Genomic DNA, 224512 nt, shown 5'->3' with positions numbered 1-224512 from the left:
GCTGAAGGCCAGGCGCTGGCCGGCCTTGACGGTAAAGCGGCTGCCGGTGTGGTGATCCAGGGCCTGGGTGGCGGCGCCGCTGCGCAGTATCAGCCGGTCGGGGCCAACCACCGCCGAGAGCACCAGCGGCTCGGCCTTTTCGACCCAAGGCACACTGTTGCCATAGTCAAAGCGCATCACCAGGTCCATCTCGAACGGCACTTCGCCTTCCAGGCCCTCGACAATGCGCAGCACGCTGTTGTGTTCAGCTAGGGGCATGCAGTCGATCAGGCGCGCGCGGCCGCTGGCGGTGGTGAAGGTGGTGTGCAGGATCAGGGTGCCGTCCAGGTATTCACGGCTGATCTGCACCAGAGGCTCGCTCGGCGCCAGGCGCCAGCGGCCGTTTTCTTCATTGCCGAGCAAGGCGGCAAACACCGCCGGGGAGTCGAACCTGGGCAGGCACAGCCAGTCCAGGGAGCCGTCGCGGCCGACCAGCGCGGCGCTGCGACAGTTACCCAGCAGGGCGTAGTCTTCGATCAAACCCGGCATTCATCCCCCTTGTGCGTGAACCCTCAACCAATCGGGTGCCAGACCCGCCGATCGCGGGTCAGCAGTTCGTCCGCCGCAGTCGGGCCGTTGTCACCGGCGGCATAGAGCTGCACCTCGCCGCCCTCCTGCCAGGCATCGAGAAACGGCTGCACCGCGCGCCAGCCGTTCTCGATGTTGTCGGCACGCTGGAACAAGGTCTGGTCACCGGTCAGGCAGTCGTAGATCAGCGTCTCGTAGCCGGTGGACGGCTGCATCTTGAAAAAGTCCTTGTAGGCAAAACCCAGCTCGACGTTCTCCATGGCCAGGGCCGGGCCCGGGCGCTTGGCTTGCAGGTCGAACCACATGCCTTCGTTGGGCTGGATCTGGATCTTCAGATAGTTGGGCTTGAGCCGCTCGACTTCGGTGTCGCGAAACTGGGCATAGGGCGCTGGCTTGAAGCAGATGGCAATCTCGGTGTCGCGCACGCTCATGCGCTTGCCGGTACGCAGGTAGAACGGCACGCCGACCCAGCGCCAATTGTCGATCATTACCTTGAGGGCGACGAAGGTTTCGGTGTTGCTGTCGGGCGCGACCCGAGGTTCTTCGCGGTAACCGGGGACCTTCTTGCGCCCTTGTTTGCCAGCGCTGTACTGGCCGCGTACCGAGTTTTTCAGGGCCATGTTCTTCGACCAGGGCCGGATCGCGCCGATGACCTTGGCCTTCTCGCTACGCACCGCATCGGCGCCAAAGGCCGCCGGCGGCTCCATGGCGACCATCGCCAGCAACTGGAACAGGTGGTTGGGGACCATGTCGCGCAAGGCGCCGGTACTGTCGTAGAAGGCGCCACGGCTTTCGACGCCGACGGTTTCGGCAGCGGTGATCTGCACGTGATCGATGTAGTGGTTGTTCCAGAACGCTTCGAACAGGCCGTTGGAAAAACGGCTGACGAGGATGTTCTGCACCGTCTCTTTGCCCAGGTAATGGTCGATGCGGTAGATCTGCTTTTCGCTCATGACCTTGAGCAGGCAGGCATTGAGCGCTTCGGCGCTGGCCAGGTCCGAGCCGAAGGGTTTTTCCACCACCACCCGGCGAAAGCCGGCGCTTTCGTCGAGCAGGCCAGCGGCGCCCAGGCGCTGCACCACTTCGCTGAAAAAGCGCGGTGAGGTGGCCAGGTAGAACACCGCGTTGGCGCTGGGGTTGCTGCGGATGCGTTCGGCGATGGCCTGGTAGGTGGCCTCGTCGAGAAAATCGCCGGTGAGGTAGCCGATGCGTTTGGCCAGGCGCGCCCAGAGTTTGTCATCCAGGCACTTGCTGGCGCCTTCGCTGGCCCTGTCGCGTTCGCGCATGAAGGCTTGCAGGCGCGCGGCGAATTCGTTGTCGGTGGCGGCGTTGTGGTCGACACCGATAATGCGCAGCCCCTTGTCGAGCAGGCCATCACGGCTCAAGTTGTACAAGGCCGGCATCAACAGGCGCTTGACCAGGTCGCCGTTGGCGCCAAACAGGAACAGGTTGCAAGGCGGGGCCGCTTCGATTTGTGTTTTGCTCATTCGGCTTTCTTCTCGACGTGGCCACCAAAGCCAAAACGCATGGCCGACAGCATACGGTCGGCGTAGGTGCCCTGCTGCTGGCGCGAACGGAAGCGGGCGAACAGCGCACTGGACAGCACCGGCACCGGCACCGCCTGTTCCACCGCCGCATCGATGGTCCAGCGCCCTTCGCCGCTGTCGGCCACCGAGCCGCTGTAGCCGCCCAGTTGCGGGTCGGCCACCAGGGCGTCGGCGGTAAGATCCAGCAGCCAGGAGGTGACCACACTGCCACGGCGCCACACTTCGGCGATTTCCGCCAGGTTCAGGTCAAAGCGCTGCTCGGCCGGCACGGCATCGCTGCCCTTGCTCTTGAGCAGGTCGAACCCTTCGGCATAGGCCTGCATCAGGCCGTATTCGATGCCGTTGTGGATCATCTTCACATAGTGCCCGGCACCTGCGGGCCCGGCATGAATGTAACCTTGCTCGGCACGCCCGGCCGGACCCTGGCGGCCGCGGGTGCGGGGGATGTCGCCAACCCCGGGGGCGAGAGTGGCGAACAGCGGGTCGAGGCGATCGACCACCGCCTGCTCGCCGCCAATCATCATGCAGTAGCCGCGCTCCAGGCCCCAGACGCCGCCCGAGGTGCCGACATCGATATAGTGCAGGTTGCGCTTGCCCAGCTCGGCGGCGCGGCGCATGTCGTCCTTGTAGAAGGTATTGCCGCCGTCGATGATCACGTCGTCGGCGTCGAGCAGGTCAGCAAGCTGGGCAATGGTCTGCTCGGTCGGCTCACCGGCCGGCAGCATCACCCACACCGCCCGGGGTTTCTCCAGCTTGCCTACCAGCGCGCCAAGGTCATGGGCGCCGTTGGCGCCTTCCTTGACCAGGGTTTCCACTGCCTGACGATCGCGGTCATGCACCACCATGCGGTGCCCGCCACGCATCAAGCGCCGTGCAATATTGCCGCCCATGCGGCCCAGCCCCACGATTCCCAATTGCATGTGCGATGCTCCCCTGGAATGAAAAATAGCGCCTCAGGCCTTCAAGGTTAGTCCAGCCCTGGCGCGCTTGGTTCAGCGACGAACGGCAAGACAGCCAGAAACAAAAAAGTTCCCAAGGCCTGCAAAAGAATTCAGAATCGCCGCCGATCCAGCAGCTACGCTGTTAGAAAAACGAACCACCCTATGCGAGGTGTGCAATGGGAACCCTTCTGCCAAAAATGCCTGCCCAGACCCTCTACGTGACGGTACACCGCGACGAGCTGCGTCGCCTTAAAGAAGAGCGCGAGCAGTTGCAACAACAGGTCGCCCAACTCAGTCTGCTTCTGCAGCAAGCCCAGGACGGCCAGTTGCCAGCGCGCAGCTGAGCAACACAGCGACCTGCCGGGGAAACCCTGCCTCTGTCTTTGCCTGGCGGCGCCTTTCTAGACTGCGCCGTCTGACGCACCAAGCGTCTTCACATCGCAAGGACTGCCATGAAGTCACTGACACTGCTCGCGCCCCTGCTGGGGCTGTTGTCTTTACCCGCCTACGCCACCCCTGCCACCTGCGCCGCCACCAGCGAAGCACAGATCGTCGCCCAGTTCGAGCGCTGGAACCACAGCCTGCACAGCGGTGATCCGCGCCAGGTTGCTGCGTTGTATGCCGATGACGCCATCTTGCTGCCTACCCTGTCGCAACGCCCGCGGCTGACCCCTGCCGAGCGCATTCATTATTTCGAGTATTTCCTCGACAAGCAGCCCAGCGGGCGCCTGGACAGCCAGCATGTCGAGCTTGGCTGCAACAACGCCTCGCTGTCCGGCCTGTACACCTTCACCTTCGCCAAGGGTGGAGAAAGCGTGGCTGCGCGCTATACCTTCAATTACCGCTGGGATGGCCAGCAGTGGCTGATCAGCAGCCATCACTCCTCGCTGCTGCCACGCGGCTGAATCGCCACCGCAACCTGCAGCGAAATGGCTGCAGGTTTTTCTCCGAGCAAAAGTGACCAGCGGGTCACATTCTTCACGAATTCTCTCCTACACTCGGTATTCGGCCAGACATCGCCCGGAAAACTCGACTGAAAATAGTCGAAACTTCTGCAATCGCGGTAGGTCAGGAACTAAGTAGGCCATCGATTCCGCTTCAACGGACGCGGCCCACCCACCCCATATCGTCACCACGCCGTCGGCAGGACGCCGGCTTGCGTAGCGCTTGTGCGCTTGGCTGCGGGGCATGGAAGGCAAGGCAATACCACTCACAGAGAACAGTATCGGTAGACAAACAACAACGGGCGCCCACGCCCGCACAACATAGGGACGGAGAGAAGTATGATCAGTGCCGCTGTCGAACCTCATGTAGAGCAATTCACCCCGGATTCGCGTGAACCGCTTGCAGCGGATTTCACGCCGACAGCCAAGGCACTGGGTGCTGACCCCAGACATTCTTCACATAAACGCAAAGTGTTGTTCGTCACCTCGGAAATCGCCGACCTGGTCAAGACCGGCGGCCTGGGCGATGTCTCGGCGGCGCTGCCACGGGCCATGCGTCACCTGCACGATGTGCGGGTGCTGATCCCCGGTTACCCGCAGGTGCTGGAAAGCGACAACCCGATCCACCTGGTCGGCGAGCTGGGCGGCCACGCGGCCTTGCCGCCCTGCAAGATCGGGCGCATGGACCTGGCCGATGGCCTGGTCATCTATGTGTTGATCTGCCCCGAGCTGTACCAGCGCGAAGGCACGCCCTACGGTGCCAACAACGGTCGCGACTGGCCCGACAATCACATCCGCTTTGCCCGCCTGGGCCTGGCCGCGGCAGAAATCGCCGCCGGTGAAGGCATGGTCCACTGGAAGCCCGACCTGGTCCATGCCCACGACTGGCCGGCCGGCCTGGCCCCGGCCTACATGCACTGGCGCGGCCTGCAGACGCCGACCCTGTTCACCATCCACAACCTGGCCTACCAGGGCGTGGTCAGCCGCGCCTGCTGCCCGGAACTGGCGATCCCCGACCATGCCCTGCAACAGGAAGGCATGGAGTTTTACGGCAAGCTGTCGTTCCTCAAGGCCGGCCTTGCCTACTCCAGCCACATCACCACGGTCAGCGCCACCTATGCCCGGGAAATCACCACGCCCTCGTTCGGTTGCGGGCTGGATGGCTTTCTCGCCAGCAAGGCCCAGCAAGGCCTGCTCAGCGGTATTCCCAACGGCATCGACGAGAGCTGGGACTCGGCCAGCGACCCGCACCTGGATCACCCCTTCAGCCTCAACGACTGGCACGGCAAGGCCGCCAACAGCCGCCAGGTGCGTGAGCTGTTCGGCCTGCAACCTTCGAACGGGCCACTGTTCGCAGTGGTTTCGCGCCTGGTCTACCAGAAAGGCCTGGACCTGACCCTGGGGGTGGCCGAATACATCGTCCGCCAGGGCGGCCAGATCGCGATCATCGGCCGTGGCGAACCGGAAGAAGAACAGGCCATGCGCGAACTTGCCCTGCGCCATCCCGGGCAGATCGGCGTGCGCATCGGCTTCAACGAAACCGATGCCCGGCGCATGTTCGCCGGCAGCGACTTCCTGCTCATGCCGTCGCGCTACGAGCCCTGTGGCCTGAGCCAGATGTACGCCCAGCGCTTTGGCTCGCTGCCGGTGGCGCGCAACACCGGGGGCCTGGCCGACACCATCGAGAATGGCGTTACCGGTTTTCTGTTCGATGAATCGACCGTCGACAGCTACCGCGAAGCGCTGGGCCGGGCGTTCTACGTGTACAGCAAGAAGAACCTGCTCAATGCCATGCGCTGCCTGGCCATGACCCAACCGTTCAACTGGTGCCAGGCCGTCGAGCCTTATGCCCGTCTTTATCAGGAGCTGGTCGAAAACGCCCGAGCAACCCCACGCTGAAGCGGAGATGGCAGGTATGCCCTTGAGGTCACAGGAACACGCGACCCACGGGGCCGTGATGCTGGACAGCAACAGCGCCCGGTTTGCCCTGTGGGCACCGGACGCACAGCAGGTGGAGGTTGAATTCGACGCCGGTGCGCGCCAGCCCTTGCAGGCCCAGGCCGACGGTTGGTTCGTCGGCCAGCTGCCGTGCAAGGCCGGTGACCGCTACCGCTACCGGATCGACGCCACGCTCACGGTGGCCGACCCGGCGTCGCGCTATCAACCCGACGGCGTGCACGGCCCCAGCCAGTTGCTGAACCCCGCAGCCTACCGCTGGCAGTACCCCGACTGGCGCGGGCGCCCCTGGCCTGAGGCGGTCATCTACGAGCTGCATGTCGGCCTGTGCGGCGGCTATGCCGGGGTGATCGAGCGCTTGCCGGCCCTGGCCGAGCTGGGCATTACCGCCATTGAGCTGATGCCGCTCGGGCAGTTCCCCGGCGAGCGCAACTGGGGCTACGACGGCGTCCTGCCGTTCGCCCCGCAGCACAGTTATGGCAGCCCCGAGCAACTGCGCGAACTGATCGACCAGGCCCACGGCCATGGCCTGATGGTGCTGGTGGATGTGGTCTACAACCACTTCGGCCCGGACGGCAATTACCTCGGCCACTACGCCAGTGGCTTTTTTCGCCAGGATCGCCAGACCCCGTGGGGCGCGGCGATTGATTTTCGCCGCCGCCAGGTGCGCGACTTTTTTATCGAGAACACCCTGATGTGGCTGCAGGAGTACCGCGTCGACGGTCTGCGCCTGGACGCCGTGCACGCCATCGACGACCCGGATTTTCTTGCCGAACTGGCGCGCCGGGTGCGCAGCGAGATCACCCCGGGGCGTCAGGTATGGCTGACCCTTGAGAACGAACACAACCAGGCGCACCTGCTTGAACAGGGCTTCGATGCGCAGTGGAACGACGACGGTCACAACGCCCTGCACGTGCTGCTCACCGGCGAGCAGGAGGCGTACTACGCCGACTACAGCGAGTCGACCATCGAAAAACTCGCGCGCTGCCTGAGCCAGGGCTTCGTCTTCCAGGGTCAGCCCGACCGCAACGGCCGTCCCCGCGGCGAGCCCAGCGGGCATTTGCCCCCCACGGCCTTCGTGCTGTTCCTGCAGAACCACGACCAGATCGGCAACCGCGCGTTCGGCGAGCGCCTTAACCAACTGTGCCCGCCCCAGGCCTTGCGCGCAGCCACTACCCTGTTGCTGCTGGCGCCGATGATTCCGCTGCTGTTCATGGGCGATGAATGGGGCTGCGAGCAACCTTTTGTGTTTTTCACCGATCACCACGATGAACTGGCCGATGCCGTACGCGAAGGCCGGCGCGCCGAGTTTGCCGGTTTTGCCGACTTCGCCGATGCCGTCACCCGCTCGCGGATTCCCGACCCCAATGCCCTTGACACCTTCGACGCTTCGCGGCCGCGGCCAACACACTCAAGCCAACAGCCATGGTTGCAGTTGTACCGGCAATTACTGGCCCTGCGCGCCCGCCACATCGTCCCCAACCTGCCCGGCATCCATGCCCTCGGCGCCCGGGTGCTGGGGCCGCAGGCCTTGACGGTGCGCTGGCAGCTCGAACGCGGCGGCGAGCTGCGTATTGACCTCAACCTTGGCCCTACCGCGCAAGTGGCCGACCTGCCGGCCAACGCTGCACGCCTGTTCAGCTGTAGCGAAAGCTGCATCGGCAACACGCAATTGCCGCCCTACACCACCCTGGTCAGCCTGCTGCCGACCACTCCAGCGGAGCCTGCCCATGACTGACCCACGCTTGCAGCAACTGGCCGAACTGGCGGGCCTGGCGGTGGACTGGATCGACGCCAACGGCCGCGCCCAGCGGGTCAGTGACCCGGCGCTGCAGCGAGTGCTGGCCGGCCTTGGCCACCCGGCCGACAGCGTTGAGGCGATCGAAGCCAGTATCCAGGCGCTGCTGCGCGCCCACGATGCTCGCCACCTGCCGCCGCTGTTGACGGTTGACCACGGCCTCCCCCTGCAGCTGTCCGGCTATTTTCCGCCAGCGATGGACTGCCAGGTGCTGCTTGAAGATGGCAGCGAACAACCGTTGCAACTGGATGATCAGGCCAGGCTCCCCGCCGGCTTGCCAATCGGCTATCACCAGGTGCAGATCGACCGCCAGCAGTTCACCCTGGCCGTGGCGCCAACCCGCTGCTACAGCATTGCCGATGCGCTGGGCACGCCGACGCCGCGTTGCTGGGGCCTGAGCGCCCAGTTGTACAGCCTGCGTCGCCCTGAAGACGGCGGCTATGGTGATTGCCTGGCCCTCGAGGCGCTGGTGCGCAGCGCCGCCGAACGCGGCGCCGATGCCCTGGCGATCAGCCCGCTGCACGCCATGTTCGCCAGCGACAGCCAGCGCTACAGCCCGTACTCGCCCTCCAGCCGGCTGTTTCTCAACAGCCTGTATGCAAGCCCGGCGGCGCTGCTTGGGGACCGTGCGGTGCGCATGGCCATTGAAGCCTGCCAGTTGCACGGGCCGCTGGAGCAGCTTGAACAACTGCCGCTGATCGACTGGCCGCAGGCCGCATCGTTTCGCCAGCGTTTGCTGCGTGCGCTGTACCGCGACTTTATCGCCACCGAGCACCCGTTGTTCGCCGACTTCGACAGCTATCGCCAGCACGCCGGCCCCGCCCTGGAACGCCACTGCCGCTTCGAGGTACTGCTGGAGCACGCGCTCAAGCGCGACATCGGCCAGGATTGGCGCGACTGGCCCGCTGCCTGGCACGACCCGCACAGCCCCGAGGTGAGTGCCTTCGCCCGCCAGCACAGCGAGGAGGTGGCGTTTCACGCCTTCTGTCAGTGGTTGATCGAACGCAGCCTGCAACGTGCCCAGGATGCGGCGCGCAGCCATGGCATGGGCATTGGCCTGATCGCCGACCTGGCGGTGGGTGCCAACGGCGCCGGCAGCCAGGCTTGGAGCCGTCAGGACGAGCTGCTGGCCGGCCTCAATGTCGGCGCGCCGCCGGATATTCTCAACCGCGCCGGGCAGAACTGGGGCATCTGCGCCTTCTCGCCCGAAGGCCTGCGACGCAACGGCTACCGGGCGTTCATCGAGATGCTGCGGGCCAACTTTGCCCATGCCGGGGGCCTGCGCATCGACCATGTCATGGGTTTGCAACGGCTGTGGCTGATCCCCCAGGGTGCCACCCCGGCCGAAGGAGCCTACCTGCACTACCCGCTCGATGATCTGCTGCGCCTGCTCAGCCTTGAGTCAGTGCGCCACCAGGCCATCGTGCTGGGTGAAGACCTCGGCACCGTGCCCGAGGGGCTGCGCGAAAAGCTCGCCGCGCGGGCCATCCTCGGCATGCGCGTACTGCTGTTCGAGCAAGACCCGCCCGGCCATTTCAAGCCCATCCTCGACTGGCCCGACAACGCCTTGGCCACCACCAGCACCCATGACCTGCCGCCGCTGGCCGGCTGGCTGCAGGCCCGTGATATCGACTGGAACCTGCGCCTGAGCCTGATCGACGGCATCACCGAGCGGCACTGGCGCGACAGCCGCCAACACGAGCGCCAGGGCCTGCGGCGCACTCTTGAACAGAACTACGGCCAGGCCCTGGCCGAGAGCGACGCGCTGATCGATGCCAGCATTCGCTACCTTGGCCATACCCGCGCGCCGCTGGTGCTGGTACCGCTGGAAGACCTGCTGGGTGTCGATGAGCAACCCAACCTGCCCGGCACCATCGACAGCCACCCCAACTGGCGCCGGCGCTTTGCCCTGGCGGCCAGCGTGCTGCTTGACGACGCGGATGCGGCGCGGCGCCTGGAGCTGCTGGCGCAGGCCCGCGAACAAGCCTGGGAGCGTGACCGATGAAAGCCCTGACCGCGACCCTGCGCCTGCAGTTTCATGTCGACTTCGGCCTCGACCAGGCGGCGGCGCTGGTGCCCTACTTCGCCCGCTTAGGCATCAGCCACCTGTACGCCTCGCCGCTGCTGCGCGCGCGCCCCGGCTCGCGCCATGGCTACGATGTGGTCGACCCCGGGCAGGTCAGCCCGCATCTGGGCGGCGAAGCTGCGCTAGAGCGCCTGGTGGCAGCGCTGCGCCTGCACGGTATGGGCCTGATCCTTGATATGGTTTCCAACCATATGGCGGTCGGCAGCGACAACCCCTGGTGGCAGGACCTGCTGGCCTGGGGCCGGCGCAGCCGCTATGCCGAGTTCTTCGACATCCAGTGGCACTCGCCCGACCCGCTGCTTGAAGGTCAGTTGCTGCTGCCGTTTCTGGCCGGTGACTACGGCGCTATGCTGCAAGGCGCCGACATCCCGCTGCGCTTCGACGCTGCAACCGGCCAGTTGCATATCCAGCACCACGAGCACCGCTTTCCGATCTGCCCGGCCGACTATGGCCTGGTGCTCGCCGAAGGTGGCGCAGCCCTGCAGACACTGGCCAGCCGCTTCAATGCCTTGCGCAGCGCTGACGATGCGCCGGCGCAGGCCAGGCCGCTGCTGGCCGAACTGGCGGCGCTGGCCCGCCAACAGCCCCTGGACGATGTGCTCGGCGCCTTCGACAGCCGCAGCCCCGAAGGTTTCAAGCGCCTGCACGCGCTGCTCGAACGTCAGTCCTACCGCCTGGCCAGCTGGCGCACCGCTGGCGACGATATCAACTGGCGGCGCTTTTTCGACGTCAACGAGCTGGGCGGCCTGCGGGTCGAACGCGCGGCAGTGTTCGAGGCCACCCACAGCAAGGTCTTCGAGCTGATCGGCCGCGGCCTGGTCGACGGCCTGCGCATCGACCACATCGACGGCCTGGCCGATCCGCGCGGCTACTGCCGCAAGCTGCGCCGGCGGGTCGACGGGCTCTTGGCCCAGCGCCCACTGGAGGCAGCGCTGGAGCACTTTCCGATCTATGTCGAGAAGATCCTCGGCGCCGACGAGCAGCTGCACCGCGACTGGCAGGTCGACGGCAGCACCGGCTACGAGTTCATGAACCAGGTCTCGCTGCTGCAGCATGATCCAGACGGCGAAGCAGAGTTGGCGGCGCTATGGAGCGCGCTAAGCGAACGCCCGGACTTCAGCGAGGAAGTGCGCCTGGCCCGCCAGCAAATCCTCAATGGCAGCCTGGCCGGCGATTTCGAGTCGGTGGCCCAGGCGCTGTTGCAAGTGGCCCGCGACGACCTGATGAGCCGCGACCTGACCTTGGGCGCCATTCGCCGGGCGTTGCAGGCGCTGATCGAGCACTACCCGGTGTACCGCACCTACATCAATGCCTGCGGGCGCCCGGCAGAAGATGAAGCGTATTTCCAGCAAGCCATGCGGGGTGCCCGCCAGTGCCTGAGCGAGGCTGACTGGCCGGTGCTCGACTACCTGCAGCGCTGGCTCGGCGGCGAGCCCTGGCGGCGCTTGCCGCCGGGCCGGCCGCGCAAGCACCTGCGCCACGCCTGCGTGCGCTTTCAGCAACTGACCTCGCCCACCGCCGCCAAGGCCGTGGAAGACACGGCCTTCTACCGCTCGGCACTGTTACTGTCGCGTAACGACGTAGGTTTTGATGCCGAACGTTTCAGCGCCCCGGTCGAGGACTTTCACCAACATTGCCTCACGCGCCTTGAGCAGTTCCCGGACAACCTGCTGGCCACCGCCACCCACGACCACAAGCGCGGCGAAGACAGCCGTGCGCGCCTGGCAGTGCTCAGCGAACGCAGCAGCTGGTTTGCCAGCCGGGTCGAACACTGGCGCGAGCTGGCCAGCCCCTTGCGCAGCACCCTGGCCGACGGCGAAGCGCCAGGTGCAGGCGATGAGCTGCTGCTGTACCAGACCCTGCTCGGCAGCTGGCCACTGGACCTTGATGAGAACAATCCGCTGGCGCTTGAGGCCTATGCCGAGCGCCTGCGCCAATGGCAGCGCAAAGCCCTGCGTGAAGCCAAGTTGCGCAGCAGCTGGAGCGCCCCGAACGAGGCCTATGAACAGGCCTGCCTGGATTTCATCGACACCCTGCTGCTGGAGCGCGCCAGCCAGCAGTTGCGTCATTCCCTGGCCGAGGCGGCGCAGGCGATCGCCTGCCCGGGCGCCCTCAACAGCCTGGTGCAGTGCCTGCTGCGCATGACCGTGCCCGGGGTGCCCGATCTGTACCAGGGCAACGAGTTCTGGGACTTCAGCCTGGTCGACCCGGACAACCGCCGCGCGGTGGACTTTGCCGGTCGGCGCCAGGCCCTGGCGGATGGCACCACAACGGCGCAGTTGCTCCAGGACTGGCGCAGCGGCCGGGTCAAACAGGCGCTGATCAACCAGGTGCTGGAGTGGCGCCAGCAGTCCCCGCAGCTGTTCCTGCGCGGTCAGTACCTGCCGATCGAAGTGCGCGGCAGACACGCCGGGCGGGTCCTGGCGTTTGCCCGGGTGAGCGCTGAACAGCGCGCCGTGGTGGTGGTGCCGCGCCTGGCCTGCAGCTTGCTTGGCCAATCACCGCTACCGCTGATCCCGGCACAGAACTGGGACGATACCCGGCTGGTTTTGCCGTTTGCCTTGTCGCCTGGCAATTGCTCGGGACTTTTTGCCACAGGCGCAGTCACAGCCTCAAAGGAGCTGTGGCTGAGCACTGCACTCAAGGAGTTTCCGGTCAATCTGTTCGTTGAACATCGTTAAGTCCTCAGGAGCGTAGAGATGAGTGTCGAAGAAAAACGTATCCGTGAATTCGCCTATCAGATCTGGGAGTCGGAAGGTAAGCCCGAAGGCCAGGAAGAGCGGCACTGGGCGATGGCGCGCAAGCTTGCCGAAGCCGAAGCGCTGGCGCCCAAGGTAACGCCGCGCAAACCGGCCAAGGCGCCGCCGGCCAGTAGCGCCAAGGCCAAGCCGGCAAGCACTGCGCCAGCGCCGAAAAAACCCAGGGCAAGCAAAAAGCCACCGACTGCATGAACCTGATCGCCGGGCAAGCCCGCCCCTACACAGCCTGTGGGAGCGGCGGTGCGACGCCTCGACTTGCCCCGCGATAACCCCTGTGCCAACCCCCGGTCTGATCAAGGATCTCCATGAGCAAGCCAAAGCCTACCGCCGAAGTTCACCTCGAATCCTCGCGCATCCGCGAGGGCCTGCCCTTCCCGCTGGGCGCCAGCTGGGATGGGCTGGGGGTCAATTTTGCCCTGTTCTCGGCCAACGCCACCAAGGTTGAACTGTGCCTGTTCGATGCCAGCGGCGAGGTCGAGCTCGAACGCATCGAGCTGCCGGAGTACACCGACGAGATCTTCCACGGCTACCTGCCCGATGCCCATCCCGGGCAGATCTACGGCTACCGCGTACACGGCCCGTACGATCCGGAAAACGGCCACCGCTTCAACCCCAACAAACTGCTGATCGACCCCTACGCCAAGCAACTGGTCGGCAGCCTGAAATGGTCCGAGGCGCTGTTCGGTTACACCATCGGCCACCCCGACGGCGACCTTAGCTTTGATGAGCGCGACAGTGCGCCGTTCGTGCCCAAGTGCAAGGTCATCGACCCGGCCTACACCTGGGGCCGCGACCAGCGCGTGGGCATTCCCTGGGAGCGCACCATCCTCTATGAGGCCCACGTGCGCGGTATCAGCATGCGCCACCCGGCGGTGCCAGAGGCCAATCGCGGCACCTTTGCCGGGCTGATGTGCGACGAACTGCTGGGGCATATCAAGCAGCTTGGGGTGAGCTCGATCGAGTTGCTGCCGATCCATGCCTTCGTCAACGACCAGCATCTGCTGCAAAAGGGCCTGAACAACTATTGGGGCTACAACAGCATCGCCTTTTTTGCCCCGCACCCGCGCTACCTGGCCAACGGCAAGATCGCCGAGTTCAAGGAGATGGTCGCGCACCTGCATGACGCCGGCCTGGAGGTGATTCTCGACGTGGTCTACAACCACACCGCCGAAGGCAACGAGCTGGGCCCGACCCTGTCGATGCGCGGCATCGACAATTCCTCCTACTACCGGCTGATGCCCGATGACAAGCGCTTCTATATCAACGACTCGGGCACCGGCAACACCCTCGACCTCAGCCACCCCTGCGTCTTGCAACTGGTCACCGACTCGTTGCGCTACTGGGCCGGCGAGATGCACGTCGACGGTTTTCGCTTCGACCTGGCGACCATTCTCGGCCGCTACCACGAGGGCTTCGACGAGCGTCACAGCTTTCTCGTTGCCTGCCGCCAGGACCCGCTGCTCAGCCAGGTCAAGCTGATTGCCGAGCCCTGGGACTGCGGCCCCGGTGGCTACCAGGTGGGCAATTTCGCCCCCGGCTGGGCAGAATGGAACGACCGTTTTCGCGATACCGTGCGGGCTTTCTGGAAAGGCGACGAAGGCCAGCTGGCCGACTTCGCCGCGCGCATGACCGCCTCCGGCGAGCTGTTCAACCGCCGCGGGCGCAGGCCCTACGCCTCGGTCAACTTCATCACCGCCCATGACGGCTTCACCCTGCGCGACCTGGTGTCGTACAACGACAAGCACAACGAGGACAACGACGAAGGCAACCAGGACGGCAGCAACAACAACCTGTCATGGAACCACGGCGTCGAAGGCCCCACCGACGACCCCGAGATCAAGGCCCTGCGCCTGCGCCAGATGCGCAATTTCTTCGCCACCCTGCTGCTGGCCCAGGGTACGCCGATGATCGTCGCCGGCGACGAGTTCAGCCGCACCCAGCACGGCAACAACAATGCCTACTGCCAGGACAGCGAGATCGGCTGGATCAACTGGGAGCTGGACGAGGATGGCGCGGCGTTGCTCAAGTTCGTCAAGCGCCTGACCAAGCTGCGCCTGGCCTACCCGGTGCTGCGCCGTTCGCGTTTTCTGGTCGGTGACTACAATGAGGCGATCGGGGTCAAGGACGTCACCTGGCTGGCGCCGGACGCCAGCGAGATGAGCGTCGAGCAATGGCAGGACGCCCACGGGCGCTGCCTGGGCATGCTGATGGATGGCCGCGCCCAGGTCAGCGGTATTCTGCGCCCCGGCGCCGATGCCACCTTGCTGCTGATCGTCAACGCCCACCACGATACCGTGGCCTTTACCTTGCCCGAGGTGCCGGAAGGCGAATACTGGAACTGCCTGATCGACACCGACCGGCCGCAACTGCGCAAAGGCGAGCATCATGACTTTGGCAGCGAGTTTCAGGTCAGTGGCCGCTCGTTGCTGTTGCTGGAGCTGTTCCGTGACGATGATGTCTGAAAACCAGGCGGCCGCGGTCAAGCGCCTGCGGGTACTGACCGTCAATACCCACAAGGGCTTTACCGCCTTCAACCGGCGCTTCATCCTCCCCGAACTGCGCGAAGCGGTGCGCAGCACCCGCGCCGATATCGTCTTTCTCCAGGAAGTGCTCGGCTCCCACGACCGCCATGCCGCCCGTTACGCCGGCTGGCCGCAGACCTCGCAGTACGAGTTTCTCGCCGACAGCATGTGGAGCGATTTCGCCTACGGGCGCAATGCCGTGTACCCGGACGGCCATCACGGCAACGCGCTGTTGTCCAAGTACCCGATCATCGAACACCGCAACCTGGATGTCTCGATCACCGGCCCCGAGCGCCGCGGCCTGCTGCACTGCGTGCTGGATGTGCCCGGGCAGCGCGAGGTGCATGCCATTTGCGTGCACCTGTCACTGCTCGAAAGCCACCGGCAACAGCAGCTGCAACTGCTGCGCAAGCTGCTCGACTCGCTGCCTGGCGATGCCCCGGTGATCATCGCCGGCGACTTCAACGACTGGAAACTGCGCGGCAACCGCACCCTCAACCTGCACCGCGACCTGCACGAAGCCTTCGAGCGTCATCACGGCCTGCTTGCCCGCACCTATCCGGCGCGCTTGCCGCTGCTGCGCCTGGACCGCATCTACCTGCGCAACGCCCACAGCCATGCCCCGCAAATTCTCGGCAACAAACCCTGGAGCCACCTCTCCGATCACCTGCCATTGGCCGTGGAAGTGCAGCTTTAGCAATCATTCGGCATAGCCGCACCGCTGGAAAGAGCGGTTGCGGCTATAGGATGTAAATTTTTGTTTAATTTCAGCTAATTGCCACTACCAATAGCTTGACAACGGTTATTTCACGCTTTCTTGACGCCCGCCCCGTCCTCTCCTTAGCTACAAGTAATGCAGCAACTGCAGATTCCATTCCGAGCCTCTAGCGCGCGCTTTTCAGCGCGCGGCAGGGACCGGTTTGCTGGTTTGGGTCGCCCTCTGGTTTTGCTTTACAGCCCGTGACATCAGGCCAGAACCCTGGCTTATAAAAACAGAGGAGAACCGCCATGAAAAAAACTCCGAATCCTGCGGGCTTTGAGTATGTTTTCTATGCGGTTTCCACGTCGCTGCTACTGGCAACCCCGTTGGAAACCCATGCATTGGGCCTGGAGGATAACGACCCGTTCAACAACCTGGTGCAGGCCCAACCTGTACTTTCGCTCAACCCGGTCAGCGCCAGCGGCCTGGGCCTGAGCACCCTCGGTGCGTTTTCCGAGCGCCTGGCCGAACGCCATGCGCCAGCACCGAACGACAGCATCGCCAGCCAGTGGGCGCAGTTTTTCCCGACTGCAGTGCGCACCTCAAGCCCAGAGGCCGACAACCTCGCCACGCCAAACCAGAGCCTGCAGATCAGCCCGGACCTGTTCGTTCGTGAAACCGGCGGCGGCAATACTCACCGCGCCGGTTTCTTTGTCGGCCACAGCAACCTGCAAAGCGGTTTCGACGGCCTGCGCAAACCCCAGGTCGGCAACAAAGAGAGCGTGCTCAACCTCGACGGGCAAAGCCTGGGTGTGTACTGGAGCATGACCCACGACCAGGGCTGGCACCTGGATGCGGTGGCCATGGGCACGCGCTTTGATATCAATGGCCGCAGCGAGAGCGGCCAGCGCCTGGATGGCAACGGCCATGCACTGACCCTCTCGGTCGAGGGCGGCTACCCGATCAGCCTGGGCAACAACTGGACCCTGGAACCGCAAGCACAGTTGATCAACCAGCAGTACTTTCCCGGCAGCCAGACCCAGACCGACACCCAGCAAGCCTTTGACCAGCAGCCCAACTGGACCGGCCGGGTCGGTGCCAAACTGTCGGCGCGCTACAACGTGCGCGGCATGCCGATCGAGCCGTTCGTGCGCACCAACGTCTGGTACGACTTCTCCAATGCCGACACCGTGAGCCTGGACAAGGTCGACAAGATCAGCAGCGGGCGCAACTCCGCCACCGTCGAACTGGGCTTGGGCCTGGTGGCGCGGGTCACGCCGAAAGTGGCGCTGTTTGTCAGCGCCGACTACAGCAGCGATGTCGATGACAATGACCTCAACGGCCTGATCGGCAACCTCGGTGTCAGGGTGCGCTGGTGATGCGAGCGCTGGCCATCACTGCGGCCGCAGGATCAACACCCCCAGCGGCGGCAGGTTGAGCCGCAACGACAGCGGCTGGCCATGGCTGGGCTGGGCCTGGCTGGCCACCTCGCCAAGGTTGCCGTAGTTGGAGCCGGCATAGCCCTCGGCGTCGCTGTTGAACACCTCGGCCCAGCGCTCGCCAAACGGCACGCCGATGCGATAGCCCTCGCGCGGCACCGGGGTGAAGTTGGCCACCACCAGCAACGGCTCGCCGTTCACGCTCCAGCGCAGCCAGGCATACACACTGTTGTGCGCGTCATCGCCGATCAACCATTGAAAGCCTTGCGGCACGCAGTCCTGTTCGTGCAGCGCACGCTCGTCGCGGTACAAACGGTTGAGGTCGCTGACCAGCCGTTGCACACCCAGATGCTCGGGGTACTTGAGCAGGTACCAGTCCAGTTCGCTGTCGTGGTTCCACTCGCGCCACTGGCCGAACTCACAGCCCATGAACAACAGTTTTTTGCCCGGATGGGTCCACATGAAGGTCAGGTAGGCGCGCAGGTTGGCGAATTTCTGCCAGCGGTCGCCGGGCATCTTGTCGATCAGCGAATGTTTGCCGTGCACCACCTCGTCGTGGGAGATCGGCAGGATGAAATGCTCGGAGTAGGCATAAATCAGGCCGAAGCTCATTTCGTTGTGGTGATAGGTGCGGTGGATCGGGTCGTTCTGGATGTAATGCAGGGTGTCGTGCATCCAGCCCATGTTCCACTTGTAGGCAAAGCCCAGGCCGCCCTGCTGGGTCGGCTGGCTGACGCCTGGCCAGGCCGTGGACTCTTCGGCAATCACCAGGGCGCCGGGGGCCTCCAGGGCCACCACGTCGTTGAGGTGACGCAAAAAGTCGATGGCTTCGAGGTTCTCGCGCCCGCCATGGCGATTCGGCACCCACTCGCCGGCCTTGCGCGAGTAGTCGCGGTAGAGCATCGAGGCCACGGCATCGACGCGCAGGCCGTCGATATGAAAATGCTTGAGCCAGTGCAGCGCCGAGGCCAGCATGAAGCCGTGCACTTCGGTGCGCCCAAGGTTGTAGATCAGCGTGTCCCAGTCCTGGTGGAAGCCCTCCAGCGGGTTGTCGTACTCGTACAGCGCGGTGCCGTCGAAGCGCGCCAGGCCGTGGGTGTCGGTGGGGAAATGCGCCGGCACCCAGTCGAGGATCACGCCGATCTGCGCCTGGTGGCAGGCGTCGATGAAGGCGGCAAAGTCTTCGGCACTGCCGTAGCGCGCGGTCGGCGCGAACATCGACAGTGGCTGGTAACCCCAGGAGCCGCCAAACGGATGCTCCATGATCGGCATCAGCTCGATATGGGTAAAGCCCAGCTGCTGGATATAGGGCACCAGGCGCTCGGCCAGCTCGCGCCAGTTGTAAAAGCGTGCCACTTCGCCATTGTCGTCCAGCTCGCATTGCCAGGAGCCGGCATGCAGTTCGTAGATTGACAGCGGCGCGTTGCTGGCCTGGCGTTCACCGCGCTGCTGCATCCAGTCCTGGTCTTGCCAGTCATGGGCCAGAGGGCCGGCGACCCTTGAGGCGGTGCTCGGCGGTAATTCGGTGGCGCGGGCCAGCGGGTCGGCCTTGAGCGGCAGGATGCCGTCGCGCCCGAGCACTTCGTATTTGTACGCTTCGCCGGCCCGCAGGCGCGGCACAAACAGTTCCCAGACCCCGGACGGATGGCGCAGGCGCATGGGGTGACGGCGACCGTCCCAGTTGTTGAAATCACCAACCACCGAGACCCGCCGGGCGTTCGGTGCCCACACCGAAAAGCGCACGCCATCGACGCCTTCGACATTCAGCGGTTGCGCGCCCATGGCCGCCGACAGGTCACGATGGTTGCCCTCGGCAAACAGGTACAGGTCCATGTCGCCGAGCAACGGCCCGAAGCTGTAGGGGTCTTCGGTGATCTGCTCGCCGCCGGCCCAGTTGATCTGCAACAGGTACGGCTGCGATTCGCGCAGATGAGTGATGAACAACCCCGGTACCGGGCCCTGCTCCAGCTCTGCCAGCACGCGACTGTCGTCACGGGCCAGCACCCGTACGTTCAGAGCGTTGGGCAGGTAGGCGCGGACAAACTGGCCACCGGCACCATCCGGGTGCGGACCGAGCACCGCGAACGGGTCGGTATGTTCGGCTCTTACCAGGGCATCGATATCGCGCTGCCCCAGTCCTCCTTCCTCGCGCTTGCGTTGCGTCATTTACTGCTCTCCCCAGGTACTGATCAGACCATGCAGGCCATGCAAAGGCACGGCCAGCCAATGCGGACGGTTCTCGGCTTCGTAGAGGATTTCGTAGGCGACTTTCTCGAGGCTGAACAACGCCAGCGCCGCCTGCTCGCCGTCAGCCTGCTGCCAGGCATGGGGCATGGCCGCGGTGGCCAGCCCATAGGCCTCGACAAAAGCATGCCGGGCCTGGTGCAGGTAACGGCGGGCGACGCGCTGACGCGCCTGACGGGCAGCCTCGCAAAGGTCGACAGCAGAAGCACTGCGCAGCACCATCGCTGCAGCATAGTCGAAGGAACGCAGTACGCCGCTGACATCCTTGTACGGGCTGTGCCTGGCCCGCCGCTCATCCAGCGGTCGCGCCGGTTCGCCTTCGAAATCGATCAGGTAGGCATCGCCCTGCACCACCAGCACCTGGCCCAGGTGCAAGTCGCCATGGACGCGCATCAACAGCCCGCCGACCGCCTGTTTGCTCAGTTCGGCTATGTGCTTGAGCAGGCTCTTGCGTTGCTGTTGCAGGTCGTCGACCAGGGCCTGGCTGGCGCTGTCGAGGCTGGCGCGATGTGCTTGCAGCAGGTCCAGGGCGCGGCTCAGCTGGGCGCTGATGTGCTTGTTCCAGGCCTGGCTGTCGCGGCTGCTGCTGGCCCGCGGCTGGAACGCCGGATCGGCGCTGGGCGCCGCCAGCAGCAGGTGCATCTCGCCCAGGCGCTGGCCGAGCAAGGCGGCAAAATCGGCCAGGTCCTGCAGGGCATCGGTGTGCACGTCCTGATCGTTGCTCGAAGGCTCCATCTCGTCGCGAATGGCCCGTTCGAGGTTGTTCTGGGTCCAGTCCCAGGCGTCGCCCTGGTTGCTCAGGTAGCCCTGGGCGATCATCAGCAGGTGCGGTTGCGCCTTAGCGTCGACGCGACTGACCCAGGCCAGCAGCGGCGAGATATTGGCAAAGCCTGCGGCCGTCAGGTAGGCGCTCATTTCCAGCTCGGGGTGCACCCCGGGGTTGACCCGGCGGATCAGCTTGAGTACCAGGCTGCCACCGACCACCACCGAACTGTTGGACTGCTCGGCGCTCAGGTAGCGCACTTGCGCATCGTCGCCCAGGTTCAATGCCGCCAGTTGTTCTGTGGCGGTAAAACGCAGCTCGCCCTCGCTGCACGGCAAGCGCAAGCCGTCCTTGCAGCCGGCCAATACCGCGCGCACGAAGCTCTCAAGCACGAAGCCATCGGTGATCAGCCCCACCTGGCGGCCGCGGCGCACCCGCGCCAGGGCCAGTTGCTGCGGCGCCGGGCTGTTGATGTTTTCTTCGCCGATCAGGCCGAACGGCAGTTGATAGCGGCTGCTCTGGCCGCCGCCCTGCACGTCGATCTCGCTGAGCAGCACCGGGCTGGTGGCGTCGCCAAAACGCACGCCGTAGGCGATCTGCACCTGTTCGATGCGGCTTTCCTTGCCGGCAAACCAGCGGCGTTTGGGCAGGTACTGGGGCAGGATGCTGTCTTGCAGGGTGGCCCGCGACGGCGCTTCAAGCAGCTCTTCCATGCGCTTTTTCAGCACCAGGGTGGTGAACTCCGGCAGGCTCTGGGCCGGCTCCATGTGCCAGCTGGGCATCTGGTCCTTGTCAGCGAGCAGGAACCAGTAAAAGCCGTAAGGCGGCAAGGTCAGCAGAAACGGCAACTGGCCGATCGGCGGGAAGGCACTGCCGCCGAGCATCTCCACCGGCACCTTGTCGGCGTACTGCTGCAGCTCAAGCTCAGCCGCCTGTGCGGCGCGCGAGACGTTGGCCACGCAGAGGATGATCTCGGTCTTGCCGTCGCTGCCGGTGTACTCGCGGATGTAGGCGAGAATCCGCCGGTTGCTCGGCGTGAGCATCTTCAGTGCGCCGCGGCCGAAGGCTTTTTGCTGCTTGCGCACCGCCAGCAGGCGGCGGTTCCAGTTCAATAGCGAATGCGGGTCGTGGGCCTGGGCCTCGACGTTGACCGACTGGAAACCGTACAGCGGGTCCATGATCGGCGGCAGCACCAGGCGCGCCGGGTCGGCGCGCGAAAACCCGCCATTGCGGTCGATCGACCACTGCATCGGCGTGCGTACGCCATCGCGGTCACCCAGGTAGATGTTGTCGCCCATGCCGATTTCGTCGCCGTAGTACAGGGTCGGCGTGCCGGGCATCGACAGCAGCAGGCTGCACAAAAGCTCGACCCGACGCCGGTCGCGCTGCAGCAATGGCGCCAGGCGCCGGCGAATGCCGAGGTTGATCCGCGCCCGGCGATCCTCGGCGTAGTAGTTCCACAAGTAGTCGCGCTCGCGGTCGGTGACCATCTCCAGGGTCAGCTCATCGTGGTTGCGCAAGAAGATCGCCCATTGGCAGTTGGCCGGGATCTCCGGGGTCTGACGCAGGATGTCGGTGATCGGAAAGCGGTCTTCCTGGGCCACGGCCATGTACATGCGCGGCATCAGCGGGAAGTGAAAAGCCATGTGGCATTCATCGCCCTGCCCTTCGCCAAAGTACAACTGGGTGTCTTCCGGCCACTGGTTGGCCTCGGCCAGGAGCATGCGGTCGGGGTAGTTGGCATCGATCTCGGCGCGGATCTTTTTCAGCACCTGGTGGGTTTCGGGCAGGTTCTCGTTGTTGGTGCCGTCGCGCTCGATCAGGTACGGGATGGCGTCCAGGCGCAGGCCGTCGACGCCCAGGTCGAGCCAGTAGCGCATGACCCCGAGCACCGCCTTGAGCACCTGCGGGTTGTCGAAATTGAGGTCCGGCTGGTGCGAGTAGAAGCGGTGCCAGAAGTATTGGCCGGCCACCGGGTCCCAGGTCCAGTTGGATTTCTCGGTGTCGAGGAAGATGATCCGCGTGCCGTCGTACTTCTGGTCGCTGTCGGACCACACGTAAAAGTCCCGGGCCTTGCTCCCCGGCTTGGCGCGCCGGGCTTTCTGGAACCACGGATGCTGGTCGGAGGTGTGGTTGATGACAAGTTCGGTTATCACCCGCAGGTCGCGCTTGTGCGCCTCGGCAATGAAGTGCTTGACGTCAGCCAGGGTGCCGTAGTCGGGGTGCACTGCCTTGTACTCGGCGATGTCGTAGCCATCATCGCGCCGTGGCGAAGGGTAGAACGGCAGCAGCCACAGGGTGTTGACCCCAAGCTCGGCGATGTAGTCGAGCTTGGCGATCAGGCCGGGGAAGTCACCGATGCCGTCGTTGTTGGAATCAAAGAAGGATTTGACGTGTACCTGGTAGATGATCGCGTCCTTGTACCACAACGGATCATCGATAAAGGCGGCTGGGCGGGCGCGCTTGGCCATGCTCGACTCCTTTCTAGTGGGCTTTTTCGATACGCCAGACAGCGAACGGCAGGTGCCAGGGCTCGATGCGCATCCATTGGGTCTTGCCATGCCAGGTCCAGCGATGGCCGCTCATCAGGTCTTCGCCGAAGGTGTCGGCATGGTCGTCCAGGCCCAGCTCCCACAACGGCAGTTCGAAGTGCGCCTCCTGGGCGTTGTGCGGGTCGAGGCTGACGGCGATGAGGATGAAGTTGTCGCGCTCGGCAGTGCGTTTGCCGAAGTACAGGATGTTGTCGTTCCAGGCGTTATAGAAAGCCACGCCCAGGTGGGTGTGCAAGGCCGGATTCTGCCGGCGGATACGGTTGAGCTGGGCGATTTCGGCGATGATATTGCCTGGCTGGCTGAAGTCGCGCGGGCGGATCTGGTACTTCTCCGAATCCAGGTATTCCTCCTTGCCTGGCACCGGCGTCGCCTCGCACAGCTCGAACCCTGAGTACATGCCCCACAGGCCCGAGCCCATGGCCGCCAGCGCGGCGCGAATAAGGAAGCCGGCGCGCCCCGATTCATGCAGAAAGTACGGGTTGATGTCCGGGGTATTGACGAAGAAGTTCGGCCGATAGCAGTAGCACCACGGCGGCTGGTTTAGCTCCTCGAAGTAGCTTTGCAGCTCGGCCTTGGTGTTGCGCCAGGTGAAGTAGCTGTAGCTCTGGGAATAACCGACCTTGCCCAGGCGCGCCATCATCGCAGGCTTGGTGAAGGCCTCGGCGAGGAAGATAACGTCCGGGTACTGGCTGCGCACATTGGCGATCAGCCAATGCCAGAACGGCAAGGGCTTGGTGTGCGGGTTGTCGACGCGAAAGGTCTTGACCCCCTCCTTGACCCAGCCCACCACAACATCGCGCAGCGCCAGCCACAGGGCCGGTACCGAATCGGCGGCATAGAAGTCGACGTTGACGATGTCCTGGTACTTTTTCGGTGGGTTCTCGGCGTAGCGGATGCTGCCGTCCGGGCGCCAGGAGAACCAGCCCGGGTGCTCCTTGAGCCAGGGGTGGTCCTGGGAACACTGGATGGCAAAATCCAGGGCGATTTCCAGGCCGTGCCTGGCGGCGGCGGCCACCAGCCGGCGAAAATCCTCGCGGCTGCCCAGTTGTGGGTGAATCGCCTCGTGCCCGCCCTCGGCGCCGCCAATCGCATAAGGGCTGCCGGGGTCACCGGGCTCGGCCTGCAAGGCATTGTTGCGGCCCTTGCGGTGGCGCACGCCGATCGGGTGGATGGGCGGGAAGTACAGCACGTCAAAGCCCATGTCGCGGATCATCGGCAAGCGTTGGTGCACGTCATTGAAGGTACCGTGCCGCTCGGGGTCGTCGGTGACCGAGCGCGGAAACAGCTCGTACCAACTGGCGAACCGGGCCTGGATGCGTTCGACATCCAGCGGGTATTCAGGGCTGCGGCTGAGGTAGGTACGGTGCTCGGCCTCGGCCATCAGAACGGCGGTGTCCGGGTGCAGCAGCAAGGCCACCTGCTCGTCGACGGGCAAACCGGGCAGGTGCTGGTACAGGGCCTGCAGCTGGTCACGCAGGGGGCCGTTGCTGCGACCGATATTGTGCTCGATCTGCAGCAGCCCCTCCTGCAGCTCCAGGGGCACCGCGACGCCTGCGTTGAATTTCTTCTCCAGGTCGTGGCAATAGGTGGCGAACGGGTCGATCCAGGCCTCGATGCTGAACAGGTGGCGGCCCTGCTCGCTGACGGTGAACTCGGCCTGCCACAGGTCATTGCCGGCAAACTGCATCGGCACGCAGTGCCAGCGCCGGCTGTGGGCCTGGCGCCAGTTGAGCATCACTGCCAGGGCGTCATGACCGTCGGCGTAAACCTTGCTGCTGACCTGCACCGGCTCAGCGACCACCGCCTTGACCGCAAACAGCCCGCCATCAAGCACCGGCACGGTGTTCTCGATCACGATCCGCGGTTCGAGCAAGGCCTGGGACAGGCTCAGGGCCTGGTCCGGGTGGTCGCTAGCCGCAGTCATACGGTCGGTTTCGAAGGGCTCATCGCGGGTCATCGAACGTTGCTCCGTTATGAAGTGGCGGTAAAGGTTCAGAGCGGGGGCGCGGCCCGGGGTTCAAAAAAAATGAGCGATTGGCCGGGCCCGGGGTCGAAACCCTGAGCATGCCATCCACAACCCCGTTGCGAGGTCAGGCCATGAACATTCCCATCCCGGCTGAAACGCCCGATCCGAATATCGACGACCCGACACTGCCACCGCCGGTGCCAGAGCAGGACCCTGATGAGGTGCCGGTGCAACCGACGGTGCCGCCCACCGTGGGCGACCCGCCGAGTAACGAGCCGCCGGTGAAAGCGTAGACATCGCGGGGCAAGCCCGCTCCTACAATATCTAGGAGCGGGCTTGCCCCGCGAAAAATCAGCGTTTGATCAGCTCTTCAATGCTGATCTCGCGCATCTTGAACTTCTGCACCTTGCCGGTCACCGTCATCGGAAACTCATCGACAAAGCGGAAGTAGCGCGGGGCCTTGAAGTGGGCAATGCGGCTCTTGCACCACTGTTGCAGTTCGATCTCGCTGGCGCTGTGGCCGGGGTGAAACTTGATCCAGGCGACGATCTCTTCGCCATAACGCTCATCGGGTATGCCGATCACCTGCACATCCGCCACCGCCGGGTGGGTAAAGAAGAACTCTTCCAGCTCGCGCGGATAGATGTTCTCACCGCCGCGAATGATCATGTCCTTGTTGCGCCCGGCGATGCACACATAGCCGGCCTCGTTCATGCTCGCCAGGTCCCCGGTGTGCATCCAGCCGGCCGGATCGATGGCTTCGCTGGTGGCCGCCGGGTTGCCCCAGTAACCGAGCATCACGCTGTAACCGCGGGTGCACAGCTCGCCGATCTGCCCGCGCGGCACAATGCAGCCCTGCTCATCGATGATCTTGCTTTCCAGCTGCGGCTGGGTCCGCCCTACCGTGGTCACGCGAAGTTCAAGGTCGTCATCGGCGCCGGTCTGCAACGACACCGGGCTGGTTTCGGTCATGCCGTAGGCGATCTGCACCTCGCTCATGTGCATCTCGCCGATCACCCGGCGCATCACCTCGATCGGGCAGGTGGCGCCGGCCATGATCCCGGTGCGCAGGGTCGACAGGTCCATCTCGCTACGTTGCGGGTGATCGAGCATGGCGATGAACATGGTCGGCACGCCATACAGGGCGGTGGCCTGCTCTTGTGCGACACAGCTTAACGTCAGCAGCGGGTCAAAGGCGTCGTTGGGGTAGATCATGGTGCTGCCATGGGTGACACAGCCGAGGTTGCCCATGACCATGCCGAAGCAGTGGTACAGCGGCACCGGGATCACCATGCGGTCGTGCTCGCTCAGGCCCAGGCTCTCGCCGACCATGTAGCCGTTGTTGAGGATGTTGTAGTGGCTGAGGGTCGCGCCCTTGGGGAAGCCGGTGGTGCCGGAGGTGTACTGGATGTTCACCGGTTGGTCGAACTGCAGGCTGTGCTGACGGGCCTGGAAGTCGGCCGGGTCGGTTTCGCTGGCCAGCCAGGCCAGACGCTCCCAGGGCAGAAAGCCTGCTGGCGGCTGGGCATCAAGGCTGATCAACCCGCGCAGCTGCGGCAGGCGTTCGCTGCGTAGCTGTCCTGGCGCTTGCTGGGCGAGGTTGGGCAGCAGCTCGCCAAGCATGGCGTGATAATCGCAAGTCTTGAAGGCACCGGCGCTGATCAGCCACTGGCAGCCCGACTGCTTGAGCACGTATTCAAGCTCGATGGTGCGATACGCCGGGTTGATGTTGACCAGGATCACGCCGATCTTGGCGCTGGCGAACTGGGCAATGCACCACTGCGCGCAATTGGGCGCCCAGATGCCTAAGCGATCGCCGGTTTTCAGCCCCAGCGCCATCAGCGCGCGGGCATGCAGGTCGACGCTGGCGGCCAGCGTCTGCCAGGTGTAGCGCTGCTGCTGATGTCGCACCACCAGCGCCTCGCGCTGGGCAAAGCGGGCGACCGTCTGGTCGAATGCCTGGCCGATGGTCATGGCCAGCAACGGCTTGTCCTGACGGCCCTGGGTATAGCTCGGTTGATTCATGGCGGTCCCTTTTTGTGGTTGTTCTGGGAGCTGATTCAAGCGCGACTTACTCTGGCGCATATTTACGTTAACGTAAAGGTCATGGCGAGATTGACAGCTAACGATGGCAGGTTTACGTTAACGTAAAGGTTACTGACAAACAGGGTTTGTGTTGTGAGGCTATCGCGGGGCAAGCCCGCTCCCACAAAGAACTGTAGGAGCGGGCATAACCTGCGATGAGGCCAGCACAAGCACCCTTAATCCAAGAACAATCAACAATAGGTGCCCGCATGCGTTATCCGACCCTGAACTTCGCCCTGGGCGAAACCATCGACATGCTTCGCGACCAGGTGCAGTCCTTCGTCGCCGCAGAGCTGGCGCCGCGCGCCGCGCAGATCGACCAGGACAACCTGTTCCCCGCCGACATGTGGCGCAAGTTCGGTGACATGGGCCTGCTGGGGATCACCGTCAGTGAAGAATACGGCGGCGCCGGCCTCGGCTACCTGGCCCACGTGGTGGCCATGGAAGAAATCAGCCGCGGCTCGGCCTCGGTCGCCCTCTCCTACGGCGCCCATTCCAACCTCTGCGTCAACCAGATCAACCGCAACGGCAACGCCGAGCAGAAAGCCAAGTACCTGCCCAAGCTGATCAGTGGCGAGCACATCGGCGCCCTGGCCATGAGCGAGCCGAATGCCGGTTCCGACGTGGTATCGATGAAACTGCGCGCCGAACAGCGCGGCGACCACTTCGTCCTCAACGGCAGCAAAACCTGGATCACTAACGGCCCGGACGCCAACACCTACGTGATCTACGCCAAGACCGACCTCGACAAAGGCGCCCACGGCATCACCGCCTTTATTGTCGAACGCGACTGGAAAGGCTTCAGCCGCAGCAACAAGTTCGACAAGCTGGGCATGCGCGGCTCGAACACCTGCGAGCTGTTCTTCGACAACGTCGAAGTACCCAAAGAGAACATCCTCGGCGTGCTCAACGGCGGCGTCAAAGTACTGATGAGCGGCCTGGACTACGAGCGTGTGGTGCTCTCCGGCGGCCCGACCGGGATCATGCAGGCCTGCATGGACCTGGTGGTGCCCTACATCCACGACCGCAAGCAGTTCGGCCAGAGCATCGGCGAGTTCCAGCTGATCCAGGGCAAAATCGCCGACATGTACACCCAGCTCAACGCCAGCCGCGCCTACCTGTACGCCGTGGCCCAGGCCTGCGACCGCGCCGAAACCACGCGCAAGGACGCCGCCGGGGTCATCCTCTACACCGCCGAGCGCGCCACCCAGATGGCCCTTGAGGCGATCCAGATTCTGGGAGGCAACGGCTACATCAACGAATTCCCGGCCGGCCGCCTGCTGCGCGATGCCAAGCTCTACGAGATCGGCGCCGGCACCAGTGAGATCCGCCGGATGCTGATCGGCCGCGAACTCTTCCAAGAGACGCGCTGAAGCGCTTAGCAGCAAGCTACAAGCGGCAAGTCGATGCAGCCCGCGCAGTGCTGACGGCTCGCGACTGCCGCCATAACACAGATCAGTCTTGCAGCTTGAAGCTTGTCGCTTGATTCTGCGTGAGGAACCACAATGATCATCAAGTCTCACATCAATCCGAAGTCAGCAGAGTTCGCGCAGAGCTACGCCGCCATGGCGAAACAGGTCGACGCCTTGCGCAGCCTGATCGCCCAGGTGCACCAGGGCGGTGGGCCCAAGGCCCAGGAGCGGCACACCTCGCGGGGCAAACTGCTGCCACGCGAACGTATCGACCGCCTGCTCGACGCAGGTTCGCCGTTCCTTGAAATCGGCCAGCTGGCCGCCCATGAGGTGTACGGCGAAGACGTCCCGGCCGCAGGCGTGATCGCCGGCATTGGCCGGGTTGAAGGCGTCGAATGCATGATCGTCGCCAACGACGCCACGGTCAAAGGCGGCTCCTACTACCCGCTAACGGTGAAAAAACACCTGCGCGCCCAGGCCATCGCCCTGCAGAACCGCCTGCCGTGCCTGTACCTGGTGGACTCCGGTGGCGCCAACCTGCCGCGCCAGGATGAAGTGTTCCCCGACCGCGAGCACTTCGGGCGGATCTTCTTCAACCAGGCCAACATGAGCGCCCTCGGCATTCCCCAGATCGCCGTGGTCATGGGCTCGTGCACCGCCGGCGGCGCCTATGTGCCGGCCATGGCCGACGAAGCGATCATGGTCCGCCAGCAGGCGACGATCTTTCTTGCCGGCCCACCGCTGGTCAAGGCTGCCACCGGCGAAGTGGTCAGCGCCGAAGACCTCGGCGGCGCCGACGTACACTGCAAAACCAGCGGCGTCGCCGACCACTATGCCGACAACGACGAGCACGCCCTGGCCATCGCCCGGCGCTGCGTGGCCAACCTCAACTGGCACAAGCTCGGCGAGTTGCAGCAGCGCGCGCCGGTGGCGCCGCTGTACAGCAGTGAAGAGCTGTACGGCGTGGTGCCGGCCGATGCCAAGCAGCCGTTCGATGTGCGCGAGGTAATTGCGCGGCTGGTCGACGGCTCGGTATTCGATGAGTTCAAGGCGTTGTTCGGCACCACTCTGGTGTGCGGCTTTGCCCACCTGCACGGGTATCCGGTAGCGATCCTGGCCAACAACGGCATCCTCTTCGCAGAAGCTGCGCAAAAAGGCGCGCACTTCATCGAACTGGCCTGCCAGCGCGGCATCCCGCTGCTGTTCTTGCAGAACATTACCGGCTTCATGGTCGGCCAGAAGTACGAGGCCGGTGGCATCGCCAAGCATGGCGCCAAGCTGGTCACCGCGGTGGCCTGCGCCCAGGTGCCGAAGTTCACCGTGATCATCGGCGGCAGCTTTGGCGCCGGCAACTACGGCATGTGCGGCCGCGCCTACGACCCGCGTTTCTTGTGGATGTGGCCAAACGCACGGATCGGCGTGATGGGCGCCGAACAGGCCGCCGGCGTGCTCGCCCAGGTCAAGCGCGAGCAGAGCGAGCGCAGCGGCCAGGCCTTCAGCGCCGAAGACGAAGCGCGTCTGAAGCAGCCGATCCTCGACCAGTACGAGCACCAGGGCCACCCTTACTACTCCAGCGCCCGGCTCTGGGACGACGGCGTCATCGACCCGGCGCAAACCCGCGAGATCCTTGGCCTGGCGTTGTCCGCGGCCCTCAACGCACCGATCGAACAGAGCCGTTTCGGCATTTTCCGGATGTGACCATGAGCGACTTCACTACCCTTGAACTGATCAAGGACCCCCGTGGTTTCGCCACCCTGTGGCTGAGCCGGGAAGACAAGAACAACGCCTTCAACGCGCAGATGATCCGCGAGCTGATCATCGCCATCGACCATATCGGCGCCGACAGCAGCCTGCGTTTCGTGCTGCTGCGTGGCCGTGGCCGGCACTTCAGCGCCGGTGCCGACCTGGCCTGGATGCAGCAGTCGGCGCAACTGGACTACAACACCAACCTTGACGACGCCCGCGAGCTGGCCGAGCTGATGTACAACCTGGCGCGGCTCAAGGTGCCGACCCTGGCGGTGGTGCAAGGCGCAGCCTTTGGTGGCGCCCTGGGCCTGATCAGCTGCTGCGACATGGCCATTGGCGCCAGTGACGCGCAGTTGTGCCTGTCGGAAGTGCGCATCGGCTTGGCGCCAGCTGTGATCAGCCCGTTCGTGGTCCAGGCCATGGGCGAGCGCGCCGCACGCCGCTACGCCCTCACCGCCGAACGCTTCAGCGGTGAGCGCGCCCGTGAGCTGGGCCTGCTGGCCGAAGCCTACCCGGCCGCCGAGCTGGAACAGCAGGTCGACAACTGGATCGACAACCTGCTGCTCAACAGCCCGCAGGCCATGCGTGCCAGCAAGGAGCTGCTGCGTGAAGTCGGCCCCGGCGAGCTGACCCCTGCCATCCGCCGCTACTGCGAAAACGCCATCGCCCGCATTCGCGTCAGCCCCGAGGGGCAGGAAGGCCTGCGCGCCTTCCTGGAAAAACGCAGCCCGGCCTGGCAGGGCCAACCGTCACACAAGGAGCCGCGCCCATGAGCCGCACCCCGTTGACCACCCTGCTGGTCGCCAACCGCGGCGAGATCGCCTGCCGGGTGATGCGCACCGCCAAGGCCCTGGGCCTGACCACTGTGGCCGTGCACAGCGCCATCGACCGTGAAGCGCGGCACAGCCGCGAAGCTGACATTCGCGTCGACCTCGGCGGCGCCAAGGCCGCTGACAGCTACCTGGACATCGACAAGCTGCTGGCCGCGGCCAAAGCCAGCGGCGCCCAGGCGATCCACCCCGGCTACGGCTTTTTGTCCGAAAACGCAGGCTTTGCCCGTGCCATCGAGCAGGCCGGGCTGATTTTCCTCGGCCCACCGGCCAGCGCCATCGATGCCATGGGCAGCAAGTCGGCGGCCAAGGCCCTGATGGAACAGGCCGGCGTGCCGCTGGTGCCGGGTTATCACGGCGAAGCCCAGGACCTGGAAACCTTCCGCGCCGCCGCCGAAAAGATCGGCTACCCGGTGCTGCTCAAGGCTACCGCTGGCGGCGGCGGCAAAGGCATGAAGGTGGTCGAGCACGAAAGCCAGCTCGGCGAAGCCCTGGCCTCGGCCCAGCGTGAAGCGCAGTCGTCGTTCGGCGATGCGCGCATGCTGGTGGAAAAATACGTGCTCAAGCCGCGCCACGTAGAGATCCAGGTGTTCGCCGACCAGCACGGCAACTGCCTGTACCTCAACGAGCGCGACTGCTCGATCCAGCGCCGGCACCAGAAGGTCGTCGAAGAAGCCCCTGCCCCGGGCCTGAGCAGCGCCCAGCGCCAGGCCATGGGCGAAGCGGCGGTCAAGGCGGCCCAAGCCATCGGCTATGTCGGTGCCGGTACCGTGGAGTTTCTGCTCGATGCCCGCGGCGAGTTCTTCTTCATGGAGATGAACACCCGCCTGCAGGTCGAGCACCCGGTCACCGAAGCGATCACCGGCCTGGACCTGGTCGCCTGGCAGATTCGCGTCGCCTGTGGCGAGCCATTGCCAATCACCCAGGCGCAGGTGCCGCTCAACGGCCATGCCATCGAAGTGCGCCTGTATGCCGAAGACCCGGCCAATGACTTTCTCCCGGCCACCGGCCACCTGGCGCTGTACCGCGAGTCGGCGCCGGGCGAAGGCCGACGGGTGGACAGCGGCGTCAGCGAAGGCGACGACGTCTCGCCGTTCTATGACCCGATGCTCGGCAAGCTGATCGCCTGGGGCGAAACCCGCGAGCAGGCGCGCTTGCGCTTGCTGGCGATGCTCGACGAGTTTGCCATCGGCGGGCTGAAAACCAATATCGCCTTTCTGCGGCGCATCCTCGCCCACCCGGCATTTGCCGAGGCCGAGCTGGATACCGGGTTCATCCCGCGTTATCAGGAACAATTGCTACCGGCACCGCAAGCCTTGCCGGCGGCGTTCTGGCAGGCGGCGGCCGAAGCCTTCATCCAGAGCCAGCCGGTTCACCCGCGGGCCGATGACCGTCACTCGCCGTGGGCCGCCAATAACGGCTTTCGTGCCGGCGTGCCGGCGCAGGTCAGCCTGCACCTGACCTGCAACGGTGAAGCTCGGGTCATCAACCTGACTCAGACGGATGCATCAAAGCTGACCCTGGACGGCGAGCAGCTACTGATCGACGAAGACGGCCTGCGCCGCCGGCACCTGGCAATCCGCCGTGGCCAGACCCTGTACCTGCAATGGGACGGCGAGCTGCACAGCGTCAACCGCTACGACCCGATTGCCGAGGCCGATGCCAGCCACAGCCATCAGGGCGGCCTTGGCGCGCCAATGAACGGCAGCATCGTACGGGTGCTGGTGGAGGTTGGCCAGGCGGTGGAAGCCGGTGCGCAGCTGGTGGTGCTGGAAGCCATGAAGATGGAACACAGCATCCGCGCGCCCCATGCTGGGACAGTCAAGGCGCTGTTCTGCCAGGAAGGCGAGATGGTCAGTGAAGGGGCTGTGCTAGTGGAGCTGGACGAGGCTTGAGGGCCTCATCGCGGGGCAAGTCGGGTCGCCTGCCCCGCGATGAGATTCAGCTCAAAACTTGACCAATGCCTGCACCACCACCCCCAGCAACTCGCACTGCTCGCTGCACAAGGCCTTGGGATAGGTCGGGTTGAGCGGGCGCAGATAGCGCTGGCCGCCCTCCTCGCTCAACTGGCGAAAACTCGTTGCCGTGCTGCCTGGCGAACGCGCGATCACCAGTTTTCCGGGTTCGGCCGCAAGCCCGGTATCGACCAGGATCAGCATGCCCTCCGGCACGCTCAAGCCCAACGGCGCGGTCATCGCGTCGCCTTCGACCCTGAGCCAGAACGCCCGCCCCTGCGCTTTATAGTCGGTTGACTGCAACGGCGTGTCATCGGCCACCTCAACCGGGTCAAGATTGCCCCAGGCCAGAATCGGGTAGCGAAAATACAGTTCGTGCTGTAGGCCATCGGCGCCAGCCACAGTAGTCGGGTTGCCCGATACCGTGTAGGAACCGTTGCTTTCCGACACCTGATTGGGGAAAACCATCTGCAGCGGCGGCAGCCCCACTTCCACCAGAATCTGGTTGAGCACCCGCAGTTTCGGCTCGCGCTCCTCGCGCAGCCAGTGGCCCACGGCGCCCTGGGTGACTCCGATGCGTTCGGCGAGATTTTCCTGCGTGACTTTCAGTTCACGCATCCTGGCTTTAACCAGGTCAGTCCATTTATCCATCGCTGGCACGATACGGACTGCCTTCTGGCGCTCAATACACATATTGTAGTATTTAAACAATAGTCATAACTACAGAGCGTATTAATATCTGCCAACACCTTTCATCGCTTACCCAAACAGCAGGCAGACGCATGAAACCGATATCCCCTGAAACGGACCTCAGCCTTGATTCCGAAGCATTAAGTAACAGTGATGCCGCCCGGCGCGCGCTGGATTACTACCTCAACCCGGCACCGGTGACCTTTGGCCCCGACGAGCCGCTGCTGGTCGCCCGTGAGGGCCTCAGCAGCGCCCAGGCCACCGCCCATGCCAGCAATATATTGCGCTGCGCTGCCGCCACCGCCTACGAATCGGCTGACGGCATGCAAGGCGTACCGCGCGACCTGGCGCTGGCGTCGATGCACATGATCAACATGGCCAGGGCCATGCTCGAGCGCACGGCAGCCAATCAGGAGCATTCCTGAGCCTGTTGCAGAACGTTACGTGGGAGTCGACCGAAGGCGGGTGCTGGTGTCCGCCGGTCAGGAGGGAGCGCACTGCGTAAAAGTTTTTACGCAATGACAGAAAATTCATTTGACTTGCAAATGATAACGATTATTATTGCTCACAACTGGTCGCGAGACTGGTTGGATAAACTGAAAGCCCTTAGGTCGGACTCTCAGATTATCTCCTCATCAGGCTAATCACGGTTTTTGACCCGGCTTTTTGCCGGGTCTTTTTTTTGGTCTTCAGGCTAATGAAGAGGGGTGTTGCTTGAATGGCCGCGATGATAGCAAATGAATGTCGCACAGTGAATGGTTGTAACAGCGCTTTGCGGAATTAGCACTTGAGAATCAATCTCGTTACGAATAAGCTGTTGCAGCGTCAAGGAAGACGCCCCCACTCCACCGACCAGCAAGGAGCTTGTACATGACCCGTCTGTTGCTGCCCCTTGAACACAATCCCCTTTCCCACCATCTGGCGGACGATGCCCTGCTGCAGCGCCTGAAAAAGCTGCCGCGCCGCGTTCAGCAGGTATTTCTCCTCAGCCGCCTCGATCAACTGTCGTTCGCCAGCATTGCCGAGCGCCTCGACCTGCCGGCCATCACTGTCGAGCGCCACATGAACCAGGCGCTGCAGATTGCCCGCGAAGAGCGCGACGCCCTGGCGAGCATCGCCGGCCAGTGGTACGTACGCCTGCAAAGCCCGGACGTGACGGCCAGCGAACGCATCGATTTTCGCCGCTGGCTAGACAGCGCCCCGGCACACCGCGAGGCGTTCCACGCCACCGAGCTGCGCTGGCGCTCGCTGCTGGCTCCGGCGCGCCAACTGGGCGAGGACGGCTGGTACCGGCAACCACGCGCCGCGCTGTCGCTGGGCGGTTGCTCGGTGGCCATCGGCCTGGGCCTGGCGGCATTGGCAGCGATCGGTTTCTGGTCCTGAGCCAGGCGTGTAGAGTAGTTGCCACAACAACTCTACATGGAGCCTGGTGATGACCGTGACGCTGTCCCCCCTGCACATCGACTGCGATTTCGATTCCGGCAACATCCTCGTCAAGGATGCCAGTGACCCTGCACGGGTGCGCCTGGAGATCCGCCCCGACACCCGCAGCGAGCACTTCCAGTGGTTCCACTTCAAGGCTGCGGGGCTGACCCCGGGCCAGACCCATGGTTTTGTCCTGGAAAACGCCGGTGCCTCGTCCTACCACGAGGCCTGGAGCGGTTACCAGGCCGTGGCCTCCTACGACCAGCAACAGTGGTTCCGGGTGCCCACCACTTTCGACGGCAAGGCCCTCGAATTCAGCCTCAAGGCCGAACAGCCCCAGGCCTGGTTTGCCTATTTCGAGCCCTACCCGCGCGCGCGCCACAATCAGTTGATTGAACGCGCCACCAGCCTGCCTGGCGTTGAACTGCTGGCCACCGGCCGCAGCGTCGAAGGCCGTGACATCCAGTTGCTGCGCGCCGGCGACGGCGCCGCAACCAAGCGCAAACTGTGGATGATCGCCCAGCAGCACCCGGGTGAGCACATGGCCGAGTGGTTCATGGAAGGGGTGATCGACCGCTTGCAAGACAATGACCCGACGATCCAGGCCTTGCTGCAGGAAGCCGACCTGTACCTGATCGCGAATATGAACCCCGACGGCGCCATCCACGGCCACCTGCGCACCAACGCCAAGGGCCAGGACCTGAACCGCGCCTGGCAGGATGCGAGCATCGACAAGAGCCCGGAGGTATTCTTCGCCCAGCAGCAGATGAAGCTGCACGGCGTCGACCTGTTCCTCGACGTGCACGGCGACGAAGAAATCCCCCACGTGTTCACCGCCGGCTGCGAAGGCAACCCCGGCTACAACGCGCGTATCGCTGCCCTGGAAACCACCTTCCGCGACAGCCTGTGCAAGCGCACCGTGGACTTCCAGCAGGTCCATGGCTACCCGCGCTCCGCCCCTGGCCAGGCCAATATGACCCTGGCCTGCAACAGCGTCGGCCAGGCCCATGACTGCCTGTCGCTGACCCTTGAGATGCCGTTCAAAGACCACGACGACGCGCCCAACGCCGAAACCGGCTGGAACGGCCAACGCAGCAAGGACCTGGCCAGCGCCGTGCTCGACGTGTTCGCGCAGATGGCCGCTACCCTGCGCTAAACCTGCTGGCGAGCAGGATCAACCGCCCTGGCAGGCAAAGCAAAGACCTGCCGGGGCCTTCGAACCCTAAATGGCGGCCACCAACGCCTCCTTTAGGGAACCTGCGCCATGACCACCCGCCTCCCCCATTTGCTCAAGGGCACCAGCCTCAGCCTGCTGCTGGCCCTGCCCCCGGCTCATGCACTTGAGCTGTATGCCGATGACGACACCCACCTGAACGCCAACTTCCTCGCCGTGTACGGCCTGTTCAACAGCCGCAAGAATTACGACGGCACCCCAGGCGGCTCGACCTGGCGCGAAGGCTTTATCAAATATGGCTTGAGCGCCGACCAGCGCCTGGGCGAACTGGGCACGGTTTACGGCACCGCCAACCTGGTCAGTTCGGCGACCTGGGGCGACGGCGATGCTGCCGGCATCAGCGATGGCAGCGAACGCACGACTAAATTCGACGAAGCCTTCGCCGGCTGGCGCTCGGGCAAGCTGATCCCGGCACTGGGCGAGGATGGCCTGGACCTGTCGTTCGGTCGCCAGGTCATCACCCTCGGCGATGGCTTCATCATCAACGACGACGGCCTGAACTTCGGCAAGGGCCCGGCCGACGGCGAGCTCAATCGCGGCGGCGCCTATTACCTGGCCGCCCGCCATGCTTTCGACAAGACCGCAGTACTGCGCCTGGGCGCCAAGGATGGCCTGCATGGCAGCCTGTTGTGGATGAAGTCGGACAACCGCGCCCAGGCCAACAGCGAACTGGCCGCCGGCACCCTGGCCTACAGCGCTGCCCCCGGCACCCTGGAACTGACTTACATTCGCGGCCTGAATGTCGATGATCGCTATGCCAGTGAATTCCAGAAACAACGTGAAGGCATGGACATCTACAGCCTGCGCGGCGCCGGTGATGCTGGGGTCGAGAACGCGCATTTCGCCTTCGAATATGCCTGGCAAAACAAGCACGCAGGGCCGGAGAAAGCCTGGTACGCCGAAGCCGGCTACACCTTTGCCGAGGTGCCCTGGCGCCCGGACCTGACCTACCGCTACAGCCGCTATTCCGAAGGCTGGGACTCGATGTTCAACGGCATGAACCGCGGCTACGGCACCTGGTTCCAGGGCGAGGTCACGGGCAACTATTCAGGCCCGTTCAACAGCAACAACGACGTGCACTTTGTCGCCCTCAAGGCCACCCCGGTCGAGGCCCTGACCCTGGGCGTGCTGCTGTTCAACTACAAGACCCTGCACGAGCGCGGCACGCTGAACCTCGACGGCCGCGAGCTGGACCTGTACGCCGAATGGGCAGTCAGCGAGCACCTGATCATCAGCCCGCTGCTGGGCCTGTACCAGCCGCGCAAGAGCAGCGATGACGGCGGCAACCAGGTTGGCGGCAATGGCACCAACGTCTACAGCCAGTTGACCATTGCCGTGCCGTTTTAAGCGGTGCCGTGGGCCTTGTGCTTGAGCTTTTCGGTGTCGACCCGGACGAACACCGAGTCGGCGCTGACGGTCAGCACGTCGTCGGCCCAGACTTCGCAGATCACCCGGCTCTTGCGCCCCACTTCACCCTCGACCCGGGCCTTGAGCAGCAGCTCGACGCCCATCGGCGTGGGTTTCAGGTAGGTCAGGTTGAGCTGGCCGGTGACGCAGTCGATACGCGGCAGGCTGCCCGGCTCGCGGCCTTCGGCGCGGTAGTGGTAGGCCATGGCGGCCCAGTTCGAATGGCAGTCGACCAGCATCGCCAGCAAACCGCCATAGACCAGCCCCGGCCAGCCGAGGAAGGTGCTGTCGGGCGAGTGGCGGCACAGCAGGTGGATACCGTCGGCGTCCCAGTGGCTCTTCAGGTGCAGGCCGCTGGGGTGGGAACAGCCGCAGCCGTAGCAGACGCCTTCGGGGGCGGCCAGTTCCTGCAGGGATAAGGCTTGGGTACTCATAGGCTTCCTGATTGTCTGTTTTTTAAAGGGAAAGCAACGCCGATAGTAACGCCGGACAACGAAAAAGCCCATGAACCGGTCATGGGCTTTTGCCGTGCCAAGCGCCGCGCTAGAGGCCTTTGGCCGATACCGCCGGGCTGCCGGCCGGCTCGCTGGCCGGTGTTTTACGGCGGGTCAGCGAGATCAGCAGGATGGCCAGGGTCACCCCCGCGGTCATCAGGGTTTCATAGCGGTAGGCCGGGCTGATCAGCATGTAGCCGAGCACCAGGGTAATCAGGCCGATGACCAGCCAGGTCAGCCACGGGAACAGCCACATCTTGAACGCAAGCTCCGTGCCCTGGCGATCGGTGATGGCGCGCATGCGCAGCTGCGACACAGCAATCACCAGGTACACCAGCAAGGCGATGGCGCCGGTGGTCGAGAGCAAAAAGCCGAAGACCTTGCCCGGGAACACATAGTTGACCAGGCAACCGGCAAAGCCTGCGAAGGTCGAGAGAATCACCGCCACGGTCGGCACGCCGTTGCCGGAGATACGCTTGGTCATCTTCAGCGCCTCGCCCCGCGAGCCCAGCGAGTAGAGCATGCGCGAGGCGGTATAAAGCCCCGAGTTCATGCAACTGGTCACCGCCACCAGCACCACCAGGTCAACCATCAGCTTGGCGCCCGGCACGTTGAGCACTTCCAGCACGCGCTGGAACGAGCCAACGGCCTTGAGGCCCGGGTCGTTCCAGGCTACCAGCGAAACGATGAAGAAGATCGAGACGATGTAGAAGATCGCGATGCGGTACACCACCAGGTTGGTGGCCCTGCGGATCTTGTCCTTGGGGTTGGACGTTTCGTCGGCGGCGATGGTGACGATCTCGGCGCCGAAGAACGAGAAAATGGTCACCAGCACACCGCCGAGCACCGCGCCAAAGCCGTTGGGCATGAAGCCGCCAGTGGCCCACAGTTGCTGCACGCCGGAGACTTCGGCCAGTGGCCAGAAGCCGAACACCGCCAGGGTGCAGACACCAATAAAGGCAAGAATGGCAATGACCTTGATCAGCGCGAACCAGTACTCGAACTCGCCGAAGTTCTTCACGCTGATCAGGTTGGTGCCCGACAGCACGATCATGATCAGAAAGGCGAACAGCCACGACGGCACGCCGGGGAAGTAGGCATGCAGGATATCGGCACCGGCAATCGCCTCGACCGGAATGATCAGCACCCAGAACCACCAGTACAGCCAGCCGATGGTAAACCCGGCCCAGGGCCCGATGGCCTGGCTGGCGTAGGTGGAGAACGAGCCGCTGTTGGGGTTGGCGATGGCCATCTCCCCGAGCATGCGCATCACCAATAGCACCAGCAGGCCGGTCATGGTGTAGGAAATCAGAATGGCCGGCCCGGCGGTGGCGATGGCCGTGGACGAGCCAATGAACAGCCCGGCGCCGATGATCCCGGCAATGGAGATCATCGACACCTGGCGCGAGGTCAGACCGTGTTGCAGCGAACGCTGTTTCTTTTGTTGTAGCGATGCCATGGGTAACCCTCTACTGCTTGTTCTTGTACGGTGGTGTACTTATCGCGGGTCAAGCCCGCTCCCACAGAGATCACCTCCCCTGTGGGAGCGGGCTTGCCCCGCGATAGGGCCCGTCAGTCGAAGACAATCCCCTGCGCCAACGGCAGCTCGCGGGAATAGTTCACGGTATTGGTCTGCCGGCGCATGTAGGCCTTCCACGAATCCGAGCCCGACTCACGGCCACCGCCGGTTTCCTTCTCACCGCCAAAGGCGCCGCCAATCTCCGCACCGCTGGTGCCGATGTTGACGTTGGCAATCCCGCAGTCACTGCCCGCGGCGCTCTGGAAGCGCTCGGCTTCGCGCAGGTCGGTGGTGAAGATGCACGACGACAAGCCTTGCGGCACTTCGTTGTTCAGGCGCAGGGCTTCTTCGAACTCGTCGTAGGCCAGCACGTAGAGGATCGGTGCAAAGGTTTCATGACGAACCACGGCGCTCTGGCCAGGCATCTCGACGATCGCCGGGGCCACGTAGTAGGCATTCGGGTACTGCTCCTGCAGCTGCCGCTCGCCACCGAATACCTGGCCGCCTTCATCGCGGGCCTGGGTCAGGGCATTGTGCATGGCGCTGAAGGACTGCTTGTCGATCAGCGGACCGACCAGGTTGTCTTTACGCGGGTCGCCGATACGAACCTTGGCATAGGCGGCTTTGACCCGGGCAACCACTTCGTCCTTGATCGAGCGATGGACGATCAGCCGGCGCAAGGTGGTGCAGCGCTGGCCAGCAGTACCGACGGCGCTGAAGAGGATGCCGCGCACGGCCAGATCCAGGTCGGCACTCGGTGCAAGAATCATCGCGTTGTTGCCACCGAGTTCGAGGATGCTGCGGCCGAAACGTGCAGCCACCCGCGGGCCGACTTCACGGCCCATGCGGGTGCTGCCGGTGGCGCTGACCAGCGGCACGCGCGGATCGTCGACCAGCGCTTCGCCGGCCTCACGATCACCGATGATCAACTGGCTCAGGCCTTCAGGCGCATCACCGAAGGCTTTCAGGGCTTTTTCGAACAGCGCCTGGCAGGCCAGCGCGGTCAGCGGGGTTTTCTCCGACGGCTTCCAGACCACGGCGTTGCCGCACACCAATGCCAGGGTGGTGTTCCAGGCCCAGACCGCGACGGGGAAGTTGAAGGCGCTGATCACTCCAACCACGCCCAACGGGTGCCAGGTTTCACGCATATGGTGGCCCGGACGCTCGGAGGCGATGGTCAGGCCATAGAGCTGACGCGACAGGCCGACGGCGAAGTCGCAGATGTCGATCATTTCCTGCACTTCGCCCAGGCCTTCCTGGGTGATCTTGCCGGCTTCGATCGACACCAGCTCGCCGAGTGCAGCCTTGTGCTCACGCAGCACTTCGCCGAACAGCCGCACCAGTTCGCCACGCCGTGGCGCCGGCACATCACGCCAGCGCAAGAAGGCCCCATGGGCGGCGTCGATACGACGGGTTACCGCCGCTTTGTCTTCCAGGGTAAGCGCTGCGATCTGGCTGCCGTCGATGGGCGTAAAAACAGCATGAGTGCCGCCGTTATATAAACTTTCAGGCACGCCCAAACGGGTAAGTAGTTCAGCAACCATCTTATTATTCTCCTACAGCGGATACGGGTTGAAATCGTTGATGCAGGTCAGTATTAATCTATAGGGACGCTGCTCACAAACGACCTTTTAGAAGCACATGATTCCGTAACGGAATGACCTCATCTCTTTTTCGCCAGGTTGACCCCGCCCATGTCCAAACGCCTGATGCCCTCCACCACCGCCCTGCAGTGCTTCGAAGCCGCCGCCCGGCACCTGAGTTTTACCCGTGCAGCCCAAGAGCTGCACCTGACCCAGAGCGCGGTGAGCAAGCAGGTCGCGCAGCTTGAAGAGATGCTCTCGCACCCGCTGTTCCAGCGCATCCGCCGGCGCCTGCACCTGACCCCGGCCGGCGCCCTGTACCTGGCCGAGGTGAACAAGATCCTGGTGCAACTGGACATGTCCAGCCGCTACATCCTCAGTTATGGCGGTGAGACCGAAGTGCTGCGCATCGCCACCCAGCCGACCTTCGGCGAGCGTTGGCTGGTGCCCAACCTCAAGGGCTTCGGCGAGCGCCATCCGCGTATTCACCTGGACATCCGCAACGAACTGGAGCCCTTCGACCTGGTTCAGGCCAAGGCCGACATCGCCTTCTTTTTCGGCCAGGGCACCTGGCCCGGGGCAACCTGCGTCGAGCTGTTCAAGGAGCAGGTGGTGCCGGTGTGCGCCCCGGACCTGCTGGCCCGGCAGCACTTCGACAGTGCCGAATCACTCACCGAACACCGCCTGCTGCAGTGCACCTCGCGGCCCGAGGCCTGGCATGAGTGGTTTCTCGGCCAGGGCCTGCACAGCCAGAACAGCTACCACGGCCCACGCTTCGACACATTCTACATGTGCATCCGCGCCGCCCAGGCCGGCTGCGGCATCGCCCTTGTCCCGCGTTTTCTGGTGGCCGAGGAGCTGGCCGAAGGCAAACTGGCGATCCCCTGGAACCATCCGAAAATCAGTGAGGGCTCGCATTTTATCGCCCACGCCGAGCATGCCGCCGAGGTGCCCAAGGTCCGCGCCTTTGTCGAGTGGATCGTTGAGCGCGTAGGCAGTGGCGGGCAAGTTCCGGAATTGAAGGAATGATTGCAATCCTTTATTTCGTTTGCACTGAATAACCGCGGCTCGCTTAGATAATAAGAAACTGCAGCGAGGCCGCGGGCAAATGAGTCACGAAACTATCAGCCAGTCTATTTCCGTAGTTCACCCTATTACACTGTCACACGGTAAAAACGCGGAAGTCTGGGACACCAACGGCAAACGTTATATTGATTTTGTTGGCGGTATTGGCGTGTTGAACCTGGGCCACTGCCACCCGCGAATTGTCGCCGCCATCCAGACGCAGGCCACGCGCCTGACCCACTACGCCTTCAACGCCGCCGGGCATGAGCCCTACATCGAGCTGATGCACCGGCTGGCGCAGTTCGTGCCGGTGTCTTACCCGCTCAGTGGCATGCTCACCAACAGCGGTGCGGAAGCTGCAGAAAATGCCCTGAAGATCGCTCGCGGTGCCACCGGCAAGACCGCGATCATCGCCTTTGACGGCGGCTTTCATGGCCGCACCCTGGCGACCCTCAACCTCAACGGCAAGGTCGCGCCCTACAAGCAGCGCGTCGGCGTGCTGCCGGGGCCGGTGTATCACCTGCCCTTCCCCAGCCAGGACACCGGGGTGAGCACCGAGCAGGCGCTCGAGGCCATGCAGCGCCTGTTCAGCGTCGAGATCGACGTCAATGACGTGGCCGCCTTCATCTTTGAACCGGTGCAGGGCGAGGCCGGCTTCCTGGCCATGGAACCTGCGTTCGCCCAGGCCTTGCGCAGCTTCTGCGACCAGCACGGGATCCTGCTCATCATCGATGAAATCCAGTCGGGTTTTGGCCGCACCGGCCAGCGCTTCGCCTTCCCGCGCCTGGGCATCGAGCCGGACCTGCTGTTGCTGGCCAAAAGTATTGCCGGCGGCATGCCGCTGGGCGCGGTGGTCGGGCGCAAGGCGCTGGTCGACAACCTGCCCAAAGGCGGCCTGGGCGGTACCTACTCCGGTAACCCGATGGCCTGCGCCGCCGCGCTGGCCACCCTGGATGAAATGAGCGATGCCAACCTGGCAACCTGGGGCGAGCAGCAGGAAGCGGCGCTGCTCAGGCGCTTCGAGCGTTGGCAGGCCAACAAACTTTCACCTTACCTGGGCCGCCTGACCGGCACCGGCGCCATGCGTGGCATCGAGCTGGTCAACGCCAATGGCAGTCCGGCCACGGCGCAGCTGGCACACCTGCTGGCAGCGGCCAGAAGCGCCGGCCTGCTGCTGATGCCCAGCGGCAAGGCCCGGCACATCATCCGCTTGCTGGCACCGCTGACCATCGAGCCTGAGGTGCTGGAAGAAGGCCTTGATATCCTCGAACGCTGCCTTGGCGAGCTGGCTTAACCCTGCAGCGGCCCGGGCCACTGCTCAACGCCTGCAAGGTAATGACGCGCCTTGAAGCCCCCGGCTTTCAGGGCCGTCACCGCATCGCGGGAAAACACGCACCAGGGCCCACGGCAATAGGCGACCACTTCCTGGCTGGCCGGCAGTTCTCCCAGGCGCTGCTGCAATTCGCTGAATGGAATATTGATCGCCCCCGGCAAATGCCCTTGGGCAAATTCCTCGGCCGGGCGCACATCGAGCAGGGTCACGCTGTGCTCCTGCAAACGCTCAAGCAGCTCTTCCCTGCCGATCCCTTCCAGCTGTTCAGGCGCACTCAGGCTATCGCTCATCAGCTCGCGGATCGCCGCGCGGTTGAACGCGGCCAATTGCCCGAGCGCCGCCAGCACCTCGGTGATCGGCCCGGCGCTGAGCCGGTAGAGCACGCGCTTGCCATCACGGCGGGTCTGCACGAAGCCGGCGCGGCGCAAGTGCTGCAGGTGCTGGGAGGCGTTGGCCACCGACAGCTGGCACTGCTGGGCCAGTTGCTCGACGGCCAGCTCGCCGCCCGCCATCTGTTCGAGCAGATTCAGGCGGTGGGCGTGGCCAAGGGTCCGCGCCAGCTCGGCAATCTGCTGGTGTTGTTGGGTTTTCATATCAGTCATTGACAGCAAGGTAGCATTGGCCAATCATTCAATCAATCTATTGAATGTTATTAAAAGGAGTACGCCATGCTTGAAGGATTGACCCTTGCGATACTGATTGGCGTAACGGCCACCGCCATTGCCGATCTCTGGTCGCTGTTCCAGTTGCGCGTGCTGGGCATGGCCGGGCCGAACTGGGGCTTGGTCGGCCGCTGGATTGGCCATATGCCGCGCGGGCAGTTCGCCCATCAGAGCATCGCCAAGGCGCCTGCGCTGGCCAACGAACGGCTGATCGGCTGGAGTGCGCATTACCTAATAGGGGTGATGTTCGCCGCTTTGCTGCTCGCCCTTTGCGGGCTGGAGTGGGCGCAACAGCCACGGTTTATGCCAGCATTTGTGCTTGGCCTGGCGACCGTGGCGGCACCCTACCTGATCATGCAGCCCGGCATGGGCGCCGGTGTCTTTGCCTCGAAAACTCCCAGGCCGAATGTGGCGCGGGCACGCAGCCTGCTGGCCCATGGGGTGTTTGGCGTGGCCTTGTACCTGGCCGGGTTGTTCTGGGCCGGGCTGTTGTAGCCCAACGGATTACAGGCCCAGTTCTTGCGGAGTAAGCATGTCGCATTCAAAGGCGATCCAGCCGCCTTCCAGCTCGGCATGGCCGTTAACGATCGGGCCGTAGTAGCTCAGGCTGTTATCGAGGGTCACGCAGATGTGCGTCGCCTTGTCCGGAGCGGCCAGGGCACCGACAAAGTGGACCTTCTTCAGCGTCTCGGTAACGGCTTCAAGACCCACCCGAATTGCAACGTTTTCCACCACTTCAACGTCTGCATGCAGGTCGTCGCTGACGGTTACGGTGGCTGTGTAGTTGTACATGGTCGAACTCCAACGACAATTCTATCGGCGTCTGCTGACGCTCACGGGCGCATAGGGTAATGGAGCGGCCCGGAAAAAGCCCGCGCCTATCGACGAGGCGACGCACGAAGGTACCCTCGGCCCGCCCCGGCTGGTATTGTGCCCCCCGGTAAAACCTGTCAGAGGAATGACATTGAGTGCTGAACAGAACCTGACCTCGGACATGTTCGAGGTCGACAAGCGCCTGGGGCTCAAGCCCGTGGTGGATTTCAACAACTACCTGCAAAAAGCCTTCGGCGACGGGCCTTGCACCTGTATCCGCTGCCGCACCAGCGGCGGTGACGAAACAGGCTACGAGTACCAGCACACCTTCGTGCTCGACGGCCAGACGCTCAACCGGCGCTTTGCCAACACTGCGGGCAGCGATGTGCTCAATGCACTGAAGAAGGCCTGGCTTTCGTACACCAAGGCCGATCTGCCGGCGCTGGGTGCGCTGGACCTGAGCGCAGTGAAAGGTTTTGTTGAACCGCAGCTGCACAAGCGCCTGCTGCCGCTGTTCCTGGCCAGCGGCCTGGTGCGTGAAATCGACGGGCAGTGGATGCTGCAGGTGCAAGCCGGCGATTGAGTGCTTGGGGCTGCTTGCGCAGCCCATCGCCGGCAAGGCCGACTCCCACAGTTTTGAGCCTGCACAGCACCTGTGGGAGTTGGCCTGCCCGCGATGCCCCTCAGCCACCCACCGCCAGCGCAAACGGCCCCTGCGCCAGTTGCTCACGCAAGAACGCCACGCAACTGCGGACCTTCGCCGAGCTACCCGAACGCGCCGCCGTCACCGCCCAGACATCCGCCGGCTGGTGATAGGCCGGCAACACCCTGACCAGCGACCCCTCCTGCAAGCTGGCGGCCACGTCCCAGTACGAAGCCATGATGATGCCGTGCCCGTCCATCGCCCATTGGCGGACGATATCGCTGTGGTTGGCGGCCATGGGCCCGGTGACCTTGACCGTTTCCGGCCCGCCCGGGCCGACCAGTCGCCACACGCCAAAGCGGTCGTCGCGGCTGCGAAACAGCAGGCAATCGTGCTGGGCCAGTTCCGCCGGTACCCGCACCGGCCCGCGCCGCGCCAGGTAATCCGGCGATGCCGCCAGCACCCGCTTGTTCTCGGCAATGCGGTGAGCGATCAGGTGTTTTTCCTGCACCTCGCCGACGCGGATGTCGATATCGAAGTTCTCGCCAATCAGGTCGACCCGGCGGTCGAGCAGTTCCAGCCAGATATCCAGGGTCGGGTGACGCTTGCGCAACAGCGACAAGATCGGCGCGATGTGCTCGCGGCCCAGGCGCAGGCTGGTGCTGATACGCAGGGTGCCGCGCGGCTCGCTGTGGGCAGCGGACAACGACTCAAGCATTGACTCGACGTTCTCGAGAATCTTCTGCGCCCAGATGAACGCCGCCTCGCCGTCGCTGGTGATATTCACCCGCCGCGTGGTGCGGTTGAACAGCTTGACCCCCAGCAGGGTCTCGAGGGTGGCAATGCGCTTGCTGACATGCGCCGGCGACAGGCCGATCTCGGTGGCGGCGGCGATGAAGCTTGAGCGCCGCGCCACTTCGCAGAACAACTGCAGGTCGCGCAGCAGCGGTTCATTATTCGCTAATAGCGCATTCTGATTCTTCATCTGGCCCGATTATCTCCTGGGAGTTTTTTATTAGCCTCTCACAAAACCGCTGCCGCGGTCCGCATAACAATAACGAGAGCGCCATGAACAAACTTCGCATTGCCGTTGCCGGTGCCGGCCTGATTGGCCGCAGGCATATCGAACTGATCCAGGCCAGCGCCGAGTGCGAACTGGCCGCCCTGATCGACCCGGCCCCGGCCGCCGCCGAGCTGGCAGCCAGCCACGGCGTTGCCCTCTACCCTTCGCTTGAGCAACTGTTTGCCGAGCAGCGCCCGGACGGGGTGATCCTCGCTACGCCCAATCACCTGCATGTCGAAGGCGCCCTGGCCTGCGTCGACCACGGCGTTGCCGCGCTGATCGAAAAACCCGTGGCCCACACCCTGGAGGAAGGCAAGCGCCTGCTGGCGGTCGCCGAGCAAAGCGGTGCGCGGCTGCTGGTCGGCCATCACCGTGCCCACAGCGCGATCCTCGCCAAGGCCCGCGAGGTAATCGCCGAAGGCTTGCTCGGCAACCTGGTGGCGGTGATGGGCAGCGCGCTGTTCTACAAGCCCGACGACTATTTCGACGCCGCGCCCTGGCGCCGGCAGCTCGGCGGCGGGCCGGTGCTAATCAACATGATCCACGAGATCGGCAACCTGCGTTCGCTGTGCGGCGAGATCGTCGCCGTGCAGGCCCAGGCTTCCAGCGCCACCCGTGGCTTTGCCGTGGAAGACAGCGTCGCCATCAGCCTGCGCTTTGCCAACGGCGCCCTCGGCACCTTCATGCTCTGCGACACCGCCGCCTGCGCCCGCAGCTGGGAGCAGACCGCGCGGGAGAACCCCGATTACCCCAGCTACGCCGACGAAGACTGCTACGTGATCTGCGGCACCCAGGGCACGCTGTCGATCCCGACCATGCGCCTGAAGTACTACGAGCAATCTGCCGAGCGCTCATGGTGGAAACCCTTCAGCACCGCCGTGGCGCCGCTGCAAAGCGCCGACCCGCTGGCCCGCCAGCTGGCGCACTTCTGCCAGGTGGTTCGTGGCGAACAAGCGCCGCTGGTGAGCGTGCGCGACGGCCTGCGCAACCTGCAGATCGTCGAAGCCATCAGCAGCGCCGCGCGCAGCGGGCAGATCGTCGACACCGACAGCCTCTGAAGCCTTTTATCCAGTCCTACCGCTCCATAACAACAACAAACGGAGACAGACAGATGGCCAACCATCCCCAAGGGCTGCATGCAGCCCGGCAAACCAAGAAAGCCACGGCCAGCGGCTGGGTCGGCTCGGCGCTCGAGTACTACGACTTCTTCATTTATGCCCAGGCTGCGGCGCTGATTTTCCCGCAGATCTTCTTCCCTTCCAGCGACCCGAAACTGGCCATCGTCGCCTCCCTGGCCACCTACGGCGTCGGCTACCTGGCGCGCCCGGTCGGCGCCTTCGTGCTCGGCCACTGGGGCGATACCCGCGGGCGCAAGCATGTGTTGCTGCTGTGCATGCTGCTGATGGGCCTGGCCACCTTTGCCGTCGGCCTGCTGCCGACCTACAGCCAGATCGGCTACTGGGCGCCGGTGCTGCTGGTGGTGCTGCGCCTGGTCCAGGGCTTTGCCGTGGCCGGGGAAATCGCCGGTGCCAGCTCGATGATCCTCGAACATGCGCCGCCCGGTCGTCGTGGCTTTTACGCAAGCTTCACCCTGCAGGGCGTGCAGGCCGGCCAGGTGCTGGCGGCGGCAATCTTCCTGCCGCTGGCCTATTTCATGCCCGAAGAGGCCTTCAACAGCTGGGGCTGGCGCATCCCCTTCCTGCTCAGTGCCGCCGTGCTGCTGGCAGCATTCATCATCCGCCGCGAGGTCGAGGAGCCGGCGGCGTTCACCCAGAAAGTCGCCAAGGTGGTGCGCCAGCGCTCGCCCATCGGTGAAGCCTTCAAGCACAGCTGGCGCGGCATGCTGGTAGTACTCGGGGTGTCGCTGATGAACGTGATCCCGGTGGTGACCACCGTGTTCGGCGCCGCCTATGCGGTACAGCCGGCCTACGGCGTGGGTTTTGACAAGAGCGTGTACCTGTGGATCCCGGTGGTCGGCAACATCGTCGCGGTGCTGGTGATCCCCTTTGTCGGCAACCTCTCCGACCGCATCGGCCGCCGCCCGCTGATCATCGGCAGCGCCATCGGCTGCGGGTTGATGTCGTTCCTTTACCTCTATGCCATCAGCCTGCACAACCTGCCGCTGGCGTTTGCCGCCTCGCTGCTGATGTGGGGGATGATCTACCAGGGCTACAACGCCATCTTCCCAAGCTTCTTCCCCGAACAGTTCCAGACCCACTACCGGGTCTCGGCCATGGCCGTGGCGCAGAACATCGGCTACATGATCACCGCCTTGCTGCCGGCGCTGTTCACCGCCGTGGCGCCGCCGGGCTCCGACAACGTGCCGCTGCTGATCGGCGCCATCACCTGCCTGGTCACCGCGCTGTCGGCCATCGCCGCCTGGAGCGCCCCGGAAACCTACCGCACGCCCATCGACCAACTCGGCAAGGCCGACGCGGTGAGCCTGGACAAACCCACCTACGACGCCCTGCGCGCCAACGCCCTGACTGGAAACCAGCCATGAATACCCTGCTCGTGCTCAACGGCCCCAACCTGAACATGCTCGGCCTGCGCCAACCCGACGTCTACGGCCGCGAAACCCTGGCCGATGTCGAAAGCCTCTGCCAGCAGGCCGCCCGGCGCCTGGAGCTGAAGCTTGAGTTCCAGCAGACCAACCACGAAGGCCAACTGATCGACTGGATTCACCAGGCCCGTGGCCGGGTCGCCGGAGTCGTCATCAACCCCGGCGCCTGGACCCACACCTCGGTGGCAATTCACGACGCTTTGATTGCCGCCGAAGTGCCGGTGATCGAGGTGCATATCTCCAACGTCCACCGCCGCGAAGCCTTCCGCCACCACTCCTATGTATCGCTGGTGGCCAAGGCGGTGCTGGCCGGTTTCGGCACTCACGGCTACGTGCTGGCGATCGAACATTTTGCCCGAGAACTCAAGCACGCCAACGGAGGCGCCCAATGAAAACCATGGCCAACCCACAACAACGACTGCGCCTGGGCTTTGTCGGCGGCGGTCTGGAGTCGTCGATCGGTTCGACTCACCGCTACGCAGCGTCCCTGGACGGCCATTACCAGCTGGTCGCCGGGGTCTTCGCCCGCGACCCCGAGCGCAACCTGGCCGCGGCCCAGGCCTATGGCGTGGCGCCAGAGCGGGCCTATGCCGATTTTGAAGCCATGGCCAGGGCCGAAGCCGCCCGCGCAGACGGCATCCAGGTGGTGGCGATCATGGCGCCCAATGCCGTGCACGTACCGGCGAGCCTTGCGTTTCTCAAGCACGGTATCGATGTCATCTGCGACAAGCCGCTGGCGGCGAACCTTGCCCAGGCCAATGCCCTGCTCGATCAGGTTCGCCAAGGCCCGGCCCTGCACCTGCTGACCCACAACTACAGCGGCTACCCGTTGATTCGCGAAGCCCGCGAACTGATCGCCCAGGGTGCGATCGGCCAGGTGCGCCTGGTGCAGGTCGAGCACGCCAGCGCCTTCGGCACCCACCCGCTGGAGCAGCAAGGGGTCAAGGCCCTGGCCTGGCGCACCGACCCCAGCCAGGCCGGCGCTTCGTCGGTGCTGGCCGATGTCGGCGTACATGCCCACCAACTGCTGCGCTTTGTAACAGGCCAGGAGGTCAGCCAGGTCTCGGCCGAGCTCAGCACCCTGGTGCCGGGCCGCGCCTCGGACGACAACGCCCACGTCAAACTGCGCCTGAGCGGCGGCGGCCGAGGCCTGCTATGGGCAAGCTTCGTCGCTGCCGGCCAGCGCCATGGCTTGCAGATCCGGATCTTTGGCTCGAGCGGCTCGCTGTACTGGCACCAGGAACAACCCGAGCGCCTCGAACTGCGCCACCAGGACCAGCCGCACCAGGTGCTGCGCCGGGGTGAAAGCTGGCTCAGCGATGCCGCCAGGCAAGCCACGCGAATCAAGGCCGGCCAGCCCGAAGGCCTGCTCGAAGCCTTCGCCAACATCTACAGCGACGCCGCCGAACTGATCAGGGCCCGCCGCGAACAGCGCGCCCCGGCGCCCTTGGCACGCCTGTGCCCGACCGCTGAAGACGGCCTGCGCGGCATGGCATTTATCGAGGCGTGTGTGCAGTCGGATCGCCAGGAGGGGCGCTGGATCGAAGTCAGCTGAGCGCACACTCGCGCAACCACTCAATCATCACCCGCAAACGCAGCGGTAACCTCTCCTGCGGCGGATGCACCAGGTAGTAACCCTGCCCCGCCGTCTGGCTGAAGCCCCCCAGGGGCAGGATCAACGCGCCCTGGTCCAACAACGGTTGCACCAGGCGCTGGCGACCGATGGCCACGCCGGCATGGTGGCTGGCGGCGGCGCTGCACAGGTCGGAGCGGTCGAAGGTCAGGTGGCGGGCGGGCAGGTGCTGTTGTACGCCCTGCTCGCCGGCCCAGCGTTGCCACTCGGCGTCGAAGGCGGCATGTTCCCAGGCCAGGGCATCGTGCAGCAAGGTGCACTGGGCCAGGCGCCCGGGGTGGTCGATCAGGCCGTGGCGCTCGGCATACTGCGGGCTGCACACCGGGGCGACGTGCTCACCCATCAACAACTGGCTGGCCAGCCCGGGAAACTCGCCGTGGCCATACAACAAGGCCAGGTCCACCGGGCGGGTGCGAAAATCCACCGGGTCGTTGCCGGTGCGGATGTCCAGGCTGAGCTGCGGATAGCGCTGCTGGAAATCCGCCAGGCGCGGCACCAGCCAGTGCTGGGCCAGCGACGGCCGCACATACAGGCTCAGGGCACCGCTGACGTCTTCAGTCGACGGTTGCAGGGCTTCTTGCAGTTGCGCTTCCAAGCCTTGCAGCACTTGATAGAGGCGCTCGCCTTCAGCGGTCAGGCGAATGCGCCGGGTCAGGCGTTCGAACAGGCGCAGCGCCAGGGCTTGCTCCAGGCGGGCGATGCGATGGCTGACGGCGCTGGCAGTCAGGCACAGCTCTTGCGCGGCCTGACTGAAGCTCAGGTGCCGGGCAACCGCGACAAAGGTGTGCAGGTTGGCGAACTGGGCACCGCTCAAGCGGCTGCCAAGGCGATCGGGCAGGTTGAGCATGCTCAGTTACCGGCCAGTTCTGCGCGGCCCCTGGCCAGGTAGCGGTCCATCTCCTCGCGCGGCACCATGCTGCCGCCGGTGCCCCACACCAGGTGGGTGGCGCGGGCCATGCGCGCCTCACTCAAGCCCAGGCGCTGACGGTAGCCCTGCTGCTCCTGCAGCACAGTGCACATGCCCGCGAGCCCGGCCAGCGCCGACGGCTCGAGTTCGATGCCCTCACACGCCTGCATCTGCGCCAGCTGGCGGTACAGGGTGGCGTCGCTGACGGTGTAGTAGCCGTCGACCAGGCGCTGCAGCGAGCGGCCGACAAAGCCCGAGGGCCGGCCCACTGCCAGGCCGTCGGCGGCGGTCTGGTTGTCGATGCCGAAGTCGTACACCGACACCGCGTCGTGCAGGCCGGTGTACACGCCTAGGAACATGCACGGCGAGTGGGTCGGCTCGGCGAACAGGCAATGCACCGCGTCGCCAAAGATCTGCTTGAGGCCGAAGGCCACGCCACCAGGCCCCCCGCCGACGCCGCAAGGCAGGTAGACGAACAGCGGGTGCTCGGCATCCACCACGATGCCCTGTTCCGCCAACTGGCGCTGCAGGCGCTCGGCGGCCACGGCGTAACCGAGGAACAGGTTCAGCGAATTTTCATCATCGACGAAGTGACAGTGCGCATCGCCCTCGGCCTCCTTGCGCCCCTGCTCCACCGCCACGCTGTAATCGGCGCTGTACTCGCGCACCTCGACGCCGCAGGCGCGCAGGCGCTCCTTTTTCCACTGGCGGGCATCGGCAGACATGTGCACGGTGGCCTTGAAACCCAGGCGCGCGCTGATGATGCCGATCGACAAGCCCAGGTTGCCGGTGGAGCCGACCGCCACGCTGTACTGGCCGAAGAACGCCCGGGCGGCATCGCTGTCGAGCCTGGCGTAGCTGTCGCCCGGTTGCAGCAGGCCGCCTTTGAGGGCCAGGTCTTCGGCATGCTTGAGCACTTCATAGATGCCGCCACGGGCCTTGATCGAACCGGAAATCGGCAGCAGGTTGTCGGCCTTGAGCCACAGCGCGCCGTTCACTGGCAGTTGCTGCTCGGCGCACAGCACCGCCTGCAACGCGTGCAGCGCCATCAACGGCGATTCGATGATGCCGGCGCTGGCCGAGGTTTCGGGGAACGCCGAGGCGATGAACGGGGCAAAGCGTTCGAGCCGCGCGCTGGCCTCACGGATATCCGCAGCGGTCAGCGCCACGTCAGCGAGGGCTTCGGCGCTCGGCGCCAGGGCCGGGTTGAACCAGCAGGTCGGGCGCAGCGCCACAAGACCTGCGATCAACGGATGACTTTGGCACCAGGCAGTAACGGATTTTTCCAGCGGCATCGGGCAGCTCCATGAGGCGAATACAGCGATTAAGCGACAGCCCCGGGCGCTTTACAACCGATGCCTGCTCAGCCCATGGATGAACCTGCTTCAGCCATGGCCCGCCGTGCAAGGCGCTGCACTTCTGCTACCTTGGGAATACCCTCTTCTTGTGCATTACACACAGGTGACCCCTCATGGCGCGCACCACCCCTATCGAGCTGTACCGCAACATCGGCATCGTCGCCCATGTTGACGCCGGCAAGACCACCACCACCGAACGCATCCTGTTCTACACCGGGGTCAACCACAAGATGGGCGAGGTGCACGACGGCGCCGCAACCATGGACTGGATGGCCCAGGAGCAAGAGCGCGGCATCACCATCACTTCGGCGGCGACCACGGCGTTCTGGCAGGGCTCGACCAAGCAGTTCCCCGACAAGTACCGCTTCAACATCATCGACACCCCCGGCCACGTCGATTTCACCATCGAGGTCGAGCGCTCGCTGCGCGTGCTCGACGGCGCGGTGGTGGTGTTCAGCGGCGCCGACGGCGTCGAGCCGCAATCGGAAACAGTCTGGCGCCAGGCCAACAAGTACCATGTGCCGCGCCTGGCCTACGTCAACAAAATGGACCGCCAGGGCGCGGACTTTCTGCGCGTGGTCAAGCAGATCGACCAGCGCCTGGGCCACCACCCGGTGCCGATCCAGCTGTCGATCGGCGCCGAGGAACATTTCGCCGGGCAGATCGACCTGGTGAAGATGAAGGCCATCTACTGGAACGACGACGACCAGGGCACCAGCTACCGCGAAGAAGAGATTCCCGCCGACATGCTCGCGCTTGCCAACGAATGGCGCGCGCACATGGTCGAGGCCGCCGCCGAGGCCAACGACGAGTTCATGGAGCTGTACCTCAACGGCCAGGAGCTGAGCAACGAGCAGATCAAGGCCGGCCTGCGCCAGCGCACCCTGGCCAACCAGATCGTCCCGGCGATCTGCGGCTCGTCGTTCAAGAACAAGGGCGTGCCGCTGATGCTCGACGCGGTCATCGACTACCTGCCGGCGCCCTCGGAAATCCCGGCGATCAACGGCACCGACCCGGACCACGAAGACAAGCACCTGGAACGCCATGCCGACGACAACGAACCGTTCTCGGCGCTGGCGTTCAAGATCGCCACCGACCCCTTCGTCGGCACCCTGACCTTCGCCCGGGTCTACTCCGGGGTGCTCAGCTCCGGCAATGCCGTGCTCAATTCGGTCAAGGGCAAGAAGGAGCGGATCGGGCGCATGGTGCAGATGCACGCCAACCAGCGCGCCGAGATCAAGGACGTGTGCGCCGGCGACATCGCCGCGCTGATCGGCATGAAGGACGTCACCACCGGCGACACCCTCTGTGACATCAACCAGCCGATCATCCTCGAGCGCATGGACTTCCCCGACCCGGTAATCTCGGTGGCGGTCGAGCCGAAAACCAAGGCCGACCAGGAGAAAATGGGCATCGCCCTGAGCAAGCTGGCCCAGGAAGACCCGTCGTTTCGCGTGCGCACCGACGAAGAGACGGCGCAGACGATCATCTCCGGCATGGGCGAGTTGCACCTGGACATCATCGTCGACCGCATGCGCCGCGAGTTCGGCGTCGAGGCCAATATCGGCAAGCCGCAGGTGGCCTACCGCGAGAAGATCCGCAACACCTGCGAGATCGAAGGCAAGTTCGTTCGCCAGTCCGGCGGTCGCGGCCAGTACGGCCACTGCTGGATCCGCTTCGCCCCGGGCGATGAAGGCAAAGAGGGCCTGGAGTTCGTCAACGAGGTGGTCGGTGGCGTAGTGCCGCGTGAATACATCCCGGCGATCCAGAAAGGCATCGAAGAACAAATGCAAAACGGCGTGCTTGCCGGCTATCCGCTGATCGGCCTCAAGGCCACGGTGTTCGACGGCTCGTACCACGACGTCGACTCCAACGAGATGGCCTTCAAGGTCGCCGCTTCCATGGCCACCAAACAGCTGAAGGATAAAGGCGGTGCAGTACTGCTGGAGCCGGTGATGAAAGTCGAAGTGGTGACCCCCGAGGAGTACCAGGGCGACATCATGGGCGACCTCAGCCGGCGCCGCGGGATGATCCAGGAAGGCGGCGAGACCCCGGCGGGCAAGGTAGTGCGCGCGGAAGTGCCACTGGGCGAGATGTTCGGCTACTCCACACAGATGCGCTCGATGACCCAGGGCCGCGCCAGCTACACCATGGAGTTCACCAAGTACGCCGAGGCGCCGGCGAGCATCAGTGAGGCGATCATCAAGAAACAAGGCTGATACACCGACCGCTGGCACCCTGTGGCAGCCGGCCTTGCCGGCGATGGGGTGCGCAGCGGCCCCACCTCGAACAAAAGCCGATTGAACTCCCACCCCTGCCGCCCTATCCCAATGCTTAGGACCCGCCCAAAAGCCGCAGGACACCGCCATGGCCAAGCCGTTGCAGGAGTACGCGCGCAAGCGCAATTTCGACGCTACCCCGGAGCCCGCAGGCCATCAGCGCAGCGGCAAAAAAACCGCCCACGCCCTGCAGTACTGCATCCAGAAACACGACGCCAGCCACCTGCACTATGACTTTCGCCTGGAGCTGGACGGCACCCTGAAAAGCTGGGCCATCCCCAAGGGCCCGTCGCTGGACCCCAAGGTCCGGCGCCTGGCCGTGCACGTCGAAGACCACCCGCTGGACTACGCCAGTTTCGAAGGCACCATCCCCGAAGGCCATTACGGTGCCGGTGATGTGATCGTCTGGGACCGTGGGGTATGGATTCCCGAAGAAGATCCACACAAGGCCTATGCCAAGGGCAAGCTGCGCTTTCGCCTGCAGGGCGAGAAACTCTCGGGCATCTGGAACCTGTTTCGCACTCACCTGGCCGGCAAGAAGGAGCAGTGGCTGCTGATCAAGTCCGACGATGCCCAGGCGCGCCCGCAGGCCGACTACGACATTCTCGAAGCCGAGCCGGACAGCGTGGTCAGCGAACGCACGCTGCTCACGCGCGCACCCAAGGCAGACAGCAACAGCGAACTCGGCGGCGCGAAAAAAGCTGCCCTGCCCGCCTCGCTCAAGCCGCAGCTGGCCACCCTGGTAGAGACGCCGCCCGAAGGCGACTGGCGCTACGAAGTCAAATTCGACGGCTACCGCATCCTCGCCCGCATCGAAGGTGACGAGGTGCACCTGTTCACCCGCAACGGCCATGACTGGACCGCCAGGCTGCCCCGGCAAGCCAAGGCCCTGGCCAGGCTCGGCCTGCACTCGGCCTGGCTCGATGGCGAGATGGTGGTGGCCAACGAGCACGGCGTCGCGGATTTCCAGGCCCTGCAGAATGCCTTCGACCAGCAACGCGACGAGCAGATCCTCTATTACCTGTTCGATGTGCCCTACCTCAACGGCATGGACCTGCGCCAATGCCCGCTGGAGCAACGACGTGCGGCGCTGGCGAAGGTGCTGGAAAAGGCCGATGAAAAGCGCCTGCGCTTTTCCGCCGACTTTGACCAGAGCGTCGAATCGCTGCTCGACAGCGCCTGCAAAATGCAGATGGAAGGCCTGATCGGCAAGCGCCTGGGCAGCCGCTACGTCAACCGGCGCAGCAGCGACTGGATCAAGCTCAAGTGCAAGCAGCGCCAGGAGTTCGTCATCGTCGGCTTTACCGAGCCCAAGGGCTCGCGCGAGGCCTTCGGCGCGCTGTTGCTGGCCCTGCATGATGACAACGGCGAGCTGCGCTATGCCGGCAAGGTCGGCAGCGGGTTCAACAGCGCGACCCTGGCCCATATTCACCAGCGCCTCAAACCCCTCGAAGTGGCCAGGCCGCAGTTTGCCAAGCCGCCCAGCGGCGCCGAGGCCAAAGGTGTGCACTGGCTCAAGCCAAGGCTGCTGGCCGAGGTCGCCTATGCGCAGATGACCCGCGACGGCGTGGTCCGCCATTCGGTGTTCCATGGCCTGCGCGACGACAAACCGGCCAAGGCCATTGGCCTGGAGCAACCCGTGAAAACCCCGGCAAGCATAACGTCCAACCTGCACCTGACCCACCCCGACCGCGTCATCGACGCCAGCACCGGCATCAGCAAGCGCCAGGTCGCCGAATACTACGCCCAGGTCGCCGAGTGGATCCTGCCGCACCTCAAGCGCCGCCCGGTGGCGCTGGTGCGCGCACCCGATGGCCTGGCCGGCGAGCTGTTCTTCCAGAAGAACGCCGCGCAATTGAACATCCCGGGCCTTGAGAGCCACGCCAAGGCCGAAGCCGGCCAGGCGCTGATGATCATCGACCAGGCCCGGACCCTGCTCGGCGCGGTGCAGATGAATACCCTCGAGCTGCACACCTGGAACGCCACTGCCAAGGATTTCGACAAGCCCGACCGCTTGATCCTCGACCTCGACCCGGACCCGGCGCTGCCCTGGAAGGCCATGCTCGAAGCCACCCAGCTGACCCTTGCATTGCTCGACGAACTGGGCTTGCAAGCGTTCCTCAAGACCAGCGGCGGCAAGGGCATGCACATTGTCGTGCCGCTGATCCGACGCGCCGGCTGGGACGAGGTCAAAGGCTTTAGCCAGGCCATGGTCCAGCACCTGGCCGGGCTGTTCCCCGAGCGCCTGTCGGCGGTGTCCGGGCCGAAGAACCGGGTCGGGCGGATCTTCATCGACTACCTGCGCAACGGTAAAGGCGCGACCACGGTTTGTGCCTATTCGATCCGCGCCCGCGAAGGGCTGCCGGTGTCGGTACCGATTCGCCGCGAAGAGCTGACCGAGCTTAAAGGCGCGAACCAGTGGAACCTGCTCAACCTCGGCGAACGCCTGGCCGCAGGCGATGACCCTTGGGCCGGGTATGGCCAGGTACGCCAGTCGATCAGCAAGGAACTGCGCCGGCGCATGGGGGTTGAGTCATGAACCACCTGGAGCTGTTACAGACCTTCGCCCGCCGCCCGCAGGCGCTGACCCTCGACCGCCAGTTGCAACGCTGCCTGGAACAATGCCGGGAAACCGGTCTCGACCAACTGCCGCTACCCGGTCATGGCCGCACCCTGCAGCGCTGGCAGGTACTGGCCGAGGTCGCCGGGGCTGATCTGGCCCTGGCCAAGCTGTTCGAGGGCCACACCGACGCCCTGGCGATCATCCATGAGTGCGCCGCCAACCATCTGGACCCGGCGGGCAGTTGGGGGGTATGGGCAGCCGAGCCGCCGAATGCGCGGGTGCGTATTGTCCGCCGCACCGGCAACGACGTGCACCTGCAAGGCCGCAAGGCCTGGTGCTCCGGCGCCCTGCAGATCGACCGGGCGCTGCTCACCGCCTGGGACGAACAAGACCGTCCGCAACTGGTGGCGGTGGCCTTGAACCAACCGGCGCTGCGCATCTTCAATGACGGCTGGCAGGCGGTCGGCATGGCCATTACCGCCAGCGTCGATGTCGAGTTCAACGACTGCCCGGCGCACCTGGTCGGCAGCAGCGGCCAGTACCTGTCGCGACCGGGCTTCTGGCACGGTGGCGCTGGCATCGCCGCCTGCTGGTACGGCGCGGCGCAAACCCTGGGCGAGTTTTTGCGCGAACATTGCCGCAGCCATGAAGACGCCCACGCCCAGGCCCATCTGGGCGCAGTCGACGCGGCGCTTGCCGGAGCCCGGGCGGCCCTGCACGAAACCGCGGCGTGGATCGACGGCCACCCTGGCAGCGATGCCGAGCTGAGCGTCCGGCGCCTGCGCGCGCAGGTCGAGAGCGCTGCGCTGTGTGTGCTCGATCACGTCGGCCGGGCCCTGGGGGCGACGCCGTTCTGTCGCGACAGTCACTTTGCCCGGCTCAGCGCCGACCTGCCGGTGTTCCTGCGCCAGAGCCATGCCGAACGCGACCTGGCCGAGCTGGGCCGGCAAGTGCGTGCAACCCCCGAAGGAGGCTGGCGGCTATGACCCTGCAACCACCGCAGAACCCGATCCAGGCGCCGGGCACACCGCTGGCGCACTGGCAAGCGTCGGCGATCCTGCAGTCGGTGCCGGCAATTACCCATGACCAGTTGGTGCCTGTTGGCAGGCGCCTGGTGGTGGTCGCCCCGCACCCGGACGACGAAGTGCTCGGCTGCGGCGGGGTGCTGGCTGGCATGCGTGGCCGTGAACACGAGTTGCTGCTGGTCTCGGTCAGCGACGGTGAGGCCAGCCACCCCGATTCGCGCCACTGGACCAGCGAACGCCTGCGCCAGCAACGCCCACGGGAAAGCGCCGATGCCCTGCGCCGCCTCGGGCTGGACCTGAGCCGCCTGAGCTGGCTGCGCCTGGGCCTGGCCGACAGCGCCGTGGCCAACCATGAACGCTGGCTGGCCGAACGCCTGGTGCAGCTACTGCGCGCCAGCGACCGGGTGCTGACCACCTGGCGCCTGGACGGCCACTGCGACCATGAAGCAGTAGGCCGCGCTTGCGCCCGCGCCTGCGACACTGTCGGTGCGCGCTTGATCGAAGTGCCGATCTGGGCCTGGCACTGGGCCCGCCCCAGCGACCCGCGGCTGCCCTGGCAGCGCGCCCACAAGCTGTTTCTTGACCGCGCGGTGCTGGCCCTCAAGCAACAGGCCATCGCCGCCCATACCAGCCAGTTGCAGGCCGACGAGCAGACCCCGCCGGTGCTTGACCGCGAGGCCCTGGCCCGCCTGCAACAACCCTTCGAACTGGTGTTCACATGAGCGTCTCGGCCAGCTACTTCGAGCACCTGTTCGCGCACAGCGACGACCCCTGGGCGTTTCGCACCCGCTGGTACGAAAAACGCAAGCGCGAGCTGCTGCTGGCCAGCCTGCCGCGACAGTACTACGGCCGCGTATTCGAGCCGGCCTGCGCCAATGGCGAACTCAGCGCCGCCCTCGCCGAGCGCTGCGAAAGCCTTTTGTGCCAGGACCTCAACGCCACCGCCGTGCAACTGGCCGCTGAACGCCTGCGGCCATGGCCCAACGCCGAGGTCATGCAAGGCTGCCTGCCTGGCGACTGGCCGGCCGGCGAGTTCGAGCTGATCGTGCTCAGCGAGATCGGCTACTACCTGGACCCCGGCCAGTGGCTGGAAGTGCTGGAACGCGCCACGGCCAGCCTGACCTCTGACGGCGCCCTGCTGCTGTGCCATTGGCTGCACCCGATCGACGGCTGCCCGCAGACCGGCCACCAGGTCCATGAACTGCTGGTCGAGCGCTTGCCGTTGTACCGCAGCCTGCGCCACGAAGAGGCCGACTTTGTTCTTGAATACTGGTGCCTCCAGCCTTATGCCATCGACCTTGACGAGCCCTGCCTATGATTGCCGTGATTGTCCCCGCGCATAACGAAGAACTACTGCTCGGCCGCTGCCTGCGCGCCCTTGGCCGTGCCGCCCGGGCGCTAACGGCGCGGGGCGAAGAGGTGCAGACGGTGGTGGTACTGGACGCCTGCAGCGATGCCAGCGAGGCCGTCGCCCGCGCCCATGGCGTGGAGCTGCTCAAGGTCCAGGCGCGCAATGTCGGCCAGGCGCGCCGCGCCGGTGCGGCGTTGATGCTCGAGCGTGGCGCGCGCTGGCTGGCCTTCACCGATGCCGACAGCTGCGTCCCGGCCGACTGGCTGTTGTGCCAGTTGGCCTTTGCCGCCGATGCGGTGTGCGGCACGGTGCATGTCGACACCTGGCAAGCCCACCAGGATGCGGCGCTGCGCGAACGCTACCTGGCCCATTACCAGGCCCGCGAAGGCCACCGGCACATACACGGCGCCAACCTCGGCATCTGCGCTCGCGCCTACGAAAAGGTCGGGGGGTTCCAGCCATTGCCGCTGCACGAGGATGTTCAACTGGTCAACGACCTGCAGCAAAGCGGCGCACATATCGTCTGGACCGCGCGCAACAGCGTGTCGACCAGCAGCCGCAAGGACTGCCGGGTGCGAGGCGGCTTCGGGGATTTTCTCAACAACCTGAACGGCCTGGCCTGAACAGAGAAACCTGTTAACCGTCCGCCGCACTTTTTCACAAATGCCCTCAAGTTAATCATCAGCGCGGTTCTTATGATCAGGCCTGCTTGATCAACCACGAGGGAGAAACACCATGGATGTCAGTTGGCAGTATCTGAGTACCCCGGCCGCCGAGTACTTCAGCGAGGTACTGCAGACCACACCTGCCCAGGTCAAGAATGACATGAAGCAGATTTTCAAGCGCCTCACCGCACAGGCTGGCCCCGGCTGTGTCTTCAGTGTGGAAAAACAGCAGGCCTTTGTGCTCGAAGGCGCTACCGGCTATGCCGACATCGAGCAGCGCAGCCCTTTGACTGCCGACTCGGTGTTCAACCTTGCCTCGGTTTCCAAACAATTCACCGCCTTCGCCATTCACTTGCTGGCCCGCGAAGGCAAGTTGTCGCTGGATGACTCTATCCGCCGCTACGTACCTGAGCTGGGCAGTTACGCCGATCCGGTGACCTTGCGCCACCTGCTGCATCACAGCGGTGGCCTGCCCAGCTACGAGGATGCCGCCCAGGCTCAAGGCATCGCCGATACCCAGCCCCTGACCCAGGCCCAGGCACTCGCCTTGCTGGCAGCACAGAAACAGGCGGAGTTTGCCCCCGGCACAGAGTTTTCCTACAGCAACAGCGGGTACTTCATGCTCTCGCTGGTGGTCGAACGCGTCAGCGGCAAGAGCATCCGGCGGTTTTCCCAGCAGGCGATCTTCACACCGTTGCAGATGACCCATACCCGGATTGTCGACCAGTACCCGCTTGATTTCGCTGTAGTGCGGGGTTATACGCGTGCGCTGTGGGGCCCGGTCAAACGGTATGAGAGCCCGTGGGAGGTGACCGGCGACGGCCAGGTGCATTCCAGCGTACGCGACCTGATGAAATGGGGAGCCAATCTGCACAGCGGCAAAGTGGGCGGCCCCGACCTGCTGGCGGTGATGTCCAGAAGTGGCCCGCGGGTGGCAAGGCACCATGAGGACTACGCCATGGGTTTGTCGCCGCGCCTGTACAAAGGCACGCGCCTGCTTGAACACTCCGGCGGCTGGGCCGGCTATGCGACGCAGTTCATGTACTTTCCGGATGCGCAAACCACCGTTGCAGTGTTGTGCAACGAAGAAAACATCGACGCCACTGAATACGCCACGAAAATCGCCGGCGCGCTGGCCCTCGAAAAGTGGACCCATCCCCTCTAGGCAAGCCTGCACCTCAAGCCGGTGGCGTGAGAACCGCCTCGATGTGGCGCGCTTGGGCAAGGTGAGCCTTGATAAAGTCGATCCAGGCACGGACCTTGCGCGGTACGTGGCGGCTGGACGGATACAGGGCATACACGCTTTGCGGCGCAAAACCATAGCCGGGCAGCCCATCGAGCAACTGCCCGCTGGCCAGCTCATCGGCCACCAGCCAGTCCGGCAACAGCGCCACGCCTGCGCCCTGCACGGCAAAGGCACGCAGGATCGAGGCGTTGTCGGCGATCAGCAATGGCGTGCCCTGAGGGACATACTCCGAACTGCGCGCCTTGCTGTCGACCAGCGCCCAGCGGTTGCTCTGCTCGAAACGGCTGTGCACCAGTTGCGGCAGCTGAGCCAGGCGCGCGGGTGAGTTGATCAACTGCTCGCCGTGGGCAGCCAGCAGGCCGGGCGCCAGCACCAGGCGCACCTGGTAGCTCGCCAGGCATACGCCCCGGTAATCGGAGTCCAGTGCCTGGCCCAGGCGGATGGCGACATCGAAGCGCTCGCGCACCAGGTCGACCTGAGCGGTGTGGGTTTCCAGACGCACGCTCAGCTCAGGGTGCAAACGGCAGAACGCTTGCAGTGCCGGGGCGAGCACCTTGAGCCCGTACTCGACCGTGGTGGTAATCCGCAAGCTGCCCTGCAGGCCGGCGTGCTCGGCGCGCGCTTCGTCGATGGCGATGCGGGCATCTTCGACCACCAGCAGGCAACGCTGGTAAAAGCGCTCGCCGGCATCGGTCAGGGCGATGCGGCGGGTGGTGCGGGTCAGCAGGGTCACGCCCAGTTCCGCTTCCAGTTGCTTGATGCTGAAGCTGACCGCAGCGCGGGTTTGCTGCAAGCGCTCGGCGGCGCCGGTGAAGGAGCCTGCCTGCACCACGGCGCAAAACAGTTCGAAACGGTCGAGGCTGACCATGCGTGTGGGTTCGCCATTGTCAAAATAATTCGACCAATCTGCCGGGTTTACGCACCTTATTCAAGCGCCAACAAGCCACTAGACTGCGCCTTTCTCCAGCCCTTCGAAGCACTCATGCCCTATCGCACGAAAGTCACCCTGGTCTATCTGCTGGGTTTCACCCTCGACCTGCTCAACATGTTTGCCCTCAACGCCGCTTATCCAGCCCTGGGCCAGGAACTGCACGCCTCGGTGGCGCAACTGAGCTGGAGCAGCAACCTGTACATGCTCGGCCTGACCCTGGTGATCCCGCTGGGCACCTGGCTGGCCACGCGGCTGGGTGAACGGCAAACGCTAATGCTGTCGCTGGCGCTGTTCGGCCTGGGCTCGGCGCTGGCAGGCAGCGCCGGTTCGATCGACAGCCTGCTGGTCTGGCGCCTGCTGCAAGGCCTGGGTGGCGGCCTGCTGATTCCGGTGGGCCAGGCCATGGCTTATCGCCTGTATGCGCCCGAGCAGCGCCACCACCTGACCTCACTGGTGATGATGGTCGCCTTGCTGGTCCCGGCGTTGTCGCCGGCACTGGGCGGGGTGGTAGTCGATCAGGGCTCGTGGCGCTGGATCTTCTTCGCCATGCTGCCGCTGAGCCTGATCACCATTGCCCTGGTGCTGGCCTGGCTGCCGGCAAACCCGCCGTTGCCTGCGCCGCAGCCAATGCTGGAGTTGCGCCTGCTCGGCCAACCGCTGCTGCGTACGGCGATGCTTATCTACCTGTGCGTGCCAGGCGTGTTCATCGGCGCCAACCTGGTGGCCGCCCTGTACCTGCAGCAGCGCCTTGGGCTCAGCGCCACGGCCACCGGCGCCCTGATGCTGCCCTGGTCAGCGGGCGCCCTGTCGGCGATCGCCTGGGTGCGCTGGCGCTTCAACCTGAGCGGCCCCAAGCGCCTGCTGATTGCCGGGATGCTGATCCAGTGCGCCGCCCTGCTGTGGCTGGCCCTGCCCTCGGTTGCCGGGCACCAGGCCTGGCTGGCGCTGATCTTCGCCCTGCTCGGCATGGGCAGCAGCCTGTGCAGCAGCAGCGCGCAAAGCCTGGCGTTCCTGGCCATTGCGCCGGCGCAAATGGGCCAGGCCAGCGCCTTGTGGAACCTCAACCGCCAGCTGAGCTTCTGCCTCGGCGTCGCCGTGCTCGGCGCCGTGCTTAACCGGTTGCTGCCCGATGACCAGGCGTTCCGGCACACCTTCATCCTCGCCGCGCTGCTGACCCTGATTCCGCTACCGCTGGTGCTGAAACTGCCCGGGGCTCGCGGCCTGGGGCTTACCACCACTACTACTTGAGATGTGCCCATGACCCATCCCGCTTTCAAGGAAGTTCTCGACGCCCACGTAGCCATCGAACAATGGCTGTCCGGCGCAGCCCCCGCCACAGAGCTGCACGCATTGATGGCGCGCTTCAGCGCGCAGTTCTCGATGATCAACCTGCCCGGCCAAATCGTCGATTATCAGGGCTTGCAGCAACTGTTCGCCCACGCCCACGGCCAGCGCGCCGGGCTGCATATCAGCATCGATGAGCTGCAAGTGATTGGCGAAGGGCCGAGCCTTTGCGTGGTCAGTTATCGCGAATGGCAGGTCGATGACGCCGGCAATCGCTCGGTGCGCCGCTCGACCGCGGTGTTCGAGCGCCACGATGGCGCCCTGCGCTGGCGCCATCTGCATGAAACCACCGTGGCCGGCTGATCAGGCCTTCTTGCGCGGCTTGCTGCCGGCAGGCTTTTTCGCCGCTGGCGCGGCTTTCTACGCCGCCGGTTTGCGCCCGCCCAGGCTGCGTTTGAGCAGCTCGGTAAGGTCGATGATATCGGCGTTTTTCTGCTCGCCTTCGCCTTCCAGCGGCTCGACCGTGGCGATCTTGCCCTGGCTGGCCTTCTCTTCAACCAGGCTCATGATGGTGTCCTTGAAGTCGTTGCGGTAGTCCTCCGGCGTCCAGTGCCCGCTCATGTCCTCGACCAGGCGCCTGGCCATTTGCAGCTCACGCTTGTCGATGCTCGAGTCGCGCACGCTGGCGTCCAGTTCCAGGCTGTCGAGGCCGCGCACTTCCTCGGGCCAGCGCAGGGTGATCATGACCATGGCGTCTTGCAGCGGGCGCAGCAGCGCCAGGTGCTGCTGGGTGTGCAGCACCACCTTGGCCAGGGCCACCTTGCCGGTGCTCTGCAAGGTTTCGCGCAGCAAGGCATAAACCTTGCCACCACGCCGGTCGGGGCTCAGGTAATACGGGGTGTCGAACTGCTGCAGGGGGATTTCGTCGCTGTCGACGAACGAGAAGATATCGATGGTCTGGGTCGCCTCGGGGCGGGCCTTGCGGATCTCCTCCTCGCTGATCACCACGTACTGGCCTTTCTGGTATTGCACGCCCTTGACGATGTGCTCGCGGGCGATCTCCTTGCCGGTGACTTTGTTCACCCGCTTGTAGCCCACCGGTTCCATGCTGCGCTCATCGAGCCAGTCGAAATCGACCCGGTCGCTGCTGATCGCAGTACTCAACGACACCGGGATGTGCACCAGGCCGAAGCTGATGGCACCTTTCCAGATGGCTCTGGCCATGACGTTCTCCCAGGGGTATTTGAAGGGCCCTTTGTCAGTCTGACTGCGCCGGTCGGTGAAGGTTTGCTGCAACTGCGACGATCCGCTGCTGCGCAGCATTGAAGCTGAACTCTGGCGCCGGCAGCCTTTCGTAAAACTAACAGCCGTCTGTTTGTTCACACCCACGGAGATACCGCTCATGAGCCCGTTCCTGCGCCCCACCCGCCTCGCCCTGGGGCTTTGCGCCCTGCTCAGCATCGGCGCCCAGGCCGCCAGCAACAATGCCTTTGTCGACGAAGCCATCAATGCCGGCATGGCGGAAATTCAGACCAGCCAGCTGGCCCTGGAAAAAACCCGCTCGCCCGAGGTAAAGGCGTTTGCCCAGCAGATGATCAAGGATCACACTAAAGCCAATCAGCACCTGCTTGAGCTGGCCAGACAACATGACTTCAGCGTCCCGGACGACGCTGCCCTGACCAGCAAGGCGCGCAAGATGATGCTGCAGGTGCAGGACAGCGCGTCGTTCGATGCGGCCTATGCCACCCATCAGGTCGACGCCCATGAACAGGCGGTGCGCCTGTTCGACGAAGAGAGCCGGTCGACCTCCGACCCGGACGACCTGCGCACCTTTGCCAAGACCACGTTGCCGACCCTCAAGCATCACCTGCAAATGGCCAAGCAACTGCAGAACGCGCACCGCAAGAACTGAAGGAGGGCCCTGGAATGAGAAAGGTCAGCCCGGCCAGCCCGACCAGCCTGCAGATCGACTTTGTCCAGGACACGCTGTTCGGCCCGGTGGCCCACAGCGCCGAATGTGAAGTGCAACTGGCGCCATTGAACATCAATGGCCTGCCCGGCCTGCGCCTGCAGGTACGCGCGCCAGTGCCGGCCAAGCTTGAGCGTTCGCACAGCGTGGCGTTTGTCTGGGAGGGCCGTACTTATCGCGGGATCGTCCAGTATCACCGGCGCTGTGATGACGGCGGCTTGCAGTTGCAGCTGGAGCTGCAGTAACCCGGCTCCCACAACAGCGGTGTATACACCGGGCCTTGGGCTGGGTGGTTCAAATAAATGAAACCCCGTCGCCGGCCAGACCTCCATAGATCAGGGAGCGGTGTTTTAAACCCTGTTTACCCGGAGGTCACCATGAGTACCCATCTGGTTCAACTCTTCACCCACCCCGCTGACGCCTGGATGGAAATCCGCCAGGAAGAAGAACTGCACCCGCGCCATTACCTGCCGCACCTGCTGCTGATGGCGCTGATTCCCGCCTTGTGCCTGTTCATCGGCACCACCAGTATCGGCTGGAGCCTGGCCGGCACCGAGCGGGTGCGCCTGAGCGTGGCCAGCGCCGCTGAACTGGGTGTGCTGCTGTACGCCTGTTGTGTGCTCGGGGTGATGATCATGGGCGGGTTCATTCGCTGGATGTCGCGCACCTTCGATGCCCGCCCCAGCCTCAACCAGTGCATCGGTTTTGCCGCCTACACCGCCACGCCGTACTTCATCGCCGGTGTCGCCGGGCTCTACCCCGGGCGCTGGCTGGCGTTGATCGTGCTGGGTGCGGCGTCGGCCTATGCGACGTTCCTGCTGTACGTCGGCCTGCCGACCTTCCTGCGCCTGCGCAAGGAAGACGGCCTGCTGTATTCGACCAGTGTCTGGGCGGTGGGGCTGCTGGTGCTGGTGACCATCCTGGTATCGATGATCCTGTTCTGGTTCAACGTCCTCAGCCCTGAATACCTGCGCCCGGCCAGCCTCGGCTGACTGGACGCAGTCGGCGTGGTTCAGGCAAGCGCCTGGGGCTTGAACGGAATCTGGCTACGCCCCAGGCGCTGCTCTTCGCGCACTTGGGCCACCAGGGCGGCAAGTTCGTGGCAAGTAGTCAGGCTATGCACCTTGATGCCGGTGACGGTCAGGCAGTCGCCCAGGCTATCGCCCTGCCCCAGCTGGATGGTCAGGTGCTCGCCATCGGAGCACGACACCACACTGTGTTCAGGCAGCAATGCCTGTTCGATCATATGGCACAACTCAAGCGTGGAAACTCCAATCAGTGACATGCTGCGATCCTCGTGTCGGAGGGACCGACTACTCAGTTACTACCGCGTCGGCCCTTAATGCCAATTGAAATCGCTGATGCCGCGCCGTTTCCCCCATGCAGGGCAGCAATGATCTTTCGGAAGAGCCACCCGTGGGTCGCCAAGTTCAAAGCATTCGCGGCTATCGCGGATGAACGGCAGCCCCGGACCGTTCGTCCCGCAGCGGCGAAATATTTCAAACTTTGCCTGCGCCGACCGCCTCCCAACCTGTGTAAGGCAAACGCCTTGCGAACATTCACAAGAGGAAGAGAATCATGGCTAGCAAAGACACTTCGAATCCCGGGAATTTCGCGAACGACCGGCAAAAAGCGTCTGAAGCCGGGAAAAAGGGTGGCCAGGCTTCCGGTGGCAATCAAAAGCCAAGTGACCAGAGCCGCAAGCCCGACATGGGCAAAGACCAGACCCGCAAACCAAGTGGTGGCGGCCGTAGCTAAAGGACGAAAGGCCGGCGCACGCCACGTGCGTCGGTCCCGAGGCACTGCCATGAGCCAACAGGTGATCCACTTTCATTGCCAGATCGATCAGGACACCACCGAGCGTTTTCGCGACCGCTGCCTGCAGGCCGTCGACGATGGCGCCACCTCCTTGCTGCTGTTTTTGTCGACCACCGGCGGCAGCACCAACTTCGGTTTCTCGCTGTACAGCTTTCTCAAGTCCTTGCCGGTGCCGTTGTGCGCAGTCAACGCCGGCAACATCGAATCGATGGGCATCATCATGTACCTGGCCGCTGGCGAGCGTGTCGCCGCGCCGCATTCGCGTTTTCTCATCCACCCCATGACCTGGCACTTCAGCCAGAGCGCGGTGGACCATTCGCGCCTGCGCGAATACCTGTCGAGCCTGAACAACGACCTGGAGCGCTACGTGCGCATTTTCGAGCTGGAGACTGCCCAGGCCGAGCGCAAACTGGACATCTTCCATTGCCTGTCGACCGAAGAAAAGGTCATCCCCGCCTACGATTCGCTGGCCTGCGGCATCGCCCATCGCCTGGAGCAGGTGGTGTTCGAAAAGGATGCCCGGCACCTGACCATCAGCGGCGCCCACTGACAGGCTGAAATCCGATGGAATTTTTCTACCGGCGCAGCACTCACTAGAGGCATTGAAGGGATTTTCTTGGTCACTGCTCTGTAAGGATCATTCCAGACCCATGAACAACGCAAAACTGTTCGTCATCGACTACCAGCTTCACGGCGATCACAAGTCCTTCATCATCCGCGCCGAGACGATGGACAACGCTGAAGCCTGGCACTGGGCAAGTTGCGACGCCGGTATCGGTCGCATAGGCCGGTACGGTCGCGAAAAAGTCAAAAAAGTCAGCAAGCCACTGGCCGAACGCTACGGCATTACCGATGTGACCTGGCGCCAGTCCAGCTGAGTCAGCTCAACGACGCCCACAGGTGCTGGGCGGCATAGGCGCGCCACGGGCTCCAGGCCGGTGCGCGCTGGGCCAGTTGCGCCTCGGGGCCTTCGAGCAGGCGCAGGGCCTTGACCAGTGCCACGTCGCCCAGCGGCAAGGCATCGGCCGCGCCCATCTGGCGCAAGGCCAGGTAGTGCGCGCTCCACGGGCCGATGCCGCGCAGCCGGCACAGGCGCTGGACCCAGGCCTCCAGGTCGCGCTCAGGGCGCAGCAGTTGCGGGTCTAGCAGCAGCGCCCGGGCCAGGGTCGAGAGTGTCGCGGCCCGCGAGCGCGGCATGCCCAGGCCACTGAGGTCGACGTCAGCAACAGCCTCTGCGCGGGGGAACACATGGGTCAGGCCGGGTACACACTGAAGCTGCGCGGCCAGCGGCTTGCCGTACCCCGCCACCAGGCGCCCGGCCAGGGTAATCGCCCCGGCGACGCTGATCTGCTGGCCCAGCACTGTACGCATGGCCTGCTCGAACCCATCCCAGCCCCGAGGCACGCGCAGGCCCGGGCGCAGTTCGATCAATTGCGCCATCAACGGGTCGCGGCGCAGCAGTGCTTCGATCTTCAGCGGCTCGGCATCCAGGTCGAATACTCGCCGGACCCTGGCCAGCAACCCCGGCAACGCACCGGCAGAGCTAGCGATCACAGTGACTTTCAGCCGGTGCCCACGCGCCTTCGCGACCTGGACGATGCCCTGGCCACGAGCGAGATCAAAACTGCGGGTATAGACCCCCGCTACGACCGTCTCTACCCCGCTAATCGCCCGCGCAGCAAGAAACCCCAGCAGCGACGGCCAGTGCAAGGGTGGCTGGTAAGCCAGCCAGAAACTGATGGCGCTGGCGGGCCGAATGCTGCGGCGATGGCCTGCCAGGCTGGAGGTAGAATTCATGCGCCGATCATCACCTGGGCAACGGCAACGACGCCAGGGATTTCGACGACTGTCAGACGACGACGGCCGGGCCACGCCAGCGCCCGGCCGTCGATCATTGAACGGCGTTACTTGCCGTTGGTGAGGGTGTTGTAGCTGGTCATCAGGTTGCGGTAGTCGGGGATGTGGTTGGCGAACAAGGTGCCCAGGCCTTCGATATCGTTGCGCCAGTCGCGGTGCAGCTCGCAGGCCAGGCCGAACCAAGTCATCAGCTGGGCGCCGGCTTGCGACATGCGGTTCCAGGCCGAGTCGCGGGTCAGCTCGTTGAAGGTGCCCGAAGCATCGGTAACCACGAACACCTCAAAACCTTCTTCCAGGGCCGACAGCGCCGGGAAAGCCACGCACACCTCGGTCACCACACCGGCAATGATCAGCTGCTTCTTGCCGGTGGCCTTGACCGCCTTGACGAAGTCTTCGTTGTCCCAGGCGTTGATCTGCCCCGGGCGGGCAATGTACGGCGCCTCGGGGAACTGCGCCTTGAGCTCGGGCACCAGCGGGCCGTTGGGGCCGGTTTCGAAGCTGGTGGTAAGGATGGTCGGCAGCTTGAAATACTTGGCCAGGTCGCCAACGGCCAGCACGTTGTTCTTGAAACGGTCCGGGTCGATGTCTCGCACCAGCGACAGCAGGCCGGTCTGGTGGTCGACCAGCAGGACGGCAGCGTTGTTCTTGTCCAGGCGGACGTAGGGCTTGGTCATGGTCTTACTCCTTGCGTTGAGACGCCGGTGCCAGGCACCGGACATGAGGGATCAGCGTTGCGAATCGAGCAGTTCATTGTCGCGGGCTACCTGTTGCGCCTTGAGGTAGCTTTCAATCAGCAGCTGGTAATGCGGGAACACCGAGCTGTAGGCCTCGGCCCATTGCTGGGCGTCTTCGCGGTTCCAGCTGCGCTGGACCTCCGAGCACACCGCAGCGGTGTCCATCGGTACTACGCCGGCCTGCATTACCCGCGCCAAGGTGATTTCCTCAGCCATCTTCGAGTAGGTACCGCTGGCGTCGATCACGGCAAACACCTGGTAGCCTGCAGCAACTGCGCTGATGCTCGGGAAGGCCATGCACACACTGGTGATGGTGCCGGCGATGATCAGTTGCTGCTTGCCGGTAGCCTTGACTGCCTCGACGAACTCGGGATTGTCCCAGGCGTTGATTTCACCTTTACGGGCGATATAGCGGGCATGCGGCGCGGCTTGGTGAATTTCCGGAATCAGCGGGCCATTGGGGCCTTGTGGCACAGAAGCGGTGGTGATCACCGGGATCTTCGCCAGGCTGGCAATCCTGGCCAGGGTGATGGCGTTGGCCCGCAGCTCGGTCATGGGCATGTCCTTGACCGTCTGGAACAGGCCGCTCTGGTGGTCGATCAGCAGCATCGCGACATTTTCAGGGTCTATGCGCGGCACCTGGCCGTTGAAGTTGGCAACGTTGGCAAAGGTACTCATGGCGTATTCTCCTTCAGGGGTTATGAGACTAGTTGTGGTGGCGCGGACCGGCCTGCCCGCTCATCTGGCCGAAGCGCCCGGCGCGAAAATCGTCAAAGGCCTCGGCGATTTCGGCCTCGCTGTTCATCACGAACGGGCCGTAGCCAACGATCGGCTCATCCAGCGGCTCGCCACTGAGCAGCAACACCGACACATCGCTTTGTGCTTCAAGCAGCAGCTCGTCACCGGCACGGTCGAACAGCACCAGTTGCGCGGCGCCAACCTGGCGCTCGCCGTTGACCAGCAACTGGCCGCGCAACACCACCAGCGCGGTGCTGCGCCCGGCGGCACTGGGCAGGCGCACGGGCGCGCCGGCCTTGAGCTGCAGGTCCCAGACATCCATGGCCGAGAAAGTCTGCGCCGGGCCCTGGTGGCCGCGAAACGCACCGGCAATCACCCGCAAGGTGCCGGCGCCGTTGCCCAGTGGCACCAGCGGGATGTCGTTGCTGAGCAGGGTCTGGTAACCGGCCGGCGCCGATTTGTCCCTGGCTGGCAGGTTGACCCACAGCTGGACCATTTCCAGGGTGCCGCCCTTGGCAGCGAACGCCGGCGAGTGGAACTCTTCATGGAGAATGCCGCCGGCGGCGGTCATCCACTGCACATCGCCCGGGCCGATCAGGCCGCCGGCGCCAGTGGAGTCGCGGTGCTCCAGTTCGCCCTGGTAGACGATGGTCACGGTTTCGAAACCGCGATGGGGATGCTGGCCGACGCCGCGACGCGCCGTGGTCGGGGTGAAGTCGTGGGGGCCGGCATAGTCCAGCAGCAGGAACGGGCTGATGTGCTGGGCCAGGTTGTCGTAGGTAAACAGGCTACGGACCGGGAAGCCATCACCTACCCAGTGGGGGTTCGGGCTGCTGTAGACGCCTTGGATCTTTTTCATCAAATGCCTCCTCTCGTGCATGGCTATAACCATACGAGCGCAACGACATCGGCGGTAGATCGGTTAAACTGCCTTCAGCGTTCCATATGGAGAACACTGGTGGAAGACCTCAACGACCTTTACTACTTCGCCCAGGTAGTCGATCACGGCGGCTTTGCCCCGGCCGGCCGCGCCCTGGACATGCCCAAGTCCAAGCTCAGCCGGCGTATTGCCGGGCTGGAAGAACGCCTGGGGGTGCGCCTGATCCAGCGCTCGACCCGGCATTTTTCGGTGACTGAAATCGGCCAGGCTTACTACCGCCATTGTGTGGCCATGCTGGTGGAGGCCGAAGGCGCCGCCGAATTGATCGAGCGCAACCGCGCCGAGCCCCAGGGCATCGTGCGCCTGAGTTGCCCGACGGCGTTGCTGGATTTCTGGGTGGGGGCCATGCTTACCCGCTTCATGGTCCAGTGCCCGCTGGTGCAGCTGCATATCGAAAGCACCAATCGCCAGGTCGACCTGATCCAGGAAGGCATCGACATTGCCTTGCGCGTGCGCGTACCGCCTTTGGAAAGCAGCGACCTGGTGATGAAGGTACTGGCGCGCAGCACCCAGTACCTGGTGGCGGCGCCCGCCTTGCTCGAACGCCTGCCCCCACGCCCAGTGCCCGCCGATCTGAGCGCTTTGCCGAGCCTGCACTGGGGCTACCCGCAGCGCGATTACCACTGGCACCTGCTCGGCCCGGACGGTGCCCGCGCCAGCCTGCGGCACAGCCCGCGACTGGTCACCGATGACCTGGTGGTACTGCGCCAGGCGGCGGTGGCGGGTGTCGGCGTGGTGCACTTGCCGCTGGTGGTGATCCGCGAAGAACTCGACGCCGGCCGCCTGCTGCAAGCCACGCCGAACTGGGCACCGGAGTGCGGCGTGGTGCACGCGGTGTTCGCCTCGCGGCGCGGCTTGCTGCCGTCGGTGCGCAGCTTGCTGGACTTTCTGGCGGCGGAGTTCGAGGCCAGTGATATTGCGTGAGACCCAGCAGACTCAAGGCAAGGGGAACGCAAGACGATGGGCCGTTTCGCTCATCCATGCCGGGATGTGCCCCTTGCGCACCTCTCGAAGCTCTACAAGATGCTCACACCACTGCTCGTCGCCTTGGCCGAATCGGTGTGAGCTGAAAGCGTTGAGCAAAATCTGCTTGTTACGCATGGAGAATTGCTGGGAGAAGTCCAATCTGTCCCAGCATGCCTGAGCATCCTTGACTGCCTCCAACGTCTGGTCAGCAAACGCCAATAGCCAATGCTGCTCGTATTCCAAGGAACGTTGTTTCTGGACATCCCCCGGTACAACAACCGGCCGACGAGCCTCTTGAACAAAGGAGTACCCATCCGCTAACCACCGTACAAATGCACAACCCAGCCGTACCTCTTCAATGTCAAACTGATGTCGGTCCGGGTTGCTCTGAACCAGATAGTCATACAGCGCCAGCAATTCTTCGGACATCGCCAGCGACGCGGAGAAATTTCCTGCCTCAGCCTCGATAACCATGCAGTTATTGAGCGTGTTCGCTAAGGCTTCGGTGAATCGCTCAGGCTTGGATTCAGCCAGCAACCGATTGATCGCCAGGCTCTCTTTGGTCAGTTGCAGCGCCTCTTCTATCTCTCCGACATCCGATAGCCGTGCAGCATAGCTCATTAAGGTCAGAGCAAAGTTCTGCCGATGCTTCTCTGGCTCGATCTCCATCAATGCCCGGCGCAGCCCGAGCCCCTCTTCACTTGCCGCCAATGCCCTCTGAATGTGCCCATTCATTCCCAGACACATAGCATAGGCGCTTAAGCTAACAGCCAGATCACTTTGGCTGGTTTTGGAAACCTTTCGTGCAGAGTTCCTTGCTAGCTGAAGGCCTTCCTCACTCATTTGCAATGCCTGGACCGGCATTGCGCATTCGACCAAGCAACTCGCGCAGACACCCAGTGCCTTTGAGAGCTCAACCGCGTTTTCACTTCCGTAGAGCAGAACCTTCTGTCTACTGAGGCGCAGGGACTTCTGTGCACTGACCAAGGCTTCGTCGTTTTTACCCAGTACGGTCAAGAGTTCCGAATGCAATCTCAGGTGCCAGTTCAAGTCACTATTCTGCGTGTCTCGAATTTTCGGTGCGAGAGCGATCGCTTGTTCTATGGTGTCCAAGGCCTCTCGCATCTGCCCATCGCTTTTCAGGGCAAACGTCAGGGTCCCCAGGGCTGCTGCGTAGTTTTCAATTGTCCGAGAGGTTTCTTTCTTTCTCATCTTCTCAAGGCAACGGAAGACCTGGCTCTGGCGCACAGAAATGTTCAGCTTCGCCAACTGCACGATGTCGAAGTTCAACCACGTCATCAGAGCCCCCGATGCTTGCGACTGCAAGCGCGATGGCAGCCCCTGATAGACACGCTCGACAACCTCCAGCAAAGGACCAGACGACTCAAGACAAACTGCAATGCAATCATCGACACATGAAACAAAATGTCGCCCGAGAACGTCCTCGATCACAGGCAACAGGTCTTCCCGCTCACGCAGCAAGCGCGCCACCACTGTCAGACTGGAACGTCTCAAGGCAATGCTCCCGCTGGCCAGCACCTGATCAAGCAATTCCACTCCACGTGTGCCCAACAGGCTTTGTGCGACCAAAGCCTCGCCAATCAGGTCTGGTCGCAGGCCTTGCAAGCCCTGATGGTGATCCGGATACAAGGGGGTAAGCGCCCGAAAAAGGGACTTCAACTCGGCACGCTCGATTTCCGGGACGTCGAGGATGTCTTCCAGCATGCGCTCGGTAGCGATGCCATTAGCCAGGGTGGAAAGCGTCATCAGAACCCCCGCCCTATGAACTATCTCTTCTCCCTGTCCCCCCACAGCCCCAAGCACTTTGGCCCAGTAACGGCGTTCATGATTGACCAGCGCTCGTGGTAGCGCTTCGGCCGATCGCGGCCGCTCACCCCGCAATGCCATCAACGCGGCCATCTGGATGTAAAGCGGCCTGGAGAAGTGCTGGTCGTCCAGATTGGGCAAGTGCTCAGGCGGATGCACTTCGAGCTTTTCAGCGAACGCCAGCAGCGCGTGGCGGTATGCAACCTGGCGTGCTTCGGGACTGCCATGTAGCGCTGGTAACATGAAAGGGCCGCTGGTGGCAGGTCCTTCGAGCACGTCTTCGCACTGACTGTCCTTACCCGGCAACACCCGCCACCACTCTCCCCCTGCGCGGGCCAACAGGAGCACACGCACAGGTTGAATCTGCGGCCTGCCCCTCAACATCTTGATCAGGGTTAGAAGAAGCGGCTGTCGGGTCTCGGCGTAGTCGATCACCAACAGACTTGGGTCGGGGCTTGAGTTTAGGCTCCTGACCAACTCCAACGCCTTCTCCGTGTCGCAATCACCCGCCAGAAACCCTGCATTCCACCCCAACTGGTGCATCCGTTGGCACATTTCCAGGGCCAGGCGAGTCTTGCCGACACCACCCGGCCCACAGAGCAAGCGCACCTGCAAGGTGTAATCCGATTGTTGCACCCACTCCAACTGCGTCAGTAGAAAGGGCTCGCGGTTCGCATCAAAGGGCACGATCTCCTCTTCGGCGCGCAAGAGTTGACTGTCACTGAGCCCCTGCCTAGGCCGCCAGCTTGCCTGCGGCAACCCAAGTCCCGTCAGCGCCTGGGTTGGAACAGCCACGCCAGGCGAAGCAGCCGACGCTGGAAGCGAAGCATTGCGGTGCTCCGCTTGCTCAGGCGCCGGAGCGTTTTGCAACACCCAGCCCAAGGCTTGGCCACAGGATTGCGCGCACTGCGCCCACGTGTACAGACCGCATAGTTTCTCTCGCAATCGAGAGGCATCGTGACGCTTGGTGGAATCATGGCCAATCAATGTAAGTGCCTTGACCAGTCGCTCTACATCAGCTGCCGAATGATAAGGCTCCTCCTCACTGCCATCGACATCAATTGGAGTGACCCAGGATTTGTAAGCACCATGGTCAAGCTCTTCGAGCAGCTTGTACGCACCACTTTTCACACTCAGCACCAGTGGCACGCCTGCGGCGATGGCCTCCCAAGCTACCAGACCAAACCCTTCGTGCCATGAGGGCATCATTGCAACCGATGAGCCTCGCAAGTCATCGAACAACACCTGTCGTTGTGCGGTAAAAGGCAAAGGTTGAATATTGACCACGCGCCGCGCTTGCTCCTGAGCATAACGACGGAGCTCCGCCTCCGCACCGTCGCCTGTACCTTGCACACAATTTTCGAAATCCACGCCCCGCAACAACAACTTCGGTTCGTTCTTGCCCTGAAACCTGTTGGGCATTTCCGCTTGCGCATCCGCCAGACGAATCGCCTGGGAGAATGCTGCAACCCCCAGGTGTGCTTGTTTGATTTTCCTTGCGTCAGCACTGAGGCGCCCGCTCAGGAAACCTTTCAGGGTCTTGGGTTCGCGCTTGGCGGTGATTTCCGCCAGCCCGGGTATCAGCATTGGAATCGACTCATGATCGAGCATGTCATACAGGGCATCACGCAGAAGCGGACCAACAGCCATCACCACGTCCGCAGCCTGGAACAGCTGCCGCTGTTCATCTTCCTTGGCTCTAGCCCGCTGAGCATTCTCGGCGAACGGCTCATAACGTTCATAACTCATATGGTGAATCAACGCCGTACGACCACCCTGTGCCTTGGCCGCCAGCGCAATTGCGCCTGTAATTCTGTCATGGCCCAGCCAGACGCAGCGCTCGTGCAATTCGATCCCCGCTGCTTTCAATGCAGCCCAAACCAGATGCACATCACCCTCGGCAAACTGCTTCTTGCCCTCCAAGCCTAAAGAAACAAGCGTTACCTGCTGAGCGCTGGCGTCGGCCTTGTCCGCGTCACTGGCGCAAAGTACGACGCATAGCGTGCGTGCCTGGCGGTAATACAATGCCGCGAACGCCCCAAGCAGGTCATGGTTAAAACTGTTGATCCCACCAAATTGCGGGCCCCAGCGAGTGGCAAAACAAATCAGGGTATCGAGGGGCTGCATCATGCTTGAGTTCTTTTGGTCCAAAATAGGCTGTATGCGATGATGGCATTGTACCCACATTGGATCCCGGTTCAGCTCAATAACCAGTCAATTTGTTAATCTTCTGCCCTCAAATTTCAGCGACTTTCATGTGCTGAACAATGCGAACTTTCAAAATCCTATTCTCACCCTGGCCGAATAATACCGCCATGGCGAACGCATTGCCGCCCGCTGTCACAACCTGGACATTCGCCTGGACAACGGCCAGGTCGCGGTTGTGCGCAAGGGCTGCTTGCACCAGCCAGTCCAGCTGCGGGCTCTGGGACAACGATCACTAATCCTGTGCCAATTCATCCGCACGCGTGCCAGCGGGGCGGCTCAGCTCGACTTCAGGCCGCGGCGCCTGCCAGAGCCGGGCAAAGGCACGCTGTCGTTCGCTCGCGACAAGGCCAGCTATCGTCGCAAAGTGGACATGCGCAGGTCAGCCAAGCAAAAACGCCGCGACCCGCTCGCTGCACGCCGCCGGATCTTCCTGCATGAAACAGTGCCCACCCGCCACCTGGCTGGCGCTGACCTGAGGATTGCCCAAGGCCCAGCGCTGCACCGACTGCGGCACGAAGGGATAGGTGGTTTGGCCATACAGCACCAGGCTCGGGGTGCTCACCTGGGCCAGCGACGCCCACATGCGCCGGGGGAAGGAGCTGAAGATTTCCACTTCACGGCTAGGGCGGCACTTGAGCACCACGCCTTCGCCGCAATCGCCAATGGCGTGTTCGATATATGACTGCAACGCCGGCTCGCTCCAGCCCTTGAAGATCCCCCGCCCTTCCAGCGATGCCCGCGCCGCCGTGCGGTCAGGCCAGTGGCTGCGACGGGTGGCAGCCTTGCGCGCCAGAGCATGGCGACGGTGCAGGCCGACCAGCGCCGCCGCGCCCATGATGCCCATCATCGCCCGGGTGAACAGCACCGGGTCAAGCAGCACCGCACGCTGGAACAGCTGCGGCTGTTGCGCCAGCATCAGGCCGGTGAGCACCCCGCCAAAACTGTGGCCGACGGCAAAGCGTAGTACATCGCCGTACTCGCCACGGCCGGCCTCGAAGGCTTCGATGGCAAGCTCGGCAGTGCGGTTCCAGCCGGCGAACGGGCCGCCATGGTCGCTGTCGCCATGGCCCTGGACATCGCACAGCCACAGGTCGAACTGCTCGGCCAGGCGCGCCAGCAACGGCTGGTAGGCCAGGCAACAAAAGCCGTTGCCGTGCAAAAAATGCAGCAGCGGCTTGCCACTGGCTGGGGAGCGCCAGCCGCGCAGGGTGAAGCCAGCACTTGTGTCATGGGACCAGGGAATCAACTGCATGTGCCAGCGCACTCACGTCAGGAAAAACCCGATTCTACAAACAGCAGGGGGTACAGGGATATCACCAGCAGCGCCGCCATCAGCAGATTGAACAGCATCAGCCAGCGCGGGTTCTGCAACACCGTGCGCAAGGCGCTGCCGAACATCACCCAGACGCAGACACTGGGCAGGTTGACCAGGGCGAACACCGCGGCAATGACGATGACGTTGGTGACGTAGCCCTGGGCCGGGGTGTAGGTGGTGATCGCGCCCACGGCCATCACCCAGGCTTTCGGGTTGACCCACTGAAAGGCTGCCGCGCCCCAGAAGCCCAGGGGCTTGCGGCTCGACGAGTCGCTGACCGACAGCGGCCCGGAGGTAGCGATCTTGTAGGCCAGGTACAACAGGTAGGCGGCGCCCACGTAGCGCAGCACGGTGTAGATCGGCGGGTAGGCTTTGAACACCTCGCCCAGGCCAAAACCCACCGCCAATACCATGACCATGAAGCCGACACTGATGCCCAGCGCGTGAGGAATCGAACGGCGCACGCCGAAGTTCACCCCGGAGGCCAGCAACATGGTGTTGTTGGGCCCCGGGGTGATCGAGGAGACAAAGGCGAACAGCACGAAGGCAGTGATCAGGTCCAGTGAGCCGAGCATGGCAGGCATCCAGTATTTTTATTGGGCTGCCCTGACACTAACGGAGTCCTGATCCGCCTCGACCATACAGTTAGTGAAAATAATGCCGCTACACTTGACTGTCCTGCTCGGCCAGCGCTTCAACGACGAACTCCAGGCGGTCCTGGCCGAAGAACATCTGCTCGCCGACAAAGCAGCTTGGCGCACCGAACACGCCACGGCGCACCGCTTCTTCGGTAGCGTCCTTGAGTGCGGCCTTGACCTCGGGCTCGGCGCTCCAGGCCTGGTATTGCTCGGGGTCGAAACCGGCCTCCTGCAGCACTGCCGCCAGCACCTGCGGGTCGGCAAGATTGCGCTGGCGCACCCACAGGGCCGTGAACATCGCGTTCAGGTAGGCCGCGAAACGCTCTGGCTGGTAGCGCTGCACGGCCACCGTGCCGCGCATCAGGCCCAGGGTGTTGATCGGGAAGCCCGGCGGCAAGGCCAGGGTCACGCCGTAGCGTTTGGCGTAGCGCTGAAAGTCAACGAACACATGCCGGGCCTTGGCCGGCACCATCGCCGGCGAGGCGTTGCCGGTGGCCTGGAATACCCCGCCCAGCAACATCGGCCGGTACACCAGTTGCGCATCGTGCTGGGCGCAGAGTTTCGGCAACTGGGTCCAGGCCAGGTAGCTGGCCGGGCTGCCCAGGTCAAAGAAGAATTCTACGGTTTTGCTCATCTGCAGCAGGTCCTTTTTTTGTTGTTGCGCAGGCTGTTGTCAAAGGCTTACCAGCGCTCCATCCACGGCCGCAGGTCAAGCTCGAAGGTCCAGGCGTCGCGCGGCTGGCTGTGCAGAAACCAGTAGCTGTCGGCGATATGTTGCGGGTCGAGAATGCCGTCCTGGTCCTTGAGTGCATAGCGCTCGGGGAAGCTGTCGCGGATGAACGCGGTATCGATGGCACCGTCCACCACCACATGGGCGACATGAATATTGCGCGGCCCAAGTTCGCGGGCCATGCTCTGGGCCAGGGCGCGAATGCCGTGCTTGGCGCCGGCAAACGCGGCAAACCCGGCTGCGCCGCGCAAGCCTGCAGTGGCACCGGTAAACAGGATAGTCCCACGCTCGCGGGTCACCATGCGCCGCGCCACCGCCTGGCCGCTGAGAAAGCCTGCGAAACAGGCCATTTCCCAGATCTTGAAGTACTTGCGCGCGGTCTCTTCGAGAATGCTGCAGGGCACGTTGGCGCCGATGTTGAAGACAAAGGCTTCGATCGGACCGACGCTGCTTTCGATCTCTTCGACCAGCGCCGCCACCTCCTCTTCCTTGCGCGCATCCGAGGCAAAACCGTAGGCCTCGCCACCGGCGGCGCGGATCTCGTCCACCAGCGGCTGCAGCTTGTCGGCGCTGCGCCGGGTCACGCAGGCGACATAACCCTCGCGGGCAAAGCGCCGGGCAATCGCGCCGCCGGTTGCATCACCGGCCCCTACCACCAGTACCACCTTCTTGCCTTGGGTCATGTCTCGCCTCCATTGGTAAACGATCATTTAGTAAACGAACGCTATGCTATGATTCAGGCTTCGTCAAGCCAGCCCTGTGGAGCCTACCGGCGTGCGCTATTCCACCACTCACAAAGAACAAACCCGGCAGAAACTGCTGCAAAGCAGCGGCGCCCTGGCCAAACGCGGCGGCTTTGCCGCCACTGGCGTGGCCGGGCTGATGAAGGCCATCGGCCTGACCGGCGGCGCCTTCTACAACCACTTCCCGTCCAAGGACGAGCTGTTCACCGAGGTGGTGCGCCGCGAGCTGTCGCACAGCCCCATCGCCCAGCAGCCGATGAACCGCGCGCGGCTCGAACGCTGCCTGGAGCAGTACCTGAGCATGGCCCACCTGCACAATGTCGAAGGCGGCTGCGCGATCCCGACCCTGGGCGCGGAAATCGCCCGCGCCGAGCAGCCGGTGCGCGCGGAAGCCGAACACTGGCTGTGCCAGCTCCAGCAAGCATGGGCGCAAACCCTCGAAGACCCGGCGCTGGCCTGGGCGCTGATCAGCCAGTGCGTGGGCGCGCTGGTGCTTGCGCGCATGCTCGCCAGCGAGTCGATACAGGAGGAAGTGCTCAAGGCCTCTCGCGACTTTATTGCCGGGGCCCTGCATGAAGCGCCTTGAGTCGTTGCTGCTCAGCCTTGCCCTGAACGCCCCGCTCACCGCCCTCGCCGCCTGCCCGGCCGGCCAGTACGAAATCTGCCTGGGCAGTTGCATCTGCTCGCCCATCGACCCCGGCCAGGCCGGCACCGTGCTCGACGACCTCGGCCGGGTGGCCAGCAGTTCCCTGGCCCTGGCCTTGCAGCAGGCGCGCAACACCGCTGCGGCGGGCACGCTGCTGCCGATCCCCCTGCACATCCGCGCCCAGCTCGAATCCTATTATGACTTCCAGGTGCTCGACGCGGCGCGCTACAAGGTCGGCGACCAACAAGCCCTGGACAGCGCCAACGCCCTGCTGCAGAACCCCGACGTCAACGCCGTGACCCTGATCGACATCATCGTTTTTCGCAACCAGGCCGACGCCGAAAACAACGTCGCCCTCTGGGCCCACGAACTGCACCACGTGCAGCAGTACCAGCAATGGGGCGTGGAAGAGTTCGCCCGGCGCTACTCGCGCGACTTCGACGCCGTCGAAGCGCCGGCCTACGAGATCCAGGCAAAGGTCAGCAAGGCCCTGCGCGAGCGGGCCTCGGGCCAGGCGCGCTGATCAGGCCAGGGCGGCGTGCAAAGCGCACAACGCCGGTTTGATCATCGCCTGCAGGCGCGCCGTGGCAATGCCGTCGCGGGCCTGGATGGCAATACCGTGCAGCAAGGTGGCAAACAGGTCGCCCAGCGCCTGGGCGTCGGCCTCGGCCTTGAGCTCGCCACGGCCATGGGCCTGCTGCAGCAGGTCGATGATCGACTGGGTACGCTGGCGGCGCAGCTCGCTCATCCAGTCCAGTACGCCGCTGATATCCGGGCCGCCGCTGGCGGTCGATGACACCGCCAGGCAACCGCGCGGGCCGTCCGCTGGGGTGTAGGTGGCAATGGCCTCGTGGAGGATCTGCTCCACGGCCTGGCCCACCGCCAGCTCACGGTTGATGACCCGCTCGGCAAAGCCGCCCTGCTCGGCCAGGTACAGCGCCACCACCTCGCGAAACAGCTGCTCCTTGCTGCCGAAGGCGGCGTAGATGCGTGCCGAGGCAATGCCCAGGGCACTGACCAGCAAGGCCATTGACGTGCCTTCGTAACCGTATTGCCAGAAGGTCGCCAGGGCCTTGTGCAGGGCCTGGTCGCGATCGAATTCCCGGGGACGTCCGGCCATGGGTTGTGTGTCCATCAAATCAGATGGGGCGGATTCTACCCTGCAAGACAGTTGACGCAAGCGCGTTGTCGCCCTATTGTTTGTCGATCGACAAACAATAGGAAGTCATCATGCGTACCCTCAAAGGTCCTAGCCTGCACCTGGCCCAGTTCAGTGCCGAACAAGCCCCTTTCAACAGCCTGCCCGAGATCGCCCGCTGGGCTGCCGGCCATGGTTTCAAGGCCTTGCAGGTGCCGGCCTGGGACCGGCGTCTGTTCGACCTGGAACTGGCCGCACACAGCCAGACTTACTGTGATGAGCTGCGCGGCATGCTTGCCGAACACGGCCTTGAGGTCAGCGAGCTGAGCACCCATCTGCTCGGCCAGTTGGTAGCGGTTCACCCGGCCTACGACGCCCTGTGCGACAACTTCGCCCCGCCCGCGCTGCACGGCAAACCCCAGGCGCGCACCGCCTGGGCGCTGGAACAACTGCAGTTGGCAATCAAGGCCTCGCAACGCCTGGGCCTGACCGACATGGGGACTTTCTCAGGCTCACTGGCCTGGCCTTACCTGTTCCCGTTTCCGCAGCGCCCGGCGGGCCTGATCGAGGCGGCTTTCGAAGAGCTGGCGCGGCGCTGGCGGCCCATCCTCGATGCCTGCGAAGACCACGGCATCAACCTCTGCTATGAGATTCACCCCAGCGAAGACCTGCACGACGGCAGCAGCTTCGAGCGCTTCCTCGACCTGGTGGATAACCACCCGCGCTGCAACCTGCTGTTCGACCCCAGCCACTTCGTCCTGCAGCAACTGAACTACCTCGACTACCTGGACATTTACCACACGCGCATCCGCATGTTTCACGTCAAGGATGCCGAGTTCAACCCAACCGGTCGCCAGGGCATCTACGGCGGTTACTGCGACTGGACCGAGCGCGCCGGGCGCTTCCGATCCCTGGGCGACGGCCAGGTCGATTTCAAGGCGATCTTCTCCAAGCTTGCGCAATACGACTTCCCCGGCTGGGCCACCCTGGAATGGGAATGCTGCCTCAAGGACCAGGAAGACGGCGCCCGCGAAGGCGCGGCGTTCATCCGTGAGCACATCATCCAGGTCACCACTCGCACCTTCGACGACTTCGCCGGCGCGCCGGTCGACCCGCAACAGATCCGGACCCTGCTGGGCCTGGCTTGAATCCCCCTCTTTCACCTGGAGTGCAACCGATGTCCATCACCCCCGAAGCCGACTTTGAACACCGCTACCTGATCCTCGAACCCGGCCGCCGCCTGCATTGCGTGCAACTGGGCAGCGGCCAGCCGGTGCTGCTGATCCCCGGCTGGCCGCAGACCTGGTACGCCTGGCGGCATGTCATGCGCGCCCTGGCTCGCCAGGGTTACCAGGCGATTGCCGTCGACCTGCCGGGCACCGGGCTGTCCGACCCGGCCAGCGAAGGCCATGACACCGGCACCATCGCCGCCCTGCTGCACCGCGCCATGGGCCAGCTCGGCCATCAGCGCTACCGGCTGGCCGGGCATGATGTGGGCATGTGGGTCGGCTACGCGCTGGCCAGCGATTACCCCGAGGCGGTCAGCCAGCTGGTGCTCAGCGAAGCGGTGATCCCGGGCCTGGCCGAAGCGCCGCCGATCTTTGTCAGCGCCGAGCAGAACATCTTTATCTGGCACTTTCTCTTCAACCAGTTGCAGGATCTGCCCGAAGCCCTGATCACCGGCCGCGAGGACCGCTACCTGACCTTTATGTACGAGCGTTGGGCGCACCATGTCGACCGCGTGGCCGTCGACACTTACATCAGGGCCTACAGCAAGCCCGGCGGCTTGAGCGGCGGCCTGGCCTACTACCGCTCGATCAGCCAGACCATCGCCCAGAACCGCCAGCGCGCCGGCAAACGCCTGGGCATGCCAGTGCTGGCCATCGGCGCCGAGCATGCTACCGGCGAGGTGCCGTTGCAGACCTTGCAGGCCCATGCCGACAACCTGCGCGGCAGCGTCATCGCCGACTGTGGGCACTTTGTCATGGAAGAGGCGGACGAAGCGTTCAGCGCCCAACTGCTGGCGTTCTTCGAAGCGAACTAGACTTAAAGGTTGCCCCCGCAACACATTGGCCCGAGGTTGCCGGCCCGCCGGCAGCCCCGTTGACGTTGGACTTCTTGCAGGAGAACACGCAATGGACGAAGCCAGACTCAATGACTTCATGGGCAAGCTGGTCACCGACATGGGTGCCGCGGCCATGCTTGCCAACCTGATCCTCGGCGATGAACTCGGTTTGTACCGGGCCATGGCCGACAGCCAATTCATCTCCCCCGAACAACTGGCCGACAAGACCGGCTGCAATCCCCGCCTGCTGCGCGAATGGCTGAGCGCCCAGGCCGCGTCCGGCTATATGGAGCACAGCGACGGACGCTTTCGCCTGCCCGAAGAACAGGCCATGGCCCTGGCCATCGAAGACTCGCCGGTGTATGTCGCCGGCGGCGCCTCGGTGATCGCCGCGCTGTTCCACGACAAGGACAAACTGGTCGCCGCCATGCGCGGCGATGGCGCCCTGGCCTGGGGTGATCACCATCCGTGCATGTTCAGCGGCACCGAACGTTTCTTCCGCCCCGGCTACCGCGCCCACCTGGTGGCCGAATGGCTGCCGAGCCTGAGCGGGGTGGTCGACAAGCTGCAGGCCGGGGCCAAGGTCGCCGATATCGGCTGCGGCCACGGCGCCTCGACGGTGATCATGGCCCAGGCCTTCCCGGCCTCGCGCTTCAGCGGCTTTGACTACCACGGCCCATCGATCGCTATCGCCAGCCAACGCGCCGCCGAAGGCGGTGTGGCCGAACGCACGCAGTTCGTCCAGGCCAGCGCCAAGAACTTCCCCGGCACCGATTACGACCTGATCTGCTATTTCGACTGCCTGCACGACATGGGCGACCCGGTCGGCGCCGCCCGGCATGCCTATGAGTCGCTCAAAGCCGATGGCACGGTGCTGCTGGTCGAGCCCTATGCCAACGACACCCTGGATGAAAACAGCACCCCGGTCGGGCGCTTGTTCTATGCCGCTTCGACCTTTATCTGCACGCCGAACTCGTTGTCGCAGGAAGTTGGCCTGGGGCTCGGCGCCCAGGCGGGCGAGGCGCGGCTGCGCGCGGTGTTCGAGGAAGCCGGGTTCAAGCACTTTCGCCGAGCGACCGAGACGCCGTTCAATTTGATCCTTGAAGCGCGCAAGTAAGCGCTGATACCTGGTCAGGCCAGCCTCCACCCAACCTGGGGGGCTGGCCTCATCGCCGCCAAGGTCGCGCTGGATTACCTGCGCTTGAAACACAACGACAGCAGCAACCTGCGCGACATCGCCGCGCCCATTGCCCTCAAAGAGCCCCGCATAGGCCGCTGAGCATGCCAGCGGGCAGGTCTGGCGCCATGCATGGAGAGTTTCGTATACCATATCCATAAATAACTTCGGACGACGCCACCGTGACCGTACCCCGCCTCAACGCCCCGGACCTGGGCAACACGCCCTCGACTTCGGAAATCATCACCCGTCACCTGCGCGATGCGATCATTGCCGGGCACTTCGCCGAAGACGAACCAATCCGCCAGGACGATATCGCCCGCCAGTTCAACGTCAGCAAGATCCCGGTGCGTGAAGCGCTCAAGCGCCTGGAAGCCGAAGGCCTGGTGATGTTCCAGCGCAATCGCGGGGCGATGGTTACGCGCATGTCCGAACCAGAGCTGGCGCAGATGTTCGAAGTGCGCATGCTGCTCGAAGACAAGGCCCTGCGCCTGGCCATCCCGAACATGACCGAGGAAACCTTCGCCCGCGCCGAGCGCATCTGCCAGGAGTTCGTCGGCGAGAACGACGTCGGCCGCTGGGCCGAACTCAACTGGGAACTGCACGCCTGCCTGTATGAACCGGCGCAGCGGCCGTTCCTGGTCAACATGATCCGCTCGGTGAACGACAAGCTGGAGCGCTACCTGCGCATGCAGATGAGCCTCTCGGCAGGCAAGGAGCGCGCCGACCACGAACACCGCGACATCCTCGACGCCTGCCGGGCCAAGGATGTCGAGCTGGCAGTGAGGCTGCTCGACGAACACATCGCCGGCGTCTGCAAGACCCTGTTCGAGCACCTGCCTCCCACCAAATAATGGCAACCTGGTGGACCTGTGGGAGCGGGCTTGCCCCGCGATCGAGCGCGAAGCGGTCGCAATCCAGGCGCCACCCGATGTGCTGGCTGTACTGGCCTCATCGCGGGGCAAGTCCGCTCCCACAGGTTCCGGCAGGACTCGGCCGCTGTGCCGATTTCGTCATCGGCGTGGCGTAAAGGCATCAAGCCTGCGCACTGGGGGACACGCCACTCTGTCCTTCACTTCCCTGAACGGACGCGGCCTCCATGAAACGCATTACCGTGATCGATTCCCACACCGGCGGCGAACCGACCCGCCTGGTCATCGACGGCTTCCCCGACCTTGGCAACGCCAGCATGGCCCAGCGCCGCCAACGCCTTGCCGAGGCACACGATCAATGGCGCACTGCCTGCATGCTGGAGCCGCGCGGCAGCGATGTGCTGGTCGGCGCGCTGCTGTGCGAGCCGGTGGACCCCAGCGCCTGCGCCGGGGTGATCTTCTTCAACAACACCGGTTACCTGGGCATGTGCGGCCACGGCACCATCGGCCTGGTGGTGTCGCTGGCGCACCTGGGCAGGATCGGCCCAGGCGTGCACCGCATCGAAACCCCGGTCGGCACCGTGCAGGCGACCCTCCACGAGGACCGCTCGGTCAGCGTGCGTAACGTGCCGGCCTACCGCTACCGCAAGGACCTGGCGCTGGAGGTGCCCGGCATCGGCAAGGTAGTGGGCGATGTGGCCTGGGGCGGCAACTGGTTCTTTTTGATCGCCGACCACGGCCTGGAGGTCGCCGGTGACAACATCGAGGCGCTGACGGCCTATACCTACGCCGTGCAACAGGCCCTGGAAGAGCAAGGCATTCGCGGTGAAGACGGCGGCCTGATTGACCATATCGAGCTGTTTGCCGACGACCCCGACGCCGACAGCCGCAACTTCGTGCTGTGCCCTGGCAAAGCCTACGACCGCTCGCCCTGCGGCACCGGCACCAGCGCCAAGCTCGCCTGCCTGGCTGCCGACGGCAAACTGCAACCCGGGCAGACCTGGCGCCAGGCCAGCGTGATCGGCAGCACCTTCGAGGGCTCGTTCGAGGACGACGGCCAACGCATCATCCCGACCATTCGCGGCCGCGCGCACATTAGCGCCGAAGCCACGCTGATCCTCGAGGAGGACGACCCGTTCGCCTGGGGCATTCGCCCGTGAGCCGTGGTGCCGTGGCCGATGTCATCGTCATCGGCGCCGGAATCATCGGCGCCGCCTGCGCGCAGGCGCTGGCCGCGCGCGGGCTGCAAGTACTGGTACTCGATGCCGGGCTGCACGGCGCCACGGCCGCCGGCATGGGCCATTTGCTGGTGCTCGACGACAATCCCGCAGAGCTTGCGCTCAGCCAGTATTCGCTACAACGCTGGCGCGAACTGGCCCCGCAACTCCCCGAGGCCTGCGCCTATCGCAGCAACGGCACCCTGTGGCTGGCGGCCAACACCGAAGAAATGGCCGTGGCCGAACACAAATTCAACCTCCTGCAAGCACAGGGGGTGGCCTGCGAATTGGTCGCCGGGCACGCCCTGCGCCAGCGCGAACCGGCGCTGCGCGAGGGGCTCGAAGGCGGTCTGCTGATCAACGGCGACGGTATTCTCTATGCCCCGGCCACTGCCGGCTGGATGCTGCAAACAGCAGGGATCGAACAGCGTCGGGCGCGGGTCAGCGCAGTAGAGGGCAACCGTGTGCGCCTCGACAGCGGCCAGTGGCTGAGCGCCGAGGCCGTGGTGCTGGCTAACGGCATCCAGGCCACGCAGCTGTGCCCGGAGCTGCCGATCGAGCCGAAGAAAGGCCACCTGCTGATCACCGATCGCTACCCCGGCACCGTCACCCATACCCTGGTGGAGCTGGGCTACGTGACCAGCGCCCACAACGCCAGCGGGCCGTCGACTGCCTGCAATATCCAGCCACGGCCGACCGGCCAGCTGTTCATCGGTGCCTCGCGCCAGTTCGGCACCACTGACCCGGCCGTGGAAGGCTGGATGCTGGCGCGCATGCTCAAGCGCGCAACCGAGTACATGCCGGACCTGGCAAATCTGAACGGTATCCGCGCCTGGACCGGCTTTCGCGCCGCCAGCCCCGACGGCCTGCCGCTGGTGGGCCGCCATCCGCAGCAGGATGGCCTGTGGCTGGCGGTCGGTCATGAAGGGCTGGGCGTGACCACGGCGCCGGCGACCGCCGATCTCTTGAGCGCGCAGCTGTTTGACCAAACGCCGCCGCTGGCGGCCAGCCCTTACCTGCCAGATCGCTTTCTCGGAGCCCTCGCCCATGCCTGACCTGACCCTCGATGGCCGCCCGCTACGCGTGGCCGACGGCACCAGCGTCGCTGCTGCTCTGGCCCTGGGCGGCGATGGCTGCTCGCGCACTTCGGTCAGCGGCCAGCGCCGCGCCCCGCTGTGCGGCATGGGCATTTGCCAGGAGTGCCGGGTGACCATCGACGGCCGCCGGCGCCTGGCCTGCCAGACCCTGTGCCGTGACGGCATGCAGGTGGAGACCCGCGCATGAACGAACACACCAACTTGCTGATCATTGGCGCCGGCCCCGCCGGGCTGGCTGCGGCACTGGCCGCCGCGCCGCGGGCCGCGCGCATCGTGCTGCTCGACGACAACCCGCTGCCGGGCGGGCAGATCTGGCGCGACGGGCCGCAGGCCAAGCTGCCCAAGCAGGCGCGCCGGCTGCGCGAGCAGGTGCTGGCCTGCGCCAATGTGCACTGGCACAGCGACACGCGGGTGATCGCCAACGCCGGCCCCAACAGCCTGCTGGTGGAGAACGCCGAGCGCGGCTGGCAAATCCACTACGAGCGCTTGGTCCTCTGTACCGGCGCCCGTGAACTGCTGCTGCCCTTCCCTGGCTGGACGCTGCCTGGGGTGACCGGTGCCGGTGGCTTGCAGGCGTTGATCAAGGGCGGGATGCCGGTGCGCGACGAGCGTATCGTCATCGCCGGCAGCGGCCCCTTGCTGCTGGCCAGCGCCGCCACCGCCAAGGCCAATGGCGCGCGGGTACTGCGCATCGCCGAGCAGGCCTCGCTTGCGGCCGTCAGCGGCTTTGCCGCACAGTTGCCGCGCTGGCCGCACAAGCTGCTGCAATCGTTTAGCCTGTTCGACCGCCAGTACCGTAGCGCCAGCCATGTGCTGGCCGCGCTGGGCACCGACCGGCTCGAAGGCGTACGCCTGCAGCAGCACGGCCAGGTGGTTGAAATTGCCTGCGATCGGCTGGCTTGCGGCTTCGGCCTGATCCCCAACATCCAGTTGGGCCAGGCCCTGGGCTGCGCCGTGGAGCAACAGGCGCTTGCCGTCGATGCCTGGCAGGCGACTTCGCAACCCGGCGTTTACGCGGCAGGCGAATGCACAGGTTTCGGTGGCAGCGAGCGCGCTCTGGTTGAAGGTGCTATTGCAGGTTTTACGGCCACCGGCAATCGCCAGGCAGCGCAGCAACTGTGGCGCCGCCGCGCGCGCTGGCACGCCTTTGCCCGCGCATTGAACACGGCCTTCGCCCTCGACCCCGCACTGAAGTCGCTGGCAACCGCCGACACCCTGGTGTGCCGCTGCGAAGACGTGCCCTATGCCGCCCTCGCCGGGCACAGCGACTGGCGCCAGGCCAAGCTGGCCAGCCGTTGCGGCATGGGCGCCTGCCAGGGCCGGGTGTGCGGTGCGGCCACCGCCCACCTGTTCGGCTGGCAGCCCTCGGCACCGCGCCCGCCATTCAGCCCGGCGCGCATCGACACCCTGCTGCACCTTGAGAGCGACACTTGAGGTAAACACCGGGGGCGCTCTATGATCCCGACGGTCGCCCCCGGAACGTCAGCGCCATGCACGCCACGCTCAACCACTTCGCGCCCTGCGACCTGCCGACCCTGCTCAGCAGCCTGCAGCCGATTGCACCGCTGCTCGACACCCTCAACGACGTGGTGTTCTTCATCAAGGATTGCGAGGCGCGCTACGCCTTCGTCAACCAGACCCTGGCCCGGCGCTGCGGGCGCAAGCACCGCGAAGACTTGCTCGGGCTTACCGCCGAGCATGTGTTCCCCGCCCGCTTCGGCCCGCTCTACACCGAGCAGGACCGCCGCGTGCTCAGCAGTGGCCGGGAACTGGCCGACCAGCTTGAGCTGCACCTTTACTTCGGCAACCAGCCGATCTGGTGCCTGACCCACAAACGGCCACTCAAGGACGCCGAGGGCACTATCGTCGGCCTCGCCGGCATTTCCCGCGACCTGCAACTGCCCCAGTCCAACCACCCGGCGTTCCACAAGCTCGCTGCCGTCGATGCACATATCCGCGCCCACTTCACCCGCCCCATCAGCCTTGCAGAGCTGACCGCCATCGCCGGGCTGTCGGTGGCGCAGCTGGAGCGCCACTGCAAGCGCATCTTCCAGCTCACGCCGCGACAGATGATTCACAAGGCGCGGCTCGAAGAAGCCTCGCGCCTGCTGCAGGAGCTCGACCTGCCGATCACCGAGATCGCCCTGCGCTGCGGTTACACCGATCACAGTGCTTTCAGCCGGCAGTTTCGCGCCCTCACCGGGCTTTCACCGAGCCAGTACCGCGACAGCCAGCGCTAAGTGTTCCTTTATCGGGCGCTGCGCACAGGCAGTGCTCCGATATGTAACACCTGCCCCGCTCCCCTGCTGCAGCACCCCAACTGCCCTTGTTTGCTTCGAGCGCCCTAGCCCACGGGCCGAAAGATTATTCCTACATCGGCGACAAAACAGGCACGGCCATTGCACTAGAAAATATCGTATACGAAATTACCAATACGATATTTAACAGCACGCTCCCAACCCGAGGCCTCTATGAAAAACCGCACATTTGCCGTAGCCCTCAGCGCTGTTCTCAGTACCACCTTTATCGCCAACGCCCAGGCTGACAAGCTCGATGACATCATCGGCTCCGGCAAGCTGCGCTGCGCCGTGACCCTGGACTTCCCACCGATGGGTTTTCGCGATGAGGGCAATAAGCCCGCCGGCTTCGACGTCGACTACTGCAGCGACCTGGCCAAGGTGCTCGGGGTTGAGCCGGAAGTGGTCGAAACGCCCTTCCCCGACCGCATTCCGGCGCTGGTTTCGGGCCGTGCCGACGTGATCGTCGCGTCCACCTCCGACACCCTCGAACGGGCCAAGACCGTCGGCCTGACCGTGCCCTACTTTGCCTTCCAGATGGTCGTGCTGACCCGCGACAACACCGGCATCAACAGCTTCGACGACCTCAAGGGCAAGGCGCTGGGCAACACCAGCGGCACCTATGAAGCCATTGCCCTGGAAAAAGACGTGAAGAGCTGGGGCAGCGGCACCTTCCGTGCCTACCAGTCGCAGAACGACACCCTGCTGGCGGTCGCCCAGGGGCACATCGACGCCACCGTGGTCACCAACACCGTCGCCGCCGCCACCCTCAAGTCCGGCAAGTACAAGAACCTCAAGGTCGCCGGCAATGCCCCTTACGTGATCGATTACGTGTCGCTGGGCGCCAAGCGCAACGAGTATGGCCTGCTGCGCTACCTCGACCTGTTCGTCAACCAGCAGGTGCGCACCGGGCGCTACAAGGAGCTGTTCACCAAGTGGGTCGGCACCGAAATCGCCCCGACCGACCTGACCGTGCCACAGGTCTACTACTGAGGTGGGCAGCATGACCAGCACACCGATCCCCCAGGCCGGGCGCAGCCTGGTCGCGGGCGCGGCCCAGGGCCCCTTGCTGTTCGCCGATACCGGGCTGAGCTTCTGGGGCGGGGTCGACGCCGCCAGCGGCGAAGTCATCGACCGTCATCATCCACTGAGTGGCCAGTGCATCGCCGGGCGTGTGCTGGCGATCCCCAGCGGGCGCGGCTCGTGCACCGGCAGCAGCGTGATGATGGAACTGATCAGCAACGGCCACGCACCGGCGGCACTGGTGCTGGCCGAGGCCGACGAGATCCTGACCCTCGGCGTGCTGGTCGCGCAAACCCTGTTCCAGCGCTCCCTGCCGGTGCTGTGCATCGGCAAGCAGGCCTTCGCCAGTTTGCCCGGTGCAGGCTGGGCAAGGGTCGAAGGCGATTGCCTGAGCCTGTATCCCCAGGCCCCGGCCGATCACTGGCAGGCCGCGCCGTATGACCACAGCGCCGAGTCTTTCAACACCCGCCTGAAGCTGCAAGCCCAGGACCAGGCGCTGCTCGACGGCACGCACGGCAAGGCGGCGCAAATGGCCATGCAGATCGTTTTGCGCATGGCCGAGCTGCAAGGCGCCGAGCAGTTGCTGGACGTCACCCAGGCGCACATCGACGGCTGCATCTACACCGGCCCCGCCAGCCTCGGCTTTGCCGAACAGCTGGTGCGCTGGGGCGCAAAGGTGCGGGTGCCGACCACCCTCAATGCCATCTCGGTCGATCAGCGCCGCTGGCGCGAGCTGGGCATCGACCCGGCGCTGGGCGAGCCGGCCAGCGCCCTGGGCGATGCTTACATGGCCATGGGTGCGCAGATGAGCTTCACCTGCGCGCCGTACCTGCTCGACAGCGCGCCGAGCCAGGGCGAACAGATCGTCTGGGCCGAATCCAACGCCGTGGTCTACGCCAACAGCGTGCTCGGCGCGCGCACCCTCAAGTACCCCGACTACCTGGATATCTGCATCGCCCTGACCGGCCGCGCGCCGCGCATCGGCTGTCACCTGGACAGCCAGCGCAAGGCGCAGTTGTTGGTGCAGGTGCCGGCGCTGGCGGCACTGGATGACAGCTTCTACCCGCTGCTCGGCTACCATATCGGCGCCCTGGCCGGCTCGCGGATACCGCTGATTTACGGGCTGGAACAGGCGCAGCCGAGCCTGGACGACCTCAAGGCGTTCGGCGCCGCCTTTGCCACCACCTCGGCGGCGCCGCTGTTTCATATCGCCGGCGTCACCCCCGAAGCGCTGGAGCCGGCGCAGGTCCTCGAACCGGGCGCCAACCTGCCCAGCGAGCGCATCCAACTGGCGGACCTGCTGCACAGCTGGCACGCGCTCAACAGTGCCCGCGAGCCGCAGGTGGATGTGGTGTCGCTGGGCAACCCGCATTTTTCCTTCAGCGAGTTCGCCGCGCTTGCACAGCTGTGCCAGGGCCGGCACAAACACCCGGAGGTGGTCGTGGCCATCACCTGCGGTCGCACAGTGCTCGAACAGGCCCGCGCCGCCGGGTACATCGCCGAGCTTGAGCGCTTCGGCGTGACCCTGGTGACCGACACCTGCTGGTGCATGCTGGGTGAGCCGGTGATCCCGCCAACGGCGCGTACACTGATGACCAACTCGGGCAAATATGCCCACTACGGGCCGGGCCTGGCCGGCCGCCCGGTGCATTTCGCCAGCCTCGCCGAGTGCGTCGCGTCGGCCTGCAGCGGCCAGGCCAGCGGTCGCTTGCCGGCCTGGTTGCAAGCGGCCCAGAGCCAGGAGGGCCGCGCGCATGTTTGACTTTGACTACACCTTCCAGTGGCGCTCGGCGTTGCGCGCGCTGCCCGACATGCTCGCCGGCGCCTGGGTGACCTTCGAGACCGCCGCCCTGTCGATGATCTTCGGGGTGCTGATCGCCCTGGCCCTGACCGTCATGCGCGAAGGCAAGCAACCGCTGCTGCGCGGTTTTGCCAACGGCTGGGTGTCGATTGCGCGCAACACGCCGTCGCTGTTCCAGATCTACATCCTGTACTTCGGCCTCGGCTCGCTGGGCCTGCACGTCAGCTCGTGGATCGCCCTGCTGGCGGGCATCACCTTCAACAACGCGGGGTACCTGGCGGAGAACTTTCGCGGCGGCCTCAAGGCCGTGCCGACTACGCAAGTGCGCGCGGCCCGTTCGCTGGGCATGAGCGCTTTCCAGACCTACCGGATGATCGTCATCCCGCAGCTGCTGCGGGTGGTGTTCTACCCGCTGACCAACCAGATGGTCTGGGCGGTGCTGATGACCTCGCTGGGGGTGATCGTCGGCCTGAACAACGACCTCACCGGCGTGACCCAGAACTACAACGTCAAGACCTTCCGCACCTTCGAATACTTCGCCCTGGCGGCGGCGCTGTACTACCTGATTGCCAAGGCGATCGTCGCGCTGGCCCGGCTGATGGCCTGGCGGCTGTTCCGTTACTGAGGAGCTCGGCATGTTTTCCACCGGTTTTACCTGGAACGACTTTGTGTTCCTGCTCGACGGGGCGCGTATCACCTTGCAGCTGACCTTCTGGGCGATTTTGCTGGGGACCTTTGCCGGCTTGCTGTTCGGCCTGGCCCGGGCCCTGTGGCCACGGCTGAGCCTGCCACTGGCGTGGGTGCTGGATGTGTTTCGCAGCGTGCCGCTGCTGATCCAGTTCGTGCTGTTCAACTCGTTCAAGAGCATCGTCGGCCTCGACATCAGCGCCTTCAGCGTCGGCTGCATCGTGCTCGGCGTCTACACCGCCGCGTACTTCACCGAGATCGTCCGCGGCGGCGTGCTGGCGGTGTCGCTGAGCGTGCGTCGGGCCAGCCGCTCACTGGGCATGAGCTACCTGCAGGACCTGCGCTGGATCGTCTTGCCAATGGCCACCCGGGTGGCGTTTCCCGGCTGGCTGAACCTGGTCCTGGGGGTGATGAAAGACACGGCGCTGGTGATGTGGATCGGCATCGTCGAATTGCTGCGCGCTTCGCAGACCATCGTTACGCGGATTCAGGAACCCCTGCTGGTGCTGTGCATCGCAGGCCTCATCTACTACGTCATGAGCCTGGTGGTTGCCCGCCTGGGCGCCCGTCTGGAAAGAAGGTGGCAGGAAAATGATTGAGATCGAGAACGTACACAAATCCTTCGGCGACCTGGAAGTGGTCAAGGGCGTAAGCCTGACCGTGAACAAGGGCGAAGTGGTATCGATCATCGGCGGCTCGGGCTCGGGCAAGTCGACCTTGCTGATGTGCATCAACGGCCTGGAGCCGATCCAGAAAGGCAACATCCGCGTCGACGGCGTCGAGGTCCACCACCGCGCCACCGACCTCAACCGCCTGCGCCAGAAGATCGGCATCGTCTTCCAGCAGTGGAACGCCTTCCCGCACCTGACCGTGCTGGAAAACGTCATGCTCGCGCCGCGCAAAGTGCTCGGCAAAGACAAGCACGACGCCGAGGCGCTGGCCGTCAAGCAGCTGACCCACGTCGGCCTGGGCGACAAGCTCAAGACCTTCCCCGGCAAGCTCTCGGGCGGCCAGCAGCAACGCATGGCGATTGCCCGGGCGCTGGCGATGTCGCCGGACTACATGCTGTTCGACGAGGCCACCTCGGCACTCGACCCGCAACTGGTCGGCGAGGTGCTCGACACCATGCGCATGCTCGCCGAGGACGGCATGACCATGGTGCTGGTGACCCATGAGATCCGTTTTGCCCGCGATGTGTCGGACCGCGTGGCGTTCTTCCGTAACGGCCTGGTGCACGAGATCGGCTCGCCCGACCAGGTGATCGGCAACCCGTTGCAGCCGGAGACGGCGGCGTTCTTGAAGTCAGTGAAATAGAAGCATCGCGGGTCAAGCCCGCTCCCACACCACTATCCCTGTGGGAGCGGGCTTGCCCCGCGATGAGGCCCTCCCTAACGACACAAGGAGTCCTGCGAATGCGCTCATCGAAAATCATCCACATCGTCAACTGCCACGCCGAAGGTGAAGTCGGCGACGTCATCGTCGGCGGCGTCGCCCCGCCTCCCGGCGCCACGGTCTGGGAGCAGTCGCGCTGGATCGCCCGCGACCAGACCCTGCGCAACTTCGTCCTCAACGAGCCACGCGGCGGCGTGTTCCGCCATGTCAACCTGCTGGTGCCGCCCAAGGACCCGCGGGCGCAAATGGCCTGGATCATCATGGAGCCGGCCGACACTCCGCCGATGTCCGGCTCCAACTCGCTGTGCGTGTCGACCGTGCTGCTCGACAGCGGCATCCTGCCGATGACCGAGCCCGAGACGCACCTGGTGCTCGAAGCCCCGGGCGGCCTGATCGAAGCGGTCGCCCAATGCCGGGACGGCAAGGTCGAACGGGTGGAAGTGAAGAACGTGCCGTCCTTTGCCGACCGCCTCGACGCCTGGATCGAGGTCGAAGGCCTGGGCTCGCTGCAGGTCGACACGGCCTACGGCGGCGACAGCTTCGTGATTGCCGATGCCCGGCAACTGGGCTTTGCCATCCGCCCGGACGAAGCCAAAGATATCGTCGAGGTCGGCCTGAAGATCACCCAGGCTGCCAACCAGCAACTGGGTTTCAGCCACCCGCTGAATCCGGACTGGGCGCACATTTCCTTCTGCCAGATCGCCGCGCCCATCGAGTATGAGGACGGCGTTGCCAGCGGCGCCAACGCGGTGGTGATCCGCCCCGGCAAGATCGATCGCTCGCCCTGCGGCACCGGCTGTTCAGCGCGCATGGCGGTACTGCAGGCCAAAGGCCTGATGAAAGTCGGCGAGCGGTTCATTGGCCGCTCGATCATCGGCTCGCGCTTCGACTGCCGCATCGAATCACTGACCGAAATCGCCGGCCGCCCGGCCATCTACCCGTGCATTTCCGGCCGCGCCTGGATCACCGGCACCCATCAATTGCTGCTCGACCCCAGCGACCCCTGGCCACAAGGCTACCGGTTGTCGGACACCTGGCCCGGCGCCTGAACGCTAAGCCGTTGATTTGCAAACACCCTTGAAAACCGATCGGTAAACGAAGTGAAAAAACACTGGTCCACTTCAAACACTTCAAATATCGTATACGAAATACAATAAACAACCGGAGAACACCATGAGCAAGTACGTAAACTGGAGCGGCGTCTTCCCTGCGGTCACCACTCAATTCAACGATGACTTCTCGATCAACCTGGAAAAGACCCACGAGGTGATTTCCAACGTGATCCGCGACGGCGTCTCGGGCCTGGTGGTGTGTGGCTCGGTGGGCGAGAACACCTCGCTGAGCGCCGAAGAGAAAATCGCCGTCACCGAAGTCGCCGTCGATGCCTCGCGCGGCCGGGTTCCAGTGATCTGCGGCGTGGCCGAGTTCACCAGCGTGCAGGCCGCCAAGGTGGCCAATGCGGTACGCCAGGTCGGCGTCGACGGGGTGATGCTGATGCCGGCGCTGGTCTATGGCTCCAAGCCGTTCGAGACCGCCGAGCACTACCGTTACGTGGCCAAGCACACCGACGTGCCGCTGATGGTCTACAACAACCCGCCGATCTACAAAAACGACGTCACCCCGGACATCCTGATTTCCCTGGCCGACTGCGACAACGTGGTGTGCTTCAAGGACTCCTCCGGCGACACCCGCCGCTTCATCGACGTGCGCAATGAAGTGGGCGACCGCTTCGTGCTGTTCGCCGGCCTCGACGACGTGGTCCTGGAAAGCATCGCGGTCGGCGCCCAGGGCTGGGTCTCGGGCATGTCCAACGTGTTCCCCAAAGAGGGCGAGACGATCTTCCGCCTGGCCAAGGCCGGGCGCTTCGCCGAGGCCATGCCGATCTACGAATGGCTGATGCCGATCCTGCACCTGGATGCCCGCGCCGACCTTGTGCAGTGCATCAAGCTGTGCGAAGCCATCGCCGGTCGCGGCAGCGCCCTGACCCGTCCGCCGCGCCTGGCCTTGCCGGAAAGCGATCGGGTCTATGTCGAGCAGATCATGGCCAAGGCCCTGGCCAACCGTCCGCAACTGCCGGACGTCGGCCTCTGAGTGATTGCCGGGCCGGCTCCATCATGGAGACCGGCCTGCCTGTTTTGCGCCCATACAGGAAACGCCAGCATGTCCAGTCACCCCTCCAGCGCAACCAGCCCTTCGGGCTTGAAACGGGTCGTCGCCGCGGCCATGGCCGGCACCGTCGCCGAATGGTATGAATTCTTCCTTTACGGCACCGCCTCGGCACTGGTCTTCGGCCAGTTGTTCTTCCGCCAGACCGACAGCCCCGTCGACGGCATCATCGCCGCCTTCGCCCTGTACGCCGTAGGCTTTCTCGCTCGCCCCCTGGGCGGTTTGGTATTCGGTCACTACGGTGACAAATTCGGCCGCAAGCGCTTGCTGCAACTGAGCCTGGTGGTGGTCGGCATCACCACCTTCCTGATGGGTTGCCTGCCGGGCTTCGACACTATCGGCTATGCCGCGCCGGTGTTGCTGGTGCTGCTGCGGCTGATCCAGGGTTTTGCCTTCGGCGGCGAATGGGGTGGCGCGATTTTGCTGGTGTCCGAGCACTGCCCGGACAACCGGCGCGGCTTCTGGGCCAGTTGGCCGCAAGCCGGGGTGCCGGCCGGCAATCTGGTGGCGACGGTGGCCTTGCTGCTGTTGTCGAGCAACCTCTCGGAAGAACAGTTCCTGGCCTGGGGCTGGCGCGTGGCGTTCTGGTTCTCGGCGGTGGTGGTGCTGATCGGTTACTGGATCCGCACCAGCGTCGACGACGCACCAATCTTCAAAGAGACCCAGGCGCGCCAGGCGCAGAAAGCCGAGCAGCAACTGGGCGTGGTCGAGGTGTTGCGCCATCACTGGCGCGCGGTGCTGGTAGGCATCGGCGCCCGCTTTGCCGAGAACATCCTCTACTACACCGTGGTGACCTTCTCGATCACCTACCTCAAGCTTGTAGTGCACAAGGACACCTCGCAGATCCTCTTGCTGATGTTCGGCGCGCACCTGCTGCATTTTTTCATGATCCCGCTGATGGGCTACCTGTCCGACCTGGTCGGACGCAAGCCGGTGTACCTGACCGGCGCGGTGCTCACCGCCTTCTGGGGCTTCATCGGCTTCCCGCTGATGGACACCGGCAACAACTGGCTGATCATGGCCGCGATTACCCTGGGCCTGGCCATCGAGTCGATGACCTACGCGCCCTACTCGGCGCTGATGGCCGAGCTGTTCCCCACCCATGTGCGCTACACCGCGCTGTCGCTGTGCTACCAGGTGGCGCCGATTTTCGCCGGATCCCTGGCGCCGCTGATCGCCATCAGTTTGCTCAATGAGTTTCATAGCTCGACGCCGATTGCCTGGTACCTGGTTGGCGCTGCGCTGATCTCGATTGTCGCTGTTGGCCTGACCCGCGAGACCCGCGGCAAGTCGCTGCACCAGGTAGACGCCGAAGCGGCCGCACGCATCGCCGCCGGGCAAGCGGCGCCAGTTCGCCCGGGCAGTTCGCTGGCCTGACCCCACCTTTTTTTCAGGAGTAATCCATGGCGGATATCATCGGCCACAACTACATTGGCGGCGCGCGCAGCGCCGCTGGCAGCCTCACCCTGCAGAGCCATGACGCAACCAGCGGCGAGGCCCTGCCCTATCGGTTCCACCAGGCCACCGGCGCAGAAGTGCATGCCGCTGCCCAGGCGGCGGCCGAGGCCTACCCGGTGTTTCGCAGTTTGTCGCCGGAGCGACGGGCGCAGTTTCTTGAGGCCATTGCCGCGCAACTGGAGGCCCTGGGGGATGATTTCATCACCCTGGTGACCGGCGAAACCGCGCTACCCGCCGCGCGGATCCTCAGCGAGCGCGGGCGCACTTGCGGGCAGATGCGCCTGTTCGCCCAGGTGCTGCGCCGCGGTGACTTTCTCGGCGCACGCATCGACCGCGCCCAGCCCGATCGCCAACCGCTACCCCGCGCCGACCTGCGCCAGTACCGCCTGGGCGTCGGCCCGGTCGCGGTGTTTGGCGCCAGCAACTTCCCCCTGGCTTTCTCCACCGCCGGCGGCGACACCGCCGCGGCCCTGGCCGCCGGCTGCCCGGTGGTATTCAAGGCCCACAGCGGCCACATGGCCACCGCTGAGCGGGTGGCCGATGCGATCATCCGCGCGGCCGAACAGACCGGCATGCCCAAGGGCGTATTCAACATGATCTACGGCGCCGGCGTCGGCGAAGCGCTGGTCAAGCATCCGGCGATCCAGGCGGTGGGTTTTACCGGCTCACTCAAGGGCGGCCGTGCGCTGTGCGACATGGCGGCGGCACGGGCGCAACCGATCCCGGTGTTCGCCGAAATGAGCAGCATCAACCCGGTGCTGGTACTGCCCCAGGCCCTGAACCTGCGCAGCGAGCAGATCGCCCGCGAGCTAGCGGCCTCGGTAGTGCTCGGCTGCGGGCAGTTCTGTACCAATCCGGGGCTGGTGATCGGCCTGCGCTCGCCGGCATTCAGTGCATTGACCGAACAACTGGCCACGCAACTGGCCGCACAACCGGCACAGACCATGCTCAACGCCGGCACCCTCGCCAGTTACACCAAGGGCGTAGAGGCGCTGCACGCTCACCCTGGCATCAGCCACCTGGCCGGGCAGCCGCAACAGGGCAAGCAGGCGCAGGCGCAGCTGTTCAAGGCCGATGTCAGCCTGTTGCTCGAAGGCGATGCGCTGTTGCAGCAAGAGGTGTTCGGGCCGGCCACCGTGCTGGTCGAAGTGAGCGACAGCACGCAGTTGCAGCAAGCATTGCACGGCCTGCACGGTCAGCTCACCGCTACCCTGATTGCCGAAGCTGAAGATCTGCAAAGCCACGCTGAACTGCTACCGCTGCTGGAGCAGAAGGTCGGCCGGGTACTGTTCAACGGCTACCCGACCGGCGTCGAAGTCTGTGATGCAATGGTGCACGGCGGCCCCTACCCGGCCACCTCCGATGCCCGCGGGACGTCGGTGGGCAGCCTGGCCATCGAGCGCTTCCTGCGCCCGGTGTGCTACCAGAACTGCCCGGATGCGCTGCTACCGCCAGCGTTGCAGAACGCCAACCCGCTGGGCATCGCGCGCCTGGTCGACGGCCAGAGCAGCCGCACCGCCCTGTAAGGGCGGGCTTCAGGCCAGCAGCGCCCTGAGATCGTTGTACAGGGCCTGCGGGATTTCCACCCCTTCCACCAGGCTGCGCGCCCGTGCTGTATAGCGGCGCGCAGACGGCAGCCGCGCGCCCTGCCCCTCGATGCTCTCGAATACCACCTCGGCCCGGGCCAGGTGCTGATCGGCGGCGTCACCCAAAAACCTGCGCGGGTCCAGGGCAATCAGCAACTCACCATGATAAGGCGAGGATTTGCTGCCGTCGGCATGGGCCAGTGATTCGGCACTGGTCAGGTCGCCGATCAACGGCCCGGCGATCAGTTCGACCATCGCCGCCAGCGCCGAGCCCTTGTGCCCGCCGAAAGTGAGCATGGCGCCACGGTCCAGCACCACGTTGGGGTCGGTGCTGGGCTGGCCGAGCTCATCAACGCCCCAGCCTTCGGGAATCGCCTTGCCGGCACGCCGATGCAGCTCGATGTCGCCACGGGCGATGGCGCTGGTAGCGAAGTCAAAAACATACGGATGCGTGCCCGCCCTCGGCCAGCCGAAGGCGATGGGGTTGGTGCCGAACACCGGCCGATGGCCACCGGCAGGCGCCACCCAGGCATGGCTGGGGGTGAATGCCAGGGCCACCAGGCCGGCCTCGGCCAACTGCTCGATCTCGACCCACAAGGCCGAAAAGTGCACACAGCGGTTGATCGCCAGGGCGGCGATGCCGTTGCGTTGGGCCTTGGCTTGCAACAACGGCAAGCCGGCCTGGAATGCCAGCTGAGAGAAGCCGCCGCCGGCATCCACGCGCACGATCGACGGCGCCTGGTCGATGACTTCGGGGCGGGCATCGGCAACCACCTTGCCGGCCTTGAGCGAGCCGACGCAGCCCAGCACCCGGTACAGGCCATGGGAGGCGCAGCCATCGCGCTCGCCGGCGACGATGGTATCGCTCACCGCCCGGGCATGGTCGGCGTCAAAGCCGTTGTGCAAAAGGATCGAAAAGGCCAGCGAATGGGCTTCGGACAGGGTCAGGCGGATCATGGTCATCTCCTTGGGCTGACTGTCCAGCCTGCCTCAAGCCCGCTGCGCCGACTTGATCGCTTTAGCCCCCGGTGATGACGATCTCGGCATAGCGGGGAAGGCTGCAAGGGCCTCCAGTGCCCGCTGGGTGTACTGCTGATACCGCTCAGGGTCGCTGACCTCGACATGGGCAATCCAGCAGGCCTTCAATGCATGCTCCCGCCCCAGGTAGATGTGTATTACGGCATACCCTATAGCTTACTCCTCAGCCTCGGGAAAGTTGCGGCAGCTTTTGCGCTCGGCCAGTTCCTGGTCGGTAGGTCGCTGCTCGACGAACACGGCGCGGCCATCCTTGTAGATCTCCAGATACCCCCATTCCAGATCCTGCTCCCGCTGACCAGGCTTGGGCGGATTGCGCCACCAGGGCTCGCGACTGATCAATTGCATAGCAATGGCTCCCGCTGAAACACACTACTTCACTATAGACACTGGACCACGAGCGCTCTGGCTCGGCCATCGGCGCCCGCACACCGATGCCGGGCTGGCGCATTGAAACCATCGCGGGGCAAGCCCGCTCCTACCTGGTCTGTAGGAGCGGGCTTGCCCCGCGATAAGGCCGGTCAGGCTGGCGCCGAGGTGCGAATCAGGTGATCAAAGGCTGCCAACGAAGCCTTGGCGCCCTCGCCCACGGCAATCACGATCTGCTTGTATGGCACGGTGGTCACGTCACCGGCGGCAAACACGCCCGGCAGGTTGGTCTGGCCACGGGCATCGACGATGATCTCGCCGCGCGGGGTCAGCTCGACCGTGCCTTTGAGCCAGTCGGTGTTGGGCAGCAGGCCGATCTGCACGAAGATCCCTTCCAGCGCCAGGTCATGCAGCTCATCGCTGTTGCGGTCCTTGTAGCGCAGGCCGTTGACCTTCTCGCCATCACCAAGCACCTCGGTGGTCAGCGCACTGGTGATCACCTTGACGTTCGGCAAACTATGCAGCTTGCGCTGCAGCACGGCGTCGGCACGCAATTGGCTGTCGAACTCGATCAGGGTCACCTGGGCAACGATCCCGGCCAGGTCAATGGCCGCTTCCACACCCGAGTTGCCGCCACCGATCACCGCCACGCGCTTGCCCTTGAACAGCGGGCCATCGCAGTGCGGGCAGTAGGCAACGCCGCGGCTGCGGTATTGCTGCTCGCCGGGTACGTTCATTTCGCGCCAGCGTGCACCGGTGGCGAGGATCACAGTCTTGGCCTTGAGCGAGGCACCACTGGCCAGGCGCACTTCGTGCAGGCCGCCGTCGGTGGCCGGAATCAAGGCTTCACCGCGCTGCAGGTTGATGATGTCGACGTCGTACTGCTTGACGTGTTCTTCAAGGGCCATGGCCAGCTTCGGCCCTTCGGTTTCTTGCACCGAGATGAAGTTCTCGATGGCCATGGTGTCGAGTACCTGGCCGCCGAAACGCTCGGCGGCAACGCCGGTGCGAATGCCTTTACGGGCGGCATAGATCGCCGCTGCGGCGCCCGCCGGGCCGCCACCGACCACCAGCACGTCAAAGGCATCCTTGGCGTTGATCTTCTCGGCCTGACGCTCGCCGGCGCTGGTGTCGAGCTTGGCGAGGATTTCTTCCAGGCCCATGCGGCCCTGGCCGAACACTTCGCCGTTGAGGTAGACGCTGGGCACGGCCATGACCTTGCGGCGCTCGACTTCGGCCTGGAACAGCGCACCGTCGATGGCGACGTGGCGAATATTGGGGTTGAGCACCGCCATCAGGTTCAGCGCCTGGACCACGTCCGGGCAGTTCTGGCACGACAGCGAGAAGTAGGTTTCAAAGTTGAACTCACCCTTGAGCGCGCTGATCTGCTCGATCACCTCCAGGCTGGCCTTGGACGGATGACCGCCGACCTGCAGCAGGGCGAGCACCAGCGAGGTGAACTCGTGGCCCATGGGGATGCCGGCAAAGCGCAGGCTGATGTCAGCGCCAGGGCGATTGAGCGAGAACGACGGGCGACGGACGTCGCTGCCATCTTCACGCAGGGTAATCAGGTTCGACAGGCCGGCGATTTCCACCAGCAGGTCGCGCAATTCGCGGGACTTCGCGCCGTCATCGAGGGAAGCAACGATCTCGATCGGCTGAGTGACCCGTTCCAGGTAGGCTTTCAACTGAGTTTTAAGCGTGGCGTCCAACATACGGGCGATTCCTTTTTCAAACGGTAGAAATAACAACGCCCGGGCGAAAGCGCCCGGGCGTTTTGCGGGGCGGTGACAACGTCAGGTGCGGTAGACCACCGCCCTCGGCTGGCTCACGGTCTTAGATCTTGCCGACCAGGTCCAGCGATGGCGCCAGGGTCGCTTCGCCTTCTTTCCACTTGGCCGGGCAGACTTCGCCTGGGTGGGCGGCAACGTACTGGGCAGCCTTGACCTTGCGCAGCAGCTCGCTGGCGTCACGGCCGACACCACCGTCGTTGAGTTCGACGATCTTGATCTGGCCTTCTGGGTTGATCACGAAGGTGCCACGGTCAGCGATGCCGGCTTCTTCGATCAGCACGTCGAAGTTGCGCGAGATGACGTGGGTCGGGTCACCGATCAGCGGGTACTGGATCTTGCCGATGGTGTCCGAAGTGTCGTGCCAGGCTTTGTGTGTGAAGTGGGTATCGGTGGACACACCGTAGATTTCCACGCCCAGGTCTTTGAACTGCGCGTAGTTGTCGGCCAGGTCGCCCAGCTCGGTCGGGCAGACGAAGGTGAAGTCGGCCGGGTAGAAGAACACTACCGACCATTTGCCTTTCAGATCGGCATCCGAGACTTCGACAAACTTGCCCTGGTGGTAAGCGGTAGCTTTGAACGGTTTAACCTGGCTGTTGATGATAGGCATGAGTGACGCTCCTTCAGGGGGTTGAAAAAACTGATGGGAGAATCGTAGCCAATGCATTGGATTAATGCTCATTGGCAAAGCTCATGTTGTTGATTGGTTTTGGCTATAAGGCGGGGCTATTAATAGAGGGTTTGAAGCTATCGCGGGGCAAGCCCGCTCCTACTGGCCAGTAGGAGCGGGCTTGCCCCGCGATTGGCGTACGCCGTTTAACGCGATGGCGTACGCAAGGTGACGAACTCTTCCGCCGCCGTAGGATGCACGCCAATGGTCTCGTCGAACTGCTGCTTGGTCGCCCCGGCCTTGAGGGCAATGCCCAGGCCCTGGATGATTTCGCCGGCGTCCGGGCCGACCATATGGCAACCCAGCACGCGGTCGGTGTCGGCATCGACCACCAGCTTCATCAGGGTCTTTTCCTGCACCTCGGTGAGGGTCAGCTTCATCGGCCGGAAGCGGCTTTCGAAGATCTGCACCTTGTGGCCCTGCTCCAGCGCCTGTTCTTCGGTCAAGCCAACGGTACCAATCGGTGGCTGGCTGAACACGGCGGTAGGGATGTTCTGGTAATCCACCGGGCGGTACTGTTCGGGCTTGAACAGGCGCCGGGCCACAGCCATGCCTTCGGCCAGGGCCACCGGGGTCAGTTGCACACGGCCGATCACATCGCCAATCGCCAGGATCGACGGCGCGGTGGTCTGGTACAGGTCATCGACGCGGATAAAACCACGCGGGTCGAGTTCGACGCCGGTGTTTTCCAGGCCCAGGTTGTCGAGCATCGGTCGCCGGCCAGTGGCATAGAATACGCAGTCGGCCACCAGTTCGCGACCATCCTTGAGGGTAGCCTTGAGGCTGCCGTCGTCCTGGCGCTCGATACGCTGGATATCGCTGTTGAACTGCAGGTCCATGCCGCGTTTTTCCAGCTCGTCCTTCAGGTGCTCGCGCACACTGCCATCAAAGCCGCGCAGGAACAGATCGCCACGGTACAGCAGCGAGGTTTTGGCCCCCAGGCCCTGGAAGATCCCGGCAAATTCCACGGCGATGTAACCGCCGCCAACCACCAGCACGCGCTTGGGCAGGTCTTTGAGGTAGAACGCCTCGTTGGAGCTGATCGCCAGCTCCTTGCCCGGAATATCGGGGATCTGCGGCCAGCCGCCGGTGGCAATGAGGATGTGCTCGGCGCTGTAGCGCTGGCCATCGACTTCCACCTCATGGGCACCCGTCAGTTTGGCGTGGCCTTCCAGCAAGGTCACGCCGCTGTTGACCAGCAGGTTGCGGTAGATACCGTTGAGCCGCTCGATTTCGCGGTTCTTGTTGGCGATCAACTGGCCCCAGTCGAACTGGGCATCTTCCAGCGACCAGCCAAAGCCTGCGGCCTGCTCGAAGTCATCGGCAAAATGCGCGCCGTAGACCAGCAGCTTTTTCGGCACGCAGCCAACGTTGACGCAGGTACCACCCAGGTAGCGGCTTTCGGCAACCGCCACTTTTGCACCGAAGCCTGCGGCAAAGCGCGCAGCGCGCACACCGCCAGACCCGGCACCAATCACGAACAGATCAAAATCGTAGGTCATCTCGAGGGTCTCAAGCTGCAAGTATCAAGCTACAAGCTACAAGAAGAAGCAGCCATGCGCGATCCACTTGCAGCTTGAAGCTTGCCGCTTGAAGCTTTAGTAAGCCTTGCCAGTCTTGTAGAAGTTCTCGAAGCAGAAGTTAGTCGCTTCGATGTAGCCTTCGGCGCCACCGCAGTCGAAACGCTTGCCCTTGAACTTGTAGGCAATAACACAGCCGTCTTGGGCCTGCTTCATCAGGGCGTCGGTGATCTGGATTTCACCGCCTTTGCCCGGCTCGGTTTCTTCGATCAGTTTGAAGATGTCCGGGGTCATGATGTAGCGGCCGATGATCGCCAGGTTCGACGGAGCATCTTCAGGCTTTGGCTTCTCGACCATGTTGCGCACGCGGTACAGGTCGTCACCGATCAGGTCGCCGGCGATCACACCGTATTTGCTGGTTTCCTGCGGGTCGACTTCCATGATGGCAACGATGGTGCAGCGGTACTGTTTGTACAGCTTGACCATCTGCTTGAGCACGCTGTCGCCTTCGAGGTTGACGCACAGGTCGTCCGCCAGTACCACGGCGAACGGCTCGTCGCCGATCAGCGGGCGGCCGGTGAGGATCGCGTGGCCCAGGCCTTTCATTTCGGTCTGGCGGGTGTAGGAGAACGAACACTCGTCAAGCAGACGACGGATGCCGACCAGGTATTTTTCCTTGTCGGTGCCCTTGATCTGGTTTTCCAGCTCATAGCTGATGTCGAAGTGGTCTTCCAGGGCGCGCTTGCCGCGGCCGGTGACGATGGCAATTTCGTTCAATCCAGCTTCCAGCGCTTCTTCAACGCCGTACTGGATCAGTGGCTTGTTCACCACCGGCAGCATTTCCTTGGGCATGGCTTTGGTAGCGGGCAGGAAGCGAGTGCCGTAACCGGCTGCCGGGAACAAGCATTTCTTGATCATATACGTCCTTAACAAGGGCTTTGCGTACGAAATTCGGCGCAGTCTAATCAGGCGGCGGTCACCTTACAATGCCCCACCACGCTGGCCGATGCCATCATAGATGAAATCCCGGGGGGGATAGTTCCCCGGGAGCATAAATAATGCGCCGGTAGCTGACCACCGGCAGTTAAACAGCCGATGCCTACATGCCCTGCCCGACCAGCACCCCGTCGACCTTCTGGCCATAGAGGTTGACGCCGTCGTTGGCGTGGAACTTCAGCCGGGTCTTCTCGATCGAGCCGTCGACCAGGCGCGGATCCTGCGGCCGTTCGTGGCGGTTGATGTAAGCGGCCACGTCCCAGGCCTGCTGGTCGCTCAGGCTGCCGGGCTTGCCCAAGGGCATATTGTGCTTGATGAAGGACGCGGCGGTATTGATCCGGTGCATGCCGGCGCCCCAGTTGTAGGAGTCCTTGCCCCACAAGGGCGGCATCACGTAGTTGCCGGCTACCTTCTGCCCTTCGCCATTGGCGCCGTGGCAAATGGAGCACTGGGCCTGGTACACCTGTTCCCCGCGTTTGAAGTCGTAACCTTGCGCCGATTGCGCCACCTCCGGGTAGCCGCGGCCAGCACTCTCGACGCCAATCGGCGCCTTGCTCGCCAGCCAGTAGGCATAGACCGACAAGGCTGTCATCTGCGGGCTGTCGGCCGCCGGTGGCTTGCCGTTCATGCTGAACTGAAAGCAGCCCTGGATGCGCTCGGCGAAGGTGTTGACCTTGTCGTTTTTCTTGCGATAGGCCGGGTACATGGGATACGCGCCCCACAGCGGCGCCGAGTTGCCCAGGCGGCCCTGGTCGAGGTGACAGTTGCTGCAGTTAAGGCCGTTGCCGACGTTGTCAGGCATCAGCCGACGTGTGTCGACAAACAAGGCGTAGCCATCGCGGACCATCTTGCCGTAGGCGTTGTCGGGCAATTCGCTTTCTGCCGGCGGGGTAAAGCCAGGCGCGGCAGCTGGCGGGGTCTTGAGTTGCGACTGGTCTTCCATGGCAATCGGCGCAGCATGGACACTGCCAAAGGCCAGGGTCAGGGCAGCGAGAATCATCGGCTTCATGGCTTGACCTCCGGGCTGACAGGGTTGGCGAAGTAGTTGGCCACGGCCTTTATTTCGTCATCGGTCATGGCCTTGGCCACACCGACCATCAACTGGTTGGGGTCGTTGCTGCGGCTGCCGTCGCGCCAGGCGTTGAGCTGGGCAACCAGATAGGTGGCCGGTTGATGGGCCAGTGGCGGAAAATGCTCACCAACACCGGCGCCACCAGGGCCGTGGCACTGCACACAGCCGGGGATCTTGCGGTTCCAGTCGCCGTACAGCGCCAGTTTCTGCACCGGGTCGGCAGCCATTTGCTGGCGATGAAGGTCGCTGGCAGGCTCGCTGGGCATGGCCGCCAGGGTCGTGGTCACCGCCTGGATTTCCTCGGCGCTGAGGGCCTTGGCCAGCGGCTCCATGATCGGGTGCTTGCGGCTGCCGTTCTGAAAGTCGTGCAGTTGCTTGCTCAGGTACGCAGCAGGCAGGCCGGCCAAGCGCGGAAAGCCGGCAGGCGCAATGCCCTTGGCGTCGGCGCCATGGCAACCCAGGCAGGCCATGGCGGCCGGGTTCTGGCCACCCTGGGTGAAGATTTTCTGGCCATCGACGGCGTGTGCGGCAGGCAATGAAAACAGCAGCAGGCTGCTGATCAGGATGCGATCCAGTGGGATCATCACGGACTCCATTTTCTTGTTATAAGCTTAGGCTTAATAAGTATAAGCCTATGGATAGTAGGCCTATACGCCGCAAGCTACAACGCAGAAAGATGGCTAGATGCCAGCTGAATCGATTAGCCGAAAAAGGATTTAGCCCGAGATGCAGCGCGTCGCTGCCGTCTTCACATCACCCAGGCGCAGCGGGAAGTTGTTCAGGCGCTCATACAGCTTGATGCTGCTGCCGCTACCGCGCTTGTCGATATCCACCAGCGCCGCCGGGCCGCCGCCGACCTTTTGCGGCACCACCAGGCGCAGACCGTCGTGGCGTTCTTCCACGGTCAGTTGCCCGCGCGACTCGGTCAATTGCTGCTGCACGCAGTCCGCGTATTCCTGGGGCTTCTTGCCAGAAATCACATTGAGGGTTTCCGGGCTGTGCTCCAGCTCCGACACACTCACACAGCCACCCAGCGTTACTGCCAACGCTGCTACGACCCACTTCATCAAGCTCACCTCCACCACGGAAAAAGTATAAGACCACGCGCAGACCATTTTGCTCCCTTGATTGGCAGTTTTATCCTGGGCCTGGCACGAAGGCCGACAGTGTAACCGACATCATGGTATCGTTTTGATTTGCTGACAGATCCAATGCGGAGTGCAACATGAAATTCGTACACCAGCGCGAGCACCTCAACGAGGATGACATCGTGGTCATTCATTGCTCCCAGCGCTGCAATATCCGCCTGATGAACGACGCCAACTTCCGCAGCTTCAAGAACGGCGGCCGTCACACCTACCACGGCGGCGCCTTTGTCGACTTCCCGGCGAAGATCACCGTACCCAGCACCGGCTTCTGGAACATCACCATCGACACCGTCGGCCCGCGCGCCCTGTCGGCCGTGACCAAGCCAACCTTCACCCATACCATCAAGTTCATTCGCCGTTCGTCGTCGAAGCTGAGATAAGCCCATGAGCCAGACCACCAAGTTCGTGATCAAGTACAAGATCGATGGCGAGCAACGATTCGACTTCGCCCAGATGACCAGCGATGCGCCCGAGCACGTGCAGGCAGCGCTGCAACAATTGCACGGCGAAGACGCCAAGAAAATCACTGATATCAAGGTGAGCAAAGCGCTGTAACACCCTCTTCAGCACAAGGAACCCCAGGCATGCGCCAATGGCCGGACACCCGTCTCCTCGATCTGCTCGGCATCGAGCTGCCGATCCTTCAGGCGCCAATGGCCGGCTCCACTGGCTCGGCCATGGCCATTGCCGTAAGCAACGCCGGCGGCCTGGGTTCGCTGCCCTGTGCCACCTTGAGCCTGGATCAGATCCGCGCCGAGCTGCAGGCCTTCAGCGAGGCCAGCAACGGCCCGCTCAACCTCAACTTCTTCTGCCACCAGCCGCCGCAGCCGGACCCTGAGCGCGATGCGGCCTGGAAGCAGGCGCTCAAGCCGTATTACCTGGAGCTGGGCGCCGACTTCGATGCGCCCACACCGGTGTCCAACCGCGCGCCCTTCGATGACGCCAGCTGCCAGCTGGTCGAGCACTACAAGCCGGCCGTGGTCAGCTTCCACTTCGGCCTGCCCGAAGCCAGCCTGCTCAAGCGGGTCAAGGCCACGGGCGCCAAGGTGCTGTCCAGTGCAACCACCGTGGATGAAGCGCTGTGGCTGGAAGATCACGGCTGCGATGCAATCATCGCCATGGGCTATGAAGCCGGCGGCCACCGCGGGATGTTCCTCAGCAGCAACCTCACTACCCAGGTCGGCACCCTGGCGCTGGTGCCGCAGATTGTCGATGCTGTGAAGGTGCCGGTGATTGCCGCGGGCGGCATTGGCGACCACCGCGGCATCGTCGCCGCCCTGGCGCTGGGCGCTTCGGCGGTGCAACTGGGCACCGCTTACCTGTTCTGCCCTGAGGCCAAGGTCTCGGCGGCTCATCGCCAGGCGCTGCACAGCGCCAAGGAAAGCGACACGGCGCTGACCAACCTGTTCACCGGGCGCCCGGCGCGTGGTATCAACACGCGCATCATGCGCGAGCTGGGGCCGATGAGCGAGCTGGCACCGCGCTTTCCCCTGGCCGGGGGTGCGCTGATGCCGCTACGGGCCATCAGCGAGCCAAAGGGCAACAGCGATTTCAGCAACCTCTGGGCAGGCCAGGCGCTGCGTCTGGGCCAGGCCCTGGCGGCCGGTGAACTGACCCGCACACTGGCACAAAACGCCCTCGCCCAGCTCAAACGCTGAAGCAGTACTTCCCGTTGGTCGGGTATTCGCTATATATTCACCTATATAACGACTACCCCCTCAGCCTGTGGAGCTGTTTTTCATGAGTAAGTGCGCACCTCGTTTTGCCCTGGCCGCCCTGGCCACCTTCATGACCTTCAACAGCGCCTGGGCCGATGAGGTACAGGTAGCCGTCGCCGCCAACTTCACCGCGCCGATCCAGGCGATTGCCAAGGACTTCGAGAAGGACACCGGCCACAAGCTGGTGGCCGCCTACGGCGCCACCGGCCAGTTCTACGCGCAGATCAAGCACGGCGCACCGTTCGAAGTGTTCCTTGCCGCCGACGACAGCACCCCGGAAAAGCTCGAGAACGAAGGCGACACCGTCAAGGGCTCACGCTTCACCTACGCCATTGGCACCCTGGCACTGTGGTCGGCCAAGGACGGCTATGTCGATACCAAGGGTGATGTGCTGAAAAAGAATGAGTTCAAGCACCTGTCGATCGCCAACCCGAAAGCTGCGCCCTACGGCCTGGCCGCTACCCAGGTACTGAGCAAGCTGCAGCTGACCGAAGCGACCAAGGGCAAGATCGTCGAAGGCCAGAACATTACCCAGGCGTACCAGTTCGTCTCCACCGGCAATGCCGAACTGGGCTTTGTCGCCCTGTCGCAGATCTACAAGGATGGCAAGGTCAGCAGCGGCTCGGCCTGGATCGTGCCGTCCAACCTGCACGAGCCGATCAAGCAGGACGCGGTGATTCTCAACAAAGGCAAGGACAACGCCGCGGCCAAAGCCCTGGTTGAATACCTCAAGGGCCCGAAAGCCGCAGCCGTGATCAAATCCTACGGTTACGAAATCTGATGCCACTGGATGCCAGCGACCTCGGCGCCATCTGGCTGACCTTCAAACTGGCCAGCCTGACCACGCTGATATTGTTGCTGATTGGTACCCCCATCGCCTGGTGGCTGGCGCGCACGCGCTCATGGCTGCGCGGGCCGGTGGGCGCGGTGGTGGCCCTGCCGCTGGTGCTACCACCGACGGTGATCGGCTTTTACCTGCTGCTGGCTTTGGGGCCCAACGGCTGGATCGGCCAGACCACCCAGGCGCTGGGGCTGGGCACCGTGGTGTTCAGCTTCAGCGGCCTGGTGATCGGTTCGGTGGTGTATTCGATGCCCTTCGTCGTACAGCCGCTGCAAAACGCCTTCAGCGCCATCGGTGAACGCCCGCTGGAAGTGGCCGCGACCCTGCGTGCCAGCCCCTGGGACACCTTCGTCCATGTGGTATTGCCCCTGGCCCGGCCAGGCTTTATCACTGCCAGCATCCTCGGCTTTGCCCATACCGTCGGTGAGTTCGGCGTGGTGCTGATGATCGGCGGCAATATTCCCGACAAGACCCGGGTGGTCTCGGTGCAGATCTTCGACCACGTCGAAGCCATGGAGTACCTGCAGGCCCACTGGCTGGCCGGGGCCATGCTGGTATTCTCTTTCCTCGTGCTGCTGGCGCTGTACTCCAGCCGCCGGGGCAAATCGGCCTGGAGCTGAGCATGGCGGCGATGATTCACGCCCGATTGAAACTGGACCGCGCCGACTTCAGCCTGGATGTCGACCTGCAACTGCCCGGGCGCGGCATCAGTGCGCTGTTCGGCCATTCAGGCTCCGGCAAGACCACCTGCCTGCGCTGCCTGGCCGGACTGGAACGGGCCCCCGAAGCCTACATCGAGGTCAATGGCGAGATCTGGCAGGACTCGCGCCGCGAACATTTCGTTGCCCCGCACCAGCGCCCGATCGGTTACGTGTTCCAGGAGGCCAGCCTGTTCGCGCACCTGTCGGTGCGCGCCAACCTGACCTTCGGCTACAAGCGCATCCCCACCCAGCAGCGCAAGGTCAGCCTCGAGCAGGCCTGCGAACTGCTCGGCATCGAGCACCTGCTACAGCGCAAGCCAGCCACCCTGTCCGGCGGCGAAGCCCAGCGCGTGGGCATTGCCCGGGCGCTGCTGAGCAGCCCGCAACTGCTGTTGATGGACGAGCCGCTGGCAGCCCTCGACGGCCCGCGCAAGCGCGAGATCCTGCCCTACCTCGAGCGCCTGCACAGCGAGCTGGAGATTCCGCTGGTCTACGTCAGCCACGCCCAGGATGAAGTGGCACGGCTGGCCGATCACCTGGTGCTGCTTGAGCAGGGCAAGGTCCAGGCCAGCGGGCCGATTGCCGCCACCCTCGCGCGCCTCGACCTGCCGCTGGCCCAGGGCGACGACGCCGGGGTGATCATCGAAGGCCAGGTCAGCGCCTACAGCAGCGACTATCAGTTGCTCAGCCTGCAACTGCCGCACAGCCACCTGCAATTGCGCGTGGCCCACGAACCGCTGGCCGTGGGCATGCCGCTGCGCTTGAAGGTGCAGGCGCGGGACGTCAGCCTGAGCCTTGGCGCCGACCAGCAATCGAGCATCCTCAATCGCCTGCCGGTGACCGTCAGCGGCCATCGCCCGGCCGACAACAGTGCCCACGTGCTGGTCAGCCTGGACGCCGCCGGCACCACCTTGCTGGCGCGCATCACCCGCTACTCCGCCGACCAGCTGCGGCTGCACGCCGGCCAGTCGCTGTGGGCACAGATAAAGTCGGTGGCACTGTTGGGTTGAGCTTGCGGTCCATAGTACAAACCCCGCAACCGGACCTGCGCCATGCCCGACACCGCCCTGCCCGCTGCCCTGCATTATGTCGACGACACCCAGCCCGGCCTGCGCCGCAAAACGGTGCGTGGCAAGTTCGCTTACTTCGATGCGCAGGGTCAACGGGTCAGCGACCCGGCCACGCTTGCGCGGATCAAAGCGCTGGTGATTCCCCCGGCCTACACCGATGTGTGGATCTGCGCCGACCCGCAAGGCCACCTGCAGGCTACCGGCCGTGATGCCCGCGGGCGCAAGCAGTACCGCTACCATGCCGACTGGCGCAGTTACCGCGACAGCCACAAGTACGCGCGCATGCTGGACTTTGCCAGCCTGCTGCCCAAGCTGCGCCGGCAACTGGACAGCCACCTGGCGCGGCCGGGGCTTGATCGGCAAAAGGTCATGGCCCTGGTGGTGAGCCTGCTCGACAGCACCTTGATCCGCATCGGCAACCGCCAGTACGCCCGCGACAACAAGTCTTACGGGCTGACCACCCTGCGCACCCGTCACGTCAAGGTCGACGGCAGCGCCATCCGCTTTCAGTTTCGCGGCAAGAGCGGTATCGAGCATCAGGTGACGGTGAAGAACCGGCGCCTGGCCAACCTGATCAAACGCTGCATGGACCTGCCCGGCCAGGACCTGTTCCAGTACCAGGATGACCAGGGCCAGCGCCACAGCGTCGGTTCAGCCGACGTCAACGCCTACCTGCAGGAGCTGACCGGCAGCGACTTCACCGCCAAGGATTACCGCACCTGGGCCGGCAGCGCCCTGGCCCTGAGCCTGTTGCGCCAGCTTGAATGGCAACCGGAGCAGGAGGCCAAACGTCAGATCGTCGAGACCGTCAGGCAGGTCGCCAGCCGCCTGGGCAACACCCCGGCGGTGTGCCGGCGCTGCTACATCCACCCGGCGCTGTTCGAGCATTTCACCCTCGGCGAGCTGGCCAAGTTGCCACGGGCGCGCACGCGCAAGGGGCTGGAGGCCGAGGAAGTGGCCCTGGCGCTGTTTCTGCAAAACCTGGCGGCCCCTTGAAAAGCCATTCAGCGAAACCCACCTTGGGTATCATGCAGAGAAATTTCCCATATTCCTTCAACCCCCCTATGCTTGCGGGTACGGGCAGCACTCGCTGCTTCGGAGTGCTCATCCAGCCAATCGGCACCTGCGACTAAAGACTCACTACAGAATCTGTGTTCGGGGGAATTAATATCCGCCGAAAGCGTCTTTAATGAAGGGAAAGAGGGATGCACCCCTGTGTGATCCCGGCTTCTGCGGGCCGCGCCCGCAAGGCAACTTACGTTACCAAGGAGATATACATGCTGATACTCACCCGCAAGGTTGGCGAAAGCATCGTCATCAACGATGACATCAAAGTCACCATTCTGGGCGTCAAAGGGATGCAAGTGAGGATCGGCATCGATGCACCGAAAGATGTTCAGGTGCACCGCGAAGAGATTTTCAAACGCATTCAGGCCGGTAGCCCGGCACCGGAAAAAGGAGGCGACGAGCACTAAGCAGCCCCCAACCGACTCAAGCCGCACGGATGCGCTTGATCCTGACACTGGCAACCCGCCCGGTTGCAGTCACAGGCCTCAAGGCGCCTCGGGCGTATCGACCAGTTCCTTGACTTTGGCAATCAGTTGCTCGATGTCGAAGGGTTTGTCGAACACGGCGGCGAACAGCCCGGGATTGTCCCGCCCCTTGTGAGCCTGCGCCCCGCTCATCAGTATGATCGGCAAGCCTTGCAAGAGTGGCTCTGCACGAATACTGACGGCCAACGCCTCGCCATCCATCACCGGCATCATGTAATCGGTGATCACCAACTCCACCCGCTTGCCTTTCAATACGTCCAGGGCCTTCTGCCCATTGCCGGCCAGCTCCACGTCGAAACCTTCGTCTTCCAGGGCCCAGCCGAGGATATTGGCGATCAGGTACTCGTCGTCGACGACCAGAATGGTGCTCATGCCGTTGCCACCCCCGGCCTCATGATCCAGGCACCTGCGAAGGCGTGCCGGACATCACCCCCGTGGCCTGGGTAAAGGCTTTTTGCAGGTCGATGCCATGGTCGCTGATGATCAGCTCCAGCAGGGCCGGGTCGTAATAGCTGTCGCGCACCTTGAGGATCGACAGCAAGCGCTTGAGCTCCGAGTCCATCTCGACAAAGCGCATCAACAACAGGTTGTCGACAATGCTCGAAAGGTCCGGTGCCGGCGCGTTGATTTCCGAGCCGAAAATATCGCGCATCTCCCAAGTGGCCAGGACGCTGACGTCACGGGCCCGCAGCTCGCCGGTCAGGGCGCGGAAGAATTCATTCAGGCGCGTCGGGTTGCTGGCCAGGCGGGTGAACGCGCCGAGGCTGTCGATCAGCACGCGTTTGATGCTGTGCTGCTCGACCAGGCGCAACAAGCGCATGCCGACATCATCAAGCACACCTTCGGTGGTCGGTTGCCAGGCAATGTGCAAGGCCTCGGCGCGCTCCATGGCGGCGAAGTCGTAGCCCAGGGCGCCGGCCTTGAGACGCAGGCGCTGCGGGGTTTCATAAAAGCCGAAATGCAGGCCGGGTTCTGCCGCTGTTGCCGCACCGAGAAAGCTCACGCCCAGTGAAGTCTTGCCGATGCCCGAGGGGCCCATCACCAGGGTCACCGAGGCGGCCGGCAGGCCGCCGCCGAGCAGGCGGTCGAACACCGGCACGCCGCTGGGAATGCGCATCAGTTCGCCCATGCCGTGCCCGCTGGGGTGGCTGTACAGTGACTCCAGGCGCGGGTAAACCTGCAGGCCGTGTTCGGTGATTTCGCATTCGTGAATACCCGACAATGCGCCACTGCCGCGGGTCTTGCGCAGCTGGATCCGGCGCACCGAGCGGCTGCCCAGCAGCTCGTCACCCAGCTCGATGACGCCATCGACCATGGTGTGTTCGGGGCTGCCGTCCTCCAGCCGCGAGCTGGTCAAGAACAGCACGGTGCAACCGGCGAAGGCGGCATGACCATGCAGCTCGGCGATGAATTTCTTGGTGTCCAGCGGCGTTTCCGCGCGCGAGCGGGCATTGAGCAGGCCGTCGACGATCAGCAGGCTGGCCTGGTGGCGGCTGATCTCGCCGCGCAGCAGTTTTACCACTTCATCCAGGCCCTCTTGCTCGAGGGTGTCGAAGGCGCTGACGAACTGCAGCTGCGCGCCAATTTTGCCGGGGTCGAAAAAGCTCAAGGTCGACAGATACTGGAACAAACGCTCGTGGGATTCGCTCAGTAGCGTCGCCACCAGCACGCGCCCACCCTGGCTGACGTGATTGAAGGCCAGCTGGTTGGCGAGGATGGTCTTGCCCGAGCCAGGCCGGCCCTGGACGATGTAGGAAGCACCGACCACCAGCCCACCCTTGAGCAGATCGTCGAGACCGGGAATGCCGGTGGCCAGGCGTTTGAGTTGTTCCACGATGCTATGCACCTCCGCGTTCAGGGTCGGGGTTGGCGGTGTAGACCGGCAGGTAGACACTCATGCAGGTGCCCTTGCCCGCTTCACTGCTGACGCTGACCGTGCCGTTGCTCTGCTTGGCAAAACCATAGACCTGGCTCAGGCCCAGGCCGGTGCCCTTGCCAAAACTCTTGGTGGTGAAAAAAGGCTCGAAGATGCGCGGCAGTATCTTGCTGTCGATACCCCGCCCGGTGTCGCTGACACTGATGCAGACAAAGCGCCCGAGCAAGCCGTCGGGGCGCCCCTGCAGCTCGCAGTTGCGTGCCTGCATGGTGATCGTCCCCTCGCCGTCGATGGCATCGCGGGCATTGAAGATCAGGTTGAGCAAGACCATCTGCAACTGCCCGGCGTCGACTTCGACATCCCACAGTTCATCGGCCAGCAGCACCTGCAACTCCACCGAGACAGGCAAGGTCTGGCCAAGCAGCAGGCGTGTCGATTCGACCAGATCCGGTACCTTGATGCGGCCGAACTTCAGCGCCTTGTGACGGGCGAAACTGAGCAGCTGCTGGGTCATCTGGCTGCCACGCTCGCCAGCGTCAAGGATGTGTTCGAGCAAGCGCCGGGTGCGCTGCGGGTCGCGGCTGTTGAGGGCCAGGCGCGCCGAGCCGATGATGATGGTCAAAAGGTTGTTGAAGTCGTGGGCCATGCCCCCGGTCAACTGGCCGAGGGCTTCGAGCTTTTGCGACTGGAACAGCTGGGCACGGACCTCATCGAGTTGCAGCGCCGCGTCACGGCGGTCGGTGATGTCGCGGGTGATCTTCGCCAGCCCGACCACCTCGCCGTCCGGCGACTTGATCACATCCAGCGCCACCAGCGCCCAAAACAGCGTGCCATCCTTGCGCTGGCGCCAGCCTTCATCCTGGGCGCCACCGGTGCTCAAAGCCCGTTCAAGCAGCCGGGCCGGCTTGCCGTCGGCACAGTCCTCGGGGGTGAAGAACATCGAGAAATGCTTGCCGATGACTTCTTCGGCGCGGTAGCCCTTGATCCGCTGGGCGCCTGCGTTCCAGGACACCACATGGCCTTCGAGGTCGAGCATGTAGATAGCGTAGTCAACCACGGTTTGCACCAGTTGCTCGAAGCGACTGGCGTGCATCACATGAAGTTCGGAGTCGGATGAGACCATGGCTGCCCCACGAAGCCGTAGATGGCTTGTCTGGATATGACAGCATACGCTGCAAGCGATTCCCTGCGCTGGTCTAAAACTTAGTCGGAATCTTGCGCCACTGCCAACCGCCGACGCGGCAACGCCAGCTGGCCCAGGTAGGTACAGGTCGCCAGTACACCGATACCGGCAGTCAGCGCCAGCCAGCGCTGGCTGGCATCAAGGCTGCTGTCGGCGCTGGTCATCAGCAGCAATACCCCCGCCCCCAGCAGGCTCAGGAACAAAAACGCGGCAGCCAGCCAGACCTTGGCGAACAGCACGCGCCAGTACCATTTGACGCGCGGTTTGCCGGTGACGGTTTCAGCTGCGGCGTGCTTGGCCACGTTCCCTTGCCTCTATTGGATCCAACATGAAACCCACAGTGGCGCAATGACAGCAAGTAGTCAATTGCTCTATAGTCGCCCCGCACTTAAGACCTGCCACCTACCTCGAGGGAACGACGCGTGGCCGCAGACTTACGAATGAAAGCCATACACGACGATTTGCAAGCGACCGCAGCCGATCTTGAGCGGGTCTCACGCGACCTGCGCGGGCATGTGTTGTACCTGCAGCATTCCGTCCACCAGGCCGATGCCGTTGAAGTGCTGGGCAGGATTGCCGGCCTGAAGACTTCGGTGGATGACTTGCGCGGCGTCGCCGATAGCATCCACTACTGATCGCGCAGGCTGCGCGGCGTCTGCCCGAGGGTGCGGCGGAACATGCTGGAAAACGCCGCCGGGCTGTCGTAGCCAAGGTCCAGGGCAATTCGCGTGATCGCTTCGCCCTGGGCCAGCCGCGCCAGCGCCAGCAGCACACAGGCACGCTGGCGCCACTGGCTGAAGCTCATCCCAGTTTCGGCGCGAAACCAGCGCCCGAAAGTGCGCAGGCTGACATGCAGTTCACCCGCCCAATGCGCGGGTGACTGGTGCACATCAGGCGTGCGCAAAAAAGCCTGGCAACGCATGAGCAGCGCCGGGGCACGCGGCAGCGGTATGTGGAACGGCAGGCTGGCCGCGGCCCTCAGCTCATGCAGCAGCAGGTTGACCAGCGCCCCGTCCCTGCCCTGCTGGTCGTACTCCAGGTCCATCTCCACCGCCGCCAGCAGCAACTGGCGCATCAGCGCTGAAACCTCCAGCACCTGGCACTCGCCCGTCAACATCAGCGCATCGGCTTCGATGTACAGGCTGCGGGTACTGACGCCGAGCATCAGCACTTCATGCTCCACCCCCGGGGCAATCCACACCGCCCGTTGCGGCGGCACGACCCAGTCGCCGGCCGGCGTGCGCACCTGCATCACTCCAGTGGCGCCATAGAGCAGTTGCGCGCGACGATGGCGATGGCGCGCCAGCAGGAAGCCGTCGGGATAATCTGTACCAATGGCAACCACGGCGCGGGGCGTAGCATCGAGCAGATTGATCGAGACATTGTACATGGGGCAAGTCCGTGGCCGATTGGCGATCATTATTGACCGTTTTGCTCAAGCCGGCCAAATCACTGCTGGTTAACCTGTCGCTCCTGACCCGCAAAAGGACGACCTTCCATGCTTCTTGTACTCCTGGCCCTGTTCGGTTGCCTGAGCGGCATCACCACGGTGCTGTTCGGCTTTGGCGGCGGCTTCGTCGTCGTGCCGCTGTTGTATCACCTGCTGCGCATGAACCCGGCCACCACCGGCTCGGCCATGCAGATTGCCGTGGCTACCTCCACCTGCGTGATGATTGTCAGCGCCGCACTGGCCACCCTCAAGCATTGGCGTGCTGGCAACCTCAACCGTGAATTCCTGTGGCCATTGGCAGCGTACATCGCGCTCGGCGCGGTGTTCGGCGCCGCCCTGGTGGGCGCCCTGGCCAGTGAATGGCTGCGCTGGGCGTTCATCCTCTACCTGGCATTTACCCTGCTCGACTGCCTGCTGCGCGAAGGCTTTGTCCACGGCCAGGCTTCAGCGCGCCCGCTCGGGCCCGTGAGAACCGCCACTTGCGGTGTGCTGATCGGCGGCATTGCCAGCGTGCTGGGGGTGGGCGGCAGCGTCATGAGCGTGCCGTTGCTGCGCCGCCGCGGGCTGGGCATGACCCAGGCCACCGCCATGGCCAGCCCGCTGACCTTGCCGGTAGCGCTGGCGGCGACGGCGACCTACCTGATTACCGCCAGTAGCGATTTCGGAGCGCGGTTTGTCGGTTATGTCGATCTGTCGGCGTTTGCCCTGCTGGCCTTCGGCGCCTGGCTCGGCACCCGGCTGGCGGCGCGCTGGATCGGCAGAATCGACGATCGCAAGCATGCGCAGGTCTATCTCGGGCTACTCGCCCTGGTGCTGCTGAGCATGCTCTGGAGTTAGCCTGGGGCGCCGTCCAGAGCCTTGCACGCGGTTGACTCGAATATAACGATGGGTTATAAAGCTCGCTTGATTGAGGGATCAAATGCATTTCCCTCGAGCCAGTGCGAGTGTGGTGGAATTGGTATACACAGCAGACTTAAAATCTGCCGGCGTGAGCCTTGCGGGTTCGAGTCCCGCCACTCGCACCATCTTCTGAAAAGGCGCCTTAGGGCGCCTTTTTGCTGCCTGAGATTTACCCAGGGCTGCCCTTATGCCTTTTTTGTGCACGCCGGGCCGCAAAACCTTCCGGCAACTGCTAAGGTAAAATTGCCCAACAACAAAGGAAGGCCGCCATGCGCTACACCCTCTTCGACAACCAGCGCGACGTTATCATCCTGCTGGCGCGGATTCTGCTGATGATCCTCTTCGTCATGTCCGGCTGGAGCAAGCTCACCGGCTTCGAGGGCACGGTCGGCTACCTGGCATCGCTCGGCGCGCCAGCGCCTACAGTGGCAGCCGCGGTGGCGGTGATCATGGAGTTCTTCGTCGCCATCATCCTCATCCTCGGTTTCTACACCCGCCCGCTGGCGTTCCTGTTTGCCCTGTTCGTGATCGGCACGGCACTGATCGGCCATCCGTTCTGGACCATGGTCGAGCCGGCCAAAGCAGCCAACACCGTGCAGTTCTTCAAGAACATGAGCATTGTCGGTGGTTTGCTGTTGCTCTCGGTCACCGGCGCCGGACGCTTCTCGCTGGACGGCCGCTAAACACGCCCTGCTTCCAGGTGCCGGCGGCTGCGCTGGTGCCTAGAGGTCGTCAAGGGTGTCGACGCCCTCGTCCCAGAATCCTTCGTCATCGCCTGCACAATCGCGGGCATCCTCGTCATCGTCATCGTCATCCTGCGGATCGAACAGCGGATTGACCTCGTCCTGCGGCTCGTACTCGTCCTCGGCAAACTCATGGTCAAGCAGGTGATCATGTTCGGGCTCGTGAATGTCCAGATCGTCGTCGTTCATCTCGGGGTCCTGTAGCATCGGGAACGTGGGGGCGCCTGTATAAGCCGAGCTCACCACGGCGTCAATATCAGCCCGTGCTGACAACCCGTGCTGAAAAGGGAAGCGTATTGCCAAGGAGCGACAGTGAAGTACCTGCTGATAGTCATCGCCAGCTATGGCGCAACATTCTTCGTGGTCGGCTCGGTCATCGAGGCCCGGCTGCATGACCTGGCCGAAAACCTGCGCTACCGCGAACGGGCCCCTACCAAGGCGCAGTACCTGCGCGAGGTGCGCGCCAGCGTGCAACGTTCGAAATTTGAGGCCAGTGCCTGGCTGGGCACCTTGCTGGCCCTGCTGCTGTCGCTGGCGGCCTGGTGGTTGAGCTGAGCGTCGGCGCCGCAAGCGTGCCCGGCGATTGCGTCTATCCTCCAGCGATAGACCCCTCACGGAGCAACGCGCCATGTGCGGCAGGCTTTCTCAATACCGTGGCATTCACGACTTCGTCGACGCCCTGAGCATGCCAGGCGCCCTGGTCAACAACGTCGGCGATCAGGCACTGGGTCACTACAATGTGGCGCCGAGCACCCGCGTGGCGCTGTTGCACCTGCAGGCCGGTACCCTCCAGGCCGACTTGTTGCCCTGGGGCTGGCGCCCGCACTGGGCCAGGGACCGCGCAGCGCCGATCAATGCGCGCGTGGAGAAAGTCGCCCACGGCGCGTTCTTTCGCGCCATCTGGCCACAGCGGGCCATCGTGCCGATCGACAACTGGTTCGAATGGGTTGACCAAGGCGCAGCGAAAAAACAGCCTTACTTGATTCGCCGCAGCGATGGCCGCCCTGCCCTGTGCGCGGCCATCGGCCAGTTCAGTGGCGAGCATGCGGGGTTCGTGATCCTCACCGCAGACAGTGAAGGTGGCCTGCTCGACGTGCATGACCGCCGGCCGATCGTGCTGGCGCCGGCTGTCGCCCGGCAATGGCTGGACCCGGCCACCGCAGGCGAGCACGCCGAGCAGATGGCCTTGAACCTGGGCGAGCCGGCGGCGCGGTTCGAGTGGTACCCGGTCAGCGCGGCGGTCGGCAATGTGCGCAATCAGGGCGCCGAGTTGATCGATCGCAACCCGGTGTAAGCATTCATGGAAGGCAGTTCGTGAAGCTCGATGACTTCGGCGGCAATCGCCCGACAGCGTTTTACCCCCCAGACCATGGCCCGGGTCAGCGTAACTTCATCGAGACGGTCGTGATACTCCTCGACGACCGGTAAGCCGGCACTGGTATAAACCCCGAGAAACAACTGCGTACAACCACTGCGCGAAAGCCGCGCCTTGACATCAAGGGTAATTCCGGACTCCAGCGATTCTTCATGCTCCTGGCTGTGCAGTTGGCAGTCTGCCCAAGCCCAGTAGTGCGCGCCTCTGTACCTCATTATTATTTTCCTTGGTGAGTCGGCAGCACACGAAAGATATATAAAAAAAGTATGAAACAGAAGAACTCAATTGGCTGTTAAACAGGGTGCAATAGCGCCAGTGGCTATAAAGTATCCGGCGCAAGCTTCACGTCAGCGAGACATACCAGGCGCCAAACGCAAGCAGCCCTACCGCCTGCAAAATCAACAGCGTACCGGCTCCTGCAGGCTTGCCGGCGAGATACCAGTAAGTGCCGACCAGCGCCAGGCACAGGCCGTTGGTGACGCCCAGGGTAAACACTGCCAGCGCACTACTAAGGCCGGGGAACTGGCCGCCGGGGTTGGCCAGCAAGAACACGAAAATAGCGCCGCCAATTAGCGCGACAACAATCGCCGCCCCGGCAAAAAAGCGCTGTGGCAAGAAAGGGTCGTCCATGATCAGTCCGTGGTTGAGATAAGCCGAGCATCATACCCGTTGGCGAAACAGCGGTTAATGAGCAGTTGGGCAATCCGGTTGAATCCCTGGCGCCAGGCCGAGTCACTACTAACGCAAGGCCCCTTTTCAACCATCCGCTTTGCCGAGGATCCACCATGAATGCCATCGACCTGCTTAAAGCTGACCACAAGACTGTCAAGGCCCTTTTAACGCAACTGAGTGAGTCCACCGAGCGCGGGATTAAAAAACGTTCGCAACTGCTGGCCAAACTGGAGATGGAAGTGGCCGTGCATACCCGGCTTGAAGAGGAGATCCTCTACCCTGCCTACAAGAAAGCCGGGGCCAAGGAACAGGTGATCATGTACCACGAGGCCAAGGAAGAACACCGCACCGTCGACTCGTTGGTGCTGCCCGACCTGAAAGTCACCGACCCGGGTACGCCCGAGTTTTCCGGGCGGGTGAAAGTGCTCAAGGAATTGCTCGAGCACCACATCGAGGAAGAAGAAACCGAGATGTTCCCGCAAGCCAAGAAGCTGCTTGGCAAGGACGTGCTCGAGGCCATGGGCGAGCAGATGGAAATGATGAAAGCCCAATACCGCAAGGATATGGCCAAGCAGGCGGCGTGAGGTTTATGTTGGTGGGTTAGTCACCAGGCTGCAGTGATCAGTCGTGGGCTAACGGTGCTGGCCGCTCACTCAAACCATCGATCAGGCACCAGCCATTGCGGCCTTTATCCTTGGCCTGGTATAGCGCCGAGTCGGCGGCGCCCATCAGGGTGTCGGCAGCTACCGGTTCCTTGACCGGGTAACCCAGGGCAATCCCGGCACTTGCCGTGACCCGCCCCGCCGGGCTTTGCACATGCTCGATCGCCAGCGAGCGGATGGCCTCGAGAATGTCTTCGACAATCCTGCTGGCCCCGGCAGCATCGGTGTTGGGCAGCAGCAGGGTGAACTCCTCGCCGCCGTAGCGCACGGCCAGATCACCCGGTCGCTTGAGGCTGCTTTGTATTGCCGCGCCCACCGCACGCAGGCAATCGTCACCGGCAGGATGGCCATAGTTGTCGTTGAAGCGCTTGAAGTAATCCAGGTCCATCATTACCAACGCCAACGGGTAGCGTTGGCGCTTGGCGCGGCGAATTTCTTCTGCCAGGGCCGTATCAAGGCGGCGTCGATTACCCAGCCCCGTGAGGCTGTCGCTCAAGGCCAGGTCGCGGACTGTTTGATGCGCACGGCGCAGCGCGGCCTCCATCACCATGCGCTCGCGCAATTGGCGCAGCACCAACGCGCCAAAGCCGCCCAACCCGACCAGCAGCAACAGCAGCACGACGGCGGTCTTGATCAGGTCCTCTCGCCAAGGGTCAATGATCGATGCCCTCGACAGCCCGGCCTCCACCACCAGCGGGTAGGCGTCCAGGGCCTTGTAGGCATACAGGCGTTGAGTGCCATCGACTACGGCCGTGGTTTCGACGACGCCTTCGGGGGCCTGCGGCAGGTAGTCCTGGAAGATCTCGCTATCGGCCAGGCTGCCGCCGATTACCCGCTCGACAAACGGCCGGCGAACCAGGATGGTGCCGTCGCGCTTGGCCAGTACCAAGGCGCCACGGTCATCGATCTTGAACGCGCCATAGAACTCGACGAAGTAATCAACCCTGACAGTCCCCAGCAGCACGCCGAAGAACGAGCCGTCGGGGTTGTTCAGGCGTCTGGAAATAGGAATGATCAGATCACCGGTCGAGCGGCTTTTGACCACCGCACCGATGTAGACGCCGCGGTCGGTATGGGTGCGGTGATAGTCGAAATAATCGCGATCGGCGTTATTGGCATTGGTCGGTGTATCGCTCTTGTCGGTGACGATCCAGCGCCCGTCCGCGCCATACACGAACAACCCGTGCAACTGTGGCATCAACAAGGCTTGCTGCTTGAGCAGCCGGTGCAGCCGCGGGATGTTCATTCGGGTAAAACCGTCACCTTCAAGCCGCTCACCGAGCATCGCGGTAACCACATCGACCTGGCGGATCGCGTCTTCGGCATGCTGGGCGGTGGCGCTGGCAAGGTTGGTGACCGAATCATGGGCGCTGGCGAAAGCGTGCCGGTAGTCGCGCCAGATCCGCCAGCCCTCGATGGCGACGAACAGCAGCACGACCACCAGCATGAAGCTCAGGATCAAACGGAACAGCGGCGCTGAACGCCCTTCACGTGGCGAGAACGACTCGGCGGCTTCTAGCCCGTTCAGGTCATCGGATGGGTGCATAAAGGTCCCTGCTCCATGAAACTCCCACCCCAGTGATAAACCACCTCCAGACCGACTGTTAATGCTTGCCGTTTAACATAGACCACCCAGGCCCGCGCACCTAGCGCCGCTGTGCAAAAAAGCGAATGAACATTCGAGGAAATCGGCCGCTTGCATGACCGTGGTGACCCGGCACTGCGGCACTAGCCGCAGAATGCCCCGTAGATCCGCTGCTGCTCGTTGACTTCAAGGTTCAGGCGGTCGGGAACGTAGCTCAGGTCGCGCCCAGGCGTCGACAACACGCGCACCGAACTCACCCCCGAAAGCACCTTGGCGACCAGCAGTACCTCCTTGCCCACTTCCTGACCAAAGAGGATCTGCAGCGGCTCTGACGAGCACTCCTGAAGGTCGCTGGTATAGGCACTGGAATCGTCGTTGAGGGTATCGGCGAGCTCGACTACAACGACGCGAAACACCAGCCAGCCGACCAGCACCAGGGCGAGCCCGAGGATAAGGGTGGGGAGTGCGTCAAGCACGCTGCGTGCTGCACTGTTGTCCATAAAAGAGCGCCTTGAAAGTCAGCTCAGACCGATCAGGCGAGCGCGAGTTCCCTGAGCGCAATTCAAGCGCGAATGCGCTTGAAATACACCAGTTCCGGATCGTGCTCGTCGAGGTTCTCGATGACACCGCTGGGCACGAAGCCGGCCTTGAGAATGAGCCGGCGCGAAGCCAGGTTGGATTGATTGGTCGAGACAAACAGCTTTGCCGTAGTACAGGCAGCTTCGGCGGCGGCCAGGAGTCGGGAGGCGACACCCTGGCGTTGATGACCTGGCGCCACGACCACCAGGCTGACAAAGCCGTGGTCGAAGAAGTGATAGGTAAGTACGACGTAGCCGATCACCGCGCCCGCGCGCAACGCCACCCAACACTGCTGCTTGTCGACGGACTCTTCAAGGAAGTACTGACGCTCAGGGTGGCTGCTGGCGTAGGCATCGAACGCGAGCATTGCGCGCACATCTTCAAACGTAGCTGGGCGAATCAACGGCGTATCCTGCATTGTGTCCATGGGGCCTCCTGCCTGATGTTTGCGCTGCTCAGCGTTGGCCCAGCAATGCCGCGTTGGCCTGGCGTACCATCGCCACCCACTCCCCCGGGCTGACCCGGCCGGACTGTTCGAGCTGCTGCGCGGCCATCAACGCCCGGTCGTATTCAGCTTCCTGCAACCTGCCTTCCCCCAGGAAGCGGGCTCGCCATTCCACAATCGCCGCCATCCCTTTGTTCGTCTCCATCCCCGCCCCCAAGTGCACTGTAAACAGGTGTGCGACCGGGTCGCCACCTGAGCGGCGGCGAGATTACAGGAGAACAGTAGGTTTGAGAATGCTTCGTAATACCGTTTGTCGTCAAAATGACAGACGCGACGCCTACAGTTGGGCCCCGCCATTCCTCGGGCCGGGCCACTGCCATAGGGTCAATAGCTGGTGATTATTGCTTCGCTGGCGGACAGTCCGCTTGCAGAAAAACCATCGAATATGTGAAATGCCTGTCGAACGTAAAAGGGGCGGTACCCGGCGCTGTCCATTCGGCGTAGTTGCCCGTCATGGTGGTAGCACTGTCCAGGTTACCCATTGCCATGCTCGCGACATTGCCAATGTGAGAGATCGGAATACCGCCGTACCAGCGCACCTGTTTGTCATTCTGGAACCAGCCGCCATTCCAGTTCGGCTGACTGGTGGAGTACCAAGTGTGATCAGATTTGAGACAGACCGTCTGGACCGTCGCAGCAGTCCCACCTGGACTGGTGAACGTCGACACTCGCCAGAGGCCAGCAGGCGAGCTATCCGCGTGTGCCGCGCCAACAGAGCCTGTGGCAAGGCCGAACAACAGTGCAAAACGAGTAAAACTTCCCTTCATGATGTTTCTCCATGGAAATATGCGCTAGCGGGTTGAGCTGCAAACATTTGCGCGTACCTTTACGTCGTCGTGAAACAGCGCCACGGCCTCAAGCCGAGCAATCTATTCAGTATTTGATAAGTGCGAGCATTGCGATGTTGCGTGGGCGCGTGACACCCGAGTAGCCACGGTCCAGCCCCACCCCAGGCAACGGGAAGTTGTTGATCGCATCGGCGCCGCCAATGGTGACGGTTGCGTAGTCGTTGACCTCGTAGGGGTCGACGCCCATTGCCACTTGCGAAGCCGCACCGGTTTTCAGTGAAGTGCAGGCACTCCAGACGCCATTGGCCTTGTTGTACTCGGTGGTGTCGTAGGTCTGCAGGGTGCCCTTCTGGCGCGAGCCGAACACGCGACCGGCGTCCACCCCTCTGCCGCCGTCAAAGCCACGGATGAACTCGCCGCGCAGGTCAGGCAGCGTGAAGGTAGAGGTACCGTCGCCTTCGCCGTAGGTCGTGCCGATTGCGGCAAAGAGCGCCGCATAGGTGCAACGCGATACCGCTGCGCCATCGGCCTTGAGCCAACCGGCAGGAACGGCATTGGCCGCAGAATATTTAACATCACCCGGCGCAGCCCCCGAAGCGATGGAGATCTGCCCCAGGGTTACGGCGTGATGGCTACGGGTTGCGTTGGCGACCTGTTGCGCGCCGCCGTCACAGCTGAGCAATACCCAGCACAACGCGCCGCCGTTGAGCAAAGGACCAATGTGCGAAACCAGCGTGACGTTGCCGCCAGCAACGATCTCGTCACCCTGCAACAGGTGCCCGCCCAGGCCGTAGATCGGTGCTGCCGCCAGCCCGTCAGGGGCATAGGTGGCATCGGCAGGGTTGGTCATGCTGGCGCGAAAATACTGGACCACACCGTTGGTGGTGGGCAACGCGGCAAAAGGAAGAGAATTTGCAGCGGTGTAGATAATTGTCATCTGACATTCCTTGTTAGCTGACATGGAAAATGAATACGCATCGGCCGTGGTTCGCCCCACCCGGGGCACGTTCGGCTGCGTGAAAATACTGTATATCCATACAGCATTATTGACAAGAAAATTTTTCATCATGGGTGCCGAGCCTGGGCACGCTTACGCGGTTCTCACTGTTGTCCCAGGGAGAAAACGACACTCGCGTTACGCCTGGCTGGCGCCTCTACGCTGGCGGAATATTTCCAACAACCCATTGACCGACGGTCAGTCGATTAACTATGGTCTGCTTTCCCCGTTTATTTTCCGACGGCTCTGGAGACCTCAAGCATGCATCGCTACAAGCGCCCCGCCGTGCTCGCCGCCGCTTACCTGGGCACTTTTCTCGCCTCGCTGGACATCAGCATCGTCAACCTCGCCCTGCCCTCGCTGCAAAACGCCCTGGCCACCGATCTTGGCGGCTTGCAATGGGTGGTCAGCATCTACGCCGTCGCGCTCTCTGCGTTCATGCTGTCGGCAGGCCCAGTGGCAGACCGTTACGGCCATAAACGCGCCTGGCTGACGGGTGTTGCACTGTTTACTGCCGGCTCCGCGCTGTGTGCCCTGGCCGAGGCGCTGCCGATGTTGCTGTTCGGGCGGGCAGTCCAAGGTATCGCTGGCGCCTTGCTGATTCCCGGGGCCATGCCGCTGATCACCCATGCCTTCCCCGAGCCCAGGGCCCGCGCCCACGCCATCGGTGGCTGGTCGGCCTTCAGTGCCCTGGCCCTGGTGCTCGGCCCTTTGCTTGGCGGTGTACTGCTGCAACACTTCGGCTGGCAAAGCATCTTCCTGATCAACCTGCCGCTGGGCGGCCTGGCCCTGTTACTCGGCGCCTGGGGCATCAGCGAGCGAGCCCACCCGCAACAGGCCGCACTCGACCCCTGGGGCCAGTTGCTCAGCGTGTGCTGCCTGGGCGCGTTGAGCTACGGCCTGATCCGCGCCGGCGAATCGGGTTTTGCCGCACCGGCACCGAGCATTGCCATAGGCCTGGCGCTGATCGCGCTGCTGGCCTTGATCGCCGTGGAAAAGCGCGTAGCGCGGCCGTTGGTTCCCCTGGACCTGTTTCGTGACCGACGCTTTGCCGTCAGCAACCTGGCGTCATGGGTGCTGGGCTTTTCCAGCTACAGCAGCCTGTTTTTCTTCTCACTGTTCCTGCAACAGGCGCAAGCCCTGAGCGCCACCGAAAGCGGTTTGCGGATGATGCCGACGTTCATCGCCAGCGGTGCGTTGTCGTTAATGTTCGGTCGGTTGCAACGGCATTTCGCCCTGGAACACTTGCTGGCCTGGGGTTACGGGCTGATCGGCATGGCGATGACCGCCATGGCGCTACTCAGCGCCAACACGCCCTATTGGCCATTGTTACTGTGCTTTGTGACCCTCGGCCTGGGCATGGGCCTGGCCGTACCCGCCACCGGCCTGGTAGTGATGAACGCGGTTCCCGCCAGCCGCGCCGGTATTGCTTCGGCAACCATGAACGCCCTGCGCCAGACGGGCATGAGCCTGGGCATCGCCCTGCTTGGCAGCCTGATGAGCTTGCGCGCCAGTGCCGAACTGACGCGTTTGCTGACGGTTGCAGGCGTCGACGATGCGGCGGCCCTGGCGCAACAAGCGGTTGCCGAGCACCCATTGAGCAGCGCCACGCCGTTGTTCGCCCAGGCCTACACCACGGCGATGGCCGCAGGTTTCAACCTGGCAATGCTGGCTGCCGGGCTGTGCAGCCTGGGTTGCGCAATGTTGTTGCACCGGCAATTGCAGGTGCCCAGCACATTGACGGCTAACGACAGCGCACAGGGTTAGGCGTCGTTGATTATACCGAGCATGGCCAGGCAGGCATCGGCGACCGGTTTGGCGAACGCCGTGCAGTCGTCGAGACGCTCGACGATGGCATCGTCGCTGACCCCATGCACCGCGGCATAGATCATCAAGGCGCTGATGCGCGGCTGCGGCAAGACCCACGCGCCAGCGGCGCACCCGCCTTCGAGAATGCCCTGCAACTGGTCGAGAATGTCGTTCCTGGCCTTGTTGCTGCGGTCATGGTGGTGATGGTTGGTGTAGACGATGTCGTGCACCGCGAAGGTTTTCAGGTAAGTGGCGATATTGGCATGCACCCAGGCGCGCAGGCGGCCGGTCCAGTCATCAGCGGCGCACTGCTCCACCGCCTGTTCGAGTTGCTCGAGAAAGGCCTGGGTGTAGCGCTCGCCGAGGGCTACCAGCATGTCCTGCTTGGATGGGAAATAATGATAGAAGGTGCCCTTGGCCACCTGTGCCTGCTCGACGATGTCACTGATGGTCGTAGCTTCCACGCCTTTGGCCAGAAACAAACGTTGCGCCGCCGCCATCAATTCCTCCAGACGTACCTCGGCCGGCTTGGTTCTCGGCTCATTGGCCGCTTTGCTAGGGGGCGCTGTGCGTAGGCGTCGCTGATTCATCAGAGGTTCCGGCAGACAAGAAAGACCCCGTAGTTTATGCGAATGCTGATGGCGCTGGCCAATAGGGCCAAAATGAGAATCGTCTGATTTCGATTCGCAGGTGGCGTAGGTAATTTGAACTTTCCATTCTGGTCAGTACGAATTAGCAATGAACTTACATAATTCGGAATTAACGCCAAGCAAGCAAGCAAGCAAGCAAGCAAGCAAGCAAGCAAGCAAGCAAGCAGCAAGCAGCAAGCAAGCAAGCAAGCAAGCAAGCAAGCAAGCAAGCAATTATAAGTTAGGCGCCGTCTACTTTGCAAGTATTATATCCGTTCTTTCTGGGTGCGCGCTTACTTCGCAACCTGCAACTAGCGACTACTCGCTAGTTACTCAATACCTCACCACACTAAAGTCCGAAAACCCCAATTACCATTGGGCGTTCATCGAGAGGCCAGATCAATAATGGCCTTCACTTCCTCGACACCCTTATCTTTCATTAAAGTCATCCTGCTGTGGCTCGCCGTCGGCAGCAGCGCTGAGGCCATGATAAAAATCGATGGCACACGACTTATTTATACAGGCCAACACCGCGAAGCCACCCTCCGCGTCACTAACGTATCGTCGCAAACCGTCGCACTTCAAGCCTGGGTCAGTTCATCCGAAGAAAACAGCAGCGATGTCCCCTTTGCCTTGGCCCACCCTCTGATCAAATTGAATCCGCAGCAAGTAGACGTACTGCGAATACTCTACAGCGGCGAAGGCTTACCGGAAGATAGAGAATCACTGTTCTGGCTAAACGTCATGGAAATCCCCCTTAAGCCCGACAGGCAAAACAGCGTTCAAATGGCAGTCCGCCAACAGTTGAAGCTGTTTTTTCGACCGCCAGGGTTGCAAGGCACATCCTCCTCATGTATCGCCGGATTGAGCTGGAAAGTAAAGAATGTTGACTCTATCGAAGTCACCAACACCTGCGCCTTTCACCTGTCGCTGGTGGATTTGCGGATAGAAAGCAGCGACCGCAGCACCGCGCTCGACGAATACACCTTATTAAAGCCAGGCGAAACACATCTCCTGCGCAGCACTGTCGCCGCCATCCCTGCCGATGCAAAAATAATTTTCACTGAAATCAATGATATTGGGCTGCGCCACGTGCATGAGGCAAACATCCAATGAGTACGTCCTTCAGTTACTTGCGAACCCTCAAAATGATGCCCTTGAAAACGTTTGCTTTGATAATGCTGCTGGCCGCATCCGCCAGCCCGGCTACCAGTTTTGCCCTCACCTGTGTAGAAGAGGGTACAAACTCTGCTGTCATCAGCGAGTCGCTGGGCACTGCACTGGCTGTTCCCGCAGACGCCCCGGACGGCACGATAATTTGGGAATCGTCGTTATACTCAATAAACGTTAAATGTGCAGATGACTACGATTACGGTGCAGAGACTATCTACTTTCATATGAATCCCGCCAACGTCAGTATCGGCGACGGTATACGGGCCGGCATCAGATACAATAAAACTGCCATAACCTCAAGCAGCGGAAAGGTCAGCACAGGCTTCTCTTCTCATACGGGCTGCAATTGGGTCAACTGCACAGGATGGGACAATGCCAAGTTCACCCTTACCTTCAGCATTTTTATTGAAAAATACGGCGCCACCCCCTCTTCCGGGCAAGCGGGTTCACGGCCGGACTATAGAGTGTTTCAACTGGATGGCACCGGCGGCCAAAACATCAAACCCAACAGCAACCTCAATTATGTCGTCACCGGCATCAACAACATTCGCTTTATTCCCTGCTCACCGGAGCTGACAATAACGCCAAGCACCGTCAATTTCCGCAGAGCGCTCTCTGGCACCGCAACTGTCGGAAACGTCGCTAGTAGCGCTAACTTCAGCCTGGGACTATCACGCGCCTGCGACACACCCTACACAGTAAACGCCCGATTCGCTTCCACTCCAGGCGGAGGGTCCGTCATCAACAATCTGTTGGTGCCGGCGAGCAACAGCTCCGTAGGTATCTCCCTCGCTCGCGTTGATAACAACGAGAAAATCCCGTTCGACACCTGGTTCAAATTGGCAGACCTGACCGGTCGTGAGCTGAGCAAAAATGACTTCAAAGCAGACCTGATCTGGCGCGAGCCTGCTAAACCCGGGGTGTTCGAAGCCTCTGTGATCGTCGACCTGTTCTATAAGTAAGCTAACAGGCCGCTGACGGGGATTGTCAGGCGCCGATCCCAGCCTGTGCGGATTAGCAGCTAAGCTTTTCGCGATTGAGCTTCGAGTTCCTGACTACCCGTCGTTAAGTGCCAAGAGCGCAAGGTCACCCGCCATGAATGAACAGAGGCACAGCTTCTCCCTGCAATGGATGGTGGCGCTGGCCATCATGCTGGGCCTGTTGCTGCTGGGCACAGGGCTCGCCTGGCAGGGTTATCGGGCAATCCAGAAGGCGCTGGTGGCAGCCGCAGGCGATTCCGCCCTGCAGCTTGGCAAGACCATCGACGAACGGGCGCGGCGCCTGCTCGATCCGGCGCAAAGCAGCATCCGGCTGCTGGCGTTCAACCCTGGCGCAGGCACTCTGGCCGAGCGCCTGGAGCAGGTCCCGCAACTGATCGAGAGCCTGAACGCCAACAAGATGCTCAGCGCCGCCTACATCGGCTATTCCAGCGGCGAATTTCTCCTCGTCCGCCGGCTACGCGACCCGCAGCTCATGCAGCACTTCGGCGCACCGGCCGGCAGCCGCTTCCTGGTGCAGAGCATCAGCAAGGGCGACGACGGCGCGCTGCAAGGCGAATGGCGCTTCTACGACCGGCAACTGACCCTGCTGCAAACACAAGCCAAGCCGGACTATCACTACGACCCCCGCCCGCGCCCCTGGTTCGTCGAGGCCTTCAGGCAATCCAGCACCGTGCTGACCCGCCCCTACGTGTTCTTCACCACCCGCGAGGTCGGCATCACCCTGGCCCAGCACAGCGTCGATGGCGCCGCAGTGATCGGCATGGATGTCTCGGTCGATGACCTGGCCAGCGAGAGCCGCGACCTGCGCATGACCGCCGGCACCGAGACGGTGGTTATCGACCAGCAGGGCAACGTGGTGGCGTACCCGGACCTGCAGCGGGTGATCGTGCAAGAAGGTGACGCGGTGCGCCTGTCACACGTTGCCGAGCTGGGGGTGCCCAGCCTCGAGCACCTTTATGCCAGCCCGACCCTGGGCCCTGCGCCGCAACCGTTCCAGGTACAAGGCAAGACCTGGTACGGTATGCGCATACCGCTGACGACCCTGGCCGGGCAAGACCTGCAGGTGCTGATCGCGGTACCTGGCAACGAACTGCTTGCCGACGCGCGCAAGGTGCTCTGGGAACAGGTGCTGTGGACGGCGGTGCTGATGGTCGTGCTGCTGTTCCTGGGGGGCGTGCTTGGCCAGCGCATTGGCCACTCGCTGCGGCTGCTGGCCTCGCAAGTACGGGGCCTGGCCGGTTTTGATTTCAGCCGCGAGGTGGGGGTGCAATCGCGGGTGTCCGAGGTGCGGGAATTGAGTCAGGTGCTGAGCCAGATGTCCGCAACCATCCTCAACTTCCAGGCCATCACCCTCACCCTCAGCCGCGAAACCCAGCTGGAGCGCATGCTCGACGGCGTGCTCAGCCATCTGGTGGACGCCGCCAGGGCAAGCGCTGGCGCGGTGTACCTGTTCGACGCCGAGCATGGCCTGCTGCGCCTGGCTGCCGCTTGCCGAGGCAGCGGTTACCCTGCGCAACTTGCGGTCGACGAAAACCAGCATGAGGATCTGCCAAGCACTGTGACACGCGCCCTGAAGCTGGGCCGACGCAGCCATGCGGTGGTACTCCGGGACCGCAGCCAGGCGCTGCTCGGCATTTTGCTGTTGCAGCTGCAAGATGAGCCGGCGGGCGATGAGGTCGGCCAACCGTTCCGGCGTTTTGTCGAGGAATTGTCCGGCGCGGCCGCCGTGGCCATCGAAACCCGCCAGTTGGTCGAGGCCCAGCAACAGTTGCTGGATGCCATGATCAAGCTGCTGGCCGATGCCATCGACGCCAAGAGTCCTTACACCGGCGGCCATTGCGAACGGGTACCGCAACTGGCGCAAATGCTGCTCGACCAGGTTGCGCTGGCTGACAGCGGCCCCTACGCCGAGTTCAGCATGACCGAGGCCGAGCGCTATGAGTTTCGCGTCGCCGCCTGGCTTCACGATTGCGGCAAGATCACCAGCCCCGAGCATGTGGTCGACAAGGCGACCAAGCTGGAGGCCCTGTACAACCGAATCCACGAGGTACGCATGCGCTTCGAAGTGCTCTGGCGCGATGCCGAGCTTGCCTACTGGCAAGGGCTGGCCAACGGCGAGCCGCAGCAGCGGCTGCAAGCAACCCTGGCGCACTGCCAGGCGCAATTACAGGAAGACTTCGCCTTCGTCGCCAGGGCCAATGCCGGGGGCGAGTTCATGGAAGAAGCCGACATCGAGCGACTGCAGCAAATTGGCCAGCGCCGCTGGTGGCGGCATTTCGACAACCGCCTGGGCATTTCCCGCGAGGAAGATGAACGCTTCAAGGATGTGCCGCCGGCGCAACTGCCGGTGGACGAGCCGCTACTGGCCGACCGTCCCGAGCACCGGGTGCCCTGGGGCGCGCGCAAGCCGCCGGTGCTCAAGGACGACCCGCGCAACCATTGGGGCTTCGACATGCGCCTGCCGGCCAACGCCAGCAACCTGGGCGAGTTGTACAACCTGTCGATCCGGCGTGGCACGCTGAACGAAGAGGAGCGCTTCAAGATCAACGAGCACATCGTGCAGACCATCGTCATGCTCAACGCCCTGCCGTTCCCGCGCCACCTCAAGCGCGTGCCGGTCATCGCCGGCAACCACCACGAGAAAATGGACGGCAGTGGTTATCCGCGTCGGCTGGGCAAGGATCAGTTGGGCATTGCCGAGCGGGTGATGGCGATCGCCGACATCTTCGAAGCGCTCACCGCCGCAGACCGGCCGTACAAGACGCCCAAGACCCTGTCCGAGTCGGTGAAGATCCTGGTGTTCATGGCCCGCGACAAGCACATCGATGGCGACCTGTTGCGGCTGTTCCTCAGCAGCGGGGTCTATCGCCAGTATGCCGAGCGGTTCTTGCAGCCCGAGCAGATCGACAAGGTGGATGTCGAGCACTGGCTGCGGCAGGTATAGCGGCGAACAACGCTGCACGCCAGCGCAGGCCGCCATGCGCTGGACAGTCGCTATGTCGATTTCAAGTACCGATAAAGTGTCTGACGGCTGATATCAAAATCACGCGCCAATTTGGATTTACTTTCTCCTGCACCGGCGCGGTCAATTAAACTTACAACCTGATTGTCAGACAGTTTCTTCTTGCGCCCACTGTAGGATCCACGATTTTTGGCAGCGGCAATACCGGCTGCCTGTTTTTCCCTGGCCACAACGCGTTCAAACTCTGCAAGTGCCTCCATTACCGAAATAATAGGCCGTACAACCTCCATATCGTCATGCCGGAACACCAGGCTTTCGTTCAAAAACTCCAGCGTTACCTGCTTTTCAACCAACTGTCGAATCAGCGTGCACAGCTGCTCGGTACTGGAGCTGAGCGATGCCATGCTGTCCACTACCACAGTATCCCCGCCCTGTATGTAGCGAAACAGCTTTTCAAGGCCTGCACGATTGGCGGCGTTGTCCGTAGGCTCATCGCAAAACACGGCGTCAAATACATCATGGCTGGTTCTTTTCTCTACGCGGCCCTCGGCGTCTTGTAGAGAGAGCCGGAGATATTTGATGCGGTGCAATCTCATGGTGCCTCCTTGGCATTAGCTGTACGCCGTACTCAAAACTTATACAAACTGTAACTAAATCATCAAATCCTTACACAAACACCTGTCACACTTAGCCCACCCAAAATACACAGTTGCAAAGACTTAAACTTACCTTATCATTTTGAAGCTTGAAATGATCCTAACAAGTTTTTGCCACACCGTCGATTTCGCAGTTCTTGAATGAGCCGCATCCATTCACGCGGCGAGTGCGAATGCGCCTGTTTTAGCGTGCACACGCAATTCCCCGACGTAAACAGAGGATACAGGGATGAATGCCTTGGAAAACACCGTCGAAACTGACCAGTCAATTACCGACCAGGAAAAAATTGAAAATGTAACCCGGCGCATTACCGAGCATGGTAATTACCTGCGCAAACGTTATCCGATCTTGCAGTATCAAAGTGCCTTGGGCGCGGGTGTCATGGTATTTTCCCTGGTGGGAATGGTGGTTACCGGCGGGCTTTACCTGAAGGGTTTTATCCCGGCATGGACGTGTATTTTAATCAACGCGCTATTGACGTCGTTCATACACGAAATTGAACATGATCTGATTCATCGCCTTTATTTCAGAAAGCAGCCGCTGGCCCATAACGCCATGATGTTCATGTGCTGGCTGGCCCGGCCAGGAATGCCCAGCCCGTGGCTTAGGCGCAGCCTGCATTTTCATCATCACAAGGAGTCCGGCACGGATTCGGATGTCGAAGCATGGATCACCACCAGTGGCAACCCGTGGGGCGTATTGCGGCTGTTGAAACTGATGGATGGATTTATATTTGGATTTTTAAATGCGATCTTCGCGCCGGGATGGCGGCAAAAGGTAAGGTTGTTAGGCAAAATCATTCGCCTCAATACACCGTTCGGGCTTTTGTACTGGGGCTGCTGGTACGTATTTCTCGGCTATCACCTGTATGGGTGGCTGGGGTCAATCATCGGCGCCGAAGTTCACCGCTCTGCGGCAACCCTGGCACTGATGGATGTCGTTAATAGCGTCGTGGTTATCCTTATCGCGCCGAACCTGATACGGCAGTTTTGCCTGTTCTTTATAAGTTCAAACATGCACTATTATGGCGATGTCGCTCCGCGCAATGCGCTGCAACAAACCCAGGTAATGAACCCGTGGTGGCTGTGGCCGTTTCAGTTGTTCTGTTTCAACTTCGGCAGCACCCACAGCATTCACCATTTCGTGGTAAGAGACCCATTTTATCTTCGCCAGATGACCGCACCGTATGCGCATAAAGTCATGGCCGAGGCGGGTGTGCGCTTCAATGACTTCGGCACTTACAAACGAGCCAACCGTTTTTCCATGAACCACGCTCAAACTCGCTCGCGGGGTTGATGGGTGGCGGCCGACGTTACGCCATCAATGTTTGGGCCCTCGGTAATGGTGTTCAGCTACAAGGAGTGTGAAATATGAAAGCGCAAGGGATATGTGCGAGTCAGTTCGACGCGGTCAGGCAGGCCTTCGAGGACATGTTTGATGATCCGCAGGAGCGCGGGGCCGGGCTCTGCGTGCAGATTGACGGAGAGATGGTCGTCGACCTGTGGGCCGGCGTGGCGGACCAGGAAGGCACCAGGCCCTGGACCCGCGACACGCTGGCCAACACCTTCTGCGTGGTGAAACCCTATGTCGCGGTGGCGGTACTGATGCTGGTTGAACAGGGCAAGCTGGAGCTCGATGCGCCGGTTGCCCGTTACTGGCCTGAGTTCGCCCAGAATGGCAAGGCAAAGGTCACCTTGCGCCAGGTGATGAGCCACACCGCAGGCCTGCCGGCGCTACGCGCCCCCGACCATAACGCCATGATGTATGACTGGGAGCATATGGTCCGGGTTCTGGCCGCCGAGCCGCTTTGGTGGGAAGCGGGAACCGACCTGGGCTACGGCACCACCACCTTTGGCTGGATTCTCGGCGAGTTGATTCGGCGGGTGGACGGACGAGACCCCTGCGACTTTATCCACGCAGAGATTCTGCAGCCCCATGGCCTGGACGTTCACCTTGGCGTCGACGAAAAACACTTTCACCGTATCGCCCGTTTCGACAGCGCCAGGGGGCGGGTCGGTGACCCTTACTCGCAAGGCTTGCGCGCCGTGCTGAAAAACCAGCCAACGCACATCGCGACCTTCGCCTTCACCAACCCCGGCATGGTGCCTAAACGCACCAGCGACCCGCGCTGGTGGGCCTATCGGCAACCGGGTGTGTGCGGGCATGGCACCGCGCACGGCCTGGCCGGTTTCTACAGCGCACTATTGGCAGGCAATTTCATCGGGCGCGAACTGCTCAATGAGTTCAGGCGAGAACACAGTCATGGCATGGATCGGGTCTGGATGCGACCAATGCGTTACGGACTGGGCTGCATGCTTGAGCAGCAACGCGACCCGACGGCCTCCCACGCCATGGGCCCGCAGACTTTTGGCCATATCGGGCTTGGCGGCCCGATAAGTTTCGCCGATCCCGAACGGCAAGTGAGCTTTGGTTTTGTCACCACCACCTCGGGCAGTCATACGATGATCGATCCGCGCCCTAGCCGGCTGTCATCGCTGGTCTATGCGGCGCTTTGATTCAGGGGCTGCCTGGGGGTAGGATGGCCGCCCTGATAAGGAGATCAAGATTGCAGCCATCCGAAAAACAATGCCCCTTCTGCGCCGAAACCATCAAGGCGCAAGCGCGACGCTGCAGGCATTGCCATGCCGACCTGAGCAAGAAAACCTTAGGCGTCTTTGCCAAGACAGGCATTACGGTTGTTGTCCTTAGCATTGTTTTGCTTGGGTTCGGCGCATTTGTCGCAAGCTCACCTCAAAGCAAGGAACAGTCCGAAGCGCAAGCTGCAATTGACCTCTGCCGCGAACGCGAAGCGTCATATACGGGGCCTGCCAATGGGCGCAGCATAATCAGCAGTGCCTGCCAGAAGATCGAGGATGAACTGCGGGGTAAATTCGGGCACGCACCGTAAGCCACTGCATTGCCCTTTAGAAGAGCTGGAGCGAGACGGCATTATCGGCTCGCTTGTGCCATGACACTCCTGGCAGAGGCCGGGGCCGTCAAGCGCTCTTGCGGCGCTGGACACGCCGGTGCACAGCAAAAGCGATGTTCGGCAACATCATGATTGTGAACATGCCCCAAAATCCGACCTTGCCGGCGCCATGTAGGTAGCCACCCAGCGCGATGAAAGCCACTGTAAGCAAGAATTGAAGCGATACGAATTTCTCTAGACCTCTCATCCTGACTCCTTTTCTGCGCGCAAAGAAAAACCCCGCAGACGTTAATCTGCGGGGCTTTCAATAATGGAGGCCGAGGTCGGAATCGAACCGGCGTAGACGGATTTGCAATCCGGAGCATAACCACTTTGCTACTCGGCCTCAAATGCCCGAGACCCTGAAACTGCGATCTCAAACATGTACAACTCTTTAAGGAAACAACTTGCTAAAACTGCTATCTCCTTGAAAACGCTAGGCTTTTTTCGTGCCTCGTTTTCGATGGACGCAATTATGTACTCATTCCCCTGCTCTGGCAACCCCTTGAATTCAAAAAGTTTTATTTTTTTCTTCGAGGGGCTTCGGGCGCCCTGCAGTGCGGGCTTTGCGCGCAAGTAACAGGGTGACAGCACAGGCGCCAAAGCGCGTTACTATACAGGCTCTACACACCATCCGCTGCCCAGATTGCTGCTTATGATGCAAACCGAACTGGACCTGTTCAACCCCGCCAGCCCCGCCGAGCCGCAATGGATCGGCAAGCAGGCCGTGGTGTTGCCCGGCTTTGCCCTGGCCTGGGTCGAGGCGCTGCTGCCTGAGTTGCGCAAGGTCATCGCCTGCGCGCCGTTTCGGCACATGGTCACCCCCGGTGGCCTGAACATGGCGGTAGGTTTGACCAACTGCGGGGCGCTGGGCTGGGTCAGTGATCGCCGCGGTTATCGCTACAGCCCGGTCGACCCACTCAGCCAGCAGCCCTGGCCAGCGCTGCCAGCGGCGTTGAGCGAGCTGGCAGCGCTGGCCGCTGCAGCTGCAGGCTTTGCCAATTTTCAGCCCGATGCCTGCCTGGTCAACTGCTACCAGCCGGGCAACCGCCTGAGCCTGCACCAGGACCGCGATGAGCGCGATTACAGCCAGCCGATTGTTTCGGTGTCGCTGGGTTTGCCGGCGGTGTTCCAGTTCGGCGGCCACAGCCGCAGCGAAGCCACGCAGCGCATCGGCCTGCGCCATGGCGATGTGATGGTCTGGGGCGGCGCAGACCGCCTGCGCTTTCATGGCGTGCTGCCGCTCAAACCGGGCAGTCACCCTGTGCTGGGCAGCCGGCGGATCAACCTGACCTTGCGCAAGGCAGGCTAGGCAGCTCGAAATTGCGTAGCAAGCCCGCGCCTGCAGGCCTTGACCGTCGCTCCCTGGCCGCTCCATGCTCTAGCCCCCTTCCCCCGACTTTCAAGGAACGATTGCATGAAGCTGGAAACCCTGGCCATCCACGCGGGCTTCAGCCCCGACCCGAGCACCAAGGCCGTCGCGGTACCGATCTACCAGACCACCTCTTTTGCCTTCGACGACACCCAGCACGGTGCCGACCTGTTTGACCTGAAAGTCGCCGGCAACATCTATAGCCGGATCATGAACCCCACCAACGACGTGCTTGAACAGCGCATAGCGGCGCTGGAAGGCGGCGTCGGTGCGCTGGCCGTGGCCTCGGGCATGGCCGCGATCACCTACGCGATCCAGACCGTGGCCGAAGCCGGTGACAACATCGTCTCGGTGGCCAAGCTCTACGGCGGCACCTACAACCTGCTGGCCCATACCCTGCCGCGCTTCGGCATCCAGACCCGTTTTGCCGCCCACGACGACATCGCCGCCCTCGAAGCGCTGATCGACAGCCGCACCAAGGCAGTGTTCTGCGAGTCGATCGGCAACCCGGCCGGCAATATCGTCGACCTCCAGGCCCTGGCCGATGCCGCCCACCGCCATGGCGTACCGCTGATCGTCGACAACACCGTGGCCACGCCAATCCTCTGCCGGCCGTTCGAGCACGGCGCCGATATCGTCGTCCACTCGCTGACCAAGTACATCGGCGGCCACGGCACCAGCATCGGTGGCATCGTCATCGACTCGGGCAAGTTCCCCTGGGCCGACAACAAAGAGCGCTTCGCCCTGCTCAACACCCCCGACCCGTCCTACCACGGCGTGACCTACACCGAAGCCTTTGGCCCTGCGGCCTTTATCGGCCGCTGCCGGGTGGTGCCGCTGCGCAACACCGGCGCGGCGCTGTCGCCATTCAACGCTTTCCTCATTCTGCAAGGCCTGGAAACCCTGGCCCTGCGCATGGAGCGGCACACCGAGAACGCGCTTAAGGTCGCCCACTATCTGCAAGGCCATGAGCAGGTCGCCTGGGTGAAGTACGCCGGTCTGCCTGATCACCCTGAACATGGACTGGCCCAACGCTACACTGAAGGCAAGCCGGCTTCGATCCTGTCGTTCGGGATCAAGGGCGGCCAGGAGGCCGGTGCGCGCTTTATCGATGCGCTGCAGCTGGTGGTGCGCCTGGTCAATATCGGCGATGCCAAATCCCTGGCCTGCCACCCGGCCTCCACCACCCATCGCCAGCTCAACGATGAAGAACTCGAACGCGCCGGCGTGCCGCGGGACATGGTGCGCCTGTCGATCGGCATCGAACACAGCGATGACATCATTGCCGACCTGAGCCAGGCGCTGGAGGCCAGCCGCGGCTGATGCCATCCGACGACATCAGCGCGGCCTGATGAGACTAGCGGCGCAGCGGGGACTCAAGCGATCACCACCTGCGCCGCACTCAGGCTATCTGCCGACACCCCGACCAGGGTCACGCTATCGCTACCGAAGCTCAGCACCGCATCACTGCCCACCTGGCTCAGGTGCTGGCGAATGTCCGGTTGCGCCGTGCCACCCTCGACGCCGATGAACACCAGTCGATCATCGGCGTCGAAGCCCTGTACCTGATCCTGGCCGAAGTGGCCGCTGAACAGGAAGGTGTCGCTGCCACCGCCCGATACCAGCACGTCATTGCCGGCGCCACCGACCAACACGTCGTTGCCACGGCCTCCTTGCAGATGGTCGTTGCCGTCCAGGCCAAACAGCCATTGGCCTTGCGCGCCCGCCTTGAGGCTGTCATTACCTGGCGTACCGTTCTGGCTGGCGGCGTAGGCGTGAACCTTGCCGCTGCTCAGCAGCCCCGCCGGGTCGATCTGGTGGCTGACTTGCTTGCTGAAGAACAGCAGGCTCGATTCCTTGCTGACCAGGGTTTCGACCTGCTTGACCAGGCTGATGCCGCCGCTGCTGTCACGCAGGTACAGGGTGCCGTTGCCATCACGGGCGACATCAAATTTGTCCAGCGCCTGGCCGAGCTTCAAGGTGTCGTGGCCGGCGCCGCCGTCGATCAGGTTGTAGCCGCCATCGTCACGGAAAGTGTCGTTGCCGGCGCGCCCTTCCAGGTAATCATTGCCGCGCCCGCCATGAATCAGGTCGCCGGCCTCGGAGCCGATGATAAAGGTGCTGCCCTTGTGCGCTTCGGCGTTGCGGTTCAGGTCCTCAACCCAGGTCGAGCCACGGCGAACGTCGGACAGGTTGCTGACGACAATGGTCGAGTCCTTGGACGTCCATTCATAGAATGCCGAGTCAAGCACCCGCCCCAGGCCGTCGCCGTAGGCGCTCGGCAAGTGCGAGAGCCAGGTGGCGATGTTGCCGATCGAGTACGGCAGCAGGTTCCAGGCATCGGAGGCATAGTGGTCGTTGAAGTTGACGATGTTGTCGGTGCTCGAAGGCTTGGCCGCATCATGCACACCGAAGGTTGCCCAGTCGGCTTTCGAGCCATTGAGCGCGCGGAACACCGGGTCGTTCTCGTAGCCGATGTTCAGCACCTTGCTGCTGTCGCTGGCCTGGGTGGGTGAGGCAAAGGCAACGTAGCGGGCGTCCTGATAGAAGCCGCCCCAGGTGTCGTTGCTAAGCTCGGCCAGGCTGTTGACACCAAGGCCACCGAGGCTGTGGCCACTGACGGTGATGTCGCTGCCGCTCAGGCCGTTGGCCTGGGCGAACCGGGCGACATCATCGAACAGCCGGCCGAAGGCATTGGCGGCGTAGTTCTTGGCAAAGTCAGCCGGGCCAAAGGCCGCCATCAGGTCGTGGATGGCATCGCTGATGGTGTCGCCGATCAGGTTTTCCCGCGGCCCGCTGGTGCCGCGAAAGGCGATGCCCAGGCCGCTTAACTGGCCGGCGGCGTCGTACTTGCCAAGTATCTCGACCTGGGCACTGGTGTAGCCGCGGGTTTCACCATGGAAGGTGCCACGAAAATCCGTAGTGCCCTGGTAACCCAGCTGGCTGGCGCTGATCGGCGTCCAGCCGGCGGCCTTGACCGCAGCCAGGGCCTGGGCTTCGGCGTCGGGGTTCCAGGGGATGCCAGGGATCGCGCCCTGGCTGTCGGTGCCGCCGATCAGGGCCTTGATCAAGGTGGCCGGTAAACCGAGGCCAAAACCGTGCTGCTGGTAGCCAACGGCAAAGCCGTTGTCGATGCCGTGGTAGGCATACAGAGTCAGCGCCATGGCGTCGCTGTAGAGGGCTTTGGAAGCGGCGCTGTCGAGGTGGTGGTAATCGAAAACAGGCATGGCTATACATCCTTGTGCAGGTGGCAGGTAACCCTGGCGACATCGTCCGTTGACACACCCGTGGGCAAACCCAAACGCTGCCACAGGGGCAATTGGCCCGTCCATGGCAACATCGATGGCAAGCTGGCCAAAAGCGCGGGGGATTCTTCGTCAGCATCGGCAACATCAAGCTGTATATCCATACATATAAAACTTGCCACGCCCCTCAATCCTGCGCATCCTATGGCCCTCACCCACCATAGATCGAACGGCATGCGCCTGTTTCTCTGCGAAAAGCCTTCCCAGGCCAAAGACATCGCCAAGGTTCTCGGCGCCAACCGCCGTGGCGACGGCTGCTGGGTCGGCACCGAGGTTACCGTCACCTGGTGCATCGGCCACTTGCTCGAGACCGCTCCACCCGACAGCTACGACGCGCGTTACAAGCGCTGGGTACTGGCCGACCTGCCGATCGTGCCCGAAAAGTGGAAAATGCTGGTCAAGCCCAAGACCGCCAGCCAGTTCAAGGCGGTCAAGCGCCTGCTCGGCGAGGCCCGCGAGCTGGTGATCGCCACCGACGCCGACCGCGAAGGCGAGATGATCGCCCGCGAGCTGGTCGAGCATTGCCGCTACCGCGGGCCGATCAACCGCCTGTGGCTGTCGGCACTGGACGACGCCTCCATCCGCAAGGCCCTGGCGGCGCTCAAGCCCGGTAGCGAAACCTTCAGCCTCTACCATTCGGCCCTGGGCCGCTCGCGGGCCGACTGGCTGATCGGCATGAACATGAGCCGGCTGTTCACCCTGCTCGGTCGCCAGTCCGGCTATCAGGGCGTACTGCCTGTGGGTCGGGTGCAAACGCCGACCTTGCGCCTGGTGGTCGACCGCGACCGCAGCATCGCCGACTTCGTGCCGGTGGCCTACTGGGCCATCGACGTGCACCTGCAAAGCGCCGGCGAGCAATTCACCGCGCAGTGGCGCGCCGCCGAAGATGCCTGTGACGACCAGGGCCGCTGCCTGAACCAGGCCCTGGCCCGGCAGGCGGCCGCCGCCATCGGCGCGGCCAGCAGTGCGCGGGTGGTCAAAGTGGCCACCGAGCGCGTGCGCGAAGCAGCACCGCTGCCCTTCGACCTGGGTACCTTGCAGGAGCTGTGCTCGAAAAAGTTCGGCCTCGGCGCCCAGGAAACCCTCGACATCGCCCAGGCCCTGTACGAAACCCACAAGCTGATCACCTACCCGCGCAGCGACTGCGGCTACCTGCCGTTAAGCCAGCACAGCGAGGCGCCGGCCATTCTCGCCGCCTTGCAGCGCGCCGACGCGAGCCTTGCGCCGCTGCAGCCGCACCTGCAGGCCCAGCGCCGTTCACGGGCCTGGAACGATGCCAAGGTCAGTGCCCACCACGGCATCATCCCCACCGCCGCCGCCAGCGACCCGTCGCGCCTGCCGGGCAAACACAAGGCGGTCTATACCCTGATCCGCGCCCGCTACCTGGCGCAGTTTTTGCCCAACCACGAATACGACCGTACCCAGGCCGAGTTCGATTGCGCAGGCCAGGCGTTGCGCGCGGTGGGCAAGCAGATTGTCGAGCCGGGCTGGCGCCGCGCCCTGCCCGAGGCCCTGACCCCGGCCAAAGGCCGTGAGGCGCCGGTGGCCCAGGTACTGCCGCTACTGCGCGAAGGCCAGGACTGCACGGTGGCCGCGGTCACCCTCAAGGACCTCTGGACCCAGCCGCCCAAGCCGTTCACCGAGGGCGACCTGATCAAGGCCATGAAGAACGTCGCCAAGCTGGTAGACGACCCGCGCCTCAAGCAAAAGCTCAAGGACACCACCGGCATCGGCACCGAGGCCACCCGTGCCGGAATCATCCAGGGCCTGCTCGATCGCGGTTACCTGGTCAAGAACGGCAAGGCCCTGAGCGCCACCCCGGCAGCCTTCAGCCTGATCGATGCGGTGCCGCGGGCAATTGCCGACCCAGGCACCACGGCGATCTGGGAGCAGGCGCTGGACATGGTGCAAAGCGGCGAAATGAGCCTTGAAGAGTTCGTCGCCAAGCAATCAGCGTGGATGAGCAAGCAGGTGGAGCGTTGTGCCGGCCTGCGCCTGACCATCAGCGGCCCGGCGACCCCGGCCGGGCGCGGTGGCACGCCGTGGAAGAAAAAGCGCAAGAGCAGCGCTGCGGCAGGCAAGCGAACGCGCAAGCCGAAGGCAAAAGCGCAGTGAGATTGCTGGCCTTGCCGGCGAAGAGGCCCTCACGGTCAACACCCCTACCCCTGCTTGACCGCCTGCAAGGTATAACTCAACGGCAAGCGCCAGCGATCCTTGTCCAGCGACCACTCGCCGCCTTCGTCCTTGCTCATCTGCCCTGGCAGCGCCTCCCAGGGAATGCTGTCATGTTCTTCCAGTGCGGTAATCTGCAGCCCATGCTTGAGCAAGGCGCTGATGATCTCGCCCAGGCCATGGTTCCATTCGTGGGTTACCGTCTGCTCCAGCACCCCGTCGGTCTCGACATAGGTCTCGCCACTGTCCCACACCGTCGGCGCCTCGCGCTCGAAGTACGGGTACTCGATGACCAGCTTGTCCTGATGGTCCTCGTTCACCGCCAGCAGCATCGGATGACCCTCGCGCAGAAACAGTCGGCCACCAGGCTTGAGCAAAGCCGCCACGGTACGCGCCCAGCGCTCGATGCTCGGCAGCCAGATCAACGCGCCGATTCCGGTGTATACCAGGTCGAAGGCCGCGGCTGGCAGCACCTGGTCGGCGGCATAGACATCCGCCTCGACATAGTCGATCCGCGCTGCACAACGCTGCGCCAGGGCCCGCGCCTGGGCCAAGGACTGTGCAGAAAAGTCCAGCCCGCTGACCTCGGCGCCCAAGCGCGACAACGACAAGGTGTCGGTACCGATATGGCATTGCAGGTGCACCGCGCGCTGGCCGCGAATATCGCCCAGGCGCGGCAGGTCGAAACGCACCACTTCGGACAGGTGCGCGGGGTCGGCGACGAATGTTTCCACTTCGTAGTCGCCGGAGGCGGCATGCAGCGGCGCACGCTCATCCCAGTTGCGACGGTTGAGTTCGATCGGGTCGGTCATCTTGGCGCTCCTTTGCAGCCGCAACCTTAGCGGCGTACCCAAGGCCTGGGCAAGTGCTGTATAAACCGCCCACACCCTCCTCAATCAAGGATGCATTGATGAAACTCGGATACACCATCGTCTACGTCCCCGATGTCGCCGCCTCGCTGGCTTTCTTCGAGCAGGCCTTCGGCTTGAGCCGGCGCTTTCTCCATGAGTCCGGCGACTATGGCGAACTGGACACCGGCGCCACCACCCTCGCCTTTGCGTCATTGGCCCTGGGCAATAGTCACTTTGCCGGCGGCGTGCTGGCGGCCAGCGAATCGACAAAGCCATTGGGTATGGAGATTGCCCTGGTTACCGACGACGTTGCCAGCGCCCATGCCCGCGCCGTGGCGGCGGGCGCGGTGGCGCTGAAGGCCCCCGAAGCCAAGCCCTGGGGGCAAACCTTGTCGTATGTGCGCTGCCCCGATGGCACCCTGGTGGAGCTGTGCACGCCGGTTGGCATCTGATCGCAGGCGTTACAGCGCCAGGCTCAGGCTGACCATCAAGTTGCGCGGCTCCCCCGGCATGTTCCACGCTGCGTTGTAGCCGCGCTCGTAGTACTTGCGATCGAACAGGTTGTTCAGGTTCAGGCCCACCGTGGCCTGTTCGCTGACTTTGTAATGGGCCAGCAGGTCGACCGTGCTGTAGCTGGGTAAACGAAAGCTGCTGCCGGCCTGGCCGGAACGCTCGCCGACGTAGTTGGCTGCAGCGCCAATGTCCGAGCCAAGCAATGGTCCGCTCTGAAACTCATACACCGCCATCAGGCTGCCGCTATGTTGCGGGATGCCCAGCAAGTCGCTGCCCTTGGGCAAGGCGGCATCGCCTTTGGTCACTTCGGCATCGATATAGGCATAGGCGCCGATCACCCGCAGCGCTTCGCTCAACTGGCCGCTGAACTGCAGGTCGAGCCCCTGGCTGCGCGCCTTGCCGGCGGCGATGCTGTCGCCGAAGGCATCGGTGGTGATGACGTTTTCCTTGTCGATCTGGAACAGCGCGACAGTCGCCCCCAGGCGGCTGTCGAACAGGTCCAGCTTGAGCCCGGTTTCATAGCCCAGGCCCTTTTCCGGTTTGTAGATCTGGCCCTGGGTGCCGATGCTGTTGGGCTTGAACGAGGTCGAGGCATTGGCGAATACCCCGACTTCAGGTGTGAGCTGGTACAGCAGACCCACGCGCGGGGTGGCGACGTCCTTTTCCTGAGTGTTGCTGACGCGCGTGGAGCGGTTCTGCGCGGTTTGTTCGATATGCTCCAGGCGTACGCCCACCAGAGCGCGCAAGCGCTCGGTAAAGGCGATCTGGTCCTGCAGGTTGAGCGCGTAGCTCTCGGTGCGCTCGAAAAAATCATTAGGGTTGATCAGCGCCGGTTTCGCCTGGCCATACACCGGGTTGTAGATGTCCAGGCCATAGCCGAGCGAAGTGGCGCTTTGCGGGTACTTCTGGCTGTTGCGGTAGTTCTCGTACTCAAGGCCCAGCAGGCTCTGGTGCTCCCAGCCGGCGAACTGGAACTGGCCGTGCAGTTCGGCCTGGGTGATGTTGTCGTTCCACTCGAAATCGCGCTCGCGGTAGAAGCGGCTGATGCTGGTGCCGACCACTCGCGACGGTTCCGAGCTGTTGCCCTTGAGCCGGCCCTGGGTGTAGTGGTTGGCCATGCGCAGCTTCCAACTGTCGTTGAGGTGGTGCTCCAGGGTCAGGTCGAGGGTCTGGTTGTCATTGCGGATGCGCCCGTCGTTGGGCTCGCCGAGAAAGGTCGAACGGCTGACCGAGCCCAGTTCGTTGTTGACCGCCGGGATGCCGCGGTCGAACACCGACTCGGTACGCGAGAACTCGGTGTCGATCGACAGCAGGGTCTCGGGGCTCAACTGCCAGCTCAGCGACGGGCTGACAATTCGCCGCTCACTGCCAACGTAATCGCGAAAGCTGCCGTTGTCCTCCACCGCCATATTGACCCGCGACAACACCCGGCCGTCTTCGCTGAGCGGCGTGTTGACGTCCAGGCTGCTGCGGTAACGGTCCCAACTGCCGGCGCTGGCCTTGAACCGAGTGAAGGCTTCGGCTTGCGGACGCTTGGTGACGATGTTCACCAGCCCGCCGGGGTCGCCGCGCCCGTACAGACTGGCGGCCGGGCCCTTGAGCACTTCGATGCGCTCGATGTTGGAGGTGTCGGGAGCGCTGTAGCTGCCGCGGTTGACGGCAAAGCCGTTCTTGTACAGCTCGCCGGTGGTGAAGCCACGCACGCTGTAGTTGAGGAAGGTCAGGCCGCCGAAGTTGTTCTGCCGGCTGACCCCGCCGGCAAAGTCCAGGGCGCGGTCAATGCGCGTGCTGTTGAGGTCCTCGAGCACCTGGCTGGGCACCACGGCGATACTTTGCGGGGTGTCGCGGATGTCAGTGTCGGTCTTGGTCGCGGTGCCCGAACGAGTTGCACGATAGCCCTGCACCGGGCCGCTCGCGCTTTCTTCATAGTGGCGTTCGTTGACGTTGAGGGCGTCGAGCAACACGGTATCGGCAACGGCAGCTGGCAAAGCGAGCAGCGAGGCGGACAGGCCGAGGGATAACCTTCCTACGGGGTAGTTCATGAGGGCTCCTTAAAATTATGTAATAACATAACAATTTAAGAAGAAAGATAAAAGCAGCACAGCGCAAGCCCCTGTAGGAGCGGGCTTGCCCCGCGATCACCCCTCAACAGCTACGAATCACCGCCTGCAACACGGTCTTGAAGGACGCGATCTGTTCTTCGCTGAATTGCCCGAACACCTTGTCCTGCTGCTCGCGGGCGATGCTCCACAGGCCTTCGGTCTGGTCGATACCGGCAATGGTCAGGCGCACATGCCCGGCCGCTTCGCTGTCGCACACCAGGCCCTTGCGCTTGAGGTTGGCCACTGCCTCGTCGATTTCCCGCGCCGGCATCGCCACTTCGCGCTGCAGGTCGGCAAGGTTCAGCCCGGCGTCGTTCTCCAGCACCATAAGCATCCGTGCCTCGCTGGTTCGCAGGCCGCTGGACAATTGCCGTGGCTGATAGCTGCCCTGGTAGGCGCGCAGGGCCTGGGTCATCAGGTAGTACAGGTTATGGCTCAGGCGCCCCTGGAAGTGGCTGCTCGGCGGCTGACCTTCTTCGCGGCGGGTCATGCGCGTGTGTGGCAGCACCATGGAATAGGCGCCCTGGTGATAGAGCAACGGCGAGCGGCCGCAGTCATCGAAGGCCACCACCTTGCCGAGCATGATCCAGTGATCGCCACCGTCGAGTAGCTGCTGGGTTTCGCACTGAAAGCACGCCGAGCAATCGGCGAGGATCGGCGCCCCGCCCTCGCCTGCCTGGTAGCTGATACCGGCAAAACGATCATCCTTGGGCTTGGCGAAGTTGTTGGACAGGTCGATCTGGTCGGCGGCGAGGATGTTCACGGCAAAATGGCTGGCCGCCTCGAACACCGCCAGGCTGCTCGAGCGTTTGTCCAGGCTCCAGAGAATCAGCGGCGGGTCGAGGGATACCGAGTTGAAGCTGTTGGCAGTGACGCCGACCAGGTTGCCCTGGGGATCGGCGGCGGTGACCACGGTGACGCCGGTGGCGAAGTTGCCCAGGGCACGGCGAAAGGCGCGGCTGTCGAAGGCCGATGCGGTTGCGGTAGACATGCAAGACTCCCCGGCTGCCGTGCGCGGCAGCCGTCATTGTTGTTATTGGCGAGGCCTATCAGACCATGCTTGGATCAGGTTCCAGGCCCATCAGCTCGCGGCCGAGAATCTGCGCGCAAACGTCGTAGTCGGTGTAGGCATGGGCGCCGGTCATGTGCGCATCGCGCCACAGCCGCTGCATTTCGTTGCTGTCGAACCAGGCAGTGCCGCCAGCGGCTTCGAATAGACGATCGACCGCCTGGATGCACATTTTCACCGCGTAGCCCTGGTTGGTGCGCCAGAACGCCAGGGTCTCGCGCGTCGGGTACTGGTGACGTTCGCTGTGCTCGGCGTGTTCCTGCCAGGTTTTTTCCAGAAATGCGCGAGCGGCGGCAACCTGATGGGTGGACTCGGCCAGGCGCATCAGCGCGGGTGTGGCGGCGCCGACATTGACCCCGGTATAGGCACGCACACGGTTCTTGGTCTTTTCGCGGAAGGCTTCGAGCATGCGCTCGGCAATACCGAGGCTGACGGTCGAGAAGCCGCTGGCGAAATATGGCCGGTACGGCGAGTAGAACACCTTGCTGTCCGGATACAGGCCAAAGCCTGCCGACTTGCCTTCCATCATGTCCTTGGCTTTCTGGATGCGGTGCTCGGGGACGAACACCTTGTCGATCACCAGGGTCTTGGTGCCGCTACCCCTCATGCCGGCGGCGAACCAGTCGTCGCGAATCTCGTAGTCGCTGCGCGGCAGCACGGCAAAGCAGTAGTCCTGGGTGCCTTCGGCATTGGCCCGACGGCAGCCGACAATCGCCCACTCGGCATGGTCACTGCCGCTGCTCCAGCCCATCTCGCCGCTGAACAGCAAGCCGCCCTCGACCTCCTCGACCTTGCCGAACGGGGCGATACTGCTGCTGGCGGTGGCGTCGGGGTTGTCGCCCCAGATCTCCTCCTGCAGCTTGGCCGGGAACATCGCCAACTGATGGCTGTGGGTGCACAGCAGGCTCATGGCCCAGGCGGTGCTGGCGCAAGCGCCGGCAAGCAAGGCGATGCAGTCGGCAAATTGCGGCAGGGAGATTTCCAGGCCGCCGTAGGGCTTGGGCAAAAAGGCACGGTGCAGGCCGATGCTTTTCAGCAGGGCGATGTTTTCGGCCGGGACTTTGCGGTCCTGCTCGGCACGGGCGGCGTTGGCGGCGATGGCAGGCAAAATCGAACGAAGGTCTTCGAGCAGCGGGTTTGGCTTTTTCATGAGGGGCCCTGCTTATTATTGGATGTCCGCCAGGGCCTGCGAAGTGGCAGGTGGCGGCGGATGCAGGGGCCAGTATGGGAGGCTTGGCTCAGGGGGAAAATGCAACTTCCATAGGCAAGATTGTACTTTTCATAGGATGTTAAAAGCATCGCGGGGCAAGCCCGCTCCCACAGCGAACACCCTCAATTCTGTGGGAGCGGGCTTGACCCGCGATAAATTCACCCCGCCACGACGTTCTGCAAATTGCGCCAAAGCTCAGCCACATGCTCACGCTCGGTCGGCAACGCCCCCACCGACACCCGCACCATCCAGCGGCCATGCAAGGTCGCCGGAGTGACGTAGGCTACCCCCGAGGCATTGAGCTGATCCGCCCAGCGCCGGGTATGTGCATCCAGCGCCTCACCCTGCAGGCCCTCACCTCGATGGCGAATGCACAAGGTCTGCAGCTGTACCGGCGCCAGCAACTCCCAGCCCTCGGCCCCGCGCACCTGCTCGGCCAGCCACTGGGCGTTGTCCAGGTCGCGGCGCAAGCGCTGTTGCAGGTTCTCGATGCCCTCGCTGCGCAGCATGAACCACAGCTTCAGGGCACGGAACCGCCGCCCCAGCGGGATACCCCAGTCGCGCAGGTTCTTGACCTTGCTGTCGACCGCCGACTGCAGGTAGCTGGGGTTGGTGCTCATGACCCGGATCAGGTGCTGCGGATCACGCACGAAGTACAGCGAGCAATCGAAAGCCACACCGAGCCATTTGTGCGCATTGACCACAATCGAGTCGGCCTGCTCGATGCCGTCCCACATCCAGCGGCATTCCGGCAGGATCATCGCCGAACCCGCCATGGCCGAGTCCACGTGCAGCCACAAGCCATGTTCGCGGGCGATCTGGCCGATCGGTTGCAGCGGGTCGAGTGCGGTGGTTGCCGTGGTGCCGGTGGTAGCCACCACCGCGCAGGGTTGCAGGCCGTCGGCCAGGTCCTGTTCGATGGCTGCGGCCAGCGCTTGCGGGCGCATGGCGAAGTCGTCGTCGGTGTCGATGTAGCGGATGTTGTCCTTGCCAAAGCCTGCCAGCAGCGCGGCCTTGTCTACCGAGCTGTGGGCCTGGGCGCTGGTGTAGATCATCAGCGGCTTGCCCTGCCCCTGTAGGCCGCCCTTGGCCAGGGCGTAGTCGCTGCTGCGCTCGCGGGCGCTGATCAAGGCGACCAGGGTGCTGGTGGACGCGGTGTCCTGGATCACCCCGCTCCACTGCGCCGACAAACCGACCATCTGCCGCAGCCAGTCCACGGTGGTTTCTTCCAGCTCGCTCAGGGCCGGGCTCGATTGCCACGACAGGCCGAGCACGCCAAGGCCGGTGCTGAGAAAATCGCCAAGCACCGACGACAAGGTGCCGTTGGAGGGGAAGTAGCCGAAAAAGTCCGGGTGCTGCCAGTGCGACAGGCCGGGCATCAGCAACTGGTCTACGTCCTTGAGAATGTTCTCGAACGGCTCACCCTGAACCGGCGCCGAGCCGGGCAAGGCCGCCTTGAGGTAACCGGGCTCGACCTGGGCCATCACCGGCAGTTCGCCGACACCCTGGCGGTAGTCGGCGATCAGGTCGATCAGTTGGTGGCCATGTTTGCGAAATTCTTCCGGGCTCATGCAGCGGCTCCTGTTATTGGCGGTAAGTGGGCCTGAGTCTAGGCCCTGGCTGGCCGCCAAAAAACGCCGCCCGGCGCATAGCTGCTATGGCGAATGCGCATGGCCGCCGTGCACGCCGAACTGCGACTGCTGCCACTGCTCGAACACCAGGTTGCGCAACCAGCGGTGCTCGGCCGAGCCGTGCAGGCGCTGGTGCCAGACCACCCAGTAGCGCTGGCTGTGCTCGACAAACGCCAACGGCCGCCAGGTCAGTGGATGCAGGCGGCTGAGCTGGCGGGCAATGTGCTCGGGTACGGTGACCAGCGCCTGGCTGCTGCCGACCACCTGCACCGCCGCCGAGTAGAACGGCACCTGCAGGCTGATGCGCCGGCTCAGGCCCTGCTCACGCAGGTGGCGGTCGATAAAGCTGTCCTTGTCGCCACCGCCGGAAATGCGCACATGGTTCCAGGCCCGGTAATCGTCCTGGCTCAGTTCGGTTTTTGCCGCCAACGGGTGCTCGCGATGCATCAGGCACACCGCGCGGTCTTCACCGAGCATGCGCCCATGCAGGTTGGCCGGAGCATCGTCGAACAGCGTGGTAGCCAGGTCGACTTCGCCGCTGGCGAGCACTTCATACTGCCCCGGCTGCCAGGTGCGGTACTCGATCGACACCCCCGGCGCTTCGCGCTCCAGGGTGCTGACCAGCAGCGGCAGCATGTGTTCGGCGATGTAGTCCGAGGCCGCCAGGCAAAAACGTCGCTCGCAGCGCTTGGGCTCGAAGGCCTGCGGTTGGCGCAAGGCCTCAAGCTCGGCCAGCACCTGGCCCAGCGGCAGCAGCAGGCTTTCGCCGCGTTCACTCAAGACATAGCCGCGGCCCTGGCGCACCAGCAGCGGGTCGTCAAAGGCTTCGCGCATATGTGCCAGCTGGCGGCTGAGCACCGACTGGCTGCTGCCCAGGCGCTCGGCGGCATGGCTGAGGTTCTTCAGCTGCAGCATGGTCTGCAACGCGCGCAGGTGGGCGATGCTCAGGGAGGCGAAAATCGGGTTCAAGGGGCGCTCCTGCACAGGCGGATGCCGCAGCCTAAGGCCAAACCTTGCAGATTACAAAGCGCCTGGCAGGCCGGTGCATGGCCGGCGGCAGGCTCAGTCAAGCCACTGCCGGGGCGCTGCGCTAGGGTCGGGGCTTTGCTTTCCCTTGAGGTTCGTCCCATGAGCAACATCAGCCTTTTGCCCCAGGTGCGCGTTTTTTTGCAACGCGAGCACAGCAGCTTTATCGACGGTCGCCAGCAGCCACAGGCCGATGCCCGCTACCTGGAGGTGATCGACCCGGCCAGTGACCAGGTCATCAGCCGCGTGGCCGAAGCCACCGCGCAGACCATCGACGATGCCGTCGCCTCCTCGCGCCGTGGCTTTGCGCAATGGTCACAAACCGCCCCCGCCGTGCGTGCCAGCGTGCTGCTCAGGCTTGCCGACCTGATCGAGCAACACCGCGAAGAACTGGCACAGCTGGAGACTTGCCAGTCGGGCAAGCTGATCACCCTTTCGCGCAATTTCGAGGTCGATCAGGCCGCGCATTTCTTGCGCTACTACGCCGGCTGGGCGACCAAGCTCAGCGGCCAGACCCTCACCCCGTCGCTGCCCTCGTTCAACGGCGAGCGCTACACCGCCTTTACCCTGCGCGAGCCAGTCGGCGTGGTGGTGGGCATCGTGCCGTGGAATTTCTCGACCATGATCGCCTTGTGGAAGCTCGGTTCGGCACTGGTGACCGGTTGCAGCATCATCATCAAGCCCAGCGAATTCACCCCGCTGACCATCCTGCGCATTGCCGAACTTGCCATCGACGCCGGCCTGCCCGCAGGCGCACTGAACGTGGTGACCGGCGCCGGCCTGGCCGGCAAGGCGCTGATCGAGCACCCGGGCACCGACAAGGTCTCGTTCACCGGCTCCGTGCCCACTGGCCTGGCCGTCGGCCAAAGCGCCATGGCCGCCAACCTGACCCGCGCCACCCTGGAGCTGGGCGGCAAGAATGCGGCCGGGTTCCTGCGCGACGTACCACTGCACACGGCGGTGGACGGCATCATCGAAGCGGGCTTTTTGCACGCCGGGCAGATCTGCGCGGCAGCCGAGCGCTTTTATCTGCATCGCTCGCAGATCGAGGCGGTGACCGGGGCCTTGAGCGAGCGCCTGGCACAGCTGAAGATCGGCTCACCGCTGGATGAAACCAGCGAATTCGGCCCGGTCAGCAACAAGCAACACCAGGCCAAGCTCGGCGCGCTGTTTGCCAAGGCGCGCAGCGAGGGCAGCCAGATCATCCATGGCGGGCGTTTGCTCGAAGGCCCGGGCTGCTACGTCGAGCCGACGGTGATCCTGGCCGGCTCGGTCAACGACAGCCTGCTCAACGAGGAGACCTTCGGGCCGGTGGCGACCTTCTTGCCGTATGACGATGAAGAGCAACTGATCGCGCTGATGAACGCCAGCCCCTATGGCCTCAGCGCCAGCCTGTGGACCAACGACTTGAGCAAGGCCTTGCGCCTGGTGCCGCAGGTGCAGGCCGGTACGGTGTGGGTGAACATGCATACCCTGCTCGACCCGGCCGTGCCGTTTGGCGGGGTAAAGGCTTCAGGCATAGGCCGTGAATTTGGCGGGGCGTTTATCGAGGATTACACCGAGCTGAAGTCGGTGATGATTCGCTACTGACACTGCCCGCGATGGGCTGCGCCGCAGCCCATTACTTCTGAATTCCATGAAGTAATTTTTTGATACCAACGATTCCCCTCACCCACCGTCTGTCGGACCATCGGCCAGTTACCCCATAAAAACAACACGAGGTACTGCCGTGGACAACGCCAACAAGGCGGGGGCTGCACGCCCGCGCATCGAGGTTCGCTCAATCGACTATGTGCCGCGCAGCGAGCGCCACGGCAAGGTCTGGCACCAGGCGCCGTTCTGGTTCACCGGCAACTTCGTGCTCACCACCATGATCACAGGCTTCACCGGCCCGGCCCTGGGCCTCGGGGCGCTGTACTCGATCCTGGCGATCGTGCTCGGGGTGTGCTTTGGCACCTTCTTCATGGCCTTTCACGCCAACCAGGGCCCACGTATGGGCCTGCCGCAGATGATCCAGTCGCGCGCCCAGTTCGGCCTCAAGGGCGCCATCGTGCCGTTTGCCGCCGTGGTCTTCGTCTACATCGGTTTCAACGTCTTCAACGTGATCCTCGCCACCGATGCGATAAACACCGTGCTGCCCGGCCAACGCACGCCCTGGTACCTGGGCCTGATCGTCATCGCCGTGCTGCTGGCGGTGGTCGGCCACGACTTGCTGCATACCGTGCAGCGCTGGCTGACCTACGTGATGATCCTGGTGTTCGGCGTGCTCACCGTCAGCGCCCTGCTGACCCTGCAGGCCGACGCCGCCCTGCAGGATCCGCAGTTCTCGTGGGGCGCATTCTTGGTGCAACTGTCGGCGGCCGCCGGTTACCAGATCAGCTATTCGGTGTACGTCTCCGACTACTCGCGCTACCTGCCCCACGACACGCCGACGGCGAAAGTGGTGTTCTGGACCTACCTGGGCGCGGCCGGCTCGGCCCTGTGGCTGATGTCCCTCGGTGCCTTTCTCGCCTCGGCCTTGCCAGCGCCTGACGCCATCGCCAGTGTGCGCGAAGTGGGCAACCAGTTCCTGCCGGGCCTGGGCACCTTCACTGTGCTGATCTCGGTACCGGCGCTGGTGGGCATCATGGCGGTCAACTGCTACGGCGCCATGCTCACCAGCATCAGCGCCATCGACTGCTTCAAGCAGGTCACGCCGTCGCTGAAGATCCGCGTGGCCGGCATCAGCGTGATTGCCACCATCGTCTTTATCGTCGCCCTGGCCATCCCCGAGAGCTACCTGGGCAGCTTCAACACCTTCGTGCTGCTGATGCTGTACTTCCTGGTGCCGTGGACCGCGGTCAACCTGGTGGACTTCTACTGTGTGCGCAAGGGCCACTACGTGATCAGCGAAATCTTCAACCCCGACGGCATCTACGGTGCCTGGGGCAAGCCCGGGCTGATCGCCTACGGCCTGGGTTTGCTGGCGATGGTGCCGTTCATGGCCTTGAGCTTTTACACCGGCCCCGCAGCCGCCGCGCTGGGTGGTGCCGACATTGCTTTTGTCATTGGTCTGCTGGTCACCGGCAGCCTCTACGCCCTGCTCTGCCGCTCGCTCGACCTGCCCGGCGAACAACGCCTGGCGGCAGCCAGCGAGCGCCAGCTTGAGGAAGCCCACGCATGAGTCCAACCCTGATCCAGGTCGCTTGCTGCCAATTGGCGCCGCAGGTCGGCGAACTTAAATACAACCGCGAGCGCGCCCTGCAGGCGATCCGCAGCGCCGCCGGGCAAGGCGCCCAGGTGGTGGTGCTGCCGGAGCTGGTGCAAAGCGGCTATGTGTTCGCCGACCGCAACGAAGCCCTGAGCCTGGCCGAAACCCCCAACGGCGAAACCCTGCGCCAGTGGGCAGCGCTGGCGGCGGAGCTGGACATCGTCATCGTCGGCGGCTTTTGCGAGCGCACCGAGCGCGACGAGTTGTACAACAGCGCCGCCCTGGTCGATGCCGACGGCGTGCGCGCGGTGTACCGCAAGGCGCATTTGTGGAACGACGAAAAGCGCATCTTCAGCGCCGGTGGGCAACCGCCGCCGGTGATCGATACGCGCTTCGGACGCATTGCGGTGATGATCTGCTACGACCTGGAATTTCCCGAGTGGGTGCGCTTGCCGGCGCTGGCCGGGGCCGAACTGCTGTGCGCGCCGGTGAACTGGCCGGACGGCCCGCGACCGCTCGGCGAGCGGCCCGCGGAAGTGGTACGGGTTCAGGCCAATGCTTCGGTCAACCGCTTGTACATCGCCGCCTGTGACCGCAACGGCCATGAGCGCGAAGTGGATTGGGTCGGTGGCTCGGTGATTGTCGATGCCAACGGCTACCCGCTGGCCGGGCCGCTGCATGAAGCGCCGGCCGGCACGCAAATCATCCACGCCCGCCTCGACCTGAGCGAGGCGCGGGACAAGCGCATCAGTGCCTTGAACGATGTGCACCGGGATCGCCAGCCGGTGTTGTACGACTGATTTTTCTGGCGGCTGTGCAGCCACGCCCTAAACCCGTGCAAAGCCACTAGAATAGGCCACCGCAAACACCAGGCTGCCCCATGGATATCGAGCTCGCCCGCACCTTTCTGGAAATCGTCCGCACCGGCAGCCTGGTGTCCGCCGCCGAGCGCCTGCACGTCACCCAGACGGCTATCACCGCGCGGGTACAAAAGCTCGAACAGCAGCTCGCCTGCCAGCTGTTCATTCGCAGCCGCAGCGGCGCCAGCCTCACCGCCGACGGCGAGGCCTTCGTGGTGTATGCCAATCAGCTGGTGCAAACCTGGGAGGCCGCGCGCCGCGACCTGCCGTTGCCCGAAGGCTGCCACCAGGTGTTGCACATCGGCGGCGAAGTCAGCCTCGGCAACCCCATGGTGCTTGGCTGGGTCAGCGCCCTGCACCGGGAAATGCCCGGCCACGCCATTCGCAGCGAAGTCAGCGATGGCGAGTCGTTGCTGCACAAGGTGGAAATGGGCGTGCTCGACGCCGTGCTGGTCTACCAGCCCACCTACGGCCCGGGCCTGCAGGTGGAGCAACTGATGGAAGAAAAGCTCATCCGCATCCGCCGCAAGGACAAACCCGAGCCTTACGTGTACATCGACTGGGGCCAGGCCTTTCGCCGCCGTCACGACGCCGCCCTGCCCGAATGCGCGCGCCCGGCGCTGAGCTTCAACCTCGGGCCGCTGGCGCTGCAGTACATCCTTGAACACGGCGGCAGCGGCTACTTCCGTACCCGCGTGGTGCAGGCCTACCTGGACAGCGGCGTATTCGAACGCGTGCCGCAAGCACCGGAGTTCACCTACCCCACCTACCTGGTGTATGCCCGCGAGCGCGACAGCGAGGCGCTGCAGCAGGCGTTCAGGGTGCTGCGCGAAGTGGTCGCCGGTGAGAGCGACTGGTCACAGCGCTGGGATCCGGTGATCTGAATCAGCGGTATCTGTCCGACACATCTGACAGACAAAGGCGAAGGACGCCGTAGGACCTCTCTTGATTGCAGCTCATCCCTTGAGGCGTGAGCTAGCACCTGCCTAGATTTCCCGGGGCTGCCCGCATGGCATCCCGTCATCTGCCGGTCTAGTCAAGAGAGCCCCCATGCCCCGCCAAAGCGACCTGCGCTTCACCTTCGAGCCCCTGCAGGGCGACGCCTTCGAAGTGGTCGAATTCCACCTCGAGGAAGGCCTGTCCCAGCCCTTTCGCCTGAGCCTGGAGCTGGCCAGCCACGACCCGGCTGTCGACTTCAACCGCGTGCTCGACCTGGCCGCGCTGTTCACCCTGTGGCGGGGCGACACCCCGGTGCGCTACGTGCACGGCCTGGTCAGCCTGTTCAGCCAGGGCGACACCGGCTTTCGCCGCACCCGCTACCGCGCCGTGCTCGAACCCAGCCTGGCGCGCGCCGGCCTGCGCTCGAACTGGCGCATGTTCCAGGGCCAGAGCGTGCCCGAGATCATCCTCGCGGTGCTCGAGGCCCAGCGCCTGAGCGAGGTCAAAACCTACCTGTGCTTCGACCATCCGCCGCGCGAGTACTGCGTCCAGGCCGGCGAAAGCGACCTCGACTTCATCGCCCGCCTGGCCGCCGAAGAAGGCCTGCTGTACAGCTTCGAGCACCGTGCCGACGGCCATACCCTGTGGCTCACCGACCGCGTCGGCGGCCTGGGCACCATCGGCACCCACGAGCACTGCCCGGTGCTCTACCAGCCGCTGGCCGGCGGCGACAGCGCCGAGCCGGCCCTGCAGCGCTTTCACTACACCGAACAGGTGCGCAGCGCGCGCCAGGTGCAGCGCGACTACACCTTCACCCACCCCTATTACAACCTGCAGCACAACGCCGTCGGCGCCAGCGACCTCGACCACCAGCACAGCGACTACGAACGCTACGACTACCCCGGCCGCTACAAGCGCGACGCCAGCGGCAAGCCCTTCACCAAAACCCGCCTGACCGCGTTGCGCAGCGACGCCCGCCTGGCCCACATGGAAGGCGATGACGCGCGTCTGCAGCCGGGCCTGGCCTTCGACCTCAACGACCACCCGCGCGAGGACTTCAACGACCGCTGGCGCACCATCGCCATCGAGCACCACGGCACGCAGCACAGCAGCCTGCTCGAAGAGGCCTTCGCCAGCGACAGCGGCACCGCCTACCGGCTCAGCGCCAGCGCCATCCGCTGGGACGCCGACTGGAAAGCGCCGCTACGGCCCAAGCCGCGCATCGACGGCCCGCAGATCGCCAGCGTGGTCGGCCCGCCCGGCGAAGAGATCTACTGCGACGAATGGGGCCGGGTCAAAGTCAGCTTCCCCTGGGACCGCGACAGCCACCAGGACGACCACAGCTCCTGCTGGATCCGCGTCGCCCAGGGCTGGGCCGGCGCCACCTGGGGCGCCATGGCCATCCCCCGGGTCGGCCAGGAACTGATCATCAGCTACCTGGACGGCGACCCCGACCAGCCCATCGCCACCGGCCGCGCCTACCGCGAAACCAACCTGCCGCCGTATCAACTGCCCAAGCACAAAACGCGCATGACCATCAAAAGCCGCAGCCACAAGGGCCAGGGCTTCAACGAGCTGCGCTTTGAGGATGAGCTGGGGCAGGAAGAGGTGTTCATCCATGCCCAGAAGGACAAGAACGTTCATATCAAACACAACAATGGGGTGTTTGTTGGCAATGATCGCAGTGAGACGGTGGGCAACGATGAAACCCTCTCCATCGGTCACAACCAGTCCCAGGACATAGGCCTGAACCGCTCGCTGAACATTGGCCAGAACCATGAGATCAGCATCGGCAATGACCGCTGGGAGCGCGTCGGCAATGACCGTTTTGACGCCACCACTGCCAACCATCGCACCGAAGTCGGCGGCCACAGCGAGCACCTCACCCACGGCCAGCATCACCTGAGCGCCGGCCAGGGCATGCAGCGCACCACCACAACCTACCAGCTGCAAGCCAGCGAGCGCCTGGTCATTCAGGGCCCTGGCGGCAGCCTGACGATCGATGCCCAGGGCATTCACCTCAATGGCCTGGCCATTACCCTACAGGGGCCGGTGCAAATGACTGCGCCGGGCAGCGCACAGCCCTTTTCCCTGCAGCTCTCGCCCGAGGCAGGGCAAACCTGTGTGGAGAAAAACCGATGACGCCGGCGCTTGTGCAGAAGTTCGTTGATGAGATCTACACGCCCGAAGCAACGCTGTACCTGCTGCTCGACCCGTTGGCTGACTGTGCCTCGGACGATCCCCTGCATATCGAGGCGCTGCGCCAGACACTGGGCGACGACGCCCTCACCCGCGTGTGGCGTCCGGACCTTGAGCACACGCCGCACGCCTGCCCGGTGCTGGTGACCCTGGCCAGCCCCGGCGCCCGGCCTTCGGAGCGTCTGCTGTCACTCTCGGCACAGCGTGTAAACGAGGACGCCACGCGCTCCCGACGCTACGTCTGCGGCTGGCTCAGCAGCAGCGTCACCACCGCTGCATTCAGTGCGCACCTGATCGCGCTCGGGCATCTGCCCATGGCACAGGGCACACAGTTCTTTCCGGTGTATGAACCGTTGCGCCTGGAATTGCTGGCCGGCACGTTGAAGCAGGCGGAACAGGGATTCTGGTGGCCGATTCAACACTGGCTGTTTCCGATGTCCAGCGGTGCCAGCAGCGTCATCAGTAGCCATCCGCACGCGAGTGTCGTACCTCGTCCACTCGCTGGCGAGGTGCAGCAGGAGGTGGTGCTGGTGTCAACCTTACTTGCCACCTGGCGACGCGCCCTCAGCCTGCCGCTGACGTTCGCGCCGGCGCGCTGGACAGGTGCAACAACACTGCCGCCCCATGCCGCTGCCAAGGCCCATTACCAGATACACCAGGCCCGTCAGTTGGGCCTGAAAAACCATCACGACATCATCACCCTGGCCATGCACTGCCTGTTGCTGGATCTGCGGCTGCATGAGCACGCCCGCGTCCGTGCACTGATCGACCAGGCGGCTCGAGGAACAGCATCGCTCAGTACCCTGCTCGCCCCTTGCAACGACAACAGCTGGCAACGGATTGTCACCGACCTGAGCCATGCAGGAGCATACCCTTGAGCCTGACTTCGCAACTCGCCATCGCCACCACCGAATGCCTGGTCAACAACGACCAATGCACAGTCTGCCAGCGTCAGGGCATGCCCATCCTGCCGCTGCGCAAGGCCGTGGTGCCGCGCCTGGCCCATGAATACCCCCTGCCTGACGACAATACCCGCATGGGTTGGCGCACCCTGCGGGCAGGTTACCTATACGTGCTGCTCGACCGCCAGGTCTGGCAGGCCTATCAGGTCACGCCCGACGGTTACCTGCGTCAGTTCAACCCCTACCAGCCTGCGGCCACCAACGAGACACCGTTGGCCGATAGCTGCATCGCGGCCGGGCATGACTGCCCAGCGGCGTTCCTGAACATCGACACGCAAAAATACACCATGGCGTGGCTGGCCTTTGCCAGCGATCCGTGGCCCGCCAGCGTCCTCGCCGCCTACAAGAGCGGGCGTTTTCCCGAGCGTTTTCTAGCGCTTGACCTGGGCACAGCACGCAACGATCCGGCCAGCGTCGGCTGGGCCATGACGGCCGAAAACCTGCAGGTGGACAACAAAGTCTACGAGTACCGACAGCAGCCCAGTCCAAGCTTTGATAGCGTGCATGGTTTTTACACTCGAGCCGGGCGCCTGACCGCGTTGCGAGGCTACCTGCGCAACGCCATCGCCCATCATGATCTGCCACACGGCGTGCTGGCCCTGGAACTGGACGACAGCATCGGCCTGGTGCAGGAACTCAACAGGATTCGCAACGGCTGGATTGGACACCGTCAACAGTGGATGAACACCCCGGACCGGGCCTATCAACAGCAGACCTCGCAACTGCTGCTGGCGATCCGCGCCATGCATCGCGACTGGGCGCAACAGCAAACGCCAGCCACCCCCGACCCGCTCACCGGCGATGGCCCACCGGTGTTTGCCGATCCCCAACGGGTGCGCGAAAGGCTGGTCAACGAGCGCGCCCTCGAGCACACCAGACGATTGGAAGAGCGTTACAACGAGCAGCAACGCGCTGAGTTCCAGCAGCGCTATGACCAGCAGTTGGCAAGCTTCCAGCGCATCATCGACGGTGCCGGCCGAGCCTACGCCGGGGCCTGCCGCACGCCGGCCTTTTTATGCTGCGAACAGCACGATTACGACGGTGCCGATTTTGCCTCGGGCCAGGCCTACAGCCAGACCATGGCGCTGTGCCTGAGTGGCGGGATCAGCGAGGCCCCGGTAACAGCCAGTGCCGGCGCCGACTCGGGGCCTACGGCGATGCTCTGGGACACCTGGCTGCGCAACCCGCAGAGCCCCGTCTACCGCGCGCTGCTGCGGCGTGACAGGCAACTGCTGGCCGAGCTGCTGCCGAGCTTCAAGGCCAGCACCGATACCGACTGGAACGACAGCGAAAAACTCTACGCTGCACTGAGCAAGATACTGGCCAGCGACGAGTCGATGCAGTTGCTGCGCACGTCTGTGCAAGACGCCATGGCCCAACTGCTGGGCGCCCTCAATGCCGCCAGCGCACGCCTGCAGCCTGCGCTCGGGCCAGGTGTCGAGCGAGCTGTTTCCCGGCTAAACAGCGCCATTCAACTGCTGCACAACGGCATTCACCTGACCGAGCTCAAGGTGCAGATGAAGCTCAGCGAGTACTACGCCCTGCAGTGTGAACACCTGCGTGAACTGCAACGCAAGGCAGCCGATACCAGCGACCGCGCCATCAACAACCTCAAAGACAAATTGGGAGAAGTGGACCACGAAGCCCGCCAGGTTCGCACAGCGGTCCGCCCGATCATCCTCAACGGGCTGCTGAGCATGGCGGTACTGGACCCCAGGATTGCAGCGCTGACGGTGACCATTAGCATCTGGGTAAACGCCAAGGCAAGCGAGATTGCGCAACTACAGGCCTCGCTGATGCGCACTGCCAACCTCGGTGCAGAACAACTGGGCAAAGGCGCCCACGCCGCCCTTGGCAGCATCGCCGCGGGCATCGGTACCCTCGACCCCCACGCGCGAAAACTGCTCCAGGGTCTGCAAATTCCTGCGCACCAAACCGCCACCTGGGTACGTACGGGCTTCAGCGGTTTGCGTGGCGCGGCTGGCAGCGGCGAGCTTCTGCTGGCATTGGGTGGCCTTTACCTGCTTGGCGATGCGATGAAAAAGAATCTTGAGGAAGTCGACCGGGTGATTGGCGAGAAGTCCATGGAAGCCAGGTTGGCGCTGTATGGAAGCAGCCTGGGGGTGCTGGGGGGTGGGATCGAGATGGTAGGGATTGCGTTGGGGAAAGGAGCGGAGCAGGTAAGTAAACTCAGCGCACATTCTGGTAGCGGGACAGCGGCAACCAAAGCGACGGGATACACCGGCTCCATTCTTGCGAGGTCTGGCGCGGTTATTGGTTCGGTATCAGGATTTTACGACGCCGCACAAGCAGGAATCGCAGTCGCCCGAACTCGGCGCAACGGCGATAGTAAAGCCACTACTGGACATGCATTCTCAATGGTTCTTTCGAGCCTCGGTGCTGGCTTAGGTACCTATACTGCAGCCTCGGGTGCAGCGGCACTATGGGGCCCACTTGGAATTGCGGTGGCGTTGGCATTGCTAGCGTACGGGGTTCATAAATGGGCAGAAGGGGAAGAGTCGAGCCCAATTCAGCAATGGGCGAAACGTAGCTACTTCGGCTACGGTAACGAAACGCCACCCATTCATTGGAACTCCCCTGACAATGCCCATACCGCGATAACTGAACTCAATGCAGTTATTTTAGGTATTGACACCGGCTTAAACTTCAAGCGACGCATCACGGGAATGACCCCTCACAACTTGGACGGTCCATTGTCCAGCGCTGGCTCACCAATTGAAGAGCAACGTTTAGACTACCGAATCACCCTACCTTACTACGACCCAGCCAAATCAGCCTATAAATGGAAGCTTATAGTCTACCGACATAGCGGATCGCAAAGCGATGAGATTTTAGCACAAAGCCACTATCGCCTTCAAACATCTCATAACCTTTCCCAAGGGCCAAACATTAATACCGAAATTTTAAAGCCAACCAACCAAGCCGACAATATCGAACTAATCGACAATCAGGCGAATTCACTAAAAACATTCCAAGATTCAATTTTGCTGGACATCACGATAAGCGATATCAAATACGCCACTCTATCATTAAGCTACTGGCCGAACACGGACGACATAAACGCTTACGCAGAAATAACGACAAGCAGCAGTCCTTAACAAAACAACTTAACCACAACCTTAATTTCACCCCCATGCCAACCACCATTCAATTCCATTAAAACCTCTGGAACTACTCTATGAAATATAGTGCACCCTTTCTCGACAACCCCGCTCCAGGGCGCAAGTACGACCTGCCACGTCCGAACCAGCCACCAACGATGGAGCCTTCCCCTCTATTGCTGGCGAATTCGCCAAATCACGTAAATGACATATATCTGGAACTTGCCAGCTCCGCGGCGTGGATTCGTGGAATCGGGCTTTGGTGTGCAGCGTGTATGGCTGCAACAACAATTGCACAGGCTTATTTTTTTGTCCTTATCAGCTTTAGTGCCCCCACCGCCCTACCTCCAATTTTATATATATCAGAACTAGGAATTACGCTCATTGGATTGTGGCTAGTCGCTTATATCTGGAGAATGGACACCGAAGCCCCCGAGACGAACCTATTCGGTTCAACCGCCTCCGTCGCAAAGTCTATGTATACCGTTTTTTCCATAATGGTCTTCTTCCTTTTAGCCGAGTTGCCTGGGGGGTACTCCCGGTAGCATACGATTGGGATGACCTCCACGCAGAAGCCTGTAGAGGCTATGTTCCTGGAACAGCCAGAGTAGAGAACATAACAATTAGTGTTCTTAAGCCAGGTACAAACGAGGTATTAGATCGCTTCCCGTTTTCCTGTGACATTCTACAAGGCGAAATGTACTGGGCCATGGCCCAACTATTCATGCAGCAAGGTCCGCAGGCATTACCCCACTTCCCTCGCCCGCCCCGCGACTGGAACAACGAAAAGGTCACCTTCAATCTCGCCCGACGCCTGGCGCCCAAGGTGAAGTGGCCAGAAGACATGGACCTTGAGTCAAGGTCGGCGCCGTGAGACTTCCTAAATCGCCATTACTGAACAAGCCTGCACCTCACTGGAAGTATGACCTTCCCGCACCTAACGACTTGCCTACAGAAGTACCGCCCCCTGGGTGCTGCCAAATCCCCCAAACCATGTTGACGATACATACTTGGAACTCTCTCGATCGACCTTCAGGGTACGCGGCATTTGCGTATGGATTGCGATAATGTTCTTTACAACCTCTACAGCCTACCTAAGCTTTATTACTATAGTTACGCTCAAACACGCACCTCTTCACAACATTCAACTACTTCTAATTGAGCCATTGATAGTTACAATAGGTTATTGGGGAGGACTATATTACTGGCGAATGGAAGTAGAAGCCCCTCGAGACGAGCCAATCCGCTTCAACCGTCTCCGCCGCAAAGTCTACGTCTACCGCTTCTTTCATGACGGACGCCGACCGTTCAGCCGCAGCGCCTGGGGGGTACGGGTTGAAGCTTACAACTGGGACGATTTGCGCGCTGAGGCCTGTAGCGTGTACGGCCCCATGGGCACTGGCGGCTTCATCGAAACAGTCACCCTCGCCGTGGTCAGCCCCGGCACCAACAAGGTCATCGATCGCTTTCATTTCGCCCACGGCATCCAGCAGGGTGAAATGTACTGGGCCCTGGCTCAGTTGTTCATGCAGCAGGGACCGCAGGCGCTCCCTGCCTTCACTCGCCCACCCCAGGACTGGAACAACGAAAAGGTCACCTTCAATCTCGCTCGCCGCCTCGCGCCCAAGGTGAAGTGGCCTGAAGACATGGACCTGGAATCGAGGACAGCGCCTTGAAGCCAACGGCAGGCCCCCGCTGATACGCGACGCACTATCCGAGCGCGCGGTCCTTGCCGAGCAACCCAACCTCACTCAACAACTGCCGCTTGAGCCCGGCAATCAGATCGGTCTGGGTAATCACCCCCACCAGCGCTTCGCCGTCCAATACCGGCAAGCAATGCAGCCCCTGCTCGCTGAGCAACGGAATCAGCGCCACCGCCGGCTCGTCGCTGCACACGGTAATCACCGGCCGGCTCATGATCTGTTCCAGCAGCACCTTGGGCCGGCGCCCGAGCAATGCGCGCCAGCTGAACCGCCCCTGGGCCATGGCCGGGCCGATCAGGTCGGTGAGGCTGACTATCCCCACCAGGCGCCGGGCGTCATCGAGTACCGGCAAGGTGTGCAGATGGTGGCTCGACAGCAACTGCCAGGCCTGTTGCAAGGTGGTTTGCGGGGTCGCCAGTTGCACGTCCCGGGACATCACCGAGGCGGCGGTAATGCCGCCCAGGCTGCGTTTGAGCGCGTGTTGCTCGGTGGCCATGATGATGCGTTCGAGTTCGTCGCGGGTGACGTCGACGAACTCGCCGAGCTCTTCCAGCGCCTGGTCGAGGTCTTCACCACTGACGCCGACCCGTTCACCTGGCAGCACGTCGGCGGTGTGGTGCAGGTCTTTGCGCGCTGCGGCGGTCTTCGGGTAGCGCACGCCGGTCAGGCGGTTGTAGATCACCGCCACGGCCACCAGCACCAGGGCATTGAGCATGATCGGTTCGAACACCTGGTCGCCCATCGCCGCCAGCGACGAGTCGGCCAGCACCACGCTCACCGCCACGCCGCCACCCGGCGGGTGCAGGCAGCGCAGCAGGCACATGAGCAAAATCGCCACGCCCAGGGCCAACGCCGCGACCCACAAGGCCGAACCAAAGCAGTGATGCAGCACCAGGCCCACCGCGGTGGCGCTGGCATAGCTGCCAACAAACGGCCAGGGCTGCGCCAGCGCCCCGGAGTGCACGGCAAACAGCAGCACCGCCGAGGCCGCCAGCGGCCCGAGCAGGTGCAGCGCCACTGTCGGGCCAAAGGCCAGGCTGCAGGCCAGTCCTGCGAGAAACAGACCGAGCAGTGCGCCAACGCCTGCGCGTAGCCATTCTTTTGGGGGGATGTTCAGAGGGGCCGGCAGCAGCCGGTTGAAGCCGTTGTTCAGAGCGCGCAGAGACATGGATAGATCGGGCACCTGGGCAGTAAAAAAAGCCCGGCCAAATTGGCTGGGCTGAGTATTGCGAGGGGGCAATACCAATGGGCTCCGTCCGTGGAGATGGAATTTTTGGGTGTTGCGTGGGCGGGGATTTTGCCGGGGTTGGGCTGGCGGGTGGTAATTCAAAAAACTGAGGGGTGAGTGCAGTTTTTTTGAGGGATGGCACGAGTCGGCGGCAAGGCCGCCGACTTCGCCAGGCAATCAATGCATGAACAGGGCGATCAGGATGATCACCGGAATCGGTACACCCAGCATGAACAACAGTAGTGAACGCATGGTAGTTCTCCTCGGTTCAACGGACTTGGGCACTGACGTAGTCATCGACCAGCACCACGGCATCGCGACGACGGCCGCCGTAAGTGGCGGCGAGGCTGGCGAAGAACGCCCCGCACAGCAAGGCAATGAACATCCACAATGCCGACAGCGCAGCCGCCTTGCTGGCGGCATCAGCCGCTTCACGGGCAGCCTTTTTGGCGTCGTCCACTGCCTGGCGCGCCTGGGCGAAGACCTGGTCGACTCGCTGCTCGGCCTGGGCCGGCGCAAGGTTGGTGCGCTGGCTGACCAGTTGCGCCAGGTACTGGCGGTCTTCGCCGCTCAGTTGCCCGCCGTTGCTCAACGCGCGCGCCATGATCCGGGTCACCGCTACTTGTGCAGCATCTTCGTTGACCGCCACCGTGCCATCGCCACGGAACAGGGTATCGACGAAATAACCATAGGGGTCGCTACCCTGGGAACCGCTGGCAGCCGCCGCTGCCGCAGTAACGCCACCTGCAGCACCGGCGGCGACCTGAGCCCCCGCCTGCACGCCGCCAGCGACGATACTGCTGACCGAACCGACCACCAGCGTTGCCGTGACCAGCGTGGCAACGGCCCAGGCCAGAAAGCCGTGGGCGGTATCGCGAAAGTACACCTCATCGCCATGCACGCTCGCCCATTTGACCCGCAGACGGCCCGCCAGGTACCCCCCCAGGCCAGAGGCGATGATCTGCGTCAGCGCCAGCCAGACAATCGTCGAGATACCCAGGCCCTTGGCGCTCATGCCGTCGCCAACCCACGGCGAAACTGCCGAGAAGCCCAGCCCGATACCGAGCAAAACCAGTATCAACGACAACGCCGCGGCGCCCGCCGCGCCGGCAAATATAGCCGCCCATGACACGCCGGAGCGGCTTTGCGCTTCGACGATGGAGGTGGAGTGGGTTTCTGATGTTGTAATCATTGTTGTAGAGCTCCCGTGAGGAACATCGAATGTTCACTACAACGGGTGCACGCCCTGTGCCAAACCGGTTGAAAGGGCAATGGCTATAAATTCAATAGGTTGCAGCACGTTGCGAACATGCCCATCATGCAAAGTGCATGATCAGGCCAGCGCCAGCGGGTGTTCTGCACACCAGGGTAATCGCCAGGGGCCGGTCTTGTCCGCAATTTTTCGACCCAGAGCCCGCGATGACTAATGAAGCGTTGATAATCGATTTGTTTGAAGCCGCTGACGCCTTGGCCAATGGCGACAACAGGGCAATGCAGCGCCTGCTTGCACCGATCAAGAACCGCGAATCCTATAACGGCACTCCTGTTCTGTTCTATGTGGCTGAAAACATTCAGGCGCTGGAATTTCTTGCGGCCAATGGCGTTGATTTTCTACAAAAAAACAGCCTTGGCGGCAATAACCTGCTGCACCGGGTGTCATTGGACAGTGAAGACCCTGTGTTCGAATGGGTGCTGGCCTGGTACAGCAGCAACAACAGTGTCGATGCAGCGAGCGACGATGGCTTCACCGTACTCTCGACGCTGCTCAAGTTCGGTCGGGCGGACCGCGCCAAGCGCTTGATCGAGTGTGGTGCAAGCCTTTCATCGGTCGCCAACAACGGCCTCACCCCGGCCCGGCAAACGGTCATTTGCATGGAGCAAGAGCACGATGCGCTTGAGGGTCTGGCGCTACTCCTGTCCCACGGATTGACCCTCGGCACTGCAGAGTTGGCCTATCTGGCGCACATGGCGCGCGCTATCAACCGGCACCGGCTTGCCCAGTGGATTGAAGACGATCTGATTCCCGCTGCGCCGGTCAATTAGTCTGCCGATAGCTGCAAAACCCCTACCGGTACGCTTTCACTGCCTCGACAAAACCTGCACAATCGCCGGCTTTTTTCCGACAAGGCAGTCCCTCATGCAACGGATCGTAATTCTGGGCAACGCCGGCAGCGGCAAGTCCACCCTCGCCCGCGCCCTGGGCAAGCAACTGGGCCTGCCGGTGGTGCACCTGGACAGGTTGTTCTGGGAGCCCGGCTGGGTCGAGCCGGATGCCGAGCAGTTCCGCTCGCGCGTGCGCGAGGCAGTGTCGCAGGACGCCTGGGTGTGTGAAGGCAACTATGCGCGGCGCACCTTCGACCTGCGCCTGCCGCAGGCTGACCTGGTGATCTGGCTGGATACGCCGCGCCTGACCTGCTTGATGCGGGTGATCAAGCGCAGCGTGCTGAACCGCCCGCGCCCTGACCTCGCCGACGGCTGCAGCGAAAAGCTGGACCGGGCGTTTCTGACCTTCCTGAAATTCGTCTGGACCTTCGATCGCGGTTATCGCCCGGGGATTGAAAGGGTACGTGAAGCCATCGGGCCGCAGGTACCGGTGGTGCATTTGTGCGGTAGCCGGCAAATTGCGGCGTTTGTCGAAGGCTTCAATCACGTTCCAGCCTGATCTCCTATGCTCATGGTTCGCCCACACCTCAGAGGAGCAGCGAACATGGCATTCGTGACCACTAACGATGGCGTTGAGATCTTCTACAAAGACTGGGGCCCGCGTGACGCCGAGGTGATTTTCTTTCACCACGGCTGGCCGCTCTGCAGCGACGACTGGGATACGCAGATGTTGTTCTTCCTGGCCCAGGGTTATCGGGTCGTCGCCCACGACCGCCGTGGCCATGGGCGCTCCAGCCAGGTCTGGGATGGCCACGACATGGACCATTACGCCGATGACGTGGCGGCGCTGGTCAAGCACCTGGGTGTTCAAAAGGCCGTGCATGTCGGGCATTCGACCGGCGGTGGCGAAGTCATCCATTATATCGCCCGCCATGGCCAGGAGCGGGTGGCCAAGGCCGCCCTTCTCGCCGCGGTTCCGCCGCTGATGGTACAGACCGCCAGCAACCCCGGCGGCCTGCCAAAATCAGTATTCGACGACCTGCAGGCGCAACTGGCGGCCAACCGCGCCCAGTTCTACCACGACATCCCTTCCGGGCCGTTTTACGGCTACAACCGTCCGGGCGCTAAGCCGTCGCAAGGGGTGATCCTCAATTGGTGGCGCCAGGGCATGATGGGCAGCGCCAAGGCCCACTACGACGGTATCGTCGCCTTCTCGCAGACCGATTTCACCGAGGACCTGAAGAAGGTCACGGTACCGGTGCTGGTGATGCACGGCGATGATGACCAGATCGTGCCCTACGACAACTCCGGGCCGCTGTCGGCGAAACTGCTCGGCAACGGCACGCTGAAAACCTACAAAGGGTTCCCTCACGGCATGCCTACCACCCATGCCGACATCATCAATGCCGACCTGCTGGCCTTTATCCGCAGTTGATCGCGGCTCAATGCCGTTCTATCAGCTCTGGCAGAAGCGTATCCGGTTGCCAAACGGGTCGTAGACTTCCAGCACTTTACCCCAGCCCTGCTCGACGATATCCGGGCGTCCATAGCCATAACGCTTGGCCTGCAGTTCGTCGCGCAGTTGCTCGATGTTGTGCGTGGGCACGAAGATCGTCGCCCCCGGGCTGGCATCGCCATGATGTTCGGACAGGTGCAGTTGCAGGCCGTCACGGCTGATGCCCAGGTACAGCGGCAGGTCAGCTTCGAAGCGGTGCTCGAACTCAACGCTGAAACCGAGGAAATCCAGGTAGAACTCGCGGGCCTTGGCTTCGTCGAAGCTGCGCAGGATGGGAATGGGCTTGTCGAAGCGGATTGCCGTCTGCTTGGCTTGCTCGGTTGAAATCATCGTTTTTCTCCTGAAGCCGAGGCCGTGTGGGCGCGAACGGCGGGCAGCATTAGCTTGGGGGCGATAGTACACAGATGATCGAAGCGCTGTCGATTTCGCCGGCGCCGGTTCGACTAGTGTCAGGCAGTTCCGCCTGCAGCCCCATCAGGAGCCACTCATGCGCAAGCTCATCGTTGCCGCCTTCACCAGCCTCGACGGCGTAATCCAGGCCCCGGGCGGGCCGCAAGAAGACACCAGCGGCGGTTTTGGCTACGGCGGCTGGGTCGTGCCATTTGCCGACCAGGCCTTCGGCGAGGCCATGCAGACGCTGTTCTCGCAGCCGTTCGAACTGCTGCTGGGGCGGCGCACCTACGACATTTTTGCCGGCTATTGGCCGCACCAGACCGACTCTGCGGATCAGTTCATCGCCGACCTGTTCAACCGTGTGCCCAAGCATGTCGCCACCCACCACCCCGAGACCCTCGACTGGCACAACAGCCATGCCCTGGTGGGTGAGCTAGCCGGGGCTATTCGTACCCTCAAACAGCAGGACGGCGACACCTTGTTGACCCAGGGCAGCGGCGAGCTGGTGCGGCAATTGCTGGCGGCGGGCCTGGTGGATGAACTGCGGCTGTTGATTCACCCGATCATCCTCGGCCGTGGCAAGCGCCTGTTCGATGACCAGGCGCAAGCGGCGTCCTTTACCTTGGCCGATTCGAGCAGCACGCCAGGTGGAGTGCTGATTGCCCGTTATGTGCTTGACGGGGAGGTGCGCACCGGCTCATTTGCCTAGACTGCAGCTGTGCATGCTGGCCTTGCCAGCGCTGGTAATGTTGAATGGAGAGCGCAATGCCTGCCCCCGAAAACGAGCTGTTGCAAAGCTGGCAAGACAACGCCCAAGCGTGGATTGAAGCCGTTCGCAGCGGCGCCATCGAAAGCCGCCAGCAAGTCACCGACCAGGCGATTCTGCTGGCGGTGCTCGGCCGCCAGCCCGAACGCGTGCTCGACCTGGGCTGTGGCGAAGGCTGGCTGTTGCGCGCACTGGCCAAGCGCGGCATCGACGCGGTGGGGGTGGACGGCGACCCGACCCTGGTCGAGGCGGCGCGGGCAGCGGGGACGGCCCTGGTGTATCTGGCCAGCTATGAAGCGCTGGCAGACGCACAGGTTGATATCGGCCGCGACTACTCGCTGGTCTGCGCCAACTTCGCCCTGTTGCACCAGGACATCATCCCCCTGCTCGGCGCCATGAACGCCCTGCTCGCCGCTGGCGGCGCCCTGGTGATCCAGACCCTGCACCCGTGGGCGGCCGCGGGCGGCAACTATCAGGACGGTTGGCGGCAAGAAACCTTTGCCAGCTTTGCCGGCCAGTGGCAGCCCATGCCCTGGTACCTGCGCACTTTGTCCAGCTGGTTCACTGCACTGGACATGGCGGGTTTCAAGCTGGTCGCCGTGCAGGAGCCGCAGCATCCGCAAAGCCCGCTGCCGCAATCATTGTTGTTGATAGCCGAGCCTAAAGATTGAAGCGCATCCCACCCATCTGAAAGGACCCATACGCCATGAGCGAACAAACAAAAGTAAAAGGACCCGCGTCGTACTTCCCCTCCATCGAGAAGACTTACGGCCAGCCCGTCAACCACTGGCTGGAGCTGATCGGCACGGTCAGCGGCAAGAAGCACATGGAGATCGTCAGCTGGCTCAAGGCCGAGCATGGCTTGGGCCATGGCCATGCCAATGCACTGGTGGCGTATTTTTTGGCGAGCGCTAAAAACAGCTGAGGATAGAACCCGCCCCATGCTGGTCATCGAACAGTTGCACAAGTCGTTCAGCACTGCCCAAGGCCTGCTGCCGGTATTGCAGGGCGTCGACTTGCGCCTGGGCCAGGGCAGCTGCCTGGCATTGATGGGTGAGTCCGGCAGCGGCAAAAGCACCTTGCTGCACCTGGTCGCCGGTCTCGATCGCGCCGATAGTGGGCGCATCCTGATCGATGGCCAGGCGCTGGACGCCCGTTCGGAATCAGCCCTGGCGCTCTGGCGCCGGCAAGGCATCGGCCTGGTGTTCCAGCAGTACAACCTGATCAGCAGCCTCGATGTGGCGGCCAATCTTGCCTTTCAGGCCAGGCTGGCGGCGCGGTTTGACCGCCAATGGCTGGACTACCTGGCTGCCCGCCTGGGTCTGGCCAGCCTGTTGCAGCGCTACCCCGAGCAACTCTCCGGCGGCCAGCAGCAGCGGGTCGCCATCGGTCGGGCGCTGGCCGCTCGCCCGGCGCTGGTGCTGGCTGATGAGCCCACCGGCAGCCTCGACGAGCGCAGCAGTGATGAAGTGCTGGCGTTGATGCTGCAACTGGTCGCCGAGGCTGCCAGCAGCCTGTTGATGGTGACCCACAGCCCGCGCCTGGCAGCGCGCCTTGAGCAGCGCTGCGTGCTGCACGCCGGGCGTGTGCAGGTCGAGGCGCACTGATGGGCCCGCTGCTGATTGCCCTGCAGGCGCTGCTGAGCCACTGGCGGCGCCACCGTTTGCAGTTCTTCAGCATCTTTACCGGGTTGTGGCTGGCCACTGCGCTATGGACCGGGGTGCAGGCGCTCAACAGCCAGGCGCGGGCCGACTACGCCCGCGCCAGCGCAGTGCTGACCGGGCCCACCCAGGCGCAGCTGATAGCCGGCAACAGTGAGCGTTTCGAGCAAGCGCTGTACCTGCAACTGCGCAGGCTCGGCTGGCAGGTGTCGCCGCTGCTCGAAGGTCGCTTGCGCTTTGCCGGGGAACAAGCGCTGACGGTACGGCTGATCGGTATCGAGCCGCTGAGCCTGCCCACGACAATGACCGTCGCCGGCACGCCGTTGCAAGGCTTCGATGTGCAGGCATTCATTGGCGAGCCCGGGCAAGCCTGGATCGGCCCCGATACCCTGCGGCAACTGCCTCTGAATGCCAGCGGGCAAGCAACCACCAGCGACGGCCAGGTACTGCCGCCGTTTGTTGTGCAGCCGCAGTTGGCACCAGGGGTGATCGTGGTGGATATCGGCCATGCGCAAACCTTGCTGCAAGCGCCCGGGCAGCTGTCGCGACTGCTTTTGAATGATAACGCCAGGCCCTTGCCCGCAGACATCGCCGCGCGCCTGACCCTGCAAGCGCCCAGCGATGACGGCGACCTGCAGCGCCTGACCGACAGCTTTCACCTCAACCTCACGGCGCTGGGCCTGCTGGCGTTCGTCGTCGGCCTGTTCATCGCCCACGCCGCCATCGGCCTGGCCCTGGAACAGCGCCGCGGGCTGATTCGCAACCTGCGTGCCTGTGGCATCAGCCTGAACACCCTGTTGCTCGGCCTGAGCCTGGAACTGGGAGTTTTCGCCGTACTCGGCGGCCTGGCCGGGGCCGCCAGCGGCTATGGGCTGGCCGCGCTGTTGCTGCCCGATATCGCCGCCAGTTTGCGCGGCCTGTACGGCGCCCAGGTGGCCGGGCAACTGAGCCTGCCAGCCGGGTGGTGGCTGGCGGGCATCGCCGTGAGCGTGCTCGGTGCCTTGCTGGCCGGAGCCGGCAGCGTGTTGCGCGCCGCCCGTTTGCCGCTGCTGGCCCTGGCCCAGCCGCAGGCCTGGCGCATGGCCCAGGGGCCGTGGCTGCGCCGTCAGGCAGCGGTCGCCGGGCTGTTGCTGGTGGTCGCGCTCGCTTGCTGGCAATGGGGCAACAGCTTGGCCAGTGCCTTGATCCTGCTGGCAGCGCTGTTGCTGGCGGCGGCCTTGTTGCTGCCCGCCCTGCTCGACGGCGCGCTGGCCTGGCTGGCACGCGGGTGTCGCGGGGCGCTGGCCGAGTGGTTTGTCGCCGACAGCCGTCAGCAGCTTCCGGCACTGAGCCTGGCGCTGATGGCGCTGCTGCTGGCATTGGCCGCCAGCGTCGGCGTCGGCAGCATGACCGAGGGCTTTCGCAAGACCTTCAGCGGCTGGCTCGACCAGCGCCTCTCTGCCGACTTGTACCTCACACCGCAGGACACGACTCAGGCCCTGCAACTCACTGACTGGCTCGCCGAGCAACCGGCAATCACCACGTTGCTGCCCAGTTGGCGTGCCGAAATACGCGTGCAGCAGTGGCCGGTGCAGGTCCAGGGCATCATCGATCACCCCGCCTACCCCGCGCGCTGGCCATTGCTAGAGCAAAGCCCGCAGGCCTGGGCGCAACTGGCCAGCGGCAATGCGCTGATGCTCAGCGAGCAACTGGCCCGGCGCCTGGGCGTGCAGCTGGGCGACAACCTGCAATTGGCCAATCAAACCATGGCTGTGGTGGGCATCTATGCCGACTATGGCAACCCCAAGGGCCACCTGCTGGTCAATGCCGACTGGCTGCGTGGGCACCTGCCGCAGGCGACGCTGAGCACCATCAGCCTCAATCTTGCGCCCGAGCACATCGCCACGTTCAAAGACAAATTGCAACAACGCTTCGCCCTGGACGACAGCCGCGTGGTCGAGCAAGCCAGCTTGAAACGCTGGTCCACTGAAATCTTCAGCCGCACTTTCGCCGCCACCACCGCCCTCAACAGCCTGACCCTGGGGGTGGCGGGTATCGCCCTGTTCATCAGCTTGCTGACCTTGAGCCAGAGCCGCCTGGGCCAGTTGGCGCCGCTGTGGGCCCTGGGTGTGCGGCGCACGCAGCTGGTAGGGTTGTCGCTGGGGCAAACCCTGATGCTGAGCAGCCTGACGGTGCTGCTGGCGATCCCTCTCGGGCTGTTGCTGGCCTGGTGCCTGGTGGCGGTGGTGAATGTTCAGGCTTTCGGCTGGCGCCTGCCGCTGCATGTGTTTGCCGCGCAACTGCTACAGCTGGCGCTGCTGGGCCTGTTGACCAGCCTGCTGGCCAGCGCCTGGCCCTTGTGGCAACTGGCGCGGAGCCAACCCAGCGAACTGTTGAGGCAGTTTGCCGATGAAACCTGACCTTTGCCTGATGATCGGCCTGTTGCTGCTGGGCGGCTGCGACCAGCCCACACCTGCTGCCAAAGGCTTTGCCGGGTTGGGCCAGGACGCTGCGGCCTTCACCCCGGTAACCCGCGATCATCCGCTGCTGTTCCCCCTCGATCACGGGCCGCACACCGGCTTTCGCATCGAATGGTGGTACGTCACCGCCAACCTCAAGGACGCCCAGGGCCGCGACTGGGGCGCGCAGTGGACGCTGTTCCGCTCGGCCCTGCGCCCAGGCACCGAAACCACCGGCTGGAACAGCCCCAACCTGTGGATGGGCCACGCCGCGCTCACCGGCCCCGGCGGCCATCAATACGCCGAAACCCTGGCGCGCGGCGGCATCGGCCAGGCGGGCGTCGAGCCCCAGCCGTTTCGCGCCTGGATCAACGATTGGTCGCTACAAGGCAGCGACGACATCGGGCGCCTGCAAATGAGCGCCAATGGCAAGGGTTTCAGCTACACCCTCAAGCTGATCAGCAACGGCCCGCTGGTGCTGCACGGCGCTCGGGGCTACAGCGAAAAATCCGGCAAGGGCCAGGCCTCGTACTATTACAGCCAGCCGTTCTACCAGGTCAGCGGCGAGGTCGAACGCAACGGCCAGCGCGTGGCGGTGACCGGCAACGCCTGGCTCGACCGCGAATGGAGCAGCCAACCCCTGGCGGCTGGGCAGTCGGGCTGGGACTGGTTCTCCCTGCACCTGGACAGCGGCGCCAAACTGATGCTGTTTCGCGTGCGCGAAGCCCAGGGCGCGCCCTACCGCGCAGGCACCTGGATCAGCGCCGAAGGCAACGCCCAGGCTCTGCAGGGTGCGCAGATCCAGCTGCAGGAACTGGCCTGGAGCAAGCAGGACAACGGCCACAAGCTGCCAACCCGCTGGCGTGTGCAAGTGCCGGCGCACGGGGTGGATGTCCAGGTCGATGCACTGGAGCCCAAAGCGTGGATGTCGACGCGTTTTCCGTACTGGGAAGGGCCGGTGCGCTTTAATGGCAGTGTGAGCGGCAAGGGCTATCTGGAGATGACCGGTTACTGATGCTGCAGGTGCGGGCTCGCACCAATCCTGTGGGAGCGGGCTTGACCCGCGATCGAGCGCGAAGCGGTCGTAATTCGGCCAGCACCTGAAGTGCTGGCTGTACCGGTCTCATCGTACGCCCGCCAATCCGAATCTCCCTTCACCGTGGGATCTTTCCGAATCCGCCCACCGGTTCGTTTCGCCGCTATCGTTAGTGCTAGGTTCCGGCCCTCATTGCCCAAGGAACCTGCGCATGACAAGGATGCCACCCTCAACACCTTCCCCAGCTCACTCGATAATGTCTTCCTCAGAATTGCTGCAGCCCGGCTTCTACATCGTGCCGCGCAGCATGACTGGCGGTCAGGTAGTGGCTTCGCTGACTACGGCACATGGACCGCAATTGATCGCCCGGCTACAGCGGCTCAACCCGACCTTTGCCAGCGGCTTCAAGGCAGGTGAGATCTTCGTCATTGGCGACCCGAGCATCGACAATGCCTGTACTCGCGAAGAAGCCCAACTGATGAATTCAGCAACTCAGGTACGCGAAAGCCTGGCAACGCTCACTTCCCAGGAAGCAGACTTCATGATGCGCAACCTGCCCGAAATCGCCGGCATGCTGGGCACAGCAAGTCTGTCGATGGGCATCGGCAAAGATATGCTGGAGAAGGGGTTAAGACAGGTCGACGGTACACTGCGCAGTATCGAACAGTTGCACCAGCGCGAATTCAGTCGCAGTGGCAGGTTAAACAGCCCGGCATTCTTCAACGCCCGACGCGCGCTCTTCCAGCAGCTTGATGCGCAGTTGAAGAGCATTTTTCTCAACAAGCAACTCAATCTTGGAGACCACGAACGGTTGCGCAAGAGCCTGGGAATTTCGACCCGAAGCCTGGTGCACCACTGGAGCCGCACCGGTGGAGCTGGACAGATTCCTGGCTATGCTACGCATCTGGAACAGGTGGCAAAGACGGCGAAGTATCTCAAATATGGTGGTTATGTCGGAGTCGGGCTGGGTGGAACGGCATCCTGGTTAAACGTGCAGGCAGCATGTCGCGCTGGAGCGACAGAAGAATGCAGGAAAATCCGCTTTACCGAGACCGGCAGCTTCACTGGCGGGCTTGGAGGCGGGCTGGCTGGAGCATACGCAGGCGGCCGGGCCGCCGCTTCGGTGTGCGTAGGCATCGGACCGCACGGCGGCGCCGTTTGCGGCATAGTCCTGGTAGGCATGGGCACTTATGTGGGAAGCATGATTGGCAACACATCGGGCGATCTTGCTGGAGAACTATTTTACAACTGGACAGGCCCATGATTATTGACCCTCGTTCCTGGCCCCTGGAAGTGCAGATGGTACTGATCCTGGGCCCATGGATCATCATGATGACTGGGATCGTGATGAATGCGTGCATCGCAAATGGCCGAGATTTCGAAAGATCGCTTTCAGCGCTGCAAAGCAGCACTTGGCTTGAGCAGCAGATTCGCGTTTGGGGGACTTCAAGCCTGTTGTCACGTTGGGTACTGGTCGGAATGATAAGTGGCTTGCTGGCCTCCCCCCACAAACATATTCGCCGAGGCCAGCTCGATGCAGCGCAAGTGCAAAACTTTCCCTGGCAGCTCAAGCGTCGCGTGCTTGTTTCCGGCAGGCTGATCTTTATTGGGTTCGTGTTAATGATCATAAGTCTCGGGTTGTACAAAATCTGCGAACCCTAGCCCGCGAGGGCCGCTAACACACATGAGGAGCCCCACCATGGACCCACTCACCGGCGGTTGCCTGTGCGCCAACGTGCGATTTGCAGCCTCGGGACGCCCCTACCGGGTCGGCCTGTGTCACTGCCTGGACTGTCGCAAGCACCACGGCGCGCTGTTTCACGCTTCGGCGATTTTCCCCGCAGAGGCAGTCAGCATCGAAGGCGAAACCCGTGACTACGCCGGGCGCTATTTTTGCCCACGTTGCGGCTCGTCGGTGTTCGCCCGCTCAGGCGATGAAGTCGAGATCAACCTCGGCGCGCTGGATGCCCCCAACCTGTTCACGCCAACCTACGAAAGCTGGACCACCCGCCGCGAATCCTGGCTGCCACCCTTCCCGCTCAGCCACCACTACGAAAAAGATCGCGATCCGCCGGGGCGCTTCGAGGACTAGACGGCCAGCTGTCGCTGCATCCCCTGCGACATCAGGCTGGACCCTTCGCGCAATGGCTGCGGGGCGCCGACCGGCTGAAAGCCATGGGCCTGGTACAAGCGCATCGCCGGGCTGTCGGCGAGGGTCACGCCCAGGCCCACCCGGCGCACGGCCACGCTGGCAGCCCAGTCCAGTGCGGCCTTGAGCAAGGCACTGCCGGCGCCCAGGCCACGCGCGGCCGGGTCGACCCACATCTGGTAGATATCGGCCACACCCGGCTCGGCCGCGGACAATTTGCACCAGACCATCCCGCACAGGGCGTCGCCGTTAACGGCGAAAAACGCCCGGTCGTTGCCGCTGGCATGGGCCGCCGCTATCCGCGTGGCCCAGTTTTCATCGCTGCGTTGCGACTCGGCGGCGAAGGTGCTGCCAAAGGCATCTGGCGAATCCTGCAATGCCTGCAGGCGCAGATCGCGGTAGGTGGGCCATTCATGGGGTAAAACAGGGCGGACGGCGATCACAAGGCTTCCTTGGCTGATTGATCCTGAACAGCTGCCAGACTACCACCAAGATGCGATCATGCCGCCCTTCATCGACACCGCAGGATCGACCACGATGTTTTCAGCAAGATGGACCTGGCTGGCCCTTGGCCTGTTACCCGCCCTGACCCAGGCCGCCACCCCGGAGCCGGTGCCACTGACCCGGGTATTCCAGGACTGGCGACTGGCCTGCGACAACACCCGCCGCTGCACCGCCGTATCGGGCAGCACCGACAACCCCGGGATGGGCCTGTACATCGCTCGCGAAGCCGGCGCCAAGGGCAGCACCCGGGTCAGTGTGATCGGCTACGACGACGTCGGCATGCGCTATGAGTTTCACCTCGACGGCCGCCCCACCGCCCCCTGGCAGTACGGCTCGAGCGACCGTGAGTACTACTACCTTGAGGGCGATGCCGCCGTCGAAAAACTGCGCGAGCTGCGCAACAGCGACACCCTGAGCTCCAACAGCAACTTTGGCGAGCGCCGGGTATCGCTGCAGGGCTTGAGCGCCGCCCTGTTGCTGATGGATTCGGTGCAAGGGCGCATCGGCCATCCCAGCGCCTTCGTGCGCCCGGGCTACCAAGCGGACAGCCGCGTGCCGCCGGCCCCGGCGATTCCCAAACTGCCGCGCTTTACCCTGGCCCCGGCCTTGAGCGACGCCGAGCAACAGGCCATCGGCGACTACCTGATTGCCCTGACCAAGGACGAACTGAGCGCCGCGCCCCATCAGAACTGGCAGGCCCAGGCCGAGGTCTACCCCCTGGACCCGGCCCACGCCCTGGTGCGCCTGCGTTACGGCTGCGCCGAGGACGGCTGCAACCACAGCCTCTATCGTGTCTCGCGCACCGCGCCGTACCAGGCGACACCGCTGGAACTCAAGGCGGCGCCCGAGGCTCACTTCTCCCCTGACCTGTATGGGCAGATCAACTTCAACCCGGTCAGCGGCCAGTTGAAGATTTTCCGCGAGATGGGCAAGGACTGCGGTGATAGCTCGACCTGGCAATACGACGGTGCGGCCATGCAGCTCAAGGACCGGCGGACCATGTGGCGCTGCGACAGCATCAACGAGGAGTACTGGCCGGTGACCTGGCGTGCCAAGGGCTGACTCAGGCGCCGAGGTCATCCCAGTACGGCGGCGTGCCGATGGCGTCGAGAAAGTAGTCCCACACCCGCCGCACCTTCTGCGAGCGCAGGCGGTTTTGCGCTGACAACAGGTGGATCTGGCTCGGCGTCGCCTCCACGGCGCCTTGCCAGTCGGGCAGCAGTTGCACCAGGGCCTTGCTGGTAAAGCTGTGCTTGCTGAACAGCCAGGTCGGAAAAAACACGATGCCGCGCCCGGCCAGGGCCGCTTCCACCAGCACCTGGGCATTGTTGCTGCGCAGCGGCCCGTGCACGTCGACCACCTCGACGCTGTCGCTACCCGACGGACGCAAGTACCAGCGCTGCGCGCCGCCGGTGCCTTTGTAGACCAGGCAGCTATGCTGGCGCAGGTCCTGCGCGCAGGTCGGCTGGCCATGTTTTTCAAGGTAGCTGGGGCTGGCACACAGGACATAACGCTGGGTGCAGATCTGCCGGCCGATCAGCCCCGAATCCTGCAGATGGCCGACGCGAAAGGTGATGTCGGCGCCCTCCTGCACCGGGTCGATGTAGGCATCGGTGGCGGTCAGCTCCACGGTCAGTTCCGGGTATTGCTCATGCAAGCCATTGAGCAGGCGCACGAGATGCAGATGGGCAAAAGCCACCGGCGCGTTGATCCGCACCAGGCCGCGAATGTCGCCGGGCTTGCCGCTGATCGACTCGTCGGCAGCATCCAGCAGCTCCAGCACTTCGCGAATCTGCAGGTAATAGCGCTCACCGGCTTCGGTCAGCTTCACCGCGCGGGTGTTGCGGTACAGCAACTGCTGCCCGACCTCGCGCTCCAGCGCCGCGATAAAACGCGACACCGACGAGGCCGGCACCTGAAAATGCCGGGCGGTGGCAGAGAAACTACCGGTCACCGCGACCATGGCGAAGAAGCGGTGGGCCTTGAGGTGCATGGGCGGCTCCTGAACGGGAAATCCGTCCAGTATAGGTGCTCATATTGCTGTTACAGCAATAGTGTTTTGCCTTTAGCCTTGATTGTGGCTGTTTTCGCAAGCCCCTAGCATGGCGCCATTCCACCCAGAGGCCCCACGCATGAAAGACCTGTTTGCCCCCTATGACCTCGGCCCACTGCAGCTGAGCAACCGTTTCGTCATGGCGCCGATGACCCGTTCACGCGCTCCGCAAGACATCGCCACCGAACAGATCGCCCTGCATTACACCCAGCGCGGCACCGCCGGCCTGATCGTTTCCGAAGGCACGCCGATCTCCCGCGAAGGCCAGGGCTATCTGTTCAATCCGGGCATTTTCAGCGAGCAGCAGATCCACGGCTGGAAGCTGGTGACCGACTCGGTGCACAGCGTCGGCGGCAAGATCTTCGCCCAGCTGTGGCATGTTGGCCGGGTCTCGCACACCTCGATCCAGCGCGATGGCCTGGCCCCGGTCAGCGCCACCGGCAAGGTCGCCCAGGGCGCGATTGCCTTCGGCTACACCGACAGCGGCGAGCCGGGTTTTGTCCCGACCTCGACGCCGCGCCCGCTGAACACCGAAGAAGTCGGCCGGGTCGTCGAAGACTTCGCCCAGGCCGCGGCCAACGCCATTGCCGCAGGCTTTGACGGCGTCGAAATCCACGGCGCCAACGGCTACCTGATCGAGCAGTTCCTCAACCCGCTGGTCAACGACCGCAGCGACCGTTACGCCGCCGACACCCTGGAAAACCGCCTGCGCTTTGTCTTTGAAGTGGTCGATGCTGTGGTCAACCGCATCGGCGCCGACAAGGTCGGCATCCGTATCTCGCCTTACGGCCAGCTGTTCGACATGCCGATCTACGCGCAAATCGACGAGACCTACTCGGCCCTCTGCGCCGGCATGGGCGCGCGCGGTATCGCCTATGTGCATGTGATGGACCAGACCCACTTCTTCCTCGCCAGCGCAGGCGCCGTGGCCCAGGAGCAGGCCCTGCGCGCGCTGCTGGCCGACTGCAAGGCGCAACTGCGCCAGACCGCGTTGATCCTGGCCGGCGACATGACCCTGGAGCGTGCCCAGGACCTGGTTGACGCCGGCCTGATCGACCTGGCAGGTTTTGGCCAGCCGTTCATCGCCAACCCCGATCTGGTCGCCCGGCTGAAAAACGGCTGGCCGTTGACCACCCCGGACCGCGACACCTACTACGGCGGCGGCGCCAAGGGCTACCTGGACTACGCCCCGTACGCACCGGCCTGAAGCGCGAGCAGGCCTGCCGTGGCCAGGCGTGGCATTATTTGCGCATACCGCTGTCCCCTTTTGTTCGCTCGCTTGTCATCAAGGGCATGTGAATCGAAAAGAGAGCGCAACAATGCCCGTACTGACACGCCACCGAACGCGCCTGGCGTCTTCGTTTTCGTCCCCTACCCTGTGCCTGCTGCTGGGCCTGGTGTCGTTGGCGCCGCCAGCGGCGCTGGCCGACGGAGCCAGCCGCAGCTACCAGGTACCGGCTGGCGAACTGGGCACCGCGCTGACCCGCTTTGCCGCCCAGGCCGGGGTCAGCCTGTCGGTCGACCCGGGCCTGGTCAATGGTCGGCGCAGTGCCGGCCTGAGCGGCAGCTTCAGCGTCGATGAAGGCTTTGCCCGGCTGCTGCAGGGCTCGGGCCTGCAACTGCAGCCGGTGACAGCGGGCGCCTACACCCTGGTGCCTACACCGCAAAGCGGCGACGCCGTGGAGATCGCCCCGACCAGCATCCTCGGCGCCCACAGCGGCGGCGATGACGACGGCCAGCGCTATGCCGGCGGCCAGGTTGCGCGCCGGGGCTCGCAAGGCCTGCTGGGCTCGCGGGACTTCATGGAAACGCCCTTCAGCATGACCACCTACACCAGCGAGGCGATCAAGGGCCAGCAGGCGCGCACCCTTGGCGACCTGATCGCCAGCGACCCGTCGGTGCGCGCCACCAACCCCGCCGGCGGGCGCTTCGAGCAATTCACCATTCGCGGCTTCAGCCTGTTCAATAGCGATGTTGCCTACAACGGCCTGTACGGCATCCTGCCGACTTACTCCATCGACATGGAAATGGCCGACCGCGTCGACATCATCAAGGGCCCCAGCCAGTTGATCAACGGCATCTCGCCACGCGGCAGCGTCGGCGGCGGCATCAACGTGGTGCCCAAGCGCGCCAGCGACACACCGATCACCGAGTTCACCGGCAACTACGCGTCCGACAGCCAGGTGGGCGGTGCGGTCGACATCGGCCGGCGCGTTGGCGAGGACGGCAAGTTCGGCCTGCGCTTCAATGGCGTCAAGCAAGCCGGCGACACCGAGTGGGACCAGCAGAGCGTCGACCGCGAAATGGCCGTGCTCGGCCTGGACTTTCGCGGCGAGCGCCTGCGCCTGTCGAGCGATATCGGCCATACCACCCGTGATACCGATGCGCCCCAGGAGCGAGTCATCGTTGGCGCCAACGCCAAGGTGCCGGACGCCGGCGACGTGCGCCGCAACTACGCCCAGGCCTGGAGCAAGGCGCGCACCAACGACACCTTCGGCACAGTCAACGCCGAGTTCGACCTCAATGAATCGCTGATGGCCTACGGCGCCGTCGGCGCGCGCAAGAGCAACCACGATTTCCTCCGGCATAACGTACCGGTGTCCAACGATGCCGGCGACTTCAGCGTCCAGCCGCGCGACTTCACCCGCGACGAGAACGTGCGCACCGCCACCGCCGGCCTGCGCAGCTGGTTCGCAACCGGCCCGGTGAGCCACGAGTTCAACCTGGCGGCCAACTACTTCTACATGGACTTCGAGAACGGCGGCGGGCGCTATGCCGCCGGCCCCAGCAACCTCTACAACCCGCGCCCGACCCCGACGCCCGGCACCCTGCTGCGCTCGGACCCCAAGGTCTACACCGAGAACCGCTTCAGCGGCGTGGCGTTGTCCGACACCCTGGGCTTTTTTGACCAGCGCCTGTTGCTGACCCTCGGTGCGCGCTGGCAGCGGGTCCAGGTCGATGACTGGAGCGATGGCATCAAGGGCGACACCGCCTACGACGAAGAGAAGCTCTCGCCCTCGGGCGGCATCCTGTTCAAGCTCAGCGACCAGCTGTCGCTGTATGCCAACTACATGGAAGGCCTGAGCCAGGGCAAGATCGCCCCGTCGACCTCGATCAACGAAGACCAGATCTTCGCGCCGTTCATTAGCCGCCAGGTAGAAGTCGGCGCCAAGTACGACCTGGGCAACTTCGCCCTGACCGCCAGCGCCTTTCGCATCAAGCAGCCGGCCTACGAGACCAACGCCACTACCCGGGTGTTCGGGCCCAATGGCAAGCGTGAGAACAAGGGCATTGAACTCAACGTGTTCGGCGAGCCGCTCAAGGGCTTTCGCCTGCTCGGAGGGGTGATGTACATCGACAGCGAACTGACCGACACCGTCGGCGCCAGCTTCGACGGTAACCGCGCCCCGGCAACGCCGGAGTACAACCTCAGCCTGGGCGCCGAGTATGACGTGCCTGCCCTCGCCGGCCTGACCCTGACGGCCCGGGGCATCCACTCAAGCGCGCAGTACCTGGACCAGGCCAACAGCAAGCAGATCGACGGCTGGGAGCGTTACGACCTGGGGGCGCGCTATGCCTTCAAGGTTGATGACAAGGCCATCACCCTGCGCGCCAGTGTCGAGAATGTGCTGGATGAGCACCACTGGGCTTCGGCGGGCGCCTCGGATGACAGCGAGGCCGGGCTGACGTTGTCGACCCCGCGCACCTACCTGGTGTCAGCGACCCTGGGGTTCTGAGGACAACGCTGTTGCTGCAACAGGATCTGTGCGGGAGCTGGCAAGCCAGCTCCGGCAATTCAACCCCTGACCGCCGCCTCAATCGCCGCGATATCAATCTTGCGCATGCCCATCATCGCATCGAAGGCGCGCTTGGCGGCGGCACGGTCAGTGCTGGTAATTGCCTCGACCAGCACCCGTGGCGAAATCTGCCACGACAGCCCCCAATTGTCCTTGCACCAGCCACAGGCGCTTTCCTGGCCGCCATTGCCGACAATGGCGGCCCACAGGCGATCGGTTTCGGCCTGGTCTTCGGTGGCCACCTGAAAGGAAAACGCCTCGCTGTGGGTGAACATCGGCCCGCCGTTAAGCCCCACGCAGGGGATGCCCAGCACGGTAAACTCCACGGTCAGCACATCGCCCTCTTTACCCGAGGGAAAGTCGCCCGGCGCCCGGTGCACGGCACCGACCTTGCTGTCGGGGAAGGTCTTGGCATAAAAGGTCGCAGCCTCCAGCGCGGTGCCGTCGTACCAGAGGCAGATGGTATTTTTAGGGCTCATCCTGGTTCTCCACGGTTGGTGAATGGCAGGTTGAGTCTAGTCAGAAAGACCGCGAACACACTCACAACGCACCATTCAACTGCCCCAGGTCCGCCGCCAGTTGCAACCTGGCGGTGTACCAGTTGACCAGCGATTCCACGCGCCGCTGCTCGGCAAGCGCCAGCTCGTTCTGCGCCCTGAGCAGTTCGATGATGCTGCCCACCCCGGCCTTGTAGCGCCCCAATGCCACTTGATGGGATTGCCCGGCGCTGGCGACGAAGCTGCGGCTGATGGCCAGGGCGCGGGTGCGCGCATCCAGGGCCTGGCGGCTTTTCCAGACGTTGAGGGCCACGCTGCGTTCGGCCTGCTCCAGGGCCTGCTCGCGGGCGCCGGCTTCATAATCGGCGGCGCGGGCACGCCGACGGCTGAGGAAGCCGTCGAAGATCGGCACGGTAATCTGCACGCCCACGCTCCAGGTCTCGATCTGCTGGCGTGTCGACACCTGGTCGATCGGCGTGTCTTCTTGCTGGTAGCTGCTGAACAGCGACACCTTGGGCCGCCCCTCGGCACGCGCTTCATCCGCCCTGGCGCGGGTGGCGAACCAATCGGCGCGGGCCTTTTCGATGGCCGGGTGCCGGGCCCGGGCTTGCTCCATCAAGGCATCGACACTGGCCATGAACTCATCCTCCTGCCCCGCCGGCTCGTTCAAGGCGGTGAGTGTCAGCGGCGCCGAGGGTGACAGCCCGAGGGCACTGGCCAGGGCGCCCTGGGCCGTCGCGTAGTCACCTTCAGCCAGCACCCGTTCAAGCTGCGCCTGGTCGTGAGTCGTCTGGGCCTGCAGACGGTCGCTCTGCTCGCCGGCCCCGGCCTGGTACTTGGCGGTGGCCGCCTTGAGGCTGCTGGCCGCCAGGGACTCGGCGCTGCGCTTGGCCGCGAGCAAGGCGGCGTTGGCCTGGACCTGGTAGAAGGCCTTGCTGGTGGCGAGCACCGTGGCCTGGATTTTTTCCACCCGACTGCTGCTGGCCGCGTTCAACAGCTGGCGGGCGCCCTCGACTTTCGCCGCGCGCAGGCCAAAATCATAGAGCACCCAGTTGAGGTTCAGGCCATAGCTGTTGGTGCGGGTGTTGAGGGTCGAGTCAGCCTCGGGAAAGTTGTCAAAGCGCGTCTTGCGGCTCGCCCGCCCGCTGCTGGCCTGGGCTTGCACAGTCGGCCAGTAGGCCGAGTACTCGGCATCCAGGCTGGCCTGGCTGCTCAGTTGTGACAGCCAGGCTTCGCGCACTTGCGGATCGGCGCACAGGGCGATGGCCACGGCACTGGACAACACCAGTGGCTGTGCAGGGCTTAACCTGCCTGGGCAGGCCTCGAGGGCTTCGGCGGCCATGCCCGGTAGCACCGTCCAGGCCAGCAGCAAGGCGGCCAGACACAGCCTGGTCAGGTGACGGTTCATGACGAAGACGCCGTACCACAGGCACGTTCATCTGGCTCGGCTGGCGCTTGCTCATCGGCCTCGATCAGCGGCCCGTCATACACCACCCGGCCGTTGTCCAGCGCCAGCACCCGGCGCGCCGAGCGAATGGTATCGGGGCGATGGGCAACAATGATGCGGGTGATGTTCAGCGCCTGCAGCGCCTGGTTGACCGCCGCCTCGCGGTCGATGTCGAGGTGGCTGGTGGCTTCGTCGAGAAACAGCAGCTTGGGCCGCCGGTACAGCGCCCGGGCCAGCAGGATGCGTTGCTTCTGCCCACCCGACAGCACCGTGCCCATGTCGCCCACCAGGGTGTTGTAGGCCATGGGCATTTGCGCGATGTCGTCATGCACCGCCGCCATGCGCGCGCACTGCTCGACCCAGCGCGGGTTGGCCTCGGCGCTGAAAAAACTGATGTTGTCGGCAATCGAGCCGGCGAACAGCACATCATCCTGAAGCACCGTGGCGCTGATCCGCCGCAACCGCTCCAGGTTATGGCTGTCGATGACCACACCGTCGAGCAACACGCTGCCGCTGCTGGGGGTCAGAATGCCGAGCATGACATTGAGCAAGGTGCTCTTGCCGCCTCCCGAGGGGCCGACGATCGCCAGCGAATCGCCGGCTTCGATGCGCACCGACACTTCATCGAGCACATAGGGCTCGTGCTCGCAATAGCGAAACTTGAGCTGGCGCACTTCCAGGCTCGGCACGCTGTCGACGGCGTCGTTGTCGTCAGGTTTCTCAGGCGCTCTGGGTTCGGGCACCTGCAGCAGGATATCGGCCAGGCGCTCGCCATGCAGGCGCAGCATCAGCACATCGACCAGCTTGTCGATCAGCCCGGCTACGCGACTGTTGAACTGCTCCTTGTAGGCGTTAAAGGCAATCAGCATGCCGGCGCTGAACTGGCCATCGAGCACCAGCCTGGCACCGAGCCAGATCACCAGCACGGTCACCAGACCGAACAGCAGGCCATTGAAGGCGCGGTAAGCCAGCGCGAGCTTTTGCGGCCGCAAGCCGGCGTTGATTTCTTCGACCAGCAGGCTGCCCCAGGCGCTGGCGCGTTGCTCCTGATGGCCGAACAACTTGATGGTGCGCACCCCGCGCACGCTTTCCAGAAAGTAACTCTGCTGGCGGGCGGCATGCACCAGCTCCTCTTCGCTCGCGCGGCGCAGCGGGCCGAACCAGGCCCAGCGGGCCAGGGCATAGATGACCATGGCCAGCAGCGCGATCAGTGCCAGCGGCGGGCTGTAGGCGAACATCAGGCCCAGGGTTACCAGGGTCATCAGGCCATCGAGCAAGGCTTCGACAAACGAGGTGGTCAGGGTGTGCTGGATCGACTTCAACGAGCCAAAACGCGAGACGATATCGCCCAGGTGGCGGCGCTCGAAAAACGCCACCGGCAAACGCACAAGATGGCTGAAGACGTTGATCTGCCATTGCGCGCTGAGCAAGGTGCCCAGGTACATCAACGCCCAGGAGCGCCCCAGCGCCAGGGTTTGCTGCATCACCAGCAGCAGACCGAAACCGATGGCCAGCACCGCCAGCAGGTCGAGATCGGCGCTGACCAGCACCTTGTCGATCACCGTTTGCAAAAAAAACGGGCTGAGCACCATGCACAGCTCCAGCGCCGCCGCCAGCAACAGCACATGGCTGAGCACCCCGCCAAAGCCCTGTACCCGGCCCAGCAACTGGCGCAGGCGCAGCGGCGGATTGGCCGCGCCCTGCTGGAAATCGCTCTGTGGCCACAGCTCCAGGGCCACGCCGGTGAAGGCTGCCGAGACTTCTTCGAACGACAGCTTGCACACCCCGCGCCCCGGATCGTGCAGGGTTACCCCGCGCGGCCCGACCTCCTTGAGCACCACGAAATGGTTGAAATTCCAGTGCAGCACACAGGGCAAGCGCAGTTGCCCGAGTGCTTGCAGTTCCAGGCGCAATGGCCGGCTGGCCAGGCCCAACTGGCTGGCCATGGCCATCAGTTGCTTGAGGGTCGCGCCCTTCATCGACGGCGACAGCTTTTGGCGCAGCGAGAACAGGTCATGACGCTGGCCGTGAAAGCCGGCGATCATCGCCAGGCAGGCCTGGCCGCACTCGGCGGCTTCGGCCTGGAGCACCATGGGCAACTTGCGGCCGATGCCGAAAGCCAGCGGTTGGCGAATGTTCAAAGGCGTTTCCCTATGCCGCGCAGGGGTTCGAGCAGCCACTCGTAGAGGGGCATGTTCTCCTGCAGGATGTCGGCGTCCAGTTGCATGCCCGAACGCAAGCGCTCGTTCAGCCCGCGTCCGCGCATGGCTTGTTGTTCAAGGGTGACCCTGACCCGATACATCGGGCCTTGCTCGCGCTGCTGCTCGGAGACGCCGCCCACGCTCATGATTTCGTCGGCTGGCAGCGCGCTGCGCGACACCGACGCTACCGTGCCGCGTGCCAGGCCGAAGTGCTGGTAGGGATAAGCCTGGTAGCGCAACAGCACGGCATCGCCGCTGCGCACAAAACCGGCCGAACGGCTGGGCACATAGAGTTCGGCGTACAGCTGGGCATCGCTGGGCACGATGCTCAACAGCGGCCGGTTACTGTCGGCGCGGGTGCCGTTGACCACGCCCACCGCCGTCACCTCGCCACTGGCCGGGGCGGTAATCACCACCTGGCGTTTGACTTCGCTTTCCAGCAGGTTGCCCTGGCTTTGCGACAAGCGCCGCTCAAGCTCGGCCAGTTGCTTGCCCTGGTTGAACGGCAACTCGGCAAGCTCGGCGCGCAAGGTGGCGATATCGTTGCGCAGCGACAGCAACGAACGGCTCAGTTCTTCGCTGCGCAGGCGCACTTCGAGCACGGCGTCCTGCTTTTCCTGCAACTGGTCGCGCGACACGTAATCCTGGCGCTGCAGGTCGGCATAACGCGCGGCAATGCCTTGGGCCAACCCCAGGCGCTGGCGGCTGATGTCCATCTGCGTGAGGATTTTCTGCTGCTCGCTTTCCAGCACCGCCAGGCGCCGGCGCTTGCCCTCAAGCTCCTTCAGGTGCAGCGCACGGGTGCTGGCAATCTCCTCAGTGAGGCTGTCGTTACGTCGCTTGATCAAGCGGCTGATAGCCACGTGCGCGCCACCGGCCTCGGCATACAGGTCACTGCCCAGGGCCATCAGTGTCGACCCGGCCTCAACGCTCTGACCTTCGACCGCAGCCAGGCCTTGCACCACCCCTGCCTGTGGCGCAAACACCTTGATCAGCCCGCCCTCGGGCACCAGTACGCCGCTCACGGTGGCGCGGCGGGTGTAGGTGGCGCAGGTCAGGAACACGATCAACACCAGGCTGAACAGCAGCGCAGCCAGCGCCGCCCAGCGCAGGGGCACGGGCGACACCAGCAGTACGCTGCCCAACTCCTTGTCACGCCGTGCGTGCACGGCTTCGCTCCTGAATAACATGCCAATCCATGACCCGGCGGATAACGTTAATAACATGAACAGACTGATCGCCTGAGCCTGTTGCAGCATAACGGCGAGTTAATAGACAGGCACTAGCACACTTGTACTATTGCACTTAAAGCGCTGGCATTACTAACTTGGCCGGGGATCGAAACAGCCTGCCACTGTTATTGGAACTGTGATCGATCTCACACTTTTATAGTGCAACACCTTGCGCCCAGGCCCTCTCCTGGGGGGATCAACCTAGGACGAACCCACTGTAGCAAACGAGGTATAGATAACATGACCCATGCACAAAACATCGACATGACCAGCGCGCAACCCTCTGCCCTGCGGGTGCTCGACGATCAGGAAGTGGACCAGGTAAGCGGCGGGTTTTCCGTCAGCGCCGGCTCCTGGACACTGACCGGTGGCTCTTATAACTTCGGCGCGGGTGCCGGCTACCGCTTTGACTTGTACAGAGGCGGTGCGCACCAGGGCAGTTACACCCTGTGCAAGTAAACTCGGTGGATAGATGAGTTGGAAGTAAGCGAAGGGCCGCCATGGCCCTTCGTTCTATATATAGAGATGATAGTTAATTGCCATCAGCGACCTTGCGTTCAATCTCGGCAATCTTGCGGCTAAGTTCTTCGGCGGCCTCAGCCTGAGTACGGTGATTGGCCGGAGTGATCGGCCGATTGGCAAGGTCTTCATCTTCAGCAGGCTTGTCCGTCTCGTTGGCGGGCGCCTCGCGCTCGTTGCTGGTCATTGCAGTTACCTCCCGTGTCATACCCGTTGGATAGCACAGCAGCCTTGGAGTTCTGATCGGCAACGGCTTGAAGTTGGCCCGGCTTCTGCGATGATGCCCGGCCAGGACGGACGTTCGCTTACCCTGCAGGATTGAAACACCATGGTTGACCCAAGATGGAACTGGCTGTGCTTGATGCTCCTGCCGGCCCTGGCCCTGGCCGCGCCGGAACCGGAGCCGGTGCTCAAACAGTTCAAGCAATGGGTCGTGGGCTGCGACAACACCCTGCGCTGTACCGCCGTGTCGAGCAGCGTCGATCAAGGCGTGGGCCTTGAGCTGGTGCGCGAAGCCGGGGCCCAGGGGACTACCACCCTGACCCTGTTCAGCGACGCCGGAGTCGAGCTCGGCGCCCGGCTGCTGCTCGACGGCGGCCCGCTGCCAGCGGGGTTTCGGCCAGGCTCGCAGGGGCAGATGCGTTATCACGCCAAAGGTGACGTCGCGTTGCGCTTGTTGCGCCAACTGCGCAACGGCCAGACCCTGACCCTGGACACCAGCAACGGCCAGCACCCGGTATCGCTGCAGGGCCTGAGTGCCTCCTTGCTGTTCATCGACTCGGTGCAAGGACGCCTCGATCACCCCAGCGCCTTTGTAAACCCCGGCACACGCCCCGACAGCCAGCTGCCGCCAGCACCGCCGACGCCCACCCTCGCCCCCTTCACTCCGGCGCCAGGGGTGAGCGATGCCGAGCAGAAGGCCATCGCCGACGCCGTCATTGCCCTCACCCGCCATGAATGGAGCGAACCCGAGTACGACAACTGGCAAGCCGAAGCCGAGGTCTCGCCGCTGGACGCGACCCATGTGCTGGTAGGCCTGCGCTACGGCTGTGGGAGCCAGGGCTGCATGTACAGCTATTACCGCGCCTTGCGCAGCGCGCCCTATCAACCCACCTCGCTGCACATCGAGGTCCCCAGGCATGATGTGCTGGGCGGCGAGATGTATGGCTTTTTCAAGTTCGACCCGGCCCGCGGCGAGCTCAACCAGTTGCAGCCGGGCGGGCGCTACTGCGGCGCCAATGCAACCTGGCGCTATGACGGCGCGGTGATGCAGCTCAAGGCATTCAGCCGCATGAGCTGGTGCGACAGCGTCGATACTGCCCATTGGCCGCAGATCTGGCGTACCCGGGGCTAGCGCCAGGCATACAGCTTGGCGCAGGCATTCGCTACACTGCGCGCTTTGCCCCAAGAGCCTATGCGCATGGATGCCCTCGCCCGTTTTGCCCTCAAACCGCTTGCTGCGAGCCTGGCTGTGCTCACCCTGGCCGCTTGCAGCCACTTTCAAGCCGATCCGCCAGGTGCCGGTCAGTTGCCCGAGTACCAGAGTCCGGCCCCCGACTGGCGCGTGCTGAACCTGGACGAGGATCAGGACTGGCTGCTGATCGACCGTAACAGCCTGCAGCATGAAGGCGACATTACCTACGCCTGGACCGGCATCCAGCGCCACCGCTATCCGATGCAATACGGCCACGCGGTGATGGCCCTGCACAGCCGCGAGCGCCTGGCGTTCTATTGCCAGCGCCAACTCATCAGCCGGCAAAGCCAGGTGTTCCTCGACAACGACAATCGCGTAGACCGCACCAGGCTTCAGTGGCAGCCCTTCAGCGCGTTCTACCGGCAGGCCCCTTTGTACTATCAGCAGTTGTTCGACGCCGCCTGCCAAGCGCCGGCCGAGCTTGCCAAGCTTGCTCCGCTCAAAGCCCGTACACCGTTGCCGCCGCCGTTTTTGCCGCCCAGGGCCAGGCCTGAAGTGCTTGCCGCCATCGCCGCCCTCGACCTGCCGACACCACGCCTGAGCCTGCACCGGCTGGATTATCGCTACGACGCCAACCTCAACGACGGCGACAATGCCGTCAACAGGCCGCGCCAGGTATTCCTCAGCACCGACAGCCGCTCCGGCCAAGTGTTGCTACAGGCTGTGGACCCGACGATAGCGCAGCAGCTGCAACTGAACTTTCGCGGCCTGTTCGATCTGGCCGCACGCGGCATCGACATCATGACCGGGCAGGAGCAGGACGCCAGCGACAGCTTGACCGCGCTGTCATTCAGCGGCGACTGGCAAACCCTGCCCGCCCATGCGCAGCTGAGCTACACCAGCAGCCACGCCGGGCAAACTGCGAGCATTACCCGCACCACCCATTGTCAGGTCGGCAAGGCGCAAGCGGCCAGCGCCCTGCACCCGGCCCTGCAAGGCAGCGCCAAGCCGTTGACCTGCACCTGGCAGAGCCCGCGCGGCAACCGTTGGCGCGAAGGCTACAGCTACCTGGTCGACTACGGCGTGTTCGTCCGCACCCGCGAAGACAACCCGCTGGGCAGCTGGCGCTGGAAAATCGAGTCGCTGCAGTGAGTCAATGCAGGACGGTGGCGAAGCTTGCGTCCATGCGCTCGCGGTCGTAGTCCAGCAGCCACGGCTGGTGCTGGCGGTACAACAGCGCGAGCACGTCGTGGTTGGGGCCCACCACATCCATACCCCGATCGTCATAGGGCAAGGCCATCAACCGCTGGTTGAGGTTGAACAGGTAGACACCGCAGCAAGGGCTCGGGCGTATGGTCCCCGGATTATCGGCCAATGCGCACCAGAGCACCGGTTGCAGCAACGACAGTGGCGCCTCAAAGGCGAGGTGCAGCCAGTACTCGGGCTGATGCTCTTCGAACCAGTCGTCCGGGTCCAGCCGCTGGCTCCACAGTGAGCGCCGGGCGGGGATTTGAATACCGGCGGCACGCAAGTCGCGCAACACGTCGCGGTGGGCAAAACCGTTACCGTTGGAGTGCACGCGCAGGCACACCACCATCGCTTGCTCACCGGCAAACAGGTCACGGCACACCGCGGTGGCCTTGCTGACTGCCAGCAGGAAGCGTTCGATGTCGCTGCCGCCTTCGGCCAGCTCGAAGCGCAGGCCTTGCGGGTAGTTATAGAAAAGCGGCCGGGCAAAGGCCAGGCCGCTGAAAATATGCTGGATTTGCAGTTGTAGGTTCACGTTACCTTCCTGGCTGTCGGCCCCGCACAGCTGGGGCCAGAGTCCATTGCGGCCAGCACCCTGAAGGTGCTGGCCGCGGTGTTTCACTCAATGCGGCGCGCGCGGGATGGTCTTGAGCAGGTCTTCAGGGCTGATATGCCCGACCACCTGCTGCACGCTGCCCGGTTGCGGCAGGCCAAGGATGTGGCCTTTCATCTTGCCGATGACGTGCATTTCGCACGGCTTGCAGTCGAACTTCAGGGTCAGTACTTCATCGCCGTGAATCAGCTGCATCGGCGCCACCTTGGTGCGCACGCCGGTCACGCCCTTGGCCTGCTTGGGGCACAGGTTGAAGGAGAAACGCAGGCAGTGCTTGGTGATCATCACCGGCACTTCGCCCGCCTCTTCGTGGGCCTCGTAGGCGGCGTCGATCAGCTTGACCCCGTGACGGTGATAGAAGTCGCGGGCCTTCTGGTTGTAGACGTTGGCCAAAAACGACAGGTGCGACTCCGGGTACACCGGCGGCGGGTTGGTCTCGGCCTTGCGGCCACCGCGCGGGTGGGCCTGGATGCGCGCGGCGGTCAGCGCTTCGATGACCTCACGGCGCAGGGCCTTGAGCTGCGAGTTGGGGATAAAGTACGCCTGCGGCGCATCAAGCTGAACGTCGGTGGCGTGGTACTCGGTGGTGCCCAGCTGGCCGAGCAGGTCGCGCAGTTGCTCCAGCGCCTGCTCCGGCTTGTTGGCCAAGCCGAACGGGCCGTCCAGGGCGACGCTGGCACTGATGCCCTCCTCGCTGGTGGCGGTCAGGGCCAGGCGCTGTTCGTCGAGCTTGGCCACCCAGGCCAGGCCGATACGGCGCTCGGCCGAGGTCTTTTGCAAAGCCTGCTGCCAGTTGTGGTCGAGGTTGCGGCTCAGCGGGTGGTTGGGCCGCAGCTGGTGCATGCCCTTGGGCATCTCGTTGGGCTCGACGCGGTAGCGGTAGCGTTTCTCGCCGTCTTCATCGAACTCGCCTTTCGGCTCGGCGATGTTGGCGCGAAAGCCCACCACTTCGCGCTTGACCAGCACGTTGAGGCCGTCGCCGTTGGACAGCGGCTCGTGGGTGACCACCTGCAGGTCGCGCTTGCCGACTTTCTCGACCACACCCACCGGCAGGCCGGTGAAGGTCGGCGAGTCGAAGGCGCCGATGTCGATCTTGCGCTCGCTGACGAAGTAGTCGGTGCTGCCGCGGTGGAAGGTTTTGTCCGGGTCGGGCAGGAAGAAGTGCGCGGTACGGCCGCTGGAGGCGCGGGCCAGGTCCGGGCGGTCTTCGAGCACGGCGTCCAGGCGCTGGCGGTAGTAGGCGGTGATGTTCTTCACATAGCCCATGTCCTTGTAGCGCCCTTCGATCTTGAACGAGCGCACGCCGGCCTCGACCAGCGCGCGGATGTTGGCGCTCTGGTTGTTGTCCTTCATCGACAGCAGGTGCTTCTCGTAGGCGATCACCCCGCCCTTTTCGTCCTTGAGGGTGTACGGCAGGCGGCAGGCCTGGGAGCAGTCGCCACGGTTGGCGCTGCGCCCGGTCTGGGCGTGGGAGATGTTGCACTGGCCGGAGAAGGCCACGCACAGCGCACCGTGGATGAAGAACTCGATCGCCGCGTCGGTCTCGTCGGCGATGGCGCGGATTTCCTGCAGGTTCAGCTCGCGGGCCAGCACCAGCTGGGAGAAGCCGGCCTGGTCGAGGAACTTGGCCCGGGCCAGGGTGCGGATGTCGGTCTGGGTACTGGCGTGCAGCTCGATCGGCGGGATGTCCAGCTCCATCACCCCCAGGTCCTGGACGATCAGCGCGTCGACGCCGGCATCGTACAGTTCGTGGATCAGCTTGCGCGCCGGCTCCAGCTCGTTGTCGTGGAGAATGGTGTTGATGGTGGTGAACACCCGCGCGTGGTAGCGGCGGGCAAATTCCACCAGCTGGGCGATATCACTGACTTCGTTGCAGGCATTGTGGCGCGCACCGAAGCTCGGGCCGCCGAGGTACACAGCGTCGGCGCCATGCAGAATGGCCTCGCGGGCGATGGCGACATCGCGGGCGGGGCTGAGCAATTCCAGGTGATGCTTGGGCAGGGACATGTTTTTTTAGTCAGGCTGTCACGGTCGAGGCGCGCATTGTAGCGGCGAAACGCCCGATCGGCACCCGTAGCCTGCCCGGTGGTGCGCCCGAGCGCGGGTCAAGTCGAGGCGTCGCACCGCCGCTCCCACAGGTTCGGCGTTGCGATGAGACCAGCCCAGCCACCGCAACAACTCAGGCCTTGGCCGCCATCGCAGTCACTTCCACACGCATGCCTTCCACCGCCAGCGACGCCACGCCCACTGCAGCGCGCACCGGCCAGGGCTTGGCGAAGAAGCGCTGGTAGACCTCGTTGAACGCCGCCCGCTCGGCCATGTCGGTGAGGTAGATGGTCAGGTGCAACACCCGGTCCATGGAGCTGCCAGCACGCTCCAGAGCGACTTTCAGCGCTTGCAGGGTACATTCGCTCTGGGCGGTGATATCGCCCAGTTCCAGGCTGCCGTCGGCACGGGTGGGGATCTGGGTCGAAACCAGGATGCCGCCGAAACCGGCGACGTCGGAAGAGATCGACTCGGCGTCCGGGTCGGGAATGAAAGTGATGTCTTGGTTAGCCATGGGTATCTCGTGTCTGGGGAATAAAAAAGGGCGGTTACCCGCCCCTTCTGCTTACTTGCCGCCGGCCAGCGCCGGCGTGCGCGGTGGCACCAGGCGCCTGGAGCCGGTCGACTCGAAGGCAGCCGCCAGGCGCAGCAATGACGAATCGTCGTAGGCGCGACCGGCAAAGGTCAAGCCCACCGGCATGCCGATATCGGCCATCACGCCCATCGGCACGGTCACCGTCGGCACGCCCAGGTGACGGATCGCCAGGTTGCCGTTGGCCACCCACACGCCGTTGCTCCAGGCAATGTCGGCCGACGCCGGGTCGACATCGGCATTGGCCGGGCCGACGTCAGCGACGGTCGGGAAGATCACCACGTCGAGCTTGAGCGCATCCATCCAGTCTTCGAGGTCGATGCGCCGGGTTTGTTCCAGGCCGCGCAGGCCGTCCGGCACGGTGCTGATCTGGTCCCACGGGGTGATGCCGCGCTCGGCCATGCGCACGTATTCGTCCATGCCCGCGGCCAGGTCGCCTTCGCGGTTGGGCAGCGTGCCCGGATCATGCGGGAAAATCTTCGGCCCGTCGACATCGACCAGGCGGTTGAGCTTGGGGTCGCCGTTGGCCTGGAGGAAATCATCGAAGGCCCAGGCGGTCAGGTCCCACAGTTCGTGGTGAAGGAACTCCTTGGACACCAGGCCGCGATTGAACACGGTCGGCGCACCCGGGCGATCGCCTTCGCAGTTGGACACCAGGGGGAAATCGACTTCGATGACTTCGCCACCGGCCGCTTCCAGGGCCTTGCGCGCCTGCTCCCAGAGGGCGATCACCGATGGCCGGGTGTTGATTCGCTGGCCGGTCGGGCCACCGATGCCCGGGGCTTCGCTGGTGCCGGCTTCAGGGTCGGCATTGATGTACATGCGCGGCACGCCGAAACGCTTGCCCTTGAGCGCTGCGGCATCGGCTGCCAGCTCGTGGTAGGAGGCCGGGCGCACCGAATCGACGCTGGGGATTGGCACCCAGGGCTGCAGGCGCCACAGGTCGCCGCGTTTGTCCGGGTCTTGGGCGACGACGATGTCGAGCACTTCGAGCAGGTCGGCCATGGTCCGGGCAAAGGGCACCACCACGTCCATGGTCGGCGTCAGCGGCCAGTTGCCACGCACCGAGATCACCCCACGCGAGGGCGTGTAGGCGCACAGGCCGTTGTTCGAGGCCGGGCCGCGGCCACTGGACCAGGTTTCTTCGGCCAGGCCGAAGGCGGCGAAGCTGGCCGCCGTGGCAGTACCGGCGCCGTTGGACGAGCCGGAGGCAAACGGTGCGGTCAGGTAGTCGGCGTTGTACGGGCTTTCGGCGCGGCCATAAACGCCGCGCTGCATGCCGCCGTTGGCCATCGGCGGCATGTTGGTCTTGCCCAGGCAGATGGCGCCGGCAGCGCGCAGGCGCTCGATGGTGAAGGCGTCGCGATAGGCCACAAGGTCAGCGAAGGCCGGGCTGCCGGAGGCGGCGGTCAGGCCCTTGACCAGGTAGCTGTCCTTGGCGGTGTAGGGGATGCCGTCGAGCGGGCCGAGGGTCTGGCCCTGGGCGCGGCGTTCGTCAGAAGCCTGCGCTTCGTTCAGGGCTTCGGGGTTGCGCACCACTACAGCATTGAGCTTGGTGGCAGTGTCCGCGCCATCGTAGGCGTCGATGCGCGCCAGGTAGGCCTTGACCAGCTCCACCGCGGTGGTCTGGCCGGACTCGAGCGCAGCGCGCAGCTGGGCAATGGAAACCTCTGTGACTTCGATCATGCTGCTACCGCCGAGGGTTGATGGCTGACTGGGTTAAGGCTTACACCACACGGGGTCTGGAGCACGGGGATTTCACGGCTTTGAAGATGGGTTCGCATAGTTGTTCTCATTGCACGGCATGACGCTGCAGGGTCTGGACGAATTACCTGAGCGGCCTATTTAGCACCAAAATTGCCCACAGCGGAACGGGGAGCCAGCGGGCAGCGGTGCATTCAGCCGCGTGCGAAGGTGCAAAATCGGCCGCCAGGCCTGGGCGAGGCGCAGATATTCAGCTTTACCCCTCCCACCACCACGAGCATCATGCGCACTTCGCGTTCACGGAGGATTTCGCACATGTTCAGGGCACTTTTCGACACGCTGTTCAAGCGCACGCCTACCGAGGAAGGCTTTGCCCGTACCTTCATCAAGGCCGCGCGCGCCGGCGGTTATGCCGAGCCACTGGACTATCAGGCCGACGACTTTCGCCTGCGCTACGGCGGTAGCAGCTACTTCAACCTGCACAACGCCTACCGCGACTACCTGAACGCCGACAAGGCGCGTAAAGCCCAGGTGCTCGACAGCTACCTGCGCGGCCTGATCGACAGCCGCAACAGCACCGCGGCGCAGCCCCTGGAGCAGGTTAGACCGCTGCTGCGGCCGGTGATCCGCAACCTGGCCATGCTCGAAGAGATCCGCCTGCATCAGGTCCGTCATCAAGGCTGGGACTCGCCCTGCCCCATGGCCTGGCAGCCGTTCTGCGAAGACTGCGTGACCTTGCTGGCCATCGACTACCCCGACACCACCTCGACCCAGACCGCCGGCCCGCCACAGGACTGGGGCATCAGCCTGGAGCAGGCGCTGGCGATTGCCCTGGACAACCTGCGCGACGCCAGCCCCGATGCCTTCGAGGCGATCCTCCCCGGTTTGTACCAGGGCGCCTGGAAGGACGGCTACGACACCAGCCGCGTGCTGCTGCCCGACGTGCTGCAGCGCTTGGCGCTCAAGGGCCAGCCGGTGTTCATGATGCCCAGCCGCGATGTGCTGATGGTCACCGGCGACAAGGACGCCGACAATCTGCGGCAGATGGTCGAGCTGAGCTTCCACGCGCTGGAGCACGGGCGCGCGCAGTCGAGCCAGATCTATACCTATCACGACCGCCGCATCGTGCCCTTCCAGGTGCAGGACGCGCACCTGCAAGCGCGCCTGGGCGACCTGCAGCGGCTGCTGCGCCACGGCATCTATAGCACGCAAAAAGAGTTTCTCGACAAGATCCACGAAGCCCATCCCGAGGACATCTTCGTCGCCACCCACAGGCTTTACAGCGACGCCGAAAACGGCAATAGCAGCTTTTCGATCGCGGCCTGGACCGAGGGCGTGTTCACCTCGTTGCCGCAAACCGACCGGGTGATCCTGGTCCAGCCCCAGGCAGACGGCTCGGCCCAGACCCAGGTGGTGGCCTGGCACGAGGTTGAAACACTGCTGGGCGGGCTGCTGAGCAAAGACGGCGAGCTCTACCCGCCACGCTTTCGCACCCTCGGTTTTCCCAGCGCCGAGCAGTTGCAGGAGCTGACGCCCATGGGGTGAGGCCCAACTTGAAGCAACGGGGCTGGATTTACACTGCACAAAGCCTCATCCTCCCCGCCTTTTGCCCGCGCCTGAGCGGCCAAGGAGATCCCCATGCACGACCTGCCACTGGCTGCCGCCGACTTCGCGTTCCTCGACGCCACTTTGCAGCAGTACGGCGATGACCACTCGGTGCTCAACGCCTCGGAGCTCGACGGCTACTTCACTGCGTTGGTGTCGAGCCCGGTGCAGGTGGACATCAGCGAGTGGTTCCCGGCGATCTGGGGCGGGCAGATGCCGGAATGGCAAAACGCTGCTGACTGCCAGCGCTTCGTCGAGCTGTGTGCCCGTCACCTGAACAGCCTGGCCACCCAGCTGGTTGAAGCGCCGCAGGCATTTGCCCCGCGCCTTGAGCAGACCGAACACCAGGGCCAGCCGCTGCCATTGGCGGAAGAATGGTGCTTTGGTTATTTGCGCGGTATCGCCATTGCCAACTGGCCGGTGCTGCCTGAAGCGCAAATGCAGGCCTTGCAGGTGATTACCGGCTGGGCCGAGCAGGATGAATTCGAGCTGCCGGCGAACCTGGACGTTGCCCTTCATCGACAGCGAGTGGTGGCGATTGCCCCGGCGGCGCGGGCGCTGCATGACTACTGGCTGGCGCAGCGCTGATTGGCTCTTTGGTGCCTGCATTACCACCGCTGCGCGCTCGATCGCGGGTCAGTTCCGCTCCCTGTGGAAGCGGAACTGACCCGCGATGAGGCTTACTTGAGATCGAACCGGTCCAGGTTCATCACTTTCGTCCAGGCCGCGACGAAGTCCTTGATGAATTGCTCCTTGGCGTCGCGACTGGCATAGAACTCCGCCAGCGCCCGCAGTTGCGAGTTGGAACCAAACACCAGGTCGACCCGGGTGCCGGTCCATTTCACCGCGCCGGTCTTGCGGTCACGCCCTTCGAACGTTTCGTTGGCCGCCGACACCGGCTTCCACTCCACGCCCATGTCCAGCAGGTTGACGAAAAAGTCGTTGCTCAGTGTACCCGGCTGCTGAGTGAAGACGCCGTGCTTGCTTTGCCCGGCATTGGCCCCCAGCACCCGCAGGCCGCCCACCAGCACGGTCATTTCCGGCGCGCTCAAGGTCAGCAGTTGCGCTTTGTCGATCAGCAAGGCCTCGGCCGGCACCCGGTAGCTGTTCTTCAGGTAGTTGCGAAAACCATCGGCATTGGGCTCAAGAAAACCGAACGACTCGACGTCGGTCTGCTCCTGCGAGGCATCCATGCGCCCCGGGGCAAACGCCACGCGGATGTCGACCCCGGCGTTTTTGGCCGCCTGCTCGACCGCGGCGCTGCCTGCCAGCACGATCAGGTCGGCCAGGGAGATTTTCTTGCCACCGGCCTGGGCACTGTTGAAGTCGTTCTGGATGCCTTCCAGCACGCTCAGCACCTTGGCCAGCTGCTCAGGCTGGTTGGCCTGCCAGAACTTCTGCGGCGCCAGGCGCAGGCGCCCGCCATTGGCCCCGCCGCGCTTGTCGGAGCCGCGGAAGGTCGAGGCCGCCGCCCAGGCCGTGGACACCCGTTCGGCCACCGACAGCCCCGAAGCCAACAGCCTGGCCTTCAGTGCGGTCACGTCGCTGTCATCGACCAAGGCATGGTCGAGCGCCGGGATCGGGTCTTGCCAGAGCAGCTCTTCGCTGGGCAGTTCCGGGCCCAGGTAACGCGACAGCGGGCCCATGTCGCGGTGGATCAGCTTGTACCAGGCACGGGCAAAGGCATCGCTCAATTGCTCGGGATTGGCCAGAAAGCGCCGCGAGATCGGCTCGTAGATCGGGTCGAAGCGCAGCGACAGGTCGGTGGTGAGCATGGTCGGGTTGCGCCGTTTGTTCGGGTCGTGGGCATCGGGGATGATCCCCGCACCGGCGCCGTTTTTTGGCGTCCACTGGTTGGCCCCGGCCGGGCTCTTGGTCAGTTCCCACTCGAAGCCGAAGAGGTTTTCCAGGTAGTTGTTGCTCCAGCGCGTTGGCGTGGTGGTCCAGGTCACTTCCAGGCCGCTGGTGATGGTGTCGGCGCCCTTGCCAGTGCCAAAGCTGTTGCGCCAGCCCAGGCCCTGTTCTTCAAGACCGGCGGCTTCCGGTTCCGGGCCGACGTTATCGGCAGGGCCGGCGCCGTGGGTTTTACCGAAGGCATGGCCGCCGGCGATCAGGGCCACGGTTTCTTCATCGTTCATGGCCATGCGTGCAAAGGTTTCGCGGATGTCCTTGGCGGCGGCGACCGGGTCGGGGTTGCCTTCCGGGCCTTCCGGGTTGACGTAGATCAGGCCCATTTGCACCGCGGCCAGGGGGTTTTCCAGGTTGCGGCCCTGGTCGGTGCGGCTTTCTTCGTTGCCGTGCTGCTCGGGCTCGGCCACCAGGGTGCCTTCGCCGGGCTCCTGCATTGGCTGCGGGCCCTTGCCGTAGCGGGTATCGCCACCCAGCCACTTGTTTTCCGAGCCCCAGTAGACGTCTTCATCCGGCTCCCAGACATCCGCGCGGCCGCCAGAAAAACCAAAAGTCTTGAAGCCCATGGACTCCAGGGCAACGTTGCCGGTGAGCACGATCAGGTCGGCCCAGGAGATGCTCCGGCCGTACTTCTGCTTGATCGGCCACAGCAGGCGCCGGGCCTTGTCCAGGCTGACGTTGTCAGGCCAGCTGTTGAGCGGCGCGAAGCGTTGTTGTCCGGAGCCTGCGCCGCCACGGCCATCACCAGTGCGGTAGGTGCCGGCGCTGTGCCAGGCCATGCGGATGAACAGCGGCCCGTAATGACCGAAATCCGCTGGCCACCAGTCCTGGGAATCGGTCATCAGCGCATGCAGGTCTTGTTTCAGGGCTTGAAAGTCCAGGCTCTTGAAGGCCTCGGCATAGTTGAAGCCATCGCCTTGGGGATCGGACTGCGGCGAGTGCTGGTGGAGGATCTTCAGGTTCAGTTGGTTCGGCCACCAGTCGCGGTTCGTCGTACCACCGCCAGCGGCATGACTGAACGGGCATTTCGATTCAGTAGACATGGGTGAGCTACCTTTGTATCCAGCGTTTTAGTTATCTCCACATCAGGTCCGGCCGGCACCCGCCAGCGCATCATCAAGGCTAGTCGCGGCCCCGGCAGTCAGCAAATAGACGCAGTATTGCCCGCCGATAGCCATAATCTCTTATACCAACCCCAGGGAAGGAGCAGATCGTAGCGATAGCCGCCTCACCTGAGGTCATGACCATGAACAGCCGTCCGCGTCGCACCGCCTACCACGAAGCCGGCCATGCCCTGGCCTTCTGGTGGAACGGCCTGGCGATCCGGCGGGTAACCGTGCGCACCCGGGCAGAAGCGCTGATCGGGCCGATGGTGGATTTGCGCGGCAACCTGCAGGCGGTCAAGGGCCTGGTCGAGGCGGACTACCTGGTGCCCCTGCCCGCCTTCGAGCCGCCAGGCATCGCCGAACACCTGCCGTCGATGATCGAGCTGATCGAACGCGACCTGCTCAACTGCTTCGCCGGCCCCGTGGCCGAGGCAATTTACCGTCACAGCGCCGATGATCGCTTTCTCAGCAGCAGTGGCGCCGGCGACCAGCGCCGGGCCCATGAACTGATCGCCCTGCTGCCGGCACGCCAGGTTGCGCAGGCCGAGCCCGTGGCCCTGGGTCGCTGTCACAGCCTGCTACGCGCTTACTGGCCGGTGCTGCGGGTGCTCGCCGAACGGCTGCGCGAGCAAGGCGTACTGGACGGCGAAACACTGATCGAGCTGCTGTGCCAGTTGACCGGCGAGACCCCGCAACGGCTCGGCAATCCGCTGGCAAGCCTGGACAGGCGCTGGCAACAACGGTCGGTGTGAGTTTCAGCCCGAGGGCGGCGCAGATGCAGGCGATCGTGCCAGCTCAGTGCAAGGCCCGGGTCACGAGGAAGTTCACCAGCTCCGGCTCGTCGTCCAGTTCGATCGAGCGTACCGGCCGCGGCAGCTTGTCGAGCACCGCGCGCCAGAAGGCATGGGCGGTTTCGTCCTGGTCGTAGTAACGCACCAGCCACTGGTTCTGCCCGCTCGCCAGCACCTGGCTGGCCAGGGCGCTGGCGATGCCTTTGCGCCGGTAGCGCTTGAGGATGAACAGGTCGGCCAGCTCCAGGGCGTCGAGGTCCGGCAGCTCGCTACGTTCGATCAGCAGGAAACCGGCGATGTAGCCGTCGACCAGGATCAGGTTGGCGCTCCACTGCGGCTCTTGCCAGTAGCGTTGCAGGTGCTCGTCATGCACATAGAAGCGGCCATCGACCTCGACGTCTTCCTGTTCCCAGTCCGACGACTCGTAGGCGTAAAACTGGTAGAGGTTGCGGATCAGCTCGATCTGCTCGGGGCCGGTTTGCAGGAGCTCGACAGTAAGGTCGCTCATGGCTGGACCTCATACAGCGGAAGAATCGACGGCATTGGTATCTCGATAAGTGAACGAACAGCGCGTTTTGCGGGCGCTATTGTTTACAAAAGCCGGGGCCAATGCCATCGCTAAAACATGTCACCCGGCAGCTAGCGCGGCGACCGCGTCGATTTCGATCATCATGCCGTCGAGCGCCAGGCGCGGCACCGGGATCAGGGTGCAGGTCGGGGTCATGTTGCTGCCCCAGGCCCGCTGGGCCTCGCTGCCCCAGATTCGCAGCCTGGCCTCGTCGTGGTCGACGATCAGCAGGGTCAGCTTGAACACATCGGCCAGGCTTGCGCCTCTGGATGCCAGGGCAATCTGCAGATTGCCCAGGGCCTGGCGTGCCTGCTCGGCAAAGTCACTCGACAAGCGGCCTTCAAGGTCCTCACCACCCTGCCCGGCGATGTATAGCAGCCGGGCATTGGCGGCGACTTCAGCGACATGGGAGTAGGCATTGGCGCTGGGATCATAGAGGCCTTCGGGGTTGGACAGGTGGAAAGCTGCGGTCATGGTGCTGCTCCGAATGATGGGAGCGGCGAGTATCAAACCTCGACTTAAGTAGAGGTCAAGCCTGATGTTGCCAGCGCTGCGCAGCGGGGCAATGATGACTGGCGTGTTAATCTGGCCCCTCGCACGGATTCGACCAGAGAGCAGACATGCCAATCGACCTACCTGACACCCTACGCCCACTGTTCATTGCCGCCGGATGGCCGGCCAACAACCCGCTACCGGCCAGCGTGCCGGCGAACCATCCGGCGGCCACGCTGCTGCTGAGCCTCAACGGCCTGTGCGTCGGCCACTGCGGCGCCGGTGAAGAATGCGCTGCCGGCGACATCGAGTTCAGGGCCAAGCCCGCCCTGCACGACGACAAAGTCATCGTGAGGATGCAACACAAGCTCAACACCACCCTGGTGTGCATCGGCGATGTCCACCACGGCCATGGCGCGCTGTTTGTCGACAGCCAGGGCGCCTGCTACCTCATGAGCCAGGTTCACGATGCCTTCTGGCTGCTGGGCAGCACCTTCGTCGTTGCTGCAGAAAGCCTGCTGCTGGGCCGTCAGCCACAAGCGCAACTGCTGTAAAATTCAGGCGCAAATAAGGCAAATTGCTGGCCCCCTGCTAGCCGCTTCGTTGGCAAACTCGCTTTCTTTTCAGCAAGTTAGGTAGGTGCTATGCGGGCTTATGGATTAACCCTGGCAGCGTTTTTTCTGCTCGCCCTCCCGCTCGGTGCCCAGGCCAAGGCCCTGGGCAACAATGACCGCTACATGTGCAGTTGGGGTTCGCAGATTGCCGCCGGCGCGCAGCAGTCGAAGCTGTCAGGGGTGACCCTGTACGCCGCGCGCAAGCGCCTGCAGGTGCGTAAGTTCAACAAGCCGTGGATGCGCATGACCGCCATGGGCATCACCGAACAGACCTACAACAGCCAGTCACGTCTCAAGCCCGCAGCCATCCAGCAGACCTACTACGAGCAATGCGTCAGCCATGCGCTGGCGCGGCGCTGAACACCCCGGCCGACTCAAGGGTTTCAATCAGCCGCTCGGGCCACACGATGTCGGTGGTTTGCCGCAGTTCCTCGGCCGACCACCAGCGATGATCGGCCATTACCTCGACCTCCGAAGCCGTCCAGCCCTGGCGGCACAGCTGCTGGTCCTGCGCCTGGATCAGGTAGTACTGCTCGACCGACGTGACCCACTCGCCGCTGGGTAGTTGCATGGTAAAGCGCCGCTCGCTCAAGTGCGTGCCCACCGCGTCGACCTCGATGCCGGTTTCTTCGCGCAGCTCGCGAATGGCAGCCTGTTCAAAGGTTTCGCCCTCCTCCACGCCGCCTCCGGGCGTTGCCCAGTAATCGTCACCGGCCAGCGCGCCGTTGCGATGGACGAAGCGAAACAGCAACACGCTGCGGGAGGGGCTGATGACTAACAGCCGGGCTGATTTACGTTCACGCATCGTGGTGTTCCTGTCCTTGGTTTATGATCGCGGGCGAAATTCTACCGGGCTCCAGGGATGAACAACGACAAATCTGCGCCGACAACCAGCGACTTTCACGGCAGCTGCCTGTGCGGCGCCGTCAGTTACCACATCAACACCCCGCTGAAAGCCGTCACCCACTGCCATTGCAGCCAGTGCCGCAAAGCCCATGGCGCAGCCTTCGCCACGTACGCCAGCGTGCCGGCTGCGGCCCTGAGCTGCAGCGATCCGCAGGGCATGTTGCAGGTGTTCAAGTCCTCACCAACGGTCAGCCGCAGTTTTTGTTCAGGCTGCGGCGCGAGCCTGTTCTGGGCCAATGCCAGTGGCGATTATCCGGACTGGGTCAGCGTTGCGCTGGGCACCCTGGATACGCCGTTCGAGCCTGCCCGGCAAAAACATGTGCATGTGCAGTCCAAGGCCTGCTGGCTGGTAATTGGCGATACCTGGCCGCAACACCAATAAACTGAAATAACTTCAACGCAAGGACGCCCCATGTATCGCTTGATTTACGCCAGCGTCGGCGTGCTGCTGGCACTGGCTACCCCGGCCCAGGCAAGCAGCCTGTGCCCCGGCGCCAACACCGAAGTGCAGATGCTTGAATGCATGCAGCGCTCGCTGAAAAAATCCGATCGGCAATTGAATCAGCTCTACCAGGAGCTGGTTACACGTTTCAAGGACGAGGGCGCGTCACCCGGGCGCCCGACCCAGGACGTGGCGCTGAAAAAAGCCCAGCGCAGCTGGATTGCCTTTCGTGATGCCAGCTGTGAACTGGAGACGTATGAGTCGGTTGGCGGCAGCGGCTACGCCACCATCCATACCCATTGCCTGTTGAAGCAGACGCAAGCCAGAGTCCAGTACCTGAAGCGGATTTCCGGGATGCCTTGAAGGGTCATGGATGGCTGCCTGCAGTCCCACATAACCTGCATGGCCTCACACCTGATACTCAAGCCGATCCGCCTCCACCGGCGTCGGCACTTCCCAGCGAAAGTACATGCGCTCGATGTCCTTGTTGCGCAGCGTGGTGTCGCGACGGGCGTTGCGGCGCATCAGCTCGCGCTCGCTCTGCTCCAGGTACACCAGGCGCACGTCGGCGTCATAGCTGTAGAGCAGGTCGAGGGTCTTCTTGCGCATCTGTTGCGACAAGTGCGTGCTGTTCCACACGAAGGGCTCACGGCGCCGTAGCAAGGCCTTGGCCTTGTCGATCGCGTACTGCGCCACCGGGCCTTTGTCACCATGGCTCAGGCCCAGCTCCTGGCGGGCATCGTCGAACGACACCACGGCCAGATCCGCTGCGTGCTGGTTGACCCAGGTGTCCTTGCCGCTGGCCGGCAGCCCCGCCAGCATGATCACCTGCGAGCCCTGCACCTCGCGATACAGGCTGTACTGCGGCAGCACCGAGGCACCGCGAAAGTAGCAGCGCCGGGTGTAATCGTCGACAAAGGCCTTGGGTCGATCCAGGCAGCCTTCGTCTTCGGCCAGCAGGCGAAATACTTCGATATCATCGAGCAGCCCCTGCTTACCGGCAAAGCCGCGGCCCTGCATGTCGGCGCTGGCCACGGCGCAGAGCATCCACACCGGCAACTCCCACGACAGGCGATGGAGGATCTGCTCGGCCGAACGCCCGCTCTTGTCCCCGGCCAGGGCAAAGAACGGCAACTGGTGCACGCTGATGATCCGGCAAATGCTTTCGCGCAGCTCAAACGGCGCCCCGGCCTGCCACAACAGGATGCGCGCATCTACCGCGCCGCGGCGCGAATGCCCGGGCTGGCCGATCTTGCCGGTGACTTCATCGATCACCGTGCACGACGGCTTGGCGATGTCGTGCAGCACTGCGGCGTAAAACAGCACGAATTGCTGCTCTGGGGTGGCGCGCTGGTAGGCAGGGTCGGCGAGCAAGGCATCGACCACCATCATGGTGTGGGTCCAGACGTCGCCTTCCTGGTGGTAGACCGGGTCTTGCGGGGTTGCCGCCAAGGCGCGCAGAGACGGGATCGCCTCGAGCAGCGCCGGGTAGTCGACCGCGCGGCCGGGGCCGGGCATCAGCGCTCGCAATGTGTTCATGTCCATATCATTCAACTCCTTGTTCGGCGGCCTGCAGGCTGGCCCAGGTGACCTGGGGCTCGGGCGCATACAGGTCGACACCGGCGGCCAGCAGGTTGGGGATGTAGGGCTGGCGCAGGTGGTGCTCATCGGCTTCGAGGATGGCCTGGACAAAGTCGTGGCGCACCCATTTGATCCGCCCGGTGGTGTGCTCGGCGGTTTCGATTTTCAGGTACAGGCCCTCCATCAGGTCAGAGCGGTCGCCCTGGTTCCAGGCCTTGGCAAAGTCCAGTTGCTGACGGGCGATGACCTCGGCAAACGCGTCTTTCCAGCGTTGCGACTTGGCCTGGGAATGGCCGACCAGGGCGAGCAGGTCCTTCAGCCGAGGCGGCGCGATGCCTTCGAACAGCACCGGTACCGACAACACCGGGCCGCCTGCAAGCAACTGCTGGCGCCGTGCGGTGGAGAGGAACACCTGCGCCTCGCGGTCCCAGATATCGAACTCGAAGAACAGGTGCGGGAGCTGGTCGTAGAACACGCTGTGGCGCTTGCTCATCACCTCGCCGAACAGCACGTAGCGGTCTTCCAGGTGCTCGAGCAGCCAGTGTTCATGGCAGGCCGCCCATTGCTTGAACTGGTTGAACTGGCGCTCGCGGCTACCGCCGGCCAGGTAATGGCCACGGGACTGCAGCAACAGCTCGCCGGCGGCAGAAAAACTGATCGCGGCATTGGCGCCGTCGAGCTTTTCCTCGACCACCAGGTACTGGCCCTTCAGTTCGCTGTAAGGCAGTTGGTCATGGTCGCTGTCGCCCGATTGCAGGCGAGAACTTTGCAGGTGTGGGGTGCGCGGGTATTTGAACAGGTCGAGCTGCGCGAGCTCGCGGATATCGAGTGTCATGGGTCTTCTCCAAAAGGGCGAAAACCGACGACAGCGGGCAGGTGAAAGTGCGTGCGCAGGCAGGCACCAACAGGCTTAAACGTCCGTCGTCGGCATCAGGCGTGTTGGTTGGCGTGGGGCACTGGCTTCACCTAAATAATGAGGGGTGGTGGATCTGAGGGGGCGGATTGGAAACGAGATGGGGGTGGGCTGTCAAGCGCTGTGTTGTCTGGGATGGCCTCATCGCGGGTCAAGTCGGGTCGCCGCACCGCCGCTCCTACAGGTACTGCGCCCATCCTGTGGGAGCGGGTCTTGCCCGCGATCGAGCGCGCAGCGGTCGTAATCCAGTCAACACTTCATGTGCTGACTGCATTGGCCTCATCGCTGGCAAGCCAGCGCCCACAAATGTATCTGTGAAAACCTCAGGCAGATTGGCGCTGCGCGTCGTTGAGCGCTCTCCCCTTCGCGCTGTTACGCTCATGCCCCTGGCGCAAGCGCAGCGCCGCCAGGGCCGCCACCACCAGCACCACGGCAATGAACTTCAACCCGTTCACGGCATTGCCGGTGCTTTGCTCGATCATGCCCATCAACGACGGCCCGAAGAAGCCGCCAAGCAAGCCGCAGGAGTTGACGAAGCCCAGGCCGCCGGCCAGCGCCGCACCTTTGAGGCGCGAGGCCGGATACAGGAAGATGATCGACTGGACCACAAAGAACATCAGCGCCGACAGGCAAAAGCCCAAGAGGCTGAGTACCGGCCCCGCCTGGGAGGCGATGGCCAGGCCCAGGGCCATGGTCAGCAAACCGCTGACCAGGATCCGTCGCGCCCGCTGCGCCGTGCTGGCAAACCGCGGCAGGACGATCGCCCCGGCCGCTGCCGCCAGCCACGGCAACGAGGTGAGAAAGCCGATCTGCAGCACGCTCAGGTCGCCGTACTTGCCGATAATCCCCGGCAGGAAAAAGATCACCGTGTAGATGGTGATCTGGTGGCAGAAATAGACAAAGATCGCCAACAGGATCTGCGGCGTCAGGCACTGCTTGAGCGAGTGCCCGCTGTGGCCGGCGCCCTCCTCGGCCTCGCTGGCCAGTTGGCGTTCGATCTGCTCGGCTTCAGCGCTACTCAGCCACGGCGCCTTGCTCGGCCGGTCGGGCAGCTTCTTCCACACCACGTAGGCGAAGAACACCGCCGGCAAGCCTTCGAGCATGAACATCCACTGCCAGCCATGCCAGCCCATCAGGCCGTCCATCTGCATCAACGCCGCGCCCAACGGCCCGCCGATGATGTTGGCAAAACACACCCCGAGCAGGAAGTAGCCGGTAGCGCGGGCGCGCTGTTCGCGGCCGAACCAGTAGGTCAGGTAGAGCATCACCCCGGGGAACAAGCCGGCCTCGGCGATGCCCAGCAACAGGCGCAGCACGTAGAACGAAGTCTCGCCCTGGACGAAGGCCATGGCGGCGGAAATCAGGCCCCAGGTCACCATGATCCGGGCAATCCAGAAGCGTGCACCAACCCTGTGCATGATCAGGTTGCTGGGCACTTCCGACAGCGCATAGGTAAGGAAAAACAACCCGGCGCCCAATCCGTAGGCAGCCGCGGAAATGCCCAGGTCGACATCCAGTTGATGCTTGGCCAGGGCGATGTTGGTGCGGTCGAGAAAGCTCAGCACATAGGCGGCGATCAGCAACGGCATGAGTTTGACGAACAGCAACCGGTTGAGGGTTGCAGGATCACGGGGCACAGTCAGTTCTTCGGGCGATCTTGTAATTGTCATGGCACGAATCTCTAGTGTGACGACAGCGATGGGAACATCCCCGGCCAGGCTCGGCCGGGGCATGCAGGCAAGCTAGAAATCGACTGCGTAGCGGCCCTTGAGGCTGAGCATTTCCCGCGCCTCGTCGGGGCTGGCGACACGCCCGCCGAGGGCTTCGATCACCGTGCGGATGCGCTTGACCTGCTCGGCATTGGACGCCGCCAGCTTGCCCGGGCCGTCCCACAACGAGTCCTCAAGGCCCACGCGCACGTTGCTGCCCATGGCCAGGCCCATGGTGCCCAGGGGGATCTGGTTGCGCCCGGCGCCGAGGATCGACCACTCATAGTTGTCGCCAAACAGGCGGTCGGCAGTGCGGCGCATGTGCGCCAAGTCTTCGGGGTGGCCACCGATGCCGCCGCGCAGGCCGAACACCGACTGGATGAACAACGGCGCCTTGAGCAGCCCGCGCTGGAGGAAATGCGCGGCGGTGTACAGGTGACCGATGTCGTAGCACTCGATTTCGAAGCGTGTGCGGTTCTCGGCGCAAGCGTTGAGGATGTAGGTGATGTCGCGGAAGGTGTTGCGAAAGATGCGGTCGTCGCTCTCTTCCAGGTACGGCCGCTCCCAGTCGTGCTTGAACTCGGTGAAGCGCTCGAGCATTTCGTACAGGCCGAAATTCATCGAGCCCATGTTCAGCGAGGCCAGCTCCGGCTTGAGCTGGGCCACCGGCTGCAGGCGCTCTTCAACACCCATGGTCGGCGCGCCGCCGGTGGTGATGTTGATCACCACATCGCTTTGCGCCTTGATCTGCGGCAGGAACTGGCGAAACAGCTCGACGTCCTGGCTGGGCTTGCCGTCGAACGGATCACGGGCGTGCAGGTGAACGATTGAAGCACCCGCCTCGGCGGCACCGATGGCGGCGTCGGCGATTTGTTGCGGGGTGATCGGCAGGTGCGGCGACATCGACGGCGTATGGATGGCACCGGTGACGGCGCAGGTGATGATGACCGGGCGTTTCTTGGACATGCGTGTTCTCCGTTTTTATTCTTGGCGAGAAAGCAGTGCGGTAAAAGCGCAGGTACAGCTCAGAGGTATTCGACGTTGCCATCGACGCTGATGGCTTGCCCGGTGATGTTGCGGGCAGCTGGCGAGCAGAGGAACAAGGCGGTGGCAGCGACGTCTTCGGCAGTGACCATGCGCTTGAGGGAAATCTTCTTCAGGTACTCCTCGCGCATCAGCGCCTCGGATACCCCCACTTGCGCGGCACGGGCGCGAATCACCCCGTCCATGCGCGGCCCTTCGACGATGCCGGGCAGCAAGGCATTGACGCGGATATCGCTGTCGCCAAGCTCCGAAGCCAGGGATTTCATCAGGCCGACGATGGCCCATTTGGTCGCCGCATACGGCGTGCGCCAGGCGTAACCGAGGCGCCCGGCCACCGAGGCGATGTGCAGCAGGTGGGCGTTGGGCGAGTCCTTGAGCAGCGGCACCGCGTGGTGGGCGAAGCGGTATTGCGCGGTCAGGTTGATGTCGATGGTGCGCTGCCAGTCGTCGTCGCTGATGGCGTCGATACCGGCGGTAGGCCCGGCAATGCCGGCGTTGTTGACCAGCACATCGAGGCCGCCGAACTGCTCGCGCTGAACCTTGAACAGCGCCTCTATCTGCGCCGCATCGCCGACGTCGGCGCGGGTGGCGACGCTGCCTGGGTAGCGGTCGCGAAACGCCGCCAGGGCCGCCTCGCTGACATCACAGACATGCACCCTGGCCCCGGCTTCGATATAGGCCGCCGCCAGCACTTCACCGATACCGGCGGCGCCGCCGGAAATCAACACCCGCAGGCCCGGATACGGCGTCAGACGCTTGAGAACGCTCATGCTTTTTTCACTCCAGAAACAGACCGCGCACGGTCGTTGTTGACCAGCAGGCGCGCCAGGGAGTCGGCGGCCTGCATGATGTCGTCTGTCACCGCCGCCCGCGCCGCCGCCGCATCGCGGTCGGCCAGGGCGGCGACGATGCGGTCGTGGGCTTGCATCGAGCGCTGCAGGTGGGCTTTGTCCGGGGCGACCAGGGCAAAGCACGGGCCCATGTGCAGCCAGAAATTCTCCACCGCGGCGACGGTCAGTTCAGCCTGGGCCACGGCATAAATGCGCCGGTGAAAGGCAAAGTTGCCCCACAGGTAAGCCGGCACGTCGACCTTGTCGGCGGCGGCCTGCATCTGCACGCAGAGCTCGGTGATTTCAGCCAGGTCGGCATCGCCCAGATGGGCCACGGCCTTCTCGGCCAGCAAGCCTTCGAGGGCCACCCGCGCATCGCGGATTTCGCGCAGGCGTTCAGTGGTCATCACCCGTACCCGCAGGCGCGAGGTTTCAGTGACTTCAAAGGCATTTTCGGCGCTCAGGCGCTGCAGTGCTTCACGTACCGGCATGGGGCTGGAACCCAGCGCTTCGGCCAGGCCACGGATGGTCAGCTTCTGCCCGGGCTGAAAACGCCCGCTCATCAGCGCTTCGCGGATCTGCCGGTAGACCTGGTCTTGCAGGGTATCGCGGGACACCTGACGCAGGGCCGGCAACAGGACGGGACGGTCGGTCATGGAAAAAAGCCTGTGTTGTCGTTCTTGTGATACGAATATGTGATCACAAATCAAATATGTCAAATGATATTCGACGACAACCCCGTGCTCAACGCGGCACAACGCGCTCCATGACGATGATCCGCTCCTCCCCCTCCATCACCTCGCGGACCTTGGCGTAGCCGAGCCGGGCATAAAACCCCTCTGCAGTGATTGATGACGGCACCCGCAGCACCATCTGCCCCGCTTGCCGGGCCAGGTTTTCAAGCGCCTGCATCAGCGCGCGACCCACGCCGGTGCCCTGCACCCCTGGCGCCACAAACACGCTGCGCAGCACATTGCCTTGCAGGCTGGCAGTGGCAACCAACTGCTGGTCGAGCAGCGCCACCAGCACCTGGCGCTGCTCAAGCAAGGCCAGTATTCGCTCTGCAGTAAAGCTCTGCTCGACCTGGGCGATCAGCGCCGCCGAATAATCGGCGGCGTTGGTCTGCTGCAAGGACTGGATGATCACCGCGCTGATGGCGCTGGCGTCGGCGGGCGTGGCGGGGCGAATGTGCAGGGGCATCGGCGCGTTCCGTGAGTCAGGGTCGGGACGCCAGTGTGCCGTGTGTCAAAGCCGGCTAACGGCCTTGAGCCTCTGTTGAAGTGCTGCGAACCTTGCCAGGCAACGCCAGGGCGATCAGCACACCCAATAGCGCGATCCCGCCGCTGACCAGTACTGCACGCTGCAAGCCCAGCGCATAGCCTTGCTGCCAGGCGGCGCCGCTCAAGCCGTCGAGGCCCTGGTTGGCCAACCCCACCAGCAGCGCCAGGCCCAACGCCCCGCCAATCTGCTGGACGGTAGACGCCATCCCTGACGCCACGCCCTGCTCGGCCGCCGCAACTCCCTGCCCGGCGCACACCCACATGGCCGTCCAGGTCATGCCCTGGCCGATGCTGAGCAAGGCAATCGGCGCCAGCAGGCGGGCAAAAGCGCCATCCCCGGGCAACATCCAGCCGAGCCAGAGGATACCCAGGCCGCCGGCCAGCAAGCCGATAATCAAGGTGCGGCGCAAACCCAGGCGGGCCAGCGCCCGTTCGGCAATGCCGATGCCCAGGGTGCACACCAGGGTCGCCGGCAAAAACGCCAGGCCGCTGGCAAGCACGCTGTAGCCGTAGACCTGCTGGAAGTACAAGGCCAGGAAGTAGTACTGCACGCTGAAGCTGGCCATGAACACTGCGGTCAGGCCCATGGCCGCGCGCAGGCCCGGGGTGCGCAGCAGGCGCAGCGGCATCAACGGGTCGCGGCTGCGGGTTTCGATCACCACAAACACCGCCAGGCAGATGAGTGCGGCCGCCAGCACGGTCCAGAACAGCGGCCGTTGCCAGCCCCAGCTCGGCCCTTCGATCAGCGCCAGCACCAGCAGGCTGCCGCCGAGGGTGATGGTCAGGGCACCGGCCAGATCAAACGAGCGCCCCTGGGCCCGTGGCGGGTCGATCGGAATCCAGTAGCCGGCGGCCCAGGCGCAAGCCCCCGCCAGCGGCACGTTGACCAGAAATACCGCCTGCCAGCCCAGCCACTGGGTGAGGATGCCGCCTAGCAAGGCGCCGAGGGCCAGGCCCGCGGCCGAGGCGGCGCTCCAGATCGCCAGGGCGCGAGTGCGCGGCGCACCTTCGGCGTACTGGCTGTTGATCAGCGCCAGGGTCGCGGGGAACAGCAAGGCACCCGCCAACCCCTGCAGCGCCCGCGCCAGCACCAGGATCTCGGCCTGATGGGTCAGACCGCCGGCCAGCGAGGCGATGGCGAACAAGCCCTGGCCAAGCCGATACAGGCGCCTGCGGCCGAGCAGGTCGGCGGCGCGTCCGCCAAGCAGCAGGCAGCCGCCAAAGGCCACGCCGAAGGCGCTGATGATCCATTGCAACTGGCGCGGGCCGATGGCCAGGTGCTCGCCAATGGTCGGCAAGGCGACGAAAACGATGGTGTAGTCCAGGGCAATGATCAGTTGGGCGCACGCCAGCAACAGCAGCATCAATGCAGGGTGGCGCGGGGTGGGAGTCGACATGCGGGGCATCCTTGGCAAGAAGGCGCCAGTGTCTTTCATGCGCCAGGCATGATAAATACGCTGCCAGTTCTTTCAGTAATGACTTTAATCATGGATCTGAACACCGTTGCCCTGCTGCTCAAGGTCGCCGAGCTGCGCAGTTTTACCGCCGCAGCCGCCAGCACCGGCTTGACCCAGTCAGGCTTGTCGCGGGCAATCCGCCGTCTGGAAGAGCAACTGGGGGTCAAGCTGCTGCACCGCAACACCCGCAGCGTCAGCCTGAGCGCCGACGGCCTGCTGCTGCGCGAGCGTTGCGCCCCCTTGCTGGCCGGCTTCGAGGAAGCCGAGCAGTTGCTGCTCGACCGCCGCTGCGAACCCAGCGGCACCCTGCGCCTGAGCCTGCCCTCGGCCTTCGGCCGGATCGTCATCCTGCCGCTGCTGGGCGAACTGACCCAACGCCATCCCCAACTGGTGGTGGATGCGACCATGACCGATCGCCTGGTCGACCTCGCCGAAGAAGGCTTCGACGCCGCTGTACGCATCGGCCCGCTCAGCGATGTGCGCCTGGTGGCCCGGCCGCTGGCGCCGATGCACTGGGTGACCGTCGCCTCCCCCGCCTACCTGGCCCGCCACGGCATGCCGCAAAGCCTCGAAGACCTGGCCCGGCACAACTGCCTGGTGGTGCATAACCCCTACCTCGGGCGCCGCGTCGACTGGCAGTTCGTCCAGCACGGCAAGCGGGTCGACGTGCAGGTCAGCGGGCAGCTGCTGTTCGATGTCGGCGACCCGCTGATCGATGCCGCCTTGCAGGGCTTCGGCATTGTCCAGGTGATGGATTTCGTCGCCCGCCAGGCTCTCGCCGACGGCCGTCTGGTGCCGGTGCTGGAGCCGTTTTCCGGGCGCTGGCGTGAACTGGCACTGGTCTACCCGCCGTCGCGCCAGCACTCGCCGCGCCTGAAGGTGTTCAGCGACTTGCTGCAGGAGCGCTGGCCGTCAGCATGGAGCTGACGATTGCCTGTTACTCGGGCTGGTGGCGAAAAGCCGTGCTATAGCTTTTTAACATCACGCACCCGATTTGAGGCACCTATGGTCTACGCCAGGATGAGCACGGCCACTTTAGCCCTATCCTTCTTCGCCTTGAGCGGCTGTACCGCCTTTGCAGAGAAATCATCACCGCTCAGGGATGAAGGCAACTGGATGGGCTCAGTCGATTACTTTGCTACCGATACCCTGCGTAAAAAGTTCGAACCGGAACTGCGTGATGAAAAGCTTCCTCACTTAGGCGTGGCGCTGGCAGGCGGCGGCACCAAAGCGTCGGCATTCTCGATGGGCGTCCTGCAAGGACTGACCAGCAGCGGTTTGATGGCCGAGGTGGATGCGCTGTCGAGTGTCTCTGGCGGTGGCTATGCCGCGCTTTGGTACTACGCACGGATGCGCTTCGACCTCCCGCCGGCGGAAGCGGGTAGCCATGCCCCGCAACAGATGGCACGGTTCTTCGCCGACTGCCTGCCTTCACGATATGTCAGGGCCGGCATCAATGATCTGCGTCTCGAAGACTGCGACCCAATCAACCTGACCAACGATACCCCTGTCTCCAATGATCGCTATCGTTACCAGAATGCTCTTCGCGGATTCCAGGATGTATTCAACGACTCATCCAGCTACACCACCACTGAAACAGACACCCGCTTCAGCGCAGATGCACTGGTAATGGGGCTCGAAAGTGTCGCGGTGATGCCGTTGGGCATGCTGGTCAATGGCGTCTTCGACTGGGAGCTGGAGGTTTCTGTCAGTCAGCATCGCTACAACAGCGGTATTGCCCGGGCCTACGCCGCAAGTCCGGTGAAATGTAGCGACGGTGGTTGTGAATTTCGTGACCGTATTGGCAAGCGCCCGGTACAGATCAGGCGCGAAGGCCGCACCCGACAGGGCATCGGTCTGACCTTTGCGGATCTCGACAATGCTTACCAGCGCCACGGCGCACCACTGTGGATCATCAACGCCACCGCTGGCGAAGACAGAACACCTTGGGATTTCAGCGCACAATCAGATGCCAACCTGAGCGTGTTCGAGATTACCCCCTATACCCAGGGATCGGGATTGTATGGCTACCACCACAAGCAACTGCCCGACCTCAGCCCTTATCGAGCGACTGTCGCCTCGGCAGCCTTTCTCGATTCACAACAAAAGGCCGTTACCCAGCCGCCGCTGCGTAATTTGCTGGGCGCCCTGATGGGGGCTACGACCTTGAGTTGGGGTACGTCGTACCGCAATACCCTCAGTACCTCGGCCAACGCCAACACCCAAGCGCACTACATTGGCCACAAGTTCCTGCCCTGGCCGCTTTACTACGCACACCGCTTCACGCCGTCCAGGGATTCGGTTTTCATCCACCTTTCCGATGGCGGTCAATCGGAAAACCTGGGGGCCTACGCGCTGATCCGCCGGGGTATCGAAACCATCATAATTTCCGACCATGCCCAGGACCGCAAGGGTGAGATGGGTGACTTGTGCCGGCTGAAAAGCCAGATCCGCAAACAAGGTTTGTACCTGACTGTTCCAGGACTGGCCGATCTGGAAAGTGTCTGTAACCAGACCCGTCACTATCCCTTGGGCTACGACATTTTCAATTGGCAATACCCTGTCCTGTTGGGCTGTGTGTCCAACGGAAAAATGGCCGAGGACTGTAGCCGCAGCGAGGAACAAACCGTACTGCCTGGCGAGTACTTCGCCCGTTTGTTCATCATCAAACCGGCACTGGCCAACTCGCAGCTGACGGACGCCCTGACAGCAATGGGCGCTGATTGCCAACGCGGACTCGAAGGACAGTGCGCGGCAACCATCATGCGCCATTGCAAAAAATTCGACCGCGCTTCGGGCTGGAACTACGCCGACGCACCGTCATGTGAACTGCTCGGATTCATTGCGAAAAACTTCACCTCTGCAGACGGCATTGCCAGTGACGGTTGTCCATTCTTTCCGCAACACTCCACAGTCATGATGACCGCTGACTCTTCACCCTGGGTCTATGGCGCCATGCGCGACCTGGGCGCCTATTACGCGCAGCGTATCAACTGGTTCTTCAGCAAGGCCGATCCGCAACAGGTCGATGGGCAACGCTTCAATCAAGTGGCGAAAGCGCAGAAAGCCACTCCCATACAGCCTACTGACCTGATTCTGTCACGCATATACAGCAAAAAAACCGACATCATGAAATGCGTACACCCGCAGCGCCTGCGCAGTGTCGCTATTGACTGAGTGTTTATTTTTTCTCGCGCCGGGCCTATAGTCGCAGCCGGCGTCAACCACGCCACCCGTCCGCGGAAAGGGCTGCGCCCAGGCTGTACACCCCACATTCTTGTCTACGACTCCCGGCCTGACAGCGGACAAGGCTCGCATAAGGAGTTCGTATGCCTGCTCGACTGTCGTCGCCGTCCCATGACGGGCGCATCAATCTCGAACAACAACGCAAGCGCGCCAAGGAGCTGCTGCAGCGCTTGCGCAGCGGTGCCGCGGCCGAGCAACTGGCGCTGCTCGGCCCTGCTTCACCGCGCCTGGCCGATGCCCATTGGCTGATTGCCCGCGACCTGGGCTTTGCCAGCTGGCCCACGCTCAAGGCGCATGTCGAGGCCATCGAGTTTGCCGCCCGCCACCCGCAATTTACTGCCGATGACGAAGCCGCCACCCAGCATTGGCGCTGCGGCAACGACATCAGCCACAGCCTGCGCCTGGCCGGCTTTACCGGCGCCTTTCAGATGCTCAGCGACCCGCTGGTGATGGGCCCGGTGCGCGACGTGCCGACAGCGCCTTACCGCGCCCTGCGCAGTGACTACATCAGCCAGGCCTATGGCCTGGAGCTCGCCGAAGTGCAGCGCAAGATGGACACCGAATACGCCGACCTGGCCCGCCTCGACGGCTGCCCCAGCGCGGTGCTCTGGTGCGAGGCGGATGCCTATGACCAGCTGTTTTTGATCCGCGTGCTGGCCGGCTTGGCCAAGCCGCCGCAGCGCCTGGAGCTGATCGAGATTGACAGAATGCCCGGGGTCGAGCGGTTTATCGGCATCGGCCAATTAGCCCCGGACGTATTGGCCTGGTTGTGGCCGCAGCGCCGGGCAGTGGATGGGCCCATGCTGCAACTGGCGCGCGAGGCCTGGGCAGCGTATTGCGCCCCCTCGCCACTGGCCTGGGCACAGTTGGCCCATCGCCAGGACCTGGCCCTGCCCTTGCTCGCCCCGGCGCTGCTACGCCAGTTGCAGGAACTGCCGGGCGTGGACGACGGTCTGTCGCTGAGCGAACGCCTGGCGCTGCAGATCATCAACGAGTTCGGCGAGGTGCCGTTCGGCCGGGTGTTTGCCGAACTGATGGGCAAGCGCGAGCCACTGCCTTACCTGGGCGACATGATGTTCCATGCCCTGCTGCGCCCGCTGATCGATTCGCCGACGCCGCTGCTCATCGAAGCGCAGGCCGAGCTGGACTGGCCGCGCCGGCCCCTGAGCCTCACCCCGCTGGGCGAGCAGGTGCTGGCGGGCCAGGCCAACTGGCTTGAGCAGCAGGCCCCCGAGCGCTGGGTCGGTGGTGTGCGCCTGCTGCCCGGGCAAGGCCACTGGGCGCTGGGCAGCGACCTGTGGCCGGTGTGGCGCGGGTAAATCCATTGCTCCCGAGCGCCGGCAGACGAGCGTGATCCTGGCTGATCCGGTAAAGTATGCGCCGCTCGAGAGATGGATCCCGGGCCAATTGTCATGGAGTTATGCAGTGAAAAACCTGAGCAAAGTTGTCGCCTGCGGTCTGTTCGTCCTGGCCCTGGCAGGTTGCACCGGCACCCCGATGAAAACCCAGCACTACAACGCCGACCAGTACACCGTGATCGGCCACAGCGAAGCCAGCGCCACCGGCCTGCTGGTCCTGGGCCTTATTCCAGTGCGCCAGAACAGCCGCTTCGTGCGCGCCCAAAATGCCGCGATCAAGGCCAAGGGCGGCGACGCGATGATCAATACCCAGGTCCAGGAAAACTGGTTCTGGGCCTGGGTACTGACCGGCTACACCACCCGTGTCTCGGGTGATGTGGTGAAGCTGCACAACGTTCAATAGGCCCCGCAGCCACCGGTGTAGGAGCGTGCTTGAACCACGACCGCTTCGCGCTCGATCGCGGGGCAAGCCCGCTCCCACAGGATTGGCGCAAGACCCGGCACCGCTGCGCCCAGTTCCGGGTGGCGCGCTCAGATAGCGTATGATCGCCTCTCCTCCCGCAAAGACCCTCACCGCCATGCCACTGAGCAAACGCCAACAGGCGCAGCTTGACCGCCGTCTGGTCGCA

213 protein-coding genes, 2 tRNA genes and 4 pseudogenes (2 of these 219 cut by a window edge) are annotated in these 224512 nt (G+C 63.7%); 129 read left to right on the top strand and 90 right to left on the bottom strand.

The features are described from left to right. The 3 genes in view from LOY54_RS11860 to gnd are tightly spaced (at most 23 nt apart) and all read right to left on the bottom strand, a layout consistent with a single transcriptional unit that may run on beyond the window. Window positions 1-528: the 5' portion of a glycoside hydrolase family 15 protein gene (locus tag LOY54_RS11860; protein ID WP_258610484.1), read on the bottom strand. The gene continues 1269 nt to the left of window position 1, outside the view; only the first 528 of its 1797 coding nucleotides appear in the window; its start codon is at window positions 526-528; the stop codon falls past the left edge of the window. A gap of 23 nt (window positions 529-551) precedes the next feature. Next, complete coding sequence (zwf, locus tag LOY54_RS11855) at window positions 552-2054, bottom strand: glucose-6-phosphate dehydrogenase (RefSeq protein ID WP_258610483.1); 1503 nt, start codon at window positions 2052-2054, stop codon at window positions 552-554. Further along, window positions 2051-3034 carry a phosphogluconate dehydrogenase (NAD(+)-dependent, decarboxylating) gene (gene gnd, locus LOY54_RS11850; RefSeq protein ID WP_123565969.1) on the bottom strand — a complete coding sequence of 328 codons (984 nt, stop codon included), beginning with the start codon at window positions 3032-3034 and terminating at the stop codon, window positions 2051-2053. The genes zwf and gnd overlap by 4 nt, the downstream gene beginning before the upstream one ends. 197 nt (window positions 3035-3231) lie before the next feature. On the opposite strand from gnd, the gene LOY54_RS11845 reads away from it, so the two are divergent. From LOY54_RS11845 to LOY54_RS11800, 10 genes are all read left to right on the top strand, one after another. Continuing rightward, window positions 3232-3399: a DUF6026 family protein gene (locus tag LOY54_RS11845; protein ID WP_176794265.1), complete on the top strand. Its 168-nt coding sequence runs from the start codon at window positions 3232-3234 to the stop codon at window positions 3397-3399. 108 nt (window positions 3400-3507) lie between these two features. Beyond that, on the top strand, window positions 3508-3960 hold the full coding sequence (locus LOY54_RS11840) for a DUF4440 domain-containing protein (RefSeq protein ID WP_258610482.1): 453 nt from the start codon (window positions 3508-3510) through the stop codon (window positions 3958-3960). Between the two features lie 378 nt (window positions 3961-4338). Continuing rightward, window positions 4339-5898, top strand: coding sequence for a glycogen synthase GlgA (glgA, locus tag LOY54_RS11835; protein WP_045198548.1), 1560 nt, complete (start codon window positions 4339-4341; stop codon window positions 5896-5898). Between the two features lie 16 nt (window positions 5899-5914). Beyond that, complete coding sequence (gene treZ, locus LOY54_RS11830; RefSeq protein WP_258610481.1) at window positions 5915-7693, top strand: malto-oligosyltrehalose trehalohydrolase; 1779 nt, start codon at window positions 5915-5917, stop codon at window positions 7691-7693. Next, window positions 7686-9758, top strand: a complete 2073-nt coding sequence (gene malQ / locus LOY54_RS11825) for a 4-alpha-glucanotransferase (protein WP_258610480.1) — start codon at window positions 7686-7688, stop codon at window positions 9756-9758. The genes treZ and malQ overlap by 8 nt, the downstream gene beginning before the upstream one ends. Next, window positions 9755-12520 carry a malto-oligosyltrehalose synthase gene (locus tag LOY54_RS11820; RefSeq protein ID WP_258610479.1) on the top strand — a complete coding sequence of 922 codons (2766 nt, stop codon included), beginning with the start codon at window positions 9755-9757 and terminating at the stop codon, window positions 12518-12520. Before malQ ends, LOY54_RS11820 begins: the two co-directional genes overlap by 4 nt. An 18-nt stretch (window positions 12521-12538) precedes the next feature. After that, window positions 12539-12790 carry a DUF2934 domain-containing protein gene (locus tag LOY54_RS11815; RefSeq protein ID WP_045198538.1) on the top strand — a complete coding sequence of 84 codons (252 nt, stop codon included), beginning with the start codon at window positions 12539-12541 and terminating at the stop codon, window positions 12788-12790. Between the two features lie 113 nt (window positions 12791-12903). Beyond that, the gene (gene glgX, locus LOY54_RS11810) at window positions 12904-15060 is read left to right on the top strand and encodes a glycogen debranching protein GlgX (protein WP_258610478.1); all 2157 of its coding nucleotides are present in this window, start codon (window positions 12904-12906) and stop codon (window positions 15058-15060) included. Continuing rightward, window positions 15050-15817: an endonuclease/exonuclease/phosphatase family protein gene (locus LOY54_RS11805; protein ID WP_093383713.1), complete on the top strand. Its 768-nt coding sequence runs from the start codon at window positions 15050-15052 to the stop codon at window positions 15815-15817. Before glgX ends, LOY54_RS11805 begins: the two co-directional genes overlap by 11 nt. 311 nt (window positions 15818-16128) lie before the next feature. After that, on the top strand, window positions 16129-17199 hold the full coding sequence (locus LOY54_RS11800; RefSeq protein WP_045198531.1) for an autotransporter outer membrane beta-barrel domain-containing protein: 1071 nt from the start codon (window positions 16129-16131) through the stop codon (window positions 17197-17199). A gap of 15 nt (window positions 17200-17214) precedes the next feature. Here the strand turns inward: LOY54_RS11800 and glgB are convergent, their stop codons facing one another. From glgB to LOY54_RS11785, 3 genes are read right to left on the bottom strand one after another with little or no spacing between them, the layout of a single operon-like run. Then, complete coding sequence (gene glgB / locus LOY54_RS11795) at window positions 17215-19425, bottom strand: 1,4-alpha-glucan branching protein GlgB (protein WP_258610477.1); 2211 nt, start codon at window positions 19423-19425, stop codon at window positions 17215-17217. Beyond that, window positions 19426-22737 (bottom strand): maltose alpha-D-glucosyltransferase, encoded by a 3312-nt coding sequence (gene treS / locus LOY54_RS11790; RefSeq protein ID WP_258610476.1) that lies wholly within the window; start codon window positions 22735-22737, stop codon window positions 19426-19428. A 13-nt stretch (window positions 22738-22750) separates the two neighbouring features. Beyond that, entirely contained in the window at window positions 22751-24775 is a 2025-nt protein-coding gene (locus LOY54_RS11785; protein ID WP_258610475.1) for an alpha-1,4-glucan--maltose-1-phosphate maltosyltransferase, read from the bottom strand. Window positions 24776-24915: 140 nt separating this feature from the next. Between LOY54_RS11785 and LOY54_RS11780 the strand changes: the two genes are divergently transcribed. Continuing rightward, window positions 24916-25077, top strand: a complete 162-nt coding sequence (locus tag LOY54_RS11780) for a hypothetical protein (protein ID WP_177329165.1) — start codon at window positions 24916-24918, stop codon at window positions 25075-25077. Between the two features lie 58 nt (window positions 25078-25135). Here the strand turns inward: LOY54_RS11780 and LOY54_RS11775 are convergent, their stop codons facing one another. Continuing rightward, the gene (locus tag LOY54_RS11775) at window positions 25136-26809 is read right to left on the bottom strand and encodes an AMP-binding protein (protein ID WP_258610474.1); all 1674 of its coding nucleotides are present in this window, start codon (window positions 26807-26809) and stop codon (window positions 25136-25138) included. Between the two features lie 269 nt (window positions 26810-27078). Between LOY54_RS11775 and LOY54_RS11770 the strand changes: the two genes are divergently transcribed. The 4 genes from LOY54_RS11770 to LOY54_RS11755 all read left to right on the top strand — a co-directional run bounded on the left by LOY54_RS11770 (window position 27079) and on the right by LOY54_RS11755 (window position 32752). Further along, the gene (locus tag LOY54_RS11770; RefSeq protein ID WP_045198521.1) at window positions 27079-28242 is read left to right on the top strand and encodes an isovaleryl-CoA dehydrogenase; all 1164 of its coding nucleotides are present in this window, start codon (window positions 27079-27081) and stop codon (window positions 28240-28242) included. Between the two features lie 132 nt (window positions 28243-28374). Then, window positions 28375-29979, top strand: a complete 1605-nt coding sequence (locus tag LOY54_RS11765) for a carboxyl transferase domain-containing protein (RefSeq protein ID WP_258610473.1) — start codon at window positions 28375-28377, stop codon at window positions 29977-29979. Window positions 29980-29981: 2 nt separating this feature from the next. Next, a complete protein-coding gene (locus LOY54_RS11760; protein ID WP_045198517.1) occupies window positions 29982-30800 on the top strand; it encodes a gamma-carboxygeranoyl-CoA hydratase in 819 nt (272 codons plus the stop codon). Then, window positions 30797-32752 carry an acetyl/propionyl/methylcrotonyl-CoA carboxylase subunit alpha gene (locus tag LOY54_RS11755; RefSeq protein ID WP_258610472.1) on the top strand — a complete coding sequence of 652 codons (1956 nt, stop codon included), beginning with the start codon at window positions 30797-30799 and terminating at the stop codon, window positions 32750-32752. Before LOY54_RS11760 ends, LOY54_RS11755 begins: the two co-directional genes overlap by 4 nt. 51 nt (window positions 32753-32803) lie before the next feature. Here the strand turns inward: LOY54_RS11755 and LOY54_RS11750 are convergent, their stop codons facing one another. Continuing rightward, the gene (locus LOY54_RS11750) at window positions 32804-33463 is read right to left on the bottom strand and encodes a LexA family transcriptional regulator (protein WP_045198513.1); all 660 of its coding nucleotides are present in this window, start codon (window positions 33461-33463) and stop codon (window positions 32804-32806) included. A 131-nt stretch (window positions 33464-33594) separates the two neighbouring features. Between LOY54_RS11750 and LOY54_RS11745 the strand changes: the two genes are divergently transcribed. The 4 genes from LOY54_RS11745 (at window position 33595) to LOY54_RS11730 (ending at window position 37508) form a co-directional block, all read left to right on the top strand. Then, on the top strand, window positions 33595-33927 hold the full coding sequence (locus tag LOY54_RS11745; protein WP_045198511.1) for a DUF6124 family protein: 333 nt from the start codon (window positions 33595-33597) through the stop codon (window positions 33925-33927). Between the two features lie 445 nt (window positions 33928-34372). Further along, window positions 34373-34885 (top strand): DUF4880 domain-containing protein, encoded by a 513-nt coding sequence (locus tag LOY54_RS11740; RefSeq protein ID WP_045198509.1) that lies wholly within the window; start codon window positions 34373-34375, stop codon window positions 34883-34885. Between the two features lie 49 nt (window positions 34886-34934). Continuing rightward, on the top strand, window positions 34935-36083 hold the full coding sequence (locus tag LOY54_RS11735; RefSeq protein ID WP_258610471.1) for a M14-type cytosolic carboxypeptidase: 1149 nt from the start codon (window positions 34935-34937) through the stop codon (window positions 36081-36083). 108 nt (window positions 36084-36191) lie between these two features. Then, entirely contained in the window at window positions 36192-37508 is a 1317-nt protein-coding gene (locus LOY54_RS11730) for an alginate export family protein (RefSeq protein ID WP_258610470.1), read from the top strand. Here the strand turns inward: LOY54_RS11730 and LOY54_RS11725 are convergent. The 3 genes from LOY54_RS11725 to LOY54_RS11715 form a co-directional block, all read right to left on the bottom strand. Next, a complete protein-coding gene (locus tag LOY54_RS11725) occupies window positions 37505-38002 on the bottom strand; it encodes a PaaI family thioesterase (protein ID WP_258610469.1) in 498 nt (165 codons plus the stop codon). The two genes, LOY54_RS11730 and LOY54_RS11725, sit on opposite strands and share 4 nt — an antisense overlap. Before the next feature lie 109 nt (window positions 38003-38111). Next, window positions 38112-39521 (bottom strand): amino acid permease, encoded by a 1410-nt coding sequence (locus LOY54_RS11720; protein ID WP_045198501.1) that lies wholly within the window; start codon window positions 39519-39521, stop codon window positions 38112-38114. A 113-nt stretch (window positions 39522-39634) separates the two neighbouring features. Beyond that, complete coding sequence (locus LOY54_RS11715) at window positions 39635-41125, bottom strand: aldehyde dehydrogenase family protein (RefSeq protein WP_213601540.1); 1491 nt, start codon at window positions 41123-41125, stop codon at window positions 39635-39637. Window positions 41126-41275: 150 nt separating this feature from the next. Here LOY54_RS11715 and LOY54_RS11710 point away from each other — a divergent pair, with 150 nt between their 5' ends. Next, window positions 41276-42193, top strand: a complete 918-nt coding sequence (locus tag LOY54_RS11710; protein ID WP_258610468.1) for a LysR substrate-binding domain-containing protein — start codon at window positions 41276-41278, stop codon at window positions 42191-42193. Window positions 42194-42272: 79 nt separating this feature from the next. Then, window positions 42273-43523 (top strand): aspartate aminotransferase family protein, encoded by a 1251-nt coding sequence (locus LOY54_RS11705; RefSeq protein ID WP_258610467.1) that lies wholly within the window; start codon window positions 42273-42275, stop codon window positions 43521-43523. On the opposite strand, the gene LOY54_RS11700 is transcribed toward LOY54_RS11705, so the two are convergent. Next, a complete protein-coding gene (locus tag LOY54_RS11700) occupies window positions 43520-44155 on the bottom strand; it encodes a metalloregulator ArsR/SmtB family transcription factor (protein ID WP_258610466.1) in 636 nt (211 codons plus the stop codon). The two genes, LOY54_RS11705 and LOY54_RS11700, sit on opposite strands and share 4 nt — an antisense overlap. A gap of 75 nt (window positions 44156-44230) precedes the next feature. Here LOY54_RS11700 and LOY54_RS11695 point away from each other — a divergent pair, with 75 nt between their 5' ends. Beyond that, the gene (locus LOY54_RS11695; protein WP_258610465.1) at window positions 44231-44719 is read left to right on the top strand and encodes a DUF2938 domain-containing protein; all 489 of its coding nucleotides are present in this window, start codon (window positions 44231-44233) and stop codon (window positions 44717-44719) included. Window positions 44720-44728: 9 nt separating this feature from the next. On the opposite strand, the gene LOY54_RS11690 is transcribed toward LOY54_RS11695, so the two are convergent. Continuing rightward, complete coding sequence (locus tag LOY54_RS11690) at window positions 44729-45016, bottom strand: hypothetical protein (protein WP_258610464.1); 288 nt, start codon at window positions 45014-45016, stop codon at window positions 44729-44731. A 172-nt stretch (window positions 45017-45188) separates the two neighbouring features. Here LOY54_RS11690 and LOY54_RS11685 point away from each other — a divergent pair, with 172 nt between their 5' ends. Further along, a complete protein-coding gene (locus tag LOY54_RS11685) occupies window positions 45189-45620 on the top strand; it encodes a hypothetical protein (RefSeq protein ID WP_045196835.1) in 432 nt (143 codons plus the stop codon). Between the two features lie 100 nt (window positions 45621-45720). Here LOY54_RS11685 and LOY54_RS11680 read toward each other — a convergent pair whose 3' ends face one another. Next, a complete protein-coding gene (locus tag LOY54_RS11680; RefSeq protein WP_093383788.1) occupies window positions 45721-46665 on the bottom strand; it encodes a LysR family transcriptional regulator in 945 nt (314 codons plus the stop codon). An 83-nt stretch (window positions 46666-46748) separates the two neighbouring features. Between LOY54_RS11680 and LOY54_RS11675 the strand changes: the two genes are divergently transcribed. From LOY54_RS11675 to LOY54_RS11660, 4 genes are read left to right on the top strand one after another with little or no spacing between them, the layout of a single operon-like run. Then, window positions 46749-47801 (top strand): Gfo/Idh/MocA family protein, encoded by a 1053-nt coding sequence (locus tag LOY54_RS11675; protein ID WP_258610463.1) that lies wholly within the window; start codon window positions 46749-46751, stop codon window positions 47799-47801. A gap of 53 nt (window positions 47802-47854) precedes the next feature. After that, the gene (locus LOY54_RS11670) at window positions 47855-49246 is read left to right on the top strand and encodes an MFS transporter (protein WP_195883829.1); all 1392 of its coding nucleotides are present in this window, start codon (window positions 47855-47857) and stop codon (window positions 49244-49246) included. Then, on the top strand, window positions 49243-49698 hold the full coding sequence (gene aroQ / locus LOY54_RS11665) for a type II 3-dehydroquinate dehydratase (RefSeq protein WP_258610462.1): 456 nt from the start codon (window positions 49243-49245) through the stop codon (window positions 49696-49698). Before LOY54_RS11670 ends, aroQ begins: the two co-directional genes overlap by 4 nt. Continuing rightward, window positions 49695-50861 (top strand): Gfo/Idh/MocA family protein, encoded by a 1167-nt coding sequence (locus tag LOY54_RS11660; RefSeq protein WP_258610461.1) that lies wholly within the window; start codon window positions 49695-49697, stop codon window positions 50859-50861. Before aroQ ends, LOY54_RS11660 begins: the two co-directional genes overlap by 4 nt. Here the strand turns inward: LOY54_RS11660 and dsdC are convergent. After that, on the bottom strand, window positions 50854-51786 hold the full coding sequence (gene dsdC / locus LOY54_RS11655) for a DNA-binding transcriptional regulator DsdC (protein WP_258610460.1): 933 nt from the start codon (window positions 51784-51786) through the stop codon (window positions 50854-50856). The genes LOY54_RS11660 and dsdC overlap by 8 nt on opposite strands. A 2-nt stretch (window positions 51787-51788) precedes the next feature. Next, entirely contained in the window at window positions 51789-53141 is a 1353-nt protein-coding gene (locus LOY54_RS11650) for a D-serine ammonia-lyase (protein ID WP_258610459.1), read from the bottom strand. 176 nt (window positions 53142-53317) lie between these two features. On the opposite strand from LOY54_RS11650, the gene fusA reads away from it, so the two are divergent. The 7 genes from fusA (at window position 53318) to LOY54_RS11615 (ending at window position 62252) form a co-directional block, all read left to right on the top strand. Then, window positions 53318-55423, top strand: coding sequence for an elongation factor G (gene fusA, locus LOY54_RS11645; protein ID WP_093383797.1), 2106 nt, complete (start codon window positions 53318-53320; stop codon window positions 55421-55423). Between the two features lie 148 nt (window positions 55424-55571). Next, window positions 55572-58022 carry a DNA ligase D gene (gene ligD, locus LOY54_RS11640; RefSeq protein WP_258610458.1) on the top strand — a complete coding sequence of 817 codons (2451 nt, stop codon included), beginning with the start codon at window positions 55572-55574 and terminating at the stop codon, window positions 58020-58022. After that, window positions 58019-59032, top strand: a complete 1014-nt coding sequence (locus LOY54_RS11635) for an acyl-CoA dehydrogenase family protein (protein ID WP_258610457.1) — start codon at window positions 58019-58021, stop codon at window positions 59030-59032. Before ligD ends, LOY54_RS11635 begins: the two co-directional genes overlap by 4 nt. Beyond that, window positions 59029-59793, top strand: a complete 765-nt coding sequence (locus tag LOY54_RS11630; RefSeq protein ID WP_093383806.1) for a PIG-L deacetylase family protein — start codon at window positions 59029-59031, stop codon at window positions 59791-59793. The genes LOY54_RS11635 and LOY54_RS11630 overlap by 4 nt, the downstream gene beginning before the upstream one ends. Beyond that, window positions 59790-60389, top strand: coding sequence for a bifunctional 2-polyprenyl-6-hydroxyphenol methylase/3-demethylubiquinol 3-O-methyltransferase UbiG (locus tag LOY54_RS11625; protein WP_258610456.1), 600 nt, complete (start codon window positions 59790-59792; stop codon window positions 60387-60389). The genes LOY54_RS11630 and LOY54_RS11625 overlap by 4 nt, the downstream gene beginning before the upstream one ends. Beyond that, entirely contained in the window at window positions 60386-61045 is a 660-nt protein-coding gene (locus LOY54_RS11620) for a glycosyltransferase family 2 protein (protein WP_258610455.1), read from the top strand. The genes LOY54_RS11625 and LOY54_RS11620 overlap by 4 nt, the downstream gene beginning before the upstream one ends. Window positions 61046-61157: 112 nt before the next feature. Then, a complete protein-coding gene (locus tag LOY54_RS11615) occupies window positions 61158-62252 on the top strand; it encodes a serine hydrolase (RefSeq protein ID WP_258610454.1) in 1095 nt (364 codons plus the stop codon). A 13-nt stretch (window positions 62253-62265) separates the two neighbouring features. On the opposite strand, the gene LOY54_RS11610 is transcribed toward LOY54_RS11615, so the two are convergent. Next, the gene (locus LOY54_RS11610) at window positions 62266-63201 is read right to left on the bottom strand and encodes a LysR family transcriptional regulator (protein WP_258610453.1); all 936 of its coding nucleotides are present in this window, start codon (window positions 63199-63201) and stop codon (window positions 62266-62268) included. A gap of 114 nt (window positions 63202-63315) precedes the next feature. Between LOY54_RS11610 and LOY54_RS11605 the strand changes: the two genes are divergently transcribed. Beyond that, window positions 63316-64512, top strand: coding sequence for an MFS transporter (locus LOY54_RS11605; protein ID WP_258610452.1), 1197 nt, complete (start codon window positions 63316-63318; stop codon window positions 64510-64512). A gap of 9 nt (window positions 64513-64521) precedes the next feature. Continuing rightward, window positions 64522-64911, top strand: coding sequence for a nuclear transport factor 2 family protein (locus LOY54_RS11600; RefSeq protein ID WP_258610451.1), 390 nt, complete (start codon window positions 64522-64524; stop codon window positions 64909-64911). A 57-nt stretch (window positions 64912-64968) separates the two neighbouring features. On the opposite strand, the gene LOY54_RS11595 is transcribed toward LOY54_RS11600, so the two are convergent. Then, the gene (locus LOY54_RS11595; protein ID WP_258610450.1) at window positions 64969-65772 is read right to left on the bottom strand and encodes a Ku protein; all 804 of its coding nucleotides are present in this window, start codon (window positions 65770-65772) and stop codon (window positions 64969-64971) included. A 178-nt stretch (window positions 65773-65950) separates the two neighbouring features. Here LOY54_RS11595 and LOY54_RS11590 point away from each other — a divergent pair, with 178 nt between their 5' ends. The 3 genes from LOY54_RS11590 to LOY54_RS11580 all read left to right on the top strand — a co-directional run bounded on the left by LOY54_RS11590 (window position 65951) and on the right by LOY54_RS11580 (window position 67509). Then, complete coding sequence (locus tag LOY54_RS11590; protein WP_258610449.1) at window positions 65951-66460, top strand: DUF4142 domain-containing protein; 510 nt, start codon at window positions 65951-65953, stop codon at window positions 66458-66460. 14 nt (window positions 66461-66474) lie between these two features. Then, complete coding sequence (locus tag LOY54_RS11585) at window positions 66475-66762, top strand: hypothetical protein (RefSeq protein WP_045196801.1); 288 nt, start codon at window positions 66475-66477, stop codon at window positions 66760-66762. A 132-nt stretch (window positions 66763-66894) separates the two neighbouring features. Continuing rightward, window positions 66895-67509: a Yip1 family protein gene (locus tag LOY54_RS11580; RefSeq protein WP_195883815.1), complete on the top strand. Its 615-nt coding sequence runs from the start codon at window positions 66895-66897 to the stop codon at window positions 67507-67509. 20 nt (window positions 67510-67529) lie between these two features. Here the strand turns inward: LOY54_RS11580 and LOY54_RS11575 are convergent, their stop codons facing one another. Beyond that, complete coding sequence (locus LOY54_RS11575; RefSeq protein ID WP_258610448.1) at window positions 67530-67802, bottom strand: DUF1652 domain-containing protein; 273 nt, start codon at window positions 67800-67802, stop codon at window positions 67530-67532. A 293-nt stretch (window positions 67803-68095) separates the two neighbouring features. On the opposite strand from LOY54_RS11575, the gene LOY54_RS11570 reads away from it, so the two are divergent. From LOY54_RS11570 to LOY54_RS11560, 3 genes are all read left to right on the top strand, one after another. Next, the gene (locus LOY54_RS11570; protein WP_082075430.1) at window positions 68096-68275 is read left to right on the top strand and encodes a general stress protein; all 180 of its coding nucleotides are present in this window, start codon (window positions 68096-68098) and stop codon (window positions 68273-68275) included. Between the two features lie 49 nt (window positions 68276-68324). Then, the gene (locus tag LOY54_RS11565) at window positions 68325-68885 is read left to right on the top strand and encodes an ATP-dependent Clp protease proteolytic subunit (protein ID WP_045196795.1); all 561 of its coding nucleotides are present in this window, start codon (window positions 68325-68327) and stop codon (window positions 68883-68885) included. A gap of 100 nt (window positions 68886-68985) precedes the next feature. Beyond that, complete coding sequence (locus tag LOY54_RS11560) at window positions 68986-69213, top strand: DUF6555 family protein (protein WP_093383833.1); 228 nt, start codon at window positions 68986-68988, stop codon at window positions 69211-69213. Between the two features lies 1 nt (window position 69214). Here the strand turns inward: LOY54_RS11560 and LOY54_RS11555 are convergent, their stop codons facing one another. The 4 genes from LOY54_RS11555 to LOY54_RS11540 all read right to left on the bottom strand — a co-directional run bounded on the left by LOY54_RS11555 (window position 69215) and on the right by LOY54_RS11540 (window position 72523). Next, entirely contained in the window at window positions 69215-70132 is a 918-nt protein-coding gene (locus tag LOY54_RS11555; RefSeq protein ID WP_258610447.1) for a DNA-3-methyladenine glycosylase, read from the bottom strand. A 107-nt stretch (window positions 70133-70239) separates the two neighbouring features. Continuing rightward, window positions 70240-70866: an isochorismate family cysteine hydrolase YcaC gene (ycaC, locus tag LOY54_RS11550; protein WP_093383839.1), complete on the bottom strand. Its 627-nt coding sequence runs from the start codon at window positions 70864-70866 to the stop codon at window positions 70240-70242. Between the two features lie 51 nt (window positions 70867-70917). Continuing rightward, window positions 70918-71604 carry a hydrolase gene (locus LOY54_RS11545; RefSeq protein WP_045196787.1) on the bottom strand — a complete coding sequence of 229 codons (687 nt, stop codon included), beginning with the start codon at window positions 71602-71604 and terminating at the stop codon, window positions 70918-70920. Window positions 71605-71632: 28 nt separating this feature from the next. Then, entirely contained in the window at window positions 71633-72523 is an 891-nt protein-coding gene (locus LOY54_RS11540) for a pirin family protein (protein WP_195883812.1), read from the bottom strand. 96 nt (window positions 72524-72619) lie between these two features. On the opposite strand from LOY54_RS11540, the gene LOY54_RS11535 reads away from it, so the two are divergent. Then, on the top strand, window positions 72620-73528 hold the full coding sequence (locus tag LOY54_RS11535) for a LysR family transcriptional regulator (RefSeq protein ID WP_258610714.1): 909 nt from the start codon (window positions 72620-72622) through the stop codon (window positions 73526-73528). 12 nt (window positions 73529-73540) lie between these two features. Here LOY54_RS11535 and LOY54_RS11530 read toward each other — a convergent pair whose 3' ends face one another. The 6 genes from LOY54_RS11530 to LOY54_RS11505 form a co-directional block, all read right to left on the bottom strand. Next, window positions 73541-77527, bottom strand: a complete 3987-nt coding sequence (locus LOY54_RS11530; RefSeq protein ID WP_258610446.1) for a glycosyltransferase — start codon at window positions 77525-77527, stop codon at window positions 73541-73543. Window positions 77528-77633: 106 nt separating this feature from the next. Beyond that, window positions 77634-77831 carry a hypothetical protein gene (locus LOY54_RS11525; protein ID WP_258610445.1) on the bottom strand — a complete coding sequence of 66 codons (198 nt, stop codon included), beginning with the start codon at window positions 77829-77831 and terminating at the stop codon, window positions 77634-77636. 153 nt (window positions 77832-77984) lie between these two features. Continuing rightward, window positions 77985-78857, bottom strand: a complete 873-nt coding sequence (locus LOY54_RS11520) for an alpha/beta fold hydrolase (RefSeq protein ID WP_258610444.1) — start codon at window positions 78855-78857, stop codon at window positions 77985-77987. A gap of 17 nt (window positions 78858-78874) precedes the next feature. Then, the gene (locus LOY54_RS11515; RefSeq protein ID WP_176794269.1) at window positions 78875-79504 is read right to left on the bottom strand and encodes a LysE family translocator; all 630 of its coding nucleotides are present in this window, start codon (window positions 79502-79504) and stop codon (window positions 78875-78877) included. Between the two features lie 79 nt (window positions 79505-79583). Further along, entirely contained in the window at window positions 79584-80192 is a 609-nt protein-coding gene (locus LOY54_RS11510; RefSeq protein ID WP_258610443.1) for a 2-hydroxychromene-2-carboxylate isomerase, read from the bottom strand. A 47-nt stretch (window positions 80193-80239) separates the two neighbouring features. Beyond that, on the bottom strand, window positions 80240-80971 hold the full coding sequence (locus LOY54_RS11505; protein ID WP_045196777.1) for an SDR family oxidoreductase: 732 nt from the start codon (window positions 80969-80971) through the stop codon (window positions 80240-80242). Window positions 80972-81062: 91 nt separating this feature from the next. Here LOY54_RS11505 and LOY54_RS11500 point away from each other — a divergent pair, with 91 nt between their 5' ends. Beyond that, complete coding sequence (locus LOY54_RS11500) at window positions 81063-81617, top strand: TetR/AcrR family transcriptional regulator (protein ID WP_258610442.1); 555 nt, start codon at window positions 81063-81065, stop codon at window positions 81615-81617. Further along, window positions 81604-82200: a DUF4157 domain-containing protein gene (locus tag LOY54_RS11495; RefSeq protein WP_258610441.1), complete on the top strand. Its 597-nt coding sequence runs from the start codon at window positions 81604-81606 to the stop codon at window positions 82198-82200. The genes LOY54_RS11500 and LOY54_RS11495 overlap by 14 nt, the downstream gene beginning before the upstream one ends. Here LOY54_RS11495 and LOY54_RS11490 read toward each other — a convergent pair whose 3' ends face one another. Then, window positions 82201-82797, bottom strand: coding sequence for a TetR/AcrR family transcriptional regulator (locus tag LOY54_RS11490; protein WP_258610440.1), 597 nt, complete (start codon window positions 82795-82797; stop codon window positions 82201-82203). A gap of 110 nt (window positions 82798-82907) precedes the next feature. Here LOY54_RS11490 and LOY54_RS11485 point away from each other — a divergent pair, with 110 nt between their 5' ends. From LOY54_RS11485 to LOY54_RS11395, 19 genes and pseudogenes are all read left to right on the top strand, one after another. Next, window positions 82908-83963 (top strand): sugar phosphate isomerase/epimerase, encoded by a 1056-nt coding sequence (locus LOY54_RS11485; protein ID WP_195883806.1) that lies wholly within the window; start codon window positions 82908-82910, stop codon window positions 83961-83963. A gap of 29 nt (window positions 83964-83992) precedes the next feature. Beyond that, on the top strand, window positions 83993-84859 hold the full coding sequence (locus LOY54_RS11480; RefSeq protein WP_045196767.1) for an alpha/beta fold hydrolase: 867 nt from the start codon (window positions 83993-83995) through the stop codon (window positions 84857-84859). Window positions 84860-84950: 91 nt separating this feature from the next. Further along, complete coding sequence (locus LOY54_RS11475; protein ID WP_213601570.1) at window positions 84951-85997, top strand: class I SAM-dependent methyltransferase; 1047 nt, start codon at window positions 84951-84953, stop codon at window positions 85995-85997. 54 nt (window positions 85998-86051) lie between these two features. Next, window positions 86052-86159: pseudogene (locus LOY54_RS11470) on the top strand (GntR family transcriptional regulator); the annotation flags it as partial. An 80-nt stretch (window positions 86160-86239) separates the two neighbouring features. Continuing rightward, window positions 86240-86911 carry a GntR family transcriptional regulator gene (locus LOY54_RS11465; RefSeq protein ID WP_258610439.1) on the top strand — a complete coding sequence of 224 codons (672 nt, stop codon included), beginning with the start codon at window positions 86240-86242 and terminating at the stop codon, window positions 86909-86911. 245 nt (window positions 86912-87156) lie between these two features. Next, complete coding sequence (locus LOY54_RS11460) at window positions 87157-88089, top strand: 4-hydroxyproline epimerase (protein ID WP_258610438.1); 933 nt, start codon at window positions 87157-87159, stop codon at window positions 88087-88089. Continuing rightward, window positions 88086-89201 carry an FAD-binding oxidoreductase gene (locus tag LOY54_RS11455; RefSeq protein WP_093383877.1) on the top strand — a complete coding sequence of 372 codons (1116 nt, stop codon included), beginning with the start codon at window positions 88086-88088 and terminating at the stop codon, window positions 89199-89201. Before LOY54_RS11460 ends, LOY54_RS11455 begins: the two co-directional genes overlap by 4 nt. Beyond that, a complete protein-coding gene (locus LOY54_RS11450) occupies window positions 89194-89430 on the top strand; it encodes a (2Fe-2S)-binding protein (RefSeq protein ID WP_123567779.1) in 237 nt (78 codons plus the stop codon). Before LOY54_RS11455 ends, LOY54_RS11450 begins: the two co-directional genes overlap by 8 nt. Then, complete coding sequence (locus LOY54_RS11445; protein WP_258610437.1) at window positions 89427-90677, top strand: FAD/NAD(P)-binding oxidoreductase; 1251 nt, start codon at window positions 89427-89429, stop codon at window positions 90675-90677. The genes LOY54_RS11450 and LOY54_RS11445 overlap by 4 nt, the downstream gene beginning before the upstream one ends. Before the next feature lie 56 nt (window positions 90678-90733). Then, the gene (locus tag LOY54_RS11440; protein ID WP_093383887.1) at window positions 90734-91483 is read left to right on the top strand and encodes an AraC family transcriptional regulator; all 750 of its coding nucleotides are present in this window, start codon (window positions 90734-90736) and stop codon (window positions 91481-91483) included. 231 nt (window positions 91484-91714) lie between these two features. Further along, window positions 91715-92533: a transporter substrate-binding domain-containing protein gene (locus LOY54_RS11435; RefSeq protein WP_045196753.1), complete on the top strand. Its 819-nt coding sequence runs from the start codon at window positions 91715-91717 to the stop codon at window positions 92531-92533. A 10-nt stretch (window positions 92534-92543) separates the two neighbouring features. Further along, window positions 92544-94325, top strand: coding sequence for an aconitase family protein (locus tag LOY54_RS11430; RefSeq protein ID WP_258610436.1), 1782 nt, complete (start codon window positions 92544-92546; stop codon window positions 94323-94325). Continuing rightward, entirely contained in the window at window positions 94318-94989 is a 672-nt protein-coding gene (locus LOY54_RS11425) for an amino acid ABC transporter permease (protein WP_258610435.1), read from the top strand. The genes LOY54_RS11430 and LOY54_RS11425 overlap by 8 nt, the downstream gene beginning before the upstream one ends. Window positions 94990-94999: 10 nt before the next feature. Continuing rightward, entirely contained in the window at window positions 95000-95650 is a 651-nt protein-coding gene (locus LOY54_RS11420) for an amino acid ABC transporter permease (RefSeq protein WP_045196748.1), read from the top strand. Beyond that, window positions 95643-96365, top strand: a complete 723-nt coding sequence (locus LOY54_RS11415) for an amino acid ABC transporter ATP-binding protein (protein ID WP_038995715.1) — start codon at window positions 95643-95645, stop codon at window positions 96363-96365. Before LOY54_RS11420 ends, LOY54_RS11415 begins: the two co-directional genes overlap by 8 nt. A 98-nt stretch (window positions 96366-96463) precedes the next feature. Beyond that, window positions 96464-97492, top strand: a complete 1029-nt coding sequence (locus tag LOY54_RS11410; RefSeq protein ID WP_045196745.1) for a trans-3-hydroxy-L-proline dehydratase — start codon at window positions 96464-96466, stop codon at window positions 97490-97492. 124 nt (window positions 97493-97616) lie between these two features. Continuing rightward, window positions 97617-98534 carry a dihydrodipicolinate synthase family protein gene (locus tag LOY54_RS11405; protein WP_045196743.1) on the top strand — a complete coding sequence of 306 codons (918 nt, stop codon included), beginning with the start codon at window positions 97617-97619 and terminating at the stop codon, window positions 98532-98534. Between the two features lie 69 nt (window positions 98535-98603). Further along, complete coding sequence (gene abaF, locus LOY54_RS11400; protein WP_258610434.1) at window positions 98604-99986, top strand: fosfomycin efflux MFS transporter AbaF; 1383 nt, start codon at window positions 98604-98606, stop codon at window positions 99984-99986. 26 nt (window positions 99987-100012) lie between these two features. Continuing rightward, complete coding sequence (locus tag LOY54_RS11395) at window positions 100013-101593, top strand: aldehyde dehydrogenase (NADP(+)) (protein WP_258610433.1); 1581 nt, start codon at window positions 100013-100015, stop codon at window positions 101591-101593. A 9-nt stretch (window positions 101594-101602) separates the two neighbouring features. Here the strand turns inward: LOY54_RS11395 and LOY54_RS11390 are convergent, their stop codons facing one another. The 10 genes and pseudogenes from LOY54_RS11390 to LOY54_RS11345 all read right to left on the bottom strand — a co-directional run bounded on the left by LOY54_RS11390 (window position 101603) and on the right by LOY54_RS11345 (window position 110172). After that, the gene (locus LOY54_RS11390) at window positions 101603-102610 is read right to left on the bottom strand and encodes an Ldh family oxidoreductase (RefSeq protein ID WP_258610432.1); all 1008 of its coding nucleotides are present in this window, start codon (window positions 102608-102610) and stop codon (window positions 101603-101605) included. Window positions 102611-102706: 96 nt separating this feature from the next. Continuing rightward, window positions 102707-102799: pseudogene (locus tag LOY54_RS11385) on the bottom strand (DUF1330 domain-containing protein); the annotation flags it as partial. A 48-nt stretch (window positions 102800-102847) separates the two neighbouring features. After that, complete coding sequence (locus LOY54_RS11380) at window positions 102848-103036, bottom strand: hypothetical protein (protein ID WP_045196737.1); 189 nt, start codon at window positions 103034-103036, stop codon at window positions 102848-102850. 173 nt (window positions 103037-103209) lie between these two features. Next, window positions 103210-104772 carry an alkyl hydroperoxide reductase subunit F gene (gene ahpF / locus LOY54_RS11375; RefSeq protein WP_258610431.1) on the bottom strand — a complete coding sequence of 521 codons (1563 nt, stop codon included), beginning with the start codon at window positions 104770-104772 and terminating at the stop codon, window positions 103210-103212. Between the two features lie 121 nt (window positions 104773-104893). Continuing rightward, window positions 104894-105457 carry an alkyl hydroperoxide reductase subunit C gene (gene ahpC, locus LOY54_RS11370; protein WP_010223911.1) on the bottom strand — a complete coding sequence of 188 codons (564 nt, stop codon included), beginning with the start codon at window positions 105455-105457 and terminating at the stop codon, window positions 104894-104896. Between the two features lie 206 nt (window positions 105458-105663). Next, on the bottom strand, window positions 105664-107019 hold the full coding sequence (gene gorA, locus LOY54_RS11365) for a glutathione-disulfide reductase (RefSeq protein ID WP_093383935.1): 1356 nt from the start codon (window positions 107017-107019) through the stop codon (window positions 105664-105666). Between the two features lie 96 nt (window positions 107020-107115). Continuing rightward, entirely contained in the window at window positions 107116-107955 is an 840-nt protein-coding gene (gene galU, locus LOY54_RS11360; RefSeq protein ID WP_045196734.1) for a UTP--glucose-1-phosphate uridylyltransferase GalU, read from the bottom strand. Between the two features lie 181 nt (window positions 107956-108136). Next, window positions 108137-109042 (bottom strand): c-type cytochrome, encoded by a 906-nt coding sequence (locus tag LOY54_RS11355; protein ID WP_093383938.1) that lies wholly within the window; start codon window positions 109040-109042, stop codon window positions 108137-108139. Continuing rightward, window positions 109039-109689, bottom strand: a complete 651-nt coding sequence (locus LOY54_RS11350; protein ID WP_258610430.1) for a cytochrome c — start codon at window positions 109687-109689, stop codon at window positions 109039-109041. The genes LOY54_RS11355 and LOY54_RS11350 overlap by 4 nt, the downstream gene beginning before the upstream one ends. 132 nt (window positions 109690-109821) lie before the next feature. Continuing rightward, entirely contained in the window at window positions 109822-110172 is a 351-nt protein-coding gene (locus LOY54_RS11345) for a hypothetical protein (RefSeq protein WP_093383941.1), read from the bottom strand. 158 nt (window positions 110173-110330) lie between these two features. Here LOY54_RS11345 and LOY54_RS11340 point away from each other — a divergent pair, with 158 nt between their 5' ends. From LOY54_RS11340 to csrA, 8 genes are all read left to right on the top strand, one after another. Beyond that, window positions 110331-110633: a DUF1883 domain-containing protein gene (locus LOY54_RS11340; RefSeq protein ID WP_038995738.1), complete on the top strand. Its 303-nt coding sequence runs from the start codon at window positions 110331-110333 to the stop codon at window positions 110631-110633. A gap of 4 nt (window positions 110634-110637) precedes the next feature. After that, the gene (locus LOY54_RS11335; RefSeq protein WP_258610429.1) at window positions 110638-110808 is read left to right on the top strand and encodes a hypothetical protein; all 171 of its coding nucleotides are present in this window, start codon (window positions 110638-110640) and stop codon (window positions 110806-110808) included. Between the two features lie 29 nt (window positions 110809-110837). After that, window positions 110838-111911 carry a nitronate monooxygenase family protein gene (locus tag LOY54_RS11330; protein ID WP_045196724.1) on the top strand — a complete coding sequence of 358 codons (1074 nt, stop codon included), beginning with the start codon at window positions 110838-110840 and terminating at the stop codon, window positions 111909-111911. 82 nt (window positions 111912-111993) lie between these two features. Further along, window positions 111994-112752, top strand: a complete 759-nt coding sequence (gene modA / locus LOY54_RS11325) for a molybdate ABC transporter substrate-binding protein (protein ID WP_258610428.1) — start codon at window positions 111994-111996, stop codon at window positions 112750-112752. Next, window positions 112752-113432 (top strand): molybdate ABC transporter permease subunit, encoded by a 681-nt coding sequence (modB, locus tag LOY54_RS11320; RefSeq protein WP_045196720.1) that lies wholly within the window; start codon window positions 112752-112754, stop codon window positions 113430-113432. The genes modA and modB overlap by 1 nt, the downstream gene beginning before the upstream one ends. 2 nt (window positions 113433-113434) lie before the next feature. Then, window positions 113435-114523: a molybdenum ABC transporter ATP-binding protein gene (gene modC, locus LOY54_RS11315; RefSeq protein WP_258610427.1), complete on the top strand. Its 1089-nt coding sequence runs from the start codon at window positions 113435-113437 to the stop codon at window positions 114521-114523. Between the two features lie 42 nt (window positions 114524-114565). Next, window positions 114566-115579, top strand: coding sequence for a DNA topoisomerase IB (locus tag LOY54_RS11310; protein ID WP_258610426.1), 1014 nt, complete (start codon window positions 114566-114568; stop codon window positions 115577-115579). Between the two features lie 281 nt (window positions 115580-115860). Then, complete coding sequence (gene csrA, locus LOY54_RS11305) at window positions 115861-116058, top strand: carbon storage regulator CsrA (RefSeq protein WP_010223936.1); 198 nt, start codon at window positions 115861-115863, stop codon at window positions 116056-116058. 78 nt (window positions 116059-116136) lie between these two features. On the opposite strand, the gene LOY54_RS11300 is transcribed toward csrA, so the two are convergent. The 4 genes from LOY54_RS11300 to LOY54_RS11285 all read right to left on the bottom strand — a co-directional run bounded on the left by LOY54_RS11300 (window position 116137) and on the right by LOY54_RS11285 (window position 119497). After that, complete coding sequence (locus LOY54_RS11300) at window positions 116137-116508, bottom strand: response regulator (RefSeq protein WP_045196714.1); 372 nt, start codon at window positions 116506-116508, stop codon at window positions 116137-116139. Between the two features lie 19 nt (window positions 116509-116527). Next, window positions 116528-117973, bottom strand: a complete 1446-nt coding sequence (locus LOY54_RS11295) for an ATPase domain-containing protein (RefSeq protein ID WP_258610713.1) — start codon at window positions 117971-117973, stop codon at window positions 116528-116530. A 1-nt stretch (window position 117974) separates the two neighbouring features. Further along, entirely contained in the window at window positions 117975-119135 is a 1161-nt protein-coding gene (locus LOY54_RS11290) for a nitrogen regulation protein NR(II) (protein WP_045196712.1), read from the bottom strand. A gap of 80 nt (window positions 119136-119215) precedes the next feature. Continuing rightward, window positions 119216-119497, bottom strand: a complete 282-nt coding sequence (locus tag LOY54_RS11285) for a hypothetical protein (RefSeq protein WP_213601589.1) — start codon at window positions 119495-119497, stop codon at window positions 119216-119218. 138 nt (window positions 119498-119635) lie between these two features. On the opposite strand from LOY54_RS11285, the gene LOY54_RS11280 reads away from it, so the two are divergent. Further along, window positions 119636-119830, top strand: coding sequence for a hypothetical protein (locus LOY54_RS11280; RefSeq protein WP_045196707.1), 195 nt, complete (start codon window positions 119636-119638; stop codon window positions 119828-119830). Here the strand turns inward: LOY54_RS11280 and LOY54_RS11275 are convergent. Continuing rightward, a complete protein-coding gene (locus LOY54_RS11275; protein ID WP_258610425.1) occupies window positions 119824-120585 on the bottom strand; it encodes a helix-turn-helix transcriptional regulator in 762 nt (253 codons plus the stop codon). The two genes, LOY54_RS11280 and LOY54_RS11275, sit on opposite strands and share 7 nt — an antisense overlap. Before the next feature lie 108 nt (window positions 120586-120693). On the opposite strand from LOY54_RS11275, the gene LOY54_RS11270 reads away from it, so the two are divergent. The 3 genes from LOY54_RS11270 to LOY54_RS11260 all read left to right on the top strand — a co-directional run bounded on the left by LOY54_RS11270 (window position 120694) and on the right by LOY54_RS11260 (window position 122228). Then, complete coding sequence (locus tag LOY54_RS11270) at window positions 120694-121482, top strand: sulfite exporter TauE/SafE family protein (RefSeq protein ID WP_258610424.1); 789 nt, start codon at window positions 120694-120696, stop codon at window positions 121480-121482. Window positions 121483-121585: 103 nt separating this feature from the next. Then, a tRNA-Leu gene (locus LOY54_RS11265) sits at window positions 121586-121670 on the top strand. A 144-nt stretch (window positions 121671-121814) separates the two neighbouring features. Beyond that, a complete protein-coding gene (locus LOY54_RS11260) occupies window positions 121815-122228 on the top strand; it encodes a DoxX family protein (protein ID WP_045196701.1) in 414 nt (137 codons plus the stop codon). A 39-nt stretch (window positions 122229-122267) separates the two neighbouring features. Here the strand turns inward: LOY54_RS11260 and LOY54_RS11255 are convergent, their stop codons facing one another. After that, a complete protein-coding gene (locus tag LOY54_RS11255; protein WP_258610423.1) occupies window positions 122268-122477 on the bottom strand; it encodes a hypothetical protein in 210 nt (69 codons plus the stop codon). Window positions 122478-122600: 123 nt separating this feature from the next. Here LOY54_RS11255 and LOY54_RS11250 point away from each other — a divergent pair, with 123 nt between their 5' ends. Next, complete coding sequence (locus tag LOY54_RS11250) at window positions 122601-122843, top strand: hypothetical protein (RefSeq protein ID WP_093383979.1); 243 nt, start codon at window positions 122601-122603, stop codon at window positions 122841-122843. A 73-nt stretch (window positions 122844-122916) separates the two neighbouring features. Next, window positions 122917-123582 (top strand): SOS response-associated peptidase family protein, encoded by a 666-nt coding sequence (locus LOY54_RS11245; RefSeq protein ID WP_258610422.1) that lies wholly within the window; start codon window positions 122917-122919, stop codon window positions 123580-123582. Here the strand turns inward: LOY54_RS11245 and LOY54_RS11240 are convergent. Next, complete coding sequence (locus tag LOY54_RS11240; RefSeq protein WP_258610421.1) at window positions 123546-123878, bottom strand: hypothetical protein; 333 nt, start codon at window positions 123876-123878, stop codon at window positions 123546-123548. The two genes, LOY54_RS11245 and LOY54_RS11240, sit on opposite strands and share 37 nt — an antisense overlap. Window positions 123879-124005: 127 nt before the next feature. Then, window positions 124006-124293, bottom strand: coding sequence for a hypothetical protein (locus LOY54_RS11235; RefSeq protein ID WP_093383989.1), 288 nt, complete (start codon window positions 124291-124293; stop codon window positions 124006-124008). A gap of 155 nt (window positions 124294-124448) precedes the next feature. Between LOY54_RS11235 and LOY54_RS11230 the strand changes: the two genes are divergently transcribed. Next, entirely contained in the window at window positions 124449-124919 is a 471-nt protein-coding gene (locus LOY54_RS11230; RefSeq protein WP_258610420.1) for a hemerythrin domain-containing protein, read from the top strand. A 37-nt stretch (window positions 124920-124956) separates the two neighbouring features. Here LOY54_RS11230 and LOY54_RS11225 read toward each other — a convergent pair whose 3' ends face one another. From LOY54_RS11225 to LOY54_RS11200, 6 genes are all read right to left on the bottom strand, one after another. Beyond that, window positions 124957-126543 carry a sensor domain-containing diguanylate cyclase gene (locus LOY54_RS11225; protein ID WP_258610419.1) on the bottom strand — a complete coding sequence of 529 codons (1587 nt, stop codon included), beginning with the start codon at window positions 126541-126543 and terminating at the stop codon, window positions 124957-124959. Window positions 126544-126725: 182 nt separating this feature from the next. Continuing rightward, on the bottom strand, window positions 126726-127082 hold the full coding sequence (locus LOY54_RS11220) for an I78 family peptidase inhibitor (RefSeq protein WP_093383999.1): 357 nt from the start codon (window positions 127080-127082) through the stop codon (window positions 126726-126728). 62 nt (window positions 127083-127144) lie between these two features. Then, window positions 127145-127588, bottom strand: coding sequence for a GNAT family N-acetyltransferase (locus LOY54_RS11215; RefSeq protein ID WP_258610418.1), 444 nt, complete (start codon window positions 127586-127588; stop codon window positions 127145-127147). 28 nt (window positions 127589-127616) lie between these two features. Then, a complete protein-coding gene (locus LOY54_RS11210) occupies window positions 127617-127811 on the bottom strand; it encodes a hypothetical protein (RefSeq protein ID WP_195883782.1) in 195 nt (64 codons plus the stop codon). 193 nt (window positions 127812-128004) lie between these two features. Continuing rightward, complete coding sequence (locus LOY54_RS11205) at window positions 128005-128433, bottom strand: hypothetical protein (protein WP_258610417.1); 429 nt, start codon at window positions 128431-128433, stop codon at window positions 128005-128007. Between the two features lie 106 nt (window positions 128434-128539). After that, a complete protein-coding gene (locus LOY54_RS11200; protein WP_052676511.1) occupies window positions 128540-129391 on the bottom strand; it encodes a phage tail protein in 852 nt (283 codons plus the stop codon). A gap of 321 nt (window positions 129392-129712) precedes the next feature. Between LOY54_RS11200 and LOY54_RS11195 the strand changes: the two genes are divergently transcribed. Beyond that, window positions 129713-131218, top strand: coding sequence for an MFS transporter (locus LOY54_RS11195; RefSeq protein WP_258610416.1), 1506 nt, complete (start codon window positions 129713-129715; stop codon window positions 131216-131218). Here the strand turns inward: LOY54_RS11195 and LOY54_RS11190 are convergent. Next, window positions 131215-131850, bottom strand: coding sequence for a TetR/AcrR family transcriptional regulator (locus tag LOY54_RS11190; RefSeq protein ID WP_258610415.1), 636 nt, complete (start codon window positions 131848-131850; stop codon window positions 131215-131217). The two genes, LOY54_RS11195 and LOY54_RS11190, sit on opposite strands and share 4 nt — an antisense overlap. A gap of 444 nt (window positions 131851-132294) precedes the next feature. On the opposite strand from LOY54_RS11190, the gene LOY54_RS11185 reads away from it, so the two are divergent. The 3 genes from LOY54_RS11185 to LOY54_RS11175 all read left to right on the top strand — a co-directional run bounded on the left by LOY54_RS11185 (window position 132295) and on the right by LOY54_RS11175 (window position 137007). Next, a complete protein-coding gene (locus tag LOY54_RS11185) occupies window positions 132295-133005 on the top strand; it encodes a molecular chaperone (protein ID WP_258610414.1) in 711 nt (236 codons plus the stop codon). Continuing rightward, a complete protein-coding gene (locus LOY54_RS11180) occupies window positions 133002-134024 on the top strand; it encodes a M23 family metallopeptidase (RefSeq protein ID WP_258610413.1) in 1023 nt (340 codons plus the stop codon). The genes LOY54_RS11185 and LOY54_RS11180 overlap by 4 nt, the downstream gene beginning before the upstream one ends. A gap of 133 nt (window positions 134025-134157) precedes the next feature. Further along, entirely contained in the window at window positions 134158-137007 is a 2850-nt protein-coding gene (locus LOY54_RS11175) for an HD domain-containing phosphohydrolase (RefSeq protein WP_258610412.1), read from the top strand. Between the two features lie 50 nt (window positions 137008-137057). Here the strand turns inward: LOY54_RS11175 and LOY54_RS11170 are convergent, their stop codons facing one another. Further along, entirely contained in the window at window positions 137058-137621 is a 564-nt protein-coding gene (locus tag LOY54_RS11170; RefSeq protein ID WP_258610411.1) for a recombinase family protein, read from the bottom strand. Between the two features lie 289 nt (window positions 137622-137910). Here LOY54_RS11170 and LOY54_RS11165 point away from each other — a divergent pair, with 289 nt between their 5' ends. The 3 genes from LOY54_RS11165 to LOY54_RS11155 all read left to right on the top strand — a co-directional run bounded on the left by LOY54_RS11165 (window position 137911) and on the right by LOY54_RS11155 (window position 140590). Next, window positions 137911-138978, top strand: coding sequence for a fatty acid desaturase (locus tag LOY54_RS11165; RefSeq protein WP_258610410.1), 1068 nt, complete (start codon window positions 137911-137913; stop codon window positions 138976-138978). A gap of 74 nt (window positions 138979-139052) precedes the next feature. Continuing rightward, window positions 139053-140198 carry a serine hydrolase domain-containing protein gene (locus LOY54_RS11160; protein WP_093384033.1) on the top strand — a complete coding sequence of 382 codons (1146 nt, stop codon included), beginning with the start codon at window positions 139053-139055 and terminating at the stop codon, window positions 140196-140198. A 50-nt stretch (window positions 140199-140248) separates the two neighbouring features. After that, entirely contained in the window at window positions 140249-140590 is a 342-nt protein-coding gene (locus LOY54_RS11155; RefSeq protein WP_258610409.1) for a hypothetical protein, read from the top strand. Between the two features lie 332 nt (window positions 140591-140922). Here LOY54_RS11155 and LOY54_RS11150 read toward each other — a convergent pair. Beyond that, window positions 140923-140996, bottom strand: a tRNA-Cys gene (locus LOY54_RS11150). A 309-nt stretch (window positions 140997-141305) separates the two neighbouring features. Here LOY54_RS11150 and alkB point away from each other — a divergent pair. Both alkB and LOY54_RS11140 read left to right on the top strand, forming a co-directional pair. After that, window positions 141306-141962, top strand: a complete 657-nt coding sequence (gene alkB / locus LOY54_RS11145; protein ID WP_258597476.1) for a DNA oxidative demethylase AlkB — start codon at window positions 141306-141308, stop codon at window positions 141960-141962. A 105-nt stretch (window positions 141963-142067) separates the two neighbouring features. Further along, window positions 142068-143345, top strand: coding sequence for a bifunctional O-acetylhomoserine aminocarboxypropyltransferase/cysteine synthase (locus LOY54_RS11140; protein WP_258610408.1), 1278 nt, complete (start codon window positions 142068-142070; stop codon window positions 143343-143345). Window positions 143346-143398: 53 nt separating this feature from the next. Here LOY54_RS11140 and LOY54_RS11135 read toward each other — a convergent pair whose 3' ends face one another. Next, a complete protein-coding gene (locus LOY54_RS11135; protein ID WP_258610407.1) occupies window positions 143399-145249 on the bottom strand; it encodes a polyurethanase in 1851 nt (616 codons plus the stop codon). A gap of 252 nt (window positions 145250-145501) precedes the next feature. On the opposite strand from LOY54_RS11135, the gene LOY54_RS11130 reads away from it, so the two are divergent. Beyond that, a complete protein-coding gene (locus LOY54_RS11130) occupies window positions 145502-147442 on the top strand; it encodes a DNA topoisomerase III (protein WP_258610406.1) in 1941 nt (646 codons plus the stop codon). Window positions 147443-147486: 44 nt separating this feature from the next. Here LOY54_RS11130 and LOY54_RS11125 read toward each other — a convergent pair whose 3' ends face one another. Then, the gene (locus LOY54_RS11125) at window positions 147487-148311 is read right to left on the bottom strand and encodes a bifunctional 2-polyprenyl-6-hydroxyphenol methylase/3-demethylubiquinol 3-O-methyltransferase UbiG (protein ID WP_258597471.1); all 825 of its coding nucleotides are present in this window, start codon (window positions 148309-148311) and stop codon (window positions 147487-147489) included. Window positions 148312-148409: 98 nt separating this feature from the next. Here LOY54_RS11125 and LOY54_RS11120 point away from each other — a divergent pair, with 98 nt between their 5' ends. Continuing rightward, complete coding sequence (locus LOY54_RS11120; RefSeq protein WP_045196649.1) at window positions 148410-148802, top strand: VOC family protein; 393 nt, start codon at window positions 148410-148412, stop codon at window positions 148800-148802. A gap of 9 nt (window positions 148803-148811) precedes the next feature. Here the strand turns inward: LOY54_RS11120 and LOY54_RS11115 are convergent, their stop codons facing one another. The 5 genes from LOY54_RS11115 to LOY54_RS11095 all read right to left on the bottom strand — a co-directional run bounded on the left by LOY54_RS11115 (window position 148812) and on the right by LOY54_RS11095 (window position 155844). After that, complete coding sequence (locus LOY54_RS11115; protein ID WP_258610405.1) at window positions 148812-150905, bottom strand: TonB-dependent siderophore receptor; 2094 nt, start codon at window positions 150903-150905, stop codon at window positions 148812-148814. A 103-nt stretch (window positions 150906-151008) separates the two neighbouring features. Continuing rightward, entirely contained in the window at window positions 151009-151956 is a 948-nt protein-coding gene (locus tag LOY54_RS11110) for a p-hydroxyphenylacetate 3-hydroxylase reductase component (RefSeq protein ID WP_258610404.1), read from the bottom strand. Window positions 151957-152014: 58 nt separating this feature from the next. Further along, the gene (locus tag LOY54_RS11105; protein ID WP_093384089.1) at window positions 152015-153184 is read right to left on the bottom strand and encodes a p-hydroxyphenylacetate 3-hydroxylase oxygenase component; all 1170 of its coding nucleotides are present in this window, start codon (window positions 153182-153184) and stop codon (window positions 152015-152017) included. A 218-nt stretch (window positions 153185-153402) separates the two neighbouring features. Further along, the gene (locus tag LOY54_RS11100) at window positions 153403-154815 is read right to left on the bottom strand and encodes a DOPA decarboxylase (protein ID WP_045196638.1); all 1413 of its coding nucleotides are present in this window, start codon (window positions 154813-154815) and stop codon (window positions 153403-153405) included. A gap of 84 nt (window positions 154816-154899) precedes the next feature. Continuing rightward, window positions 154900-155844: a LysR family transcriptional regulator gene (locus tag LOY54_RS11095; RefSeq protein ID WP_258610403.1), complete on the bottom strand. Its 945-nt coding sequence runs from the start codon at window positions 155842-155844 to the stop codon at window positions 154900-154902. A 159-nt stretch (window positions 155845-156003) separates the two neighbouring features. Between LOY54_RS11095 and LOY54_RS11090 the strand changes: the two genes are divergently transcribed. The 9 genes from LOY54_RS11090 (at window position 156004) to LOY54_RS11050 (ending at window position 168849) form a co-directional block, all read left to right on the top strand. Next, window positions 156004-157491 (top strand): aldehyde dehydrogenase family protein, encoded by a 1488-nt coding sequence (locus LOY54_RS11090; protein ID WP_258610402.1) that lies wholly within the window; start codon window positions 156004-156006, stop codon window positions 157489-157491. Between the two features lie 139 nt (window positions 157492-157630). Continuing rightward, complete coding sequence (locus LOY54_RS11085; protein ID WP_258610401.1) at window positions 157631-159064, top strand: cytosine permease; 1434 nt, start codon at window positions 157631-157633, stop codon at window positions 159062-159064. Then, the gene (locus tag LOY54_RS11080; RefSeq protein ID WP_258610400.1) at window positions 159061-159891 is read left to right on the top strand and encodes a nitrilase family protein; all 831 of its coding nucleotides are present in this window, start codon (window positions 159061-159063) and stop codon (window positions 159889-159891) included. The genes LOY54_RS11085 and LOY54_RS11080 overlap by 4 nt, the downstream gene beginning before the upstream one ends. 80 nt (window positions 159892-159971) lie before the next feature. Next, complete coding sequence (locus LOY54_RS11075; RefSeq protein WP_045196624.1) at window positions 159972-160835, top strand: LysR family transcriptional regulator; 864 nt, start codon at window positions 159972-159974, stop codon at window positions 160833-160835. Window positions 160836-161001: 166 nt separating this feature from the next. After that, on the top strand, window positions 161002-163032 hold the full coding sequence (locus tag LOY54_RS11070) for a type VI secretion system Vgr family protein (protein ID WP_258610399.1): 2031 nt from the start codon (window positions 161002-161004) through the stop codon (window positions 163030-163032). Beyond that, window positions 163029-163967: a hypothetical protein gene (locus LOY54_RS11065; RefSeq protein ID WP_258607089.1), complete on the top strand. Its 939-nt coding sequence runs from the start codon at window positions 163029-163031 to the stop codon at window positions 163965-163967. The genes LOY54_RS11070 and LOY54_RS11065 overlap by 4 nt, the downstream gene beginning before the upstream one ends. Next, window positions 163964-167170, top strand: coding sequence for a T6SS effector BTH_I2691 family protein (locus LOY54_RS11060; RefSeq protein WP_258610398.1), 3207 nt, complete (start codon window positions 163964-163966; stop codon window positions 167168-167170). Before LOY54_RS11065 ends, LOY54_RS11060 begins: the two co-directional genes overlap by 4 nt. 394 nt (window positions 167171-167564) lie before the next feature. Further along, complete coding sequence (locus LOY54_RS11055; RefSeq protein ID WP_309475666.1) at window positions 167565-168047, top strand: DUF6708 domain-containing protein; 483 nt, start codon at window positions 167565-167567, stop codon at window positions 168045-168047. Window positions 168048-168240: 193 nt separating this feature from the next. Then, window positions 168241-168849: a DUF6708 domain-containing protein gene (locus LOY54_RS11050; RefSeq protein ID WP_408980573.1), complete on the top strand. Its 609-nt coding sequence runs from the start codon at window positions 168241-168243 to the stop codon at window positions 168847-168849. 34 nt (window positions 168850-168883) lie between these two features. Here the strand turns inward: LOY54_RS11050 and LOY54_RS11045 are convergent. Both LOY54_RS11045 and LOY54_RS11040 read right to left on the bottom strand, forming a co-directional pair. Continuing rightward, window positions 168884-170048: pseudogene (locus tag LOY54_RS11045) on the bottom strand (HPP family protein). A gap of 324 nt (window positions 170049-170372) precedes the next feature. Continuing rightward, window positions 170373-171296, bottom strand: a complete 924-nt coding sequence (locus tag LOY54_RS11040; protein ID WP_258610395.1) for a hypothetical protein — start codon at window positions 171294-171296, stop codon at window positions 170373-170375. Between the two features lie 227 nt (window positions 171297-171523). Between LOY54_RS11040 and LOY54_RS11035 the strand changes: the two genes are divergently transcribed. The 3 genes from LOY54_RS11035 (at window position 171524) to LOY54_RS11025 (ending at window position 173642) form a co-directional block, all read left to right on the top strand. Then, window positions 171524-172147 carry a hypothetical protein gene (locus LOY54_RS11035; protein WP_258610394.1) on the top strand — a complete coding sequence of 208 codons (624 nt, stop codon included), beginning with the start codon at window positions 171524-171526 and terminating at the stop codon, window positions 172145-172147. Between the two features lie 94 nt (window positions 172148-172241). Beyond that, window positions 172242-172766, top strand: a complete 525-nt coding sequence (locus LOY54_RS11030; protein ID WP_258610393.1) for an AAA family ATPase — start codon at window positions 172242-172244, stop codon at window positions 172764-172766. A gap of 45 nt (window positions 172767-172811) precedes the next feature. After that, window positions 172812-173642, top strand: a complete 831-nt coding sequence (locus LOY54_RS11025) for an alpha/beta fold hydrolase (protein WP_123567646.1) — start codon at window positions 172812-172814, stop codon at window positions 173640-173642. A 21-nt stretch (window positions 173643-173663) separates the two neighbouring features. On the opposite strand, the pseudogene LOY54_RS11020 reads toward LOY54_RS11025, so the two are convergent. Continuing rightward, window positions 173664-174023: pseudogene (locus LOY54_RS11020) on the bottom strand (glyoxalase superfamily protein); the annotation flags it as partial. A 187-nt stretch (window positions 174024-174210) separates the two neighbouring features. On the opposite strand from LOY54_RS11020, the gene LOY54_RS11015 reads away from it, so the two are divergent. The 9 genes from LOY54_RS11015 to LOY54_RS10975 all read left to right on the top strand — a co-directional run bounded on the left by LOY54_RS11015 (window position 174211) and on the right by LOY54_RS10975 (window position 182109). Beyond that, a complete protein-coding gene (locus LOY54_RS11015) occupies window positions 174211-174825 on the top strand; it encodes a dihydrofolate reductase family protein (protein WP_195883756.1) in 615 nt (204 codons plus the stop codon). A 56-nt stretch (window positions 174826-174881) separates the two neighbouring features. Beyond that, window positions 174882-175553 carry a bifunctional 2-polyprenyl-6-hydroxyphenol methylase/3-demethylubiquinol 3-O-methyltransferase UbiG gene (locus LOY54_RS11010; protein WP_258610392.1) on the top strand — a complete coding sequence of 224 codons (672 nt, stop codon included), beginning with the start codon at window positions 174882-174884 and terminating at the stop codon, window positions 175551-175553. A 35-nt stretch (window positions 175554-175588) separates the two neighbouring features. After that, window positions 175589-175807 (top strand): DUF4287 domain-containing protein, encoded by a 219-nt coding sequence (locus LOY54_RS11005; RefSeq protein ID WP_195883754.1) that lies wholly within the window; start codon window positions 175589-175591, stop codon window positions 175805-175807. Window positions 175808-175823: 16 nt separating this feature from the next. After that, entirely contained in the window at window positions 175824-176489 is a 666-nt protein-coding gene (locus LOY54_RS11000; RefSeq protein WP_258610391.1) for an ABC transporter ATP-binding protein, read from the top strand. Then, window positions 176489-178942, top strand: coding sequence for an ABC transporter permease (locus LOY54_RS10995; protein WP_258610390.1), 2454 nt, complete (start codon window positions 176489-176491; stop codon window positions 178940-178942). The genes LOY54_RS11000 and LOY54_RS10995 overlap by 1 nt, the downstream gene beginning before the upstream one ends. Continuing rightward, on the top strand, window positions 178932-179996 hold the full coding sequence (locus LOY54_RS10990; protein WP_258610389.1) for a lipocalin-like domain-containing protein: 1065 nt from the start codon (window positions 178932-178934) through the stop codon (window positions 179994-179996). Before LOY54_RS10995 ends, LOY54_RS10990 begins: the two co-directional genes overlap by 11 nt. 277 nt (window positions 179997-180273) lie before the next feature. Beyond that, window positions 180274-181281, top strand: a complete 1008-nt coding sequence (locus LOY54_RS10985) for a hypothetical protein (protein ID WP_258610388.1) — start codon at window positions 180274-180276, stop codon at window positions 181279-181281. After that, window positions 181278-181679 (top strand): hypothetical protein, encoded by a 402-nt coding sequence (locus LOY54_RS10980; RefSeq protein ID WP_258597446.1) that lies wholly within the window; start codon window positions 181278-181280, stop codon window positions 181677-181679. Before LOY54_RS10985 ends, LOY54_RS10980 begins: the two co-directional genes overlap by 4 nt. A gap of 37 nt (window positions 181680-181716) precedes the next feature. Next, window positions 181717-182109: a GFA family protein gene (locus LOY54_RS10975; protein ID WP_258610387.1), complete on the top strand. Its 393-nt coding sequence runs from the start codon at window positions 181717-181719 to the stop codon at window positions 182107-182109. Here LOY54_RS10975 and LOY54_RS10970 read toward each other — a convergent pair. After that, a complete protein-coding gene (locus LOY54_RS10970) occupies window positions 182106-182609 on the bottom strand; it encodes a GNAT family N-acetyltransferase (RefSeq protein WP_258597444.1) in 504 nt (167 codons plus the stop codon). The genes LOY54_RS10975 and LOY54_RS10970 overlap by 4 nt on opposite strands. A gap of 94 nt (window positions 182610-182703) precedes the next feature. Here LOY54_RS10970 and LOY54_RS10965 point away from each other — a divergent pair, with 94 nt between their 5' ends. Beyond that, the gene (locus LOY54_RS10965; protein WP_258610386.1) at window positions 182704-183732 is read left to right on the top strand and encodes a DUF1176 domain-containing protein; all 1029 of its coding nucleotides are present in this window, start codon (window positions 182704-182706) and stop codon (window positions 183730-183732) included. Between the two features lies 1 nt (window position 183733). Here LOY54_RS10965 and LOY54_RS10960 read toward each other — a convergent pair whose 3' ends face one another. After that, a complete protein-coding gene (locus LOY54_RS10960) occupies window positions 183734-184663 on the bottom strand; it encodes a LysR family transcriptional regulator (RefSeq protein ID WP_258610385.1) in 930 nt (309 codons plus the stop codon). Between the two features lie 139 nt (window positions 184664-184802). Here LOY54_RS10960 and LOY54_RS10955 point away from each other — a divergent pair, with 139 nt between their 5' ends. Together LOY54_RS10955 and LOY54_RS10950 are read left to right on the top strand one after the other, a co-directional pair. After that, window positions 184803-185930 carry an alkene reductase gene (locus LOY54_RS10955; RefSeq protein WP_213601644.1) on the top strand — a complete coding sequence of 376 codons (1128 nt, stop codon included), beginning with the start codon at window positions 184803-184805 and terminating at the stop codon, window positions 185928-185930. Between the two features lie 112 nt (window positions 185931-186042). Beyond that, entirely contained in the window at window positions 186043-188460 is a 2418-nt protein-coding gene (locus LOY54_RS10950) for a TonB-dependent receptor (RefSeq protein ID WP_258610384.1), read from the top strand. A gap of 59 nt (window positions 188461-188519) precedes the next feature. Here LOY54_RS10950 and LOY54_RS10945 read toward each other — a convergent pair whose 3' ends face one another. The 4 genes from LOY54_RS10945 to LOY54_RS10930 form a co-directional block, all read right to left on the bottom strand. Next, window positions 188520-188999, bottom strand: a complete 480-nt coding sequence (locus LOY54_RS10945) for a VOC family protein (protein WP_258610383.1) — start codon at window positions 188997-188999, stop codon at window positions 188520-188522. Window positions 189000-189060: 61 nt separating this feature from the next. Continuing rightward, entirely contained in the window at window positions 189061-190425 is a 1365-nt protein-coding gene (locus LOY54_RS10940) for a TolC family protein (protein ID WP_195883743.1), read from the bottom strand. Next, complete coding sequence (locus LOY54_RS10935; protein ID WP_408980590.1) at window positions 190422-192557, bottom strand: peptidase domain-containing ABC transporter; 2136 nt, start codon at window positions 192555-192557, stop codon at window positions 190422-190424. Before LOY54_RS10935 ends, LOY54_RS10940 begins: the two co-directional genes overlap by 4 nt. A 44-nt stretch (window positions 192558-192601) precedes the next feature. After that, entirely contained in the window at window positions 192602-193855 is a 1254-nt protein-coding gene (locus LOY54_RS10930; protein WP_213601652.1) for an HlyD family secretion protein, read from the bottom strand. A gap of 282 nt (window positions 193856-194137) precedes the next feature. Between LOY54_RS10930 and LOY54_RS10925 the strand changes: the two genes are divergently transcribed. Next, window positions 194138-194356 (top strand): hypothetical protein, encoded by a 219-nt coding sequence (locus tag LOY54_RS10925; RefSeq protein ID WP_093384216.1) that lies wholly within the window; start codon window positions 194138-194140, stop codon window positions 194354-194356. A 73-nt stretch (window positions 194357-194429) separates the two neighbouring features. Here LOY54_RS10925 and LOY54_RS10920 read toward each other — a convergent pair whose 3' ends face one another. Continuing rightward, window positions 194430-194603 carry a hypothetical protein gene (locus LOY54_RS10920; protein WP_176794272.1) on the bottom strand — a complete coding sequence of 58 codons (174 nt, stop codon included), beginning with the start codon at window positions 194601-194603 and terminating at the stop codon, window positions 194430-194432. 141 nt (window positions 194604-194744) lie between these two features. On the opposite strand from LOY54_RS10920, the gene LOY54_RS10915 reads away from it, so the two are divergent. Together LOY54_RS10915 and LOY54_RS10910 are read left to right on the top strand one after the other, a co-directional pair. Then, window positions 194745-195770 carry a DUF1176 domain-containing protein gene (locus tag LOY54_RS10915; RefSeq protein ID WP_258610381.1) on the top strand — a complete coding sequence of 342 codons (1026 nt, stop codon included), beginning with the start codon at window positions 194745-194747 and terminating at the stop codon, window positions 195768-195770. A 66-nt stretch (window positions 195771-195836) separates the two neighbouring features. After that, window positions 195837-196982 carry a hypothetical protein gene (locus LOY54_RS10910; protein WP_258610380.1) on the top strand — a complete coding sequence of 382 codons (1146 nt, stop codon included), beginning with the start codon at window positions 195837-195839 and terminating at the stop codon, window positions 196980-196982. 1 nt (window position 196983) lies between these two features. Here the strand turns inward: LOY54_RS10910 and LOY54_RS10905 are convergent, their stop codons facing one another. The 4 genes from LOY54_RS10905 to LOY54_RS10890 all read right to left on the bottom strand — a co-directional run bounded on the left by LOY54_RS10905 (window position 196984) and on the right by LOY54_RS10890 (window position 202015). Next, on the bottom strand, window positions 196984-197613 hold the full coding sequence (locus LOY54_RS10905) for a DUF3885 domain-containing protein (protein ID WP_258610379.1): 630 nt from the start codon (window positions 197611-197613) through the stop codon (window positions 196984-196986). 87 nt (window positions 197614-197700) lie between these two features. Further along, the gene (locus LOY54_RS10900; RefSeq protein WP_258610378.1) at window positions 197701-199698 is read right to left on the bottom strand and encodes a U32 family peptidase; all 1998 of its coding nucleotides are present in this window, start codon (window positions 199696-199698) and stop codon (window positions 197701-197703) included. Between the two features lie 172 nt (window positions 199699-199870). Next, entirely contained in the window at window positions 199871-200251 is a 381-nt protein-coding gene (locus tag LOY54_RS10895) for a RidA family protein (RefSeq protein WP_045201304.1), read from the bottom strand. A 51-nt stretch (window positions 200252-200302) separates the two neighbouring features. Then, window positions 200303-202015, bottom strand: coding sequence for an amidase (locus LOY54_RS10890; protein ID WP_093384240.1), 1713 nt, complete (start codon window positions 202013-202015; stop codon window positions 200303-200305). A gap of 333 nt (window positions 202016-202348) precedes the next feature. On the opposite strand from LOY54_RS10890, the gene LOY54_RS10885 reads away from it, so the two are divergent. Beyond that, window positions 202349-203578: a hypothetical protein gene (locus LOY54_RS10885; protein WP_258610377.1), complete on the top strand. Its 1230-nt coding sequence runs from the start codon at window positions 202349-202351 to the stop codon at window positions 203576-203578. A gap of 93 nt (window positions 203579-203671) precedes the next feature. Then, window positions 203672-204226, top strand: coding sequence for a UPF0149 family protein (locus LOY54_RS10880; protein ID WP_093384250.1), 555 nt, complete (start codon window positions 203672-203674; stop codon window positions 204224-204226). Between the two features lie 92 nt (window positions 204227-204318). Here LOY54_RS10880 and katG read toward each other — a convergent pair whose 3' ends face one another. After that, window positions 204319-206589 (bottom strand): catalase/peroxidase HPI, encoded by a 2271-nt coding sequence (gene katG, locus LOY54_RS10875; RefSeq protein WP_258610376.1) that lies wholly within the window; start codon window positions 206587-206589, stop codon window positions 204319-204321. A 203-nt stretch (window positions 206590-206792) separates the two neighbouring features. Between katG and LOY54_RS10870 the strand changes: the two genes are divergently transcribed. After that, complete coding sequence (locus LOY54_RS10870; protein WP_258610375.1) at window positions 206793-207404, top strand: hypothetical protein; 612 nt, start codon at window positions 206793-206795, stop codon at window positions 207402-207404. A 43-nt stretch (window positions 207405-207447) separates the two neighbouring features. Here LOY54_RS10870 and LOY54_RS10865 read toward each other — a convergent pair whose 3' ends face one another. Together LOY54_RS10865 and LOY54_RS10860 are read right to left on the bottom strand one after the other, a co-directional pair. Further along, window positions 207448-207951 (bottom strand): GNAT family N-acetyltransferase, encoded by a 504-nt coding sequence (locus LOY54_RS10865; protein WP_093384263.1) that lies wholly within the window; start codon window positions 207949-207951, stop codon window positions 207448-207450. A gap of 120 nt (window positions 207952-208071) precedes the next feature. Beyond that, window positions 208072-208485, bottom strand: coding sequence for a RidA family protein (locus LOY54_RS10860; protein WP_195883732.1), 414 nt, complete (start codon window positions 208483-208485; stop codon window positions 208072-208074). A gap of 146 nt (window positions 208486-208631) precedes the next feature. Between LOY54_RS10860 and LOY54_RS10855 the strand changes: the two genes are divergently transcribed. After that, a complete protein-coding gene (locus LOY54_RS10855) occupies window positions 208632-209057 on the top strand; it encodes an SUKH-3 domain-containing protein (protein WP_045201295.1) in 426 nt (141 codons plus the stop codon). A 90-nt stretch (window positions 209058-209147) separates the two neighbouring features. Then, the gene (locus LOY54_RS10850) at window positions 209148-209477 is read left to right on the top strand and encodes a hypothetical protein (RefSeq protein WP_045201294.1); all 330 of its coding nucleotides are present in this window, start codon (window positions 209148-209150) and stop codon (window positions 209475-209477) included. On the opposite strand, the gene LOY54_RS10845 is transcribed toward LOY54_RS10850, so the two are convergent. Then, complete coding sequence (locus LOY54_RS10845; RefSeq protein WP_258610374.1) at window positions 209452-209922, bottom strand: NUDIX hydrolase; 471 nt, start codon at window positions 209920-209922, stop codon at window positions 209452-209454. The genes LOY54_RS10850 and LOY54_RS10845 overlap by 26 nt on opposite strands. Before the next feature lie 57 nt (window positions 209923-209979). Between LOY54_RS10845 and LOY54_RS10840 the strand changes: the two genes are divergently transcribed. Together LOY54_RS10840 and LOY54_RS10835 are read left to right on the top strand one after the other, a co-directional pair. Beyond that, the gene (locus tag LOY54_RS10840) at window positions 209980-210405 is read left to right on the top strand and encodes a GFA family protein (RefSeq protein WP_258610373.1); all 426 of its coding nucleotides are present in this window, start codon (window positions 209980-209982) and stop codon (window positions 210403-210405) included. Window positions 210406-210435: 30 nt separating this feature from the next. After that, the gene (locus tag LOY54_RS10835) at window positions 210436-210828 is read left to right on the top strand and encodes a lysozyme inhibitor LprI family protein (RefSeq protein WP_258610372.1); all 393 of its coding nucleotides are present in this window, start codon (window positions 210436-210438) and stop codon (window positions 210826-210828) included. Between the two features lie 45 nt (window positions 210829-210873). Here the strand turns inward: LOY54_RS10835 and LOY54_RS10830 are convergent, their stop codons facing one another. The 8 genes from LOY54_RS10830 to LOY54_RS10795 form a co-directional block, all read right to left on the bottom strand. Further along, on the bottom strand, window positions 210874-212010 hold the full coding sequence (locus tag LOY54_RS10830; RefSeq protein WP_258610371.1) for an AAA family ATPase: 1137 nt from the start codon (window positions 212008-212010) through the stop codon (window positions 210874-210876). Between the two features lies 1 nt (window position 212011). After that, a complete protein-coding gene (locus LOY54_RS10825) occupies window positions 212012-212881 on the bottom strand; it encodes an RNA ligase family protein (RefSeq protein ID WP_213601685.1) in 870 nt (289 codons plus the stop codon). 401 nt (window positions 212882-213282) lie between these two features. After that, window positions 213283-214629 (bottom strand): MFS transporter, encoded by a 1347-nt coding sequence (locus LOY54_RS10820; RefSeq protein WP_258610370.1) that lies wholly within the window; start codon window positions 214627-214629, stop codon window positions 213283-213285. Between the two features lie 72 nt (window positions 214630-214701). Next, on the bottom strand, window positions 214702-215634 hold the full coding sequence (locus tag LOY54_RS10815) for a 3-keto-5-aminohexanoate cleavage protein (protein WP_045201287.1): 933 nt from the start codon (window positions 215632-215634) through the stop codon (window positions 214702-214704). A 59-nt stretch (window positions 215635-215693) separates the two neighbouring features. Next, on the bottom strand, window positions 215694-216482 hold the full coding sequence (locus LOY54_RS10810) for an SDR family oxidoreductase (protein ID WP_045201286.1): 789 nt from the start codon (window positions 216480-216482) through the stop codon (window positions 215694-215696). Next, window positions 216479-217198, bottom strand: a complete 720-nt coding sequence (locus tag LOY54_RS10805) for a GntR family transcriptional regulator (RefSeq protein ID WP_045201285.1) — start codon at window positions 217196-217198, stop codon at window positions 216479-216481. The genes LOY54_RS10810 and LOY54_RS10805 overlap by 4 nt, the downstream gene beginning before the upstream one ends. 88 nt (window positions 217199-217286) lie before the next feature. Further along, on the bottom strand, window positions 217287-217742 hold the full coding sequence (locus LOY54_RS10800; protein ID WP_258610369.1) for a GNAT family N-acetyltransferase: 456 nt from the start codon (window positions 217740-217742) through the stop codon (window positions 217287-217289). A gap of 55 nt (window positions 217743-217797) precedes the next feature. Continuing rightward, a complete protein-coding gene (locus tag LOY54_RS10795) occupies window positions 217798-219186 on the bottom strand; it encodes an MFS transporter (protein ID WP_408980589.1) in 1389 nt (462 codons plus the stop codon). Window positions 219187-219309: 123 nt separating this feature from the next. Between LOY54_RS10795 and LOY54_RS10790 the strand changes: the two genes are divergently transcribed. The 5 genes from LOY54_RS10790 to LOY54_RS10770 form a co-directional block, all read left to right on the top strand. Further along, window positions 219310-220206 carry a LysR family transcriptional regulator gene (locus LOY54_RS10790; RefSeq protein ID WP_258610368.1) on the top strand — a complete coding sequence of 299 codons (897 nt, stop codon included), beginning with the start codon at window positions 219310-219312 and terminating at the stop codon, window positions 220204-220206. 93 nt (window positions 220207-220299) lie between these two features. Next, window positions 220300-222456, top strand: coding sequence for a patatin-like phospholipase family protein (locus LOY54_RS10785; RefSeq protein WP_258610367.1), 2157 nt, complete (start codon window positions 220300-220302; stop codon window positions 222454-222456). Between the two features lie 152 nt (window positions 222457-222608). Beyond that, complete coding sequence (locus LOY54_RS10780) at window positions 222609-223844, top strand: DUF1835 domain-containing protein (RefSeq protein WP_258610366.1); 1236 nt, start codon at window positions 222609-222611, stop codon at window positions 223842-223844. A 106-nt stretch (window positions 223845-223950) separates the two neighbouring features. Further along, on the top strand, window positions 223951-224286 hold the full coding sequence (locus LOY54_RS10775) for a hypothetical protein (protein ID WP_258610365.1): 336 nt from the start codon (window positions 223951-223953) through the stop codon (window positions 224284-224286). Window positions 224287-224461: 175 nt separating this feature from the next. Then, window positions 224462-224512, top strand: partial view of a hypothetical protein gene (locus tag LOY54_RS10770; RefSeq protein WP_045201278.1) — the beginning only. 261 nt of this gene lie beyond the right edge of the window; the window shows 51 of its 312 coding nt (coding positions 1-51); it begins with the start codon at window positions 224462-224464; its stop codon lies beyond the right edge, outside the window.

This window comes from Pseudomonas sp. B21-032, assembly GCF_024748965.1.
Taxonomy (GTDB): Bacteria; Pseudomonadota; Gammaproteobacteria; order Pseudomonadales; family Pseudomonadaceae; genus Aquipseudomonas.
Note: the sequence above shows the minus strand (reverse complement) of the source record. Positions and strands in the feature narration are given on the sequence as shown.

What these genes read in the sequence shown, in the direction of transcription:
- zwf (WP_258610483.1), bottom strand. Translation starts at nt 2,054, where the DNA reads ATGAGCAAAACACAAATCGAAGCGGCCCCGCCTTGCAACCTGTTCCTG.
- gnd (WP_123565969.1), bottom strand. Translation starts at nt 3,034, where the DNA reads ATGCAATTGGGAATCGTGGGGCTGGGCCGCATGGGCGGCAATATTGCA.
- LOY54_RS11845 (WP_176794265.1), top strand. Translation starts at nt 3,232, where the DNA reads ATGGGAACCCTTCTGCCAAAAATGCCTGCCCAGACCCTCTACGTGACG.
- LOY54_RS11840 (WP_258610482.1), top strand. Translation starts at nt 3,508, where the DNA reads ATGAAGTCACTGACACTGCTCGCGCCCCTGCTGGGGCTGTTGTCTTTA.
- glgA (WP_045198548.1), top strand. Translation starts at nt 4,339, where the DNA reads ATGATCAGTGCCGCTGTCGAACCTCATGTAGAGCAATTCACCCCGGAT.
- treZ (WP_258610481.1), top strand. Translation starts at nt 5,915, where the DNA reads ATGCCCTTGAGGTCACAGGAACACGCGACCCACGGGGCCGTGATGCTG.
- malQ (WP_258610480.1), top strand. Translation starts at nt 7,686, where the DNA reads ATGACTGACCCACGCTTGCAGCAACTGGCCGAACTGGCGGGCCTGGCG.
- LOY54_RS11820 (WP_258610479.1), top strand. Translation starts at nt 9,755, where the DNA reads ATGAAAGCCCTGACCGCGACCCTGCGCCTGCAGTTTCATGTCGACTTC.
- LOY54_RS11815 (WP_045198538.1), top strand. Translation starts at nt 12,539, where the DNA reads ATGAGTGTCGAAGAAAAACGTATCCGTGAATTCGCCTATCAGATCTGG.
- glgX (WP_258610478.1), top strand. Translation starts at nt 12,904, where the DNA reads ATGAGCAAGCCAAAGCCTACCGCCGAAGTTCACCTCGAATCCTCGCGC.
- LOY54_RS11805 (WP_093383713.1), top strand. Translation starts at nt 15,050, where the DNA reads ATGATGTCTGAAAACCAGGCGGCCGCGGTCAAGCGCCTGCGGGTACTG.
- LOY54_RS11800 (WP_045198531.1), top strand. Translation starts at nt 16,129, where the DNA reads ATGAAAAAAACTCCGAATCCTGCGGGCTTTGAGTATGTTTTCTATGCG.
- glgB (WP_258610477.1), bottom strand. Translation starts at nt 19,425, where the DNA reads ATGACGCAACGCAAGCGCGAGGAAGGAGGACTGGGGCAGCGCGATATC.
- treS (WP_258610476.1), bottom strand. Translation starts at nt 22,737, where the DNA reads ATGGCCAAGCGCGCCCGCCCAGCCGCCTTTATCGATGATCCGTTGTGG.
- LOY54_RS11785 (WP_258610475.1), bottom strand. Translation starts at nt 24,775, where the DNA reads ATGACCCGCGATGAGCCCTTCGAAACCGACCGTATGACTGCGGCTAGC.
- LOY54_RS11780 (WP_177329165.1), top strand. Translation starts at nt 24,916, where the DNA reads ATGAACATTCCCATCCCGGCTGAAACGCCCGATCCGAATATCGACGAC.
- LOY54_RS11775 (WP_258610474.1), bottom strand. Translation starts at nt 26,809, where the DNA reads ATGAATCAACCGAGCTATACCCAGGGCCGTCAGGACAAGCCGTTGCTG.
- LOY54_RS11770 (WP_045198521.1), top strand. Translation starts at nt 27,079, where the DNA reads ATGCGTTATCCGACCCTGAACTTCGCCCTGGGCGAAACCATCGACATG.
- LOY54_RS11765 (WP_258610473.1), top strand. Translation starts at nt 28,375, where the DNA reads ATGATCATCAAGTCTCACATCAATCCGAAGTCAGCAGAGTTCGCGCAG.
- LOY54_RS11760 (WP_045198517.1), top strand. Translation starts at nt 29,982, where the DNA reads ATGAGCGACTTCACTACCCTTGAACTGATCAAGGACCCCCGTGGTTTC.
- LOY54_RS11755 (WP_258610472.1), top strand. Translation starts at nt 30,797, where the DNA reads ATGAGCCGCACCCCGTTGACCACCCTGCTGGTCGCCAACCGCGGCGAG.
- LOY54_RS11750 (WP_045198513.1), bottom strand. Translation starts at nt 33,463, where the DNA reads ATGGATAAATGGACTGACCTGGTTAAAGCCAGGATGCGTGAACTGAAA.
- LOY54_RS11745 (WP_045198511.1), top strand. Translation starts at nt 33,595, where the DNA reads ATGAAACCGATATCCCCTGAAACGGACCTCAGCCTTGATTCCGAAGCA.
- LOY54_RS11740 (WP_045198509.1), top strand. Translation starts at nt 34,373, where the DNA reads ATGACCCGTCTGTTGCTGCCCCTTGAACACAATCCCCTTTCCCACCAT.
- LOY54_RS11735 (WP_258610471.1), top strand. Translation starts at nt 34,935, where the DNA reads ATGACCGTGACGCTGTCCCCCCTGCACATCGACTGCGATTTCGATTCC.
- LOY54_RS11730 (WP_258610470.1), top strand. Translation starts at nt 36,192, where the DNA reads ATGACCACCCGCCTCCCCCATTTGCTCAAGGGCACCAGCCTCAGCCTG.
- LOY54_RS11725 (WP_258610469.1), bottom strand. Translation starts at nt 38,002, where the DNA reads ATGAGTACCCAAGCCTTATCCCTGCAGGAACTGGCCGCCCCCGAAGGC.
- LOY54_RS11720 (WP_045198501.1), bottom strand. Translation starts at nt 39,521, where the DNA reads ATGGCATCGCTACAACAAAAGAAACAGCGTTCGCTGCAACACGGTCTG.
- LOY54_RS11715 (WP_213601540.1), bottom strand. Translation starts at nt 41,125, where the DNA reads ATGGTTGCTGAACTACTTACCCGTTTGGGCGTGCCTGAAAGTTTATAT.
- LOY54_RS11710 (WP_258610468.1), top strand. Translation starts at nt 41,276, where the DNA reads ATGTCCAAACGCCTGATGCCCTCCACCACCGCCCTGCAGTGCTTCGAA.
- LOY54_RS11705 (WP_258610467.1), top strand. Translation starts at nt 42,273, where the DNA reads ATGAGTCACGAAACTATCAGCCAGTCTATTTCCGTAGTTCACCCTATT.
- LOY54_RS11700 (WP_258610466.1), bottom strand. Translation starts at nt 44,155, where the DNA reads ATGAAAACCCAACAACACCAGCAGATTGCCGAGCTGGCGCGGACCCTT.
- LOY54_RS11695 (WP_258610465.1), top strand. Translation starts at nt 44,231, where the DNA reads ATGCTTGAAGGATTGACCCTTGCGATACTGATTGGCGTAACGGCCACC.
- LOY54_RS11690 (WP_258610464.1), bottom strand. Translation starts at nt 45,016, where the DNA reads ATGTACAACTACACAGCCACCGTAACCGTCAGCGACGACCTGCATGCA.
- LOY54_RS11680 (WP_093383788.1), bottom strand. Translation starts at nt 46,665, where the DNA reads ATGAAGAATCAGAATGCGCTATTAGCGAATAATGAACCGCTGCTGCGC.
- LOY54_RS11675 (WP_258610463.1), top strand. Translation starts at nt 46,749, where the DNA reads ATGAACAAACTTCGCATTGCCGTTGCCGGTGCCGGCCTGATTGGCCGC.
- LOY54_RS11670 (WP_195883829.1), top strand. Translation starts at nt 47,855, where the DNA reads ATGGCCAACCATCCCCAAGGGCTGCATGCAGCCCGGCAAACCAAGAAA.
- aroQ (WP_258610462.1), top strand. Translation starts at nt 49,243, where the DNA reads ATGAATACCCTGCTCGTGCTCAACGGCCCCAACCTGAACATGCTCGGC.
- LOY54_RS11660 (WP_258610461.1), top strand. Translation starts at nt 49,695, where the DNA reads ATGAAAACCATGGCCAACCCACAACAACGACTGCGCCTGGGCTTTGTC.
- dsdC (WP_258610460.1), bottom strand. Translation starts at nt 51,786, where the DNA reads ATGCTCAACCTGCCCGATCGCCTTGGCAGCCGCTTGAGCGGTGCCCAG.
- LOY54_RS11650 (WP_258610459.1), bottom strand. Translation starts at nt 53,141, where the DNA reads ATGCCGCTGGAAAAATCCGTTACTGCCTGGTGCCAAAGTCATCCGTTG.
- fusA (WP_093383797.1), top strand. Translation starts at nt 53,318, where the DNA reads ATGGCGCGCACCACCCCTATCGAGCTGTACCGCAACATCGGCATCGTC.
- ligD (WP_258610458.1), top strand. Translation starts at nt 55,572, where the DNA reads ATGGCCAAGCCGTTGCAGGAGTACGCGCGCAAGCGCAATTTCGACGCT.
- LOY54_RS11635 (WP_258610457.1), top strand. Translation starts at nt 58,019, where the DNA reads ATGAACCACCTGGAGCTGTTACAGACCTTCGCCCGCCGCCCGCAGGCG.
- LOY54_RS11630 (WP_093383806.1), top strand. Translation starts at nt 59,029, where the DNA reads ATGACCCTGCAACCACCGCAGAACCCGATCCAGGCGCCGGGCACACCG.
- LOY54_RS11625 (WP_258610456.1), top strand. Translation starts at nt 59,790, where the DNA reads ATGAGCGTCTCGGCCAGCTACTTCGAGCACCTGTTCGCGCACAGCGAC.
- LOY54_RS11620 (WP_258610455.1), top strand. Translation starts at nt 60,386, where the DNA reads ATGATTGCCGTGATTGTCCCCGCGCATAACGAAGAACTACTGCTCGGC.
- LOY54_RS11615 (WP_258610454.1), top strand. Translation starts at nt 61,158, where the DNA reads ATGGATGTCAGTTGGCAGTATCTGAGTACCCCGGCCGCCGAGTACTTC.
- LOY54_RS11610 (WP_258610453.1), bottom strand. Translation starts at nt 63,201, where the DNA reads ATGGTCAGCCTCGACCGTTTCGAACTGTTTTGCGCCGTGGTGCAGGCA.
- LOY54_RS11605 (WP_258610452.1), top strand. Translation starts at nt 63,316, where the DNA reads ATGCCCTATCGCACGAAAGTCACCCTGGTCTATCTGCTGGGTTTCACC.
- LOY54_RS11600 (WP_258610451.1), top strand. Translation starts at nt 64,522, where the DNA reads ATGACCCATCCCGCTTTCAAGGAAGTTCTCGACGCCCACGTAGCCATC.
- LOY54_RS11595 (WP_258610450.1), bottom strand. Translation starts at nt 65,772, where the DNA reads ATGGCCAGAGCCATCTGGAAAGGTGCCATCAGCTTCGGCCTGGTGCAC.
- LOY54_RS11590 (WP_258610449.1), top strand. Translation starts at nt 65,951, where the DNA reads ATGAGCCCGTTCCTGCGCCCCACCCGCCTCGCCCTGGGGCTTTGCGCC.
- LOY54_RS11585 (WP_045196801.1), top strand. Translation starts at nt 66,475, where the DNA reads ATGAGAAAGGTCAGCCCGGCCAGCCCGACCAGCCTGCAGATCGACTTT.
- LOY54_RS11580 (WP_195883815.1), top strand. Translation starts at nt 66,895, where the DNA reads ATGAGTACCCATCTGGTTCAACTCTTCACCCACCCCGCTGACGCCTGG.
- LOY54_RS11575 (WP_258610448.1), bottom strand. Translation starts at nt 67,802, where the DNA reads ATGTCACTGATTGGAGTTTCCACGCTTGAGTTGTGCCATATGATCGAA.
- LOY54_RS11570 (WP_082075430.1), top strand. Translation starts at nt 68,096, where the DNA reads ATGGCTAGCAAAGACACTTCGAATCCCGGGAATTTCGCGAACGACCGG.
- LOY54_RS11565 (WP_045196795.1), top strand. Translation starts at nt 68,325, where the DNA reads ATGAGCCAACAGGTGATCCACTTTCATTGCCAGATCGATCAGGACACC.
- LOY54_RS11560 (WP_093383833.1), top strand. Translation starts at nt 68,986, where the DNA reads ATGAACAACGCAAAACTGTTCGTCATCGACTACCAGCTTCACGGCGAT.
- LOY54_RS11555 (WP_258610447.1), bottom strand. Translation starts at nt 70,132, where the DNA reads ATGAATTCTACCTCCAGCCTGGCAGGCCATCGCCGCAGCATTCGGCCC.
- ycaC (WP_093383839.1), bottom strand. Translation starts at nt 70,866, where the DNA reads ATGACCAAGCCCTACGTCCGCCTGGACAAGAACAACGCTGCCGTCCTG.
- LOY54_RS11545 (WP_045196787.1), bottom strand. Translation starts at nt 71,604, where the DNA reads ATGAGTACCTTTGCCAACGTTGCCAACTTCAACGGCCAGGTGCCGCGC.
- LOY54_RS11540 (WP_195883812.1), bottom strand. Translation starts at nt 72,523, where the DNA reads ATGAAAAAGATCCAAGGCGTCTACAGCAGCCCGAACCCCCACTGGGTA.
- LOY54_RS11530 (WP_258610446.1), bottom strand. Translation starts at nt 77,527, where the DNA reads ATGATGCAGCCCCTCGATACCCTGATTTGTTTTGCCACTCGCTGGGGC.
- LOY54_RS11520 (WP_258610444.1), bottom strand. Translation starts at nt 78,857, where the DNA reads ATGCAGTTGATTCCCTGGTCCCATGACACAAGTGCTGGCTTCACCCTG.
- LOY54_RS11515 (WP_176794269.1), bottom strand. Translation starts at nt 79,504, where the DNA reads ATGCCTGCCATGCTCGGCTCACTGGACCTGATCACTGCCTTCGTGCTG.
- LOY54_RS11510 (WP_258610443.1), bottom strand. Translation starts at nt 80,192, where the DNA reads ATGAGCAAAACCGTAGAATTCTTCTTTGACCTGGGCAGCCCGGCCAGC.
- LOY54_RS11505 (WP_045196777.1), bottom strand. Translation starts at nt 80,971, where the DNA reads ATGACCCAAGGCAAGAAGGTGGTACTGGTGGTAGGGGCCGGTGATGCA.
- LOY54_RS11495 (WP_258610441.1), top strand. Translation starts at nt 81,604, where the DNA reads ATGAAGCGCCTTGAGTCGTTGCTGCTCAGCCTTGCCCTGAACGCCCCG.
- LOY54_RS11490 (WP_258610440.1), bottom strand. Translation starts at nt 82,797, where the DNA reads ATGGCCGGACGTCCCCGGGAATTCGATCGCGACCAGGCCCTGCACAAG.
- LOY54_RS11485 (WP_195883806.1), top strand. Translation starts at nt 82,908, where the DNA reads ATGCGTACCCTCAAAGGTCCTAGCCTGCACCTGGCCCAGTTCAGTGCC.
- LOY54_RS11480 (WP_045196767.1), top strand. Translation starts at nt 83,993, where the DNA reads ATGTCCATCACCCCCGAAGCCGACTTTGAACACCGCTACCTGATCCTC.
- LOY54_RS11475 (WP_213601570.1), top strand. Translation starts at nt 84,951, where the DNA reads ATGGACGAAGCCAGACTCAATGACTTCATGGGCAAGCTGGTCACCGAC.
- LOY54_RS11460 (WP_258610438.1), top strand. Translation starts at nt 87,157, where the DNA reads ATGAAACGCATTACCGTGATCGATTCCCACACCGGCGGCGAACCGACC.
- LOY54_RS11450 (WP_123567779.1), top strand. Translation starts at nt 89,194, where the DNA reads ATGCCTGACCTGACCCTCGATGGCCGCCCGCTACGCGTGGCCGACGGC.
- LOY54_RS11445 (WP_258610437.1), top strand. Translation starts at nt 89,427, where the DNA reads ATGAACGAACACACCAACTTGCTGATCATTGGCGCCGGCCCCGCCGGG.
- LOY54_RS11440 (WP_093383887.1), top strand. Translation starts at nt 90,734, where the DNA reads ATGCACGCCACGCTCAACCACTTCGCGCCCTGCGACCTGCCGACCCTG.
- LOY54_RS11435 (WP_045196753.1), top strand. Translation starts at nt 91,715, where the DNA reads ATGAAAAACCGCACATTTGCCGTAGCCCTCAGCGCTGTTCTCAGTACC.
- LOY54_RS11430 (WP_258610436.1), top strand. Translation starts at nt 92,544, where the DNA reads ATGACCAGCACACCGATCCCCCAGGCCGGGCGCAGCCTGGTCGCGGGC.
- LOY54_RS11425 (WP_258610435.1), top strand. Translation starts at nt 94,318, where the DNA reads ATGTTTGACTTTGACTACACCTTCCAGTGGCGCTCGGCGTTGCGCGCG.
- LOY54_RS11420 (WP_045196748.1), top strand. Translation starts at nt 95,000, where the DNA reads ATGTTTTCCACCGGTTTTACCTGGAACGACTTTGTGTTCCTGCTCGAC.
- LOY54_RS11415 (WP_038995715.1), top strand. Translation starts at nt 95,643, where the DNA reads ATGATTGAGATCGAGAACGTACACAAATCCTTCGGCGACCTGGAAGTG.
- LOY54_RS11410 (WP_045196745.1), top strand. Translation starts at nt 96,464, where the DNA reads ATGCGCTCATCGAAAATCATCCACATCGTCAACTGCCACGCCGAAGGT.
- LOY54_RS11405 (WP_045196743.1), top strand. Translation starts at nt 97,617, where the DNA reads ATGAGCAAGTACGTAAACTGGAGCGGCGTCTTCCCTGCGGTCACCACT.
- abaF (WP_258610434.1), top strand. Translation starts at nt 98,604, where the DNA reads ATGTCCAGTCACCCCTCCAGCGCAACCAGCCCTTCGGGCTTGAAACGG.
- LOY54_RS11395 (WP_258610433.1), top strand. Translation starts at nt 100,013, where the DNA reads ATGGCGGATATCATCGGCCACAACTACATTGGCGGCGCGCGCAGCGCC.
- LOY54_RS11390 (WP_258610432.1), bottom strand. Translation starts at nt 102,610, where the DNA reads ATGATCCGCCTGACCCTGTCCGAAGCCCATTCGCTGGCCTTTTCGATC.
- LOY54_RS11380 (WP_045196737.1), bottom strand. Translation starts at nt 103,036, where the DNA reads ATGCAATTGATCAGTCGCGAGCCCTGGTGGCGCAATCCGCCCAAGCCT.
- ahpF (WP_258610431.1), bottom strand. Translation starts at nt 104,772, where the DNA reads ATGTTGGACGCCACGCTTAAAACTCAGTTGAAAGCCTACCTGGAACGG.
- ahpC (WP_010223911.1), bottom strand. Translation starts at nt 105,457, where the DNA reads ATGCCTATCATCAACAGCCAGGTTAAACCGTTCAAAGCTACCGCTTAC.
- gorA (WP_093383935.1), bottom strand. Translation starts at nt 107,019, where the DNA reads ATGACCTACGATTTTGATCTGTTCGTGATTGGTGCCGGGTCTGGCGGT.
- galU (WP_045196734.1), bottom strand. Translation starts at nt 107,955, where the DNA reads ATGATCAAGAAATGCTTGTTCCCGGCAGCCGGTTACGGCACTCGCTTC.
- LOY54_RS11355 (WP_093383938.1), bottom strand. Translation starts at nt 109,042, where the DNA reads ATGAAGCCGATGATTCTCGCTGCCCTGACCCTGGCCTTTGGCAGTGTC.
- LOY54_RS11350 (WP_258610430.1), bottom strand. Translation starts at nt 109,689, where the DNA reads ATGATCCCACTGGATCGCATCCTGATCAGCAGCCTGCTGCTGTTTTCA.
- LOY54_RS11345 (WP_093383941.1), bottom strand. Translation starts at nt 110,172, where the DNA reads ATGAAGTGGGTCGTAGCAGCGTTGGCAGTAACGCTGGGTGGCTGTGTG.
- LOY54_RS11340 (WP_038995738.1), top strand. Translation starts at nt 110,331, where the DNA reads ATGAAATTCGTACACCAGCGCGAGCACCTCAACGAGGATGACATCGTG.
- LOY54_RS11335 (WP_258610429.1), top strand. Translation starts at nt 110,638, where the DNA reads ATGAGCCAGACCACCAAGTTCGTGATCAAGTACAAGATCGATGGCGAG.
- LOY54_RS11330 (WP_045196724.1), top strand. Translation starts at nt 110,838, where the DNA reads ATGCGCCAATGGCCGGACACCCGTCTCCTCGATCTGCTCGGCATCGAG.
- modA (WP_258610428.1), top strand. Translation starts at nt 111,994, where the DNA reads ATGAGTAAGTGCGCACCTCGTTTTGCCCTGGCCGCCCTGGCCACCTTC.
- modB (WP_045196720.1), top strand. Translation starts at nt 112,752, where the DNA reads ATGCCACTGGATGCCAGCGACCTCGGCGCCATCTGGCTGACCTTCAAA.
- modC (WP_258610427.1), top strand. Translation starts at nt 113,435, where the DNA reads ATGGCGGCGATGATTCACGCCCGATTGAAACTGGACCGCGCCGACTTC.
- LOY54_RS11310 (WP_258610426.1), top strand. Translation starts at nt 114,566, where the DNA reads ATGCCCGACACCGCCCTGCCCGCTGCCCTGCATTATGTCGACGACACC.
- csrA (WP_010223936.1), top strand. Translation starts at nt 115,861, where the DNA reads ATGCTGATACTCACCCGCAAGGTTGGCGAAAGCATCGTCATCAACGAT.
- LOY54_RS11300 (WP_045196714.1), bottom strand. Translation starts at nt 116,508, where the DNA reads ATGAGCACCATTCTGGTCGTCGACGACGAGTACCTGATCGCCAATATC.
- LOY54_RS11290 (WP_045196712.1), bottom strand. Translation starts at nt 119,135, where the DNA reads ATGGTCTCATCCGACTCCGAACTTCATGTGATGCACGCCAGTCGCTTC.
- LOY54_RS11280 (WP_045196707.1), top strand. Translation starts at nt 119,636, where the DNA reads ATGAAAGCCATACACGACGATTTGCAAGCGACCGCAGCCGATCTTGAG.
- LOY54_RS11275 (WP_258610425.1), bottom strand. Translation starts at nt 120,585, where the DNA reads ATGTACAATGTCTCGATCAATCTGCTCGATGCTACGCCCCGCGCCGTG.
- LOY54_RS11270 (WP_258610424.1), top strand. Translation starts at nt 120,694, where the DNA reads ATGCTTCTTGTACTCCTGGCCCTGTTCGGTTGCCTGAGCGGCATCACC.
- LOY54_RS11260 (WP_045196701.1), top strand. Translation starts at nt 121,815, where the DNA reads ATGCGCTACACCCTCTTCGACAACCAGCGCGACGTTATCATCCTGCTG.
- LOY54_RS11255 (WP_258610423.1), bottom strand. Translation starts at nt 122,477, where the DNA reads ATGAACGACGACGATCTGGACATTCACGAGCCCGAACATGATCACCTG.
- LOY54_RS11245 (WP_258610422.1), top strand. Translation starts at nt 122,917, where the DNA reads ATGTGCGGCAGGCTTTCTCAATACCGTGGCATTCACGACTTCGTCGAC.
- LOY54_RS11240 (WP_258610421.1), bottom strand. Translation starts at nt 123,878, where the DNA reads ATGAGGTACAGAGGCGCGCACTACTGGGCTTGGGCAGACTGCCAACTG.
- LOY54_RS11235 (WP_093383989.1), bottom strand. Translation starts at nt 124,293, where the DNA reads ATGGACGACCCTTTCTTGCCACAGCGCTTTTTTGCCGGGGCGGCGATT.
- LOY54_RS11230 (WP_258610420.1), top strand. Translation starts at nt 124,449, where the DNA reads ATGAATGCCATCGACCTGCTTAAAGCTGACCACAAGACTGTCAAGGCC.
- LOY54_RS11225 (WP_258610419.1), bottom strand. Translation starts at nt 126,543, where the DNA reads ATGCACCCATCCGATGACCTGAACGGGCTAGAAGCCGCCGAGTCGTTC.
- LOY54_RS11220 (WP_093383999.1), bottom strand. Translation starts at nt 127,082, where the DNA reads ATGGACAACAGTGCAGCACGCAGCGTGCTTGACGCACTCCCCACCCTT.
- LOY54_RS11215 (WP_258610418.1), bottom strand. Translation starts at nt 127,588, where the DNA reads ATGGACACAATGCAGGATACGCCGTTGATTCGCCCAGCTACGTTTGAA.
- LOY54_RS11210 (WP_195883782.1), bottom strand. Translation starts at nt 127,811, where the DNA reads ATGGAGACGAACAAAGGGATGGCGGCGATTGTGGAATGGCGAGCCCGC.
- LOY54_RS11205 (WP_258610417.1), bottom strand. Translation starts at nt 128,433, where the DNA reads ATGAAGGGAAGTTTTACTCGTTTTGCACTGTTGTTCGGCCTTGCCACA.
- LOY54_RS11200 (WP_052676511.1), bottom strand. Translation starts at nt 129,391, where the DNA reads ATGACAATTATCTACACCGCTGCAAATTCTCTTCCTTTTGCCGCGTTG.
- LOY54_RS11195 (WP_258610416.1), top strand. Translation starts at nt 129,713, where the DNA reads ATGCATCGCTACAAGCGCCCCGCCGTGCTCGCCGCCGCTTACCTGGGC.
- LOY54_RS11190 (WP_258610415.1), bottom strand. Translation starts at nt 131,850, where the DNA reads ATGAATCAGCGACGCCTACGCACAGCGCCCCCTAGCAAAGCGGCCAAT.
- LOY54_RS11185 (WP_258610414.1), top strand. Translation starts at nt 132,295, where the DNA reads ATGGCCTTCACTTCCTCGACACCCTTATCTTTCATTAAAGTCATCCTG.
- LOY54_RS11180 (WP_258610413.1), top strand. Translation starts at nt 133,002, where the DNA reads ATGAGTACGTCCTTCAGTTACTTGCGAACCCTCAAAATGATGCCCTTG.
- LOY54_RS11175 (WP_258610412.1), top strand. Translation starts at nt 134,158, where the DNA reads ATGAATGAACAGAGGCACAGCTTCTCCCTGCAATGGATGGTGGCGCTG.
- LOY54_RS11170 (WP_258610411.1), bottom strand. Translation starts at nt 137,621, where the DNA reads ATGAGATTGCACCGCATCAAATATCTCCGGCTCTCTCTACAAGACGCC.
- LOY54_RS11165 (WP_258610410.1), top strand. Translation starts at nt 137,911, where the DNA reads ATGAATGCCTTGGAAAACACCGTCGAAACTGACCAGTCAATTACCGAC.
- LOY54_RS11160 (WP_093384033.1), top strand. Translation starts at nt 139,053, where the DNA reads ATGAAAGCGCAAGGGATATGTGCGAGTCAGTTCGACGCGGTCAGGCAG.
- alkB (WP_258597476.1), top strand. Translation starts at nt 141,306, where the DNA reads ATGATGCAAACCGAACTGGACCTGTTCAACCCCGCCAGCCCCGCCGAG.
- LOY54_RS11140 (WP_258610408.1), top strand. Translation starts at nt 142,068, where the DNA reads ATGAAGCTGGAAACCCTGGCCATCCACGCGGGCTTCAGCCCCGACCCG.
- LOY54_RS11135 (WP_258610407.1), bottom strand. Translation starts at nt 145,249, where the DNA reads ATGCCTGTTTTCGATTACCACCACCTCGACAGCGCCGCTTCCAAAGCC.
- LOY54_RS11130 (WP_258610406.1), top strand. Translation starts at nt 145,502, where the DNA reads ATGCGCCTGTTTCTCTGCGAAAAGCCTTCCCAGGCCAAAGACATCGCC.
- LOY54_RS11125 (WP_258597471.1), bottom strand. Translation starts at nt 148,311, where the DNA reads ATGACCGACCCGATCGAACTCAACCGTCGCAACTGGGATGAGCGTGCG.
- LOY54_RS11120 (WP_045196649.1), top strand. Translation starts at nt 148,410, where the DNA reads ATGAAACTCGGATACACCATCGTCTACGTCCCCGATGTCGCCGCCTCG.
- LOY54_RS11115 (WP_258610405.1), bottom strand. Translation starts at nt 150,905, where the DNA reads ATGAACTACCCCGTAGGAAGGTTATCCCTCGGCCTGTCCGCCTCGCTG.
- LOY54_RS11110 (WP_258610404.1), bottom strand. Translation starts at nt 151,956, where the DNA reads ATGTCTACCGCAACCGCATCGGCCTTCGACAGCCGCGCCTTTCGCCGT.
- LOY54_RS11105 (WP_093384089.1), bottom strand. Translation starts at nt 153,184, where the DNA reads ATGAAAAAGCCAAACCCGCTGCTCGAAGACCTTCGTTCGATTTTGCCT.
- LOY54_RS11100 (WP_045196638.1), bottom strand. Translation starts at nt 154,815, where the DNA reads ATGAGCCCGGAAGAATTTCGCAAACATGGCCACCAACTGATCGACCTG.
- LOY54_RS11090 (WP_258610402.1), top strand. Translation starts at nt 156,004, where the DNA reads ATGAGCAACATCAGCCTTTTGCCCCAGGTGCGCGTTTTTTTGCAACGC.
- LOY54_RS11080 (WP_258610400.1), top strand. Translation starts at nt 159,061, where the DNA reads ATGAGTCCAACCCTGATCCAGGTCGCTTGCTGCCAATTGGCGCCGCAG.
- LOY54_RS11075 (WP_045196624.1), top strand. Translation starts at nt 159,972, where the DNA reads ATGGATATCGAGCTCGCCCGCACCTTTCTGGAAATCGTCCGCACCGGC.
- LOY54_RS11070 (WP_258610399.1), top strand. Translation starts at nt 161,002, where the DNA reads ATGCCCCGCCAAAGCGACCTGCGCTTCACCTTCGAGCCCCTGCAGGGC.
- LOY54_RS11065 (WP_258607089.1), top strand. Translation starts at nt 163,029, where the DNA reads ATGACGCCGGCGCTTGTGCAGAAGTTCGTTGATGAGATCTACACGCCC.
- LOY54_RS11050 (WP_408980573.1), top strand. Translation starts at nt 168,241, where the DNA reads ATGTTCTTTACAACCTCTACAGCCTACCTAAGCTTTATTACTATAGTT.
- LOY54_RS11040 (WP_258610395.1), bottom strand. Translation starts at nt 171,296, where the DNA reads ATGATTACAACATCAGAAACCCACTCCACCTCCATCGTCGAAGCGCAA.
- LOY54_RS11035 (WP_258610394.1), top strand. Translation starts at nt 171,524, where the DNA reads ATGACTAATGAAGCGTTGATAATCGATTTGTTTGAAGCCGCTGACGCC.
- LOY54_RS11030 (WP_258610393.1), top strand. Translation starts at nt 172,242, where the DNA reads ATGCAACGGATCGTAATTCTGGGCAACGCCGGCAGCGGCAAGTCCACC.
- LOY54_RS11025 (WP_123567646.1), top strand. Translation starts at nt 172,812, where the DNA reads ATGGCATTCGTGACCACTAACGATGGCGTTGAGATCTTCTACAAAGAC.
- LOY54_RS11015 (WP_195883756.1), top strand. Translation starts at nt 174,211, where the DNA reads ATGCGCAAGCTCATCGTTGCCGCCTTCACCAGCCTCGACGGCGTAATC.
- LOY54_RS11010 (WP_258610392.1), top strand. Translation starts at nt 174,882, where the DNA reads ATGCCTGCCCCCGAAAACGAGCTGTTGCAAAGCTGGCAAGACAACGCC.
- LOY54_RS11005 (WP_195883754.1), top strand. Translation starts at nt 175,589, where the DNA reads ATGAGCGAACAAACAAAAGTAAAAGGACCCGCGTCGTACTTCCCCTCC.
- LOY54_RS11000 (WP_258610391.1), top strand. Translation starts at nt 175,824, where the DNA reads ATGCTGGTCATCGAACAGTTGCACAAGTCGTTCAGCACTGCCCAAGGC.
- LOY54_RS10995 (WP_258610390.1), top strand. Translation starts at nt 176,489, where the DNA reads ATGGGCCCGCTGCTGATTGCCCTGCAGGCGCTGCTGAGCCACTGGCGG.
- LOY54_RS10990 (WP_258610389.1), top strand. Translation starts at nt 178,932, where the DNA reads ATGAAACCTGACCTTTGCCTGATGATCGGCCTGTTGCTGCTGGGCGGC.
- LOY54_RS10985 (WP_258610388.1), top strand. Translation starts at nt 180,274, where the DNA reads ATGTCTTCCTCAGAATTGCTGCAGCCCGGCTTCTACATCGTGCCGCGC.
- LOY54_RS10980 (WP_258597446.1), top strand. Translation starts at nt 181,278, where the DNA reads ATGATTATTGACCCTCGTTCCTGGCCCCTGGAAGTGCAGATGGTACTG.
- LOY54_RS10975 (WP_258610387.1), top strand. Translation starts at nt 181,717, where the DNA reads ATGGACCCACTCACCGGCGGTTGCCTGTGCGCCAACGTGCGATTTGCA.
- LOY54_RS10965 (WP_258610386.1), top strand. Translation starts at nt 182,704, where the DNA reads ATGTTTTCAGCAAGATGGACCTGGCTGGCCCTTGGCCTGTTACCCGCC.
- LOY54_RS10960 (WP_258610385.1), bottom strand. Translation starts at nt 184,663, where the DNA reads ATGCACCTCAAGGCCCACCGCTTCTTCGCCATGGTCGCGGTGACCGGT.
- LOY54_RS10955 (WP_213601644.1), top strand. Translation starts at nt 184,803, where the DNA reads ATGAAAGACCTGTTTGCCCCCTATGACCTCGGCCCACTGCAGCTGAGC.
- LOY54_RS10950 (WP_258610384.1), top strand. Translation starts at nt 186,043, where the DNA reads ATGCCCGTACTGACACGCCACCGAACGCGCCTGGCGTCTTCGTTTTCG.
- LOY54_RS10945 (WP_258610383.1), bottom strand. Translation starts at nt 188,999, where the DNA reads ATGAGCCCTAAAAATACCATCTGCCTCTGGTACGACGGCACCGCGCTG.
- LOY54_RS10940 (WP_195883743.1), bottom strand. Translation starts at nt 190,425, where the DNA reads ATGAACCGTCACCTGACCAGGCTGTGTCTGGCCGCCTTGCTGCTGGCC.
- LOY54_RS10935 (WP_408980590.1), bottom strand. Translation starts at nt 192,557, where the DNA reads ATGGTGCTCCAGGCCGAAGCCGCCGAGTGCGGCCAGGCCTGCCTGGCG.
- LOY54_RS10930 (WP_213601652.1), bottom strand. Translation starts at nt 193,855, where the DNA reads ATGTTATTCAGGAGCGAAGCCGTGCACGCACGGCGTGACAAGGAGTTG.
- LOY54_RS10925 (WP_093384216.1), top strand. Translation starts at nt 194,138, where the DNA reads ATGACCCATGCACAAAACATCGACATGACCAGCGCGCAACCCTCTGCC.
- LOY54_RS10920 (WP_176794272.1), bottom strand. Translation starts at nt 194,603, where the DNA reads ATGACCAGCAACGAGCGCGAGGCGCCCGCCAACGAGACGGACAAGCCT.
- LOY54_RS10915 (WP_258610381.1), top strand. Translation starts at nt 194,745, where the DNA reads ATGGTTGACCCAAGATGGAACTGGCTGTGCTTGATGCTCCTGCCGGCC.
- LOY54_RS10910 (WP_258610380.1), top strand. Translation starts at nt 195,837, where the DNA reads ATGGATGCCCTCGCCCGTTTTGCCCTCAAACCGCTTGCTGCGAGCCTG.
- LOY54_RS10900 (WP_258610378.1), bottom strand. Translation starts at nt 199,698, where the DNA reads ATGTCCCTGCCCAAGCATCACCTGGAATTGCTCAGCCCCGCCCGCGAT.
- LOY54_RS10895 (WP_045201304.1), bottom strand. Translation starts at nt 200,251, where the DNA reads ATGGCTAACCAAGACATCACTTTCATTCCCGACCCGGACGCCGAGTCG.
- LOY54_RS10890 (WP_093384240.1), bottom strand. Translation starts at nt 202,015, where the DNA reads ATGATCGAAGTCACAGAGGTTTCCATTGCCCAGCTGCGCGCTGCGCTC.
- LOY54_RS10885 (WP_258610377.1), top strand. Translation starts at nt 202,349, where the DNA reads ATGTTCAGGGCACTTTTCGACACGCTGTTCAAGCGCACGCCTACCGAG.
- LOY54_RS10880 (WP_093384250.1), top strand. Translation starts at nt 203,672, where the DNA reads ATGCACGACCTGCCACTGGCTGCCGCCGACTTCGCGTTCCTCGACGCC.
- katG (WP_258610376.1), bottom strand. Translation starts at nt 206,589, where the DNA reads ATGTCTACTGAATCGAAATGCCCGTTCAGTCATGCCGCTGGCGGTGGT.
- LOY54_RS10870 (WP_258610375.1), top strand. Translation starts at nt 206,793, where the DNA reads ATGAACAGCCGTCCGCGTCGCACCGCCTACCACGAAGCCGGCCATGCC.
- LOY54_RS10865 (WP_093384263.1), bottom strand. Translation starts at nt 207,951, where the DNA reads ATGAGCGACCTTACTGTCGAGCTCCTGCAAACCGGCCCCGAGCAGATC.
- LOY54_RS10860 (WP_195883732.1), bottom strand. Translation starts at nt 208,485, where the DNA reads ATGACCGCAGCTTTCCACCTGTCCAACCCCGAAGGCCTCTATGATCCC.
- LOY54_RS10855 (WP_045201295.1), top strand. Translation starts at nt 208,632, where the DNA reads ATGCCAATCGACCTACCTGACACCCTACGCCCACTGTTCATTGCCGCC.
- LOY54_RS10850 (WP_045201294.1), top strand. Translation starts at nt 209,148, where the DNA reads ATGCGGGCTTATGGATTAACCCTGGCAGCGTTTTTTCTGCTCGCCCTC.
- LOY54_RS10845 (WP_258610374.1), bottom strand. Translation starts at nt 209,922, where the DNA reads ATGCGTGAACGTAAATCAGCCCGGCTGTTAGTCATCAGCCCCTCCCGC.
- LOY54_RS10840 (WP_258610373.1), top strand. Translation starts at nt 209,980, where the DNA reads ATGAACAACGACAAATCTGCGCCGACAACCAGCGACTTTCACGGCAGC.
- LOY54_RS10835 (WP_258610372.1), top strand. Translation starts at nt 210,436, where the DNA reads ATGTATCGCTTGATTTACGCCAGCGTCGGCGTGCTGCTGGCACTGGCT.
- LOY54_RS10830 (WP_258610371.1), bottom strand. Translation starts at nt 212,010, where the DNA reads ATGGACATGAACACATTGCGAGCGCTGATGCCCGGCCCCGGCCGCGCG.
- LOY54_RS10825 (WP_213601685.1), bottom strand. Translation starts at nt 212,881, where the DNA reads ATGACACTCGATATCCGCGAGCTCGCGCAGCTCGACCTGTTCAAATAC.
- LOY54_RS10820 (WP_258610370.1), bottom strand. Translation starts at nt 214,629, where the DNA reads ATGACAATTACAAGATCGCCCGAAGAACTGACTGTGCCCCGTGATCCT.
- LOY54_RS10815 (WP_045201287.1), bottom strand. Translation starts at nt 215,634, where the DNA reads ATGTCCAAGAAACGCCCGGTCATCATCACCTGCGCCGTCACCGGTGCC.
- LOY54_RS10810 (WP_045201286.1), bottom strand. Translation starts at nt 216,482, where the DNA reads ATGAGCGTTCTCAAGCGTCTGACGCCGTATCCGGGCCTGCGGGTGTTG.
- LOY54_RS10805 (WP_045201285.1), bottom strand. Translation starts at nt 217,198, where the DNA reads ATGACCGACCGTCCCGTCCTGTTGCCGGCCCTGCGTCAGGTGTCCCGC.
- LOY54_RS10800 (WP_258610369.1), bottom strand. Translation starts at nt 217,742, where the DNA reads ATGCCCCTGCACATTCGCCCCGCCACGCCCGCCGACGCCAGCGCCATC.
- LOY54_RS10795 (WP_408980589.1), bottom strand. Translation starts at nt 219,186, where the DNA reads ATGCTGCTGTTGCTGGCGTGCGCCCAACTGATCATTGCCCTGGACTAC.
- LOY54_RS10790 (WP_258610368.1), top strand. Translation starts at nt 219,310, where the DNA reads ATGGATCTGAACACCGTTGCCCTGCTGCTCAAGGTCGCCGAGCTGCGC.
- LOY54_RS10785 (WP_258610367.1), top strand. Translation starts at nt 220,300, where the DNA reads ATGAGCACGGCCACTTTAGCCCTATCCTTCTTCGCCTTGAGCGGCTGT.
- LOY54_RS10780 (WP_258610366.1), top strand. Translation starts at nt 222,609, where the DNA reads ATGCCTGCTCGACTGTCGTCGCCGTCCCATGACGGGCGCATCAATCTC.